We start from the raw sequence: 226,318 nt of genomic DNA on the forward strand, positions 1-226,318 counted from the left end.
CGAAGCGAAAGCCAGATGACGGTTCGGCGAGCGGCTGATGTCGAGTTGATCGGGCGCAGCAAATTGCGCGGGGTCGCGGTTCGCGGCGCCGATGCACAGCGTGATCAGCGTGCCCTTTGGAAGTGCGATGCCTCCGATCTCGGTCTCGACTGCGGCGCTGCGGTTGCCGAGCTGATTGGAGCTTTCGAATCGCAGGAATTCCTCGATCGTGGGGCGGATCAGCGCCGGCTCGTCGATCAGACGCTGCTTCTGCTCTGGAAAGCGCAACAGTAGTTCGAGGCCGTTGCCGATCAGATTGGTCGTGGTCTCATGGCCGGCATTCAGGATAAAAATACAGTTCTGCAGCAATTCACTTTCACCGAGCCGTTCGCCGCCAGCGGTTTCGCCGGCGATGAGACGTGTCAGGACGTCGTGTTCGGCATTGCCCGGCCGCGCTCGCCGGTTTGCGACAAGGCGGCGTAGATAGTCGAGAAATTCGGCGACGGCGGTTTCGCCGCGTGACTGCACCTCCGCCGACAGCGTTGGTTCAAGGGCGCCGAGAATGGCAAGCGACCAGCCGCGCAGTGGGCCGCGTTCGTCATGGGGGACGCCAAGCAGGTTGCCGATCACCTCGATGGGGATCGCCGAGGCGAAGTCCTCGATCAGGTCGGCATGGCCGCGGGCCGCCATGTCGTCGAGCAGGCGATCGACCAAAGCGACCAGCCGTGGTTCGGTTTCAGCAATCGCGCGGGGGCTGAGGGCGCCGGCAATCAGGTGGCGCACACGCGTATGCAGCGGCGGATCGTTGAACACGAGGCTGGTGGTGTGATGTTCGAACAGCAGCGAGCCCACGCCGTATTTAGGTGCGAACTCCATCTTCTTGTCGGAACTGAAGCGGGTCGTGTCCTTGTAGATGGCCTCGAGATCGCTGTGCCGTGTCAGGAACAACGAACCATCCGGCATCCTGTGCAACGGGTCGTGCGCCTGCAGCGCGCGATAGGTTGGATAGGGGTTATCATAGAAGGCGTCGGGCAACGCCTGCAACGAAAAGTCGCGGATGAGCTCCGCATCACCGATCGCCGTCGTGCTGGCCATGAGATGCATCTCTACCGATCATCGACGCCATGACAGGCTCAGGCCAGAATCTCGCTGATCTGAACCGTAGCCTGAGTATCGGTGAAATTCGGGATGTCGGCGAAGATCTCACGGCCATGCGCCTTGCCAGCAGCCTTGAAATTGTCGAGCGAGCCGAAGGTCAGCAGCGCCATCATCTGGAAGTCCGGCGCGCTGCCGTCGGGCTTGCTGACGCCCTTGACGACCTGGGCGTTGCTGAGCCCGTGCGGTGTCCAGCGCTCCTTTACCAGGGGCATATGCTTGCTCAGATAATAATCGAGGTCGAATTTCGTCTCGGCTCCGGCGGGGTACATCACTGTGACGAGGATCATGGTGGTTTCCTGAATGAGTTGCGGATGTAACGGCTGGCAGAGAAGAGCCGCTGCCGGATAGAACGTTCAGGGCCGCACGGCGTTCATGGTGAGAAGTTCATAGGTTGCGGCAGTTTCGCCGGTCGCCGTGGTGATCTCGACGTCCCAGCGGACCTCGCCATACTGCTTGTTGCGCGGCGATTTCTCCTTCGCGGTCAACCGGACCTTGATCGCTTCGCCGGGTTGTACCGGCTTGACGAAGCGCAGCGAGTCCAGACCGTAATTGGCGAGCACCGGACCGGGATCGGGGTCCACGAACAGCCCTGCGGCGAAGGACAGCAGCAGATAGCCATGGGCGACGCGGCCAGGAAAGAACGGATGTTCCTTGGTCGCTTCCTCGTCCATATGGGCGTAGAAGGTGTCGCCGGTAAAATGGGCGAAGTGTTTGACGTCCTCGAGTGTGATCGTGCGTTCCTTCGACATGAAGGTCTGCCCGATATCGAGATCCTCGAAGTGATAGCGAAACGGATGTCGTTCCTTTTCGACGATCGCTGCGCCCTTGGACCAGCTTCCGGTGATCCCGGTGAGCATGGCAGGCGATCCCTGCAAAGCGGTGCGCTGCATGTAGTGCTGCAGGCTGCGGATGCCGCCGAGTTCCTCGCCGCCGCCGGCGCGGCCGGGGCCGCCATGGACCATCTGCGGCATGGGTGAGCCGTGGCCTGTCTGTTCCTTGGCACAATCGCGATCGATCATCACCAGGCGCCCGTGGAAGCTGCCGATGCCGAATACGAGATCGGATGCGATCTTCGTATCATGCGTATAGACTGACGCGACCAGGCTGCCGCCACCGCGGTTGGCGAGCGTGACCGCGTCATCCAGCGCGTCGTAGCCCATCACGGTACAGACCGGGCCAAATGCTTCGATCGCATGCACGCTGACGGCACTGGCGGGATTCGCGCAATGCAACAGCAAAGGCGGTACGAAAGCGCCGCGCGCGGCGTCCGCGCCCTCGACAGAGAAACGGTCGGGATCGCCGCTCACCAGTTCGGCCTCGCTGCGCAACTTCGCCACATGGGCGAGGACGTCGCGCCGTTGGTCCAGTCCCACCAGCGGGCCCATGCGCACGCTTTCCAGTTCGGGATTGCCGATGGTGATTTTGGCGAGCCGTTCGCGCAGCGCTGCGATGACGGCATCGACATGGGCGGCTGGTGCGATGGCGCGGCGGATCGCGGTGCATTTCTGTCCCGCCTTCACCGTCATCTCCTTCGCCACCTCCTTGATGAACAGGTCGAATTCCGGCGTGCCCGGCGCCGCGTCCGGCGCCAAAATTGCGGCGTTGAGCGAATCCCGCTCAGCCACGAAACGAACCGCCTCCCGGGCAATAACCGGATGCCGCTGCAGCTTTTCCGAGGTCTGGGCTGAGCCGGTGAAGGACACTACATCCTGGCAGGTGAGGTGATCGAACAAGTCGCCGGTCGAGCCGACGACAAACTGGAATGCGCCTGCGGGCAGAATACCGGACTCGGCGATCATGCGCGCCAGCGCGTGGGCTACATAGGATGTGACGGTCGCAGGCTTGGTGACGACCGGAACGCCGGCCAGCAATGCGGGGGCGAGCTTCTCCAGCATGCCCCAGCAAGGGAAATTGAACGCATTGATATGCACGGCGACGCCGTGCAGCGGCGTCACGATATGCTGGCCAGCGAAGCTGCCGGTTTTCGACAGCGATTCCACGCCGCCATCGAGCAGAAATTTCGCATTTGGCAGTTCGCGGCGGCCTTTGCCGGCATAGACGAACAAGGTGCCGATGCCGCCGTCGACATCGATCATGTTATCGATGCGGGTCGCGCCGGTCTGGAATGACAGCTTGTAGAGCTGCTCCTTGCGCTCGGTCAGATATTGGCCGAGTTTCTTCAGCATGTCCGCGCGCTGGTGGAAGGTCAGTCGTCGCAGATGCGCGCCGCCAGTGCCGCGGGCATAGTCCAGCGTCTTGCGCATATCGATTCCGCCACTGGTCGCTTGCGCGACCACGTCGCCGGACACTGCGCTGGCGATCTCGATCAGGTCGCGCCCAGGGGCCGCCCATTGTCCGCAAACGAAGCTTTCGAGTTTCATGAGATCGCCCTTCTTTGTGAGTGGCCCGAATTGGTAGGTAGCGTTACTTCCGCCGCGCGGCAGCACGTTTGGGGACCGGCGCGGGCTGCGCCAGCAGGTCGCGCGTGCCGTCGACGATCAGCCGCGTGACCAGGTCGGCATAATCCGCGCGGGTGAATGGGCCCTGGCTCCTGAACCAGAGGTAGTGCCAGTTGACCATTCCGAACAGCGACATGGTCACCGGCTTGAGCATTGTTGTACCCGCTAGCTGTGGGGCGATCGCGGATACGGCGCTGGAGAAGATGCGCACGAGTTCGCGCTCCATGTTTTTCAACGTGGACTGGCGTTCGTCGGACAGGAACCGCATGCTGCTGATCTGGACGCTATGCTGCGCGTCGGCGTCGCGATAGGCCTCGAGCAGCGCCGCCACCAGGTCGCGTAATCGTGCGTCAGGTGCCAGATCGGGCTGGTCGGCAGCCTCGACGACTTGCAGCAGGTCTTCGAGATGGACGCGGATGACGTCGAACAGAAGCTCATCCTTGTCCTTGTAGTAATGATAGAGATTTGCCTTCGACACCCCGCATGCGGCGGCAATCTTGTTCATGGATGCACGGTCATAGCCGTATTCGGAGAACAGCTCCGCCGAGCGATCGAGGATCGCGCGGCGCTTGTCGTCGTAGTTATTGGCGCGGGGACGGGCCATGCTGAAGCGGATTCCTTGGTATCTAGCTCTGCGGCCGGCGGTCAAGGATGCGTCGGGCCTTGCCGGCCGAACGTTCGATGCCGTCGGGGTCGCGGATGATGACGCGCGATGTGATGCCGATGGTGTCCTTGATCGCCTGCTCCAGCCGGTTTGCGGCGGCCTGGCGAAGTTCGGAGTCAGAGAATTCGGGACGAGCCTCGACGTGAATCTCCATCTCGTCCATGCGACCGCTACGCGTCAACACGATCTGGTAGTGCATCGACAATCCAGGGATGGTCTGCAGCTTTTCCTCGATCTGGGTGGGAAACACATTGACGCCGCGCAGGATGATCATGTCGTCGGTTCGGCCCGTGACTTTCTCCATGCGTCGCATGGCGCGCGCCGTGCCGGGCAGCAGGCGGGTGAGGTCGCGCGTCCGGTAACGGATGATCGGCATTGCCTCCTTGGTCAGCGATGTGAACACCAACTCGCCTTGCTCGCCGTCTGGCAGCACCTTCCCGGTGTGCGGATCGATCACCTCCGGATAGAAATGATCCTCCCAGATATGCAGCCCGTCCTTGGTCTCCACGCACTCGCTGGCGACGCCCGGGCCCATCACCTCCGACAGGCCGTAGATGTCGACCGCATGGAGATCGAAGGCTTCCTCGATCTCCTCGCGCATCGCATTGGTCCACGGCTCAGCACCAAAGATGCCGATTCGCAACGATGACTTGCGCGGATCCAGGCCCTGCTTCCGGAATTCATCGAGGATCGCCAACATGTAGGATGGCGTAACCATGATGATGTCCGGCTTGAAGTCGGTGATAAGCTGCACCTGACGTTCGGTCATGCCGCCGGAGATCGGGATCACCGTGCAGCCGAGACGTTCCGCGCCGTAATGCGCGCCAAGACCGCCGGTGAACAGGCCGTAGCCATAGGCGTTGTGCAGTTTCATGCCGGCGCGTCCGCCCGCGGCGCGGATCGAGCGCGCGACCACATCGCTCCAGGTGTCGATGTCGCGCTTGGTGTATCCGACGACGGTGGGCTTGCCGGTGGTGCCCGACGAGGCATGGATGCGTGCGACCTGCTGTTCGGGTACGGCAAACATGCCGAACGGATAGTTGTCGCGCAGATCGGCCTTGGTGGTGAACGGAAATTTCGCGAGATCGTCGAGGCTCTTGAGGTCGCTCGGATGAATGTCGGCGGCGTCGAACTTGCTGCGGTAATGCGGCACGTTGTCATACGCATGGCGCAGTGACCATGAGAGTTGCTTCAGCTGCCAGGTCCGCAGGTCTGCGGTAGCGGCGACTTCATAGCGGTCCAGTTCGGTCGGCTCGGGTCTGAGCTGGTCCAGCTTGCGCAACGGCATTTGAAACATGGAAGCCTCCCGGATCGGTTTTTTATTGAGCTAGGGTGGAATTTGGCGGCAGCAACTCGCCCGAGATGGTGCGTGAGTGGCCGCGGAATTCGGCAACGACCACATTCTTGCTGTCACGCACCGTGACGTCGTAGATGCCGCCACGCCCGGCCTTTGAGCGTTCGATGGCGTGGGCGGTGAGCGTCTCGCCGGCAGCAACAGCGCGGATGAATGTCACGGCGCATTGTTGCGCGACGGCGCGCTGATTGTAGCTATTGCAAGCGAATGCGAAAGCCGAGTCGGCGAGGGTAAAGATGAAGCCGCCGTGGCAGATGTCGTGACCATTGGTCATGTCCGGCCGCACCGTCATGGCGAGTACCGCTTCGCCGGGCGCGATCCGCCGGATCGACATGCCCAGTGCCTTGCTGGCACGATCATCGTGCCACATCGTGTCGGCACAGGCTTGGGCCATGGTCTGTGCAGCGGTCTCGGCTGCTGCCTCACGCGACTCCATCACTGCCTCCCGACAAAGCGCGGTGCGCGCTTTTCCATGAAGGCGGTGACGCCTTCGAGATAGTCCGGCGTGCGACCGGCCTGTCCCTGCAGATCGCATTCGAGGTCAAGCTGCTGGTCAAGACTGTTGATCTCAGAGGCGTCGAGCGCCTGTTTCATCAGCGCAAGTCCTGCCGTGGGTTGGGTCGCAAAATGCGTGGCGAGACGATGCGCCTCGGTCATCAGGTCGGCGTCATCGACCGATTTCCAGATCATGCCCCAGGCTTCCGCCTGGTCCGCGGGAACGGGTTCGGCGAGTAGTGCGAGCGCCCGGGCCCGCGCGGTGCCCACCAGTCTCGGCAGGATCCACGTGCCGCCAGCATCCGGGACGAGGCCGAGCTTGGCGAAGGCCTGGATGAATTTCGCGGAGCGCGCGGCGATCACGATGTCGCAGGCAAAGGCTACATTGGCGCCCGCGCCGGCCGCGACGCCGTTGACGGCACAGATCACCGGCATCGGTAGGCTGCGCAATTTGCGAACCAGCGGATTGTAGTAGGTCGCAATGGTGACCGAGAGATCCGGCGTTTCACCTGGCGTGAAAACGCCGTCGGAGAGATCCTGTCCGGCGCAGAAGCCGCGGCCGGCGCCGGTCAAGAGCATGGCACGGCAGGATGTGTCGGCTTCCGCAGCTACCAGGGCCGCCATCAATTCGGCATGCATTGCTGCGCTGAACGAGTTCAACCGGTCGGGCCTGTTGAGCGTGAGAACGCGATAGCCTTCACGGATTTCGGTCGTGACGAGACTCGTATCCACCGCTTCCTCCCTATTGTTGCTTCGTCGTTATTTTTCGGCTCTGCGCCGTTGTGAAGCAGACGTTACTATTGACCAACCGTCCGGTCAATTATAAAAGTCGACCCGGGATTTGGTGCCATCGCGCGCGGGTTTGGCCGCTAGGATGCACGCAAAGCGCCGGGCACGCTCAAAAATGGGCGGCCATCACAAGGGAGGAAACGAGATGACGTGCCACTCGCATTTCAAGAGCCTTGCTATTGCCGCAGCCATCGCGCTGCCGCTGTCGGGACTGTCCATCTACAGTCCGGCGCTCGCACAGCAGACCGTCAAGATCGGATCGGTGCTGTCGGTCACAGGCCCTGCGTCGTTTCTCGGCGAGCCCGAAGACAAAACGCTGCGCATGTATGTCGACAAGATCAATGCTGCTGGCGGCGTGGCCGGCAAGAAGATCGAACTTGTGATCTATGATGACGGCGGCGACGCCAACAAGGCGCGCACATTCGCCACCCGTTTGATCGAGGACGACAAGGTGGTCGCGATGGTCGGAGGTTCCACCACGGGCACCACCATGGCGATGGTACCGGTGTTCGAAGAGGCGCAGGTCCCGTTCATCTCGCTGGCGGGCGCGATCGAAGTGGTCGATCCTGTGCGCAAATTCATTTTCAAGACGCCGCACACGGACAAAATGGCGTGTGAGAAGATCTTCGAAAATCTCAAGCAACGCAATTTTACCAAGATAGCGATGATTTCCGGCACTGATGGCTTCGGCGCTTCGATGCGGGCCCAGTGCGTCAAGGTCGCCCCGACCTATGGCGTGCAAATCATCGCCGAGGAGACCTACGGCCCGCGCGACAGCGACATGACGGCGCAGCTCACCAAGATCAAGGGCGTTGCCGGGGTGCAGGCCGTGGTCAATCCCGGTTTCGGACAAGGGCCCGCGATCGTGACGCGCAACTATGCGCAGCTCGGCATGTCGGCGACCCCGCTGTATCAGAGCCATGGCGTGGCATCGAAGAGCTTCATTGAACTTGCCGGCCCTGCGGCGGAAGGCGTCCGACTCCCAGCGGCGGCATTGCTGGTCGGCGACAAGCTGCCGGACGGCGACCCGCAGAAGAAGGTCGTCGTCGACTACAAGCAGACATTCGAGGCGACCGCCAAGCAACCGGTCTCAACCTTTGGCGGTCATGCATATGACGGGTTGTACATCATGGTTGAGGCGATGAAGCGCGCCAATTCCACCGACGCCAAGAAAGTGCGCGATGAAATCGAGAAGACAAAGGGCTTTGTCGGCACCGGTGGCATCGTGACTATGTCTCCGACTGACCATCTCGGCCTCGATCTATCCGCCTTCCGCATGCTGGAAGTGAAGGGCGGCGACTGGACCTTGTTGCCACCCGGTACCTGACGTCGCAACCGGCGATCTCCGCGACACGCATGGTCGTGCGCGGGTATCGACCGCTCTCGCTCCACGCAGAACAGATTGTACTGGCAATGAAAGGCCGTTGGCACGCATGCCGGAGTTTTTTCAATTTCTGGTCTCGGGCCTGACGATCGGCGCGGTCTACGCCCTGGTCGCGCTTGGCTTTACCCTGGTCTACAATGCCTCCGACGTGGTGAACTTCGCCCAAGGCGAGTTCGTCATGCTGGGCGGAATGGTCACGGTGTTCGTTCATGCGGCCGGTGTGCCGCTGCCGCTTGCGGCGCTGGTTGCGGTCATCGTGTCGGTCGTCCTTGGCCTGTCGCTGTACTGGCTCGCAATCGCGCCGGCCCGCGGTGCGTCGGCTGTGTCGCTGATCATCATCACCATCGGTGCGTCGATCCTGCTGCGCGGTGCGGCGCAGATCGTTTTCGACAAGCAGTTTCACAAGCTGCCGGCATTCTCCGGTGATACGCCGGTGCAGATGCTGGGCGCCGCAGTTCAGCCGCAGAGCTTCTGGGTGATTGGCGGCACGGCCGTGATGGTCCTGCTGCTCTACGTCTTTCTTGAACGAACCCTGCTCGGCAAGGCTGTGCTCGCCACATCGGCCAATCGGTTCGCCGCACGGCTTGTCGGCATCAACACCACGACCATCATGGCGCTGGCTTTCGGCGGCTCGGCCGCCATCGGTGGTGTTGCCGGCATCCTGATCACGCCGATTACCCTGACGAGCTACGATGTCGGCACGTTGCTGGCGCTGAAGGGCTTTGCCGCGGCCATGCTCGGTGGCATGGGCAATCCGCTCGGTGCCGTTGCCGGCGGGTTGCTGCTCGGGTTGCTCGAAGCGTTCGGCGCCGGTTACATCAGCTCGACCTACAAGGACGCGTTTGCCTTCATCGTGATCCTCGCAGTGCTGTTTGCCGCGCCACAGGGGCTGTTCGGCCGCCGCACCATCGAGAGGGTCTGAGCGATGCTTGCAGCCCTGCGCCACCGCTATGGAATTCTGCTCGTGCTGGCGATCGTCATCGCCGTCCTGCCGCTGGCATTTCCGTCGAGCTATTATTTCCGGGTCGCGTCATTGGTCTGGGTCTCTGCCTTCGCGGCGATCGGCCTGAATATCCTGATGGGCAAGGCCGGGCAGGTCAGTCTCGGCCATGCCGGTTTTTTCGGGATCGGCGCCTATGCCGTAGCGATCGGCCCGACGCATCTTGGCGTGCCGTCGCTGGTGGCGCTGCTGCTCGGCTGCCTGCTATCGGCACTGCTGGCCTTCCTTGTCGGCCGCCCGATCCTTCGCCTGAAGGGGCACTACCTCGCTATCGCAACGCTCGGCTTCGGCGTGTTGGTGGCGCTGGTAATTACCACAGAAAGCCGCTGGACCGGTGGTCCAGACGGCATGTCGGTGATGAAACTCACGCTGTTCGGCTGGCGTGCCAGCGGATCCGATACCTGGTACTGGATCACAGGCGGACTGCTGCTCGCCGGCACGTGGATCGCGCTCAATCTCGATGAGACGCCGACCGGACGCGCGTTTCGGGCGCTGCACGACAGCGAGATCGCTGCAAGGGTGACTGGCATCAACGTCAATCGCTTCAAGCTGCAGGCCTTCGTCATCGCGGCGGTCTACGCCTCACTGGCAGGCTCCGCGCTCGCGTTGATGAACGGATTTGTCAATCCGGATCAGGCCGGCTTCCTGCATTCCATCGAACTAGTGACCATGGTTGTCCTTGGCGGTCTCGGCTCGGTGCTGGGTAGCATCGTCGGGGCGGCCGTGTTGATCATGCTGCCGCAGGTGCTCACCGTGTTCCAGGAATACGAGAACCTGTTGCTCGGTGCCATCATCATCGTGTCGATGATCTTTATGCGCGAGGGCATCGTGCCCATGCTGTCGAAGTTCATGATGGGGCGCCGCGCATGACCATTCTCAAGGTCGACGACATCGGCATCTCGTTCGGTGGGCTCAAAGCTATCGACGGCGTCGGCTTCTCGGTCGAGGCCGGCCAGATATTCTCGATCATCGGGCCGAATGGTGCCGGCAAGACCACATTGTTCAACGTGATCTCCGGCATCTACGAAGCGAGCGAAGGCCGTATCGAACTGGCGGGGCAGGATGTCACCCGTTTCGCACCTGATGTACTGGCGGCTCGGGGGCTGTCGCGTACCTTCCAGAATCTGCAGATCTTCCAACGTATGACCGCGATCGAGAACGTCATGGTCGGCCGCCATCTGCAGGAAAAGTGCAACCTGTTCGCGGATCTGTTCCGGCTGCCTTCGGTGACACGCCAGAACAAGGAGACTCGCGCGGCTGCGCTTGCTTTCCTGGATGAGGTCGGCTTGCGGGATCACGCGGATACGCCGGCTGGAGCGCTATCCTACGGGGCCTGCAAGCGCCTTGAGATCGCACGCGCGCTGGCTGCCGAGCCGCGTGTGTTGTTGCTCGACGAGCCGGCGGCAGGCTGCAATTCAGTGGAGACCGAGGAGATCGACCGGCTAATCTGTCGGGTGGCCGCGAAGGGCATCGCCGTGGTGCTGGTCGAGCATGACATGAAGTTGGTGATGAAGATCTCTGATCGAATCCTGGCGTTGGAGCGGGGGCGGCCGCTCATCGAGGGCAGTCCAGGCGAGGTGCGCGCCAACCCAGCCGTGCTTGAAGCCTATCTCGGCAAACATGGCGCACGGGAGGCTGCCCGTGCTTGAGATCTCCAATCTGCGCAGTCGCTATGGACGTATCGAAGTCCTTAAGGGCATCAGTCTCGACGTGCAGACCGGCGAAGTTGTTGCGCTGATCGGTTCGAACGGCGCAGGAAAGACGACGCTGCTGCACGCGCTATCCGGAGTTCAGCCGATCAGCGACGGCCAGGTGACGTTTCTTGGTGAACGCATCGACGGCTTGCCTGCCCATCGCCGCGTGGCGCGCGGCATTCTCCAGTCGCCAGAGGGGCGGCAGATATTCGGCCCGCTCACCGTGGAGGATAACCTGCGGCTCGGCGCCTATTTGCGGCGCGACAAGGACATCGCCGAAGATCGCGACAGGATCTTCGGCATGTTTCCAATTCTGGCCGAGAAGCGAAATCAAATAGCAGGGGGCTTGTCGGGCGGGCAGCAGCAGATGCTGGCCATCGGCCGTGCTTTGATGGGCAAACCGAAGCTGTTGCTGCTAGATGAACCTTCGCTCGGTCTGTCACCCCTGCTTGTTGATCAGATCTTAGCGGCCATTGTTTCGTTACGTGCCCTTGGCATGACCGTATTGCTTGTTGAGCAGAATGCCATGGCAGCGCTTGAAATCGCTGACCGCGGTTATGTGATTGAAACCGGCCATATTGTCCATGCCGGACCCGCATCGCAATTGCTGTCAGATCCCAAAGTAAAAGCGGCTTATCTCGGCTTGGAATAATGTAGGTATGGCCGCTTGTGGCGCAAAGCTGTCATTCGATCCCTTTGCGATTCCATGAGGGGATGCGCATATGACCCGCATTCCGCCGACCTAGTACGCGAGATGACGCCGCGTCTGACAGCACCGCTGTCAATTCTCGTCCTCAACGAGCTGTTGTGAGCCATCCAACGATGCAGCAACGTGTGCTTGCGAGAAGCAAGCGCCAGCGGACAGGGCCTGGTCCTTTATGACGCAAAGCGAAGGATGCGCTCGGCCATTCTCACATTGGCGAGATCGAGCATCCGGCCGTCCAGTGTCACGGCGCTATGCCCGTCCCGTTCGGCGGCGCGCATCGCTTCGATGATCGTCAGTTTCCTTTTTTGTGCGTGCTTGGCGCTGTGGCCAATGCCTGTTCGAGATGCAGGCGCATTTTGGCGGAGGCTTGGCTGAAATCTTCTGTTGCAATCGCCTCGATGATTGAGACGTGCTCTCGGCACCAGTCCTGGACGCGACGACTATTCGTATAGCTGCCGAATTCCAAAAGCCGTCTCAATCGATTCTGGTGTTGGACCGCCTGAACGAAGAAGGCGTTGCCGCTGAATTCAGCGCACATTTCGTGAAACGCTGCATCCGTCTCGAACAGTTGCGCACTGCTAACGGAAGCGATGTCAGGATGCGAGATGAGATACAAATGTTGTAAGCGTATTCGTTCGATGGCGGCGAGATCCGGTTTGAATGTCGGTAGCAGGAAGCAGGCCGGCTCGAGCGTGAGCCGAAATTCGTAGCTGCCTCGCAACGAGACGAGGGAATCGAAGGTCGGAAGGAAGGTCCATCCGTGTCCCTTATTCTTCGCGATCAAACCGTCCTCGGCAAGTCGCGACAGGGTGCGCGTCAGCGCCACACGGTCGACGTCGTAGCGACGCGCGATTTCGCTCTGGGTCATGGAATTCGGAACGGCGTTATCCAGACGATCACGCACCAGCCGCTGGTAGAGTTTCTCGTCTGCCGTCGAAGGAACCTCGATCTCAATGCGATGCAATGAGTCGAACGGCTTGCGCAGGAAATATCCGTGGTTCTTCCGCGTATCGACGATGCCACGCTCGGCAAGAAGGTTCAGCGCGGAGCGAATTGGCGTTCGCGAAACGCCGACAAGATCCGCGAGCTGCTGCTCACGCAGATGATGGCCCGGCTCCAGCTTGGCGTCGCGGATGACGTCCAGAAGCTGATTGGCCAGGTGGAAACTGCTCTGACGGGAGGAAAGCGCCATTTTTCAGCGGAGGTTTCGATGGTTCATAGTTAAAGTACGATACGTTTCATTCAATACAATATGACCTTCGCGTGTTCCAAGCAAAATATGGGTGATAAAAGCTTAGGCAAGAGTTGCCTGCCGATGAGGCTTGACGAAGCTGGGGGCATTGATTGTACGTTGTGCATCAATAAAACAATCAAAGCACAGGTGCCACCATGCCACGCTTGCGCATTGTCTGCGAAATATTGTTGCTCTGCTTGGTCGGCCCGGCTTTGCTTTCCAGACAGGTCATGGCCGCCGACCTCTCTGCCGCTACTCTCGTGGAAAAAGCAGCACTGACCTACGGCGTCGCCGCCACCTTCGCGCCGTTCGAATATCAGAAGGACGGCAAGCTGACGGGCTTCGACATCGATATGATCGGTGCGTTGAGCAAAAAGCTTGGAGCCGAGGCGAAGCCCATGAACATGGAGTTCAAGGGCCTGATCCCCGCGCTTCAGGGCGCGCGCATCGATCTCATCAATTCCGCCATGTATATCAATGAGCAGCGCGCCGCTCAGGTCGAGTTCATTCCCTATCTGAAGATCGGCACCCTGGTCGTCGTGCAGACAGCCAATCCCGCGAAGATCACGGGGCGCGACAATTCCCTGTGCGGCAAGACGATCGCTGTCACGCTCGGTGGCATACAGGAGAGCTACGCGCGGCAGGATGACAAGCGATGCCGCGATGGCGGGCTCGCAGGCGTCACCGTGATGACGCTGCCCACCGCGCAGGATTCCGCGTTGACGTTGCGACAGGGGCGCGCCGATGCGCTGTTTAATGCCACACCGGGCGCCGTCGAACTGATGGACAAGGTGCCGGGCGTTTATGCCATGGTCGGGGCTGAGTTCGAGGCGAACACTCAGATCGGCCTCGCGGTACGCAAGGGCGACACGGCGATGAAAGCGGCGGTCGAGGCCGCGCTCAAGGAAATCGTCGCCGACGGTACTTACAAGGCGCTGATCGAAACCTGGAAGTTTCCTCCCTCCGTGTCGCTGCTCAACTGAGAGGGCCTTGCCGTGTCAATCGAGCTCGTCCTGCATTATCTGGTGTCATCGAGCTTCATTCACGGCGCGGGGATGACCCTGCTGCTGACGGTGACCTCGCTGTTCTTCGGCGTCATGATCGGTCTCGTGCTCGCGCTGATTCAGGAGAGCCGGACGCGCACGGGGCAGGTCGTGACGTTCTTTTACCTGTGGCTGTTTCGCGGCACGCCGGTGCTGTTCCAGGTCATCTTTATCTACAACGTGCTGCCGTCGTTCGGCATCAAGCTGTCGGCATTCGTGTGTGCCGTGCTGGCGCTGTCCTTGAATGAGGGCGCGTACATGGCGGAAATCTTGCGGTCGGGTCTGCAGGCAGTGAAGAAGGGCCAGCGTACGGCCGGCCTCGCGCTCGGCATGACCGGCAGCCAGATGATGCGCTATGTCGTCGTTCCGCAGGCGGCACGAATCGTCTTGCCGCCGATCGGCAACCAGATGATCGGCATGCTGAAGCTCAGCGCGCTGGTCTCGGTGATCGCCGTCGAAGAATTGTTACTGGTCGCGAACCAGACCGCGAGCGCCGACTTCCGCTACTTCGAGGCACTAACCGCGGCCGGCATCTACTATCTCGCGATGACGACGGCCTTCATGGGCCTGCAGATACTGATCGAGACGGCGCTCGATCCCAAGAAGCGTCAGCGCATGCGGCGGGTCCCGCTGACCGAGCGCATGCTCGGGACATCGAAATCGTTCGCTGTTCGATAGGCGCAGGGAATGGTCGTGGAGCATTTTCTCGAGATCGTCGGCATCAACAAGAGCTTCGGATCTGTGCAGGTCCTGAAGACTTGCAGCATGACGGTTGCAGCGAAGGAGACCGTTGTCGTCATCGGTCCGTCCGGTTCCGGAAAGTCGACGCTGCTGCGTTCGATCAACCTGCTGGAGCCGGTCGACAGCGGCGATATTTTCTTCGCCGGTGAGAATATCACGCGCGAACGCAAGAAGGCGCATCTGCTGCGTCAGCAGATCGGCATGGTGTTCCAGAATTTCGAGCTGTTCGCTCACCTTTCTGCGGTCGAAAATGTGATGCTTGCGCCAATGAAGATCCTTGGCGTCAGCTCTGCCGATGCTCACGACATTGCCGTTGATCTGTTGCGGAAAGTCCAGATTCCGGAAAAAGCGGATGCCTTCCCCGACGAGTTGTCGGGTGGTCAGCAGCAGCGTGTCGCCATCGCCCGCGCGCTCGCCATGCGTCCCAAGTTGATGCTCTACGATGAGCCGACATCCGCACTCGATCCCGAAATGATCCGCGAAGTTCTCGACGTCATGGCCGAGCTGAGCGCGGAGGGCATGACGAGCATCGTTGTGACTCATGAGATGGGGTTCGCGCGCCGCGCCGCCGACAGGATCGTCTTCATGGAGCAGGGCGAGATCATCGAAAGCGCGTCGAGCGATCAGTTCTTCGGCGGGACGGTCAATGATCGGGCGCGTCGGTTCCTCGATCAGATCCTTCACTGAGCACATGTCCGGAGTCCGTTGAATGCCCTTGTCCCCCGATGCCGCCCGCATGAAGCGCGAACTGGCGAGCCTCGTCGCGATCGACACGCAAAACCCTCCCGGCAACGAAGCGCGCGCCGCGCAATTTCTGCGCGGTCTGCTGACGACCGAGGGATTTGAAGTCGCGTTGCAGGAGTACAAGCCGGCGCGGATCAACGTCATCGCGCGGCTTGAGAACGGCGCCGGCCCGGTTTTTGCCTTCAACACCCATATGGACGTCGTACCGGTGGGCGATGGCTGGTCGTCCGACCCCTTTGCCCTGAAGGAGGCGGATGGGCGGCTCTACGGTCGCGGCGCGTGCGACTGCAAGGGCCCGCTTGCGGCGATGCTGGAGGCCATGCGCATGCTCGCTGCGGATCGCGCGGCATGGTCGGGCACGCTGCTCGGCATCTTCGTTGCCGACGAGGAAATCGCGAGCGAAGGCGCCAAGTTCTATGCCGCCAGCGCGCCGAAGATCGACGCTGCCGTTATCGGCGAGCCCACCTCCAATGCAACCTTCACCGCGCACAAGGGAAGTCTGCGTCCCCTGGTGCGGGTGCACGGCGTGTCGGCGCACTCCGGTACGCCGCATCTCGGGGAGAACGCGATCTACCGTGCCGGTGAACTTCTCGGTCTTGTTGCTGAACATCACGAAGGCGTCGTGCGTCATCGCACCCATCCGCTCGTGGGAGCGGCAAGCCTGACGGTGACCCGCATGAATGGCGGTCATGCGGATAATGTGCTGCCCGGCGCTTGCGATCTTCTGCTTGATCGCCGGATGGTGCCGGGCGAGGACGAAGAGGCGGTCAAGCGTGAAATCGGCGACTTACTCGCGCTCGCCCGTGAACGCTTTGGCGTGCGTGCCGAGATCATCGGTTACAACGCAACGACCGGCGGTGCGACGGAGACAGCCCTGGACACTCCGATCGTGCAAGCGAGCCTCGCCGCAAGCCGGGCCCATGGTGCAGCCAAGTCGGGTCCCTTCGGTTTCCAGGGTGGCTGCGATCTCGTGCATTTCCGCAGCATCGGCGCGCAGGGAACAGTGATCGGCCCGGGTGATCTCGCCGTTGCCCACAAGCCCGATGAGTTCGTGCCGGTGGATGAGTTCGTCGCCGCCAGCTTGATCTATCGCGATGTGGCGAAAGCCATGTTGCAGAACGGAGCTTGAGCTGGTGCGTGTCTCGCTGCACTCGACTGATCTGCATTATAGCGGTGGCCTCGTGCTACACACGGCGTCGTCCGGCAGCATTCCGTATCTGAAAGAAATTTATCTGCGGCTCGACGATGGCGAGACGATCGGTGTCGGCGAGATCCGGGTCAACATCGCCTACCTCAACGGTTTCACCGAAGGCACCGTGGTGGAATGTGCCGCTGCAGCCATCGGCGCCGTGGACTGGACGCAGGATCCGGCCGACTTGATTGCCACCATGGCGGATTGGGGGAAGCCCCTGATCACTCCGGTGCGCGCGCTGATCGACTGTGCGCTGCATGACCTTGTTGCACGTCGCGAACACCTGACTGTGGCCGCCTGGCTCGGCGCCTCCTCGCAGAAGGTGGTCCACGAGACCAACCAGACATTGTTCTGGTCGCCGTTCGACGAATTCCTTGCGCAGGCACAATCCTATGTCGATCGCGGCTTCACGGATCTCAAGGTTCGGGTCGCCGCCGCCGATTTCGCCGAAGATCTGCGCCGGATCGCGATGCTGCGTGAGCGTTTCGGCGCGCGGGTCAAGATTGCCGCGGACGCCAACGGGCGTTGGTCGGCGACGGAAGCGCTCGAGAAACTCGACGCGCTGGCCGTTTACGATCTCGCTTATGTCGAGCAGCCCGTTCCACCCGGAGACTGGGCGGTCGTCGATTTGCTTGCCGATCGAAGTCCGTTGCCGGTGATGCTCGACGAAAGCGTCGCCACGCCGGATGATATCGCGCGGATCTGCACTTATGGCGGTCGGGTTTTTGCGCACCTCAAACTGGTAAAGCTCGGTGGCATTGCGCCGACCGTGGCTGCGGCGCGGCGGCTGTCAGATGCGGGCATTCCTTTCATGATTGGCCAGATGAACGAAGGCGGTGCGGCGACCGCTGCAGCACTTCACGTGGCCTGCGCGACGTTGCCTACTTTTGCTGAGCTCTATGGCGCCGACGGACTCATCAATGATCCCGTCTCGGGCGTCTCGTACACGGCAGGAACCGTGTACGCGGACCATGCATTTGGCCTCGGTGTCACCTTCGATACTGCAGCCACCCACCTCATCGGAGATCGCAATTATGGATAACAACGGCATTCGGCAGGGCTCGGAATCAGCTTTCCCGAAAGCGGAATACGACCAGCGGATTGCGCGCGCGCGCAAACTTCTGGCTGCGGCCGGCATCGACGTCATAGTCGTGACGGGGCCCGAGAATATCTTCTATCTCACCGGGCAGCAGACGCCGGGCTACTACACTTTCCAGGCGTTGGTGTTGCCGGTGGAGGGCGAACCCGCATTCGTCGTCCGGCAGCTCGAATATTTCAACTTCACCGCAAACACCTTCATCGCGAACGCGGAAATCTATCAGGACGGCGATCAGCCGGTGAACTTCCTGGTGAACGTCATCAAGGCGCGCGGCTGGGCGTCGAAGCGCCTTGCCATCGACAAGCGCGGCTGGTTCCTTCCGATCGCCACCTATGAAGCGCTGCAGGACAGGCTCGGTGCATTCCACGACGGCGCCGGGATCATTGAACAGCTCCGGATCGTGAAGTCGGTGGCCGAGATCGAGAAAATCGCGACTGCTGCCTCTTATGTCGAAGCCGGCATGCGTGCCGGGCTTGCTGCGGTGAAAGCGGGCGCGAGCGAGAATGATTTTGTCTCGGCCATGGTGGGGGCGGCGATCTCAGCGGGGTCCGAATATGTCGGCATGGAGCCACTGGTCTCCGCTGGCCGGCGCTCCGGGGTGCCGCACGGCACCTGGCGCCGCGGCAGACTGGGGATGAACGAGCCTGTCTTCCTCGAAATGGCCAGCAGCCACGATCGCTATCACGCCGCCTTGATGCGCTGCGCCTGGGTCGGCGCGATGCCGCAAGTGGCGGTCGATATGGAGAAGACCTGTCAGGAGGGGCTTCAGGCGGCGCTCGCGGCGATCCGTCCCGGTGCGCCATGCGAGGCGCCGCATATCGCCTGCCAGCAAGTGATCGACCGGGCCGGCTATACCGAGAACTTCAAGAAGCGCGCGGGCTACAGCATTGGCATCGCTTTCGCGCCCGATTGGGGCGAGGGCGGCATCCTCAGCCTCTATACGGGCGTTACCACCGAGTTGCGGCCGGGAATGGCGTTCCACATCCCGGTAGCGCTGCGCGTCTTCGGTCAGTTCACAGTCGGCGTCAGCGAGACGGTGGTGGTCACCGAAACCGGCTGCCGTGCGCTCAGCGTGATCGATCGTCCGATCCTGCGCATCCCCGGCTGACACCACAACAATTCAACATTCGGAAGGACAGGAATTATGAAAGATATCACTGAGTGTCATGCGCGGTTGCGCGGACTGTTCAACATCACCGTCACGCCATTCAAGGCTGATGGTGCGTTCGACTATGTGGGCTTGGCGCGGAATATCGAGCGGGTCATCAGCCTCGGCTTCGACGGCATTCTGATCGGCGGCACCTATGGCGAGTTTCCGGCCATGTCCGCCGAGGAGCGGGCCGATCTGTTCCGGCGGGTGATGGACATCGTCGGCGACCGGGTTCCGGTCATGCTGTGCAGCGCCGGCTCCGATGTCCGTGTCGTCCGTGAACTGACGGCGCTTGCCGGCGACCTTGGCGGCCTGCCGATGGTGACGCCACCCTTCGTTTCGGAGGTCACGGATGCGCAGATCGTGGCGTTCTTCCGCGACATGGTCCCGCTCTCGCGAACCGGCGTGCTGGTCTACAACGCACCCGGCATCGGTATTACCCTGTCGCCATCGACGCTGGAGCAACTCGCCGAGATTCCCGGCGTCGTCGGCGTGAAGCAGGGGGATCTGTCTCCTACAGCGATCGATCAGATTGCCAATCGGATCGGCGGCCGTATCCGTTTGTTCTGCGCTTCTGATCTCGCTTTCCTTGGTCCGATGATGTGCGGCTTCGACGGTATCAGCTCGACCAACAGCTGCGCGCTGCCGGAGCTCATTCTGGCCGCCTATCGAACGCTCGAAGCCGGCGATGCAGCGGTGGCACGCGATCTGCATCGGCTTTGGTATCCCTTCCGGGCTCTGGCACGAGAATTCGGGCAACCACAGACGACCAAGGCTGCCATGAACCTGCGTGGTTTCGATGGTGGCTCGGTTCGTCCGCCGCTGCGGGATCTTGAGATTGCGAACATCACGGCGGTTGCCAAGGTGTTGCGCGAACTGGCCGCCGATCGGCGTTCGGGATTCAGCGCTGACCTTGCCGCCTGACCAGAATACACGCGCGGCAAGAACATGATGCGTGACGACACCATCGCAAACATCACACAGAGGAGCAGTCAATTGAATCGCAGGCAGTTGCTTAAGAGTGGTGGGTCCGTTCTGTCCTTCGCTGCCATGTCGGGTCTGGCCCGACCTGTCCTTGCTCAAACGAGTCCGGAGATTGTCATCGGGGTCTTATTCCCGATGTCCGGCGCGAACGCGCAGATCGGTATTGATGCGCGCCACGCGATGGAAACGGCGGCAGATATCGTCAACAATTCCTACGATCTCGATTTGCCGATGGCAAAGAATGCCGGTCTCGCCGGGCTGGATAACGCCAAGATCAAGCTGATCTTCGCCGACCATCAGTCCGATCCCCAGAAGGGGCGGGCGGAGGCCGAACGCCTGATTACTCAGGATAAAGTGTGCGCTCTGATCGGGTGTTATCTGTCGTCGGTTTCCTCCACCGTCAGCGCCATCGCCGAACGCTATGGCTTGCCGTTCCTGTGCGCCGACTCCTCATCGCCAAGTCTGGCGCGTCGCGGCCTCAAATTTTTCTTCCGCCCGGCTGCGCAGGATGAAATGTTTTCGGCCGCGATGTTCGATTTTCTCGATGCTCAGAAGGCGAAGGGCAAGAAGGTCGAAACCGTCGGCCTGCTTTTCGAGGACACGATCTTCGGTACTGATTCGTCAAATACCCAGCGCAAGCTGGCCGCGGAGCGCGGCTACAAGCTCGTCGTCGACCTCAAGTACAAAGCTAATTCACCATCGCTCACCGCCGAAGTGCAGCAGCTTAAATCTGCAGATCCGGATGTGCTGCTGCCCTCGAGCTACACCACCGATGCAATCCTCTTGATGAGGACGATGGGCGAACTTGGCTACAAGCCCAAGAATATCGTGGCCCAGGCGAGCGGCTTTTCTGACAAGGCGTTTCTCGACGCGATGGGAAGCAAGGTGGCCGGCCTCATCTCGCGTGCGAGCTTCTCGCTGGACATGGCACAGAAGCGACCGAGTGTCCTGAAAGTCAATGATATGTACAAAGCGCGCTCCAACCGTGACCTGAACGATAGTACTTCGCGTGAACTGATGGGGCTGCTCGTTCTCGCCGACGCGATCAACCGTGCCAAATCGACCGACGGCGAGAAGATTCGGGAGGCGCTCGCGGCGACAGATATCCCGGGTGAGCGCACCATCATGCCGTGGAAACGCGTCAAGTTCGGCGCTGACGGGCAGAACGCCGATGCCGATCCGGTGCTGGTTCAGTATGTCGGTGGAACGTTCGTCACGATCTTTCCCACGGCAGTGGCGATGGCCGAGCCGGTGTGGCCGATGAACGTCTGATGATATAGTACGAGGAGGCATCGGCGTTGGTCGATGCCTCCTATTTGTCGATTGTCCTCGGTTTCATGCTCCCTCGAAACTGTCGTCTTTCGCATGCCACCGGGATTCCCGAGAATGTCTGGCTGATGTCGTGCCGTCATGAGCCCCGCTTAATGAAATAGGGAGGTACCAATGCCATCCGTCGATCTGAATTCCGATCTCGGCGAAGGTTTTGGCACTTATCGCTGTGGCGACGACGAGGCCATGCTTTCGATCGTCACGTCAGCCAATGTGGCATGCGGCCTTCATGCCGGCGATCCCGAGATCATGGCGCGGACCTTCGCCATCGCGCGCGAGCGCGGCGTCGCTGTCGGCGCCCATCCCGGATTTCCTGATCTCTGGGGCTTTGGTCGCCGCCGTCTGCCGTTCTCGACAGGCGAGATCGAGCGGCTTGTCGCCTACCAGATCGGTGCCGCCGCGGCACTCGCCGCCTATGCCGGTCATCGCATCACTTACGTGAAGACCCACGGTGCTCTCGGCAATATTGCCTGCGAGGAGCGCGATATCGCTGATGCGGTGGTCCGAGCGGTACGCGCGGTCGACCCCGGCCTTGCTTTGCTGGCGGTAGCGCTCACCGAACTGGTCGCTGCGGGCGATGCTGCAGGTCTTGACGTTTATCAGGAAATCTACGCCGACCGCGGCTACACCGAAACGGGGCAGTTGATCTCGCGCAGCCTGCCGGGCGCGATGATCGAGGACGCCGAGCAAGCGGCCGCGCGGGTGCTCGAGATGGTTGAGACGGGCACGGTCATTACCGCACGCGGGAAGCGTCTGCCAACGCCGATCCGCTCAATCTGCGTCCATGGCGATTCCGTTCACGCTGTTGCAACCGCGCGTCATCTTCGGGAGCGACTGGAGTACGCTGGCGTGACCCTGAAGCCTTTCGGATCAAATTCGAAATGACGCAGAGAACCGAGTCGGATTGCGCCGCGCCGTCCGCAAGCGCATCGCGATGGATGAGAGTGGTTTGCTGGCGCAATAGCGATAGAGGATTAGCGATCATTGGGCCCATTAGTTTAGTGACCGCTCCTCGCGCAAAGCGGTCGTTGAGGCGCGTTTAGATCTAGCTAGCTCCACTGGCTGGAGTTGGTCCAAATTTTCTCCTGATGGAGCTGACCGATCGAAATTGCTGTGCCTTCACGCGTGATGAGGCGCCGTACCCTTTATGCCGGGCCGCTTCTGGTTGGACGCGATTTGATGTCGTTTATCATCGCGATGCCGTCACGGCGGTCGATCAGGCAGGGACCGCAATTTCTAGTCCGTAGGGTCTCAAGCCCTGTTGTTCAACACGGCCTTATCAAAATTCGCTCGAAGTATGCAGCGAGTTGAGCGTGGCCGTTCAACGGAAGAACGTTGGCGATATATTGATCGGGACGAACAACGACCATGCAGCCCTGGTCGCGGTCAATGCCTCGCATCGTGAAGATATCGCGATCATCGCTGCTGTCTGCGCAGAAGATCTTCTCGTAATCCCGCAATCGATAGCGTCCTTTGCTTGGCAGCAGAAGGTGCGGCATGGCCTCGATGGCGAGGTTGCCGTGGCGTTGCTGGAAGACGACCCGCACATCGATGACGGAATCGATGTCGTCATCTGTCGGCGTGTATCGTCTCAGAGGAGACGCCTCGGCACTGGCGAGGAACTCGCAAAGGGCGCAAATGGCTGAGTCGGGCATCGCCGAATCCTCAAATCCGGCGAATGCAAAGATGCGCCAGCGCCCATCCGCTTTGATGGTGTGCCCAAGATGAATCGGCTTCGCGTCCGCGACACGGATCACCGGCGCGGAATGAAAGCGCATCCCGATCGTCAGTCCCGCGGCCAGGTGTTGATAAGTGGGTTCGGCGGTGAGAAGCGAGGGGCGGTAATGTGCGGCGGTTCCCGCGGTGTAACGCCCGTGCTGCACGAAATATCTTTGCGTCTCGGCGGGATCGAATTGCTTGGATTCGGGGTATGGTTTCGCATCTGTTCTTGAAGCCGAACTGATGACCTGCGCCCATTCACGATCGAAGTCGATCAATTCCTTCGCGATTTCGTGGCGCTCCGCGGAATAGGAGTGCAGAAGTGCGGGCGCGGATCGCTTGCGCAACACCGAAGCCAGCTTCCAGCCGAGATTGAAGCCATCCTGCATGGAGACGTTCATGCCTTGACCCGCTTTTGGGCTGTGGGTGTGACAGGCGTCGCCGGCGATGAACACGCGGGGCAGGCACGTGCTGTCTCCATCAGGCACATCGTCGAACTTGTCGCACAGGCGTTGGCCGATTTCGTAGACCGACCACCAGGGGACTTCCTTCACGTCCAACGTGTACGGCTTGAATATCCGCTGCGCCGCCGCGATGAGGTCGTCGGATGTGATTTTGCGGTCCGACACGCGTTCGCCGTGGTGAAGTTTGTCCATCTCGATATACAAGCGAAACAGATAGCCGCCTTCTCTCGGGATGATCAGCATGCTGCCGTGTTGGTCGGACTGGATCAGCGATTTGAAGCGGACGTCCGGAAAGTCGGTGACGGCCAGAAGATCCATGACGCCCCAGGCGTGATTTGCCGAGTCGCCGTGCAGAGTGCGTCCGATCGATCTACGCACGGTGCTGCGCGCTCCGTCGCAGCCGACCAGATAACGCGCCTTGATCGTCTCGGTCTTCCGTTCCTGATTGGGCATTAGCCACTCGAGGCGGGCTGTCACCGGATACTGCGGTGTCGTGTCTTTGGAGGCCGTACCGTCGACCGCAAGATCGATCAGGCGCCGGTTGTAGAACGGCCTCAATCCCGTTGGGGAATTGCTCATAACGTCCAGGTAGAAATCATGAACGCGCGCCTGGTTCAGCACCACATGCGGAAATTCCGACAAACCGTCCTCGGTATCTTGCACGCGCCCGCTTCGGATTATATTCTCCGGCTGCGCCTCATCGGGCTTCCAGAACATCGTCTCGTTGATCCAGCAGGCTTCCTTCAATACGCGCTCGCTGAATTCAAATGCCTCGAACATTTCCATCGTGCGGCAAGCGATTCCATCTGCCTGGCCTCGCAGCAGGGGTCCAGGCTTTTGTTCGACGATACAGGTCTTGATGTCCGCGAATTTGGATAATTGGGCTGCCAGCGTCAATCCGGCCGGACCGCATCCAATGATCAAAACGTCGACCTCGGCAGGAACAGTGCCAGAACTTCCTGCAGCGTCATGACGCTGCGCCCGATCAGAGATATGCGGATCACCGGGCTCAAAGCCGTTGAGATGAAACTGCATGGAACCTACCTGCGGGTCAGTATCGGGCACTCGGAGCCATCGCGAGCAGCTCGGGAAGTCTCTTCATGGGGTGGCGGGATGCGGGGGAGGGTGGACGGCGGTGGCGGAGAGCGATTTTTGGCATCGTGCCAAACCGAGGTGCCCCGCTCTTACCCTGGCCTCGCCAATCAGGCTGCCTTCCGATCGGAAAACAGTGCTCCTATGATAGTGGAGCAGCGGACCTACGCCACCAATGCCGAGCGCTCACGCCATCATACTGAGGACAAACAGCGGTTCGTTGTGTCGGTGGTTGCGTGTGATTCCCTCCCTGGGCACCATTGAGCTTTTAAGCCCTTGTTTTAAAGGCAAATCAGCAAGATCAAAGACTTAGCGCTACCCGTTCGGTACACACGGGTGGTACACATGATCCTTGCAATGAGTCGATAGCGCGGAAAGCCTGCAGCAGGTGTACGGCTGGCTGCTGTTGCATCCGGTCACGCTCGACGGGCTCGATGGCGGCACCCGGCGGGACGACGCTTTGACTGCCGACGATGTTCTGGCCCGTGTCCAGCCGCTGATCGCCGACACATTATGACGCGAAGCGAAGGATGCGCTCGGCCATTCTCACATTGGCGAGATCGATCATCCGGCCGTCCAGTGTCACGGCGCCATGCCCGTCCCGTTCGGCGGCGCGCATCGCTTCGATGACACGTTGCGCCGAGGCGATGTCGCTGGCGGACGGGACGAATGAGGACCGCGTTGGCTCGATCTGGTCGGGATGGATCAGCTGCTTGCCGTCATAGCCCATGCTTGCCGCCTTGACCGCAGAGCCGAGCGTGCCTTGGTTGTCCCGGAATGCGCCAAAAGGCCCGTCGATCGCCCTCAGCTGGAAGGCGCGCGCCGCGATCAGAATCCGCATCATCGGATAGGCGAAGAGGTCGAGCGCTGTTTCCCGGTGCTCCTCCGCGGCGGAAGCGACGTGCCTGTAGTCGCGCGGGGACAATCCGATCTCGTCGCTGCGCGCGCCGATCGAGGCGCTGAAATCGCCGACACCGAAATGCAGCGCGGCGACCGTCGCATGCGCAGCGGCGAGGGCATCGACATTGACCACGCCGAGCGCCGTTTCGATCAGGAGGTCGAGCTCCAGCGGATGGTCCCGGCCGCCGCGATGCTGCGATAGCCGCTCGCCGATGCCGATCACATCGACCACGCGTTCCGCTTTCGGTAGCAAGACGGCGTCCAGTCTTGCGAGGCCGGACAGTTTTTCGACTTCCTCCGCGATGGACGGGCTGTCGATCGCATTGATGCGAACCGTGACGGTCTTCTGCCCCCAGTCCAGCCGCGTGATGGCATCGATCGCCGTCCGCAAGGCGGCGTTCTTTTCGCCGACGGGGACAGCGTCTTCGAGATCGAGAAACACGGCGTCCGCCGTAGATCCCGCGGCGCGCTCGACCATGCGTTCGCGATGCGCCGGTACGGCAAGATAGGTACGCGTCAGTCGAGGGGCGGTCATGGGCGGGCTCGTTCTCGGAGTTCGGAGAGGATCGCGTCGGTGTGCTGCCCGACCGCGGGGACCGGACCCATCTGCGGCGTCAGGCCGGGGATCGTGATGGCCGGGAGATAGCTGGTGACAGCGCCATTCGGCGTACCGACATTGACGACGCGATGACGGCTATGCAGTTGCGGGTGATCGATAAATTCCTCGACGCTGTTGAGGCGCGCATTGGCGATCGAGGCCTCCTCTAACTGGGCCAGCAACTGGTCGCTGGTGGTGCCGGCAATGCGGCTTTCGATCAGACGTTCGAGCTCATCGCGGTTGGTCATGCGATCCGGATTGGTCACGAATCGCGGATCGCTGGCGAGATCGGCATCGCCGAGTACATTCGTACAGAGCGACAGCCATTCGCGTTCATTCTGGATTCCGAAGAACACGGTCTTGCCGTCGCCGGCGCGAAATGGACCGTAGGGCGCGATCGTGGCGTGGCGCATGCCGGTCCGTTTCAGCGGCTTTCCGGCGCCCGCTGTATAGAGCGAGGGATAGCTCATCCATTCGGTCATCGCATCGAACAGCGATACCTCGAAGGCGGTGCCGCGCCCGGTGCGTTCGCGCGCATAGAGCGCCATCAGAACGCCGTTCAGCACATACATGCCGGTGGCGATATCCGCGATGGCGATGGCGCCCTTGGCGGGATGGTCTTCCGAACCGTTGATCGAGAGCAGGCCGGTCTCGCATTGCACCAGCAGGTCATAGGCCTTCTTGTCACTATACGGCCCGCCCGATCCGTAGCCGGAGATGTCGCAGGCGATCAGGCGGGGAAAGCGCTCAACCAGCGCCTTGGCATCCAGCCCGAGCCGCTGCGCCGCTCCCGGCGCCAGGTTCTGCAGAAAGACGTCGGCGCCGGCGAGCAGGCTTTCCAGCGCGTCGCGGTCCTGCGGCTGCTTAATGTCGAGCGCCAGGCTTTCCTTCGACCGGTTGGTCCAGACAAACTGGCTCGACATGCCGTTCAGGACGAAGTCGTAATCCCTGCAGAAATCGCCGCGTCCCGGCCGCTCGATCTTGATAACGCGGGCGCCCCAATCCGCCAGATGTCGGCTGGCCAAGGGCGCAGCAATCGCCTGTTCGAGCGATACCACGGTGACGCCCGACAGGGGCAAGGCGCGCATTTCTTGGTCCATCTGCTGTCCCGACAGTTTTGCTCCGCGCACTCTTAACCGCGTCGGTGCACACAGGGGCATACTGGTTTGCCATCGCAGGTATAGGCTGAACCAATAGCGAGTCAGTCAGTGGCCTTGTCCCAGATCGCCGCATGTTCGCGCGCCAGCGTGCGGATGGTCTCCTCCGCGGCCAGTGCGGCCGCGGTCTGCGGAATGCCGGTGGGCAAGCAGAGTCCCACGGTGCGATTGATTGCGGGGTTCACCAGCCGTCTCGACAGGATGGGTGTTTCCGCGACCCGGGCGACCCCGGAGGAGTTGATCGTCGCGGCGGTGCCGTTGCGCACGAGTTTCATCATAACCGGCAGGGAGTCGATGTCGGACATCACATTCAGTGGCACGCCGGCTTCCGAGAACGCTTGCTCGACGAGAAGGCGCAGCCCGTTGGTTCTGTCCGGAAGGACCATCGGGACATCGGCCAGGGATGCGAGATCGCAGGTCGTCGCTTCGGGATCGCCTATACCGGGGGCGCCGAATACGGACAATTGTTCGGTAAACAGCGGCCTGACGGTCATGCCCGGTGCGTCGGAGCCGCGAAACAGAATGGCCATGTCAAGGCGGCCATTGGCCAGCAACTCGTTGAGATAGCCGCTGAAACTCTCGAAGAGCTGGAGCTTCACGCCGGGATGGTCGTGCCGCAGGCGCTCCACCAGCGGCACGGCGAGCACCGAAGCGATGCTGGTGGGAAGGCCGACGGCCACGGGTCCGACGGCGCCGCTGCCCTCGTCAGCAATGTCGGCCGCGAGCTCTTGCATCTGTCGCAACACGATGCGGGCATGACGATACAGTTTGGCGCCCGCATCGGTCGGCTTCACGCCCGTCGCGCTACGCAGCAGAAGCGGCACGCCCAGGTCGTGCTCCATCGCGGCGATCTGCTGGCTCAGCGAGGGCTGCGACACCGCGAGCAGCACCGCAGCCTTCGACAGGCTGCCCATGTCGACCACGTTGACGAAATAGCGAAGCTGTCTCAGTTCCAAGGCATCGATCCAGTGAAGATGCGGGCAAGTTGGTTTCCTTACACCGAACCGCACTTCGCTGGCCATTGCCGACGGCGGCGATGCGGCCGGTGTCCGATCTTATACCCCTCAGAGCAACAGCCTATGGGACGGGCCCCGGCGAGTATGCCAGAAGGACAACAAAGGCGCGCCAAGCGCCCATCGGCAAATATCAAGGGGGGCTCCACGTGCGCTGTCTGTTTATTGCACTGCTTTGGATCGCAGCTTCGCTCACGTCGGCGCGGGCGGACAACTATCCGGACCGCCCGATCACGCTGGTCGTGCCCTATGCGGCCGGTGGCACCACGGACGTGCTGGCTCGCATTCTCGCCAAGGCGCTCGCCGCCGAACTCAAACAGACAGTGATCGTCGAGAATGTCGGCGGCGCCGGCGGCACGATTGGCACCCAGCGCGTGGTTCGGGCCAAACCCGATGGCTACACGCTCAATTTCGGCAATATGGGCTCTATGGCGGCGATCGTGCCACTGTACCCGAATCTGGGCTTCGATCCGCGCAAGGACCTGACCGGCATCGGCGTGTTTGCGAATGTCCCGATGATGCTTTCGGTCAGCAAAAAGAGCGGCATCGAGAATCTGAGCCAATTGGTCGAGCGCCTCAAGGTGCCGAACAACCGCATCACCTTCGGGCAATCCGGGGCGGGTTCGACCGCGCAGCTCGCCGCAGCGATGTTGCTCTATCTGACGCAGACCAACGCGATGCTGGTGCCCTATCGGGGCTCGGGGCCTGCCATCCAGGATTTGATCGCTGGCAATATCGATGCGGTGATCGACCAAACCGTCACTATGATTCCGGCGCATCAGAACGGGCTGGTGCGGGCCATCGGCGTCACCGGGCCGCAGCGACTGGTGCAGGCGCCCGACGTGCCGACCTTCGTCGAAAGCAATCTGCCGAAATTCGATCTGCAGGTGTGGAATGCGCTGGCGGCCCCTGCCGGCACGCCGCCCGAAGTGATCGCCAGATTGGAAGCGGCGCTCGCCAAGTCGCTCGAAAATGAAGACGTCAAGGCGCGCTTCGCCGAACTGGCGGCGCAGGCGCCATCTGCGCAAGGCCGCACGGCCCTGCAGCAACTCATCAACTCGGAGGTCGACCGCTGGTCGATCATCGTGAAGGAAGCGAAGCTCGAACCCTGACACGCGCGAGATGACTTTATCTCTCGCGAGATCGCAGCATGGCTAGGCGGGATCGATGACTATCTCGAGGTTAAGTGTCTTTGCATGGGCGGATCTGATTGGCGCCGCTGAGCCCAAATGCGCGCCCGCGAGCACCTTAACGTCACGCTTAGGCACTAAGTTATTTTGAGTTGGACAGGCCGCTTGTGGCGCAGAGCGGATATCAAAAACGTCGAACCGGAGTATTCGCGTTACGCTTCACTAGCAGATTAGGCGAGCTCAGTTGGTCTTGAGGTTGTAGAGCTTGCGCAGTCTTTCTTGCGTGCCGTCAATCGCGCGGACTGTATTGAGCTCTGCGGTGAGCCTCAATTGCACGTCGGCCGCTCGGTGAAGTGAGAGAATGCCCCAGTTCGTCTCAAAGCGAGGGTCTGCGATCTCGTCAATGATCACGGCCGTGACGTCTTCGCACCCGTAGCAACTGCGGATTTGCAGCAATGCCGCATGTTCGAGGTCGTGTCTGGAGAGTAGCGACTTCGCCATAGTGGGTATCCCTTGCGTAATCGCTTGAGCCAATTCGAAGACGAGATTTTGCCTTTGCATTGCAGAAACGGCAAGTATGGCAGGCGACTCTTAAATCATCACCAGCTTGATCTCACCGTCGTTGGCTGCAACCAGTTCCATCTGCTCGCGTGCCATTTTCTCGATCAGTGGCCTGTTGGCGTGGAAGTACCTTTTGGCCTGATCTTTGGTTGGAAACTTGGTCGTCAGGGTACACGCAATCCGGCGGTTGCCGTGTCTTATGTCGAACGCCACGCGCTGAAAGTCATCAGGCGCCTGAACCTGTGTCGAAATAGCAATCATGTTTGGATCCATAAAGCTCGACGAAAGCCCGAACTCCAGGAACATTACGACGTCTATGTGTTCAATGTATGTGGATGAGGGTGGCAAACAGCCTGAAGACGATCTCGCTCCCGCTGCGGTTCGGTTATCCTAGGATAGATTGGTATAGAGCCAGGTAGCGATCTGCCATTCTATCGACGGTAAAGTGCTCGGAAACGGCTGCCCGGCAGGCGCGTCTATCCAGTTCACCAATACGCTCAACGGCTTGAACGGCTTCGAGGGCGCTATTGACCAGGAAACCTGTCACGCCATCTGTGATCAATTCAGGCATCGATCCGCGGTTGCGCGCGATCACGGGTGTTCCGCAGGCAAGCGCCTCAACGACTGATAGTCCGAATGGTTCGTCGAAATTGATCAGGTGAAGCAATGCCCGTGCGGATCCCAGAACGCGTGTCCGCTGCAAACCTCCGACCGGACCGAGATAAGTCGTCGACTGCCCTAGTGCTGGTGCCACATGGCGTCGATAGTACTCCGAATCTTGAACAATACCGGCCATGATGAGATGGCGGCCCGCCGCTTTGGCCGTTGCTATCGCTTCCGCAGCCCCTTTATCGGGATGAATGCGACCGAAGAATAGAAGGTCATCGCTGCCACGCGGATCGAAGGGAAATTCGTCAATCGGAATGCCGTGATATATCGTCGCCGCATAGCGAAGGTCGGGGTGGCGATTGGCGTCGCTGATTGCGACGTAATGGACACGATCCTCGTATTCCTTGAAAACCGGAACAATACGGGCCGATGAAAAGCCGTGAATGGTTGTGACGATTGGCGTGTCGACAAGGCGAGAGAAGCCCAGCGGTACAAAATCTGCCTGATTGTGGATGATGTCGAATTCGCCGGCCCGCTCAAAGACATTTGCAACATGCAGGAGTTCCCACGCCTTGGCGTCGAGCGACGAGTCCTCGGAGTATGGCGCCGGGACGACACCGGCGAGATTTCCCGACGTCAAACTGTCCTTCGTGGCGAACAGTGTGACGTCAACGCCCCGCACGAGCAGCGCCTCCGTAAGCAAGCTCGTCACGAGTTCCCACGGGCCGTAGTGCCGGGGAGGAGTTCGCCAGGATATGGGTGCTAACATCGCGACGCGCATCGTGTTTAGCCTCGCAGGATGGATGGCGGACAATCTAGCCACGTCAATCCGGGCACGGCGATGTATGGCCGAGGGGGTGGTTGAAAGGCCCGCTGTAAATTGGATTGACGCGACGACTCAGGAGCGCATGGTGAATGTCACCGATGACTGGTTCGATAGTGTCATCACCGCTGCAGAATGAGAGGCGCTCCGCCCGTCATCTGTCAAGAGCATGCGCGCCGACCGCTGCAGAACGGCGCGCGGCGCTTTTAGATAAACAGGCAGGAAGCGACCTTTTGTAAATGCTGTTTCGAAAGTGAGGCTCGACATGGTGGCTATGTATCGCCAACCAAACCTGGAAGTCATCGTCACTCCACATCCCCTGCTTTTCTGGGAATGGCAGGTGCAGGACAATGGTGATCTGTTCAACAGTGGCTTTAGCAGCACGCGATGGAAGGCACGTTACGATGGAAACGCGGCGCTTTTCGAGGTCCTGGCAGCCGGATTTTACTCTGAGCCTCTGTTTGACTGATTGTTAAAAGTGCCGCAACGCGTTCTTGCCAGAGACCCATATCCTAGTGTGTTACTGCGCTAGCGCGGTTCTTCAATGGGCGCCCAGTGCGTGGGGGCAATCCGGGTGACGTTGACGCATCCTGCTTCAGCCAGGGTAATGATCCAGTCGCCATCGTTCCACCATGCGCGGCAGGCGGTTCGCATCTTTTCCGCCTCCGATTCCATGGCATGATCCGAATTGTCATCGTATCCGCCAGCCAGGAATATTGGCGTTCCGTCTTTCGGTGCGGTGTCTATAGATTGCCAATTCAACGGTTCATGCCTTTCAGTGGTGGGCGAAATAAAAGTGATGTTTGCCTGAAGCGATGACGACATGCCGCGCTCACATTTTACGTTGATTTTGCGACAACGTGGGGTGGACGTCGGTGTTTGAAGGCTGAGATGCAGAGAATTCCTTTTTCGGCTTCGTCGGCAAGAAGCATAAGCAGCCGGTATACCTCGGGACTGCTTTGGGCGGCTGCCAAATGTCTGTACCGGGCGGCACGCGTAGTGTTCATGTAAATGCCGTCGTCAAATGCTGCGTGTCTGCCAGCCTGATGGCGGTCATGTGGTCGTCCGAGTGACTGGCTGCGAAGCGATAATAGCATCGAGTGCTGCTCTACCGAGTTGTCGCGCTTCATCTTCGTAAAGCGGTGATGGCATGTCGCCCATCGTATCCCAGGTCTCTCTGATTGCCCTCGTCGCAACCTCGACCGCTGCATCATATTCGGACTGCTCGTTACATCTGGCGTGCTGCGGCTTGCGTTGAAAGTAATCCACGGTACTGAATTCCGGCTCCGACATTGAGAAACCCTCTCAAGTTGAGATCGCGTAAGCTTTTCTTCCGTTAAGCTGAGGGCTTGGCGTCAAGCAGATTGTCGCGCGTTCTGGCTGGAGCGCTCTAGTCTCGGCGAATAACGACAGCACCAATAACAAGAAGAGCTAAAAAGACCGGCAGTAGTATTGCGGGCACAAGGCAATCCCGGAATCGATCTTCCGATACTCTGACATGATCGCCCCCTTGTTGAGGCGGGAGCGGGGCTCTCGGTCATCGCTAAAAGCCGAAGTCCTCACGGCGATGATTGAATCTTAGGCGTTCCGGTCGGAAATTACGAATGGAAGATATTATTTTGGAAGCACGAATTGTGTCGCTGCCAAAGCGCAGATCGTGAGTTAGTAGCTGGATTACTGGATAGGTCTTCACACTTCCGGAGTCTGTAGCCGATGCTTCTTCGCATCTGCGATTAGTTGCAGTTGTCCGGCTTTTCGCATGGCAAGCGTTCGTTCGTCTCCGTGAGGGAGTTGAGCAGCTGCCGCAAGCGCGATCATCGCGGCTTGCTCAGCTTCAAGGTGAGAAGCTTTCACCGTCCGGACCTGTGTTGCTTGCGATTCCAAAGTATATTCGCAGGTGGACATGGTACTCCCGAAACATTGGGCGGGAGCGCGACCGAACTCTCTGTCACCGGTGAATGCCTAAGGACGGGCGATGATGCGGTGCAGTAGATTCCCTTTATGTTCGGGAGTCGACCTAATTCGAAGGTTCTGATTTGTCGCCGGAATCGCTGAGGTCAATCCACCGGATTGCCTGTGCCTTGGATGGCTGCTTCAGGAAAATAGGGGATGCCTACCGGTACATGCGACTGCGATATGGCGGGATTGAAGAAAGTCGGATGTCGTCGTGCGGGTCTGCGTCCGGCTCTAGGCCGAGCGGCGCAGACGATATTTTCTGTCGACGACAGGTGGCGTTGCAATGAGCTTTACAGTCCACTTTGCTGCCGATGCATCCATCACGACAGATCTCACCGATCCCGTGACTGTCTGACCGTTCAGCTGAAGTGCGCGCGGCAGCCCGTGATATTGAGCCAGACGAGCTCGTCTGGCCTCGACGAGGTCCGTGATTTCGATGACCTGCATCTGCGACTCCAGAGTTGGCGCGGTACGCTCGACAAGACCCGCGCTACAGGACGGGTAGCATCGTATGGTTAATGAAATGCGTCAGATCGTCTTCAGCAGTTCCGATGCTGAAGGCAAGTCAGCGGGCGGGATTGCCATCCAGACTTTGGGACCCCGTATGAGCGCTCGCGGCCCTTCATTGTCGCAGATGAGCCACTCGGTTTCGTCCCAAATGACAAGGCACGGAAATGCCTGAGGCAGTTTGTCCTTGTTTCCGCGTATCCATGTTCCACCCGCAACGATGATCCTTTCATCGTCCTTCGGTGCGGTGCTGATTGGTTGCCACCCGTCGCCCATTTGATCGCCCCTTTGTCTGCGTCTCAGTGCGACTCAAACGCGAGGCCGCAACGTCCAGTTAAAGCGTGCAGACCTTGGCTGCCACATGAAACTTGCTCCCGATTGGCAGGCAGTTAGGCGATTACGGAAGGGCTGTGCATCAAGTCGCATAGTGTCGCGACGAATTTGATTGACCGTCACGGGCATAGGCGCATGGTTCCACCATGGCCTTCAATTTCACCTCCGACGTCAAATCCAAGCAAAAAGATTGCTGGCTAATTCTGAACTTCAGCGGAGAGGAGATTTCCCTGTCGTTCGACGATGCAATCGAGCTTAAGATCCAAATCAATCACGTCCTGGAAACGGGAACTCCCAACGAACGGAAGATCGTGAGCGAAGCTGACAGCTGGTCGGCGCTGTGTGTGCCAAATGCGGGCGGTTTCGGGGTTGCCTTTGTCCTGTCGGCGACGTCGACGATAAAACTATGGCTGGATGCCAGGCAGGCCGAGCGCTTTTCTGCAGAGCTTCAGACGTTTATCGATCTGGTTGGGAGTCGGAGTTGAAGGGCTTCTGGCATGGCTATGTCGAACTGATATTGGCCGGCGTGACGTACGAAGCCAGTTACGACATCCTGGATGGCATGGTTCAATTGACCATTGGCCAGTTGATCGTGGTCGCAGAACCGCTGCCGGGTGCGACGTATGAGGAAAGTGCGCTCTACGCTTTGGAACAGTTCGCGACCGGAAAAATCGTCGCGCGGGGCTAGAGCCGCTCCCCGGGTGCTGGGTCAGCTCGCTGCCACTTCGCCTGCTTTTGTCGTCTCATAGGCAATGTCTGTCTTGTTCATGACGAGGGGTGATAGCCACCCGAGATCGACAAGGCGCTGGTATTTGCTGCGATCGATATTGCCAGCCGTATATTTTGCGCCGCCGTGCAGGACGATCTCACGGATCAGTTCCAGGTCTTCATGTGTCATGATTGCTCCATCTGGCATGATCGCCGATGCGCGTCGGAGCGCCCCGGAAGGGGATTGAACATTTGATTGAATTTGACGGTTCTCGATCGCTGCGAGCGCAGTAGCGCGGTCGAACGCATAGATCATGCGCCGGGCGCCAGTGGCCTCAGATGCCGCAGCTATGCTGACGATGCGCTCTGTTCGACTATTTCTTTCGGGGCTTTTCCGCCTCGGGGTGCATCAGGCCCTTCATGGTCGGGGCTGCTGCGATCGTCTTGGCCTTGTCCTTCTTGGGCTTCTTTACTTCGCGATTGTTCCGTTGTTCGCCTTTGGCCATGGTTTCGTCCTCCGCCCGCACTGGGCTTCAGTGACATTAGCACGTCGGTTGGGTTTCCCGGAGATTATGTTGCCTAAAGCCGCTGTCGCATCACGGCAGTGCGGACGGATGACCGCCACCCGTCGTCCAGGCAGCAGACAGCCGCATCAATTCAGGAGATGGAAGTTTGCTTGATTGACTCCTCCCTGAATTCAGGGTTGCTATCGTTCAGAGACAACCGGGAGAACTGAAGTGACCACTGGCGTAGTAAAATGGTTCAATGCGACGAAGGGCTTCGGCTTTATCCAGCCGGACGATGGCAGCAAAGACGTCTTTGTTCACATCTCGGCCGTCGAGAAGGCGGGGCTGAGCACTTTGAATGAAGGGGCCAAGGTCAGCTTCGAGGAAGTGGCCAACCGTGGCAAGACGTCGGCAGAAAACCTGCGGGTTGGCTGATCGGGCCTTTTTTGCCTGGCGCCGCAAGTCTGGTGGCGCCCGGCTGTCGCCCAAATGACCACATAACTGGTAGCCCGTCGGACTTGTCCCGGCGGGCGTTTCGCGATGATTTCAGCGGCCGGTTGGTGTCGCGTCGGCTTTCGCGAATGATGGTCAGGAAAGCTCGTTGGGGCTAAGTAAATTCAGGCGGCCGTGCAGCTATCCATATCGTTGTGCATGATTGTCTGGCTGGCGCGACTATCCCATTTGACCGTGACGCTGCTCCAGTCCTTGGCGATGACGGTGCCAAAGTCATCTTTATCGTTCTTCCAAAAGACTGTCGTTCCAAGAACGAGCGCCCTTGATTTTTCGCCGGTCATTATGCGTCTCCCAAGAGTTCTATCTGCCGTCTGGTAGGTGCCGGTCACGGATGAGCTGGGTATGCTGAGAAGCCGCGTCCGATTGCCTCTACGGTAAAGCTAAGTCAGCTCTTATTTGTCCATCGCTGCGAGCAGGCTTCTTATATCGATCGTCGCGATGTTCGAGTAACTGTCCGAAATCGCATATGGGAAGATAATTTGATCGCCATGCCGCATTGCGCCGCATGTATAGACGACGTTCGGCACATATCCTTCGCGCTCGGACGGCGCAGGTCGAAGTAGCGGTTCGTCCAGGCGCCCCAGCACCTTCGTCGGGTCGTTTTTGTCGAGCAGTGCTGCTCCTATCGAATATTTGCGGACCGGGCCGACACCGTGTGTCAGCAATAGCCAGCCCTCATCTAATTCGATAGGTGAGCCGCAGTTGCCAATTTGAACGAACTCCCAAGGGGCGGCAGGCTTCAGGATCGGCGTGCCGCCATCCCATGTATAAAGATCATCCGAATAGATCAGGTAGAGGTTTTCATTGTCTTGCCGCGCGATCATCGCGAACCGCCCGTCGATCTTCCGGGGGAAAAGTGCCATGCCCTTGTTGTGTGACGCGTTACCTCGCATGGCCGAAAGACGAAACGAGACGAAGTCGGATGTTTCGATGATCTCGGAGCGGATCGCCCTGCCGTTATAGGCTGTGTATGTGGCGTAATAGACCGTTCGCTCCGAATGCTCGAATTTCACGAAGCGCGCATCCTCGATGCCGTTCGATTGCGACTCCGTAATCGGAAAAATGACCCGCTCGCTGATATCCTCGCTGCTGCGGAACGTGACGGCGACATCCTCGCCGCCAGGCCCGGACCCGAGGCGTTGCACTGTTGGATTTGATGCGAGGCGTGCGGTCGGATCGATGCTGACGGTCCCGTCGTTGTCCACAAGGCCTGTGCGAAATGTCAGGGATGAGACGTGGCCTTCTCCGACGGCGCGCAGGCTGAGGATGAAGCGCAGGGCGCCGGCTGCCGTTCCCGATTGATCGGGGTGCGGCACGATGCTCGGATTGAAGAGTGCTGACGCTTCAAACGAGTATTCGCTCAGGAAATAAGCGCCGATCAATTGACGCTGAATCGTCGTGAACTGGCTATGGTCATGGAACGCATCTTCCATTTCGTCGGCGCGGGCCTCGAACGTCTGAAGCAAATTCCGGTGGCGACCCATAAAATTTTCGAGCACGTCGGCCAACTGGTGTTCTGCCTGCTCAGGATGGAGCGCAAGGATCCGGTCGACAATATGATTGGCGCGCGTTTTCTCGGTCGGATTGAGATCGCGTGGATCAGTCGCAGGTCTGAACGGTCGTACGATAACTCGGGACGCATCGGGCCGGAGATAGAGCGCCTGGCGATTCAGTATGGGAGATGAGGGCAAAAGGAATCTCGATTGTCTGCTGAAAGGGGGAGCTCAACGTTATCAGGCCACGCGGGTCGCGGACTTCGACTGATCTTCGGCGATACGCGCCATGTGCCGAATTTCGGATAGGCCGAGCAGGTAGGATACGACCGACTCGCCCCCGCGGTTTTCATTCGCGCGGTCCGGATGCAGTCCGTCACGGCAGCTTCCTGTCTCAAGATCGACGAGCGGGATAGAAAGGTCATTGCTGCCGAGGAACCACGCGAAGACCCGGGCGGCTTCGCTCTTCCATTCGATATTTTGGTCAGCGCGCCACGCCGCAAGGCTGGCCGCGATGGTGGCAGCAGCCTCGACAGGCTGTTGGTCGAAGCTGCGCGGCTGGCGTCGGATGTCGTGAAATCCCTCCGTGCCCACCGGCCTGAACTGCCCGCTGGCCGAGGTCTGCTGCGTCAGCAGCCAGCGCAGGCTTCTCAGCCCGGCATTGAGATAGTCCGGGCGTTTCATCGCAGTGCCGGTGAGAATCAAAGCCTGGCAGAGTCTGGCATTGTCATAGGAAAGTCCGTCTTCGAACCACACCCAATCGCTCGTCTCGACTTTCTCAAGAAGCGAGACGAGCCTGTCGGCCAGAACCGTCCGGATTGCATTGGCACGGCTATTGTCGGTGACGGTCGTGCAATACGCATCGAGTCCCAGCAATACGAACGCCCAGGCACGGGGCGAGAGGAAGTCGCCGACCTTTGGTAAGGCCTCGGCAAAGAGTGCTGCGGCCCAGGTCCGCCGAGAGGGGTTCGCATCCGAAAGAGCGCAAACGCCCAGCGCCCAAAGCGTGCGCCCATGACTGTCTTCCGATCCGCTTTCTTCCAGCCAGCTGCGATCGAAAGCCATGAAATTTCGAAACCGGTGCGTCTCGGGATTCCACGCATGCTGGACGAAAGCTGCAAAGCGGGAGGTCAGGACCTCCGACAGACGCAGTTCCCCTGGAGTGTTCAACGCGCATGCCAGCAGTAGCGCGCGGGCATTGTCGTCGATGCAATAGCCATGCAAGCGATCCGGAACACAGTGGACCGCATGCTGCAACAGCCCGGTGTCGTCGCACATCGACAAGAAGTGACCAATGCGCATCTCGGGAGGTGCGCGACTATCTCGCAGGAGCGTACTCGTATCCGACTTTGCAATGGTCTTGAGCCTGTGGCGGCGACCCGCGTTCTCGAAAACGGACATGTACCGATCGGCCGTCCGTTCCCAGGTCATGGACCGGCTGCTGGCATAGGCGCGCTTGCGCATCGCCTGGCGCAGTGGCGCATTGATCAGAAGCTTTTCGATCTCGGTGCCGATCGCATTCGCATCCGCGAACGGGACGATGATGCCGCGGCCATCGGCAAGCAATTCGCGGGCATGCCAATAGGGAGTCGATACCACGGCCTTTCCCAAGCCAAAACTATAGGCAAGGGTGCCTGACGTCATCTGAGATTCGTTCAGATAAGGCGTGACATAGACATCGCACATTGAGATGAAATCGAGCAAGGTCTCCTGGTCGACGAAACGATCAAGGAAGACAACGTGATCCGCGACGCCAGCTTCGCGGGCCCTTGCAATGAGGGATTCGCGATAGGTCTCACCTTCGTCATGTACCAGATTTGGATGGGTTGCGCCCAATACGACATAGACCGCACCCGGACAGGTGCTCAGGATGGACGGCATCGCATCGATCATGAATTCGATGCCCTTATTGGGTGAAAGCAGGCCGAACGTCAGAATGACAGACCTGCCGGCAAAACCGAGCCTCGCCTTTGCATCGTCGGGCTCCACAAAAGCGAATTCCGGAATTCCATGTGGAATGATCTCGATCTTCTCTTCGGCGACCTGATAGATGGTCCGAAGCAGTTCCCGACCTTTCTCCGCCATCACCACCACTTTCGACGACATCTCGACAACGCGTGTGAAGACATCTTTTTGTGCGGCGGTGGGCTCTGCAAGAACCGTATGAAGTGTTGTCACGATCGGCATCTTGAGCAGCGAGAGAAGCTGGATGATATCGCTCCCTGCTTCGCCGCCGAAGATACCGAATTCATGTTGAAGCGACACCACGTCGAAATGGCCGCTGTTCAGGAATTCCGCTGCACGTATGTAGTCGTTGATCAGCCCGTCATTGATCTGAATGCCAACGGTGGCTGGATAGTCATAGAAATGACCGTGATCGGTCATCGCCACGATAACGGTTTTGGAGTCTGCGCGGGCGGCTGCTACTGCGCTCTGCAGATCGGTAGTGAACGTGGCGATCCCACATCGGCGTGGAAGTGAATTGCCAATGAATGCAATGCGGCTGAACACCGTCAATCTGCTGCCTCGCGATTTCAATGTTGAAAGGGCAATCGCTCAAAATTGGCAATGCTGCGCCAGCCGCGGCATATCGGACAATTTCGTGACAAAAGCAGCGCGCGCTCGGCAGGGACCATCAGGGTCATCAATGCGCGCAAGCGCAGGGTGCGCTCTTTCTTCGCGAATAGCCATTAGTATCTTCGAGGGCTGGGAGGTGGAACAAGTCGGTGGGAGGTCAGCGAGAGAACGGTGATAATAAATCGGTCTTTCAGTGCCGGTCGTGGTAACGCTCGGGCTCACACAGCGGGAGTACGATATGGCCAAGGGAAATCGCGAAACCAAGAAACCGAAGAAGGTGCCGGTCAAGACGATCGCTGCTGCAGAGAGCCTCAAAGGCGGCGGTCCCAAGATCATGCCGGCGCTGGGCGCGGTCAGAAAGAAGTAGTGTAGATTCTGTCGTGCTAGTGCGGGACTTTCCAGCAGTTATCAAACTGCGCGCCTGCTGACGCAGTGATGATGCGTCAGAGTCATGACATCGCAAGCTCACAGATCGAGGAAAATATGTCGATCAAGACGGCTATTCGAGATGCGTACGGTACACCGGCGATGTTCGCCGGCTCCAAGACAGGGCAGGAAGATGCACCGTTTGTTTTCATCAATGTTGGCGGCGAGGAGCGCCGGATGAGATCTGCCGAGTGGGAGGCGCTGCCGCCATGGCTAGGGGAACGCCCGGCCTGGGCAGGCAAAGGCTGACATTCGAGGTCTTTCCTCGCCTGCTGGAACATAAATCCTTACGGCGACTTGTCGGGCGTGAATAACCTCAACCAAAGAATGCGAGGCCCCTGCATCAGCGGGGGCTTTTTATTGGAGAAACCTCATGGCCAAAAAGCCCAAGCTGCTCGCCGACCTTTTCCACGACACCCTCAAGGATGTGTATTTCGCCGAGAAGAAGATCTTCGCAACCCTGCCGAAGATGGCGAAGGCCGCTCACGACAAGGGTCTGAAAGCGGCCTTCCTGAAACATCAGAAGGAAACCGCAGGTCAGATCAAGCGCCTTGAGAGCGTGTTCAAGATTGCCGGCAAGAAGCCCGTCGCCAAGACCTGTGCGGCCATCATGGGCATCACGAAGGAGGGTACCGAGATCATGACCGAGTACAAGGGCATGCCCGCGCTCGATGCCGGCCTCCTGGCAGTCGCTCAGGCGGTGGAGCATTACGAGATGTCTCGCTACGGCACGCTTCGTACATGGGCGCAAGAACTGGGTATGTCGGATGCGGCCTCGTTGCTCGACGCGACTCTGAAGGAAGAGAAAGCTACGGACGCTGCGCTGACCAGTCTGGCAAAGTCGGTCGTCAACGTCGAAGCTGAAGCCCAGATGTGACACAGATGCCCGGTTGCTTCGGCGGCCGGGATCTGCCGGTGTTTGAGAAAGTCTGGAACATTTGGCGCTGGCGAGCTTTACATTGGACAACCGCCGCACCGCGCGTCGGATACAGATGGCCTCTGCCATCACAAAGGCCAGCCATGAACATCCAGGCCGTCGATCGCGCCCTCGACATTTACGGGGCGCTCTCAGGTCATTCCGAGTCGCCCGGGGTTCGGCAAAAGCTTTCCATGCACCTCGACGAACTGGCGGTCAGCGGCGAGAAAGATCACCACCGTTTGACGGTGCACGGTCTGACATTCCTTCGCGAGTACGACCGACAGCGCAACAGCTAGCTTGTCTCAAAAGCCGCGGTGACTATAGCCGCTATCGTCGCGATGATGATCGCGGCGATATTCATAGAGCTTAACATGCGCCATGCGGACACTCTGCGTGATCAGCAGTCGGTCAGACCAATACAGAAGACGCGCCCAGGACTTAAACGGTCTGCAGAAGCTGCGGGTCCAGCCAAGCTGACGTCTGTGTACTAATTCATCGGAAGAATGCGGGCATTCAGTGCGCGTCAGTGGCTTGTTCGAGTCTTGAGCATCGACCGCTAGCCTAGCATTTGGGTGTCGCCGCAGATCGAAATAGCCTGGCCCGAGATCGTGCGTCCGCGTGGGCTGGCCAGGAACAGGATCTGGTCGGCGATCTGTTCCGGTGTGACGTAGTCCTTGATTGACGTATAGGAGAACGCCGTTTTCTCCATCTCCGCAAAGGAAATGCCGCGCTGCTGCGCCTTGGCTTCGAGCACGCGGCGCTGGCGATCGCCGGCGACGAGGCCGGGCAGGATCGCGTTGACGCGGATGTTGTCGGGGCCGAGCTCGATGGAGAGCGATTTCGTGAAGCCGATGACGCCCCATTTCGCTGCAGCATAGGGCGAGCGCATAGCGAAGCCCACGCGGCCTGCCGCCGAGGACAGGTTGACGATGGAGCCGTTGCTGCTCTGGCGCAGCAGCGGTACGGCGAGGCGCGTGCAGTTGAACTGGCCGGTCAGGCAGATGTTCAGGCAACGGTCCCAGTCATCGGGATGCATCTCCTCGACCTTGGCGGTCGGGCCTGCAATACCGGCATTGTTGACGAGGACATCGAGGCCGCCGAGTTTGGCCACACCCTCATCGAACACATTCTGAACTGAAGCACGGTTGGCAACGTCGCAATGGGTCTGCGTGATCGCTGGATCGCTTTTCGCGAGCGCGGCAAGGGCGTCCTGATCCACATCGCAGACATGAACCTTGGCGCCTTCACCGGCAAAGGCGCGGGCGATGGCGAGACCTATGCCATTGGCGCCGGCAGTAACGAGGACGCGCAAACCCTTGATGTTGAGATCCATGATGGCTCCGGAGACTCTGTGAGATCTAGGCGGAGAGGCCGCCGCGCGAGAGGATGAAGTTGGCTGCGCTGGTGATGTCGGCGGCGATCGCCGTCTTGGCGGCGTCTGTATCGCCAGTCTCGATGGCCTTGCGGGCATCGGCGTGAAAGCGGATCGCTTCGCCCTTGGCTAGACGATCGGGATTGCCGCGCAGATCGAGATTGATGACGGGGCCGGCCTTCAGCCAGAGCGCACGGATGATCTCGACCAGGATCGGCGATTGCGCGGCCTCGTAGACGGCGAAATGAAACGTCTTGTTGAGTTCGACCGCGCGCGGCAAATCGGGCGCCCTCACTTCGCTTTCTGCGCGCATGGCCGCTTCTGCGATAGCGATGGAAGCGAGATTGCTGTCGCCACGTAGTCGCGCTGCCTCTGCTGCGGCATGACCCTCGATAGCGATCCGCACCTTGGTGAGGTCGCGAAACTGCGTCGCCGACATCACGGGCACGCGCACCGCGCGGTTGGCGGCGACTTCCAGTGCCTTGTCGGCGACGAGGCGCGATACCGCCTCGCGCACCGGCATGATGGAGACGCCGAGTACCTCGGCCGCCGTGCGCAGCGACAGCTTTTCTCCCGGTGCGAGTCTGCCCGAGATGAGCAGATCCGCCAGTTGCGCGTAAGCACGCTCCCCCAGCGTCTGGCGGTCGAGCGGCTCCACAAGGCTCAGCGCAGTCGGCAGGTTCAACGCGGCCTCCGGGTATCGTCGCGAAATTGCAGGGAGGGACTCGACAAAGTCCCCGTCTTTTGCAACTCTAACTGTGATCACAGATCACGGCAAGCGAACAAAGCCCTCTCAACAGAAGAGTGCGGCGCCTGCCGGAGGGGAAACAGCCGCGCCTCGCGGCCGTATCAGGGAGACGAATCTGATGTCGAACACCAATCAATTCACGCGCCGCAGTCTGCTGAAGACTGCGGGCGGTCTCGCACTTGCTTCCGGCCTCTCTGCACCATCGGTCCTGAGCGCGCAGACCTCCGACGTCATCCGCATCGGCCATCTCACGCCGCGTACCGGCTTTCTCGGCCCGCTCGGCGAATATGGCGTGATGGCCATCGACCTCGCTGTTGAAGAGATCAATGCCGCCGGCGGCATGATGGGGCGCAAGGTCGAACTGCTCAAGGAGGACTCGATCAATCCTCAGACGGCCTCGACCAAGGCGGAGCGCATGATCGAGCGCGACAAGGTCGCCTGTATCATCGGAGAGATTTCGTCGGCATCGTGCCTGACCATCGCGCAGGTCGCCACGCGCAACAAGACGCTGTTCATCAACACCGGCGGCAATTCCGATGCGCTACGCGGCAAGGACTGCCAGCGCTACATGTTCCACGTCGAGTCGCAGAACTCGATGTATGTAAAGACGGTCGGCCGCTCGTTCCTGCGCGATGGTCTCGTGAAGGGCAAGAAGTGGTATTCGCTCACGGCGGACTACGCTTTCGGGCATGACCTGTTGAGCGTGTCGAAGCGCTTCATGCAGGCCAATGGCGGTAATTTCGCTGGCGACGACCTGGTGCCCACCGACGCCACGGACTTTTCTGCCTATCTCCTCAAGATTCGCGAGGCCAAGCCTGATCTCGTGGTGATCAATCTTGCCGGCAACCAGATCACCAACTTCCTCAAGCAATATGCCGAATTCGGTCTGACTTTCCCGGTCGGCGGTTTCGGCTTCGACACCGCTCTGGCCTGGGCTGCAGGCAAGGGCAATTTCGTCGGCACCTGGCCTGTGGTCTGGCATCATCTGCTGGATACGCCCGGCAGCAAGGCCTTCGTCGCGGCCTTCACCAAGAAGTACAACAAGCCGCCGGAGAACCAGGCCTGGGGCGACTACATCGCCACCAAGATCGTGGCGCAGAGCATCAACGAGTTGAAATCGGCTGAGTCGCCGAAGATCATCGAGCATCTCGAGAAGGGCGCGAAGTTCGATCTGTTGAAGACACGTCCCGGCTACTTCCGCGCATCGGATCATCAGCTGATGCACGAAATGTATGCGGTGACGGCGCTGCCTGCTGACAAGATCAAGAACCAGTGGGACATCTTCTCATCGAGCCCGGCCGTCCCGGGGCCGGATGAACCGCTCGAAGTGATTGCGTCCACCGCGGAAGAGAACGTCTGCAAATTCCCGAGCTAGCAACAATGTCGGCGTTTCGCCTTCGGGCGAGACGCCGACATTCTGCTCGCGAAGTTGCTTTCGTCTCGTCCTTCCGACCCCTGTCAGATGCGCATCAGCGCGCGACTGCGGAGCCCATATCATGTCCGCCATGTTGCTCACCCAGCAGATCCTCAACGGACTGCTTGATGGTGTCTATTATCTTCTGATTGCGCTCGGCCTGTCGCTGATCTTTTCGCTCGGCGGCATCGTGAATCTCGCGCATGGCGCGTTCTATGCGATCGGCGCCTATCTTACCCTCGTCATTTCGCCCTATCTCGGCTTCGGTGGCGCATTCGTCGTGGCCCCCGTTGTCGTTGCGCTGCTCGGTGTTGTCATCGAGCGGACGTTGTTCCGGCGCTTCTATCGGTCCGATCCCATTCTCTCGCTGCTGCTGACTTTCGGGCTCGCGATGGTCGCCGAGCAGGCCTTGCGTATGATCTTCGGCGCGCCGCCTTTGTCGTATTCGATCCCGCCAGCGCTGCGCGGTCAGGTCGCGATCGGAAGCTTCATCTATTCGTTCTATCGCGTGGTGCTGCTCGGCATCGCCGTGGCCTGTGTGGTCGGGCTCTGGGTGCTGCTGCAGAAGACCTCATTCGGCCGTGTGGTCCGGGCCGGCGTTCAGAATCCTGACATGGTCGGAGCGCTCGGCATCTCGCTACAACCTTACATGTCGGTGGTGGCTGCGCTGGGTATTGGTCTAGCGGGACTCGCGGGCGTGTTGCTGGCGCCGATCTATTCGATCCATCCGGCGATGGGACAGGAGATCATCACGCCCGCCTTCGTGGTGGTCGTGATCGGTGGCCTCGGCTCGTTCTGGGGCGTGGTGATCGCTGCGCTGCTGGTCGGATTGGTCAAGGGCGTCATGGTCGGCATCGGCTATTCGGCGGCGTCCACGGCGGCGATCTATTTGTTGATGCTTCTGGTGCTGCTGTTCCGGCCGCGCGGCTTGTTCGGCGAACGTATCATGCGGTTCGAGTAAGGCGATGCCAATGTTGAATCGTCTTCCCGTTCCATTGCTGATCGCGGGCGTCGGCTTGCTCATCCTGCCGCCGATCTTGCTGGCGCTCGGATTGACCGTGACGTCGGCGACGGAGATCGTCGTCTTTGCACTGGCCTGCATGGCCCTGAATATCCTGGTGGGGCACACCGGTCTCGTCTCGTTCGGTCATGGCGCCTGGTTCGGCCTTGCGGCCTATGCTGCAGCGCTGATCCAGCGCAACTGGATGCCGAATTCATTCGTCGGGCCGACGCTGCTTGCGCTTGTCGTGGTGGCCATCACGGCGGCTGCCTTCGGCTACCTGATCCTGCGCCGCCGCGGCGTGTATTTCTCGCTGCTGACGCTGGCGCTCGCGGCCATGCTCTACAGCGTCTCGTTCCGCTGGACCGACGTCACCGGTGGCGAGAACGGCCTTGGCGGCATCACCCGGCCGGCACTGCTTGGCTTCGACCTCGATGCAGGTACGACTTATTATTGGTTCGTGGCGCTGATCGCGTTTCTCGTGCTGATCCTGCTGTGGCGCTTCCACAATTCCACGGTCGGTTCGGTGCTGGTGGCGATCCGCGAGAACGAACAGCGCGCGCGCTTCCTCGGCTATCCCACCAATCGCTACAAGCTCGCCGCCTTCGTGCTGTCGGCTACCATCACCGGGCTGGCCGGCATTCTGCTGCTCTACAAGAACCGTATGACGTCGGCGGATCCCATTTCGGTGGCGTTCTCTGGCGAGCTTCTGGCCATGGTCGTGATCGGCGGCATGCGCAGTTTCCTCGGGCCGGCGCTCGGTGCGCTGTTTTTCATTCTTTTTCGTGAGTTTCTCGGCATCTATTCCGAGAACTGGTTGTTCTGGTTCGGTCTCGTTTTCGTTGGCTTCATCATCTTCTCGCCTACCGGCCTAATCGGTATGGGCGAGCGGCTGATCGCGCCATTCCGCAAGAAAGTGGAAGAAGACGCGGCAATGTCGGCGCGGCGCATCGAAGTGCTACCACTGCCGGAGTTTTTGCGACCGAAGTCGTCAGTCGACGGAGCGGTACTCGCTGCCAGCCATATCGTGAAAAGTTTCGGTGGCATCAAGGCCGTGCAGGGCGTCGATATCGCCATCGCCGATCGCACGCTGCATGCGCTGATCGGCCCGAACGGTGCCGGCAAGACCACGGCGTTCAATTTGCTGTCGGGTATGTACAAGCCGGATCAGGGAAGCGTGTCGCTGATGGGCATGCCTATCGCCGGCCATACACCAGAAGATATTGCAAGCGCCGGCATTGGGCGTTCGTTCCAGATCACCAACCTGTTTCCTGCGCTCAGTGTTGGCGAAAATATCCGCCTCGCGGTGCAAGCCCGGCATCCGCGGCGCTTCGATCCCGTGACCAACGCGCTATCGATTAGCGCAATCAACGCGGAGACCGATGCGGTGATCCGCTATCTCGGCCTCGCTGGAATCGAGAAGGCAGAGGCAGGCATGCTGTCTTACGGCGGCCAACGCCTGCTCGACATGGGCGTCGCGCTGGCTACAGCGCCGCGCGTCCTGTTGCTTGACGAACCGCTTGCAGGCCTCGCTGCTGCCGAACGTGAACGTATCGGTGCGATCATCAAGCGCATCTCGACCGATTTGCCGGTTCTGCTGGTCGAGCATGACATCGATCGGGTGTTCCAGCTGGCCGACCACGTCACCGTCATGAATGAGGGACGCGTATTGCTGGATGGCTCCGTCGAAGAGGCGCGCTCCAGCCCGAAGGTGCAGGAGGTCTATATCGGGTCGGGCACAACGGCTGTGGCTGCGCGTCCGCGCGAGACCGCAGCGGGGGCGAAGCCGCTGCTGACGGTGAAGAATGTTGATACGTTCTATGGCAAGAGCCATATTCTCAACGACGTCAATTTCACCCTGCACGAGAACGAGATCATCGCACTGCTCGGGCGCAATGGTGCGGGTAAGTCGACCTTGCTCAAGTCGTTGATCGGGATCGCGCCGGCATCGAATGGCTCTATTCAACTGGCAGGCAGCGAGTTGATCGGCCTGTCGTCTGCGGAAGCCGCGCGACTCGGCATCGGTTACGTACCGCAGGGACGCGCCTTGTTCGCAGGCATGACCGTCGAGCAGAATCTCGAACTTGGTGGTCTCAAGCGGCAGACTGGCAATGGCGTGCATTGGACCCGCGAGCGCATCTACGACTATTTCCCGCGCATTCGTGAGCGTCTCGACAGCCCCGCCGATTATCTGTCAGGCGGCGAGCAACAGATGGTGGCCGTGGCGCGTGCACTGTCGGGTGACGTCCGCGTCTTGTTGCTGGATGAGCCGTTCGAAGGATTGGCGCCCGCGGTCGTGGAGCAGTTGTTTGAAACCTTTGACCGGCTCCGCAAGGAAATTGCCATCATCATCGTCGACCATAATCTCGATCTGGCATTGGCTTTGTCCGATTCGACGGTGGCGCTGGAACGGGGCAAGGTAATTCATCAGGGACCGTCGAAGGCCCTGCGTGACGATCTCGATCTGCGCCGCAAGGTGCTGTGGCTGTGAGAACAGAAATGACAACAAACAATCGGCATGTTGCGATCGTAGGAGTTGGCTTGATTGGGCGGGCCTGGGCAACGATCTTCGCCCGCGCAGGTTGGACCGTGCGATTGACCGATCCGCATCGCCCGACATTGGACGCTGCGCCTCAGCTTATTCGCGATGAGCTGCATGCGCTGGCCCGCCATGGGCTTGCCAATGACCCCGACGGGGCTGCCGGACGCATCTCGATTGCAGGGAGCTTGGCCGATGCTGTGAAGGACGTTGCCTTCGTGCAGGAGAACGGCCCCGAAAATGTCGATCAGAAGATCGCCATCTTCGCCGAACTCGACCGTCTCGCGCCTCCGGATGCACTGCTCGCGTCATCCACCTCGGCCATCGTCGCCTCTCGCTTCACGGAAACGCTTCCGGGGCGCGCGCGATGTCTTGTCGGTCATCCCGTCAATCCGCCACATCTGGTGCCGCTGGTCGAACTATGCGGCGCACCCTGGACCTCGCAGGAGACCATCGACCGCGCGCGTGAGATCTATCGCGAGATTGGGCAGGTACCGGTCACCGTCAACCGCGAGATCAACGGTTTTATCCTCAATCGGCTGCAGGGCGCTTTGCTCGCCGAGGCGTTTCGTCTTGTCGGCGAAGGTTATGTCTCTGCGGAGGATCTCGACCACACCGTGAAGGACGGCCTTGGCCTGCGCTGGTCGTTCCTCGGCCCGCTGGAAACCATCGAGCTCAATGCGCCTGGCGGCATCCCCGATTACTGCGCGCGCTATACCGGCTTCTACAAGGAGCTGGCTGCCGCATCGGCAGGGCCCGAGGTCTATCAGAGCCCGAATGTCGATCGGGTAATAGCGGCCTGGCCGCATCAGCCGTCGCCCGACCGGATTGCCGCGCTGACGCAGCAACGCAACGAACGCCTCGCTGCGCTGGCGGCCCACAAGGCTGCGCAGGGCAGCAAATCTTGAACCGCACGATCTCTCAACAGCAAGACGGAGACTGACATGAGCCGCAAAGTCATTATCACCTGTGCCGTGACGGGTGCGATCCATACGCCCTCGATGTCCAAGGCATTACCGGTCACACCGCAGGAAATTGCCGACGCTGCAGTCGACGCGGCGGAAGCGGGTGCCGCTATCGTGCATCTGCACGCACGCAACCCGAAGACCGGGCAACCCGATCAAAGCCCCGAAGCTTTTGCGCCATTTCTGAAGATCATCAAGCAGCGCACTAATGCGGTGATCAATCTGACCACCGGCGGTGCGCCCACCATGACGGTGGATGAACGCGTACGGCCCGCCGCGGTCTACAAGCCGGAAGTCGCCTCGCTCAACATGGGCTCAATGAATTTTGGCTTCTTCGGCATGCTCAACCGCTTCAAAAAGTTCGAACATGACTGGGAATTGAAGCACCTGCAGAACAAGGACATCGTGTTCCGCAACACGTTTCAGGACATCGAATATGTGCTGAAGACGCTGGCCGAGACCGGCACGCGCTTCGAGTTCGAATGCTACGACACGGCGCATCTCTATAACTTGGCCTACTTCCTCGAACAGGGGCTGGTAAAGCCGCCGCTGTTCATCCAGACGGTGTTCGGCCTGCAGGGCGGCACCGGGGCGCACCCCGAGGATGTGCTGCACATGAAGCGAACGGCAGATCGGCTGTTCGGCGACAAGTATGTCTGGTCGGTGCTTGGCGCCGGTCGCAATCAACTGCCGATCGCGGCGATGGCTGCGGCGATGGGAGGCAATATCCGTGTCGGTCTGGAAGACTCGCTGTGGGCGGCGCCAGGTCGCATGGCCTCCTCGAATGCCGAGCAAGTCACCCTCGCGCGCAAGATCGTCGAAGGCCTCGGGCTTGAAATTGCAACCCCGGATGAAGCGCGCGAGATGCTTGATCTGAAGGGTGGGGACAAGCTGGAGGTTTAAGCTATCCCTGGAGGAGGCAGACAGTGCAGGAGATGTCCGCCTCCTCTGCTTTGGGGGAACCCGTTGGCGAATGCCGCTCTGGCATGAAGTCGACGTGGTGGGCTACCGCTCTTGGCGCAAAGCGGATATTTGGCGCGCTGGACGTCGCGCAGATCGCATACTTTATCGTTCATGAATTTGGCGTTTCTCAACCAAATTTCTCCGTATGGTTCTGTTCACTATCCGCTTTAGGGAAGTAGGGAGCCGCATAAGAGATGCTGCGCCATGTTCGAAGATCAACTTCGACAAGGAGGCGTCAATGGCCCTTATCATTATGCCGTTTTTGGTGACCGCAGCGGCTGTTAGTATGTTTGTCCTGGCGACTGAGCGCACCGATGACAAACAGTGCAGTTAGGCGCGGGGCTGGTCAGATTTAGAAACTTCCGGTTGATTGGAGAGCAGCAGAACAGCTTCTGAGATCAACAAGGCTACATCGCTTAGATCCAGGCGTTGGGCCCGGCCTCGCATGATGTGCAGATCGTTTTTCAACAGAATAAGTTGAGCGCGGCGAGAAACATCAGGCATCTTGGGTTCCCTAGCGTGGGAACCGCCCAGCTTCATTATATGGAATGTGGAATAGCGCCGAATTACTGCAGATGAATGTTCAATGCATCCCATATGACGTCAGACCTGTCATGCAACTCGCTCCGGTCTGATCGTTCGCTTGTTATCGTTTGGGCGTAGCCGCTTCTGGATTGGGCCGAATTGATTAGGAAGCTCGGGGTTCTTTTGCCGATATGCGAGTCCGCCCTTGGTTCAAAGCGGGGGGCAAACCAGAATCAGGTTGGCTCAATTAATCAGATACAACGCTGGCTTATCGCGAGATCCTTGGTGGCTGTGTCGAGCGGCGCACGACGAGCAGGGGCGCTGTGACGACATAAGGCGCATCGCCGCGGACGCCTTCGATCAGGTCGAGCAGGAGTTGGCCGGTCTGTTCACCCATCTCGCGGTGGCTGATGCGGATCGTGGATAGCGGGGGATCCACCAGATCCACCAGCGGCATGTCGTTGTGACCGATCACTGACAGATCTTCCGGACATCGCCGGCCCGTTTCGCGCAACGCTTCATAGATGCCGAGCGCGAGGAGATCGTTGGCTGCGACGATGGCGGTGGCCTCAGGCTGTCGTGCGAGCAGTCTGAGTGCGGCGGCGCGTCCTGCCTCGCGCGTGAATGCTTCAGCTTCTTCGATATCATTGTCGGCCGGCGTGAAACCCGCTTCGTGCATTGCCTCCACGAAACCGCGGCGGCGGAGTGATCCGGTCGATAGCATTTGCGGGCCGGCGAGGTGGAGGATGTGGCGATGCCCAAGTTCGAGAAGATGCGCAACCGCGAGCCGCATGCCGGCCACATCGTCCGAGACCACCGAAGGCACACGCGCCTCAGCTTCCGCGCGATTGACAAGCACGACAGGGACTTTCCAACTCAGACAACGCTCGATCGAATTATCCTTGAGCGCGACATTCGCCAGCACGAGGCCGTCCACGCGGCGCGCCACGAGCCGTTGAACGATGTCGTCGGCGCCCGTCCGTTGCGGTTGCGGGTCGGCGACGATCAACGCGTAGCCGCGCGCCGATAGCACGTCTTCGAGACCGCCGATGATCGGCGAGAAGACCGGGTTCGCGATGTCCGGGACGATGATGCCGACCATGTTCGAACGGCCGCTGCGCAGACTCGCGGCCACCGTGTCCGGGCGGTAACCCAGCCGCTCCGCTGCTTCCAGAATCCGGCGCACGACTGGCTCGCCTATCCGTCCGCGGCGGGCAGGGTCGAGCGCGCGCGAAACGGTGGATGGGTGCACCCCCACTTCGCGCGCAACGTCTTTGATTGTCGTCATCCCTGCCACGTTCTCCAAGCTATCTGTTGCAGTTGACTTGCGCAATCGATTGCATTAATCGTGCAATCGATTGCGCAGCGTGGACAGCCAAAAAATCGCAATGTGAGGGAGTGTCGATGATCATTACGCGTCAGGAGGACGTGACCGACGTTGTGCTTGCCGCGATGAGCGCTGCACCCAATGAGCGGCTGCGCACGGTCATGACCGCCTTCGTTCGTCATCTGCACGAATTTGCCCGCGAGGTCCGGCTGACCGAGGCGGAATTCGAGTTTGCCATCGATTTCCTGAACCGCATCGGCCAGGCGACCAACGACAGCCATAACGAGGGCGTGTTGTTCAGCGATGCAGTCGGGCTCTCGACGTTGGTTTGCCTGTTGAACAACGGCCAGGACGGTGCGAGCGAAACCGCCGCAGCGTTACTCGGGCCGTTCTGGCGGGCGAACGCTCCGCGCGTGGAGAATGGTGCCTCGATCTTGCGTTCGCCGACGCCCGGTGCACCGCTGTTCGTCGATTGCCGCATCACCGACGCGCTGGGAGCGCCGCTCTCGGGTGTCAGCGTTGATGTCTGGCAGGCGTCGCCATCGGGAATGTACGAAAACCAGGACGCCGGTCAGGCTGACATGAATTTGCGCGGCGTGTTTGAGACGGATGCGAACGGCCGCTTCGCCTTCCGCTCGGTCAAGCCTGCTGGCTATCCGGTGCCGACCCATGGTCCGACCGGGGAGATGCTGGCCGCGCAGCGTCGGCATCCGTTCCGGCCGGCGCATCTGCATGTGCTTGCCTTCAAGCCAGGCTTCAAGACGCTGATCACGCAGATATTTGTCGATGACGACGAGCATCTGGAGAGCGACGTCGTATTCGGCGTGACGCGCGCGCTGATCGGCGATTTCCGCAAGGGCGAAGGAGCGCCGCCCGCGCCGGACGTCGCTGGCGAATGGTTCAGCCTCAACTACACTTTCGTGATGGAGCCCGGCGAAGCCGTGCTTCCACAACCTCCCATCAAGTGAGCTGTCGATGTCCGATATTCTTGCGAACAAGGTAACCGTGGTGATCGGCGGTTCGGGCGGCATCGGCGCCGCGGCCGCGCAAGCCTTGGCCGCCGAAGGCGCCCGTGTCGTCGTGACCTGGCGCTCCGGCGAGACAGCCGCCAACGCGTTGCTGGCCGGCCTTCCGGGCGAGGGCCATCTCGCCAGACGCGCGGTGGTTGAAGATAGCGCAACGCTGACGGCGCTTGCCGGCGAGGTGGAGCGAGCGTTCGGTCGCTGCGATATTCTCGTCAACACCGCGGGCTACACGAAGCCGATCCCGATCGGCGATCTCGATGCGCTGACCGACGAGTTTATCGACGACATGTTCAAGGTGAACTGGCGCGGCCAGTTCGCGGCCATCCGTGCTTTTGCGCCGCTGCTCAAGGCGAGCGGCGACGGGCTCATCGTCAACGTCTCCTCGATTGCGGGGCTGAATGGCGTCGGCTCCAATCTGGCTTATGCGGCGATCAAGGCGGGTATCGACACCATGACCAAGTCGCTTGCGCTGGCGCTGGCGCCGGCCGTGCGGGTGATGGCGGTTTCGCCGGGCGTGGTGGCCACCGACTTTGTGCCGGGCCGCGACGCGGCCGCGCTCGAAAAGGTCGCGGGGACCATCCCGCTCAAGCGTGTTGCGACGGCCGAGGATGTCGGCCGTGCGATCGCGGCCTGCGCCACCCACCTGACCTATTCCACCGGCTCGCTGATCGTCGTCGACGGCGGCCGGGCGTTGTAAGGAGAGATTGATGCGCCCGATGCTCGACAAGATCGTTATCACTTGCGCCGTCACCGGCAATCTGACGCGGCCGGACCAGACCCCGCATCTGCCGATCACGCCGGAAGAAATCGCCGACGCCTGCCTCGGTGCCGCAGAAGCCGGCGCGGCAGTTGCGCATATCCATGTGCGCGAGCCCGGCACCGGCGCACCGTCGATGAAGCTCGAATATTATCAGGACGTCGTCGGACGCATTCGCGCGCGCAATCGCAACCTGATCCTGAACATCACCACCGGTCCCGGCGGTCGCTTCGTACCTTCGCAGGACGATCCCAAGGTCGCCGCCGCTGGCACCACGCTGATGAACCCGGAAGAACGCGTCGCCCATATCACGGCGCTGAAGCCCGATATCTGCACGCTCGATCTCAACACCATGAATTCCGGCGGGCAGGTGGTGATCAACACGCCCGGCAATGTGCGCCGCATGGCGAAGGTCATCCGCGAGGCCGGCGTGAAACCCGAGATCGAACTGTTCGATTCCGGCGATATCGCACTTCTGCACGATCTCCTCGCCGATGGTACGCTCAGCGGCCCGGCGCTCACCTCCTTCGTGATGGGGGTGAAATACGGCTTCCAGCCGTCGCCGGAAACGGTGCTGTATGCACGCGGTCTGCTGCCGAGGGATGCGCATTTCACGGCCATCGGCATCGGCCGCTCCACATTTCCCATGGTGGCGCAATCGGTGCTCGCCGGCGGTCATGCCCGCACCGGTCTGGAAGATGCGGTGATGCTCGGCCGCGGCGTACTGGCGCCGTCGAACGCCGTGATGGTGGACAAGGCACGCCGCATCATTGAGGAACTCGGCGCGCAGATCGCGACGCCTGCTGAAGCACGCGCACTGTTCGATTTGCCGGGCGCCGCATAACACAGCATTCGAGGACTGAAATGACTGCAGCCGCCAAGACTTCCTCCAGCGTCACCGCAAACTGCCTGCGGGTCGCCGTCAAGGCTGATCGCATCGAGAATGTGGCGCTCGGCATCGAGCAACGCACACTCGCCTGCGCGAGGCCAGGCGATGCGCTGGTCGAGATAAAGGCCGCCGCGATCAATCCGTCGGACGCCAAGGCGACGCTCGGTCTGATGCCGCATGCCGTATTTCCGCGTACGCCTGGTCGTGACTTCGCCGGCGTCGTGATCGACGGGCCGGCCGACCTGATCGGCAAGGAAGTGTTCGGCTCGTCCGGCCAACTCGGGATCGGCCGCGACGGCACCCATGCCACGCATCTGGTGGTCGAAGCGTCTGCGCTGGTCGAGAAGCCGGCAAACATCAGCCTCGCGGAGGCGGCTGGCATCGGTGTGCCCTTTGTCACCGCGCAGGAAGGCTTTCGTCGCAGCGGCATGCCGAAACCCGGCGAGACGGTGTTGATTCTTGGCCTCAACGGCAAGGTCGGTCAGGCGGCGACGCAGATCGCGTCATGGCAGGGCGCCCGCGTGATCGGCGTCGTCCGCAAGGACGAGCTATATGCTGGCCATGCCCATGGCGAGGTGACCGTCATCGATTCCAGCCGCAATGACGTCGCTGCGACGGTGCGCGAACTCACCGGCGGCAAGGGCGCGGACCTCGTCTACAATACCGTCGGCGAGCCCTATTACGACGCCGGCACGAAATCGCTCGCGCATCTCGGCCGCCAGATCTTCATTGCCTCCACCAAGGCCACCGTGCCGTTCGACATCTTCGCCTTCTATCGCGGCAAGCACACCTTCTTCGGTGTCGACTCGCTGTCGCTGTCATCGCCGGAAGCCGGCGAGATCCTGCGTGAATTGGTGCCGGGTTTCGCCAGCGGCGCGTTGAAGCCGTTTCCGATCGAGCCGGACGCGATCTACCCGCTGCAGCGCGCTGCAGAGGCTTATGTCGCCGTGCTCGGCTCCTCGCGCGACCGTCTCGTTTTTCAGCCGAACGGGTGAAGCCATGCATGTCGTCCGCCTGAACGATGCCCCGCGCTACGAAGCCCCTGGCCACAATGACATGCGGATGTTCCGCTTGCAGGGCCGCGACGCCGGGCCGGGCGATGTGATGTGGCTCGGCATGAGCCAGATTCTGCCGGGCGGCGGCCTCACGCCCTCGGCCTCGCCGGAGGAGAAGTTCTATGTCGTCCTCGAAGGCGAGGTGACCTTCGAGACGCCGGATGGCATCGCCACCCTGGGCACCTGGGATTCCTGCCGCATCGCGCCCAACGAGACGCGCGCCTTGCGCAACGAGACGAAACGACCGGCGGTGGTGTTGCTTGCAATGCCGCTGCCCAACACCGCCAGAGGCTGAAAGCCCGGCACTTGGTTTTCTCAGGGAGAAAAAGATGGATCGCCGACAATTCATGATCGGCTCCGGCCTCGCCGCGACTGCGGCACTGATGGGCAGCGGAGCCATTGCGCAGACTTATCCGAACCAGCTCGTGCGTATTATCGTGCCGTTTTCGGGTGGCAGCCTCACCGACATCCTTGCCCGTTCGGTGGCCGAGAAGCTTGCTGCGAAGTGGAAGCAGCAGGTCATCGTCGAGAACAGGCCCGGCATCGCCGGTGTCAGCAGTGTCGCCAAAGGCCCGACCGATGGCTCGCAGATCATGCTGACCTCGAACGGGCATAGCGTGATCGGCGTGGTCAACAAGAACCTCAACTTCGATCCGATCAAGGATTTCGCTGCGATCAGCCGTGTCGGATCGACGCCGTCCATCCTGATCGTGCCGCCGGATGCGCCGTTCAAGACGCTGGCCGAATTGATCGCCGCGGCAAAGGCCAAGCCGGATTCGCTGAGCTACAGCTCTGCCGGCGTCGGTAGTTCCACCGGTATCGCCGCCGAACTGTTCAGGCATCTCACGCAGACCAAGATGGTGCTGATCCCGCATCGCGGACTGCCGGAATCCCAGATCAGCATCATGCGCGGCGACACCTCGGTTGCCTTCACTTTCTTCGGCGTCGGTGGCGACCTGATCCAGTCGGGAAAGTTGCGCGCACTGGCAGTCACCGGCAAGAGCCGCATGGCGCAACTGCCTGATGTGCCGACCTTCGCCGAGGCAGGGCTCCCCGAATTCACCTACGATAGCTGGTTCGGCATGCTCGCCGCCGCGGCAGTGCCGAAACCCATCGTCAGCCAGATCGCGCGCGATCTCGCCGAGGCGCTCAGCGATCCGGCCCTGATCAAGCAGTTCGCCGCGCAGGGCGCCGACATCGCCAGCTCGACGCCGGAAGCGTTCGAGGCCGAGTTGCGCAGCGATGCGGAGCGTTATGGCAAGCTCGTCGCGATGTCGACGGACGGAGCGGCCAAGTAAGAAGGCGGGCCTGCAGCACGCGACGCGTCTGCAGGCCCGTTGGCGTTACTTCACGATATACGCGTCGGGCGTCGGGCAGGTGCGTCAAACGCTCACGCGGCTGCTGCGGAAGTCTCCGATTTCGGTCGAGCACCCAGATTCGGCGCCGCCCTTCGATGCCAGCGCTGCAGAGTGCGTCAAGTTTCGCTTAGCTTTCCCGGTGCCGTATTCTGACTTCTCTTTTGGCCGCGTCAGAAAAATCTGACGAACGTGTCTTGGTCGGCAGCTTGATCGCGGCGACAGAATCCCGCGCGAGCAGAACCGGCTTCAGCACGATCCGATCGTTTTGAACCGGCGTTCCCTTAATCATCGCAATAAGGATGTGAGACGCCTGCGTTCCCAGCTCCGCAGTTGGCGTACTGATGGTCGTCAGTGCCGGTGCTATCGCATCCATGAACAGCATGTCGTTCATGCCGACCAGCGAGATGCTGCCGGGACATGAAATGCCCCTGTTTCTCAGGTGCCGAAGGCAGCCTACGGCCAGCATGTCGTTGCCGGCCACAATCGCTGTAATATTGGGATTCTCCGCCAGCAAACGCTCGCAAGCGAACTCGCCTTCCTCGACCGTAAAGGCCTCACCGAAGACGGCAGTGGGCGTAACTCCGTCTTGAGCCAAGACTTTGCAAGCGCGCCGAAAGCCGCGATAGCGGTGGTAACCCGTCGACACATTTTGCGGGCCGCCGACATGAGCAATTTGCCTGTGCCCACACTCGGCGAGATGATGAACCGCCAGTTCCATTGCCTTCGCGTCGTCGACCCGGACGCTCGGAATGAATTCGCTTTCAGGATCGCGAAACACCGCGACGACTGGAATATTCGCCTCGACGCAGGCTGCGATGCCGGGATCGTTTCGCTCGAAGGTCGCGACGATCAGCCCCTCGACGCCTTGCTGGATGAAACGATCGATCAGCGCGGCCTGCCTGAGCGGATGGTTGTCGGTATTGCCGACGATGGTGACGTATCCAATCTCGGCGAACCGGTCCTCAATCGCCCGCACTATGGGGGGATGGACGGGGTCACCAAGGTTCGAAACAATAACGCCGACGGTGCGAGATCGCTGGGTCCGAAGCGCCGATGCCATGGCGTTGGCCCGATATCCCAGCTTCTTCGCGCAAGCTTCGACGCGCTCGATCATTTCTGGGGAGATCAGGTGGCGCTTCTCGGGATTGAGCCCGCGCGACACCGTTGACCAATGGACGCCAGCACACTTCGCGACATCAATGATTGTCTTACGCGACGACCGCTCCTGAAGCGCGGGTGACGTCTTCTTGGTGTTCTTGGTTTTTTTGGGCATCGCCATCCAGCCTGCTCGCGCGCGTCGTCGTATCCGCTAACGATCACGTGAGAATGCCTCATCTTGCACAAATTGACAAACGTGTGCAGAGTTTCTTGACAAACGTGTGCACGGGAATGATGGTAGCGAAAATCCGCTGCATGCCTTGGTGCAATGCAGCGCAAACGCGCTAACGGCGTCGACGATCAGGGATGGAAATGGTGGAGAGCTTCGTCTATCAGGCGGCGCCCATGCGAGTCGTCTTCGGCTCGGGACGGCTGGCAGATCTGGCCGCCGAGCTCGACCGACTCGGCATTAAGCGCGCGCTCGTTCTGACGACAGTCCAACAGAAATCTCACGGTGAGCAGATTGCCGCGCTGATCGGTAACCGCGCGGCTGGTGTCCATGCGGGCGCGGTGATGCATACGCCGGTTGATGTGACCGAAGTTGCGATGCAGCAGGTCATGGCCCTGCAGGCCGACGGGATCGTCGCGGTGGGCGGTGGTTCGACCATCGGGCTCGGCAAGGCGATCGCGCTGCGGACCGACCTGCCGCAGATCGTCGTACCGACCAGCTATGCCGGGTCCGAGATGACGCCGATCCTGGGTGAGACCCGCGAGGGACTGAAAACCACGCAATCGAGCCCGAAGATACTCCCCGAAACAGTCATCTACGACGTCGACCTGACGCGTACATTGCCGCCTGCGTTTGCGGTGACGTCGGGCATCAATGCAATCGCTCACGCTGTCGAAGCGCTCTATGCCCGTGATGCCAATCCGGTCGTGTCGTTGATGGCGGAAGAGGGCATCCGCCTGTTCGCCGGCGCGCTGCCGAAGCTTGCGGCTGGCGAGGACGATGCGGCGGCACGCGACGACGCACTGCGCGGTGCGTGGCTGTGCGGCGCCTGTCTCGGCGCTGTCGGCATGGGACTTCACCACAAGCTCTGCCATACGCTGGGCGGCACGTTCAATCTGCCGCATGCTGAAACCCACACGGTGATCCTGCCGCATGCGATGGCCTATAATGCTCCCGCAGTGCCGGTCGCGGCGGCTCGCGTCGCGCGCGCACTTGGCGCCGGACAGGCCGCGCAGGGACTGTTCGATCTCACGCAGGGCCTCGGCGCCAAAGTCGCGCTGCGCGATCTGGGAATGCCGAAGGACGGCATCGAACGCGCCGCCGACCTGGCCGTCAGCAATGCCTATTGGAATCCGCGGCCTCTGGAACGCGATGCCATCCGCGATCTGATCGCGCGGGCCTGGGCGGGCGATCCTCCGGTCATTGCGGAGGCGTTGCGATGACGGCGATGCGTACGCTCATCAAATCCGCCACCATCCTGACCATGGACGACACGATCGGCGACCTCGCGCAGGCTGACCTGCTTGTTGATGGCGATCGCATCGTGGACATCCGGCCAGGCCTAGATGCCGCTGATGCAGAGATCGTTGATGGTCGTGGCCGCATCGTCATTCCCGGCCTCGTCAACGCGCATATGCATACGTGGCAGACAGCCTTGCGCGGCTTCTCCGCGAACTGGACGCTGCCTGAATATTTCCGCCGCATGCATGCGGGACTGGCCACGGTCTTCCGTCCCGAGGATATCCATATCGGCACGCTGATGGGCGCGCTGAACCAGATCAATTGCGGCACCACCACGCTGGTTGACTGGTGTCACAACAATCCAACGCCTGCGCACAGTGATAGCGCCGTCGCGGCTCTGAAAGAGAGCGGCATCCGTGCCGCGTTCTTCCACGGCTCGCCGAAACCGGAGGCGGCGCCGGGGCAGCCACACTTCTCCGAGGTTCCGCATCCGCGCCATGAGGTCGAGCTCTTTCTGGCAGGCGCACTGTCCAACCGCAGCGACCGCGTCACGCTCGGGCTTGCGATTCTTGGCCCACATTATTCGACCATGGATGTTGCCATCCATGATTTCGAACTGGCGCGTGAGTTCGATCTGATTGCCTCGATGCATCAGGGCGGAGGCCCTGCCAAGACGCCGGGTGGCTGGGCGAGACTGATTGCAGCTGGTCTGGTCGGTCCCGGCATCAACATCGTGCACGGCAACGATCTTCCGGATGATCTGCTGCGTCAGCTTGTCGATCTCGGCGTGTCGTTCTCGGTCACGCCGGAAAATGAAATGAATCAGGGCCACGGCTACCCGATTACCGGGCGGCTATTGAAGCTGGGATCGCGGCCATCGCTCGGGGTCGATCTGGAATCCGTGCTGCCCGGCGACATGTTCAACGTTGGCCGCATCGCACTGTCGATGCAGCGCGCGCTGGACAATGCCGAGAGCCGGCAGGCCACGGGCGCCATTCCAGCGGCGACGACAATCACGACACGCGAGGCTTTGCGCTGGATCACCATCGAGGGCGCCCGCATGCTCGGGCTTGAAAGCAGCATCGGCTCGCTCACACCGGGCAAGAAGGCGGATCTGGTCGTCATCAACGCCACGGACCTTAACCTCTGGCCGGTCCATGACCCGGTTTCTACGGTCCTGATGCAGTCCAGCATCACCAATATCGAGGCGGTCATGATCGACGGCATCTGGCGCAAGCGAGGCGGACGCCTGCTGGCGGAGAACCTCGACCACAAAAAGAATGAACTCGAGCGATCAGGCATGCGCATCGTCTCCGAGATCGAACGTCAGGAGAAAGCGGCATGACAACCCCGTCGAGAGATCAAGCACAGGCCGTAGCCTGGATCGGTGTTGGCAAGATGGGCTTGCCTATCGCCGGCCGTATGGTGGACGCCGGTATTAGTGTCGCCGGTTACGACCCGGGCCAGCAGCGCATGGTGTTGGCACAGCAGCTTGGGCTTCAGACGGCCAACTCGGCCGCGGACGCCGCTGCAAACCACTCTATTATCTTTACCTCGCTGCCTGACGATGCTGCGCTGCGCTCCTTGGTGCTTGGGTCTGATGGTCTGCTGAACAAGCTGCCACGCGGCACGATCCTGATCGAAACCAGCACAGTAAGCGCCGAAATATCGGCTGAAGTCGGCGTCGCGGCGGAGGCAACGGGTGTCGCCTATCTGCGCGCGCCGGTGTCCGGCAATGCAGCGATTGCGCATACCGGCGCGCTGACCTGCTTCGTGTCGGGGCCGCGCGACGCGTTCGATGCGGTGCAGTCGCTGCTGGCGACGTTCACGCGCGCGCAAACCTATCTCGGCGTGGCTGAAGAGGCGCGATTTGCCAAGCTCGCGGTCAACCTGATGATCGCGGTGTCCGCGGGAATGATGGCCGAAAGCCTCGCGCTGGCTCGCAAGGGCGGAATCTCCTGGCAGGATATCCTCAAGGTCCTGGACGACAGCGCGGTCGCCTCGCCGATGGTCAAGTACAAGACGCCGCCACTGGCCACGCGCAACTTCGAGTCCACTTTCTCGTGCCGGCAGATGGCCAAGGATCTCGATCTAATCATCGGCGCTGGTCATCACGTCGGCGTGCCGCTGCAACTCGCAGCGCAGGTGCGAGAAATCTACGGATCCCTCGTTGCACAGGGAGATGGCGAATCCGACTTCATCGCCACCGTGCGCCACGTCGAGCGACTGTCGGGTCTCGGCGAGCCGAAGCTTGGGTGAGGAGGGGCCATGCGGAATTTCAACGAGAACACCATTACCGACGCCGTACTGGATCGCATCACGGATGCCGGCCAGCCGCGGATCAGGCAGATCAGCGAGGCGCTGGTACGCCATCTGTATGCCTTCGTCCGGGAGGTTCGGCCAACCCAGAGGGAATGGGAGCAGGGCATCGAATTCCTGACGCGCACCGGTCACATGTGCGACGATAAGCGCCAGGAGTTCATCCTGCTTTCGGATACGCTCGGGGTGTCGATGCTGGTCGATGCTATCAATCATGGTGCCGAGGATGGCGTGACGGACACGACCGTGCTCGGGCCGTTCTTCGTCCAGTCGGCCCCGGAGAAGAAGCTTGGCGAAGACATCTCCGGTGGCATGGAGGGCAACCCGATGATCGTGACAGGCTCGGTCTCGACACCGGACGGCAAGCCGATTGCAAATGCCACGATCGATGTCTGGCACTCCGACGACGACGGGTATTACGATGTTCAGCAGCTCGACAAGATCGGCGATCTTGCGATGCGCGCGCGGTTTCATGCCGATGCCGAGGGCCGTTTCCGGTTCTGGTCGATCAAGCCGGCGGCCTATCCGATCCCGCATGACGGACCGGTCGGCGATATGCTCACGGCTCAGGGGCGTCATCCGTGGCGGCCTGCCCATGTTCACTTCATGATCTCGGCGCCTGGTTTCGAGCAACTGGTGACGCATGTGTTCGTCGCGGGCGACAAGTATCTCGACTCCGACGTCGTCTTCGGTGTCAAAGATACGCTCATTCGCGAATTCGTCCGGAAGGATGCCGGCGAAGCTCCCGACGGGCGTATGCAGAACACGCCTTACTATCATTTGAATTACGATTTCGGTTTGAAGCCAGACGCCAATAAGGCGCATGCTGTCTAGCTAACAATGCGCATTAAGGGCCGCAGAGCCTGAGCGCTGATATGGAAGGGGAGGATGCTATGGGAGCGCCAGTGAGCGCCGAGACGGCCGTGGTCCGTCTGAACGAGATCATTGGAGCGCGCGCGACGATTGCGCGCGGCGTGCTCGATGATCACGGTCGCAGCGAGGCCTATCACGCCAGCCGTCCGCCGGACGTCGTGGCGTTTCCGGAAACCACGCAGCAAGTCGCTGAGATCGTGAAGCTTTGCGGCGAACTCGGCATGCCGGTCGTTCCGTTCGGCGCGGGCACCTCGCTCGAAGGCAATGCGGCGTCGGTAGCTGGCGGCGTCTGTATCGATTTTGCGCGGATGAACCGCGTGCTCCGGGTGCATGACAGGGACCTCGATGTCGTCGTGCAGCCTGGCATCACCCGCAAGCAACTCAACGCGCATCTGCGCGACACCGGATTGTTCTTTCCGATCGATCCCGGCGCCGATGCGTCGATCGGCGGCATGACCTCGACGCGCGCGTCCGGGACCATGGCCGTCCGCTACGGCACCATGAAGGACAACGTGCTCGCGCTCGAAGTCGTGCTGCCGGACGGGCGTGTGATCCGCACCAGCCAGCGCGCCCGCAAGTCGTCAGCCGGCTACGATCTCACGCGGCTGTTCGTCGGTTCCGAGGGCACCCTCGGCGTAATCACTGAAATTACCCTGAAACTGCATCCATGGCCGCAGGCGATCTCGTCCGCGGTCTGCAGTTTCGGACGGCTCGATCAGGCGATCGATGCCGCGATTGAAGTGATCCAGTCGGGTATCCCGGTCGCGCGGATGGAATTGCTGGATGAAGTCATGATGCGCGGCATCAATGGTTATTCCAAACTTGGCTATCGCGAGGCGCCGACGCTGTTCTTCGAATTCCACGGTACCGAGGCGAGCGTCGCGGAGCAGGCCGAACTGGCGGAGGCGATCGCCGCCGAACATGAGGGCCAGGGCTTCCAATGGGCGCGTGCGGCGGAAGAGCGGACGAAGCTGTGGCATGCCCGCGACAACACGCTCTATGCGGGTCTCAGCCTGAAGCCGGGTGCCAAGGCCATGATCACGGATGTCTGCGTGCCGATCTCAAGGCTGACGGAATGTCTCACCGAGACGCGTCGCGACATCGATGCCAACGGACTGATAGCGCCTGTGGTGGGCCATGTCGGCGACGGGAATTTCCATCTGCTGATCCTGATTGATCAGGACAATCCCGACGAAGTCGCACGCGCCAAAGCGCTGCATGCGCGGTTGGTGGCGCGGGCGATCGCGATGGAGGGTACCTGTACCGGCGAGCACGGCATCGGCACCGGCAAGATCGGATTCCTCCAGGACGAACTCGGCGACGCCGTCGATATCATGCGTGGCATCAAGGCGTCGATCGATCCGAAAGGAATAATGAACCCCGGCAAGATCTTCTTGCCCAATGCACCGGTGCTGGCATGACGCAGCTCGCGCAGTCCAAGGCCGCCGTGTCGATCGTTCAGGCGGCACCGCCGCTGTTCGAACTGCGCGGCATCTCCAAGGAATTCCCGGGAGTGAAGGCACTCGACGATGTATCGTTCTCGGTCTGGCCAGGCGAGGTGCATATGCTGCTCGGCGAGAACGGAGCAGGCAAATCGAGCCTGATGAAAGTGCTGTGCGGGGCCTATCGCGCCGATAGCGGCTCGTTCCACTACAACGGCGAGAAGGTCGAGATCACGTCGCCAGCCGATGCGCAGAAGCTCGGCATCGCCGTCATCTTCCAGGAATTCTCGCTCGTCCCCTATCTCGACATCGCGCAGAACATCTTCCTTGGACGCGAGCCGGCAGGACGTGTTCCCGGCACGATCGATCGCAAGAAAATTCTGGCTGATGCCAGGCATGTGCTGGATTCGATCGGATTCGATATAGACCCGACGATCCGGATCGAGAAGCTGGGCGTCGCCCAGCAGCAGATGGTGGAGATTGCGAAGGCCATCAGCCAGAACGCGCGAATTCTCGTGATGGATGAGCCGACGGCGGCGCTGTCCGATCGCGAGACGGAATTGCTGTTCGCGCTGATCGCGCGGCTCAAGGCGGACGGTGTCGCCATCATCTACATCTCGCACCGCATGGCGGAGGTGTTCTCGCTCGGTGACCGCATCACGGTGCTGCGCGATGGGCGCCGTATCGATGAGGTGCAACCCGGTGCTGTGTCGTCGGACGATCTGGTCCGGATGATGGTCGGTCGCAGCGTCGATATGAGCTATCCACGGACCTTCGCCCAGACCCCCGGCAAGGTCATGCTCGAGGTAAAGGGCCTTTCCTCCTCTTCGGGCATTGCGGGCATCGACCTGGTGGTGCGGCAAGGCGAGATTGTCGGGCTGTGCGGGCTGGTCGGCTCGGGGCGCACCGAAGTGGTGCGGGCCATTTTCGGAGCCGACAAGGCGACCGCGGGACAGATCCTGTTCGACGGCCAGGAGAAATCCGGCGGTCCGGACGAAGCGGCCAGACTGGGGCTCGCGCTGATTCCGGAAAGCCGCAAGGCCGAAGGTCTGGCTCTGATCCGCTCCGTCGGAGACAACCTGATCGTTTCCGCGCTACGCAAGATCTTTCCGCGTGGCTTCTTCGATCAGGGGAAATCCAGGCAGGTTGCCTATGATCTGATCCGGCAGTTGAGGATCGTAACCCCATCGGACAAGCAGGCCGTGGGTCTTCTGTCCGGCGGCAACCAGCAGAAAGTCGTCATCGGCAAATGGCTGGCGGCCGGCGCCAAACTGTTCATCTTCGACGAACCGACACGGGGCATCGACGTCGGAGCCAAAGCCGAGATCTTCGCGCTCATCGACCGACTGGTCGCGGATGGTGCCGCTGCGCTGATGATCTCGTCGGAGCAGGCAGAAATCTGCCACGTCTGCGATCGCGCCTATGTCATGTGCGACGGGCGCATCGCGGGTGAACTGGCTCGTCACGAACTGAGTGAGGAAAACATCGTGAAGTTGGGGATGCATCATGCGTGAACAAGCGATGGTACTAAACACCAATCCGCTTCAGCGGATTCCCGGCGTTGCCGTCATGCTGGTGCTGCTGTGTGTCGTCTTCAGCCTGATGACGCCAGGCTTTCTGACGGTGCCGAATATTTCCAACGTGCTCGTCCAATCGACGATCCTGCTGATGTTGGCGCTGCCGATGACGCTGATCATCATGACCGAAGGTCTCGACCTGTCGATGGGCGCGGTGTTGACGCTAACCTCGCTGATCGTCGCCATCGTCGCTTTGGCCACTGGCTCGCTGCTGCTCGGTCTGCTTGCGGCAATGGCCGTTGGAATCTTGTTTGGGACGGTCAACGGCTGGCTGGTGGCCGTTGTCGGTATTCCGCCCTTTGTCGCAACGCTCGGAACGCTTGGCATGGCGCAGGGACTCTCGCTGATCGTCAGCGATGGCCAGAGCGTCGTCGGCATGCCGGCGGCCGTTCGCGGCGTCTATTCCGGGACGCTCGGCGGCGTTCCGCTTCCGATCGTACTGGCGCTTGGAAGCTACCTTGTCTTCCACGGATTGCTCTACCACACGCGTTTCGGGACTTACATTTTCGCGCTCGGCGGCAACCGTGAAGCGCTGAAATTCGCCGGCATCTCGGCCCGACGCTTGCTGATCCTCGTCTACGCGCTCGGCGGCGCCATGGTCGGCCTGGCCGGTCTCCTGATGACCGCGCGAATGAATTCGGGGCATCCGACTGCTGGCCTTGGTCTTGAGTTCGATGCCATCGCCGCGGTTGCCGTCGGCGGCACGTCGTTCGAACGCGGCAATGGCTGGCTGCTCGGTACCTTGCTTGGCGTGGTCACCGTAGGCGTGTTGCGAAACGGATTGAACCTGCTGGCGCTGCCGTCTTCGATCCAGGTGGCCAGCGTCGGCTTGCTGGTGATTGCAGCCTTGTTCGTCGATGGATTGCGGAGCCGATCATGACCGATATCTCAAAGCCGATCGCAAGCGGCAGAATGTTGCTCTCCGACGAGATGATCCAGGTGTTCTATCGCCTGCTCGCCGCGTTTCTGATCTGTGCGGCGCTGACCATCCTGACCAACTCGTTCTTCAGTCTCGGCAACATCCTCAACGTCCTGCGTCAGGCGAGTCTGCTGTTCTTCATTGCGTCGGGCCTGACGCTGGTGGTGCTGACAGGTGGCCTCGACCTTTCGATTGGTGCCAATGTCGCGATCTCAGCCTGCGTTGCCGGAACGGTGATCCACCAGACGGGCTCGCCGACCTTGGGGGTACTGACCGGCATCGGCGTTGGTGGCGCGGTGGGGATGCTGAACGGCGTGATGGTCACGGCGCTTCGAATCCCATCTTTCATTGCGACCTACGGGATGCTGTGGGTGCTGCACGGCATCACTTACTGGTACATGGGCGGAGAGACCATGCATGGTTTCCCGGCTGGCTTTCGTCAGATCGGCAGTGGCTATTTTCTCGGTCTTCCGATCCCGGTCTATCTGTTGCTGGTCTTCCTCGCCATCGGAACTATTTTCGCGCAGCGCACCACGTGGGGACAGGAAATCTATGCCATCGGCGCCAACCCGGTCGCCGCGCGATTGTCGGGCATTCCCGTCGCTCGCCGGCTTCTGCTGGTCTACACAGTGTCGGGCGCGATGGCCGGGCTCGCGTCGATCATCTTTCTTGCGCGACTAAACTCCGCCGAAGCCGATATCGGAGAAAGCCTGACACTGCCGGCGATCGCCGCGGTTCTGATCGGGGGCACCTCGCTGTTCGGTGGCCTTGGAACGGTGTTCGGCACGTTCGTCGGCGCACTTATTCTGACCCTTGTCCTCAATGGCATGAACCTGTTGTCGGTCAACGCGAGTTGGCAACCATTGGTGACCGGCGTCATCGTCATTCTGGCAGTATGGCTGGATATGAAAACACGGCGCCGTGCGGCGTAAGTGTTCGATCTCAAAAACAAAACGGAGGGAACGACTATGAAGAAAGCCTATGGCGCGCTTGCTGCACTGTTTCTGACGACATCACTCTCATCCCACGCGTTCGCTGACGGCGAGACGATCGCGGTGTTTACGAAAAACCAGACCAATCCGTACTTCCAGACAGTACGAGTCGGTTCTGATGTAGCGGCCAAGGCGATGAAGGCAAAGACGCTGCATTATATCCCGACAAAGCCGGACAGCATTCCGGAGCAGCTCAGCCAGATTGAGGACGTGGTGGTGAAGAAGCCGTCGGCGATTGTCTTCATCCCGGTCGACTACAAGGCGATGGTCCCTGGCGTCGAAAAGATCAATGACGCAAAGATCCCGGTTGTGAACGTGACGGATCGTTCCGCTGGCGGCAAGTTTGTCGCCTTTGTCGGCGCCGACGATTACAGCCTCGGTCTCGAGACCGGGCGCTATCTGCTGAAGACGCTCGGCGGCAAGGGCAACTTTGTAATCATTGAGGGCGTCAAAGGATCCTTGACGAACATCGACCGCGTCCGCGGCTTCAACGACGCCTTGAAGGAAAACCCGGGGGCCAAGCTGCTTGCGTCGCAGCCCGGCAACTATCAACGGCTGCAGGCGCTTCAGGTCATGGAGAATCTCATGCAGTCGAATACTCAGATCGACGGTGTGTTGGCTGCCAACGATGCGATGGCGATCGGTGCGATCGAGGCGCTCGATGGTGCCAATCGCAAGGCCCAGGTCATTGGCGTCAATGGCACCAAGGAGGCGATCGACGCGATCAAGGCCGGGAAGTTGCTGGCGAGCGGCGACTACAATGGATTCATGCAGGGATGCCTCGGCATGATGATCGCCATTCGTTCGCTGCGCAACGAGCCGGTGATCACTGAGATCGTTCTCAAGCCAACGGTGATCGGTAAGGAGAACTATCAACCCTACGACGTGCCGCTGGAATCGCGGACCTGTCCGAGCTGGGACGAGGCTGCGAAGCTCGGCACCAAATAATCTGTTGCCATCAGGACGGTCGCCGCGGAACGGCGGCCGTCTTCTGCTTTTCGGGAGCTACGCATGCTGTTTGCCATCCATGCCGTCGATCATGCCGGGGCGCTCGATAAGCGCTTGTCTCACTACGAGGCTCACAAGGCCTTTTTGTCCGACACCTCGGCCTATGACGTGACGATCGTCATGTCCGGTCCGCTGACAGCCGATGACGGCCAGACCATGATTGGCAGTCTGTTTCTCGTCGAGGCCGCCGACCGCGCCGCGGTCGAGAAATTTCATCATGCCGATCCGTTCTTTGCCGCCGGCATCTGGCAGACGGTCACGATCACCGGCTTCCTGCGCCGACAGGGATAAGCGCAATGGAGGCCGGCGCCTCGCCTGTCGGTGAGGCAGCCGTTCGACATTTGAACACCGACAACGAAATCAGCCTGAGGTCTGACAAGACCCCAGGCTGATTTGCGATGAGCTGAACCGTAACGATTAGCCGAACTGGTTCATCGTGTTGTGCGCGCCGCCCGCCTTCAGGGCTGCCTCACCGGCGAAGTATTCCTTGTGCTCGTCGCCGATGTCCGAACCAGCCATGTTCTGATGCTTCGCGCAGGCGATGCCTTGACGGATTTCCGCGCGCTGGACGTTCTTGACGTAGCCCAGCATGCCCTGTTCGCCAAAATACTCCTTGGCGAGGTTGTCGGTCGACAGCGCAGCCGTGTGATAGGTCGGCAGCGTGATCAGGTGATGGAAGATGCCGGCACGCTTGGCCGAATCCGCCTGGAATGTCCGGATGAGCTCGTCGGCTTCGACCGCCAGCGGCGTGCTGTCGTACTCCACCTTCATCAGTTCGGCGCGGTTGTACTTGCTGACATCCTTGCCGGCTTCCTTCATCGCGTCATAGACCTGCCAACGGAAGTTGAGCGTCCAGTTGAACGACGGCGAGTTGTTGTAGGCCAGCTTCGCATTCGGGATCACCTCACGAACGCGATCGACCATCTTGGCGATCTGCTCGATGTTCGGCTTCTCGGTTTCGATCCACAAAAGGTCGGCGCCGTTCTGCAACGAGGTGATGCAGTCGAGCACGCAGCGGTCCTGACCCGTGCCTTCGCGGAACTGGTACAGGTTGCTGGCCAAACGCTTCGGGCGCATCAGCTTGCCATTACGCGTAATGACGACGTCGCCGTTGCCGATCTTTGAAGCATCGATTTCCTCGCAATCCAGGAAGCTGTTGTACTGATCGCCGAGGTCACCGGGCTTGTGGCTGACAGCGATCTGCTGCGTCAGGCCGGCACCGAGCGAGTCGGTGCGGGTGACGATGATGCCGTCTTCGACACCCATTTCGAGGAAGGCGTGGCGGCAGGCGCGGATCTTCGCGAGGAAGACTTCGTGCGGCACGGTGACCTTGCCGTCCTGATGACCGCACTGCTTCTCGTCCGAGACCTGGTTTTCGATCTGCAGCGCACAGGCGCCGGCTTCGATCATCTTCTTGGCGAGCAGATAGGTCGCTTCCGCATTGCCGAAGCCGGCATCGATATCGGCGATGACGGGAACAACATGGGTCTGGAAGTTGTCGATCTTGTTGATCAGCTCTTCTTCCTTCGCCTTGTCGCCGGCCTTGCGGGCCGCGTCGAGGCTGCGGAAGATGTCGTTGAGCTCGCGCGAGTCCGCCTGACGCAGGAAGGTGTAGAGCTCTTCGATTAGCGCGGGCACTGAGGTCTTCTCATGCATCGACTGATCCGGCAGCGGGCCGAATTCGGAGCGCAGTGCCGCGATCATCCAGCCCGAGAGGTACAGGTAGGTGCGATCGGTGGTGCCGAAATGCTTCTTGACCGAGATCAGCTTCTGCTGCGCGATAAAGCCATGCCAGCAGCCGAGCGACTGTGTGTACTTGGTGGTGTCCGCATCATAGGCGGCCATGTCGGCACGCATCAGCGACGCGGTGTAGCGTGCGACGTCGAGGCCGGTCTTGAAGCGGTTCTGCAGGCGCATGCGTGCGACGGCCTCGGCGGTGACGCCGTTCCAGGTGTCCTTGGTCTTGAGCAGCGCCGACGCCGCCTCGACTTCGCTCCGATAGGAGCCGGTGCCGAGGATGGTCTGGTTGCTGATCCCGCGCGGCTGGAAGTTCATGGTCTTGATCCCTTTGGCTGACGAAAAACCTGTCCTTGGTTGTAAGCGCGGGATTGTCAGCCGCTAGACGGAACGCGGATAACTTGTCATACTTTACAAATACGGCGTGTAATTCTGTAAGATAATTACAAGGTATTGGAGGGCGCAATGGCCACCTCGGCTGGTCGTTCGGTGTTCATGGGCCCCCGATTACGGCGGCTTCGGCGCGATTTGGGCCTGACTCAGGCCGATATGGCGGCTGATCTCGAGATTTCCGCGCCTTACGTCGCGCTGCTGGAGCGCAACCAACGGCCGATGACGGCCGACATGCTGCTCCGGCTGGCGCGCACCTACACGATCGATCTCGCCGATCTCGCCGGCGACGGCGGTGCCGACAATACGGCGCGGATGCAGTCGATCCTGAAAGAGCCGATGTTCTCGGACATCGATATTCCCGCGCTCGAAATCAGTGATCTCGCGGTCAGCTATCCCGGCATGGCCGAGGCTTTTCTGCGCCTCTACACGGCCTATCGCGAGGAGCAGCTCGCGCTGGCGGATCGGCGCGCACCGGCGCTCACCGGTGGCGCGTCGTCTTCGGATAGCGAGGGCTATGATGCCAACGATCCCGTGGCCGAGGTCAGGCGGTTTCTGGCAGCTCGCCGCAACAATTTCGCTGTGATCGACGACGTGGCCGAACGTCTTGTGCAGGCGACGTCGGGGCCGAGCGGTTTCGTCGAGCGTCTCAAGACCCGACACAAGCTACAAGTGCGCTATCTGCCGCCGGACGTCATGCTCGGCTCTGTGCGACGACTGGATCTGCATAGGAAACAATTGCTACTTGAGGACTCGCTCGACACCGCCAGTCTTAATTTCCAGCTGGCGCAGCAGCTCGTTTATCTCGAAATGGAAAACGAGATCGGTACGGCGCTCGAAGATGGCCAGTTCACCACCAAGAGTGCAGAGCTGCTGGCACGCCGCGCACTTGCAGGTTACGCCGCTGCTGCGCTGATCATGCCCTATGCGGCTTTCGCGCGCGCCGCGGAAACGCGTCGTTACGATCTAGAAGCGCTGGCGCGTCAATTCGGTGCCAGCTTCGAACAGACCGCGCATCGTATCACGACGCTGCAGCGGCCGGGCGCCGAAAAGGTTCCGTTCTTTTTGATTCGCGTCGATCCCGCCGGCAATATTTCGAAGCTGCTCGACGGTGCAGGCTTTCCATTTGCGAAACACGGCGGCGCATGTCCGTTGTGGTCGGTGCACGACGTTTTCAAAACGCCGCGCCAGATCGTCACGCAGTGGCTGGAATTGCCGGACGGTCAGCGCTTCTTTTCGATTGCCCGCACCGTTACCGCCGGCGGTGGTGGTTACGGCGCGCAACGCGTCGAGCGCGCTATCGCGATCGGTTGTGCAGCCGAACATGCGGGGCAGTTGATCTATACGCGCGATGCATCGGCGCCGCGTGCGGAAGCACCCACACCGATCGGCGTTGCATGCCGCGTCTGTCATCGTCCGCGCTGCGCGGCTCGCTCGGCGCTTCCGATCGGCCGCGAGCTGCTGCCGGATGATTTCAGGACGCTGAACGTTCCGTTTGGCTTCTCCGCGGACTGAAGCGGCGTCAGGCCTGCTCTGCCGGGACTTCCTCGGCATTGGGATCGCCCGGCGCCGTGGCCCAGGCCAGTTCAACGAGCGTCACGATGCGCCGACCGGCGCCATCGAGCTGACAGACGATGAGGCCTTGCTCCTCGATATAGTTCAGCAGGCGCTGTGCGCGGCGTAGCGAATGCGAGCCGTAGGCGCGGGCGATCGCGGCATTGCTCGGACAGGGCCAGCCTTCCTTGGCGGCGCGGGCGATCATCATGAAGACACCCTGCATATCCTCCGGCAGAATCGAGGCGCGGACCGAGACGTCTTGCCAGCCGTCATCGTTGGTCATGTCGGAGCCGAGCCCGGCGCGGGCGCGTATCAGCATGCGGCGGAAGTCGTCAAGGTCCGGCACGGCGGCACCGAGACCCTCGATGCGGCAGCGGACCACGAATTCCTGATAGAGCACGCCGACCACCCGGAAGCCTGCATCGGGCTCCGCCATCAGGGCGTGCAACACGCGGTCGACGCGCATGCGCCGCTCCGCCAGTTCCTCGGCGCTGATCGGCGTCTCCGCCACGTCCGGCCGAATTTCCAGCGCTGCGGACTTCGCCGCCATGAGCTGGCCAAGCAGATCCGGCGATGACGGTGCGCGGCGCTGCGGCCGGACCGGCTCCGGCGGGGGCGCTGCGAGAATCGTGGCGCGGACGTCGTCGAGTGTCGCTTCCGGCAGCGGCATCAGGCGTGGGGTCGCATTGCGCGGACTTGTTTCGGTGACACCGATGCGCAGGCCCAGCGGACGACGGGAGAGGGCGGGACCCAGCGCCATGAACTGGCCGCGCTCGAGGTCGCGGAAGGATTCGGCCTGCCGTCGCTCCATGCCGAGAAGATCGGCGGCGCGTGCCATATCGATATCCAGGAAGGTGCGACCCATCAGGAAATTCGACGCTTCCGCCGCGACGTTCTTGGCGAGCTTCGCCAGTCGCTGTGTCGCGATGACGCCGGCAAGGCCGCGTTTGCGGCCGCGGCACATCAGGTTGGTCATGGCGCCGAGCGATAGCTTGCGGGCTTCGTCGGACACCTCGCCGGCAACGGCCGGGGCGAACAGCTGTGCCTCGTCCACCACCACGAGCATCGGATACCAATGGTCGCGAGGCGCGTCGAACAGCCCGCCCAGAAAGGCGGCGGCGCGGCGCATTTGATTCTCGGCATCCAGCCCTTCGAGATTGAGCACTGTGGAGACGCGGTGCATGCGCGCGCGCTCGCCGGCGACCTGCAACCCGCGTTCGGTATGCGCCTCGGCATCGATCACCAGATGACCGAATCGCTCGGCCAGCGAGACGAAATCGCCTTCAGGGTCGATGATGGTTTGTTGCACCCATGGGGCGCTCTGTTCGAGCAGCCGGCGCAGCAGATGCGATTTTCCGGAACCCGAATTGCCCTGTACGAGCAGACGCGTCGCCAGCAGTTCCTCAAGGTCCAGAGCCGCCGGGGCGCCTGACGTCGTATGCCCCATCTCGATCGCAACGGTCATGTCTCGACTCAGGTCTCCTTGTAGAGAGGGCTTACCAACCTGGTCACAGCGCGTCGAGCGGCGCACGGCTATCATCCCGTGTTCCGCGCAACTCTCACCAAGTAAATCGCGACAGCGAATCGGCGATGTTCTGCACACGGCGGTGCCCGGTTTTGCCAATGGCAATCTCAGGCGGTTTCCTTGCATGATCGCATTGTGTTCGACCCGCGGTGATAGAGCGTCAGCAAACAGAAAATCCCGCGTGACGTAACTGTGACGTCCGCAAGGCAGGGACATCGCTGGAATCTTCGGGCGCTGCAGTCACCAAACATTTGATTTGGAATTCTTCCAGTTTCAGGGGAGGGTTGCTGCAACGGCGATATGCGCCACGACCCGGGGAAATGCGATGGCAAGCCTCACGATCAATGGACGAACCTACGAGATCGATGCAGAACCGGACACGCCATTGCTATGGGCGATCCGCGAAAATGCCGGGCTGACAGGGACAAAATACGGATGTGGCGTCGCCCAATGCGGCGCCTGCACCGTTCATGTCGATGGCCAGCAGGTCCGTTCCTGCAGCATGGCGCTTAGTGAGGCGATCGGAAAGCAGATCACGACGATCGAGGGCCTTGCGTCCGAGGGGGGCGTGCACAAGGTGCAGCAGGCCTGGATCGATCATGATGTGCCGCAATGTGGTTACTGCCAGAGCGGCATGATCATGGCAGTTGCAGCGCTGCTGGAGACAGTGCCGCAGCCGACCGATGAGGATATTGACCTCGCTATCACCAATATCTGCCGTTGCGGCACGTTCCAGCAGGTCCGTGAAGCGATTCACGCCGCTGCAAGCGCTTGAGGAAGATGGTCATGGGTCATGCTCCGCAACTCAATCGCCGTTCGTTTGTCCTGGGAACTGCTGCTATCGGCAGTGGCCTCGCGCTCGGTATTCCCTTTGGCGGGCCGACCGCAGTCTATGCGGCCGATGGTACGCCTGAGGTCAATGCCTGGGTGGTGATCCGGCCGGATGAGACCGTTGTCGTGCGTATCGCGCGGTCCGAGATGGGGCAGGGAACGCTCACGGGTCTGGCGCAATTGGTCGCAGAAGAACTCGAATGCGACTGGTCCAGGGTGACGACGGAATATCCCACGCCCGGGCAAAGTGTCGCACGCAAGCGCGTCTGGGGGGACTTTTCCACCGGCGGCAGCCGCGGTGTTCGCACCTCGCATGATTACGTCCGCAAAGGTGGCGCGGCTGCGCGCCTGATGCTGATCCAGGCTGCTGCCAATGAGTGGGCCGCGCCCGTGTCGGAATGCGCCACGAGCAAGGGCGTTATCACCCACGTCCCGTCGGGGCGCACCATCACTTACGGCAAGGTCGCGGAAGCGGCTGCTAAGCTGCAGCCGCCGGCCGACGTCAAGCTGAAGGATCCCAAAGACTGGATCATCGCCGGCAAGCCGCTGAAGCGGCTCGATACGGTCGAGAAGACCAACGGCAAGATGATCTACGGCGCCGATATCAAGCTGCCGGGAATGCTCAATGCCGCGATCAAGGATTGCCCGGTGTTCGGCGGCACGCTGAAGAGCTTCGACGACAGCAAGATCCTTGGCATGAAAGGTGTCAAGAAGGTCGTGCGCGTCGGCGAGAGTGCCGTGGCTGTGGTCGCCGATACGTGGTGGCACGCCAAGTCGGCGCTGGAGGCGATGCCGGTCGTCTGGGACGATGGCAAGAACGCCAGCGTGTCCAGCGAGTCCATCGGCAAGTGGCTGCAGGAAGGCCTGGACGCTGCGCAGCCCGCTTTTGTCGGCAACAAGGCTGGCGATGTCAAAGCAGCGTTTGCGGGTGCTGCGAAGACGGTGGAAGCGGTCTACGCCTATCCCTATCAGAACCACGCCACCATGGAGCCGATGAACGCGACGGTGCTCTATACGGCGGAGAAGTGCGAGGTCTGGACCGGGACGCAGAACGGTGAAGCCGTGTTTGCGGCCGCAGTCGAAGCGTCAGGCCTGCCGAGCGACAAATGCGAGGTCTACAAGATCATGCCGGGCGGCGGCTTCGGTCGGCGCGGCATGACCGATTACGTCCGTCAGGCGGTGGCCATCGCCAAGCAGATGCCCGGTACGCCGATCAAGCTGATGTGGTCGCGCGAAGAAGACATGCTGCACGGCCGTTATCACCCCATTACGCAAAGCAAGCTGGTCGGCGCCTTCGATGCCGATAACAATCTGATCGGTTTGCACATGCGGATCTCAGGCCAGTCGATCCTGGCCAGTGTGCGTCCCGAGGGTATGCAGAACGGGATGGATCCCGTCACTTTCCAGGGTCTGAATGCCAGCGGTGAGGCAGCGATCGGTTACACCGTTCCGAATTTGCTGATCGACCATTCCATGCGCAATCCGCACGTACCGCCGGGTTTCTGGCGCGGCGTCAACGTCAACCAGAATGCGATCTATCTTGAGAGCTTCATGGATGAGCTCGCGCATTCGGTCGGTCAGGATCCGCTCGAATTCCGCCGCAAGCTGATGACCAAGCATCCGAAGCATCTCGCGGTGCTCAATGCGGTTGCGGAGAGGATCGGCTGGACGACACCGGCACCGCAAGGCGTGTTCCGCGGCATCTGCCAGCATATGGGCTTCGGCAGCTATGTCGCGGCCGCGACGGAAATTTCGGTGACGGGTGGCAACAAGATCAAGATCCATCGCATCGTTGCCGCCACCGATCCCGGTTACGCGGTGAATCCCTGGCAGATCGATCGCCAGATCGCCGGCTCGTTCGTCTACGGCCTCTCAGCGCTGTTCTATGGCGAGTGCACCGTGAAGGGTGGTCGCATTGAGCAGGAGAATTTCGACACCTATCAGTCGATGACCATGAAAGAGATGCCGAAGGTCGAGTCGATCCTGATGCCATCAGGCGGCTTCTGGGGCGGTGTCGGTGAACCGACGATCTGCGTTGCGGCGCCGGCCGTGCTGAATGCCTATTTTGCTGCGACCGGCAAGCGCATCCGTTCCGTGCCGCTGAAGAATCACGACATCATCTTTGCGTAACCGACGCGTCGCCATGCTTGCTGCCCATCACTGGATTTCGCTCATGAAGACGTTGCGTACCTCACTTGCGATCGGGCTGATCGTCGCCTCGGCGGCGCCGGTCCGGGCGGCATCGGCGCCGCCGCCGCCTGGCGCGGCGTCGTGCTCCGGCTGCCATGCGGCGACATCGCAGGCCATCCCGAACATTTATGGGCGCGATGCCGATGCGACGCGATCGACACTGCTGGCCTTCCGAAATGGATCGATGCCGGCCACGGTGATGACGCGGATCGCCAAGGGCTTCTCCGAAGACGAAATCGGGTCGATTGCGGCCTGGCTGGCAACGCAGAAATAGCATGACCCAAAAAAATCATACCTCACGACGGGAGTTTCTTCGCGCTGCCGCAGCGGCGACGGCATCCCTTGCGCTGGCATCGCCAAGCCTGGCGCAATCGCCCGCGCGCGTCGTCGTGATCGGCGGCGGCTTCGGCGGCGCCAGTTGCGCCCGCGCGCTTCGGCAGCTCGATCCGTCGCTGGATGTCACGCTGGTGACGGCCGATCGCCAATATGTCGCGTGCCCGTTCAGCAATGAGGTCATTGCCGGCGACCGCGCCATCGAAGCCCAGCAATTCACTTACGAGAAAATCGCGGCCGGCGGCATCAAACTCGTCACGCAAATGGCGCAGACGATCGACCCGCAAGCGCGCACGATCGGTCTCGCCGATGGATCGACGTTGCGCTACGACCGGCTGGTTCTGTCGCCCGGAATTGATCTGCGCTTCGACGCGCTGCCGGGCTATGACGAGGCTGCAGCGTCGCGCATGCCACATGCCTGGAAGGCGGGCGAGCAGACGCTGCTGCTGCGGCGCCAGTTGGAGGCGATGGACGATGGCGGCGTGGTTGCGATCGTCGTTCCCGCCAACCCCTTTAGGTGTCCGCCGGGCCCGTATGAGCGCGCGAGCCTGATTGCGCACTACCTCAAGACTCGCAAGCCGCGGTCGAAGCTGATCATTCTCGACTCGAAAGACGCGTTCTCGAAGCAGCGGCTGTTTCAGGCTGCATGGCAGGAGCTGTATCCGGGATTGATCGAATGGGTCGCGTTGTCGCAGGGCGGCAAGGTTACGTCGGTCGATCCGGCGAGCAATACGCTGGTGACCGATTTCGCGACGCATCAGGTTCAGGTCGCCAATGTCATTCCGCCGCAGCGCGCCGGACGCATCGCGGAGATTGCCGGCGTCACCGATAAATCCGGCTGGTGTCCGATCAATCCCGTCAGCCTTGAGTCCACGCAAGTGCCGAATATCCATGTGATCGGCGATGCCTGCATTGCCGGCGCGATGCCCAAATCCGCGTTCTCGGCGAATGCGCAGGCGAAGACCTGTGCAAGCGCAATCGTGGCGTTGCTGGCTGGTGCCGCGCCGACGCCTCCGAAGCTGATCAACACCTGTTACAGTCTGGTTGCGCCCGATTACGGCATTTCCATCGCGGGCGTCTACCAGCCCCGCAACGGCCTGTTTGCGGATATCGAAGGTGCGGGCGGTACGAGTCCGCTGGATGCGCCACGTGATGTCCGGGCCCGCGAAGCGATCTATGCACGGTCCTGGTTCGAGACGATCGGAGCAGAGGTCTTTGGTTAGTCGCCGCCGCGCATCGACGCTGTTGTCGGCGGGCGTGGCGACGCTACTGCTGACTGTTCCGGTCCGTGCGAGTGAACTTGTCCCTTATGCGGTGGTTGGCGATGCGATTCCGCTGCCCTTGGCGGGCGCGGTCGGCGACGCGTCGGCGGGCAGGGCGATCGTCGTCAACCGGATCTATACGTGTCTGCTCTGTCACAGCGGTCCATTTACCGAACAGAGATTCCAGGGCGATCTTGCGCCGAGCCTTGCCGGCACCGGCAGCCGCTGGTCGGCAGGCCAGTTGCGGCTGCGGCTGGTGGATGCCTCCCGCCTCAATGCCGCGACGATCATGCCATCCTATTATCGTGCAGATGGGTTACAGCGTGTCGGGGACGCATGGCTTGGCAAGCCGATCCTGTCGGCGCAACAAATCGAGGACGTCGTCGCTTACCTGACAACGCTGCAGAACCCATCATGACGAAGCAATCCATGGCTGAGCCCGATCGAACGACGCGTCGCCAGTTCCTGGCGACAGCCGGCGGCGCAGCGCTCGGCGCGGTGTCCCTCGTGCATGTCGGCCCGGCGCGTGCGACGCCGGACACCATGAAAGCGGCCATCCGCGATATCGTCAACGGCGCGGCTGTGCGCCCTGGCAAGGTGAAGCTCGACGTCCCGCCGCTGGTCGAGAACGGCAACACGGTGCCGCTCACCGTCACGGTGACGAGCCCGATGAGTGATGCGGATCACGTGGTCAGTATCCACATCTTCAATGAGAAGAATCCGCAGCCCAATGTCGGCAACTTCTATATCTCGCCGCGCGCAGGCCGCGCGCAGATATCGACGCGCATCCGGCTCGCCGATACGCAGACACTGACGGCCATCGCGAAACTCTCCGATGGTTCGTTCTGGTCGGCGACCGCAGATGTCGTCGTCACGCTCGCGGCATGTACCGAGGAGGCAACCTGATGGCGTCCGCGCTGATCAACGTTCCGTCTACGGCCAGGCGTGGCGACATCATCGAGATCAAGACGCTGATGTCGCACATCATGGAGACCGGCTTTCGCCATACCGTGACCGGCGAGGTCATCCCGCGCAACATCATCACCAATTTCATCTGCCGCTATAATGGCGACGAGGTCTTTCGGGCTGATCTGTTTCCCGCGTTCTCCGCCAATCCCTTCATCTCCTTCTTTACGATCGCCACCGAGAGCGGAAAATTCGAATTCCAGTGGATAGGCGACAATGGATTTCAGGAAACCGCGTCGGCCAGCATCACGGTCACATGAATCGACTGCGAAATATCAGCCTGTCGTTGCTGGCAGTCATTGCCTTCACGTCGCGCATCGAGGCGGCGGAGATCGCGCCGGGCGAACGACGCTCCGGTGCCAGTTTCATGTCCGTCGAAACCCAGGCGATGCAGAATGACGCCACGGTTAATCCCGGCATGTTGTGGGTGCTGGATGGCGAGGCGCTGTGGACCCGGAAGCCCGTCGCCGGCCGTGCTTGCGCGGATTGTCACGGTGATGCCAGCAGCATGCGCGGCGTCGCCGTGCGGTACCCGGCATTCGACGACAAGCTCAACCGCCCGGTCGATCTCGAACAGCGCGTCAATCTCTGCCGTGTCGATCATCAGCAATTGCCGCCGCTCGCCGATGAAAGCCGCGATCTGCTGGCGCTGACCGCATTGATCGGCCGGCAATCCCAGGGGATGCCGATCGAGACGGGCGCCGATTCACGTCTGCAGGCGTTCATCGACAAAGGCCGCGATGCCTTCATGCGGCGTCAGGGTCAGTTGAATCTCGCATGCACGAACTGCCATGATGACAACTGGGACAAGCGATTGGCGGGCTCGGCGATCACGCAGGCCCATCCGACCGGCTATCCCGTCTATCGCTTGGAGTGGCAGGGGCTCGGCTCTCTGAAGCGACGGCTGCGCAACTGCATGATCGGCGTGCGCGCTCAACCCTACAGCGCCGACGCACCTGAGATGGTCGAGCTTGAACTCTATCTGATGTCGCGCGCACGGGGCATGGCAAGCGAAACTCCCGCTGTCAGGCCGTGACGTATCGAATTTCCGTGAGAGTGCCCGCGGGCTCCAGGTCAGGTCGGTTCCTTCGGTATCTCGAACACCAGACACGTCGTGGTGGCATGGGCGATGAGCCGGCCCTTGGAATCCGTGATGCGCGCTTCGGCGGTGGCGGCGCGGCGGCCGACATTCAGCGTCTTGCCTTCGGTGCGCACGGCGCCAGAATCCTTGCTCATGCCGCGGATGAAGCTGATCTTGAATTCCAGCGTGGTGTAGCCGGTGCCGACAGGCAACATAGTGTGCACGGCCAGGCCCATCGCCGAATCCAGCAGGATCGCCGCGTAGCCGCCATGCACCGAGCCGATCGGATTGTAGTGGCGGAAACCGGGGACGCTATGAAACACGACAACACCGGGTTCTGCGGTCGAGTCGAACGGCTCGACATTCTCCATGATCGGCGGTTGCGGCAACTCGCCGGCGAAGATCTTGCGCACGAAATCGAGCCCGGGCATTGAGGCCATCAGGCTGGTGGGGACGACGTCATAGCGGGGCGTGGGGGCGTCGGTCATGGATCATTCCCGGCAATTGTAATGACGAGCATCATACAAAAGGTGGCGCCGTGTGTCATCTCTTCTACGTTCAAAACGAAAATGGCCGGGGTGATCCCGGCCATGACGTCTTAATTCCGCTGGTTGAAATGAAAGCTACGACGCCTTCTTCGCCCGCATCAGATCCGCGAACCGCTTGAACAAATAATGCGAGTCGCGCGGGCCGGGCGAGGCCTCGGGATGGTACTGCACCGAGAACACCGGCTTGCCGTCGAGCTGGATGCCGCAATTGGATCCATCGAACAGCGAGATATGGGTTTGCGTCGCGCCCTTGGGCAGCGTCGCCTCGTCCACCGCGAAGCCGTGGTTCATCGAGGTGATTTCCACCTTGCCGGTGGTCTCGTCCTTGACCGGATGATTGGCGCCGTGATGGCCCTGATGCATCTTCTTGGTCTTGGCGCCCACTGCAAGGCCGAGCATCTGGTGACCGAGGCAGATGCCAAATGTGGGCACGCCGGAATCGATCACCTGCTTGATGACAGGCACGGCATATTTGCCGGTCTCGGCGGGATCGCCGGGACCATTCGACAGGAACACACCGTCCGGCTTCAGCGCCATGATCTCTTCAGCCGAGGTCGTGGCCGGAACGACGGTGACCTTGCAGCCTTCGCCGGCCAGCAGGCGCAGGATGTTGCGCTTGATGCCGTAATCGATGGCGACGACGTTGAATTCAGGATTGATCTGGCGGCCGAAGCCCTTTTCCCACTCCCAGGGAGTCTCGTCCCAGGTGAAGCGCTGGGCAGATGTTACCATCGGCACCAGGTCCATGCCTTCGAGCCCGGGCCATTCGCGTGCTTCTTCCTTCAGGCCGTGCAGGTCGAATTGGCCGTCCTTCGCGTGCACAAGCACCGCATTGGGCATGCCCTTGTTGCGGATCAGCGCGGTCAAGGCGCGGGTGTCGATGCCGGAAATGCCGATGATGCCACGAGCCTTCAGCCAGGCGTCGAGATGCCGGGAAGAGCGGTAATTCGACGGGTCGGAGATCGCCGAGCGCAGGATCACGCCGCGGGCGCCTGGCGTCGCCGCCATGTTCACCGTCTCGATATCCTCGTCGTTGGTGCCGACATTGCCGATATGCGGGAAGGTGAAGGTGATGAGCTGTCCGGCATAGGATGGATCGGTGAGGATTTCCTCATAACCGGTCATCGCCGTGTTGAAGCAGACTTCGCCCACGGCCTGGCCTTCCGCACCGAGGCCGAAGCCTTCCAGCACGGTGCCGTCGGCGAGCACGAGGAGCGCGGTCGGTTTGTGGTCCGGCCAGGCTGAAGATGTTTCTGAGGGGGTCATGAGGGGACTACATAGTCCGCGCATCCGCTGCCGTCAAAGCCGGAACGGCCGGATTCGCACGTCAGCCATGGCCTGCAGGGTTAGCAATCGGCGCTTTGGCCGATGGACGGGCCCCGAACAGAGCTTCGTGAAGGAATAATATCTTGTCTGGCAAAATTGTGGTGTTCCGGTGTCCGGCGAAACCTGCACGCCGATAGCGCGTAATTTGCAGAATGAGATGTAAAATCAACTAATTATAATTACGGATGCTTGCCGGAACTCACTTTCGCCGGTAGCAAGCTACGACTTCGCCGTATTTCCGGATATTTCAGTGCAATTGGACTATTTCGCCAAGATGGCCGCGCGCTCGGCCGTCGCGCCAGCGCGATGGCGCAGGCCTTTTCTGACCTTCCTCGATGGGATCGAGAAGGGCTGGACGATTCCTGTGCTGATCGTCGGCTTCGCGGGAATCTGGTTGCTGTTTCTGGTGATCGCCTATCAGAGCGGCGATCTGCATGCGGATGCGCTGGAAACCTGGACCCTTGGGCGCCAATTCGCATGGGGGAATCCCAAACATCCGCCCTTGATGGGCTGGGTTGCGCGGCTGTGGACGCTGGTTTTCCCGCTGACCGACTGGTCGTTCCAGTTGCTGTCGATGACCAATGCCGCGGTGTCGCTCTGGGCTGTCGATCTGATTGCACGCCGTTTCGTGCGCGGCGATTCGCGAGCCGTCATATTGCTGCTGCTGATGCTGCTTCCGGCCTATCAGTTCCACGCCCAGCGCTTCAACGCGAACACGGTGCTGCTCGCGATCTGGCCGCTGGCGACCTACTGCTTCCTGCGCTCCTATGAAACGCGGGCCGTCGGCTGGGCCGCTGCCGCCGGTGTCCTGGCCGCGCTGGCAATGCTCGGCAAATATTACTCGATCTTCCTGATCGGCAGCTTCGCGCTGGCAGCGATCGTGCATCCGCAGCGGGCGGTCTATTTCAGGTCCTGGGCACCGTGGGTCTCGACACTTGTCGGGCTCATTGCCCTTGGGCCGCACATCCATTGGCTCGTGAAGACCGGTGCTGCGCCGTTCACTTATGCCATGCAGGTTCACGGCGGCATCGACTTCGGTCAGTCACTCATCGAAGCCAGCATGTTTTTGCTCGGTCTCGCGGCGACGCTGGCGCTGCCGGCCATTGTCTGGGTTTTATCGGCCGAGCTGCGCCTGAAGTACTTTTCGGCCGATTTCCGTGCGATGGGTCCAGGGTTGCTGCTGCTGTTCTGGGTGTTCATCGGCACGGTGCTGCTGCCCGTCGTGACTACCGTCACGCTTGGCACCGACATGCCTTCGCTATGGGCGCTCCAGGGCTTGTTCCTGCCGGCTGTTTTGATCGTTTGCGGCGCCCGCTTCACGCTCGAACGTCTGTATGTGGTCAATATGGTGGTGTTCGTCGCCGGCATCGCCATCATCGCAGCCGTTGTGGCTGCTCCGATCCATGCGATTTATCGCAACAGCATCAATCCTAATGAGCGGACTTACTACCGGCTGGCCGCTCAAGAGCTGACCGATCGGTGGCGCCAGATGGCAGGCCGGCCGATGCCACGGATCAGTGGCGACGACGGGCTGGCATTCGCGACGGCCTTTTACAGCCTTGACCATCCCGTCTACAGCCGCCCGTTCCGGTATCAATACAGTTGGGGCATGCCGCGCGCGACGACGCTGCAGAAGGGCTGGGCTGCGATGTGTTTTGCGACAGATAGCGATTGCCTGATGTGGATGGGCAAGGTCGCGATGCTCGAGCCACGGCACGTCAGGTTTGATTTCGAGGTTCAGCCCCGGCTATGGGGCCAGGCCGGTATTCCGGCCACCATATCGGCGTTGATGGTTCTGCCATACGCCGCTGGAGCCACCGCGCCCGGGCCGTTGTCCGCAAGCGTGGAGGATTTCAGCTCCAGCCATCGGCAGTAGGTTTGGGCAGTAGGTTCGGGCAATAGCTCCGGGCGGCGTCCCCGAGAATTGGCGGGCGCAGTTGTGCATACCCCTTAAAACGCTTAGATCGGGGCCAACCGAGTTCCGGCGCTGCGATTGGCCGCCGCAAGAGGAGACGCAGATGCTGCGCGATGACATCAACAACGCCGTCAAGGACGCTATGCGAGCCAAGGACGAGCGCAAGCTTTCGACGCTTCGGATGGTCAATTCGACCATCAAGAATGCCGATATCGAAGCGCGTGGCCAGAGCAAGCCGCCGCTGTCGGATGCCGACCTGCTGAGCCTGCTGCAGAAGATGATCAAGCAGCGCCAGGAATCCGTCGAGCTCTATGACAAGGGCGGCCGCGCCGAACTCGCGACCCAGGAGCGCGAGGAGATCGCGATCATCTCCGCCTATCTGCCGCAGCAGATGTCGGAGGACGAAGCGAAATCTGCCGTCACTGCCGAGATCGCCGAGCTTGGCGCGAGCGGCATGAAGGACATGGGCAAGGTGATTGCTGCGCTGAAAGCGAAATATGCCGGCCAGATGGACTTCGGCAAGGCCAGCGGTCTGGTCAAGGCCGCGCTCAACGGCTGAGGTTTTCGTAGTCCACAAATTCAAAACCTCTCCTCGCACTGCGAGGAGAGGTTTTTTCTTTTTAAGCCGCTGCTGTCGGCAGGCTATACGTCTTGAACTGATCGCGCAGCGCGGTCTTCAGGATCTTGCCGGTGGCCGTGTGCGGGATCGCATCGACGAACACCACATCATCCGGCATCCACCACTTGGCGATCTTGCCATCCATGTATTTCAGGATGTCCTCGCGCGTGGTGGTTTGATCCTGCTTGAGCTGCACGATGAGCAGCGGGCGCTCGTCCCACTTCGGATGATAGACGCCGATGACGGCGGCTTCCGCCACCTGCGGATGACCGACGGCAAGGTTCTCCAGATCGATCGACGAGATCCATTCGCCGCCGGACTTGATGACGTCCTTGGAGCGGTCGGTGATCCGCATATAGCCATGCGCGTCGATGGTCGCGACGTCGCCGGTGTCGAAATAGCCTTCCTCGTCGAGGATCTCGTCCTCGACGCGGAAATAGGCGCGCGACACTGACGGACCGCGCACCTTGAGACGGCCGAAGGTCTTGCCGTCCCAGGGCAGGCTCTTGCCGCTGTCGTCGGTGATCTTCATCTCGACGCCGAATGGCGGATAGCCCTGGGTCTGCAGGATATCCAGCCGCTCGTCGCCTTCGAGCTGGTCGAAGGGCGGTTTCAACGCGGCCAGCGTGCCTATCGGGCTCATTTCGGTCATGCCCCAGGCATGACGTGCACCGATGCCCATGTCGACGAAGGCCTTGATCATCGAGCGCGGCATCGCCGAGCCGCCGCACACCACCATGCGCAGGTCAGGCAGTTTCAGATTGTTCTGCGACATGTAGTTGAGCAGCATCAGCCACACCGTCGGCACGCCCGCGGTATGCGTCACCTTTTCGGTCGAGAGCAATTCGTAGATCGAGGCGCCGTCCATCTTGGCGCCCGGCAGTACGAGCTTGGTGCCCATCGACGGCGCGGAAAACGCGATGCCCCAGCTGTTGGCATGGAACAGCGGGACTACCGGCAGCATGGTGTCGGCGGCATTGGCACCGAGCGAGTCACCGGTATTGGCCATCAGCGCATGCATCACGTTGGAGCGGTGAGAATACAGCACGCCCTTCGGATCGCCCGTGGTTCCCGATGTGTAGCACATCGCCGCTGCGGTGTTCTCGTCGAACTCCTTCCATTTGAAGTTGCCGTCGACTTCCGCGATCCAGTCCTCATAGGCCACGGCGTTTTTCAGCGTGGTCTGCGGCATGTGCGCCTTGTCGGTGTAGACGATGTAGCGCTCGACTGATGGTAACTGGTCGGCAAGCTTTTCAAGGATCGGGATGAAGGTGAGGTCGGTCATCACGATACGATCTTGCGCATGGTTGATGATCCACGCGATCTGATCCGGGAATAGACGTGGATTGACGGTGTGGCAGATGGCGCCGATGCCCATGATGCCGTACCACGTTTCGAGGTGCCGCCACGTGTTCCACGCGATGGTGGCGACGCGGTCGCCCATCTTGATGCCCTCGCGGTCGAGACGCTGTGCGACCTTCAGGGCACGGGTACGAATTTCGGCGTAATTGGTACGGTGGATGGGACCTTCGACTGATCTGGTCACGACCTCGCGCTCGCCGTGGACTTGGGCCGCATGATCGATGATCCGATGACACAGCAAAGGCCAGTCTTGCATCAAGCCACGCATTTGATCGTTCCTCCGTCTTGTGATTGGCGTGCCGGCTCCCCGATCGTTGCCGGGGAACTTCGACCGTGTTCTTGCTTTAGGTCTTGGCATGAAGTTTAGCGCGGGGAAAGCGGCCCGGAAATGGACTTTTGGCCTATCCGGCTGCGACCAAAGGACAATTGGCGCGGTTCTGGCGTTGCTGCTGGTTGCCGCGCCGGCGCAGGCCTATCTGACGACATCGCGTGTGCCGCTGCCAAAGCCCCGCCCGGCAGAAGCGCCCGCGATAGAAGCGCCCGCGATCGAGCCGGCGCAAAAGCCCGGCGAGGAGCCTGCGAAATCGGAGCAACCCGCTGAGCCCGAGAAGCCTGCCGCCGAAGCGCGTCCGCCGGAGCCGCCGCCGCCTTCAGCCTGCCGCCTGGCGCTCACCGATGCCATCGCCGTTGCGCCGAGTATTCCCGACATCAAGGGGCCGGGCGCCTGCGGCGGACCCGACATGGTGCGGCTGGAAGCGGTCGTGCTGCCGGACAAGACGCGCGTGCCGCTGAAGCCTGCGGGAACGATGCGCTGCGCCATGGCAACGGCGGTGGCCGAATGGATCCGCGCCGACATGGCACCGCTCGCGACCAACCTCGGCACCAAGCTCCTCGAACTTGATAATTTCGACTCCTTCGATTGCCGCGGTCGCAACCGTGTCGTCGGTGCAAAACTGTCAGAGCATGGCCGCGCCAATGCGCTGGATGTGCGCGGGCTGAAACTTGCCAATGGCCGCTCGATCGCGCTCACCGAGCGAAACACGCCGCGCGAGCAGCGCGAGGCGGTGCTGCATTCGGTCTGTACGCGGTTTACTACTGTGCTGGGTCCGGGCTCCGACGGCTATCACGAGGATCATATCCATCTCGATATCGCCGAGCGGCGCGGAAACTACCGCATCTGCCAATGGGACGTCTGGGACGAGTGGCCGCGCATCGCACCGCTGATGCCGGCCGTGCGCCCGGACGAAGCACCGCCGCGCGAAGTGGCCGAAGGTAAGCCGGGAGAGAAAAAGACGGAGGAGGCGAAACCCGCTGAGCCTGCGGCGGCTCAACCCGCTGCGACGGAGCCCGAACTGGAAGCTGCCGAAGCCGAGCCCGCGCCGGAACAGCCCAAGCCGAAACCGAAGCCCAAGCCGAAGAAACGCCGGACACAGCCGACATCGCCGTTCAGCTTTTTGCGGTGACGCCGAGGCCGTCTGTTCGCGGTCAAGCGCGAGCGGTGGCGCCTTCTTTTCCCTCCCCCTTGCGGGGAGGGTGGCCGGCCCAATTTTTTTCTTATTGGGCCGGTCGGGTGGGGGGCCACAGGCGACGGCGTTTGTGGAAGCACCCCACCCCGGCCTCCACTTCGTTGATGCTACGCATCGCCTCGTTCGGCCGACCCTCCCCGCTGCGCGGCTTCGCCGCTTGAGGGAGGGAGGCCACCCACGCTTGAGCTTTCGCTCAAAACAAAAAAAAAGCGCCGGATCAACCGGCGCTTTTTCTAATCTCATAAAATCTCGGCTCAGTATGGCGTTCCGCCGCCGCCCTGCAAAGCGAGCTTCGAATTATACGGCGAGTCGCCGGCCTTCGGCTCGAGCACGACGACCACAGCGCCGGGCTTGACGCGGCTATAGAGGTCGATGACGTCTTCGTTGGTCATGCGGATGCAGCCCGACGAGATCGAGGCGCCGATATATTCCGGCTGGTTGGTGCCGTGGATACGGAACAATGTGTCCTTGTTGCCCTGATAGAGATAGAGGGCGCGGGCACCGAGCGGATTGTCGACGCCGCCGGGCACCTGGGCCGGCAGGCCTTCGATGCGGGCGTGAATGTCCTTGGTCGGGGTCCACTTCGGCCATTCGGCCATGTTGCCGACGCGCGCGACGCCCGAGAAGGCCAGCGCTTCTTCGCCGACGGTCACGCCATAGCGGATAGCCTTGCCGCCGTCCTGGACGAAATAGAGATAGTGGTTGTCGGAATCGACCACGATCGAGCCCGGCGCTTCCTTGCGGTGGAAGTCGACGATGGCGCGGCGGAACGGCTCGGCCACGGCCACCTTCGCGTAACGCGCCTTGGCGAGCTGCGCCTTGTCATTCGGCTTGAGGCTGGCTTCCGGGGCGGCCTGGAATTGCGTGGCGGTCTGCATGCAGCCCGACAGCATCAGGCCGGCGGCGACAATCAGTCCAAGCTTAATCTTGAGCGGCGACATGTCATTGTTCCAATTGCGTGGGGTCCGAATTCAGACAGGCTGGTGCAAGGAAACACACCCAAAATAGCCTGCGAACGCCACGATTCCGTTAAAGCCACTATCGCTGAAATCCGCTGCAATTCCAGCGGTTAGATGCGCTGCGCATCATGCAGCGCACAGCCTGTGTCATATTTGCCGCAGAATTTCCGATGCTCCGGGTAAATCCTGTGCAGAAGCGCAGCGCCTCGCGAATCCGTGATGCGCGCGTGACAATTTTGTCAGATCGAGACCCATAGAACGCGTGATCTCGCGGGAAAAATTCCAGACGTTCGCGTGGGGTTGGCGCGCCGCACAAAGGCTGTCATGACGGCTGCATCCGCGTCGGTCATGGTCAGTTGCCCCGGCCGATTCGGTCCGGATCGTCCCCATTGCTGTTCCCTGCCTTATTAATGTCCCGGAGTTGCCATGCTCGCTGTCTTCACCCCTGCCGACCACGCCTTGAGAAAATCCGAGCCGACCGATCTCGAGGCGTTGCCGGACAATGCGGTGTGGATCGACATGGTGAAGCCGTCGCCGGCCGAGGACAAGGCGGTGGAGAAACTGGCGGGGGTCGAGATCCCGACCCGCGAAGACATGCAGGAGATCGAGATCTCCAGCCGTCTCTATATCGAGAACGGCGCCCGCTACATGACCGCCAGCTTGATGTGTGGTTCCGACACCGAGTCGCCGCGGATCACGGCGGTAACTTTCATCCTCACCCGGCAACGGCTGGTGACGGTGCGCTACGACACACCGCGTCCGTTCGCGTCCGTCGAACTGAAGCTTGGCCGCAACGCGCCCGCCGGCGCCAATGGTGAAACCATTCTGCTCGAACTGCTCGACGCGGTGATCGATCGCTGCGCCGACATTCTCGAACGCGTCGGCGCCGACGTCGATCAGGTCAGCCACGACATCTTCGAGCCGGATGAGTCGCTGCGCACCGGCCATGCCAAGCGCTATTCGGAAATCCTGATCACCATTGGCCGCAAGGGCGACCTGACCTCGAAGGTCCGTGAAAGCCTCGTCTCGATCGGCCGTGTCGTCACTTTCGTCAGCGCCGAGGCGGAAGGCGTGAAATGGTCGAAGGACATGCGCGCGCAGCTCAAGACCATGCAGCGCGACGTGGTGTCCCTGACCGATCACGCGTCCTATCTGTCGAACAAGATCACCTTCACGCTCGATGCCATGCTCGGCGTCGTCAATCTCGAACAGAACAACATCATCAAGCTGTTCTCGGTCATGGCCGTCGTCCTGATGCCGCCGACCCTGATCGCCTCGGTCTATGGCATGAACTTCAAGCTCATGCCGGAGCTGGAATGGACCCACGGCTATTCGATGGCGCTCATCATGATGCTGTTCGCCGCGGTGCTGCCTTACATGTTCTTCAAGTGGAAGAAGTGGTTGTAGGGGCGTAGGGCGTTATTCATTACCGCACATTCCCTCTCTCGTCATTCCGGGGCGCACGACAGCGGCGAAGCCGCTAAAGTGCGACCCCGGAATCCCGACATGGAGTCTCCGATCGTGCCAAACATTTCGGGATTCCGGGTTCGCGATATGCCGCCTGCGGCGTCTCCTCGCGCCCCGGAATGATGACTGTGGGGCGGGCACGAAAGCTCTCAAACATTTTTTCCTGTCGCTCTTGATAATATCCCTATTAGGATTATGATCCGAATATCCGGTTCGCGAGGGGCGCTTCATGAGGCGTCTTGAAGTGGGACAGGATGCGGCGCCTGCGGGTGTGGGGTGACGTACCCTGCGCACTCGGGAGGCCTTGGGTAGCCGTCCGGGCCCACTACGGGGCTCTGCCGCTTGCGGCTGGACGGGTGCGGCGAAGGCGGGCGAAAGCCTGCTGCCGGATGACGGGCGCGATGCCCGTGCCCAGTACCCGGAAGCACGGCCCCGGGGACAGAAAAGCCGCGGTGGCGCGCCTGATGGCGTTACGCGGTTGCGGCTTGCCGGCGTTCCGGCGGAGCGGATCGCGAAAATTACCACCATTTCGCGTCGTCAGGCGCGCCGCCACCCCTCATGTTTCAGGAGGGGACACCGCTTAGACAACCCCGAGCATGCGCTCGCGGGATCACAAAGGCGCGGGTGTCTGAATCTTTTTCCAACTATCAAAACGCATTCATGATGCGTGTTCGAAAAGCCCAATGATCATAGGCTTCGCGCGATTCCCGCCACAATTTATCCGGTAAAATTCGAGCGTTCCGCTGAACGGTTGCGCTAATGGTTGCTGTCATAACGCTGTCAGAAGCGATGAGGACAGCAATGGTTGACAAAACAGAAACATCGGGACGGAACGTCGTCGATCTCAGGTCCTATCAACAGGCGCGCATGGCCGGCAAAGCTCAGGCAATCTCTGCGCGAACCTGCCGGCATTGCGGCGCCGGGTTGATGGATGGCGAATCCGAAGACGATTGTTCCAGCGCCGGGATCAGCGCGGCTGCGCCGATGCCGCGGAAGTTTTACGCGGACTAGGAAGACCCGCGTGTCTTGGGGAGCGCCAGAATGGCGCGGTCCTCAGCATGACCATGTCCCACCTGACATCGCTGATCAGACGTGCTGGCCGCCATTGATGTGGATCTCGGCGCCATTCACGTATGAACTCGTTTCCGTACACAGCACATAGATGATCTTGGCGACTTCGTCGGGCGTGCCGAGCCGATGCAGCGGGATCTGCTGATCGACGATGGTCTGCGTGCCCGGCGACAGGATCGAGGTGTCGATCTCACCCGGCGCAATGGCATTGACGCGGATGCCGAGGCGGCCGAAATCCGACGCCATTTCGCGGGTCAGCGACGCCAGCGCCGCTTTCGATGTGGCATAGGCCGCGCCGGCAAACGGATGCACGCGCGAGCCGGCGATCGAGGTGACGTTCACCACCGAGCCTTTGGCTGCCTTCAACTGTTCGATCAGCCCACGGGCCATCATGATCGGCGCGAAGAAGTTGACGTTGAAGACGTGGCTCCAGGTCGCGACGTCGGTATCGATCGAGCCCATGCGCGCGCCGCCTTCGGCCTTCGGCGAGATGGCGGCATTGTTCACCAGCGCATGCAGCGCGCCGCCGTTCAGCCGTTCCTTGATGTCGTCGATGGCGCGGACGGTGTCGTCATGGTCGGAGAGGTCGACCTGGATGTGATCTTCGGGGCCTGCATCCCATGGGCAGACTTCCGGAAACGGATGCCGCGAACAGGTCAGCACACGCCAGCCGGCGCTTGAAAAGCGCATCACAGTGGCATGACCGATGCCGCGGCTTGCGCCGGTGAGCAGCATTGTGCGCTTGGGCGCATTCGATCCCGGGTGGTTCACGTGTTTGGCTCTCGTCTCGTTGTCGGCGCTCACGGATACAGTCTCACCTTGGTCCAGGACGTATCTGGTGCCGCGGTGTCGCGGCGGAATTCGATGCGGTCGTGCAGGCGGAACGGCCGGTCGTGCCAGAACTCAAAACGAACAGGCGTGATGCGCCATCCGCTCCAGCCTGGCGGCCGCGGAACGCTGCCGATCAAGTGCTTGGCGCCTTCCTTGGCGATGGCTTGTTCGAAGGCAAAGCGGCTTTCCAGCGGCTGCGACTGCTTGCTCGCCCAGGCGCCGATCTGGGCCTGTTTCGGGCGGGTCGCGAAATACTCGTCGGCCTCGGCTTCGGTCACGCGGGTGACGGGACCGCGAATGCGGACCTGGCGGCGCAGCGACTTCCAGTGAAACAGCAAGGCGGCCTTGGGATTGGCGGCGAGCTCCTGGCCCTTCTGGCTGGCAATGTGGCTGTAGAACACGAAACCGTCGGTGTCATAGCCCTTCATCAGCACCATGCGGACGTCGGGCAGGCCGTCGGCGTCGACGGTGGCCAGCGCCATCGCGTTCGGATCGTTGGGTTCTGAGGCCTTTGCCTCGGTAAACCACTCGGAAAACAGCGCAAATGGTTCCGCAGCGGCCGTAAAATCACCTGACGTTAACGGAGTTGAGTCTTTGATGGGGGAGGTCGTGTCGGTCATGTCCGGAGTTCCGCTTGCGTTGGCCTGCTGTCGAGAGCTTGCTGCTGCCCCTGCATAGGCAAGACCTATATAGGGTACGGCTGCGCATTGGCCTATCGGCCATCTGCCCGCTCGGCGCGGCTTTGACAGCAATTCTTATCGGCAGCACCCTTGGTGGTTGCAGCATGGGCCGAAACGAGTCCGCGCTGGCCAAGATGGAGGGCGGTGACGTCACCGGCTCGATTTCGCCGGCATCGGTCCAGGCCACCAATTACGAGCCCACGGAAGCCGATCTTGTCCTGACGCGTACGGCGGCCTCCGATGTCCTTACCAAGGGCAGCAAGGATTCCAGCCAGCCGTGGGAAAACCCGTCGACCGGCGCGCGCGGATCGGTGACGCCTCTGTCCAGTGCCTATGTCGCGGAAGGTCGCACCTGCAGGGATTTTCTGGCCAGCTATGTCAACGGCACCAACGAAAGCTGGATGCAAGGTGCAGCCTGTAAGGGTGACCGCGGCAGCTGGGACGTGCATACGCTGAAGCCGTGGAAACGGAGCTAGTTTTCGCTGGCCGGCCGCTTGCGGCCCAGTTGCAAAAATGACACGAAGTCACCAGATGAAGAAGCAGGCGGGTTTCGGCCTGCAAATCCAACATGCGGGCCGGTGGCCCGCCTTTTAGTTACCTGAAGGAGAGACGACGGATGCGCGACCCCTATGAGGTCTTGGGGGTGCAGCGGGGCGCCAGCGCTGCGGCGATCAAGAGTGCCTATCGCAAGCTCGCCAAGAAGCATCATCCCGACAACAACAAGGATGATCCGAAGGCCGCCGAGCGGTTTTCGGAAGTGAATTCGGCTAACGAAATCGTCGGCGACGAAGAAAAGCGCAAGCAATTCGACCGCGGCGAGATCGATGCCGAGGGCAAGGTGCGTTTCCAGGGTTTTCCCGGCGGCGGCGGCGGCGGCCGTGCCGGCGCGTCGCAGCGCGGCTTCGAGCATGCCTTTCGCGGCGGTCCCGGCGCGCAGCAGGGCTTTCCCGGCGGTGCCGCCGGCGGCGGTTTCGAGGACATCCTCAACAGCATGTTCGGCGGCGCCAGCCCGCGCGGCGCGCGGCCGGGCGCGCAAGGTTTTGAATTCGAGAGCGGCGGCTATGCCGGCGGGATGCCCGATCTGGATCTGAACGTCGCCATGACGGTGACGCTGGAAGAGTCTGTGAAGGGCGCGGAGAAGCGCGTACGCCTGCCATCCGGCAAGGAATTGAACGTCAAGGTGCCGGCCGGCGTCACCTCGGGCCAGCAGATCCGGCTCCGCGGGCAGGGCGAAAGCGCTGCCGGTCATCGTCCCGGCGATTTGATGATCACCGTCACCATCGCCCCCCATTCCTTCTTCAAGGTGGATGGCAACGACCTGCGCGTCGATCTGCCGATCACGCTCTACGAAGCCGTGCTGGGGGCCAAGGTGCGCGCGCCGACACTCACCGGCGCCGTGGAGCTTTCAATTCCGAAGAACACGTCGAGCGGACGGGTGTTTCGCCTGAAGGGCAAGGGCCTGCCGCTGGCCGGGGGCGCAGCGGGCGATCTCTACTTCACCACCAGGATCATGTTGCCGGACGGCAACGACGCCGATCTGGAAAAGCTGATGGAGAAATGGCGCGACGGGCACCCGTATCATCCGCGGAATGAGTTGGGGTGAGGCTAGACGGAGCGGTGCGGCACTGGCCGCACCGCTCTCGAATAATCTGCTGCTAACCTTGCGGGCAGATCAATTCGATCAACGTTTGATTGTGTCGATGCTGTCGCACTATAAAAACGTGCATGGCCATCACCTATCCAACCGCCAGACAGGTTTTTCACTCCGTGTGGTACGGCGCGCGTCTAGTCTTTCGCCAAGCGCCGCATTTGGTCCTGATCGCGTTTTCGATCTGCATGCTGATCGATCTCTGCAGGCTCGCAGTTGGATCCGACGACATCAGCAGTAAAGCGTTTCGCGTCCTGCTTGACGGCATATCCATGATCCTGCTGGTGCCCTTCTATGTCGGCGCATATCGTCTGATCATTCTTGACGAGCAGCCCGCGCACTATCTCGCGTATTTTTGCGATCGATTCCGCCGCTATTTCAAATGGGCAGGCGTGTTCTGGGTACCGACGCTGGTCGGCGAGATTATGCCTGAGTCCGGTTTGATGAGTATTCTCTTGCCGATCGGTTTGGCGATTATCGTCATCATTGTGTCGGTCCGCCTGTTGTTGTTGTTTCCTGCTTTGGCCGCGGGCCTGGTCAACGTGACGGCTACAGATGCATGGCACGACAGTCGAGGACGGATCTGGCTGATCGTTCGGACCATGCTGGCAATCGTCATTCCCTTTACGGCGGCGCTGGCGGTGTGGATTGCTTGCATCATGATGTTGGGCCTGGTCGGAAGCACGGCCGATCTTCCATTCTGGAAAGCGATGTTGCGGGCCGTTACGGACAGCACGATAGGAATTATCGCAACCGTTGTGATGATCGCGAATACGGCACTGTTATTCGATGTGATCGGTGACCGCGTGAAACGCGAAAGTCCTGTCTCGCCTGAGGCAATGCCGAACGCCTGACAGCCCGGATTCTGCTTCGCTCCATCCGGGCTACAGAGTGCAGCTATCCCCCCACCTTCTCCGTCTGGTCATAGATCTGGCGCGCGACCTGGTTGAGCCGGTCCTTGTCGGTCGGGCCTGACACGACATAGCCGACGCCCTTGTCGGCCCAGAACATGGCGCCGTCCTTGTCCTGCGCGGCATAGCGCATCTGGGTGGGGTCGGCTTTCGCGGCACGCGATGTGTAGAGCGTGTAGCGCTCGCCCGACGGACTCTCATACATGAAGAAGGCCGCAGGCGCTTCAGGGCCGGGCAGCAATCGTCCGCCGACCAGCTTCAATCCGGCCGCCTCGAGTTCCGGTGCCTTGATCTCGTAACCCACGCGCTTCGATAGCCACTGCTGCAGATGTGCACGTTCATTGCCTGCGACTTCGACGGGATGGCGCACTTCGACCACATAGAGCCGATGCGCACCGAGCGCATCCACCGTGAAATTCCGGAATGTCGACGGAGCGGCCGCTGCGCCGTGTGCGACCCAGCCCGCGCTACCACCTGCAACGAAGGCGACAAGCGTTGCTGCGACGGCGCCGTAGATCCAGCGCCGCGGCTGCTGAACCAATCGCTCGATCTCCAGCCGCTTTGGCACTGTCTCGTCGGCGATCGCATCGTAGCGGGCATGCAGCAACTCGGCCATCGCGCGCCATGATGCGACGCGCTCGGCATCGTCAGGATGTGTCGCGAGCCATGCCTCGACATCGGCGCGGCGCTCGGCCGGCAATTCATTGTCGACGAAGGCGTGCAATTCGTCTTCGGTCACGGGAATGTTCGGTCCGGTCATTATCATCTTCCCTTTAAATCATTTGACCGCGCGCAGCGCCGGGCGCTCGCCGTCGAGATAGGCTTTGACATGGGCGCGGGCGCGGGCGAGGCGCGACATCACGGTGCCGATCGGCACGCCCTGGATGTCGGCGACTTCGCGGTAGCTCAGGCCTTCGAGCATCACGAGCAGCAGCACCGAGCGCTGTTCTTCGACGAGGGCGGCGAGGGCGCGCGAGATGTCGCGCCCTTCGGCTTCGGTGCCGCTGGCGTCCGGATTGTTGTCGAACAGTTCGGTAAAGATCGGTTTGCGCGCCAGCGAGCGACGGCGGTTGCGGTTCAGATTGGTCAGGATTGTGTAAAGCCAGCTTCTGAGGTCGCCGCCAATGAACAGTTTCTCGGAGCGCAGCGCGCGCACCAGCGTGTCCTGCACCAGATCGTCGGCAATGTCGGTGTCACGCGCCAGCGCCCGCGCATAGCGGCGCAGCGCCGGAATCATGCTCTCAACGCTTTCGCGAAAGGCGCTCATGGGGCTCGTGCCATCCGTTGCAATCCTGACGGTATCTTGGGCGGTCCGCAATTGCGCCGCATCTATCATAACACCTTGGCGGACCGTCTATTCCGGCGTTAAGCCCGGACGGTAAACAGCGGCATAACCGGGCTTTTGGGCTGTACCGAACGCAAGTGCTGGTGTACCCCCAAGGCCAGATCGGTATGGACTGCCAAGGCTGTCAGCCAAGCAAAACAGGATACGACATGAGCGAAGTTTCAGGCCTGATGAAGGGCAAGCGCGGCGTTATTCTCGGCGTCGCCAACAACCGTTCCATTGCCTGGGGCATCGCCAAGGCGTGTCAGGCGCAGGGCGCGGACATCGCGCTGACCTATCAGGGCGATGCGCTGAAGAAGCGTGTCGAGCCGCTGGCCGCCGAGCTCGGCGCCGAGCTGCTGGGCCATTGCGACGTCACCGACGCAGCCACCATCGATGCGGTGTTCGACCGGGTGAAGGAGAAATGGGGCAAGATCGATTTTGTCGTCCACGCCATCGCCTTCTCGGACAAAGACGAGCTCGAAGGTCGCTATGTCGACACATCGGCCGAGAATTTCAGCAAGAGCATGCTGATCTCCTGCTACTCGCTGACGGCCATCGCACAGCGCGCCGAGAAGCTCATGACCGAGGGCGGCTCTATCGTTACGCTGACCTATTACGGCGCCGAGAAGTGGATGCCGAACTACAATGTGATGGGTGTCGCCAAGGCTGCGCTGGAAGCCAGCGTGCGCTATCTGGCGGCTGACCTGGGCGTGAAGGGTATCCGCGTCAATGCGATCTCTGCCGGCCCGATCAAGACGCTGGCCTTCGCAGGGATAGCCGACTCCCGCTATCTGTTGAAATACAACGAGGTCAACGCGCCGCTGCGCAAGAACGTCTCCATCGACGAAGTTGGCCAGAGCGCGGTGTATTTCCTGTCCGATATGTCCACCGGCGTCACCGGCGAAGTGCATCACGTCGATGCCGGCTATCACGTGCTCGGCACCAAGGTGCCGGATGCGCCGGACATCAGCATGGGCAGCAAGGACTGATTGCTGACGTCCATGCCGAAGCCAACCATCTATTATATTCGCCACGGCCAGACCGAATGGAACGCCGCCGGTCGCTTTCAGGGCTCGAAGGACATTCCGCTCAACGATCTCGGTCGGGAGCAGGCGGCACATGCCGGCACCGTGCTGAAGGATATTCTGGCACGGGACGGGCGCACCAGCGGCGATGTCGCGTTCGTCTCCAGTCCGCTCGGCCGCGCGCGCAACACCATGGAACTGGTGCGCGGCAAGCTCGATCTTCCCCATGACGACTACGGCCTCGACGATCGTCTGCGTGAGATCGGCTTCGGCCACTGGGAAGGATTCACGCTGGCCGAGCAGGAAGCTGCGCATCCCGACATCTTTGCGGCGCGTCTTCTGGACAAATGGAGCCTGCCGGCGCCGGGCGGCGAAAGCTATGGTGAAGTGCAGCTCCGCATGCGCGCATGGGTTGACGGCCTCACGGGCGATACCGTCGCGGTGGCGCATGGCGGCACGGCGCGGGCGCTGATGGTGGCGCTGGGCCTTGAGACGCCGGACGGTGTCAGTGAGCTGCCGATCCAGCAGGGCGCGGTCTACGTGTTCAACGCTGACGGGATGGACAAGTTTAGTTAAGCATTTCGGCCGGCCGGGCGATTTGACCCCCCGGACGGCCCGCGTTACGACATCTGCTCAAGCAGCGAGCGCACCATGTCTCATAACACCTTCGGTCACATGTTCCGCGTCACGACCTTCGGCGAGAGCCACGGGGTGGCGATCGGCTGCGTGGTCGATGGCTGTCCGCCGCTGATCCCGCTGGATGTCACCGAGATCCAGGCCGATCTCGATCGCCGTCGTCCCGGCCAGTCGCGCTTTACCACGCAGCGGCAGGAAGCTGACGCGGTCAAAATCCTGTCCGGGGTCATGGTGCATCCGGAAACGGGTGTGCAGGTCACGACGGGGACGCCGATCGCGCTCCTGATCGAGAATACCGACCAGCGCTCGAAGGACTATTCGGACATCAAGGACAAGTTTCGGCCGGGCCATGCCGACTTCACCTATGAGGCCAAATACGGGTTGCGCGATTATCGCGGCGGCGGTCGCTCGTCGGCCCGCGAGACCGCGACGCGCGTGGCCGCTGGCGCCATTGCGCGCAAGATCGTGCCTGGCATGACGGTGCGTGCAGCGCTGGTGCAGATGGGCCCGCACAAGATCGACCGCGGCAACTGGGACTGGGACGAGGTTGCGCGCAATCCATTCTTCTGCCCGGACAAGGACAAGGCCGCCTTTTTCGAAAGCTATCTCGATGGTATCCGGAAATCCGGCTCGTCGATCGGTGCGGTGATCGAAGTGGTCGCCGACGGCGTGCCCGCAGGTTTGGGCGCGCCCATTTACGCCAAGCTCGATGGCGATCTGGCAGCGGCGCTGATGAGCATCAATGCGGTGAAGGGCGTTGAGATCGGTGACGGTTTTGGCGCGGCGGAGTTGTCCGGTGAGGACAATGCCGACGAGATGCGCATGACCAATCACGGCCCGTCATTTCTCTCAAACCATGCCGGGGGCATTCTCGGCGGCATTTCCACGGGCCAGCCGGTCGTGGCACGTTTTGCCGTGAAGCCGACCTCGTCGATCCTGTCGCCGCGCAAGACCGTCGATCGCAATGGCGCCGACACTGACATCCTGACCAAGGGTCGCCACGATCCCTGCGTCGGCATCCGTGCCGTGCCGGTGGCCGAAGCCATGGCCGCTTGTGTGCTCGCCGATCATTTCATTCGGCATCGCGGGCAGGTCGGCTAGAGTAAGTGACTGACCGAAGCCCGCGTTCGCGCGAGTTTGAAAGTGCCAGCCGTGTTACCCGACAAGCTCAGAGAGATCATCGACTGGCTCAGTGACGGTGCGCGATCCGCGCCGACGCCATCGCGCATGATGGCGGAATGTTGCGAGCGGCTTGTCGCTGCAGGGCTGCCGCTGTACCGCGTGGGCATCTTCATCCGCACCCTGCACCCGGAAATCTTCGGCCGCAATTTCATCTGGCGTCCGGAGACCGGGGTAGTCCTCAGCTCGGTTGATTTCGACATTCAGGAGGCGCCTGAATTCCTCAGCAGTCCGCTTGCGCTGGTCTTCCGGGAAGGTGTCGAGGTCCGCAGCCGACTTCATGAGCCATCAACCACACCCTTTCCTTTTTTCGACGATATGCGCGCCGAAGGCGTTACCGACTACATCGCGATCCCGCTCACCTTCGTCGATAACATGCTCCACGCATCAAGCTGGACCACGAAGCAGCCCGGCGGTTTCACCGAGGAGCAGCTTGCTGCCTTGAAAACGGTGCTGCCGACATTGGCGCGGTTGATCGAGGTCATCGGCATACGACGGGTCACGGTGACACTGCTCGATACCTATGTGGGCAATCGCGCCGGCGGACGTATTCTCGGTGGTCAGATCCGACGCGGCCATACCGAGACCATGCGCGCAGCGATCTGGTTGTCGGATCTGCGCGGCTTTACGGCGCTGTCGGACCGATTGCCGCCGGAAAGCGTAGTCGAGATTCTCAACCGCTATTTCGATTGTCAGGTGCCTGCGATCCTCAAGCATGGCGGCGAAGTGCTCAAATTCATGGGCGATGGTCTGCTGGCCGTGTTTCCCATCGCCGAGGATGATGCGGATCGTTCGACGGTTTGCGGCCATGCGCTGGAGGCTACGCGTGAAGCTAGCGCTGCCGTTGAAGCGCTGCGCTGGTCGGATGCGGCAGGTGCTGAAGAGCGCTTTCGCTTCGGTCTGGCACTGCATGTCGGCAAGGTACTTTACGGCAATATCGGCGGCGGCAACCGGCTCGATTTCACCTGTATCGGCCCGGCGGTGAATCTCGCTGCACGTCTGGAGAAGATCGCCGGCAAACTGCATCGAACTGTGGTCGCATCCGCGACCTTCGCCGACGCAACGACGACGGACTGGACCGATCTCGGCGAATTTCCCATCGCGGGCTTCGCGAAGGCGGAGCGTGTCTATGGGCTGGCCGACGAAGGTGCCACACCCGAGAGCTGAGCTCTATTCTTCCGGCTCGATCGTGAACAGCAGCGGATAACCCTTGGCACGGCCGGCATCGGTGGCGCGGGTTGCCTTGGTCTCGGCCACATCGTGGGTGAACACGGCGACAACGCAGACGCCGCGCTGATGCGCGGTCATCATCACCTTGGCGGCCTGATCTTCGGACATGCGGAATTCCGCCTTCAGCACCCGCACGACAAACTCGCGCGGCGTGAAGTCGTCATTGACGAGGATGACCTTGTACAGTTTAGGCCGCTCGACCTTCGGCTTGGTCTTGGCGCTCGGCTTGATGACGGTTTCGGGCATGGCAACTCACGCGGGCGGAGCACACGGCCTTCAATATAATGGCACCACCAGTGGCTGTCGATCAGCCAAGCCATCCGTTCAGGCGCTGCATCCCTGACTTGATTGTGAACATGCCTGCAGGTTCCTGCTTTGCGGCTCGTCATTTGCATGTCACCATTCGATTCTCAACGGGAGGGCCGCTATGCGCTGGTGTGTCTCGATTGGAGCGGTACTCGTCGCGGGAGCGATGGCCGGCGGCGACGTCGTGAGCATGGCTGCGACAGGCCCGAAAGCGCAGTTTGCCCAGAGCAAGCAGGACCCCGTGGTCGATGTCGAACTGGTGCTGGCGGTCGACGTCTCCTATTCGATGGATATGGACGAGCTGGCGATCCAGCGCGAAGGCTATGCCCAGGCCATCGTCTCCAAGGAATTCCTTACCGCGCTCAAGAGTGGCCCGACAGGCAAGATTGCGGTCACCTATTTCGAATGGGCGGCATCGTCGGACCAGAAGCTGATCATTCCCTGGCGTGTCATCGATGGCCCTGAATCCGCCGACGCGGTGGCATCCGAAATCATGAAGACGCCGATCCGCCGGGCATCGCGGACCTCGATCTCGGGAGCGATCTACTACGCCATGCCGCTGTTCGATGAAAATGCGCTGCACGGCCTGCGCCGCGTCATCGATATTTCGGGCGATGGGCCGAACAACAATGGAGGACCGGTGACGGTCGCGCGCGACGAGGCAGTCGCGAAAGGCATCGTCATCAACGGCCTGCCGATCATGGCCAAGGAACTGTCCTACTCGACCATGGATATCGAAAATCTCGATCTCTATTACGAGGACTGCGTGATCGGCGGCCCGGGCGCGTTCGTGGTGCCGATCAAGGAGCGCGACAAGTTCAAGGAAGCAATCCGCACCAAGCTGGTGTTGGAAGTTGCAGGATTGATGCCCGAGCCGCGCGCGATTCCTGTCGCCAACACGACCAGGGAGCCGCGCGTCAACTGCCTGATCGGCGAAAAGATCTGGCAGGATCGCTGGGGGCGGTGAGATTGTTTCTTGAATGCAAAGCGCCGGCAGCGCACTCCCTCGCCCCGCTCTTGCGGGGAGAGGTTAAGACGCTATGAGCTGACTTGCGCAATGGCGTGAAAGAACGTGCCGGTGACATGGCCGCGCCGTCCGCCGCGTTCTGCCATGGGGTCGCCTTGCGCGTTGCGGAGATCGACCAGCGGGTCGTCGCTGCCCGGATCAATCAGTGACGCATAGTGAAATTCGTGGCCGCGGATGAGCGATCCCTTTGGTCCGATAGGACTGTCGGATAGCAATCGCGCCTCGCGATAGCCGAGATGCAGGCGGCGCCTGTGGAAACTCGTCGTGTGTCCTAGCAGCCCCGTCATCGGATGCCGGTTGCCGTCGGCATCCTCCAGGCCTTCACCGAGCACCATATAGCCGCCGCACTCGCCATGGACCGAACGTGTCTGTGCGAAGCGCACCAGCCCGTCGCGGAATTTTTGCGCCGAGGCAAGCGTCGCCTCGTGAAGTTCGGGATAGCCGCCGGGCAGCCAGCAGCTATCGCAATTATCCGGCGGTGTTTCATTGGCCAGCGGTGAGAAACAGACGATTTCTGCGCCGGCATTACGCCAGCCGTGGATCAGATGCGGATAGATGAAGGTGAATGCCGCGTCGGCAGCCAACGCAACGCGCTGGCCGGGCGGCGGCAAGGCCGGCGCGGCATTGCGTGTTGGCTGCCGCTCGACGGGCGCGGCCAGCGCGATGATGGCATCGAGATCGAGATGCTTTTCCGCCATGTCGGCGAGAACGCCCATCCGCGTGGCAAGGTCGCCGTGTTCGCCGGCCTGGATGAGGCCGAGATGGCGCTCCGGCAGCGCCAGCGCGGCATCCCGCGGAATGGCACCGACGACGGGGATGCCGAGTGGCGCGATGGCATCCGTGATGAGGCGGCGATGTCGGTCGCTGCCGACGCGGTTCAGGATCACACCGGCGACGCGGACGTCAGGATGATGACCGGCAAAGCCGCGCACCATAGCGGCGGCTGATTGCGATTGCGCGGTCACGTCGAGCACCAGCAGCACCGGCAACTTGAACCGCGCGGCGATGCTGGCACTGCTGCCGTCGCGGTCGGCGACGCCGGGCACGCCGTCGAACAGGCCCATGACGCCTTCGACCACCAGCAGATCGGCGGCAGTTGTGGCATCGGCCATGAGTGCATGCAGCAGCGCCGGAGGCATCGTCCAGCTGTCGAGATTGATGCAAGGCGCGCCGGTGGCGACCGCGTGAAAGGCGGGATCGATGTAATCAGGCCCCGCCTTGGCCGCGCGCAGCGTGATGCCGCGCCGCGCCAGCGCGGCGAGCAGGCCGAGCGTGACGGTCGTCTTGCCCGCACCGGATCGGGCTGCGGAGACCAGCAGGCCGGCGGTCATGAGGAAACCTGGCTGAGGCTTTTCTCGATCATCGTGATGCGATGTGTCATCGCTTCCGAGATCGATGCAACCAACTGTTCGGGGAAATCTCGAGGCAAGTCATTAATCGCTTGCTCTGCCTTCGTCATCGTGTTTGCGACGATATCCTCGAAAGTGGAGCGCACGAGACTGGCACCGATGCCCGCCATCGCAGCGGATTGGACGAAGTGCCGCGGCATGACCTCCTCGACCCTGTAGTGACGGCTCTTGCCGATCGACATCGCCAGCTTGAAGTTTTTCCTCTGGACCTGCCCATTGTCGAGGCTCGGCTGTGCGCTCAGCACGTCATAGAGCGGGGTCATGCGGAAGCGTCCACCTGGATTGAGGAAGATGCTGAAATTCTTGGCATGGCCGTCGGTGGCGCCGATCAGCCAGAACACGATGATGGTGCGCAGGAAATGCGAAAGGTCTGCTTCGACGGTGTCGCTGCCCTTGAGCAGGCCGAAGATCTCCGTCGTACCGGGGCCGCCGTCGGACTGATATTTTCGCGTCGAGGGTATGGACAGCGATTGCAGGCAGTCCTCCTGAGGCAGGCGCAGCAGGCGCTTGTCGCGCGTCCAGAGCCGGTCGAAGCGTTCGACCACCAGCGTTCGCCGCCCGCCGAAATCGGCGATTTCCGTATGGGCTGACGGGATGCCGAGCGCTGACAAAAGTCTAAGGCAGAAATACTCGTTCTCGACACTGTCCGAGAGATTGACGCCGTTCGGGAGCCGGCCGATCTGCGGTTTCAGGATATGGGTGGTCGCCGTCGTGCCAATCGGTTTGTACCATCGGCCGTCTCGCTTCAGCAGCGCCGTCTTCTCCTGGGCTCCGGCGATAGAAATACGGAAGTCCTTATCCTCGCCGAGCCCGAGCGGGGCAGAAACGAGGTTGTTCAGGATGTCTGCGATATCGCCAGCATCGACAGGATGGCCGTCCACTTTGCCGGCCGGGTCGGGTGTGTGTTCGTCCGGAAGAAATTGCAACGCGCCGACGCAGTCGTGGCCGAGGGCGGCGAGCATGCTGTAGGTGTCGGTGCCTTCGGCGCCGACACGTTCGGCGACGCGCTTGCGGATTGCGTCGCCGTCCGGCAGCAGATTGTCGAAGACATTGAGGACCGCCGCGCCGACATACTGATCTTCGCGCAGTGGAAGGGATAGCGAGATGGGAAAGGTCGAATCCCAATCCAACCAGTCGCGCGCATAGCGGAAGTTGACGGCACCACTTGCCTCGCGCCGGAGCGCACCGACGAGCCTGCCGTTGACGAACACGTTCAGCGGAACGTGCTTCGGCGAACGCGCCATCAGAAAATGCTTTCGATGTCGGCGGCCTCGGTGGTCGTACGAGATCGCACAACCAGTTCGAGATTGAGCGCGGCGAGAGCCGCCATCAGCGTATTGAGTTGGACGGCGGGTTCGCCGGCTTCCAGACGGGAAACCGTTCCCTGCCGCAGATGCAGCTTCTGGCCGAGTTCCGTTTGTGTAAGGTCAGCTTGCTTTCTCGCCCGCCGCAAAATGGCGCCGAGCTGTTTTTCGTTGCGTGCGATCTGGTCCATGGAAAATCTCCCATGAAGTTTATACGCGGTCGCGTATAAAAATACAATATACGCGATCGCGTATATTTCAATTTTATACGTAAATGCGTATAAAAAAGCTATATACGCGATCGCGTATAAGCCGCCTCACACTGTCGCTCTTTCTTTCTTCGGCCAGTACTTGTCCCGCAGATGTCGCTTCACCAGCTTGCCGGTGGGCGTGCGTGGCAGTTCAGCTTCGAAGTCAATGCTCTTGGGGCATTTGATCGGCGACAAATGCTTGCGGCAGAACACCATCAATTCGGCCTCCAGCGCCTTGCCGGCGCGGCTCATGTCGTGCGGCTGCACCACGGCCTTGACCTCTTCGCCCATTTCTTCATTCGGTACGCCGAACACCGCAACGTCGGCGATGTCCGGATGGGTGATCAGGACGTCCTCGGTCTCCTGCGGGTAGATGTTCACGCCGCCGGAAATGATCATGTAGGACTTGCGGTCGGTGAGGTAGAGGAAGCCCTCGTCGTCGAGGTAGCCGACATCGCCGAGGGTGGACCAGCCGCGCGCGTTATAGGCGCGCTTCGTCTTCTCGGGGTCGTTGTGGTAGCTGAACTGCGGCGTATCGGCGAAATACACCGTGCCGATTTCGCCGGTCGGCGCTTCCTGGTCCTCTTCATTGACGATCTTGACGCTGCCGACCACGGCCTTGCCGACGGTGCCGCGATGCGACAGCCACTGCTGCGAGTTCGACACGGTGACGCCGTTGCCTTCGGAGCCGGCGTAATATTCGATCAGGATCGGTCCCCACCAGTCGATCATGCGCGCCTTGACGTCGACGGGGCAGGGGGCTGCGGCATGGATCGCGCCGTTCAATGAAGAGACGTCGTATTTCAAACGGACTTCATCAGGCAGCTTCAGCATGCGGACAAACATGGTTGGCACAAGCTGCGACTGGGTGATCTTGTGCTTTTCGACAAGCTTGAGGAATTCCTCGGCGTCGAAATGCTCCATGATCACCGACGTGCCGCCGAGCGTGATCGCCATCATGTTAAAACGTAACGGAGCCGCGTGATACAGCGGCGCCGGCGACAGATAGATCGAGTCCGATGTCATGCCGCACATGTTCGCGCAGAGCAGCTTCAGGAACGGATTCGGCACGTCGATAGGATTGTGCTCCGAGGCGCGCTTGATGCCCTTGGGGCGGCCCGTCGTGCCCGACGAATACAGCATGTCATAGCCGGCGATCTCGTCGGCAATCGGCGTAGCGGGCTGCGCGGCGAGGGCGGTATTCCAGTCGCGGAAACCGGTGCGCGAACCGTCGACGATATAGAACATCGGCTCGGCCGCGTTGGTGATCAGCGGCGCGACCACGTCGGCGCATTTCTCGGAGGTGATGACGACGCGGGCGCCGCAGTCTTTCACGATATAGGCGATCTCGTCCTGTGTGAGGTAGCGGCTGATCGCTGTGTAATACAGCCCGGCGCGCTGGGCAGCCCAGCAGATCTCCATGAAATCGAGCCGGTTCTCCATCAACAGCGCGACGTGATCACCGGCCTTCATGCCCAGCGATCGAAACAGCTGTGCGCCGCGGTTGGAACGTTCGTCGAGTTCGCGATAGGTGAGCGCCTGGCCGGAGCCGGCCATGCGGTAGGCAATCTTGTCGGGATTGGTCTTCGCGTGAATCGACGGATGCGTCATGGAGAATTCCTTGGTGTTTCCTCGAAGATCGGCGGATTTTTCCGCTCGTGGTGTGGTTTAGTTTTCTTACTTCCCCTCTCCCCTTGTGGGAGAGGGTGCCTGAGCGAAGCGAAGGCGGGAGAGGGGTATGGCCAGTCGCGGGCCCTCTCCCGTCTCGAGCCCGCTTCGCGTGTTCGATCCACCCTCTCCCACGTCGCGCTGCTACGCAGCGCTAGGGGAGAGGGGAAGAAAATTACAACCGCTCCACGATCGTCACATTGGCCATGCCGCCGCCTTCGCACATGGTCTGCAGTCCGTAGCGCTTCTTGTTCTGCTGCAGCGCGTGCACCAGCGTAGTCATCAGCTTGGTGCCAGAGCCGCCGAGCGGATGGCCCAGCGCGATGGCGCCGCCATTGACGTTGAGGCGCTTCGGATCGGCGCCGGTGGCTTTCAGCCAGGCCGTTGGAATCGAGGCAAAAGCTTCGTTGACTTCGAACAGGTCGATGTCGTCGATCTTCATCCCGGCCTTTTCGAGCGCGCGCTTGGTGGCGGGCAGGGGCGCTTCCAGCATGATCACGGGATCGCCGCCCATCATGGTCATGTGGTGGATGCGCGCCAGCGGCTTGATGCCGAGTTGCTTGAGGCCCTTCTCGTTGACAACCATCACGCCCGACGCGCCGTCGCAAATCTGGCTGGCGGACGCGGCGGTGAGCTTGCCGTTCTCGGCGATCAGCTTGACGCCGCGGATGCCGTCGAGCGTCGCATCGAAACGGATGCCTTCGTCGATGTGATGCGTGTCCGTGGTGCCATCGGCGCGGGTGATCTGCAGCGGGATGATTTCGTCCTTGAACCGGCCGGCCTCGGTCGCCGCAATAGCGCGCTGGTGGCTCTCGAAGGCGTATGTGTCGAGGTCATCCTTCGACAGTCCGTATTTCTCGGCGACCATTTCGGCGCCGGTGAACTGGCTGAACTGGATGTTGGGATAGCGCGCTTCCATGCCGGGGCTCTTGTAATGGCCCATGCCGGCCTTGGAGGCGAGGATGCTCGGCGAGCCCATCGGCACGCGGGTCATGCTCTCGACGCCGGCGGCGATCACGATGTCCATGGAGCCGGCCATCACAGCCTGGGCGGCAAAATGCAGCGCCTGCTGGGAGGAACCGCACTGGCGGTCGATCGAGGTACCCGGCACGCTTTCCGGCAACTTGGAGGCCAGCACTGCGTTGCGCGCGACGTTCACAGCCTGCTCGCCGCCCTGGCCGACGCAGCCCATGATGACATCCTCAACCGACGCGGGATCGGCGCCGGTGCGTTCAACCAGGGTGTTCAAAACCGAGGCTGCGAGATCGGCGGGATGCCAGCCGGCGAGTCGTCCGCCCTTGCGGCCACCTGCGGTCCGTGCGGCGGCGACGATATAGGCCTCGGCCATGCGTGATCTCCCTTTTTTGCCTTGTTTGGCGGCGTTTTTCGTGGCGTTGAACGCACGGGATTTAAGTGTCCGCGGAGAGTTTAGTCAATCGGTCAATTAACTCTTGAGTGCGGCCGATTGTTCGTATTATCTGCGCTCCGAATGGCACCGACTTTGAACCCCAGCACCTCCCTGAAAACCGCCGCTGCTCGTAATCCGACGGCCGACAAGCTGTTGCTCGCGGCGAGCGAACTGATGATTGCCAGCAACTCCATCGAGGTGTCGCTGAGCGAGATTGCGCAGCAGTCGGGGGTCAATGCGGCGCTGGTGAAATATCATTTCGGCAACAAGGACGGGCTGCTGCTGGCGCTGCTTGCGCGCGACGCCGCCACCGAGATGACCAATCTGGAATATCTGCTGGCGCAGCCGATCTCGGCCACCGCAAAACTGCGGCTGCACATCGCCGGTATCATCAAGGCCTATTACCAGTTCCCCTACATGAACCGGCTGATCCACTACTTGCTGCATGAAAGCAGCAACGAGGCGGCCGACGAAGTGTCGAAGTTCTTTGTGGGGCCGCTGCTCGGCTTCCATCGCCGACTGCTGGCAGAAGGGCTCGACTCCGGCGAATTTCGCAAGGTCGATCCGGTGCTGTTCTACACCAGCCTGATCGGCGCCTGCGACAACCTGTTCTTCAGCCGTCATGCGATGTCGCGCGCCATCGGCGTCGGCCCGGTGACCGATGAAGTCTGCCGCGACTACGTCGCCCATATGGAAGCGATGCTGCTCGGCGGGATCCTCACAAACAAGAAGGCCGCAAAGGCCTGACATCACGAGCTCAGAAGAAACGGCCCAAGGAAAACTGTCAAGAAAATTTAAAAACGTCGGGAAACGCCCAAGGAACTAAATTCAAGAATCAAAAAACAAGAAACGCCCAAGGATCAGTTTCAAGAACAACAACCAAGAAAACGCCCAAGGACCACTTCTTCTTTTTCTTCTTCGTCGCGACTCAAAAATTCAAGAAACGATCAGAAACGCCCAAGGAAAGGCTCTATCCATGCAGTTGAAAGACGTAGCCGTATTCATCACTGGCGGTGGTTCGGGCCTCGGTGCCGCGACCGCACGCGCGATGGCTGCCAAGGGCGCCAAGGTCGCCGTGTTCGATCGCGCGGCGGAGAATGCCGAGAAGGTCGCTGCCGAAGTGAAGGGCGTGGCCACCGTCGGCGACGTCACCAGCGAAAATGACGTCAAGGCGGCGCTCGCCAAGGCAGCCGCTGCGCATGGCACCGCGCGCGTGCTGATGAACTGCGCCGGTATCGGCGGTTCGCAGCGCATCGTCGGCAAGCAGGGCGTTTATCCGCTCGAGAAGTTCACCAATGTCATCATGGTGAACCTGATCGGCACCTTCAATTGCCTGCGTTTGTTCGCCGAGCAGCTCGCCGCCGCCGAACCGATCGGCGAGGAGCGCGGCGTCATCATCAACACCGCCAGCGTTGCGGCCTATGAAGGCCAGATCGGCCAGATCGCCTACTCCGCCTCGAAGGGGGGCGTTGTCGGCCTCACGCTGCCGGCCGCCCGCGATCTCGCCTCCAGCAAGATCCGCGTCAACACCATCGCCCCGGGCCTGTTCCTGACGCCGCTGCTGATGGGCCTCAATGAGGAAGCCCGCGCCAGCCTCGGCGCCCAGGTCCCGCATCCGGCCCGCCTCGGCGACGCCTCGGAATACGGCAACCTCGCGGTCCACATAGTCGAGAACCCGATGCTGAACGGCGAGACCATCCGTCTCGACGGCGCCATCCGCATGGCTCCGCGGTAGTAGTTTTCCTTCTCCTCTCCCCCAGCGCGGCGTAGCCGCGCGCCGCGGGAGAGGGTGGATGCGCGCGCAGGCGCGCAGACGGGAGAGGGGTAGCCACAGACTCCTTAGTCTGCGGCTACCCCTCTCCCGAGCGAGTTTGTTTCTACTGCCAGTGCTGCCCTCTCCCGCCTAGCGAAGCTTCGCTTCGCACTGGAGAGAGGGCGCAATAACGAGCGCTAAAGGTGCCGTAACGGGAGTAACACGTGACCTCACCGCTGCTGATCGAACACGACGATGGCGTGGACCGGGTGACGCTGAATCGTCCGGACAGTCTCAACGCGCTCGATCCTGCTCTGATCGACGCACTGAACGACTATTTCGAAAGCCTGCAGCGCAATCGCAAGACGCGCGTCGTTGTCCTCAGAGGCGCCGGTGCCAATTTCTGCGCCGGGCTGGACCTCAAACATGCGATGGCTGCGCGCTCCGGCCAGAACGCGCCGCGCACCGTCACCGAGTCGCTGGATTCCCAGCGCCGCATCGCCGATATCGTGATGCTGATGCGCCGCTGCCCGCAGCCGATCATTGCGCTGGTGCAGGGCGCGGCTGCCGGCGGCGGTTTCGCGCTGGCGCTGGCCGCTGACATCCGTATTGCCGCAAAGTCGGCGCGGATGAACTGCGCCTTCATCAAGCTCGGCCTCGGCGGCTGCGATATCGGCTCAAGCTATTTCCTGCCGCGTCTCGTCGGCGTGTCCGTTGCGTCAGAATTGATCCTCACCGGCCGCTTCATTCACGCCGATCGTGCGCTTGCCGTTGGGCTGGTGTCCGAAGTGGTCGATGACGGCCAGCTCGAGGCCGCCGCCGCGCCCTATGTCGAGGCGATGATGACGGCGTCGCCGGTTGGGCTTCGGCTGTCCAAGGAATGTATCAATATGTCCGTCGATGCCGGCTCCATCGAAGCCGTCATCGCCATGGAGGATCGCAATCAGGTGCTGTGCAGCCGCTCGGAGGACTTCGAGGAAGGCATCCGCGCATTCATCGAGAAACGAAAGCCGTTTTACATCACACGTTAAAGCGTGATCTCACGCAACGAATACAAGGTCCGACAAACGAGACCATGGTTCGACAAGAACGGTTTTGGGAGAAACCACATGAACGCCCAGGCTGCCGCGGTGCTGACAAAGCCCGCCTTCCGCAAGATCCACTGGATGGAGCGCGACATCGATGTCGAGCGCCGCACGGATGGCGTGATTGTCATGAAGTCGCGCGTGCCGTTGATGGCTTATGAGACCCATCTTCCGGCCTCGCTGGCGAAATGGGCGAAGGAACGTCCTGATCACACCTGGCTGGCGCAGCGCGCCGGTGCGGACCGTCAGTGGCGCAATCTCAGCTACGCCGAGGCCAAGCGCACGGTGGATTCGCTGACCCAGGCGTTGCTCGACATGGAGCTGGAGGTGGATCGCCCTATCGCAATTCTCTCGGGCAATTCCATCGAACACGCGCTGATGACCCAGGCTGCGATGCAGGCGCGCCATCCGGCAGCACCCGTGTCGCCGGCCTATTCGCTGATGAGCCAGGACCACGCCAAGCTGAAATATCTGTTCGACCTCATCAAGCCCGCCGTGGTGATGGTGCAGGACGGCCCGAGCTTCCAGAAGGCGCTCGATGCGCTGGATCTCAACGGCATCAAGATCGTGCATGTGGCGCGCGCGCCGGCAGGCATTGCAAGCATCGCTTATGCGGACATGGCCGCCACCAAGGTGACGCCTGCGGTCGATGCATCCATTGCGCAGATCACGCCCGACACCGTCGGCAAGCTGCTGTTCACATCCGGCTCGACGGGCATGCCGAAAGCCGTGATCAACACCCAGCGCATGATGACCGCCAATGCCGCCCAGATGATGCAGACGCGCCCGCGCGATGCGCATGCGCAGCCGCCGGTCTATCTCGACTGGATGCCGTGGAACCACACAATGGGTGGCAACGCGCTGTTTCACCCGCTGCTGATCGAGGGCGGCACGCTCTATATCGATGACGGCCGACCGATGCCCGGGATGATCGACGAGACGCTGCGCAATCTGCGCGAGATTTCGCCGACCTATTACGCCAATGTCCCCGCAGGCTATGCCGCCATCGCCAGCGCGATGGAGAAGGACGATGCGCTGGCGCGCTCGTTCTTCAAGAACCTGAACCTGATGGCCTATGGCGGTGCACGTCTCCCCGACGATCTCTATGACCGTATGCAGGCATTGGCTGTGCGCGCCACCGGCGAGCGCATCGTGTTCTATACCGGCTGGGGCTGCACCGAGACGTCGCCGACCTCGACCGGCACCTATTGGGACACAGAGCGCGTCGGCCTGATCGGCCTGCCGTTTCCCGGCGTCGAATTGAAGATGGTGCCGGTGGATTCGAAATACGAATTGCGGCTGCGCGGCGTCAATGTAATGCCGGGCTACTATCGCCAGCCGGACCTCACCAAAGCGGCCTTCGACGAGGAAGGCTTCTACAAGATCGGCGACGCTGGCATTTTCGTCGACGACAACGACCCTGTGCAGGGCCTGATTTTTTCCGGTCGCGTGGTCGAAGACTTCAAGCTGACCACCGGCACCTTCGTGCATGTCGGCTCGTTGCGCACCGATGTGATCGCCGAGGCGACGCCGGTGGTGCAGGATGCGCTGATCACGGGACAGGATCGTCCTTACATCGGCGTGCTGGCCTGGCCCAATCTGCCGGCCTGCCGCATCATGATCGGCGAGCCCGAAGCTGATTTCGCCGATGTGGTGAAACATCCTGCTGTGCTCGCCAGCCTCAAGAACGGCCTGCAGGCCCACAACGCCTCCTGCGAAGGCGCCAGCAGCCGGCGCATTGCGCGCGCGATGTTCATGGTCGAGCCGGCGTCGATCGACGGCAACGAACTCACCGACAAGGGCTACATCAACCAGCGCGCTGGCCTCGAACGCCGCGCGGCATTGGTCAGCCAGCTTTACGCCGAGCACCCTGGCGAAGACGTCATCATCCTCAACTAGACTTTCATCGATCAGAACAGAGTACACCGCCATGAACTTCGATTTCTCCGACGACCAGAAGCAGCTCCGCGATGAAGCCCGGCGTTTTCTCACCGAGAAGTGCCCGCCGAAAGCCGTGCGCGCCGTGATCGACGGCAAGGCGCCCTATGATCGCGAGCTCTGGAAGGGCCTCGCGGATATGGGCTTCCTTGGCGTCGCCATTCCGGAAGCGTTCGGCGGTTCGGGCGCCGGCCATCTCGAACTCTGCGTAATCGCCGAGGAAATGGGCCGCGCGCTGGCGCCGGTGCCGTTCTCCTCGACGGTTTATCTCGCCGCCGAAGCGCTGCTGCTGGCCGGCTCCGATGCGCAGAAGCAGAAGTGGTTGCCGGCGATCGCACAAGGCAATGCCATTGGCACGTTGGCGCTGTTCGAAGGCTCCGGCAATCCGTCGCCGAAGGCGATCAAGCTCGCCGCCGCGAATGGTGTGCTCAATGGCACCAAGAAGCCGGTCGCCGACGGTGCGATTGCTGACTTCGCCATCGTCGCCGCGCGCACGGGCTCGACCGGTCGCGACAGCGATATCGCGCTGTTTCTGGTTGATCTCACCAGCGAGGGCGTCGAGGCCAAGGCGCTGACCTCCATCGATCCGTCGCGCAATCAGGCCGAAATCTCGTTCAAGAACGTCAAGGCCGAGCCGCTCGGCGCAGCCAATGAAGGCTGGAGCATCCTCTCCCAGGTGCTCGACCGCGCCGCGGTGCTGATCGGCTTCGAGCAGGTCGGCGGTTCCGACCGTGCGCTGGAAATGGGCCGCGACTACGCGCTCGACCGCATCGCCTTCGGTCGTCAGATCGGTTCGTTCCAGGCGGTCAAGCACATGCTCGCCGACATGTATGTCTCGGCGACGCTGGCACGCTCCAATTGTTACTACGGCGCTTGGGCGCTCTCGACCAACGCGTCGGAACTGCCGGAAGCCGCCGCTGCAGCACGCATCAGTGCGACGCAGGCATTCCAGCATTGTTCGAAGAACAACATCCAGGTTCATGGCGGCATGGGCTTCACCTGGGAGTTCGACTGCCACCTCTACTACCGCCGCTCCAACGCGGTGGCTGTCGGGCTCGGCTCACTGTCTTATTGGGAAGATCAGTTGATCGAGCGCATGCGCCAGAAGAATGCGGCGTAAGGATCAATCGAGATGAATTTCGATGACACCCCGCAGGAGGCCGCGTTTCGCGCCGAGGCGAAAGCCTGGATCGCGGCCCATGCGCCCAAGCAATACGAAGACGAGCTGAAGAAGGCCGCGCTCGGCCGCATCCAGCTCAAGAGCGCGAATATCCTTGAAGTCGCAAAAGCCTGGCAGAAGAAGAAGGCCGATGCCGGCTGGGCCGTACCGCATTGGCCGAAGGACTATGGCGGTCGAGGCGCCTCGCCCATCGAGCGCGTGATCTGGCAGCAGGAAGAGGGCGTGTTTGGCAAGCTCGGCACGCTGTTCATCATCGGCCACGGCATGTGCGGCCCGACCATGATGGCCTATGCCGCCGAGGAGCATAAACGGCAGTATCTGCCGCCGCTGGCCTCCGGCGAGAAGATCTGGTGCCAGTTGTTTTCCGAACCTGCAGGGGGATCCGACGTTGCCGGTCTGCGCACCCGTGCGGAGAAGGACGGCGATGACTGGTTGATCAACGGCCAGAAGATCTGGACCTCAGGTGCGCATTACTCGGATTACGGCATCCTGATCACCCGCACCGACCCGACTGTGCCCAAACACAAGGGTCTCACCATGTTCTTCCTGGACATGAAGAGCCCAGGCGTCGAGGTGAAGCCGATCAAGCAGGCCAACGGTCAGGCCGAATTCAACGAAGTCTATTTCACCGACGTCCGCATCCCGGACTCGCAGCGGCTAGGCGCCGTCGGCGATGGCTGGAACGTGTCGCTGACCACGCTGATGAACGAGCGCATGGCGATCGGCGCCAATGTTGCCACGGGATTCCCGGAACTGTTCGAATTCTGCAGCAGTCTGATGCTGGACGATGGTCCCGCCATCGACGACCCCGCCGTGCGCTCCAAGCTTGCCAACTGGGCGGTGCGTGCCTCGGGCCTGCGTTACACGGCATTCCGTTCGATCTCCGCACTGTCGCGCGGCGAACGGCCGGGCCCGGAAAACTCCATCGGCAAACTCGTCGCCGGCGCCATGTTGCAAGATGTCGCGACCTATGCGCTCGATCTGCAGGGGGCGGCCGGCGTGCTGAACGGGCCGGAGGATGCGGAGGTCGCCGGCAAATTCCAGGCGATGCTGCTGCGGTCGCCCGCGACGCGCGTCGAGGGCGGCACCGACGAGATTCTGCGCAACATCATCGCGGAACGTGTGCTCGGCCTGCCGGGCGACATCCGCGTCGACAAGGACGTGCCATTCAACAAGATCCCGACCAAGGGACGATAACTGGCGACCAGGGTGACTTGCTGCCCTGGTCGCAGTTTTTCTTTTTCGTAGAGGACGACTGCCATGAATTTCGATGACACGCCGCAGGAAGCCGAATTCCGCGCGATTGCGCGCAAGTGGATCGATGCGAACGCGCCGAAGGAGCTGGAGGCCGAGCTGACCAAGCGCGCCAGCGAGAAGCGCGATGCGATGCTCGATGTCGCCAAGGCGTGGCAGAAGAAGAAGGCCGATGCCGGCTGGGCCTGTCTGCATTGGCCGAAGGAATATGGCGGCCGTGGGTCGTCGCCGATCGAGCGCGTGATCTGGCAGCAGGAAGAGGGTGTCTATGACAAGCTCGCGCGGCCCTTCGCCATCGGGCAGGGCATGTGCGGTCCCACCGTGATGGCCTATGCGTCCGAAGACCAGAAGCGCAAATACCTGCCGCCGCTGGCGTCGGGCGAGAAGGTCTGGTGTCAGCTGTTCTCTGAACCCGCCGGTGGTTCCGACGTCGCCGGCTTGCGTACCCGCGCGGAGAAGGATGGTGACGACTGGATCGTCAACGGCCAGAAGATCTGGACCTCCGGCGCGCATTATTCCGACTACGGCATTCTCATTACCCGCACCGACCCGAATGTGCCCAAGCACAAGGGGCTCACCATGTTCTTCCTGGACATGAAGAGCGAAGGCGTCGAGGTGAAGCCGATCAAGCAGGCCAATGGCATGCAGGAATTCAACGAGGTGTTCTTCACCAATGTCCGGATTCCCGACGCGCAGCGGCTCGGTGCCGTCGGTGACGGCTGGAACGTGTCGCTGACCACGCTGATGAACGAGCGCATGTCGATCGGCTCACGCGTCGCCACGGGTTTCCCGGAACTGTTCGAATTCTGCAGCAACCTGATGCTCGAAGACGGTCTCGCCATCGACGATCCCAATGTGCGCTCAAAGCTGGCAAGCTGGGCCGTGAAGAACTCCGGCCTGAAATACACTAGCTATCGCTCGATCTCGGCGCTGTCGAAGGGCGAGCGTCCGGGTCCGGAAAACTCCATCGGCAAGCTGGTCTCCGGCATGATGATGCAGGACATCGCGATGTTCGCTGCCGACCTGCAGGGCGCTTCCGGCGCGCTGGTCGGTGCCGATGCGGAAGCAGCCGGCGAATTTCAGGCGACGATTCTCGGCTCGCCCTCCATGCGTATCGCCGGCGGCACCGACGAGATCCTGCACAACATCATCGCCGAGCGTGTGCTCGGTCTGCCCGGTGATATCCGCGTCGACAAGGACGTGCCGTTCAACAAGGTCCCGACCAAGGGACGGTAAGGTTAACTATGACTGCTCCCATCGACACGCTCGAAGATCTTCTGGCGTCACGCTACTCCTGCCGCGCCTACAAAACCAAGCAGGTGCCGCGCGATATCATCGATCGCATTCTCAATGCTGCGCAAAAGACCGCTTCATGGTGCAACAGCCAGCCGTGGCAGGTGACCATCACCTCGGGCAACGCGACCATGAAATTCCGCGACGTTCTGTATCCGGTTGCGGCCGCGAGCACGCCGAGCACCGGAGACTTTGAGTTTCCGCGCGAATATCGCGGCGTCTATCTGGATCGCCGCCGCGAAAGCGGCTTCCAGCTCTACAACACGCTAGGCATCGCGCGCGGCGATAAGGCGGCCTATGCCGAACAGGCGTTGCAGAACTTCAATTTCTTCGGCGCGCCGCATGTGGCGATCATCACCTCGGACGAGGCACTCGGCGTCTATGGCGCGGTGGACTGTGGTGGCTATGTGAACAATTTTATGCTGGCTGCGCAGGCGCTCGGCCTCGCGACCGTGCCGCAGGCGGCGCTGGCGTTTCACTCGGCCGTGGTGCGCCAGCATTTCGGCATGAGCGACGATCGCCGCGTCGTTTGCGGTATCTCGTTCGGCTATCCGGACCGCGAGCACAAGGTCAACAGCTACCGAACCAACCGCGCGCAGTTGGACGACGTGGCGACGTTTGTGGAGTGACTCTGCTCACTTCCCCTCTCCCCCAGCGCAGCGAAGCTGCGCGTCGTGGGAGAGGGTGGATCGAACGCGAAGCGTTCGAGACGGGAGAGGGGGCAGCGGAGATTGCGGCTCCCCCTCTCCCGCCTTCGCTTCGCTCAGGCACCCTCTCCCGCAAGGGGAGAGAGGAAGAAAAGTGCCACAGGCTTAGCGTTTAAAACCGCGGTGCCCGTTTCTCCGCGAACGCCTTCGTCCCTTCCTTGATCTCATCGCCCCGCATGCTGTCCCGCGCGCGCTGATCGGCGGCAGCCTCGTCCAGTTCACCGCGGGCGAATTCGTTGATCGCCTGCTTCATGCCGCGCATGGCGATCGGGGCGTTACCGGCCAGAACCATGGCGAGCTTGTCGACTTCCTCGTCCAGCGCCTCGGCCGGCACCATGGCGGTGAGGTAGCCGATCCGCAGCAGTTCGCTGGCTTCCAGCTTCTGTGCGGTGAGAAACAATCGCTTGGCGTTGTCGACGCCGAGCCGGCTCACATAGCGTTTGATACCGCCCTTGTAATAATGAAGGCCGAGCCGGGCGGCCGGCATGAACATCTCGCAGGTGTCGACGCCGACCCGGAAGTCACAGGCCAGTGCCAGGTCGGTCGAACCGCCATAGACGCCACCATTCAGCCGGCAGATGGTCGGCAGCGCCAGGTCCTCCAGCCGGTTTGCCACGGCCTCAAAGGCCGACCCGGACGAACCTTCGGCCACGGGCTTGGGCGCGCTGGCAGCCCGTTCGGAGATCGCATTGAGATCGAAGCCGGCGCTGAAAGCGCGGCCGGTGCCGGTGAGCACCAGCACCCGGATGGCGCGATTGGCCTCTACGCGATCGAACAGTTGTACCAAGGTGTCCAGGTCGAGCTGGGACAGCCGGTTCAGCTTCTGGGGGCGGTTCAGGCGGATGGTGGCGCGGGGGCCGTCGATGCTCAGAATGGGGGGCGAGGCCTGGTCAGATGCGGTTTCCGTCGTTTCCGACATGTTGTTCTTCTCCATAGCGTTTTCGAGCGAAGTGGATGCCCGGTTCGCGTTCAGAAAACGCGTCAAATCTAAAGGCGCGCGCCTTGGGTGCGGGCACAGCGTGACCGTGCCCGCACCCGGATGGGACGTCAATCTGAGCACCAGACCGTGATTTCGAGCGGTTACAAGACGGGCTATTTTAACCGGATGGGCTATATTGCACACGCAAAGGCCCGGTCATCCGTCCTTCATGTTGACGGGTGACGTTGCGGCCGTTCCTGGAAACCCGGTTTGCTCCCATGGATATGTCCTATCTTCATCACGCCGGCAGTGCCTTTGCCACCATCTTCGTGGTGGCGACCTGCACGATGCGCACGATGATCCCGCTGCGGGTGTTCGGCATCATGGCCAATGTCCTGCTGATCGCGATCTCGATCCCGACCCACAACTATCCGACCATGGCACTGCATGCGGTACTGCTGCCACTCAACATCTACCGCCTGCGCCAGATGCTGCAATTGGTCCAAGATGTGAAAAAGTCGGTGAATTCGGACCTGTCGATGGAATGGCTGAAGCCGTTCATGACCAAGCGTCCCTGCAAGGCAGGCGAGATCCTGTTCTACAAGGACGAGAAGGCCGAGGACATGTTCTACATCGTGTCCGGCCGCTATCGTCTTGTTGAGTCGGGCATCGAGCTGCCGGTCGGCGCCATCGTTGGCGAGCTTGGCATGCTGTCGCCGACGAATGAACGCACCCAGACGCTGGAATGTATCGAGCCCGGCATGGTGCTCAGCGTCAGCTACAGCCAGGTCGAAGAGCTGTACGTGCAGAATCCGGAATTCGGTTTCTTTTTCCTGCGTCTCGCCAGCGCGCGATTGTTCGAGAATATCGACAAGCTGGAAGCGCGTCTGATGAAGCAGGACGCGCCCGCATTGCCCATGGCGCCGCAGCACGCATAAGCATCAGGACGTCCCGTGGCAGGTTTCATCAACGTCATCCGCTCCACGCTCGCCGAGCTGGCGAACAGGAGCGAACCTGCAGCGCCGGTTTTGCCGGTGGGGCTGCCGGCTGCGGTGCGTCCTGTGGCGGAAGATGGCGTGGCCCTGTTGATCAACTATCAGAGCGCAGTCTACGCGCAGCTCTACAGCGACCGGCTGCGTCGCTTCGTCGGACGGCGCAACGTCAGCGACGAGTTGTTCAGCGAGATTGCGCGGCTGCTCGCGATGCGTATGAGTTATCACGACCCGATCCGCATTGCGCAGCTTAAACTGCAGGAGCCCGTGATATCCGGCCGGCCGCCGGTGGTCGACAAGCGGCGTTTTCGCCTCGACGAGTTGGTGTCGGCATTGCCGGAGATCGTCGGCGATCCCCTGATGTGGGCGCTCGAGCGCATCTATTGTGCGCATCGCACGGTGCCGATCCGTTTCAGCAAGGCGAGCATCTGGGGCATCAAGCGCCTTGAGTTCGAATCCTGGCTGCGACGTTGGCGCCTGTTGTCGACGCGTTATGAAACCGAGCGCGTCTGGGTCGAACGCTGGCTGCACATGATTGATCGGGCACTGACCAAGCAGCCGGACGCGGCAATGGCCATCGTGCAGACGGCGACCATGATCGAAGGTTACGGCACGGGCTATCGGCAGGGCATGGCCGCCTGGCATCAGATCATCGATGGGCTGGCCAAGCCGGCTTTCGATGGGACGCTGGTTATCACCGATCTGGCGGACGCGATCACGCGTGCCCGTGCGGTGCCGCGCGACCCGAAGGGTGACCAATTACGCAAGGCGATCGGCGAACTCCGGGCGCATGCCGTCCTGAACTAGCGAGAAAGTGGAGCGTGCGCAGTGTTTTCCCGTCCAGGCTGGCTCTGCAGGAAGCGGTGGGTTTTCGGTTCCGCGGCGTGCATTCCCGGTTTCGGAGTGTCATAAATAGGGCGAGTGATCGGGCCGGCTAAGCGGGCCAGCCTGTCGTGACCGGTGAGAGGGACGTCAGCTTGTTGTTTCCTGCAATGTCGTCGTCGATTGCTCTGGGCGGGCTCGTCGGGTGGATGCTCGTCCTCACCGTCAAGCACGTGATCGCTGATTTCCTGCTGCAAAACGCCTGGATGGCGATAGGCAAGGATCAACGGACCGGATGGGCGCTGCCGCTGCTGGCGCATTGCGCGATCCATGGCGTCCTGACGACGCTGTTCATTGCGGTCGTGCAGCCGAAGCTCTGGTTCCTGGGACTGGTCGACTTCGCGATCCACATCACCATCGATCGGCTCAAGGGCATCTGCGTATCGCATTTCGGTGTGACGCAGGGCCATCGCTGGTTCTGGTGGCTGATCGGCATCGATCAGGCGCTGCATCACCTGACCGACTTCTTCCTGGCCATCTTCATCGTCGCCAACAGCTGATGCGCGTTTGAACGCATCGAGTTCCAATGTGGCGGTAGCAGGGCACGGCTGCCACATTTCAGACTGTTACTCAAGAGTCGCACGCGGCCATTAAGGCTGTTGGTTAACCCTGCGTTAGGAAATTCAACCGCATCCTCATTAACGAGGAGAAACCCCATGCGGTCCAGCCGTCAAGCTTTTGAGAACGATTTTTGCCCCGTCGAGGAAGATCTGCTCGGTGCAATGTATCGTGCAAATGAAAATGGCCTGCCCCATCTCGTGGCCAGCGTTTCATCCGATGTCCGCGCGATGCTGGCTCTGTTCTGCTATCGCCGCAGTCATCTTCACGCTTTGGCAATCTCGATCGCATCGAGCTGCAGCGAGCGTGAGCTGATCGAATTCGGTGGCCGCGTGGGTTCCACGCTCTACGCGCTGTCACACGACACCGCCGTGGCGCGTCCTTCGGTGTCGGCCTATCACAACCGCAAGGCGATCACGCTGTCGACCAAGCCGCTCTCGACGCTGGCGCCGATGGATGATGATCTCGACGACGAGCTGGATGACAAGGAATTCGCTCACGCCGTCACGGCGTAAGCTGACATCAACTACTCTGCGGCTGCCAGAATTGGCAGCCCGTGCCGGCGCCGCGCCATGGCGCATTCGGGATCGCCGGGCATGCAGGTCCGGCACACGTCCGGTCTGACGGCGTAAATCCCGCAGGCAGTGGCCTCTCCAACCTTTCCGTTCAACGCGCTGCAACGGTCTCCGTCGCAACGCATTCCCGATTCACGATCGTTGACATATTTGGCCGGGATCAGATCGAGATCGGCATCGTCCTCGATGGTGAAGCGCGGCCAGTTGCTGGAATACGAACAGCACGCACCACAGGCCTGGCACGGGCTGGCTTCGCTGATCGTGGCTGCGTTGCTTGTCATGCCGCGGTTTATCGCGATCGGGCGGGTTTCGCCAGCCGTGCAGATGCGTGCTTGGTTGTTTCAGGTATCCTGTGGCCGCTCCCAGCTCAGCGTCTTGCGCCATTTGCTGCGCAGCGTTTCGCGTCGCTCCGGATACTTCTCATCGAGAAAATGCGCCTCGATCGCGCGGTCGGTTCGGAAACTGCGGAAATCCTTGCGAAGCTCGCACCACGCCGCCAGCAGCCGCACGGCTTCCAGATAACCCACCGCGATAGGCCAGACGATGCGCTCGCTGTTGCGGCCGGCTTCGTCCCGGTAAAGCAGCCGGACCTTCTTGCCCGCATGAATATGCGCCCGCATCTGCACCATATCCATACTGTCGGCGGCACCGTGGAAATCCGGCCGCGCGCGGCTCGCGGGTTCCAGCACGAAGGGGCGCAAGCGCTCGGGCACGGTGTCCGCGATCTTCGCGATGAGATCCTGCGCCGCCTTGGCCAATGCCGGATCGGCGTGGCCCATCACCCATTGCGCGCCAAGCACGGCGGCTTCGATCTCGTCGGGTGTCAGCATCAGCGGCGGCATGTCGAAACCGCGTTCGAGGATATAGCCCATGCCGGCTTCGCCGCGGATCGGGACGCGTTGTGCCATCAGCGTCGCGATGTCGCGATAGATCGTGCGCTTGGACGTTTCCAGTTCGGCGGCAATGGCATCCGCCGTCAGCGGCTTCCGCGTGCGCCGGAGTACCTGAATGATCTGAAACAGGCGGTCTGCGCGTCTCATCGTCGTCTCTCTGTCCGTGTTGGTCCGCTGTCGATGCTGACAGCATGTTGGCAGCAGGGGGCAGTCATACAGGACCCAGGTTCAAACGAACGAAGGATTCTGCAATGACCGCTTTCGATAGCCTCGAGGCATTTTCGCATGGTGACCGGCTCTGGCGCATCCGGGCATGGCTCCTGGAACGCGCCATTCTCGTCCTGTCAGGCGACCTCCGCTGGGCGCTGATCGGGCTCGGCTGGCGCATGGTTTCCACCGCGGCGGTCCAGACGCGTGTCTGGGTCGCCGGCGCGACCCGGCGTGACCACTGCTGACACCACGGTGGCAGCAGCGACTGCCTAGTCTCTTGTCCTTATCACTTGGAGAAACCACATGATCGTCCTTCACGGCGCAGGCGCGGGCTTCGGCCTGCCGGAAATCAGCCCTTTCGTTACCAAGACGGAAGTCCAGCTCAAGATGGCCGGCTTGCCCTATCAGAAGCAACCGGCACGGCCGCAGGATTCGCCGAAGGGGCAGATGCCCTATATCGACGACGGGGCTGAGTGCATTGCCGACTCCACCTTTATCCGCGCCTATATCGAACGCAAATATGACGTGGATTTCGATAAGGGTCTCGATCTCGCCCAGCGCGCTCAGGCCTGGGCGATCGAGCGGATGATCGAGCATCATCTCTACTGGTCGCTGGTCGGCGTTCGCTGGGTCGATGCCGATAATTTCGCCAAGGGACCGTCGCATTTCTTCGACGGCATTCCCGAAGCGCAGCGCGACGAGATTCGTGCATTCGCGCGCAAATCCGTCATTCAGAACCATCTGGCGAACGGCCTTGGCCGGCATCCTGCCGATGAGGCGCTGCAACTAGCGGATCGTTCGCTGATGGCGCTATCGGTGCTGCTGGCCGGAAAGTCTCACCTGATGAGCAACCACCCGGCCGGTGTCGATGCAACCGCATTCGGCGTTCTGGCCGGGATCATGTCGCCATTGTTTCCGTCACCCCTGCAGCGTCAGTTGCACCGCTACGGCAACCTCGTCACCTACGTGGATCGCATGATGGCAGAGTATTATCCCGAACACGTCTGGCAGTGCAGCGTCGCTGCCTGACGCTGCGTCGCCTTCAATGCGGCGACGCTGCACCCTTCAGCGTCGCCAGTTCTGCTTCCAGCTCGACGATCCGTGCTTCGCGGACTGCCAGTGCTGCGGCGACATCGGCCGCATCGAACTTCTGCGGGATATGCTGCGGACAATTGGTGTCCCATGCGGCAATCGTGAATAGGATGACCTGTTCGGGCTTCGCCCGATAACCTTGCGGCATCAGCGATCGCATTAAGGCAGGGTCGTCCTCAACCACCCGTGCGGTGCCCCAGAGCTTGACCCGGCGACGATGCGCGAAATCCATGATGAAGATGTTCGCCTTGGGATTCTCGGCGAGATTGCCCTGGGTGATGTATTGCCGATTACCGCTATAGTCGGCGAAGGCCAGCGTGTGCTTGTCGAGCACCTTTACAAAGCCGGCCGGCCCGCCGCGATGCTGGATGTAAGGCTGCCCGTCCGCGCTGGCGGTGGCAAAGAAAATGCTATTGGTGTCGGCCAGACGCGCCGCAAGATCGTCATCGACCTCGGTGCGCCAGCCGCCACTCTCCTCGACGCGCGCATAAGCGGAGCGCGATCCCTTCCGCGCCTGGATCGCCTTGACCGTGGGCGTGAAGGCGATGTCGCTGGAAGAGGTGTGGAGGTCTGACATGGCTTACTCCCTGATTGGAGCCGCGAACCGGAATGCGCTCTCCGTAACCAATAAAGTGGCTCCTTCCCCTCGCAAGAACAATCATTGGAATTGACACTTCATTATTGCGAGATATGAAATTATCCGATGGATCGTATCGAAGCCATGACCGTCTTCGTCGCCGTGGCGGATCTGCAGGGGTTTGCGCCTGCGGCCCGCAAGCTCGGACTCTCCGCCTCGGCGGTCACCCGAATGGTGGCCGCCCTGGAAGAGCGACTCGGCGCGCGCCTGCTGCAGCGGACCACGCGCTCGGTGATGCTGACCGATGTCGGCGCGCGCTATCTGCAACGAGCGCGCCAGATTCTCGCGGATATCGAGGAAGCCGAGGGCTCCGCACAGGCCGAACGCGCGCGGCCGAGCGGGCGTCTGGTCGTCTCCGCACCGGTTGGCTTCGGACGCCTGCATGTTACGCCGCTGATCTCGGCCTATCTGCAGCGCTATCCCGATGTCTCGGGTGAATTGCGGCTGACCGATCGCATGGTCAGTCTGGTCGAGGACGGAATCGATGTTGCCGTCCGGATCGGCCATCTCCCCGATTCCAGCCTGGTGGCGCGTCACGTTGGCAGCATGCCGCGCATCGTTGTGGCGTCGCCGGATTATCTGACGCGGCGCGGCCAGCCGAGGACGCCGGAGGACATCGCGAAGCACGATACGATCCAGTTCGGTGTCATTGCGTCAGCGCCGGAATGGCGCTTCGTGCAGGATGGCGACGACATTCGCGTCACACATACGCCGCGCTTCACCACCGACGTCGCCGATGCCGCCATCTGGCATGCCGAACATGGTGGTGGCCTGACCCGCGTGCTGGCCTATCAGGCGGCCGATGGACTGGCAGCCGGACGGCTGAAGCGTGTGCTCACCAAGTTCGAACCGCCGGCGGTGCCGATCCACATCGTCTATCCGACGTCGCGGCTGCTGTCGGCTAAAGTGCGCGTCTTCATCGACCTCGCCGCCGAAACCTGCCAGTGGGATTTCAGCAAGCGATAGCTTTCGCTACACTTTTGGTGGGGCCACGCTGAACGTGCCATTCGCTCGGGCGCAAGGCTCGCCATCCGCTGATATCAGCGCCTGCGCAAAGCAGAGACGTTTGCCGGTCTTGATCACCTCGGTGTCGATCTGCAGCCATTGCCCGATCTGTGCCGAGCCGAGAAAATCGGCGGAGAGATTGACGGTGAGCAGCCGTGCGCCGCCGCCGAGCACATGGCCGCAGCTCAGGCCCATCGCATTATCGGCGAGCGCCGTGATCAGCCCGCCATGCGCCATGCCGCGCGAATTGGTATGCGCTTCGGCAATGCGGAGGCCGAGGATGACATTAGTCTCCGTCACCTTTGAATAGATCGGTTCCCACGGTGCGGTGAGGGGGCTCTTGCGATAGTGCGGCGCGAAGCCGTCGGGGATCGTGGTGTCGGTCATGGCGCACTCAAACCCGAAATGCGGGGTGAAGGACAGACCAACAAAGTTTGAAACGAGGGTGATACGACGTTTAAAACAGGCGTGATCGCGGCAATAGCTATAACGCTGTCATTGCCGGGCTTGACCCGGCAATCCATCTTTGAGCCACCGCGCTTGCGGCAAAGATGGATACGCGGGTCAAGCCCGCGTATGACGCCTGAGTGTAGGGCGGGTGACGAGGCGTCGTCTTAGTAAGGCAGTCCCACATAATTTTCCGCCAGCGACGCCGTTGCGACGTCCGAATGCACGACGTAGTCGAGCTCGGCCTGCTGCAGCTTGGTGCCGAAACCGTCATTGTCGGGGAAGCGATGCATCATCGATGTCATCCACCAAGAAAAGCGCACGGCCTTCCACACGCGCTTCAGCGCGATGGCCGAATAGAAGTCGAGACCGCTCGAGGATTTCTCATCGTAGAATTCGCGCAGCGCCATCGACAGGTAATGGACGTCGGAGGCGGCGAGGTTGAGACCCTTTGCGCCGGTCGGCGGCACGATGTGGGCGGCGTCGCCGGCGAGAAACAGCCTGCCGAAGCGCATCGGTTCCGCGACAAAACTACGCAGCGGCGCGATGCTCTTCTCCAGCGATGGGCCGGTGATGAGGCTTTCGGCGGCCTCCGTGTCGAGGCGACGGCGCAACTCGTCCCAGAACATGTCGTCGGTCCAGTTCTCGACTTTTTCGTCGAGGGAGCACTGGACGTAATATCGGCTGCGCGTCATCGAGCGCATCGAGCACAGCGCGAAGCCGCGTTGGTGATTGGTGTAGATCAGCTCATGCGACACCGGCGGCGTATCCGAGAGCAGGCCGAGCCAGCCGAACGGATAGACGCGCTCGAAGGTCTGTATGGCGGAGGCCGGAACGCTCTGGCGCGACACGCCGTGGAACCCGTCGCAGCCGGCGATGAAATCGCAGGAGATCTCGTGGCTTACGCCGTCCTTGACGTAGCGGACGCGGGGGCTTGTGCCGTCGAAATCATGCAGGCTGACATTGTCGGCGTCATAGACCGTGGTCAGGCCGGCCTTGTCGCGGGCGTCCATCAGGTCGCGGGTGACTTCGGTCTGGCCATAGACGGTGACGACCTTGCCGCCGGAGGCTTTCTTCAGGTCGAGGCGATGGCGAATTCCGCCGAACAGAAGTTCGATCCCGTCGTGGATCAGGCCTTCGTGATGCAGGCGCTCGGTAATCCCCAGCTTTTCCAGCAGGCCAACGGTGCCCTGTTCGAGCACACCGGCGCGGATCCGCGCCAGCACATAGTCGCGATTCTTGCGCTCGAGAATAACATTATCGATCCCATAGGCATGCAATAGTTGCCCAAGCAACATTCCAGCCGGACCAGCTCCAATGATTGCTACTTTTGTTCGCAACGCTTGCTCCCGCGGTTGATATAGGCTCTGTCGTCCGACTGAGTTGACAAGTCAAGCGGGGTCGCGACACTGGCTCCGCAACGCGTGCGGTCGCACCGCTTGCAAGGATGATTATAACATATAACAATATCCGCAAAGGGCCATTCAAGGTCCGGTGAACACGTTCGAGAGAACACGTCCAAACGGACGTAGAGGGAGAGACGATGAGGAAAGCAATTCTCGCATTGCTGGCGGCTGGCTGCATCATGCCAGTGCTCACGCCCGCGCAGGCGCAAGACAAAACCGTCAATATGAAAGTGTCACTGTGGGTGCCACCGGCGCATCCGCTGGTGCCGGCCACGCAGGCCTGGGCCGCCGATATCGAGAAGGCCTCGGGCGGCAGCATCAAGATGTCGGTATTCCCCTCCGAGCAGCTCGGCAAGGCATTCGACCATTACGACATGGCGCGCGACGGCATCGCCGACATCACTTACGTGAATCCCGGCTATCAGCCCGGCCGTTTCCCGATCGCTGCCGCGGGGCAAATTCCGTTCGTGTTCTCGGAAGGCAAGAAGGGGACGCAGGCATTTAACGAGTGGTACCAGAAATACGCCAAGACCGAGATGAAGGATACGAAACTCTGCTTCGCCTTCATCCACGCGCCCGGCACGCTGCATGGCAAGAAGAAGATCGTGCTGCCGTCGGACCTCAATGGCGTGAAGGTCCGCCCGGCGCAAAGTACCATCGGTGAAATGGTCAAGCTGTTCGGCGGCACCAATGTGCAGGCCTCGGCGCCGGAATCGCGCGATGCGATCGAACGCGGCGTGGCCGACGAGATCGCGTTCCCGTGGGGATCGATCTTCCTGTTCGGCATCGATAAGGTGGTGAAGTATCACATCGATGCGCCGCTCTATTCGACGGTGTTCACCTACAATATCAACCTCGCCAAATACAACTCCATGTCGGACGGGCAGAAGAAGATCATCGACGATCACTGCACCCCGGAATGGGCCGCCAAGGTCACCGACCCTTGGGTGGACTACGAGGCTGCCGGCGTTGCCAAGATGAAAGCGCTGCCGGATCACGAGGTCTATCCGCTGACCCCGGAGCAACTTGCTGCCTGGAAGAAGGGAGTCGAGCCGTTGCACACCGCCTGGTCCGCCGCGGTCAAGAAGGCTGGCGGCGATGCGGATGCGATCGATGCAGAACTCAAGGCGTCGCTGAAGAAGCACAGCGCGGGGTTGTGAGAGTAGCACCGTCGTTCCGGGGCGCGCGCGTGCAACGCGCGTGAACCCGGAACCTCGAGGTGTTCAACCATACCGGGATTCCGGGTTCGCGCGGGCGTCGCCCGCACGCCCCGGAATGACGAGTTTGTTGCAAGACGAGTTCCGTTCTCCCATGAAATCATATCCCCCATGACCACCACGCCAGAAATCTCCCAATCCGGCGCCCTCGGTATTTCCCCGGAGCCTCCGCGCAGGAACGTGATGGATCGCTTCATCGATTCCATCGAGTGGATCGCCGCGTTCTTCGTCGGTATCGTCGCGTTGAACACCTTCATCGCGGTGTTCATGCGCAAGTTCTTCGCGGTGACGATCCCGGATTACTACAATGTCGGTCAGTTCATGCTCGGCGTGCTGATCTTCTGGGGCATCGCCGCGACCAGCTATCGCGGCTCGCACATTACCGTGGATCTGGTATGGGCCAATGCCACGCCGAAATACCAGCGCTGGATCGACGTGTTCGCAACACTGGTGCTTCTGTTCGTCGTAACGGTGCAGACCTACACGCTGTTCGACAAGGTCACGGATACCTATCGCAGCAATCTTGTCACCATGGATCTCCAGCTGCCGGTCTGGCCGTTCTTCCTGTTGTCCTGGATCGGCGACGGCGCCGCCGTGCTGCTGATCGCCATCCGTACCTACCGGCTGATCTTCCATCCCGAAGAGATGCACGAACCCGAAATCAAGACGGCAGAGTAAGTCGCATGGATCTCAGTAACGAAGCGGTTGCCGTCATCGGCTTTGTCAGCCTGTTCGTGCTGATGTTGCTGCGAGTGCCGGTTGGCATGGCGATGGGCCTGGTGGGCATCACGGGATTTGGCTATCTCACGGGCTTCGCGCCGGCGCTGAAACTGGTCGGCCAGACTACCATGCGGACGGTGACGGACTATTCCTTTGGCGTGATCCCGATGTTCCTCCTGATGGGCGCCTTCGTCTCGGTGTCCGGCATCAGCCGCGAGCTGTTTCGCGCGGCCAACACCTTTGTCGGCCACTGGAAGGGTGGCCTCGGCATCGCCACTATTGCGGCCTGCGGCGGCTTTGCCGCGATCTCCGGCTCGTCGGTAGCGACGGCCGCGACATTCTCCGCCGTTGCCTATCCGGAAATGCGGCGTTTCAATTATCCGCAGAGCTTCGCCACCGGCGTCATCGCCGTGGGCGGTACGCTCGGTGCGATGCTGCCGCCGTCCACAGTGTTGGCGGTTTACGGCATCATTACCCAGCAGGACATCGGCAAATTGTTCATCGCCGGCATCGTGCCGGGCCTGCTCGCCATCGTGATGCACATGATAACCATTGCGATCATCGGCGTGGTCAAGCCGGGCTTCTTACCGGCTGGCCCGAAAGCCTCGTGGCGCGAGCGCGCCGCGGCGATCCGCGATGTTTGGTCGCCATTGTTGCTGTTCGTCTTCGTGATTGGCGGCCTTTATGGTGGCTTCTTCATCCCGACCGAAGCCGGTGCGGTCGGCGCGGTCGGTGCGTTCATCATCGGCGTACTGCGCGGCAAGCTGAACAAGGACGGCATCCTGCAGTCACTACTACAAGCGACGCGGACCGCGGCTGCCGTGTTCACCGTGCTCATCGGTGCGCTGTGCTTTGGCTATTTTCTCACCATTACCCAGACCCCGCAGCACGTCACCGAGTTCCTCACCGGTCTCGGCATCGGCCCCTACGGCGTGCTGGCGCTGATCCTCCTGATGTATCTGGTGCTGGGCTGCCTGATGGATGCCATGGCCATGGTGATCCTCACGGTGCCGATCGTGTTTCCGGTGATCATGGCGCTTGGTTTCGATCCGATCTGGTTCGGCATCGTCATCGTCATGACCGTCGAGCTCGGCCTGATTCACCCGCCGGTCGGCATGAACGTCTTCGTCATCAAGAGTGTGATCAAGGACGTCAGCATGTCGACGATATTCAAAGGCGTGCTGCCATTCGTGTTTACGGACCTGATCCGGCTTGTGCTGCTGATCCTGTTCCCGCTGATTGCCACCTGGCTGCCGATGCGGATGATTGGGTGATGTCATGATCACACCGCCGCTTGCGACGAAATATGTCTTCAGCCTGTCGATCAAGGTCGGGGCACCGATCGTGGCCGGCGATCTCGGATATGGCATCCGTCGCGTCATCCCGGTCCTTGGCGGCACCGTGCAGGGTGAGGGCATCAAGGGTACGATCCATCCGGGCGGCGCCGATTTCCAGGTCATCCGTCCGGACGGCTTTACCGAGCTTGAAGCAAAATACACGTTCGAACTCGATGACGGCGCTGTTGTCTATATCGAGAATATCGGCGTCCGCTTCGGGCCGAAGGAACCGCTCGACTGCATTGCGCGCGGCGAGGCCGTCGATCCCGCTTTGATCTATTTCCGCTCGGTGCCGAAATTCGAGACCGGGCATCCGAAGTATCGCTGGCTGATGCAGAACCTGTTCATCGGCGTCGGCGCGCGGCATCCGGATCGGGTCGAATTGGCCGTGCACCAGATATTGTAGCGTCGCAGCGCAGCAAGATCCCGGACTACTCGTCGCATTTTAAACGATGTGACAAGGCGATAACTGCCGGCGACTTCCTGACGCGTTCGTTTCGCTTACTTTGGCCAGCTTCGTATTGTTAACTCGACTCGACCGGAAAAATCCGGCGATCATCGGGAGGATACAATATGCTGAAAGCTTGCGTGCTTGGGTGTTCGATGTCTCTGTTGGCCGTCATGTCGTCTGCATCAGCGCAGGACTGGACCAAATCGAAATGGGGCCCGAATGACGAAATCGGCGCCGCCAACTATATGAAGCCGGAACTGGTGAAGTCTGCTGCGCAACTGGTGAAGACCGGCAAGACCTATGCACTCGGCATTCCGGTGGGCGCGGATACGCCGGCCTATCCGCCCCGCGGTTTCAAGATCACCGTTGTACAGCCCGGTCAGGCCGGCAATCCCGGGCTCGGTCCCAATCATGCGACCTACAACGACGACATGCTCAACGGCTGGGTCGGCGTCGGCAGCCAGATGGATGGGCTCGGCCATCTCGGCGTCAATCACGTCTACTATAACGGCAACAAAATTGCTGACTTCGGTGATCCCACTGGCCTTAAGAAGCTCGGCATCGACAAGGTGCCACCGCTGGTCACCCGTGGCGTGCTGCTGGACATGGCGGCCTACTACAAGACCGACGTGGTCAAGGAAGGCACGGCTTTCAACGTCAAGGAAATCGAGGAGGTCGCCAAGGCGCAGGGCATCGAGATCAGGCAAGGCGACGTCGTGCTGTTCCACACCGGATGGCTCAGCCTGCTCGGCAAGGACGATAAACGCTACAATGCCGGCGAGCCCGGCCTTGGCGCCGAGGGCGCCAAATATCTGACCAGCAAAGGTGTCGTCGCGGTCGGCGCCGATACCTGGGGCGTCGAGGTGTTGCCGTTCGAAACCGGCAATGTGTTTGAAATCCACCAGATACTGTTGGCGATGAACGGGACCTACATCCTCGAAAACATGGACACATCCGAACTGGCCAAGGACAAAGGCTACGAGTTCCTGTTCGTGCTCGGTCAGCCCCGCTTCAAGGGCGGTGTGCAGAGCATGATCAACCCGGTGGCGATCCGCTAGCCATCGTGGGAGAGGCGATCCGGTCTGTTCTGCGGGGCAGGCGAGACCGGATCGCTGTTGTGCACCGGAATACCCGACTTTTTGTAGGACGAAATCAGCCCCTATTGCACCGCAAGATTGACTCATTCGGAGTTCGTTATAAGATATAATTATTCTAGCCAGGACCTAATCGCGCTCATGAACCAAACCGTCGCCGCTGCCGCCGCCATGCTCCAGATTGAAACCCAGGGTCGCGTGCTGATCGTGGGCCTGAACCGTCCCGCCAAGCGCAACGCGCTGAACGATGGACTGATCCTGGACATCGAGCGTTGCTTCGCGTCGCTGCCGGAAGACATCGGCGCGGTGGTGGTGCATGGCATCGGCGGGCATTTTTCCGCGGGTCTCGATCTGTCCGAACTCACCGAGCGCGACGCGACGGCCGGCCTCATGCATTCGCGGATGTGGCACCGGGTGTTCGATATCATCCAGCATTGCCGCGTCCCGGTGATCGCCGCACTGCAGGGTGCCGTGATCGGCGGCGGGCTTGAACTGGCTTGCTCCACACATATCCGCGTTGCCGATCCCTCGGTCTATTACGCGCTGCCGGAAGGCAGCCGCGGCATCTTCGTCGGTGGCGGCGGGTCGATGCGTCTGCCGCGCCTGATCGGTGTGCATCGGATGGCCGATATGATGCTCACCGGCCGCGTCTACAAGGCGGAGGAGGGCATGTCGCTCGGCTTCGCGCAGTATCTGACGGAAGCCGGCGGGGCCTTGCCCAAGGCCATCGAGCTTGCCGAGCGTGTCGCGCAGAACGCACCGTTGACAAATTTTGCCGTGCTGCAGGCCTTGCCGCTGATCGCCGAAGCCAGTCCGCAGACGGGCCTGATGCTCGAAGCGCTGATGGCCTCGGTGGCGCAGAGCGATCAGGAGGCGAAAAATCGCATCAGGGATTTTCTGGAGCGCAAGGCCGGCAAGGTGAAGCCCGGCTAATCCAGCAAGACGACAACGAACAAAAATAAAAGCAACAATCGGGACGAATACACAGGGCGGAAACAATGTCTGCAAGTGCCGACAAAATCGATCAGACAAAGCGAACGATAACCGCGCATCCGCTGCGGCCGATTTCCTATGGCGATCCCGCGGTCACCATCGAACGCCACGACGACGGCACCATCTATCTGCGCCCGACCAATACGATCGGTGACTATCCGGAACGCGTCACCGATTATCTGCATCACTGGGCCAGGGAGACGCCGGATCGCGTCTTCATGGCCGAGCGCGCGGAAGGCGGCGGCTGGCGCGAGGTCACTTACGCGCAGATGCTGGATGCCGCGCGCCACATCGCCTCGGCGCTGTTATCGCGTGGGCTGTCCGCCGACAGGCCCATCGTCATTCTCTCGGGCAATTCCATCGATCACGCGCTGATCGCTTTCGGTGCGCTCTATGCCGGCATTCCCTATGCGCCGGTGTCGCCGGCTTATTCGCTGGTGTCGAAGGACTACGGCAAGCTCGGCTATCTCATGAAACTACTGACTCCGGGGCTGGTCTTCGTCGATGACGCCAATGCGTTCACGAACGCCATTCACTTCAATGTACTGGCCGACACCGAAGTCGTCGTTTCCACTGGCGCTCTGCCGGACCGGTCGGTGACCAAACTCTCCGATCTGCTCGTGACGCCGGAGGCCGCCAATCTCGACGCTGCGAACGCTGCCATCGGTCCTGACACCATCGCGAAGTTTTTGCTGACCTCAGGCTCCACCGGCAATCCGAAGGCTGTGATCAACACCCAGCGCATGATGTGCGCCAACCAGATCATGCTGCGCGATACGCTGGCCTTCCTCAAGGACGAGCCGCCGGTGATCATCGATTGGTTGCCATGGAATCACACCTTCGGCGGCAATCACAATATCGGGCTGACGCTGTTCAATGGCGGCTCGATGTATCTCGACGACGGCAAGCCGACGCCCGCGGGCATCGAACAGACAATTCGTAATCTCCGCGAGATCTCGCCGACGGTCTATTTCAACGTCCCCAAGGGCTATGAATCGCTGCTGCCCTATCTGCGCAAAGATGCAGAGCTGCGTGAAAAATTCTTCGCCCGCTTGCATGCGATGTTCTTCAGCGGCGCGGCGCTGTCCGCCTATGTTTGGGACAGCCTCGATGAGCTCTCGGTTCAGACCACCGGCGTGCGCGTGCCGATGCTGACGGGTCTCGGCGCGACCGAGACCTCACCCTTCTTCATGTGCGTCAATCCCGTGACCAGCCGTTCCGGCCATGTCGGCCTTCCGGTGCCGGGCAACGAGGCCAAGCTGGTGCCGAACAACGGCAAGATGGAAGTACGCGCCAAGGGGCCGAACATCACGCCCGGCTATTGGCGCGAGCCGGAGTTGACGGCGAAAGCGTTCGACGAGGAAGGCTATTACATCTTCGGCGATGCGCTGAAGGCCGTCGATCCCAATGATCTTTCCGCTGGTTTCGATTTCGACGGCCGCATCTCCGAGGATTTCAAGCTTGGCAGCGGCACCTGGGTCAGCGTCGGCCCGCTGCGTGCACGCTTCGTCGGCACCTGTGCGCCGCTCGTGCGCGACGTGGTGATCGCGGGTATCAACCGCGATGAACTTGCAGCGCTCGTGATCCTCGATCTCGATGGCTGTCGCATGATCAATCCCGACCTGCCGGCTGGCGATCTTGCCGCGGCGGCTAATGATCCGATCATCCGCGACGCGTTCTGTGAGCGCCTCACGCGCTTCATGGCCGGCGCCACCGGCTCCTCGACGCGCATCGCCAAGGCGGTGCTGCTCGACATGCCGCTGTCCATCGATCGCGGCGAGGTCACGGACAAGGGCTCAGTCAATCAACGCGCGGTGCTGGAGCATCGCGCCAAGTTGATCGACGATATTTATGGAAATCCGGAAGCCGTGAAGGTGATTGCGATTTGATTGAAAGCCACCAACGAGCGGCAGAGAAATCGAAACACGGGAGGATATCATGCAACTGAAGAACCAGGCCGCCATCGTCACCGGCGGCGCATCCGGCCTCGGCGCGGCAACGGCCCGCAGGCTCGCTGCGCAAGGCGCAAAGGTCGCGCTGCTCGATCTCAACACAACGCTTGCCGACACCGTTGCAAAGGAGATCGGCGGCATCGCCATTTCCTGCGACGTGTCCGACGCCGCCTCTGCTGAAGCCGCGGTCGTCGCCGCCGCCAAGGCGCACGGCCCGGCGCGTGTGCTGGTGAACTGCGCCGGCATCGGCGTCGCCAAGCGCGTGATTGGCCGCGATGGTCCGATGGCGCTCGGCGATTTCGACAAGGTGATCCGCGTCAACCTTATTGGCTCCTTCAACATGATCCGCCTGGCAACGGACCCGATGTCCAAGCTGGAGCCGCTGGAAACCGGCGAGCGCGGCGTTGTGATCTCGACGGCCTCGGTGGCGGCCTATGACGGCCAGATCGGCCAGTCCGCCTATTCGGCGTCCAAGGGCGGGATTGTCGGCATGACGCTGCCCATCGCCCGCGAAATGGCGCAGTTCGGCATTCGCGTGCTGACCATCGCGCCGGGCCTGTTCATGACGCCGCTTTTGGCCGGCCTGCCGCAGGAGGCGCAGGACAGTCTCGCCGCGGCGATCCCGTTCCCGCGCCGGCTCGGCCATGCCGACGAATTCGCGTCTCTCGCACTGCACATGATCGATAATCCGTATCTGAACGGCGAGGTGGTCCGGCTCGACGCCTCGCTGCGCATGGCGCCACGTTAAGCCTGCGGCAAAGCATCAGTGCGCCGGCCCTTTACCGGTAAGGGCGCACTGACCTAAAGAAGGGGCTGATCAACCAGCCGAACTTTGATTTAGCTGAGAACATAAAAAATAACCTGGAGGGAGAGACCCATGACCAAGCATCACTTGGCGATCGCGGCCGTTGCCGCCTCGCTGGCACTGGCCGGCCCGGCCATTGCCCAGACCCCCGACATCACCATCGGCATCACAACGTCAACCACCGGCCCCGCCGCGGCGCTGGGCATTCCCGAGCGCAACGCACTCGAATTCGTGCCCAAGGAAATCGGCGGCGTTCCGCTGAAGGTTATCGTGCTCGACGACGGCGGCGATCCGACCGTCGCGACCACGAACGCTCGCCGCTTCGTCACTGAATCCAAGGCCGACATCATCATGGGATCGGCCACGACGCCGCCGACCATCGCGGTCTCGACCGTCGCCAACGAAGCCGGCATTCCGCATTTCGGTCTCGCGCCGTTCCCGATCACGCCGGAGCGCGCCAAGTGGTCGGTCGGCATGCCACAGCCGGTGCCGATCGTCGGCAAGGTGATGTATGATCACATGAAGTCGAAAGGCATCAAGACCATCGGCTATATCGGTTACTCCGACTCCTACGGCGATCTCTGGTTCAACGATGTGAAGAACCAGACCGGTCCGATGGACATGAAGGTCGTCGCCGAGGAGCGTTTCGCGCGCCCGGACACTTCCGTCACCGGTCAGGTGCTGAAGCTGATCGCCGCCAATCCTGACGCGATCCTGATCGGCGCCTCCGGCACTGCCGCGGCGCTGCCGCAGACCGAGCTGCGCGACAAGGGCTACAAGGGCCTGATCTACCAGACCCATGGTGCTGCCAGCATGGACTTCATCCGCATTGCCGGCAAAGCCGCCGAGGGCGTGCTGATGGCGTCGGGCCCGGTGATGTATCCGGAAGGTCAGGCCGATACGGCCCTGACCAAGAAGCCCGGTCTGGCGCTGAACGCAGCCTATGAGGCCAAATACGGCCCCAACAGCCGCAGCCAGTTCGCCGGCCACTCCTATGACGCCTTCGAAGTGCTGAAGCGGGTGATCCCGGTGGCGCTCAAGACTGCTAAGCCGGGTACCCCCGAGTTCCGCGAAGCTATCCGCCAGGCGCTGATGACCGAGAAGGAAATCGCGGCCTCCCAGGGCGTCTACAACTTCACGGAAAAGGATCGGTATGGCCTCGATGAGCGTTCGCGCATCCTGCTGACGGTGAAAGACGGCAAATACGTTCTCGCCCAGTAATGCAGATCTGACGGAGGGCAGGGGCGCCAAGCGCCTTTGCTTCGCCGGCATTTTTCGATAACAAGGCCGGCCCTCGCCAGAGGGTCGGCTTTTTGCTGTGCGCGAGCCTTCGCGCGGCCACAACCAGCGCCACGTCTGCCGGCATCGCTGCCGCTTTCGGCGCTCTCCGCTTCCACACGAGAAAGATTCGATATGTCCAAGCTTCATCTGGCGATTGCGGCCATTGCCGTCTCGCTGGCCATTGCGACCCCCGCTGAAACCCAGACTGCCGACATCGCCATCGGCATCAGCCTGTCGACCACCGGCCCTGCCGCGGCGCTGGGCGTGCCCGAGCGCAATGCACTTGAATTCGTGCCCAAAGACATCGGCGGCGTGCCGCTGAAGCTGATCGTGCTCGATGACGGCGGCGATCCCTCCGTCGCGACCACCAATGCGCGCCGCTTCGTGTCGGAATCCAAGGCCGACATCATGGTTGGCTCGTCGATCGTACCGTCCTCGGTCGCCATGTCGGCGGTCGCCAACGAAGCCGGCGTGCCGCATTTCAGCCTGTCGCCGATGCCGTTCACGCCGGCGCGTGTGAAGTGGTCGGTGGATATGCCGCAACCGGTCGAGATTGTCGGCAAGGTCATGTACGACCACATGAAGGCCCATGGCGTGAAGACCATCGGCTATGTCGGTTACTCAGACAGCTATGGCGACCTGTGGTTCAACGACCTCAAGGCCCAGACCAGTGCGATGGGCATGTCCATCGTCGATGATGAGCGCTTCGCGCGTCCTGATACGTCGATCACCGGCCAGGCGCTGAAGCTGATTGCAGCCAATCCCGATGCGATCCTTATTGGCGCGGCCGGCACCGGTGCCGGCATGCCGCAGTCCGAATTGCGCGACCGCGGCTACAAGGGCCTGATCTACCAGACCCACGGCGCCGCCTCGAACGACTTCATCCGCATCGCCGGCAAGTCTGCCGAAGGCGTGCTGATGGCTGCGGGCCCGGTGATGTATCCGGAAGGCCAGCCCGATACGGCGCTGACCAAGAAGCCCGGTCTCGAACTCAACGCAGTCTATGAAGCTAAATACGGCGCCCACAGCCGCAGCCAGTTCGCCGGTCACGCCTATGACGTGTTCGAAGTGCTCAAGCGCGTCGTGCCCGTCGCGCTGAAGACCGCCAAGCCTGGCACCCCGGAATTCCGCGAAGCCATCCGCCAAGCGCTGATGAGCGAGAAGGAAATCGCCGCGACACAGGGCGTTTACAACTACACCGAACAGGACCGCAACGGCGTCGACGATCGCTCGCGGATTTTGCTGACTGTGAAGGACGGGAAGTACGTTCCGGCGAAGTAAGGCGGAACACAGCTCAAACAAAAGCCGGCTGTCGCGAGACAGCCGGCTTTTTCATATGATCGAGATCAGATTGCGCTCGCGCCTTCGTGCTGAAAGCCAAGATAGCTGGCCACGACGCGCTGGTTGCTGGCGATATCGCTGGCGACGCCATCGAGGATGAATTCGCCGAGCTCCATCACATAGGCACGATCCGCGATCTTCAGCGCGGCCTGCGCATTCTGCTCGACCAGCAGCACCGAGACGCCGGCCGCCCTGAGCTCACTGACGATGCGGAAGATGTCGGCGACGATGATCGGGGCGAGGCCGAGGCTCGGCTCGTCGAGCATCAAGAGCTTTGGCGCGCCCATCAGAGCACGGCCCATGGCCAGCATCTGCTGTTCGCCGCCCGACAATGTGCCGGCCAGTTGCTTGCGGCGTTCCTTGAGGCGCGGGAACAGGGTGTAGACGTGCTCGAAAGATCGCGCGGCAGTCGCCTTGTCGATACGGAAGGCGCCGAGCAGCAGGTTGTCTTCCACATTCATCGTGGCGAACAATTCGCGATGTTCGGGCACGAGGCTGAGGCCGGCAGCGACGCGGTCTTCGATGTCGATCTTGGAGACGTCCTGTCCGGCGAATGTCACGCCACCCTTCAGCGGCAGGATGCCCATCACCGCATTGAGCAGAGTGGTCTTGCCGGCGCCGTTGGCGCCAATGATCGTGACGATCTCGTCGGCGCGAACCTCGAGATTGACCGCACGGACCGCCTCGACCTTGCCATAGGCGACATGCGCATCGGTGACTTGCAGCAACGCGCTCATGCGACCGCTCCCAGATAGGCCTTGATGACGTCGGGATTGGTCTTGATGTCAGCCGGTGTGCCCTCGGCGATTTTGGTGCCGAAATCGAGCACCACGATGCGGTTGGCGAGATTCATGACGAAGCCCATGTCGTGTTCGACCAGCAGCACCGACATGCCGCCATCGCGCAGCTGCCGCAGCAGCGATGCCAGTTGCTGCTTCTCCATGTGGCGGAGGCCGGCCGCGGGCTCGTCGAGCAGCAGTAGCATCGGATCGACGCAGAGTGCGCGGGCGATCTCGACGATGCGTTGCTGGCCGAGCGACAAGGATCCTGCGAGCTGGTTCATCTGGTCGCCGAGACCGACACGTTCGATCTGCTTGGCAGCTTCCGCGAGCAGCTTCGCTTCGTCGGCGCGGTCAAGCCTCAGCATGCTGGCGATGGCGCCCGAACGTCCGCGCAGATGCGCGCCGAGGGCGACGTTTTCCAGCACGGTCATATCGGGCACCAGCTTCACATGCTGGAAGGTACGGGCAATGCCGAGCTTGACGATCTCCTGCGGCGGCGCGCCGGACACACTCTTGCCGAGTACCGCGACCTTGCCGGCGGTCGCGGCCAGTACGCCGGTGATGAGGTTGAAGGTCGTACTCTTGCCGGCGCCGTTGGGGCCGATCAAAGCGACGATCTCGCGCGCCTGCACGTTGAACGACACGTCGTTGACGGCGACGACGCCGCCAAACTGCTTGCGTGCCTTGTCGACCTGCAGCAATACGCCGGTATCCGGACGATGGTCGTTGCGGGCGGGCAGTGCATCGGCCGGTGCGGGGCGCTTGCGGCTGTCGCCAGACGGCAGCCACGCGGTCAGCCACGGCCACATGCCAGTCGGCGCGAGTTGCAGCAGCGTGACGAGCAGGATGCCGAACACGATGGTTTCGAGCTGGCCACCGCCGCCGCCGAAGATCAGCGGCAGATAGCTCTGCAGGACTTCCTTGAGGATCACAACCACGGCTGCACCGAGCACGCCGCCCCAGACATAGCCTGCGCCGCCGACCACCGCGATGAACAGATATTCGATACCGAGATGCGGTCCGAACGGCGTCGGATTCGCAGCGCGCTGGAAATGCGCATAGAGCCAGCCGGACAGGCCGGCGAGAACTGCTGCGTAGATGAAGACCAGGAGCTTTGCGCGTGCCGTCTGCACGCCGAAGGCTTCGGCGGCAATATGGCCGCGGCGTAGCGCGCGGATGGCGCGGCCGGTCCGCGAGTCCAAAAGATTCATGGACAGCAGCGCGCAGATGATGACCGCGATCCAGATCGGGAAGTAGATCGAGCCGGGATCCAGCATCTTCCAGTTGCCGATCGACAGCGGCGGGATGCCCGAGATGCCGTCGTTACGGCCGAGGAATTCCAGCTTGCTGAACAGATAGAACAGGCTGATGCCCCAAGCAATGGTGCCGAGCGGCAGGTAATGCCCGGACAGGCGCATGGTGATGATGCCGAGCAACACCGCGGCGAGGCCTGAGACGATCAGCGACATTGGCAGCGTCAGCCACGGCGACATCCCGTAAGCCGTGGTGAGATAGGCCGTGGTGTAGGCGCCGAAACCGCAGAACGCCGCTTGGCCGAATGAGGTCAGGCCGCCGACGCCGGTGAGCAGCACGAGGCCCATGGCGACAAGCGCGGCGAGGCCGATATTGTCGAGCAGCACGATCCAGAATGGCGGCACGCCCGGCACGAACGGGATTGTGGCCATCACCAGCGCGAAGACGAGAATGGGAAGGATACGCGACGTCATGGTGCTCAATCCTTCTCTTCTTCGACTGCAGGTGCGGCGAGCGAACGCAGCACCAGAACCGGAAGGATCAGCGTGAAGACGATGACTTCCTTGTAGTTGCTTGCATAGAACGATGAGAACGCCTCGACGCAGCCGACCAGAATCGCGGCGGCGGCCGTGAGCGGATAGCTGACGAGGCCGCCGATGATGGCGGCGATGAAGCCCTTCAGGCCGATCAGGAAGCCGGTGTCGTAATAGAGGGTGGTGATCGGCACGATCAGGATGCCCGAGATGGCGCCGATGACCGAGGCCAGCAGGAACGCGATCTGGCCGGAGAGCGACGTGCGGATGCCGACGAGACGGGCACCGAGGCGGTTGACGGCGGTGGCGCGCAGCGCCTTGCCATAGAGCGTGTAGCCGAAGAACAGCCACAACCCGACGATTAGTGCGATGGTGATGCCATAGACGGCGATGCTCTGGCCGGTGAAGCGCAGCGCGCCGATGGTGATGGCGTCAGACGAGATCGCAGGTCCCCGCTGGCCCTCGGCACCGAAGAAGACGAGGCCAAAACCCTGTAGCGCGAGATGGCAGCCCACCGAGGCGATCAGCAGCACCAGAACCGAGGTGTGGGCGATCGGCTGGAACGCGATGCGGTAGAGATAGAGTCCGATCGCGGCGACGATCAGCAGAGACAGCGCGATGTTGAGGGCGATATTCCCCGGTCGTCCACCCAGCGCCCACATCACGCCCCAGATCGCCAGCGGGAACACGATATTGACCGCAATCGAGCGCAGTACGCGCCTGGCATCGAGCGCCTTGCGGAAGGTGAAGAGATCGAAGGCAAAGGCCACGACGCCCATGGCGACGGCGAGCTTGATGGTGCCCGGCATCTGGCCGGCCGAGAGGCTGGCATAGGTCAGCGCACCAAAGGTGATGAATTCGCCCTGGGGGATCAGGATGATGCGCGTCACCGCAAAGACCAGCACCAGGGCCAGCCCGAGCAGCGCATAGATCGCGCCATTGGTGATGCCGTCCTGCAAAAGGAACAGCAAAATCGTCGTATTCAAAGCCGCGCGCTCCCCCACACTGTCTGGCGCGCCGGATACCACAGGCGCGGGACGATCAACAATGGCGGTTGAAACCCGCCGTCTATTTGATATACTTCATAACGATTATTGAACATAATCTCAAGGCCTGTCGCACGTCGACCGGGTGTTTCATTCAAGCCGCCGGTATCGCGGAAAGCGAGCGATGACTGTTTCAAAGATGACGTCTCAGGATCAAGCCAAGCAGGTCGCGCCCGTCGGGTTCGACGAGGAGGGCGGTGCGCTGCAGCTCGGCGAACTGTCAGAGCTGCTGGGCTATTCGCTGAAACGCGCGCAGTTGAAGGTGTTCGAGGACTTTCTGCGCTGCATGGCGCCGCTGCAGCTGACGCCGGCGCAGTTCTCGGTCCTGCTACTGCTGGACAAGAACCCCGGCCGCAACCAGACTGAAATCGCCAATACGCTCGGCATTCTCCGTCCAAATTTCGTTTCGCTGCTTGACGCGCTGGAGAGCCGCGACTTGCTGACGCGGATGCGCTCGCCGAGCGATCGCCGCTCCCATGTGCTGATGCTCACCGACAAAGGCCGGGCCACGCTGGCGCGCGCGAAGAAGCTGGTGGCCACGCGGCACGAGGCCCGGCTGATCGAGGTGCTGGGGCCGGCTGAGCACAAAGCGCTGCTCGGGATGATGGCGAAGATCGCTCGGGAGTTCTAATTGTCATTCCGGGGCGCGATCTCGGCGCAGCCAAGAGCGCGAGCCCGGAATCCCAATATGTGAATCTCATTTCGAGATTCCGGGTTCGCGACCGCCAAGTCGCGCTCGCGCCCCGGAATGACGAGATAGTCTCAATCCACCAAAATCACCCTGATATCATTCACATTGGTCAGCGTCGGCCCGGTCTGCAGCAGATCGCCTGTCGCGGTGAAGAACGTCGTCGCGTCGTTATTCGCCAGCGTTGCCTTCGCATCGAGCTTCTGCGTACGCATGGCCTCGAACGTACGTGCATCGATGATCGCACCGGCGGGATCGCTGGCGCTGCCGGCGCCGCCATCGGCGCCGTCGGTGTCACCGGCCAATGCGACGATGCCTGTCGTGTCCTTGAACGCCTCGACCAGCGCCAGCGCGTATTCCTGGTTCGGGCCGCCGCGGCCGTTGCCCGTGACGGTCACCGTGAGTTCGCCGCCGGAGAGGATCGCGAGTTTCTTGCCGTCGGCCTGCGCTTTCAATGCGAGCTTCGCATGAGCGGCGGCAACCTCGCGGGCTTCGCCTTCGAGATCGGCGCTGAGATCGATGATCTCATAGCCAGCATCTTTCGCCACCTTGATCGCGGCATCGAGTGACTCGCGCGGACGTGCGATCAGCTCAAAATTCGCACGTGCGAATGCGACGTCGTTCGGCTTCACGCTTTCGTTCACCCTGTCACTGAGCGCCGCGCGCACGGCTTCGTCGATGGTGAGGTTGAACTTCGCGATGATCGCACGGGCATCGGCCAATGTGGTCGTATCCGGCACCGTCGGTCCCGATGCGATCACGGCGGGATCGTCATGCGGCACGTCGGAAATCGCCAGCGTCACGATCTCGGCCTTCTGCCCGGCGCGGGCAAGGCGGCCGCCCTTGATGCGGGAAAGATGCTTGCGCACGGTGTTGATCTCGCCGATTACCGCACCGGAGCGCAGCAGCGCGCGGTTGAGTTGCTGTTTCTGCTGGAAGGTGATGCCCGCCACCGGCGCGGTCCAGTTGGCTGAGCCGCCGCCGGAAATCAGCACCAGCAGCAGGTCGTCGGCAGTGGCTTCCGCTGCAAGCCTGAGGCTGTCGTCGGCACCCTTGAGGCCCGCTTCATCGGGCACGGGATGGCCGGCCTCGACCACACGGATGCGCCGTGTCGGCACGCCATGGCCATGGCGCGTGGTGGCGATGCCGGTGAGGCGCGCGGGATCTAGTTTCAGCGTGTCGAGATAGTGCTTTTCCGCGGCGGCAGCCATGGCGGCGGCGCCCTTGCCGGCGGCGAGGCAGATGATGCGGCCCTTCGGCGGCGCCGGCAGGTGGACGCTGAGGATGACATCGGGATGGGCCGCAGCAACTGCGGCATCGAAAATTGCGCGGAGCAGGGGGCGTTTATCGGTCATGCCCGGGGTTATGCCGCTCTACGACCTGAACGGCAAGATGCCTTGCCTGCGCTCTGAAATGTGGCGGGCAAAGAAAAAAGCCCTTCGCAACGTGCGAAGGGCTTTACCGTTTCATAGTGGGCAGAGATTAGCCCCCGCTGCCGCCTGTGCCGAGCTCGCCGGTGAGTACGTCGCCGAACAGTTTCCAGTTCTCGCCTTCGAAGCGCATCAGCTGCATCTGCTCGATCGGCGAGAAGTCGGTGGGCGAGGTGTTGACCTTGACGCCAGGCAGCAGCGTCGACTGCTGGACATCCTTGAGGTTCGCCGCCTGCTTCATCACATTGGCGCGGGTGAGGTCGTCACCGCACTGCTTGAGCAGGATCGCCATGGTCTCGGCGATATTGTAGCCGGACATCAGCGACGAATCCGAGGGGTTGCCGTCCGGCACGTATTTGGCGAGGAATTCGCGATAGGCCTTGATGCCCGGATCATCCTTCCACTGCGGGTCGGTGGCGTCCTTGGAGTAATGCGCGGAGAGCAAGCCCTGCGCATTCTCGAAGCCTGCGGGACGCAGTACCTGGCCGATGGAGACGCTGACGCCCGGCACGATCATGGTCGGCTTCCAGCCGAGTTCGGCGATCTTCTTGATGGTCTGTGCGGCAAACTTCGGCGTCGCGAAGATGATGACAACGTCGGGATTGACCGACTTCATCTTGACGATGTGGGAATCCACGGTCGGCTCGGTGAGCTCATAGCTCTCCTCGATGACGATGGACGAGGCCTTGTCGCCGAGGCCGTCCTTGACGCCCTTCAGGTAGTCCTTGCCGAAGTCGTCATTCTGGTAGAGCACGCCGATCTTGGCGCCGGCCTTTTCCTTCAGCAGGTACTTGGCGTAGATGCGGCCTTCGCTCTGGTAGCTGGGCAGCCAGCCCATGGTCCAGGGGAAGTTCTTCGGGTCGGCCCATTTGGTTGCGCCGGTGGCGAGGAACAGCTGCGGCACCTTCTTGGCGTTGAGATATTTCTGGATCGCCGTATTGGACGGTGTGCCGAGCGCCGAAAACATCAAGAGCACTTCGTCAGACTCGACCAGTTTGCGGGTCTGCTCAACAGCCTTCGGCGGCGAATAGGCGTCGTCATAGCTGATGTAGTTGATCTTGCGGCCGTTGATGCCGCCCTGATCGTTGATCATCTTGAAATAGCCTGCCTGCGCCTTGCCGACGGCGCCATAGGCCGAAGCCGGTCCGCTATAGGGCACGATATTGCCGAGCTTGATTTCGGTGTCGCTGGCGCCGGTGTCGTATTTCTTCTGGGCAAGGACGTGGGTCGAGGAAATGGCGAGCAACATGGTGGCGGCCGAGAGCGACAATAGCCGCGCGGACGTGGCAGACATTTGAGTTCCTTCCCTTGCTTGCAAGGCGAGATTTTCTTGTTCTGCAGGTTCTTTTGCTCCTGCGAGATAGTCATACCGCGATTGCACAATGGCTCAAATGGAAAGCGACCAAAACGCAATAAGGCCCGCGCTGTTTTTGACGCGGGCCTCAGTATTTTCCGTTATGTGGAATGAAGGCGATCAGCCACCCACATCGGCGCTAATGACCTCGCCGAACAACTCCCATTTATCGCCTTTGAAACGCATCAGTTGAAGCTGGCTGATCGGCGCAAAGTCGGTCGAAGATGTGTTGATCTTGATGCCGGGCAGCAGCACCTCGGTTCGGAAGTCCTTCAGGCTAGCCGCCTGCTTCATGACGTTTTCGCGGGTCAGGTTGTCACCGCACTTCTTGAGAACCTCGACCAGCGTCTGGGCGACCCCGTAACCGGTGACGATCAATCCATCGAGCTTGTTGCCTTCCGGAAAATCCTTGTCAAGGAAGGCGAGAAATTCCTTCATGCCGGGGTCGTTGCTCCACTGGGTGTCCGCGACGTCCTTCAGATACGCAGCGGAAATAATGTCCTGCGAGTTTTCGAAGCCGGCCGGCTTCATCACGCTGCCGATCGAGTTGGACACGTTGTTGAGGAAGTGCATCGGTTTCCAGCCAATCTCGGCGGCCTTCTTGATAGCCTGCGCCGCAAATTTCGGCGTCGTGATGTTGACGAACACGTCGGCGTTCAACGACTTCAGCTTGACGATGTGATTGTCGATGGTCGGTTCGGAGGTCTCGTAGCTCTCCTCCACCACGATCATTGAAGCGGCCTTTGCGCCAAGGCCGTCCTTCAGACCTTTGAGGTAGTCCTTGCCGTAGTCATCGTTCTGGTAAAGGACGGCAATCTTGGCGCCGGGCTTTTCCTTCAAAAGATATTTCGCATAGATCTGCGTCTCGCTCTGGTAGTTGGGCTGCCAGCCCATGGTCCAAGGGAAGTCTTTCGGGTCGTTCCACTTCGTGGCGCCGGTGGCCACGAACAGTTGCGGCACCTTCTTGCTGTTCATGTATTTCTGGATCGCCGAGTTCGGCGGTGTGCCGAGCGAGTTGAACACCAGCAGAACTTCGTCCGATTCCACCAGCTTGCGCGCCTGCTCGACGGTCTTTGGCGGCGAATAGGCATCGTCATAACTGATGAAGTTGATCTTGCGACCGTTGATGCCGCCAGCGGCATTGATCTTCTTGAAGTAGGCTTCCTCGGTTTTTCCGATCACGCCATATGCGGAGGCGGGTCCGCTGTAGGGCATGATGTTGCCGATCTTGATTTCGGTATCTGAGGCGCCGGTGTCATATTTTTTCTGGGCGAGCGCCCCGGTGGCGGACGCGGCGAGCAAAGCCAAGCCAGCCAAATAGGCGGCTGAAAACGCGGCCAAACGCAAGTGCATTGCGGGCATTTCTGATCTCCCTGATCAATTGTGATGTGTCACGTTTCTTGACGTGGAGCTCTGCGGCTCCTGAGAACATTCAACACCCACCTGCATGTCGCAGCAAGAAAAAGCCCCCGCGACGATGTCGCGGGGGCGGTATAATTCGTGTTCGCTGATGCAGCAGAACTGCTGCCGCAACTGAGCTATTGCGTCGCGACGTCGGCGCTGAAGATCTCGCCGAAGCGCTCCCACTTGTCGCCCTTGAAGCGCTGCATCTGCAATTGCGAGATCGGCGCGAAATCGGTGGGCGAGGTATTGATGGTGATGCCCGGCAGCAGCGTGTCGGGGGTAAAGTCCTTCAGGCTGGCGGCCTGCTTCATGACATTCGTCCGGGTCAGGTCGTCGCCGCACATCTGCAGCACCTTGACCAGCGTCTGCGCAGCACCATAGCCATAGACTGTGCTCGAATCCGCCTTGTTGGCGTCCGGCATGTATTTGTCGAGGAACGCGTTCCACTTCTTCATGCCGGGATCGTCCTTCCACTGCGAGTCGGTACCGTCCTTGGTGTAGGAGGCCGACAGCACGCCCTGTGCATTGTCGAAGCCGGCGGGCTGCATCACCGCTCCCACGGAAACGCTGACATTGGCGAGGATCTGCAGCGGCTTCCAGCCGAGTTCGGCGGTTTTCTTGATGGTCTGTGCCGCAAATTTCGGCGTGGTGAAAATCATCAGCACATCTGGGTTGGCGGCTTTGAGCTTTACCACATGGGTGTCGATGGTCGGTTCGGCGATCTCGTAGCTATCCTCGATGGTGATCATCGACGACGCCTTGGCGCCGAGACCGTCCTTGAAGCCCTTCAGATAATCCTTGCCGAAGTCGTCATTCTGGTAGAGCACGCCGATTTTCGCGTTCGGCTTCTCCTTCAGAAGATACTTCGCATAGATCTGCGCCTCGCTCTGATAGGAGGGCTGCCAGCCGATCGTCCACGGGAAGTTCTTCGGATCGTTCCACTTGGTGGCGCCGGTGGCGACGAAGAGCTGCGGCACCTTCTTGCCGTTCAGATATTTCTGGATCGCGGTGTTCGAGGGCGTGCCGAGTGGATTGAACACCACCAGCACCTCGTCGGATTCGACCAGCCTTCGCACCTGCTCCACGGCTTTCGGCGGCGAATAGGCGTCGTCGTAACTGATGAAGTTAATCTTGCGTCCGTTGATGCCACCCTGTGCGTTGATCATGTTGAAATAGGCGGTCTCGGTCTTGCCGATCGTTCCATAGGCAGATGCGGGGCCGCTATAGGGAATGATGTTGCCGATCTTTATTTCGGTGTCGGTGGCGCCGGTGTCGTATTTCTTCTGCGCGAGCGCGCCGCTGGCCGTCATGACAACTAACGCCAGTGCAGCGGGTAGCGCTGCCAGGCGCATGGATCGTACGAGCATCATGGATCTCCGTGATCGTTTCTTCCCAAGTTTTTTCGAAGTTCTGCGACTCCTGCCGGTATTGAATACCTCTGGAGTGCGAGCCACAAGAATAAGCCCCTGCGACCAAATCGCAGGGGCTCCGTTGTTTTAGTGGTGCAGTGCAAAGTGCTGCGATACTAGTCCGGCGAAGTCGTGTCGGCATTGATCACGTCGCCGAACAGCTCCCACTTGTCGCCCTTGAAGCGCATCATCCGCAACTGCGCGATCGGCGCATAGTCGGTGGCCGAGGTGGAGATGGTGATGCCCGGCAGCAGCGTGTCTGGCGCGAAGTCCTTCAGGCTTGCCGCCTGCTTCATGACATTTTCGCGGGACAGGTTGTCGCCGCACATCTCCAGCACCTTCACCAGCGTCTGCGCGGCGCCATAACCGTAGACGAGGCTGTTGTCGGTGCGATCGGCGCCCGGCATGTATTTGTCGATGAAGGCCGACCATTTCTTCATGCCCGCATCGTCTTTCCATTGCGAATCCGCGCCGTCCTTGCGGTAGTCGGCGGACAGGACGCCCTCTGCATTGGCAAAGCCTGCCGGCTGCATCACTGCTCCGACGGAAACGCTGACATTGGTCACGAGCTGCAGCGGCTTCCAGCCGAGTTCACCGATCTTCTTGATGCCTTGGGCCGCGAATTTCGGCGTTACGAAATGGACGACGACATCAGGATTGAGCGACTTCACCTTCACGATGTGGGAATCGATGGTCGGCTCGGAAATCTCATAGCTCTCTTCCGTAACGAGCATCGTGGCGGCCTTGGCGCCCAGCGCTTCCTTGAACGCCTTCTGGTAGTCCTTGCCGAAATCGTCGTTCTGATAGATCACTGCGACCTTGGCGTTCGGCTTCTCCTTCATCAGGTATTTTGCGTAGATTTGTGCTTCGACCGCGTAGCTCGGCTGCCAGCCCATCGTCCACGGGAAGTGCTTCGGATCGTTCCACTTGCTGGCGCCGGTGGCGACGAAGAGTTGCGGCACCTTCTTGGCATTCATGTATTTCTGGAACGCGGTATTTGACGGCGTGCCGAGCGAATTGAAGATGAACAGTGCCTCGTCGCTTTCGACCAGCTTGCGGGCCTGTTCGACCGCCTTCGGCGGCGAATAGGCGTCATCGTAGCTGATGAAATTGATCTTGCGGCCGTTGATGCCGCCCTGGTCATTGATCATTTTGAAATAGGCGGTTTCAGTCTTGCCGATCAGTCCGTAGGATGAGGCAGGGCCGCTATACGGCATAATGTTGCCGATCGTGATTTCGGTGTCAGTGGCGCCGGTGTCGTATTTCTTCTGGGCCAGCGCGCTGCCGCTGGTCGCGACGCTGAGGGCCGCGGCAACCGACAAAGCCAGTGCGCGCGATCGGATCGAAGGCATTTCAGAACTCCCTGATTTTTATTCGTCTTGTTTTGCGGGCCTTTGCGGCTCCGGCCGGATTGAACACCGTTCACGTGTATGCGGCAACAAAAAGCCCCTCGCGATGACGCCGCGAAGGGCTGCTTTATTGGGCAATGGATATGCCGTCCCCCGGTATAATTCAGCGGTTGATCTCGCCCGAGATCACAGGGCCAAATAACTCCCATTTGTCGCCCTTGAAGCGCATCATCTGCAACTGTTCGATCGGGTAGAAATCAGTCGCGGACGTGTTGAGCTTGACGCCCGGCAGCATCGTGTCCGGCGCAAAGTCCTTCAGGCTGGCGGCTTGCTTCATCACATTGGCACGGGTGAGATCGTCCCCTGCCTGCTTCAGCACCTGGACCATGGTCTGCGCTGCGCCATAGCCGTAGACTACAGAGATGTCGTTGCGGCGGGCATCCGGCGCGTATTTGGCCAGGAACGCATAGAAGCGCTGCATGCCGGGGTCATTGTCCCATTGCGGATCCGAGCCGTCCTTGGCGTAATAGGCCGACAGGATGCCCTGCGAGATCTCCTGTCCCGCCGGTTTCAGCACCGAACTGATCGATGCGCTGGCATAGCCCTGGATGTAGAGCGGCTTCCAGCCGAGTTCAGCCACCTTGCGAATGCTCTGTACCGCGGACTTCGGTGTGGTGACGCTGATGAACGTATCGGCGCCAGAGGCTTTCAGATTGATGACGTGGCTATCGATGGTCGGCTCGGTGACCTCATAGCTCTCGGCGGCGACCAGCATCGCCGATGCCTTGTCGCCGAGCCCGTCCTTCAAACCCTTCAGCACATCCTTGCCGAGGTCGTCGTTCTGATAAAGCACCGCGATCTTCGCGTCGGGCTTTTCGTTCAGCAGATATTTCGCATAGATGCGGCCCTCGCTCTCATAGGGCGGTTGCCACGCCATGGTCCACGGGAAAGCCTTGTGATTGCCGAAATAGGTCGCACCGGCGGCGACGAACAGTTGCGGCACTTTTTTGATGTTGAGATACTTCTGGATCGCCGCGTTGGACGGTGTGCCCAGCGGATTAAACACCACGAGGACCTCGTCTGATTCCACAAGCTTGCGCGCTTGCTCGACGGCCTTGGACGGGTTGTAGGCGTCGTCATAGCTGATGAAACTGATCTTGCGGCCATTGATGCCGCCCTGATCGTTGATCATCCGGAAATAGGCGGCCTCGATGATGCCCGCGATGCCATAGGCCGAAGCCGGCCCGCTATAGGGCATGATGTTGCCGATCTTGATCTCGTTGTCGGATGCGCCGGGATCGTATTGCTTCTGCGCGAGAGCATGACCTGCGCAGGCGAGGCTTAGCGCGGCGGCAAGCGAGATGGTTCGTGGTCGAAAGGCAGGCATTCCGGGTTGGTCCTCGTACAGCAGTCGCGAGGCGTTAATGGCATGTGCATCAACAAAAATCCCCCGCGACGTGAGCGCGAGGGGCACTTTCTGTGTGGCGGAAAGATGGTGGCGGTTCCTTCGCCCCGATGCGGAAGAAGTCGGCGCGCTGCTGATACATTCATATTCACTCGCACAAAAAAAGCGGCCACCGAAGTGACCGCTTATCTTGCCTCAATTGTCGGATCGACCTAACCGCCCGATCCGCCGATCACTGCCCGGACGGTATCGTCCGGGCCGAAGTCTTCCGCGCCATCCACATAGAGCAGGGCGCTGAGCTTCGACCGCGCGCGATTGACGCGGCTCTTGATGGTGCCGACGGCGCAGCCGCAGATCGTGGCCGCGTCCTCATAGGAGAAGCCCGATGCGCCGACGAGAATAAGCGCTTCGCGCTGATCCTGCGGAAGCTTCTCGAGCGCCGCGCGAAACTCCTCAAATTCCAGATGGGCGTTTTGCGCCGGCTGGGTCTTCAGAGTCTTGGCATAGCTGCCATCCGCATCCTCCACCTCACGCCGCCGTTTGCGATAGTCCGACCGGAACAGGTTGCGCAGAATGGTGAACAACCACGCAGGCAGATTCGAGCCGACCTGGAAGGAGTCGATATTGGCGAGAGCGCGCAACAGCGTTTCCTGTACGAGGTCATCGGCCCGGTCGCCGTTGCCGGAGAGCGAGATCGCGAAGGCGCGCAGGCTAGGCACCGACGCCAGAATGTCGTCGCGGAGTGAGTCTGTGAGAGGCATTATTCCCCTCCTTCATTTTTGCCAGGATCGCCAGCGATCTGGGCTTGAGCCTCAGCCCCGTCCAGCTTGCGGATCAGCTCCGCAAATCGGTCCGGCACGCCCTGTCGCACGACATCGTCGTACATGGCGCGCAACTGATGTCCGATCCGTGACTGGATTTCGGCGTTTAATCCGCCCTTTGGCTTCACATCTTTCATGACCCGTTCCACATTCCCCAGAAGATACGCCCCCTGGAATTTGAGAAATTTTCTTGATTTTTGAAGCCTTTGCGGCGTCTGTTCGCGATCTTAATGCGGAGCACGGCGGAAAGTTCCGACCTGGTGGAACTTTTGTCCGACTGGGACGTAGACACGCACATTGAAGGAACCGGTTGTATTCCGGTACCCCTTTGACTTTGATTTAGAACAGGATGGAGTGGGGATGTCCCGATCACAGCTCGTAGCTGAACACTTGCCGCTGTTGCGGCGCTATGCCCGCGCCCTCACAGGTAACCAGGCCTCAGGCGATGCCTATGTAGGCGCCATGCTGGAAGCGTTGCTGCAGGACCAGTCGCTGCTCGACGAGCAACACGGCGCCCGCGCCGGCTTGTTTCGTCTGTTCACCCAGATTTGGAACTCTGTCGCCTTGAATGACAATCCGGACGTCGCGCCGCTGCAGGCGGCGTCCGAGAAGCGCATTTCCAACATTACCCCGCTGCCAAGACAGGCCTTCCTGTTGCTATCGCTCGAAGGCTTCTCTGAAGAGGAAGTCGCCTTCGTACTCGACGCTGATGTGGCGGAAGTGCGTACGCTGGCCGACACGGCCGGCCGAGAAATGGCCGCCGAGATCGCTACCGACGTTCTCATCATCGAGGACGAGACCTTTATTGCGATGGATCTCGAAAGCCTCGTAAAGAATCTTGGTCATAACGTCATCGGCGTTGCCCGCACCCATGCGGATGCGGTGGCGCTCGCGAAGAACAAGAAGCCCGGCCTGATCCTCGCCGATATCCAGCTCGCCGATGGCAGCTCGGGTCTCGATGCGGTGAACGAGTTGCTGCGCATCTTCGAAGTGCCGGTAGTCTTCATCACCGCCTATCCGGAGCGTTTCCTGACTGGCGAACGTCCAGAGCCGGCATTCCTGATCTCGAAGCCGTTCCAGCCCGCGATGGTCTCGGCCGTCGCCAGCCAGGCGCTGTTCTTCCAGCGCAACTCAAAGAACAAGACGGCCAAGGCGTCCTGATTTCACTTTTATCGATTACGATTGCAGCGGCCGGGCCACGTCCGGCCGCTTTTGTTTGGACTATGCGGCGCGGCGGATGATAACTGCCCAATAACTCCGCTGTCCTTGCGCAAACTATCAGCGAGCGGCGGGAGGGGGCCGGCACTATTGTGTTGAAGCAGCGATCAATGCCGATATCATCCCCCGATAGGCGGCATATTGCCACGTCCCGCAGGGCTGTGGCCGGGCTGCGTGACCCTTCTGGTCGAACCGGTGCGCATGAACTCAACTGCCGACGCTGAACCTCACATCTATCAATCCAACGTGACGCGTCCCATCGCGGTCGATGTCAGTAAGGTATCGCTCACCTTCGATACGGCCGACGGCAAGGTCGAAGCCCTATCCAATGTCGATCTGCAAATCGGCGGCGGGGAGTTCGTCTCCTTCATCGGTCCCTCCGGCTGCGGCAAGACCACGCTGCTGCGTGTGATCGCGGACCTGCAGCAACCAAGCTCCGGCAGCGTCACTGTCAATGGCATGAGCGCCGAGCAGGCGCGGCTCGGGCGCAATTACGGCTATGTGTTTCAGGCGCCGGCGCTGTTTCCCTGGCGCAGCATCGAGGCCAATCTCAAGCTGCCGCTGGAGCTGATGGGCTTTTCGCCGACCGAACAAAAGCAGCGCGCCGCGCGCTACCTCGACCTCGTCAATCTCACCGGCTTCGAACGCAAGTTTCCCTGGCAGCTCTCCGGCGGCATGCAGCAGCGGGTTTCCATCGCGCGGGCGTTGTCGTTCGATCCCGAATTGCTGCTGATGGACGAGCCGTTCGGAGCACTGGACGAGATCGTCAGGGATCATCTCAACGAACAGTTGCTGCAATTGTGGGCCAAGACCCGCAAGACCGTGCTGTTCGTGACGCATTCGATTCCTGAAGCGGTGTTTCTCTCGAGCAGGATCGTGGTGATGTCACCGCGGCCGGGGCGCATCACCGATATTATCGACTACAATTTCCCGCGCGAGCGCACGCTGGAAATTCGCGAGACACCGGAATTCATGGCCATCGCGCAGCGCGTGCGCACGGGCCTGCGCGCCGGGCACTCCTATGACGAGTAGTACGGTGGATACGATGCCGGTCGCGCGCAAGGCACGGCGCACGCATCCGCTGGTCAAGCGCAGCGCGCCGGTGGTGACCATTGTCGCGGTGTTGATCATCATCTGGTACATCGGCGCCGTATTGATGAACCTGTCGCTGGTGCGCGGCGGTTTCGAGCGCGAGGAAGCGCCTTACACGACGATGGAATTGCTGGAAGGCACCATGAGCGCGGAGCGGCCGCTGCTGCCGGCGCCGCATCAGGTGGTCGGTGCTTTCATCGACGGCGTGTTCGGCTATGCGCCGACGGCGCCGCGTAGCCTCGTCTATCATTCCATGGTGACGCTGTCGGCGACGCTGCTCGGCTTCGCGCTCGGTGCGCTGCTCGGCATCGTGCTGGCGCTTGCCATCGTGCACAGCCGCGTGCTGGAGCGCAGCCTGATGCCGTGGATCATCTGCTCGCAGATGGTGCCCATATTGGCGCTGGCGCCGATCTTCATTGTGGTGCTCGGTGCCGTCGGCCTACAAGGCCTGCTGCCGAAATCGATCATCTCGGCCTATTTGAGTTTCTTCCCAATCACGATAGGCATGGTGAAGGGCTTTACCTCGCCCGATCCGATGCAGATGGATCTGATGCGGACATGGTCGGCGACGCCGCGGCAGGTGCTGTCGAAACTGCGCTGGCCCTCGGCGGTGCCGTATCTCTTTGCCAGCCTCAAGGTCGCCATCACCATTTCGCTGATCGGCGCCATCGTCGCGGAATTGCCGACCGGCGCGGAAGCCGGCATCGGCGCACGCTTGCTGGCCGGCTCCTATTACGGCCAGACGATCCAGATCTGGTCCGCGCTGGTGGCCGCCGCCGTGCTGGCGTCCGGCCTGATAGCGATTGTGAACTATGCCGAACGCAAGGTCGCGCAGCGGATGGGCGCGCGGTCATGAACCGGCGCCAGATCCGCCTCGGTTTCATCATGTCGGCGGTGTTCGTGCTGATCACACTGATGCTCCCACTGCCGCTCTCGGGCGTGCCTGTCGCGGCATTGATGGCGCGGCCGCCGACATTCCTGCTCACCGGCGTGATCGTCCTGGTGTTCGGCTTTGCCGCCGGCTTTCGCGGCCTCCCCGCCATCGTGATCGGGCTCATCGGCGCGGGCATCACCGCCGACATGACGCTGATGCTGCTCCGCGATCCCCTGATTGCCGGCGATGCCGCATCGGGCTTCTGGATGATGGTCGTCGGCGTCTGGCTGGCATCTTGGATCTGCGTCGTCGCGCTGGCCGGGCTGAAACCGCGCAACAGCGCATTTCGGAAGATCATCGATCTTGCCATCCCGCTGCTGTTCGGTGCGGCCGTGTTCTATCTCTGGGAGGTTGTGGTGCGCGGCGCCGGCGTGCCGCCGGTGCTGCTGCCGTCGCCGAGCGCGGCCGCTGCGAAATTCATGGCGTCGCTGCCGATATTGGGCGCAGATTTCGTGCAGACCTTCATCCGCGGCGTGCTGATCGGCTACGCCATCGGCTGCGGCGCCGGTTTGCTGGTCGCGATCCTCGCACATCGCTTCGAATTTCTCGGCCGCGGCCTGCTGCCGCTTGGTAATTTCTTCTCGGCGCTGCCGTTAGTCGGCGTCGCGCCCATCATGGTGATGTGGTTCGGCTTCGACTGGCCGTCGAAGGCTGCCGTGGTGGCGCTGGTGACGTTCTTCCCGATGCTGGTAAATGCGCTGGCCGGCCTGCAAGCCGCCGGCGACATCGAACGTGACCTGATGCGCTCCTACGGCGCGAGCTATGCCCAGACTCTGATCAAGTTGTATCTTCCCGCTGCTCTACCTTTCATCTTCAATGCACTGAAGATCAATGCCACACTGGCCCTGATCGGGGCGATCGTCGCGGAATTCTTCGGCACGCCGACGCAAGGCATAGGTTTTCGTATTTCGACGGAAGCCGGGCGCATGGCGCTGGACATGGTGTGGGCGGAGATCGCGCTCGCCGCGATTGCGGGAATGGCATTTTATGGACTTGTTGCGCTGGCCGAGCGCGCGACCACGTTTTGGCATCCATCCATACGAGCCTAAATCGGCAGGCTCGCGAATTCCGGAGTTGGGCATGAAGAAGATCATGGCACTTGGCGCGGCGATGACCCTGTCGCTCGGCTCTGCGCAGGCAGCGGACAAGGTCACCGTCCAGTTGAAGTGGGTCGCGCAGGCCCAGTTCGCCGGCTACTTCGTGGCCAAGGAGAAGGGCTTCTACAAGGAGGCCGGGCTTGACGTGACCATCAAGCCGGGCGGTCCCGACGTCGCCCCGCCGCAGGTGATCGCTGGCGGCGGTGCCGATGTGGTGGTGGATTGGATGCCCTCGGCGCTGGCTTCGCGCGAGAAGGGCGTGCCGCTGGTCAATATCTCGCAGACCTTCAAGAAGTCCGGACTCGAACTCACCTGCCGCGCCGAAACCGGCATCAAGAAGCCGACTGATCTGAAGGGCAAGGTTACCGGCGTCTGGTACGGGGGCAACGAATATCCGTTCCTCTCCTGGATGTCGAAGCTGGGCTACAAGACCGATGGCTCGCCGGCGGGCGTGAAGATCATCAAGCAGGGCTTCAATGTCGATCCGCTGCTGCAGAAGCAGGCCGATTGCGTGTCGACCATGGCCTATAACGAATACTGGCAGGTGATCGACGGCGGCTACAAGCCAAGCCAGCTCACCGTGTTTAAATATGAGGACGAAGGCGTCGCCACATTAGAGGACGGCCTTTGGGTGCTCGACAAGAACCTCAAGGATCCCGTCTTCGTCGCCAAGATGGCGAAGTTCGTGAAGGCGTCGATGAAGGGCTGGGACTATGCCAAGGCCAATCCCGACGAAGCGGTGAAGATCATCCTGGCTGGCGACTCCACGGGCGCCAAGACTGCTAAGGACCAGAAGCGCATGATGACCGAGGTCAGTAAGTTGCTCGGCGATGCCAATGGCAAGCTCGACGTCAAGGACTATGATCGCACCGTTGCAACGCTGATGTCTGGCGGTTCGGATCCCGTGATTACCAAGAAGCCGGAAGGTGCCTACAGCTTCGCAGTCTATGACGCGATGAAGTAATCACGGGTATCAGCGGCGCGCGAATAACGGCTGCGCGCCGATTGACTTGGCGAGGTGATCGCCAAAGGCCTCACTGATCGGCGGCAGCGTGCGGCCGGCTTTCTTGATGATGGTGATGGCCCGCGAGAAATCCGCGACGTCGATCTGCCGCGAGCGCAGGTCTGGCTCAGCGCCGATCTCGCGTGCGGAGCCTGGCAGGATGGTGATGCCCAGGCCGGCGCGGACCATGGCGATGGCCGTCATCATATAGGTCGCCTCGCAGGTCGGCTGCGCGATGTGTCCCGCGGTCAGGAAGGCGCTGTCGACGACCGCCCGGACGCTGGTCGCGGGATCCATCAGCACCAGCGGATATTTCATCAGATCGTCGATGGTGACCTTGCGGATGCCGCCAATCGGGTGCTTCGCCGGAAACACCACATGCATGCGGTCGCGCACTTCGAGCAGTACTTCCACGTCGTGGCCGGTAACGCTGCCGCCCATGATGCCGAGATCGACCTCTTCCGAGCGGACGAGATCGAGGACGCGGTTGGCAATCACGTCCTTCAGGACGAAGGACGTGCCGGGCTGTATTTCACGAAACGACTTGATGGCTTCAGGCAAGGCGCCTGCCGCGACCGAGGGGAGCGCCGCGATCCGGACGACGCCCCGGCGCTTGGCCGCGATGTCGCGGGTGTCCACGACCACGGCATCGAGATCGCGGATCATGCGCTGAAACACCGGCAGCAGTTCGCGGCCGACCCGCGTCAGTTCGACGGAGCGGGTGTTGCGATCGAACAGTTTCACCTCGAGGGTTTCTTCGAGGCGCCTGATCTGAACCGTCAGCGTCGGCTGCGCCAGATGCAGCAACTCCGCGGCGCGGGTAAAGCTGCCGGCCTGGGCGACGACAACGAATGACCTCATCTGCCGGAGATTTATATCCATAGGGAATTTCTATCAATGAGATTGAATTAATTCAATTGAATAGAGGAAGGCTTGCGGCTTCAATCTGCCGAAGCGACATGTCCGCGATCGCCTGCTCAGGTCGGGCCATATCCAACAAAACAGATCGGGAGATGACACGCAGCGATCGTGCCTTTCGCACATTCATCGCTCGCAGGTCTGATCCAGGGAGAATTGTTCGTGCGCACCATCAGGATCGGATCAGGTGCCGGTTATTCGGGTGACCGGATCGAACCGGCGATCGAACTCGCCGAAAGCGGCAACCTCGATTATCTCGTTTTCGAGTGTCTCGCCGAACGCACCATCGCGCTGGCCCAGCAGGACCGGTTGAAGGACCCGCAGGGCGGCTTCGATCCGCTGCTCGCCGACCGCATGAAGGCGGTGCTCCCAATCTGCAGAAAGAATGGCGTCAAGGTCATCACCAATATGGGCGCAGCGAATCCCGTCGCCGCAGCGCAGGCAACGCGTGACATCGCCAAGGCGCTTGGTCTGACCGGATTGAAAGTCGCGGCAGTGACTGGCGACGATGTGCTGGACCAGGCGCGAAACTCCGACGTCGCGCTGGACGAAGGAGGCTCCGTCAAGGCGCTCGGCAATCGCGTGATCTCGGCCAATGCCTACACCGGCGCAGCGCCCATCGCCGAAGCGCTGGCTGGTGGCGCAGATGTTGTGATTACCGGTCGCGCGGCCGATCCGGCGCTGTTTCTCGGACCGCTGGTGCATGAATTTGGCTGGGCGATGGATGACTGGGACCTGCTCGGCAAGGGCACCATGGTCGGCCATCTCTTGGAATGCGCAGGCCAGATCACCGGCGGCTATTTCGCCGATCCCGGCGTGAAGGATGTGCAGGGCCTCGCGCGGCTCGGCTTTCCCATCGGCGAGGTGCGTGAGGACGGCGATCTCGTTGTCACCAAGGTCGCAGGCTCGGGCGGCCAGATCACGCGCGCGACGGTGACCGAGCAGTTGCTCTACGAAATTCACGATCCGGTGCGCTACTTCCAGCCAGATGTGGTCGCTGACTTTTCGCAGGTGCGCGTCGAGGAAGTCGGCCCCGACCGCATCCATGTTACCGGTGGCACCGGCACGGCCAAGACGGGTCTGCTGAAGACATCAGTGGGCTATCTCGACAGCTATATCGGCGAGGGCGAGATTTCCTATGCTGGTGTCAATGCCGTCGCGCGCGGGCGTCTTGCGCTCGACATCGTGCGCGAGCGCCTCACGCTCACCGGCGTGAAGATGACGGAGAGCCGCTTCGATCTGATCGGCGTCAATGCGCTGCATGGTGACGCCCTGGCCGAAGGCCGCGATCCCTATGAAGTCCGCATCCGTGTCGCGGGGCGTACAGACTCGCTCGCGGAAGCGGTGAAGATCGGCAACGAGGTCGAAACGCTTTACACCAACGGGCCTGCCGGTGGCGGCGGGGCCTGGAAATCGGCGCGCGAAATCGTCGGGGTTGCCTCGGCCCTGTTGCCGGAGAGTGTCGTAGCTCCTCGCGTCACATTCATGGAGGCGTGACCATGAAACTCCATGAGATCGCGCATTCACGCAGCGGCGACAAGGGCGACACGTCCAACATTTCCGTCATCGCTCTCGATATGGGTGACTTCGCGTTTCTGGCCGAGCATGTGACTGCCGATTGCGTCGCGCAGCATTTCAGCAAGACCATCACGGGCGCCGTCACACGTTATGAATTGCCGACGCTCGGCGCGCTGAACTTCGTGCTGACGGGCGCGCTCGGCGGCGGTGTCGTGCGATCGCTCGCGCTGGATACGCACGGCAAATCATTGAGCTCTGCGCTGCTTGAATTCGAGCTGCCGGACAACGGAGCGTCATCCGGCTCACCATGATCTTCGTCACAATAGGACGACGATACTTTCATACCAAAAAACCAAAAACGGGAGGACTATTGATGAAGCGACGTACATTCCTGGCTGGCCTCGGTGCAACCGGTGTCAGCAGTGCCATTTTCTCACCGGCGATCGTTCGTGCCGCTGCGGATACTCCACTGAAGTTTGGTGTGCTGTCCGACATGACGGGTCTGTTCGCTGACAATGGCGGGCAGGGCTCGGTAGCGGCAGCGCAGCTCGCGATCGAGGAATGCGGCGGCAAGGTGCTCGGCAAGGCGATAGAGCTGATCCAGGCCGACCATCTCAACAAGCCCGATGTCGGCGGCAATATTGCGCGCCAGTGGTATGATCAGGAAGGCGTCGACGTCATTCTCGACGTGCCGGTGTCGTCTGTTTGCATCGCCGTGCAGACCTTCGCCAAGGACCGCAACAAGATGTTTATCACGTCCGCCGGCGGTTCGGCGGATCTCAGCGGCAAGTTCTGTTCGCCGAACTTCATTCAGTGGACCTACAATACTTACGCGCTGGCCAATGTCGCCGGCAAGGCGATGCTTCAGCGCGGTGGCGACACATGGTTCTTCGTTGTTGCGGACTATGCCTTTGGCCAGGCGCTTGAGCGTGACGTGACGGAAGTTGCCGTGAAGGGCGGCGGCAAGGCGCTTGGCCGTGCGCCGCATCCGATCAACACAGCGGATTTCTCCTCGCAGCTTCTGACGGCCAAGTCGTCGGGCGCCAAGGTCATCGCCATCGCCAATGCCGGCAGCGACACGCAGAACGCCATCAAGCAGGCAGAAGAGTTCGGTTTGATGGGCGGCGATCAGAAGATGATTGCGCTCTTGATCGACGTGAATGACATCCGAAGCGTCGGATTGAAGAGTGCGCAAGGCCTGCTGGTGACGTCCGGCTTCTACTGGAACATGGACGACCGCACGCGTGCATTCTCCAAGCGCTATGCTGCCAAGATGGGTAAGCCACCGAGCATGATGCAGGCCGGTGTCTATTCCTCGACGTTGAACTACATCAAGTCGGTGGAGGCCGCGAATACCAAGGATCCTGCCGCCGTGGTCAAGGATCTGCAGGGGCGTACCTTTGACGATGCCTTCCTGCGCAACGGCAAGCTGCGTCCGGACAATCTGATGGTCCACGACATGTATCTCGCTGAAGTCAAGAAGCCTTCCGAGGTCACCGATAGCTATGACGTGTTCAGGATCCTCGCCACGGTGAAGGGCGAAGACGCGTTCTCGCCGCTCTCGGCGAGTGCATGCCCAATGGTGATGAGCAAGAAGTAGGTCGAGCAGATAACTCTATGAACTGTGCGTCGCGGGCAGGGAAATACCTTTGCCCGCGATTCCTTCGAAGGGTGAGAGAGCCTTACCTATCCCGCAAAGAATGCGGGGTGCAGCTGGCATCACCACAGCTCCACCCCGCGTCGCCGGTCAATTGGGGCAGGGGACGACCGGCTTCCGGGAAGACGCGCGAGGGTGAAAAGCGTTCCCGCGGGCGTCAAATTATTTAACACACGGTTAAGTGATCGCCGTTCTTGAACCTAGAGCCTTGACGCACGTTCCTATTATGAGCGCCACGCAACGACGCGGCGCAGGGCAGGCGAGGCTCACATGTCAAAGGTATCCAGCTTGGTCTTGGGAATGGTCGCCGGAGCGACCATGTTCGGCGCCATTCAGTATGCTTCCGGCAATGATCTGCGGGGCACGCTGACCGAGTCAGACAAGGCTGCGTCCAGCGGTGTCAACCGGGCCGCCAAGGGTGACCGAGCATCACTAATTACCGCACCGAATGATCAGAGCCAGACTCTCTCGTTCCGCGTTCAGGGCCTGTCGGATACGTCCGTCCTTCTGCGGATGGGCGTTGCGCCCGTGGTGGCTCCAACCAAGAATGAAGCCGTCAATATCCGGCCTCTCCCCATGAATGCCAAACCGCAGCGTGCGGCGGTGGGCTGCGAACCGCCAGTGAGTGTGCTCAGCGAGATGGCAAAGATGCTGCAGCCGGGTCGTTGCGTGACCTGATCTTCACGCTGACAATTTCAATCAATCGTCGGCGACCTCATCGGGGTCGCCGGTTTCGTTCGTGTCATCATCTGTCGCAGCGCTGCTGCGATTGGCCATATAGCCGAGTGCGACGCCGGCCAGCGCTAGCAGCGGAATAACCTTCTTGAGGCCGAGCGTGCGCGCGATCTGGATGCCGGTCGCCACCAGCATCGGATCGATCAGCGGCGCATTCGCAGCAGCTCTGGCCGCTGCGCGCGCCGCGGCTGCTGCGCGCTCGCGGGCCTGCTTTTGCTTGGTCGCATAGACCTGAGCGAAGATCGCCGCGATGACCAAAAAGATGCCGGCGATGGTGAGGCAGGCCTCAATGACGCCGTAGCGCTGCATCACCGCGATGAAAGCCGCAACACACAGGAAGCACAGCGCCACGAAACCAGCAAAGCCCGCCAGTGCCATGAGCGATGTCATGCGCAGGCTGTTGCCTGTGCTGTTCTTCAGATCGTCGATGATACCCTTCAGCATGGAAGCCCCCGAACCCGAACTCTAAAATACAAAGAAAACTGACGGCACCCTCGGGCACCGCCAGTCATCACATCTCAATTCTGCGCATGTGCTCAGCGGCGCCAGGCCATCCCGATCAGCACGCCGAGGCCAAGCGCCAGGCCGACTGCAGCCAATGGGCGCTGGGTAATGCTGTCTTCCAGCGTTTCCTCCAGTGAATAGGCTGCGTCATGCGCAGCATCATAGGCCGCGCTGCCGCGCTCCCGCATGTCGGACATCATGTCTTCGGCGTCGGAACGGGCTTGCTTGACGCCGCGGCGGGCTTGTTTAGTAGCTTGGCCGGTAAAAGCATTAAGCGCGTCGGTGATCTGTTCGGTCAGGGCTGCAACATCGTTTTTCACGGCGGTGAGATCCTTCTGAAGGCGGCTATAGGTTGCTTTGTCGGTCAGTTTCTTGAGTTCATCCAGGCCATCGATATCCGCCATGCGAAGCTCTCCTGATACTGAAAATCCAATGCAGAAACGCCCGGTTAGACTGTAGGTTCCATCAGTAGAGCCGGATTAATCCGGCGGCAACTGCGGCGAATTGATCGGCATCAAATGCTCTTTCAGGATCAGCCCGACGATCAGGATCGGCGCCGCCAGGAAGCCGCCCATCGGGCCCCAGAGCCAGGTCCAGAACGCCAGCCCGATGAACACCGCCAGCGCGTTGAGTTGCAATTTGCGTCCAATGATCGTGGGCGTGATGAAGTGGCCTTCCATGAAGGTGAGGCCGACGAACAGCAGCGGCGCGATCATGCCTGCGGCAATCGTCTCCGACGAAATGATGCCGACCGCGACCAGGATGACGAACATGGCGACGGGGCCGATGATCGGGAAGAAGTTGAGCGTGGCTGCCAGCGCGCCGAGGCCGGCCGGGTTGGGCATGCCGGTGGCCGCGCAGATCACGCCGGTGGCAATGCCGACTCCGAAATTGATCATGGTGACCATCAGCAGATATTCGCCAAGGCTGGTCTCTATGGCATTGAGAATGCGCAGCGTCCGCAGTCGCCATTCGTGATCGGCGAAGTTCATCACCAGCGCGCGGCGCAGATCTTTCCAGCTTGCGATGAACAGCACCAGCGTGGCGAAGAATAGCAGGAATTCGGTGAAGGTTGGCGACAGGAATTCGACGGTTGGCTGCACCCAGTCGATCTTGGGCAATTCGAACTTTGTTGTCGCAAGCGTTTCGGCGCTGCCGAACATGCTCTGTATCTGGTGCCAGAGCGCCAGCGGTCGGTCGAAGACATGCAGCTTGTTCTTGAGCAGCGAACCTAGTTCGGGGAGGCGCGTCGTCCATTCCATCAGCGGGGATGAAATAAGCCCCACGATGAAGGCGAGTCCGGCGCAGACCAAGATAACGATCAGGACTGCCGAGATGGATCGCGGAATGCGGCGCTTTTCGAGAAAGCTCGCTGCGGGCGACAACATGGTGCCAATGATGAAGGCTGTCACGATTGGCAGGAAGAATGCCTTGGCGACGTAGAGCACCGCAACCACGGTGATCACCAGCAGCGACATCAACGCAAAGGCGACAACCTCGGCACGGCGGATCACCGGCGGCTGCTCGATCTTGCTCTCGGGCACCGGCGTGCCTGCAGGCTTTTCGGGGAGAGCGCGGACTTCACTCATGAGCTGTCCCGACATGCCGCCATTTGTTCGCGCAGATCGCGTTCGCGCGTCCGATCGCTGACATGCGATCGGGCACAACACGACCATACCGCAAAAGTTCCGTCGCGATTTCGTGATGGTTCCTTGGTTGACAAATCATTCGGTGAACGCTCGCGGGGAGGGAACCCCGAGGCTTCGGCGCAGTTGGTTGCGGTCATCACGACGATGACGCGTCGCCAAACGGGGCAGTCACATGTCACAGGCATCATCTGGAAACCGCAAGCTTTCGCTGTGTCTCACAAGCGCGCTCGTTGTTGCAGCCGCTCTGATCGTTGCTCCGCCGTTTATCTCCAGTGCATCGGCGCAGGTGATGAACTATGCACCGGCTGCGCAAAGCGCGTTTCCACCGGACGACGATGTGATGGCTGCACCGCGGGTGCGGGAGAACATGGATGTCGCTCTCCCGGAGCGCCTGCGCCGCGCTGAAGTCAGCTATATGACCCGCGAAGCGCCGGGCACAGTGATCATCGATACTGGCAATACCCAGCTTTATTATGTGCTCGGCAACAACCGCGCGATTCGCTACGGCGTCGGTGTTGGCCGCGAAGGATTCACCTGGTCCGGAACGCAGACTGTCACGCGCAAGGCGGAATGGCCGGATTGGCATCCGCCGCAGGAAATGATTGCGCGCCAGCCCTATCTGCCGCGCTTCATGGCTGGCGGCCCCGGCAACCCGCTCGGTGCCCGCGCGATGTATCTCGGCTCCAGCGCTTATCGCATCCATGGCACCAATGATCCGTCAACCATCGGCAAGTTCGTGTCGTCGGGTTGTATCCGCCTGACCAATGAAGATGTGCAGGACCTTTTCAGTCGCGTCAGCGTTGGGACCAGGGTTGTGGTGCTGCCGAAGTCGGTTGCCCCACACTATGAGGCGCGCACGGCTCCGGCGCCGCGCAGCGTCACATCGATCTCGGTTCGTCCTGCCGGCGTGCAGCAGGCTCCGGGCCGTCAGGCGATGAACCTTTCCGCGTCGTCGCTCTACTGAGAGTCGATCATTCTGTTTTGATGCCGCGTTGGAGGCCCCATGACCCGATTTCCAGGACAACGGATGGCCCTCGGCGCGGTGGCGGCGATTGTCATACTCGGTGCCGCCCCAGCGCAGGCGCAGGATTTCTTCTCGGCATTGTTCGGCGGGATAGCGCGTGGTCGTGGCCCGGATATCTCGCTGCCTTTCGTCAATGAAGGTCCGCCGGTGCAGGAGCTGCGCCCTCGTGCAGCAAGCGGCGGGCGTCAGGCTTTTTGTGTGCGCACGTGCGATGGACGTTACTTCCCGATATCAGCCACCGACAGTCAGAGCCGTGCGGCGTCGTGCAATAATTTCTGTCCGGCGAGCGATACCAAGGTTGTTTACGGCAGCAGTATCGACACGGCTGCGACCGAGAGCGGCAAGCCCTATTCCGAGCTGCCGAATGCATTCAAGTACCGCACCGAACTGGTGGCCGGTTGCACCTGTAACGGTAAGGACCAGATCGGTCTGGCGCCGGTGAAACTCGAGAACGATCCAACACTGCGCAAGGGTGATATCGTCGCCGGTGCCGATGGGCTGATGGTCACTGGCCGCGGCGCTGACAAGCGCGGCGCGTCGCTGCAGATGTCGCCAGTCTCGCCATCGGTGCAGGCGAAGTATGAGCGCATGCCGGTCGTGGCGCGGGAATAATCCGCGCCAAGTCATCGATTGCGCTTAAGCCGCGCGGATCTTGCCGAGGAAGTCCGTCACTTGAGTGCCGAGTTGGCGTGTCTGCGTCGCCAGCGTCTCTGATGCCACCTTCACATCCTCAGCGGCTGCACCTGCTGCGTCGGCATCGGCGCTGACGCCGCTGATGTTATCCGACACGTTGCGGGTGCCATCGGCCGCCTGCTGGGTGCTGCGGGTGATTTCCTGCGTCGCCGCGCCCTGTTCTTCGACCGCGGCCGCAATCGCGGTGGCGACTTCATTCACTTCGCCGATAATGCCGCCGATCGACTTGATGGCTTCGATGGCCTCATTGGCGACCTTCTGGATATCCGCGATCTGTTCGGAAATATCCTCGGTCGCCTTGGCCGTCTGGCTGGCCAGCGACTTCACTTCGGACGCAACGACCGCAAAGCCACGGCCGGCTTCGCCGGCGCGCGCTGCTTCGATGGTGGCATTGAGTGCCAGCAGATTGGTTTGCGAGGCGATGTCGTTGATGAGGCCGACGACTTCGCCGATCCGGTTCGCTGTCTGGGCGAGGCCCTGAACGGTATTGTCGGTCTGCTGTGCCTGGCTGACGGCGCGGCTGGCGATGCCGGCCGCATGCGATGCCTGGCGGCTGATGTCGTTTATCGAGGCACTCAGCTCCTCGGCCGCGGCGGCGACATTTTGCACATTCACTGAGGCTTCGCCGGAGGCGCGCGCAGCATCCTGCACGCGGGCATTGGTCTGGCTGGACACAGCGGCCATGCCGTCAGATGTCGTATTCATCTGGTCCGAGGCGCTGCCAAGGGCGCCCAGCGTGTCGCGCATCTGGATCTCGAACATGCCGATATACTGTTCGACGGCCTGCTGGCGCTGGCTGGCATTGGCATTGCGATGGCGTTCCTGCGCCTCGATCTCGGCTTTTTCCATCGCCTGCTTCTTGAAGGTCTCCAGCGCACCGGCCAGCCCGCCGATTTCATCCTGGCGATCGGCATAGCCGGCATCGACGGTGAGATCGCCACCCGCCACTTTCAGCATCGCGTCGCGGATGGTGAGCAGCGGCGTGGTGACACGGCGCGTGATGGTGACTATGGCGCCCACGGCCAGCAGGATTGCGGTACCCAGCAGCACCAGTTGCAAAATCAGCGAGCGTTGCGCGACGGACCATTGCGCGATGCTGTGGTTCTTGGCCTCGTCAAGTGCACGTTCCGCCACGACCACGGCCGTGCTCATCTTGTCGACGGTGAGCGGTGTCCAGGCCGTCGCCGGCATTTCGGGTTTCTCGCCGGTTGCGACAGCCTGAATCAGACGGTCGCGCAGCGCCAGATATTGTGGGTCGAAATAGGACGCCTTCGCTGCAGCGAGGGCCGAGACAAGACCCTGTGGCAATTCAGTACCCGACGATGCGATGTCCAGGGCATTCCATCCGGTCTCGATGCCGCCCGTCAGCTTCACATAGCTCCGCTGCAGCTCCGGCGAGATCTTGTTGACCGCGAGTGCGTTAGACACGATGACGGAGGCGTCACCCGATGTGTTGCGCATCAGCCAGGCCATCTGCTTGATCGACAGCAACTGATCGATCGCTGGATCGTTGTGGGTTACGGCGGCCGTGAGAGCGGAGGAGACTTTTTCGAGCATGGCCAGAACGGAATCGACATTGTCCTGGAATTCCTTGGCAAGGCCCGCACGGCGCGACGCCTTCGGCTTGCTCATCTGGTCCCAGGATTCGGTCTGCAACGCGATCAATGCCTGCATCAGCCGGTTAAACTCGGGCACCAGCGTCGCCTTGCCGGGGAAGTCGGCGGTGACCAGCAATTCTCCTGCCGCTTTCATTGCCGGCATTTCGGCGCCGCGGATACGGCGTAGATAGGCCTCAGTATCGGGCTGAATCACGATATCGGCGTTCAACGTGCGGAACGTCGTGGACCGGTCAGTACGCAGATTATGCATTGCCTTGAATACATGACCGGATGCCTCGGCGATCGTCGACATGCGTCCGGCGACGTTGAGGCGTCCATATGATTCCCACGCGCTGAGAACGAGGAATGTGACGACACAGACCGCCATGATGGCGATCACGGACTTGAGCAATGCGGAAACGGTCAATCGATGAAGCACAATGAATCCCCCCAAAAAATATTTCGGTATTTAAGGCTGCAATTGGTAAATATTCACGTTCATGCTCGTTCTGATAAAGTAATTTATAATATCGCCACTTAAGGTAGAAGATTGTCGTGCCCGGCGACGCTTCAACGAAAAAGCCCCGACGATGCCGGGGCTTTTTATACTGTCAGCGCTCGATGACGTGACTGATGAGGCGCTGCCTAGGCAGCCCGTATCTTGCCGAGGAAGTCCGTTACCTGTGCGCCAAGCTGGCGCGTCTGCGTGGCCAGCGTTTCCGAGGCTACCTTCACATCCTGCGCGGCAGCGCCAGCTGCGTCCGCATCGGCGCTGACGCCGGCGATGTTGTCCGACACATTGCGGGTACCATCGGCAGCCTGCTGCGTGCTCCGGGTGATCTCTTGTGTCGCGGCGCCCTGTTCTTCGACGGCCGCAGCGATGGCAGTTGCTACTTCATTGACTTCGCCGATGATGCCGCCGATCGATTTGATCGCCTCGATCGCCTCATTGGCGACCTTCTGGATATCTGCGATCTGCTCGGAAATATCGTCGGTTGCCTTGGCGGTCTGGCTGGCCAGCGACTTCACTTCCGATGCGACGACCGCAAAGCCACGTCCGGCCTCGCCAGCGCGCGCGGCTTCGATAGTGGCGTTGAGCGCCAGCAGGTTGGTCTGCGAGGCGATATCGTTGATCAACCCGACCACCTCGCCGATCCGGTTGGCGGTCTTGGCGAGGCCTTGGACGGTGCCGTCGGTTTCCTGCGCCTGATTGACGGCGCGACTGGCGATACCCGCGGCATGCGCAGCCTGCCGGCTGATGTCGTTGATCGACGAGCTCAGCTGTTCGGCGGCGGAGGCGACATTCTGCACGTTCAGGGAGGCTTCGCCCGAGGCTTTTGCTGCGACCTGCACGCGGGCATTGGTCTGGCTGGATACGACCGCCATGCCATCCGATGTGCTGTTCATCTGATCGGACGCGCTGCCGAGCGCGTTGAGCGCATCGCGCATCTGGACCTCGAAGGTCCCGATGTGCTGTTCGATGGCCTGCTGCCGCTGGGTCGCGTCGGCGTTGCGGTTGCGCTCCTGTTGTTCGATCTGTGCTTTCTCCTTGGCTTGTTGCTTGAAGGTCTCCAGAGCGCCGGCGAGCGCGCCGATTTCGTCCTTCCGTTCGGAATAGCCGGCATCGACGACGAGATCGCCTGCGGCGACTTTCAGCATCGCATCGCGAATGGTGTGCAGCGGGGTAATGACGCGGCGGGTGACGGCAACCATGCTGCCGAACGCCACGCCGAGCGCGGCAGCGAGCAGCGCCAGTTGCAGGATCAACGCGTGCTGCGCGGCAGTCCACTGCGTCAAGGTGTGGCTTTTTGCTTCATTTAGCGCTCGTTCGGCGACTGTAACCGCACTGGCCATGCGATCAACGGTGATTGGAGTCCATTCGCTCGCGGTGATTTCGGGTTTTTCGCCGCTCACCAGCGCATTCATGACACGGTCACGAAGAGCCATATACTGCGGGTCGAAATAAGCCACCTTCGCAGCAGCCATGGTTGCAGCCAGGTTGGGCGGCAGCTGCATTCCAGACGCAGACAATTCCAGCGCATTCCAGGCGGCGTCGATGCCGCCAACAAACTTGGTGTAGGCGAGCTTATTCTCAGGTGTGGCGCGCCCGACAGCAAGGCCGTTCGCGACGAGGAGGGATCCTTCGCCGGCGGTGTTGCGCAACAGCCAAGCTGCCTGTTTGATCGACAGTAATTGATCGATCATGGGATCGTTGTGGTTCACCGCGGCGGCGAGCTGGGCCGACACTTTCTCCAGTGTTTCAAGCAGCGCCTGCGTGGTCTCCATATACTCCTTGCCGAGGGCTGCACGGCGCGACGCCTTCGGCTTGCTCATCGCGTCCCAGGATTCGGTTTGCAGAGCGGTCAGCTTGTTGACCAGCTGGACCAGCGTCGGGTGCAGCGTCTTTTGATCGGCGAATTCGATGGTGGCAATGAGGTCAGCCGCTGCTCGCATCGCTGGCATCTCGGAATCGCGAATGGAGCGGAGATATTTTTCTCCGTCCGGCTGAATGACTGTCTCGTTGTTCAGGTTCCGGTTCGTCGATGCACGGTCGGTGCGCAGATTATGCATCGCCTTGAAGGCATTCGCGGAGGCGTCCGCAATTCCCGAAATGCGGCTGGCTGAACGTAGCCGCCCGTAGGAGTCCCAGGCTGTCGTTGCCAGAACGGCGACCACACAGAGCGCCATGACCACGATGACAGATTGAAGCAATGCGGAAACGGTCAATCGATTGAACATCGTGAATCCCCCAAATATTTGATTTAGTAAGGCTTCAAATGGTAAATATTTCCGATTGCACCCGTATCGTGAAGCAGGCTTGAATACGGCTACTTTAGGTAGTTGGTGCGTAAGCGTTCTTAAGGCACGGCAAAGGACGAGGCCCGGCGATTGACCGGAGCTTTTTCATCTGCCGTTCTCCGCGCGGTTTCGGGCGCCCTGCTCAGGGTCCGGATTTTACGGGACCATCGATGACCTGAGAGCCCAGCTTGGGTGCCTGGTTCGGTGAGGTAAATACTTACTTCTGCCTTCGGGGGGCACGGAATTCTTCCAAAATACATCTCTTCGTACCGGCTCCGCCGGGTTCTTTTGTTCCGATCCGGGAACCCAATGCTCTCGCCCACGTTGGATTATTGTTGAGCAGCTGTGGCGATGGCCGGGGCTGCTATTCATTTCCATTGAGTCTGGGGGGATACGCACATGCTCGTCGGCGTCTTGATCACTTTTCTCGTCGTTATTCTCATTCTGTACTTGATCAATCTGTTGCCGATCGACGGCCGCGCGAAGCAGATTTGCCGCGTCGTCGTGATCATTCTCGGTGTGATCTCGCTGCTGAAATACATCGCGGTTTTCTAGCGAGATGAACTAACAAAAAAGCCCCGGCGGTTTGCCGGGGCTTTTTTTGCTTGCAGCCGATGCGATCGACATTGTCTCATTCGTCATGGCCGGGCCTGTCCCGGCCATGACGACAGAGACAGAGAGTGTGTCAAGCCAGCGCCTTCGCCTCGCGGCGGCGCGCGGTGAGGATGTACTCAGTGTAGCCGTTCGGCTGTGTGCGTCCCTCGAAGATCAGATCGCAGGCAGCCTTGAAGGCGACGCCGTCGAACGAGGGCGCCATGTTCTGATACAGCGCGTCGCCCTTGTTCTGCCCGTCCACGACCACGGCCATGCGCTTCAGCGATTCCATCACCTGATCCCTGGTAATGACGCCCTGATGCAGCCAGTTGGCGAGATGTTGCGCGGAGATGCGCAGCGTGGCGCGGTCTTCCATCAGGCCGACGCCGTGAATGTCCGGCACCTTGGAGCAGCCGACGCCCTGGTCGATCCAGCGCACGACATAGCCGAGGATGCCCTGGCAGTTGTTGTCGATCTCCTGCTTCACATCGTCCGGCGCCCAGTTCGACTGCGATACTGGAATGGTGAGGATGTCGGTGAGCTTGCCGCGCGGGCCGCCCTTGGCGAGATCCTTCTGGCGCGTGGCGACATCGATCTGATGATAGTGCAAAGCGTGCAGCGTCGCGGCGGTCGGCGAGGGCACCCATGCGGTGGTGGCGCCGGCCTGCGGATGGCCGAGCTTCTGCGTGAGCATGTCCGCCATCTTGTCGGGCGCGGCCCACATGCCCTTGCCGATCTGGGCATGGCCCGGCAACCCGTCGATCAAGCCGACATCGACGTTCCACTCTTCATAGGCCTTGATCCACGGCGTCGCCTTCATGTCGTTCTTGCGGATCATCGGACCCGCTTCCATCGACGTGTGGATTTCGTCGCCGGTGCGGTCGAGGAAGCCCGTGTTGATGAACATGATGCGCTTCGATGCATTCTGGATGCAGGCCTTGAGGTTCACCGTGGTGCGGCGTTCCTCATCCATGATACCGATCTTCATGGTGTTCTCAGGCAGCGACAGCAGCTTTTCGACGCGCGCGAAGATCTCGCAAGTCAGCGCCACTTCGTCGGGACCGTGCATCTTCGGCTTCACGATATAGACCGAGCCGGTACGGCTGTTGCGGATCGGACCCTTGCTCTTGAGATCGTGGATTGCGATCAGGCCGGCAACGGCGGCATCGAGCAGGCCTTCCGGAATTTCCTCGCCGGCGCTGTCGAGCACCGCATCCGTAAACATGTGATGGCCGACATTGCGCATCAGCATCAGGCTGCGGCCATGCAGCGTCAGGCTCTGGCCGTCGATGGTCTTGTAGACGCGGTCTTCGTTGAGCGCACGCTTCAGCGTCTTGCCGCCCTTTTCGAAATCGGCCGACAGCGTGCCGTTCATGAGGCCGAGCGTATTGCGATACACCAGCACCTTGTCGTCGGCGTCCACGGTGGCGACGCTGTCTTCCATGTCGAGAATGGTCGAGACGGCCGACTCCATGATCATGTCGGCAACACCAGCGGAGTCGTCCTTGCCAATGGTGTTGGTTCGATCGATCTTCACTTCGATATGCAGGCCGTTATTGACCAGCAGGATCGAGGTCGGGGTGGCGAGCTCGCCGAGATAGCCAGCGAGCTGGGATTCGTTCTTCAGCGCGGTGAGGTTGCCGCTCTTGAGCTTGGCCGAGAGCTGGCCCGCAATGATGCTGTAGGCCGTGACATCGGTGTGGCTGCCGGTGGCGAGCGGCGCGGCCTGATCGAGGAAGGCTTTTGCCTTGGCGATGACTTTGTCGCCGCGCGCCTTGTTGTAGCCCTTGCCGCCCTCGGACGGATCGTGCGGGATCGCATCGGTGCCGTAGAAGGCATCGTAGAGGCTGCCCCAGCGCGCATTTGCGGCATTCAGCGCGTAGCGCGCATTGGTCAGCGGCACCACGAGCTGCGGGCCGCAGATCTGGCCGATCTCGATATCGATATTGGCAGTCTCGACCTGCTTGGTCGCGGGCTCCGGGAGGAGGTAGCCGATTTCCTTGAGGAACGCCGTATAGGCGTTCATGTCGAAGGCGCCCTTGTTGGCCAGATGCCAGGCATCGATCTTGGCCTGCAGCGTATCGCGCACCTTGAGCAGTTCGCGGTTCTTCGGGCCCAGGTCCTTGATGAGAGCGGCGACGCCGGCCCAGAACGCATCCGGCTGGATGCCGGTCCCGGGGGCGGCTTCCTTGGCGATGAAGTCGAACAGGACGGGGGCGATCTGCAGTCCGTGGGCGTCGATGCGTTTCATGGTGTCTTTCTCGCGAGAAGCGGCAATTCTGCTCTAATTTCAGGGAGTATAAGCATAAACGGCGCCAAACCGGGGCGCCCATGGGACCTTTTAACGCCAAACGCTACCCGGTGAGAAGTCCCCTAAAGGGATCAGTGGCCGGGCGGCCGAGCCGGGGCCTGCGCGTGATCTGGCGAGATCCGCTCCAGCACCACCTTGATCACGATGGTGAGCAGTGCCACGGCCGTCAGCACCGTCGCCGCGGCGAAGGCGCCTGCGACATTGTAGTCCTGATACAGAAGTTCGATCTGCAACGGCAACGTCGTGGTCTGGCCGCGGATGTTGCCGGAGACGACGGAGACGGCACCAAATTCGCCCATCACGCGGGCATTGCACAGGATCGCGCCATAGAGCACGGCCCAGCGCACGTTCGGCAGCGTGACCCGCATGAAGGTCGCAAAGCCGGAAGCGCCGAGTGTGACGGCGGCCTCTTCCTCATCCGTGCCCTGCACCTGCATGAGCGGGATCAACTCACGCGCCACGAAGGGCGCGGTCACGAACATGCTGGCGAGCACGATCGCCGGCAGTGCGAACATCACCTTGATGCCCATGGCTTCGATCAGCGGGCCGAACAAGCCCTGCGAGCCATAGACGAAGATATAGGCGACGCCGGCGACGATCGGCGAGATCGAGTAGGGCAGCTCGATCAGCGAGATCAGTAGCGTGCGGCCTGGGAAGACGAACTTGGTCACCGTCCACGCCGCGGCGAGGCCGAACACGATGTTGATCGGCACAGCGATCAGCGCAGTGGTCACTGTCAACAGAATGGCATGCTGCGTGCCGGGCTCGGTGAGGCTGTTGAAAAACGTGCCGATGCCCTGCGACAGCGCTGAACTGAAGATCAAAGCCAGCGGTGCGATCAGGAACAGCAATGTGAGGATCGCGACGATGCCAAGTACCACGCGGCGCGTCACCGGGCCGGCACCGACGGGCGTCACCATCCATTCGGTATGGGCGCGTTCTGACGTCGGGCGCGGCATCACACGTCTCCCCGGCCGAGATAACGCAGGTTCCAGGCCTGCACCGCGTTGGTGACAATCAGCATGGCGAAAGCCATCGCCAGCATCACCACGGCAATCGCGGCGGCAGCCTGGTAGTTGTATTCCTCGAGCCGAATATAGGTCAGCAGGGCAACGATCTCGGTCTTCATCGGCTGGTTGCCGGCGATGAAAATTACCGCGCCGAACTCGCCGAGGCTGCGCGCGAAGGACAGCGAGCAGCCGGCGAGGAACGCCGGAAAGATCGCCGGGAAGATTACGCGCCAGAGAATCTGCAGATCATTGGCGCCGAGCGAGCGGCCGGCTTCTTCGACATCGGAGCCGAGGTCTTCGATCACGGGCTGCACCGTGCGCACCACGAAGGGAATGCTGGTAAAGGCCATCGCGATGGCGATGCCGAGCGGTGCGTAGGCGACCTGGATGCCAAGTGCATCGAGCGGTACGCCGAACCAGCCTTTCTTGGAAAACAGCGCCGTCAGCGCGAGGCCGGCCACGGCGGTCGGCAGCGCGAAGGGCACGTCGACCAGCGCGTCGAGAATGCGCTTGCCGGGAAATTGATAGCGCGCCAGCACCCAGGCGAGCAGCAGGCCGTAGATGGCGTTGAATGCGGTGGCCGCCAGCGCCATCGTCACAGTGACGCGGATGGCCGACAGTGTGCGCGGCGACGACAGGATGCCCCACAATTGCGCAAGCCCGACGTCCGAGGCTTTCAGGATCAGAGCGCAGAGCGGCAACAGCACGATTGCTCCGAGATAAAAGAGCGTAATGCCGAGCGAGAGCCCGAAACCTGGAATGACGCTACGTCGCAAGGGAAGGTCCGTGTGTGAAGCCGTTGGGGCTTCTCTTAGACGATTTGCGCGGAAAGGAAACGCCGGCCTCTCGCTCCCTCGCCCCGCTTTTGTGGGGAGAGGGCGGGGGAGGGGGCTCTTGCGATCCGCAGTCACCGAGCTTTCGGCTCATGCGGTGTGCCGCCCCTCACCCGCCCGTCGTCGCTGCGCTTCGCCGGGCGACTTCTCCCCGCAAAAGGGCGGGGAGAGGTTAAGTCACTTCCCGCCGAACAGCGTGTCCAGCTTTGCGCCGGGATTGAGATGTTCGGCATTCAGCTTGTCCCAGCCGCCGAATTCGTCCTCGACGCGGTACAGCTTCACTTCCGGGAACTTGTCCTTGTATTTTGCCATCACGGTCTTGTCGGTGACGCGGTTATAGCCCTTGGCTTCGATGTCCTGGCCTTCCGGCGAATACAGGAATTCGAGATAGGCGGTCGCGAGTGCCTTCGTGCCGTGCTTGTCGGCATATTTGTCGACGACGGTCACCGGGAATTCGGCGAGTACGCTGGTCGGTGGCACCACCACTTCATACTTGTCCTTGCCCGCAAGGTCGCGGATCGACGAGGTCTCGGCCTCGAAGGTGATTAGCACATCGCCGGTACCGCGCTCGACGAAGGTCGTCGTCGCCGCGCGGCCGCCGGTGTCAAACACCGGGACATTGGCGAACAGCTTCTTGATGAAGTCATCAGCCTTGTCGGCGCCATACTTGTTCTTCGCGAAGGCATAGGCGGCCAGATAGGTGTAGCGCGCATTGCCTGAGGTCTTCGGATTCGGGAAGATCACCTGCACGCCGGGCTTCACCAGATCGTCCCAGTCCTTGATGCCTTTCGGATTGCCCGCACGCACGAGGAAGGCCGGCAGCGAGTAATAGGGCGAGGAATTGTTCGGTAACCGCTTGGCCCAGTCGGCCGGGATCAGTTTGCCGCGGTCATACAGCACCTGCACGTCGGTGACCTGATTGAAGGTGACGACGTCCGCTTCCAGACCCTCAAGGATCGAACGCGCCTGACGCGACGAGCCGTTATGCGACTGGTTGATGGTGACGTCCTGCCCGGTTTTGGCCTTCCATTGCTTGGCAAAAGCAACGTTGATCTCGGCATAGAGCTCGCGCGAGATGTCGTAGGAGACATTGAGCAGCGTGTTCGGCGTCTGCGCCTGGGCGGGTGCAGTCGCGAGAATGCCGAGTCCGGCGGCGAGAGCGATAATGAAACGGTTCACGTGAAGTCCCCTGTGAGTGAGAGCGATCGGATGGCCGGGAGCGGCGGCTGCGGCGTTTTGCCCGGCAAACGGTCCGGAATTTGCTGCGCAAAGGGGGCGGGCACGGGTGCGGTTTCGCGCAACTCCTGCATCGGCCGACCGTTATTGAGAAGAAGCATCTACGACGCTTGGTGTTTGAGGACAAAAATTCTATAGTTAGAACGCCTCGAAGAAGATAAAATCTTCTCTTTGCGCCTCGTTATTGAGAGATATATAGAATATAATTCCAGTCAACCCCCGAATTTCGGGGCAGCGGAGTATGTATGCGGTTTCTGCCTATCTTCCTCGATTTGCAGACCGGGCCGATCGTTCTTGTCGGCCAGGGCGAACTCGTGCGCGCCAAGCTGAGGCTGCTGCTGGCAGCCGGTGCGCGGATTCGCTGGTACGCGACGGACGGCAATCGTGACACGTCCGGGCTCGATGCCGAGGGCGTGGCGCGCATTGAATATGTCGAGGGCGATCCGGTGATCGCCGATCTCTCGGGGATCACCGCCGTGCTCTGCGCCGGCGCCGGTGAACTCGGCCACGCGGTGGCTGCACGCGCCAAAGCGAGCGGTGTGCCCGTCAATGTGATGGATGAACTCGCGCACTCCACTTTCATCTTTCCGGCCATCGTCGATCGCGGCGATGTGGTCGTCGCCGTCGGAACCGGCGGTGCGTCGCCGGTGGTGGCGCGGCGTGTGCGCGAAAAGATCGAGGCGATGCTGCCTGCGCGGATCGGCGATCTCGCCGGCTTCATCGGGCGCTGGCGCAAACCGATCAACGACAAGATTGCCGAGGCTCCGTTGCGTCGCAGGTTCTGGGAGCGCATCGTCGATGGTCCGATCGGCGCGCTGGTGCTGGCGGGGCGCGGTACCGAGGCCGAGAAAGCGCTGACGGAAATCGCCGATCTCTCGATCTATGCTGGTGCAGCGCAGGCCGGCGTTGTCGAAGGTCACGTCACGCTGGTGGGAGCAGGGCCGGGCGATCCGGATCTCCTGACCATCAAGGCGTTGCGCGCGCTGCAGGACGCCGACGTTGTATTTTACGACGAACTGGTGTCACCCGAAGTGCTCGACCGCATCCGCCGGGATGCATCGCGTATTCCGGTGGGGCGCCGGGTCGGCAAGCCTGGCATCGGTCAGGATGCGATCCACAAATTGCTGATCGAAGCCGCGAAAGCTGGACAACGCGCCGTGCGCTTGAAGGGCGGTGATCCTTTCATCTTCGGGCGCGGTGGCGAGGAGATCGAAGCGCTGCGCGAAGCGGGTGTTGCTTACTCCGTTATTCCCGGCATCACAGCAGGCCTTGGCGCTGCGGCTATGTTCGAGGCGCCGCTGACCTATCGCCGGGAAGCGCTGCGCATCACCTTCCTGACGGCGCACAAGGAAAAGGATGCCGACAAGGTCGACTGGTCGACTCTCACCGACGACAAGATGACCGTCGTTGTTTATATGGGTATGACCGCCGCCCCGGCGATCCGCACGGGGCTTCTCGCTGCAGGCCGTTCGCCGCAGACACCTGTTGGCGTATTCGCGCGCGTCACGCGGTCCGACGCGCAGGCGGCCGTCGGCATTCTCGAAGACCTTCCGACGCTGGTCGGCCAGATTCAGGGCGGTCCGGCGGTTCTCATCATTGGTGATGTCGTGGCGCATTCCGCGCCGTGGCGGGCCACTCAGATCAACAAGCTCGTTTCAGATTTATTGGTGGCTGCCGAATGACATCTCCGCTGCAACAGAAAATCAAGATCACCGGCCCGTCGGTGGTGACTGCCAACCGCACCTGGGACGGCGTGGTGATTTATCGCGATGCCCATAAAGGCTGGACCACCGACCTCGCGCAGGCTGCCATCGTGCGCACTGCCGATGATGCGCGTGCGCTGCTTGCTGAATCCACAGCCGATGACGTTGGCGCCATCGGTCCCTATATCGCGCCGGTCGCCGTGAACGATAACGGCACCGTCGAGCCGGGCAACCTCCGTGAACAGATTCGCCGCAAGGGCGTCACCATCGACCTTCCGGCTTCGGCTTAAGGCACCTGAATTATGTATGCTTATGATGAAATCGATCGCACGCTGATCAACGAGCGTGTCTCGGAATTCCGCGATCAGGTGAAGCGCCGCCTCGCAGGTGAACTCACCGAAGACGAGTTCAAGATGCTGCGGTTGATGAACGGCGTCTATCTTCAGCTTCACGCCTATATGTTCCGCGTCGCCATTCCCTATGGCACGCTGTCATCGCCGCAACTGCGCAAGATGGCGCATGTGGCGCGACGCTATGATCGCGGCTATGGCCACTTCACCACGCGGCAGAACATCCAGTTCAATTGGATCAAGCTCGCCGATCTGCCGGATGCGCTGGAAGATCTCGCTTCGGTCGGCATCCATGCGATGCAGACCTCGGGCAATTGCACGCGCAATGTCACCACCGATCAATGGGCAGGTGTCGCACCGGGCGAGGTCGAGGATCCACGGATCTGGGCGGAATTGCTGCGGCAGTATTCGACCATGCATCCGGAATTCTCGTTCCTGCCGCGCAAGTTCAAGATTGCGATCACTGCGTCGGCCCATGATCGCGCGGCGATCAAGGTGCATGACATCGGCCTGCGAATTCACAAGAACGAGGCCGGCGAGACTGGCTTTGAAGTGTTGGTCGGCGGTGGCCTCGGTCGCACGCCATTCATCGGCAAGGTGATCAAGCCGTTCGTTCACGGCCGCGATATTCTGAGCTACGTCGAGGCCATCCTGCGCGTCTACAATCAGTATGGCCGCCGCGACAATATCTACAAGGCGCGCATCAAGATTCTGGTTCATGAGCTGGGCATCGAGAAATTCGCCGCTGAAGTTGAGGATGAGTGGCTGGCGACGCGCGACAGTGCGCTGACGCTGGACAACGAGGTTGTCGAGGATATCCGCTCGCGCTTCACCTATCCGCACTATCAGAAGCTCTCCGACACGCCGGACGAGTTAACGGCCGCGTCGGCCGATCCGCATTTTGCGCGCTGGCTTAAGAACTCAGTCGCGCCGCATCAGCGGACCGGCTACGCCATCGTGACATTGTCGTTGAAGCCGGTGGGCGGCCCACCCGGCGATGCCACGGCTGAACAGATGGATGCAGTCGCCGATCTTGCCGACAAATATTCGTTCGGCGAAATCCGCGTGGGCCATGAGCAAAATCTGGCGCTGCCGAATGTGGCCAGGCGCGATCTGCCCGCACTGTGGCGGCAGCTCGACAAGCTCGGTCTCGCAACGCCGAACGTCAATCTGGTTACCGACATCATCGCATGCCCTGGCCTCGACTACTGCTCGCTGGCTAATACGCGTTCGATCCCGATCGCGCAGGAACTGACGCGGCGTTTCGCCAATAACGATCTCGCGGAGCTGATCGGTCGGCTGCATATCAACATCTCCGGCTGCATCAATGCCTGCGGCCATCACCATGTCGGCCATATCGGCATTCTTGGCGTCGAGAAGAATGGCGAGGAATTCTTCCAGATCACAATCGGCGGCCGTGCCGACGAGCATGCCGTGGTCGGCACCCTGATCGGACCGGCAGTGCCTTTTGCCGAGGTTGCTGACGTCATTGAGGATATCGTTGAAGCCTATCTGGCACTGCGTGCTCGGCCGGATGAATTGTTTGTCCAGACTGTCGAACGCCTCGGTGTCGAGCCGTTCAAGGAGCGCGTTTATGCCACTCGTTAAGCAAGGCAAGATGGTTGCCGACGGCTATATTCACGTGGCCGACGATGCAGAGATTCCGGTCGACGGGGCGGCGTTGATTTCGGCCGCGCGTTTTCTCGCCGACCCGGAGGTGCTGTTGAAGCGCAGCAGCCCGACCGGCGTGATCTGGCCGAACAACCGCGATCCGGAAGAGCTGGTGCCTTATCTCGACAAGCTCGCGGTGGTCGCGCTGGTGTTCCCGTCGTTTCGCGATGGCCGTGCCTACAGCCAGGCGCGCTTGCTGCGTGAGCGCTACAAATACAAGGGCGAATTACGGGCAACCGGCCAGGTGTTGCGCGATCAGTTCGTCATCATGCTGCGCGCCGGTTTCGATTCATTCGAGGTGAAGAAGGATGCCGATGCGGAAGCCTTCGCGGCCACAGTGAAGCGTTACACGGTGTTCTATCAGCCCACCGGCGATGGCCGCATCACGGCGCTGCATCAGCGCATGCAGTTGCGTCATGCGGAGAACGCGCGCTAATTCGCCGCATGTCGACGGCTTTCGCAGCGTTGGTTGATGACAAATGACCAGCGCGCGATACGGTCTCCATACGAAGGCATATTCATAGCACATTGCTGCCGTCATGCCGCCAACATTGGAATCTGGTTTCGTTGACTTAGCGGTGCTTCTTCAAGATTTTGCCCCCACCTCATGACGATCGTGTTGTGAGGTTGGATGGAGATCAAAATGGTCCGTCGTATTCTTCCCGTCATTGCGGGTCTCTTAATTGCAACATCGGCGCACGCGGCAGACATTTCGCTGCTCAACGTGTCGTATGACCCGACGCGCGAGCTGTATGTCGATTTCAACAAATCGTTCGCTGCTGCGTATCAGAAGGAAACCGGCAAGAGCGTCGAAATCAAGCAGTCGCATGGCGGCTCGGGGGCGCAGGCGCGCTCTGTGATCGACGGTCTGCAAGCCGATGTGGTCACCCTCGCGCTCGCTTATGACATCGACGCAATCGCCAATAGGGGCCTGCTGGCCAAGGACTGGCAGAAGCGCCTGGCGCAGAATTCGTCGCCCTATACGTCGACCATCGTGTTCCTCGTGCGCAAGGGTAACCCCAAGGCCATCAAGGACTGGGACGATCTGACCAAGAGCGGCGTCAGCGTCATCACGCCGAATCCGAAGACTTCTGGCGGCGCGCGCTGGAACTATCTCGGCGCCTGGGGCTATGCTCTGAAGAAATATGGATCGCAGGACAAGGCCAAGGAATTCGTCGGTAACATCTTCAAGAACGTTCCGGTTCTCGACACCGGCGCGCGTGGCTCGACCATCACCTTCGTCCAGCGCGGTGTCGGCGATGTCTTGCTGGCCTGGGAAAATGAGGCCTATCTGGCAATCCAGGAATTCGGCAAGGACAAGTTCGAGATCGTCGCGCCGTCGCTTTCAATTCTCGCCGAGCCGCCGGTCGCCGTCGTTGATACCGTCACTGACAAGAAGGGCACCAAAGTCGCTGCGGAGGCCTATCTGAAATACTGGTACACCAAGGAAGGTCAGGAGATCGCCGCGCGCAATTTCTACCGTCCGCGTGATGCCGATATTGCCAAGAAGTACGAGGCTTCCTTCGCCAAGGTTGATCTGTTTACGATCGACGACGTGTTCGGAGGCTGGACCAAGGCGCAGAGCGAGCACTTTACCGACGGCGGCGTGTTCGACAAGATCTACAAGAACTGATCGTTCGCAGCGAAACATCCAGACCGGTACGCCAGTCTGGGGCTTTTACCAAAGCAAGGGGACATTGTGAGCGCGGCACCTAAACGAAGTGCGTTGCCGGGGTTCGGCCTGAGCATGGGCCTGACCCTGACATGGCTGTCGCTTTTGATTCTGATCCCTTTGGCCGGGTTGTTCGTCAAGACAGCCGATCTCAGTCTCTCGCAATTCATCGATACCGTCACCAGCAACCGCACACTACACGCGCTCAGGATTTCGTTCGGATTGGCCTTCGCGGCTGCGCTGGTCAATCTGGTCGCTGGCCTGATTATCGTCTGGGCCCTGGTGCGCTACCGGTTTCCCGGTCGCCGGCTGTTCGATGCCATTGTCGATATTCCGTTCGCCCTTCCCACTGCAGTGGCAGGCATCGCGCTGACGACGTTGTTCGCGCAGAACGGATGGCTCGGCGCGCCGCTTGCGTCACTCGGCATCAAGGTGGCGTTTACGCCGCTCGGCATTTTCCTGGCAATGGTCTTCATTGGTATTCCGTTCGTGGTGCGGACGGTGCAACCGGTCCTGATCGATCTCGATGTCGAGATCGAAGAGGCTGCCGTCTGTCTCGGTGCGTCGCGCTGGCAGACCATCACCCGCGTGATCATTCCCAGCCTCACGCCCGCCATTCTCACCGGCTTCGCGCTGGCTTTCGCCCGCGCGGTCGGCGAATATGGCTCCGTCATCTTCATCGCCGGCAATCTTCCGAATGTGTCGGAGATAGCGCCGCTCTTGATCGTCATCCGGCTGTCGGAATTCCGCTATGCCGATGCGACGGCGATCGCGGTGGTGATGCTGGTCGTCTCGTTCCTGATCATCTTCCTCCTCAATCGGCTGCAGCGCTGGGCGCAGACCCGTGCGCTGGCCGTGAGTTGACCTGACATGACCATTACAATTATCAATTCGCCAGTCACCGTGGAGCGCGCCCAGTCAGTGGCACGACATGATCCGCATACCGAACCATGGCTCGTGCGCGGGATCATTATCGGCGTTGCGGTGACGTTCCTGACTGTCTTCGTCGTGTTGCCGCTGATTTTGGTGTTCTCGGAGGCCTTGTCCAAGGGCGTGGGCTTCTATCTGTCGGCTTTGGCAGATTCCGAGGCACTCGCAGCCATCTGGCTGACGCTTATCACGGCGGTGATCTCGGTCAGCCTCAATCTGGTGTTTGGCGTTGCCGCCGCCTGGGCGGTGGCCAAATTCGAATTCAGGGGCAAAACCTTGCTGGTCACCCTGATCGATCTGCCGTTCTCGGTCAGCCCCGTTATCTCCGGTCTGGTATTCGTGCTGCTGTTTGGTGCGCAGGGTTTCTTTGGGCCATGGCTGATGTCGCATGGCATCAACATTCTGTTTGCCGTACCGGCGATTGTGCTGGCGACAACCTTCGTCACCTTCCCGTTCGTCGCCCGGGAATTGATCCCGCTGATGCAGGAGCAGGGGTCGCAGGAGGAAGAGGCGGCGATCTCGCTGGGGGCGAGCGGCTGGCGCACCTTTGTCGTGGTGACGTTGCCCAATATCAAATGGGGCCTGCTTTACGGCGTACTGCTGTGTAATGCGCGCGCCATGGGTGAGTTTGGCGCGGTTTCGGTGGTGTCGGGCCACATTCGCGGCGAGACCAACACCATGCCGCTGCTGGTGGAAATCCTGTATAATGAATATCAACTGGTGGCGTCGTTCGCGATCGCGTCTCTGCTGGCTCTGCTGGCGCTCGTGACGCTGATCGCAAAGACCATCCTCGAAGGCCAGATCGAAGAAGGACAGCTGCCCCGTGACGATTGAAGTTCGGAATATCGTAAAGCAGTACGGTGCCTTCAAGGCGCTGGATAATGTCGACCTCAGGGTTGCTGATGGCGAGTTGCTCGCGCTGCTCGGACCGTCCGGTTCCGGCAAGACGTCGTTGCTGCGAATTATCGCAGGGCTCGACTGGCCGGATTCTGGCGAAGTCTCATTCGACGGCGAAAACGCGCTGGTGCGGGGCGCTGGCGAGCGCCACGTCGGTTTCGTGTTCCAACACTATGCGTTGTTCCGCCATATGAGCGTGTTCGAGAATGTGGCCTTCGGCCTGCGCGTGCAGCCGCGCGCCGTGCGCAAGAGCGAAGCGCAGATCCGCGCGCGGGTGAAGGAGCTTCTCGATCTCGTGCAGCTCGACTGGCTCGCCAATCGCTATCCCAGCCAGCTCTCGGGCGGCCAGCGGCAGCGTATTGCGCTGGCGCGTGCGCTCGCCATCGAGCCGCGCATTCTGCTGCTCGACGAGCCGTTCGGTGCGCTCGATGCCAAGGTCCGCAAGGAGTTGCGGCAGTGGCTGCGCACGTTGCACGAGGAAATCCACGTCACCTCGATCTTCGTCACGCATGACCAGGAGGAGGCGCTCGAAGTCGCCAACCGCGTCGTGGTGATGGACAAGGGCAAAATCGAACAGATCGGCACGCCTGGCGACGTTTACGATAACCCGGCGACGGCTTTCGTGCACTCATTCATAGGTGAATCGATCGTGCTCCCGGTCGATATAAGCGACGGCCAGGTGAAGCTCGGCCATCGCCCGCTCAACATCGATGCGGGCGGTGCGATCGGCCCGTCGAAACTGTTTGTTCGTCGTCATGACATGCAGATTGGTCCCGTAGGCGAGGGGGCCCTCGATGGCACTGTGCGCCGCGTCCGCACCTTCGGCCCGATCCAGCGTGCCGACATCGCATTGTCCGGCGATGACACGTTGGTGGAGATCGATGCCCCGCGCGACCGTCCGCTCACCACCGGCGATGCAATCAGCCTGCAGCCGCGGCGCTACCGGATTTTCGCCGCGCAGGAGTGACGGGCGCTGTCTAAAAAATCCGCACGTTCACCTTTCAGCCACGGTTGGTGTGCAACAACGGCCCCTTGATTTGGGGGATTGCCGATGAAGCGGGTGGCTCTGGCCAGTCTGGGATTTCTGTTGCTGGCAGGGTGCGCGGGAACGGTCGATACCGTGCCGGACCAACCCACCATGTATCTCAGCATGGCCAATGGAGGCGCCAAGCTCGATCCGGTGGCCGCAGCCTCGATGATCTCGCTGTATCGGCAGAACAACAGCCTCGGCCCGGTAGTGGTCGATCCCGCATTGATGGCGCTGGCGGAAGACCAGTCCACGGCCATGGCCAAACGGAACAAGCTCGATCACGACGTCAAGGCGCCGCTGGCCAAGCGGCTGAATGCTGGCGGCTACCCGGCAACGCTCGCGGTCGAGAACGTCTCGGCGGGCTACCACACCATGGCAGAAGCCTTTTCCGGCTGGCGGGACTCGCCGCCGCACCGGGCCAATATGCTGAAGTCCGGTGTCACAAAACTGGGCATTGCCGCGACCTATGCTCCCAACACCAAATACAAGGTGTTCTGGACCATGATCCTGGCGTCGACGGATTCCAAATAAGCCTTCCCAGATAGCCGAAGCGTGATGGTGCCCTGCACCATCTGTGATTGACGCCGCGACAAGGGAGCGCCACGGTAAGGTTCCCGTCGCCGATAATCGAGTGGTCCCATGGATATGTCCGATCAGCCTCAGTCCAGCGCTACCAGCAAACCCGCCGAGGCAAAGCGTGTTCTGGTGCTGCAAGGGGGCGGCGCGCTTGGCTCCTATCAGGCCGGCGCCTATGAGGCGCTGTGTCATCACGATTTCGAGCCGGAATGGGTGGCAGGCATCTCCATCGGTGCCATTAACGCGGCGATCATCGCGGGCAACGAGCGCGACAAGCGGATTGGCAAGCTCAAGGAATTCTGGGAGATGGCGGCATCGCCGGTCCCCTGGAGCCCGATGCTGACGGATGATCGCGCGCGCTCTTATTTCTACGAGGCAGGCGCCGCTGTCATTGCCACATTCGGTGTGCCAGGCTTTTTCGTGCCGCGGATTCCGCCAGCACCGCTGTGGCCGCCCGGCAGTCCGCAGTCGCAGAGCTTTTACGACACCGCGCCGCTGAAAGCGACGCTGGAACGGCTGGTCGACTTTGATCGTCTCAACGATTGCAAGACCCGGCTGAGCGTCGGCGCCGTGAGCGTGACCACCGGCAACTTCACTTATTTCGACAACACGCTCTTCAAGAAAGATCGCAAAAGGATCGAGCCTGAGCACATCATGGCCTCCGGCGCGTTGCCGCCGGGCTTTCCATCGATCGTGATCGATGGCGAGCATTTCTGGGATGGCGGCATCGCCTCGAACACGCCGCTGGATTTCGTGCTGGATGACGTCACCAGCGATCTGTTGATCTTCCAGGTCGATCTGTTCAGTGCGCGCGGGCCATTGCCGCAATCGATCCTGGAAGCGCAGGAGCGTGAAAAGGACATCCGCTTCTCCAGCCGTACCCGCATGAATACCGACAAGAACAAGAAGATCCACAACATCCGCAAGGCGCTGCGCGATCTGATCGGCAAATTGCCGGAGGACCTGAAGCAGGACCCCGGAGTGGCGCTGTTGTCGGAAGCCGCCAAGGAAAACACCGTTACGGTGGTGCATTTGATCTATACGAGCAAGAATTACGAGTCGTCGTCGAAGGACTACAATTTCTCGCGTATCGGCATGGTCGAACACTGGGGCGCCGGCGAGCGCGATGTGTTCCTCTCGATGCGCCACAAGGACTGGTTCGAGCGGCCGCAATCCGATGAATCGATGGTGACCCATGCGCTCACCGCCGACGATTACAATGACCTCCCGCAGCATTTGACGTCCAACAGGAGCAAGTAATGGCTAATCTCACAGGCAAGACCGCCGTCGTCACCGGTTCGACCAGCGGCATCGGCCTCGCTTATGCGCGCGCTTTCGCAAGCGCTGGCGCCAATATCGTCATCAACGGCATGGGCGTGCCTGCTGACATCGAGAAGGAACGCGCGGCGATCGAGAGCGATTTCAAGGTGAAGGCGATCCATTCCCCAGCCGACATGACCAAGCCGGCTGAAATTGCCGAAATGATCGCGCTCGGCGAGAAGACCTATGGATCGGTCGATATTCTTGTCAACAATGCGGGCATCCAGTTTGTGTCGCCGATCGAGGAATTCCCGATCGAGAAGTGGGATGCGATCATCGCCATCAATCTCTCCTCGGCCTTCCACGGCATCCGCGCCGCCGTGCCCGGCATGAAGAAGCGCGGCTGGGGTCGCATCATCAACACCGCCTCGGCGCATTCGCTGGTCGCCTCGCCATTCAAGTCGGCCTATGTCTCTGCCAAGCACGGCATCGCCGGCCTGACCAAGACTGTGGCGCTGGAAGTCGCCACCCACAAGATCACCTGCAACTGCATCTCGCCCGGCTATGTCTGGACACCGCTGGTGGAAAAGCAGATCCCCGACACCATGAAGGCGCGGGGCCTCACCAAGGAGCAGGTCATTCATGACGTGTTGCTGGCAGCACAGCCGACCAAGGAATTCGTGACCTCGGAGCAGGTCGCGGCCTTGGCGCTGTTCCTGTGCGGTGACGATGCGGCGCAGATCACTGGAACAAACCTGTCGATCGATGGCGGCTGGACCGCGGAGTAGTTTCTTGTCCCTCCCTCAAGCGCGGCAAACCGCGCGCAGGGGGAGGGTGGCGCGTTTGAGAGCGCAGCGAACAAACGAGACGGGTGGGGTGCTGCAGCATGCACAAGGCGTGTGTGGTCCCCCCCACCCCGGCCTTCGGCCGACCCTCCCCACAAGGGGGGGATGCCATGAGCGCCGGCGCATCGAGAAAAAGCTATTTGCGCTTTCCGAAGGCGAGCACGTGCAGCCCAAGCCGCTGCCGCACAATCCAGAACAGCAGAATCGTCTCGAATGTGAGCGCGATCGACGTTGCTGCGGCGGCGCCATGGCCACCGAATTTCGGCACGAGCACGAGACACAGCACCAGGTTCATGACGAAAGCCGACGCGTAGGCCACGGCGCAAATATGCTGGTGGCCGAGCATGTTGAGCAGCCGCTCTACCGGACCGATTGCGGCCCGCACCACGAGGCCGATGGCTGCGATGAACATGATGTCGTAACCGCCAGTGAATTGCGGACCGAACAGCCATAGTAGCGGCTTGCCCAGAGCGAGCAGGATCAGCGTAGCTGCGAGCGAGGGCCAGAACGTCCATTTGATCGCGTGGGTGACATAAGCGGCAAGACGATCCTTGTCGCCGGCCGTATGATATTCAGTGAAGCGATGCGCCGTTGTCGCCGACATCGCGTAATGAATGAACGACACCAGCGCCAAGGTTTTTACGACGGCGAAATACACACCGACTTCGTCGGATGAGACGAATTGCTGCAGCACCAGCACGTCGGTGTAGGACAGCAGCAGATAGAAGCTCTCAACCAGCAGGATCGGCAGCGAGACCGCGAGCCAGCCACGATAGTCATAGGCCTTTGGGCCAGGCTCGATATGGGTGTGAAGCCGGCGGTTGAGCACGATCATCTGGCCGATCATTGCGACCCAGACGGCCGCGACGCTGGCTAGCATTGCGATAGTCGCACCAAGCTTAAAGCCCAGTGCGAAGGCGCCGGCGGTGAAGCCGATGATGAGCGCCTGGCGGATGATAAATTGCGGCATCAGGCCGAGGCGCATCCAGTCATGCGAGCGCGCGATACCATCCTGTGTGTTGGCAACGACGAAGGCCGGCAGTGTCAGGCAGCCGAGATAGAGCGGCACGACGGTCTCGGCGTCGATCCAGGGCGAGATGAGTTTGACGAGGCCGGCGAGCAGCAGCGAGACGATCAGAGAGACGATGCCGGTCATCCAGCGGCTGCCTGAGAGAAAGCCGCGCAGCCGTGCGTGGTCGCCGCTGGCGCGATATTCCGGGATGATCTTCTGGGCTGAAGCGGCGATGCCGAAATCCATCATAGAGCCGAGCAGCAGTACCCAGGTCCAGACATAGACATAGATGCCGTAATCCGACGTGCCCATCCAGCGTGCCAGCAGGATCTGCGAAAAGTAAGCAAGGCCGGCCGAGATGACGCGGATGAGGAAGATGGTGCCGGCGAGGCGGCGTGTAAGCGAGGCTTCGCCTGTGCCGGTGAACAGCGCGCGCAGCCTGGCCTTGAGGCCGGTGGGCTCGGTTGCGGGTGCGGAGTTTGCGTCCATCACGGCCACGACAAGGTCCTCAGCCGCAGGCGCGCGGCGGTGGTCTGGCGTAGCAAGCAGTCGTTAACATCCGGTTGGACGGAGATATGCGGTTGCACGCAACAGGCTAAACGCGAGTGGTATCAGGGCAGGTTGACGTTGAACTCATACGCCCGGTCGCTGCCGACCAGCGTCAGTTTCAGCGCGGCGCCGTCGGTCGTGGCGCCGGGCGGCACGCCATCGAGTTCGAAGCTGAAGCGCTTCACGCCCGGCGGGCTCTTGGCCTCGAGTTTGGGGATTGGCAGCGCCCATTCCGGCGTCGGGCCCTCGACGAACAGGTTGGGTTCGCTGCCTTCGGGCGCAACGACATCGACGAACACATTCTTGCCCTCGCGCTTGAGGTCGCGCACCGTCAGCGGATTGGTGTCGCCCATGGTTGCCGGCTTAGGCACCGTATCGAGCGCTGCGGTCAGCGCGCCGTCCTCAGTGCTGGCCACGCTGGTAAAAGCGAGTTCGGCATTGGCGTCGACCGGAATGCATAGCTTGTCGCAGACCGCGTAATTGATCGCCGCACGGAGAATCACCGGCTTGCTGGGGTCCTTGGCGATCACCCGCATCGGCAGCACCACCTGTTTCACATAGCCCAGCGACAGGCCACCAGCCCCATCCTCAAATTTTTTCGGCGCCGGCCACAGGATGGTGACGGTATCCAGGTTCTCCGATTTGGAGAAATCGAAGCGTGGCGGCACGCCGGAATCACCGGGATTCCGCCAGTAGGTGTGCCAGCCGGGCTGCAGCTGGATCGCGATACCCCCCAGCATCACAGGACCGCTACGCGAGCCTGCCACAAGCCTGATCTGCGAATGACTGTCTATCTGCCAAGGTGAGGTGTCCTCCGCCTGCGCGCTGCAGGTGAGGAGCAGGCCCGCGGCGCAGACAGCGACAATGTGATGCGGAACAGATGCGGTCATCGGGCGTCCTTACAGGGTGGGCCTGTCATAAAGCCAAACCTGTCTTAAGCTATTGAACTGCTTGTGATCCGGTTTTCGTATGCGTTGCGGAAGGCTGATTGACAGAACCCAGACCCAATATCAGGATAAGCAATGAAATGAGAGCGGTTTGCTGATGGAACCCACTCGCAAGCGCCCCCGGAAAAGCCGCGCGAAATCCAGCGCCGGCGACACAGGCAACTACCTCGACGGGCAGTTGCTGATCGCCATGCCTGTGATGGAAGACGAGCGCTTCGCCCGTTCGGTGATTTACGTCTGTGCGCATTCGTCGGAAGGTGCCATGGGCATCATCGTCAATCGGCCTGCAGGGAGCATCGATTTTCCCGAATTGCTGGTTCAACTGGACATCATTGAAAAGTCCGACAGCATCAAGCTCCCGGAAAGCGCCGAAAGCATGAAAGTGCTGAAGGGTGGCCCGGTCGAGACCGGCCGCGGCTTCGTGCTGCATTCCAGCGATTTCTTCATCAAGGACGCGACGCTGCCGATCGACGATGGCGTCTGCCTCACGGCGACCGTGGATATCCTGCGCGCCATCGCCAATGGTGGTGGACCCAAGCACGCGATTCTCGCGCTGGGCTATGCCGGCTGGGCGCCGGGCCAGCTGGAGGACGAAATCCAGGGCAACGGCTGGCTGCATTGCGCGGCTGATGAGGATCTCATCTTCGGCGGCGATGTCGAGGAGAAGTATCTTCGCGCGCTGCAGAAGATCGGGATCGCCCCGGGGATGTTGTCGGCCGAGGCCGGGCACGCCTGACGTCAGGAGCCGGTGGGGCGCAACGGACACGCGATGTTGGCGGAGCCCAGTTGGGCACCTTCGATCTCCACGCAGGGCTGCGACGCATCGATCATCAGATCATAGGTAGCCAGTGCTTCTGTACGGAACGGCTGGCCTTTGATGTGCATCTCCCACACGCCGCCGGGCAACGGCTCCTTCAAGCCCGCTCGGATGCGATTATCGTATTTGCCGGCAGGCAGGATCGGCAAAGCGAGATCGGTAATTGTGTAAAAGCGGGATCCAGCAGGCAGGAGTGGTGCGACGAAAGCCAGCGGCTTGTCGAGCAACAGATAGGTCGCGGGCCGCGAAAGCCGCGATGAAATCATTGGCGCGTATGGATTTGACCATGGTCGTCGCCACCAGTCGGTTGGCTGCGACCATGCAGCGATGATCGCTGCAATGATGAAGATCGAGCGGCTTGCGTGTTGGCCGACAGGATACGTGGGGGTGGTCGAGCGGAATGCCGTGACGATGCGTACCAGCAACAACACGATCAGTGGCCCGGTCAGCAATTCCAGTGCGACGGCATAGCGCTGGATCGAGAACAAAGTCAGCCAGACCGCATAAGACGTGACAAAGAAGATCAGGAGCTGCAAGTCGCGCCGCGAAAAAATAGCGCGTGTATGCTTCATTTGAGCAATGAAGGCGATCGGAAGCAGCACGCATAGCATCGCAAAGCGTGCGTCGCGAAACGGCAGCTCCGAGCTGCGGAAATTTCCGACGAGCCAATGAAACGGATAGGCTAGGCCATCCAGAATTCCCTTCGGAATGAACTGGCGATCGAGCACCGTAATCTCTCGCATCTCCGGCGAGGGAAACAGGCTATTCAGCAGCGGAAAGAACGGATTGCCGAATTCACGCCACAGCATCACGCTCCAGACGCCGCCCGTCATGATCGTGCCGATCGCGCCGCCGATGGCGAGGCAGGTCACGGCCACCAGAGGGCGTGCCGCAGCAAGTGCGGCGCCCGCCAGGCCAATTGCGAAGACGATGTTGGTGAGTTTGAAGCCGAGCGCGAGGCCGACCAAAAATCCTGCGACGACGTAACGTATTGGTCGCGGCTCATCGGCCGCCAGCATCAGCGCCAGCCCGGCGATAATCGGGATCGCAGTGAGAATGTCGGAAAAACTGGTGCCGACTTCCGAAAGCGTCATCGGCCCCAGCGCAGCCAGCAGCAACGCAGCGACAACCGTCATCGCGTTGGCTGCGTGCCCGAGCACGATCCGTGACAGCCAATAGACCAGCGCGAGGTTGAGCCCATGCACCGCGCCCATGGTCATCCCGGCAATAGCCGGCGGCAGCGCGTGACGGAGATAGTACCAGGGGAAGTAGATGATCGGGTTGAAGTGGGTCTGGAAGCCCGGTGGGATTACATCGTGATCGTAGCGGCCATTGAGCAACGCCCAGACGTTGTATTCGTGATAATTCTGCCAATCCCAATTGGCATCCTCGCCAGCCCATCCGGCATAGACCGCGCCGATCGCCATCGCGCCCGCCACAACTAAAAACGGCCGAAACCGGTCATGGGGACGTGGGGCCGCAGCCGCGGCATCCGCCAGAAATGGCAGTTCATGGGTGGAAATTGACGTCACGATGAGCGATGCAACCACAAATGAATATGGTGTTTGCCTATCAAGTGAATCTTGCCGAATTGCTAAATGCGAATCGCGCAATCTCTCCTTGCGGAGGGCAAGAGGTCGCAGGTACGCAGGTATGGTTTACGAGTGGTATCCGGCTCGAGTCAGCTCGCCGCTTCGAGCCGCTCTTCCGTTAGCATGCGCATCGCCGCATCTGCATCCATCGGCTCGCCAAAGGCAAAGCCCTGGGCGTATTCGCAGCCGAGCTGATACATCTCCACCGCATCCGAATCTGTCTCGACGCCTTCGGCGACGACGTCCATGCCGAGATCGTGCGCCATCGCGATGATGGATTTGAGGATCACCGGGCGGGTGCCGCGCGAGGTGGTGCGGACGAAGGACTGGTCGATCTTTAGCGTGTCGAACGGGAAGCGCTGCAGATAGGATAGCGACGAGTGGCCGGTGCCGAAATCGTCGAGCGAAAGACCCGTGCCGAGTTCGCGGATCCGGTGCAGCATCTGCGCTGCATGTTCCGGATTTTCCATCACCAGCGATTCCGTGAGTTCGAGCTTCAGCGTGCCGCGAGCGACTGACGAGCGTGACAGCACGGTGCGGATGTCATGCAGGAGGTCGTGGCGCAGCAGCTGCCGCGAGGAGACGTTGACGCTGGCGAAGATCGGTTCGCGCGAGCGCATCGCGCGCTGCCAGATCGCGAGTTGGCGTGCGGTCTGATCCATGACGAACATGCCGAGATCGATGATCAGGCCGATCTCCTCGGCGATCGCGATGAATTCCGACGGCGACATTCGGCCGAGCTTGGGATGATCCCAGCGCGCCAGTGCTTCGAAGCCGGCGATGGAGCGATCTTCCAGCCGAACGATGGGCTGGTACAAAATGGTGATTTCCTGACGCTCGATGGCGCGGCGCAGTTCGGATTCCAGCGTCAGGCGGTCGGTCTTGCGGGCGCGCATGGCCGGTTTGTAGACGTCGATGCGGTCACCGCCGATGCGTTTGGAGTGATACATCGCAAGCTCGGCGTCCTTGATGAGCTCGTCGGTGAGGGGCATCGCGGGGTCAGAGAGCGCGAGGCCGATCGATGCGGTCAGGAAGATCTCGCGGTCGTTGAAGGCAATCGGTGCGCGGATGGTCTTGCGGATGGTTTCGGCGAAAGCAGTGATCTTGGCTGCGTCCTGCTCGGACATCAGGATCAGGCCGAACTGGTCGCCGGCGAGGCGGGCCAGCGTGTCCTGCGGCTTCAGGATGCGGGTGAGACGACGGGCCAGCGTCAGCAGGATCGAGTCGCCGACGGCAATACCGACGGAATCGTTGACCTGTTTGAAGCGGTCGAGATCGATCACCATGATGGTCGGCCGCATGGTCGGCACAGTCTTGGAGAAATTCGCGACGGCGTTGAGGCGGTCAATGAACAGCTTGCGGTTCGGCAGACCGGTGAGATTGTCGTGCACCGAGTCGTGCAGCATGCGCTCTTCGGCATTCTTCATCTCGGTGACGTCGGTGAGTGTGCCGACCACGCGTGACACTTCGCCGTCGGAGCCAACCACCGGGCGTGCTTTCAGCGCGAACCACATGAAGTGACCGTCGGGGGTGCGCAGGCGGAAGTCCTGCACGAGGCGGCCGCGACGCTGGTCGAGCACGCTGTCGAGGGCGGCCCGGAAGCGATCCTGATCGAGCGGGTGGAGCACTTCCAGCCAGCTTGCGGCAGGGCCTTCCAGCGTGCCGCGCTTGAGACCGAGGAGCGCCTCGGTCTCAGGGCTGGTGAACACCTTGTCGGCCGAGACGTCCCAGTCCCAGATCAGATCGCCGGAGCCGGTCAGCGCCAGCGCGCGGCGCTCGACGTCCGACACGATGCCATTGGTTGCGCCGCCGCCCGCGAAGGCGTGCTGCATGACCGTGAAGCCGATCAGCATCACGATCAGCACGAGGCCGCCGAGCAGCGCCGGGCCGACGATGTCATTGGTGACACTGCCGGCGACGGTCATCCCTGCGGCAACAACCCACACTACGAGCAGGAACCAGGTCGGGATCAGCAACACCGCGCGGTCGAAGCCATGGGTGGATAGATAGACGATCAGCGCGAAGCCGGCGAAGGCGATTAGCACCAGCGAGATGCGCGCGATGCCCGAGGCGACTGCAGGATCGAACAGCGCCAGACCGACGAGAGAACCGAGGAAAGCCAGCCAGCCCAGCGTGATGTGCGAGTAGCGCACGTGCCATCGACTGAGATTGAGATAGGCGAAGAGAAACACCAGCAGCGTCGCCGCCAGTATCGCTTCCCCCGAGGCGCGCCAGACGCGCTCGGCGCCCTGGGACATGTCGAGCACCTTGCCCCAGAAGCCGAAGTCGACGCCGATATAGACCAGCACGGCCCAGGCCAGGGCCGCGGCGGCCGGGAACATGATGCTGCCCTTCACGACGAACAGGATCGTCAGCACCAGCGCCAAGAGGCCCGAGATGCCGATGACGATGCCTTGGTACAGCGTGAAGGAGTTGACCTTGTCCTTGTAGGCTTCCGGCTCCCACAGATAGAGCTGGGGCAGCTTGTTGGTGCGCAGTTCGGCGACGAAGGTGATAACGGCACCGGGATCGAGGGTGACGCGGAAGATATCTGCGGTGGCGCTATCCTGACGTTCCGGGCGATCCCCGGTTGACGGCGTGATCGTCGCAATGCGCGAGAGGCCAAGATCGGGCCACAAGAGGCCAGACGACACGATGCGATAATGCGGTGCGACGATCAAACGATCGAGCTGGTCGTCGGTGTTGTTGGCGAGCGCGAACACCACCCAGTTCTGACCGGCTTCGCGGCCACGCACCTCGATGCGGCGAACGATGCCGTCGGTGCCGGGTGCGGTGGAGACCTGGATGCGATCGGTGTCGCTATGCTGATATTCAAGGATGCCGGTGAGATCGATCGCGGGCGCGTCACCGCGGACGCTGACAGCGTCAACAGCCTGTGCCGGTGCTGCGGCAACAACAATCATCAGGCCGAGCGCGAGCGGCGCGAGCCACCTGATCAAACGCAATCTCATTCTCCACGATCAACAAAACATCGACCCTGCGTCACGCAGAAGCAGGGCCATTTCCCGACGCGCGATAAATGACATGAAAGCGAGATAAATCAAAGGGTTTCCGGCTGTTCTCCAGCCCTAAACGACCAACACAATTTTGCCAATATGTGCGCTGGTTTCCATGCGTTTGTGCGCGTCTGCAGCCTTTTCCAGCGGGAAAGTGCTGTCCATCAGGGGTTTAACCTTGCCGGCCTTGAGCAGCGGCAGGACATTGGCCTCGATCGCCCTGACCATGGCGGCCTTGTCGGCATTGGTGCGGGGCCGCAGAGTCGAGCCGGTATAGTGCAGCCGCTTCACCATGATCTTGGCAGCGTTGATGGTGGCTTTCGGGCCGTTCAGCACCGCAATCTGCACAATGCGCCCATCGACGGCGGCGGCATCGAAGTTTTTCTCCACATAATCCGCGCCCACCATATCGAGGATCAGCTCGACGCCGGTCTTGGTGATTTCCTTGACGCGTTCAACGAAATCCTCGGTCTTGTAGTTGATGGCGTGATCGGCGCCCAGCTTGAGGCAGGCATCGACCTTGTCCTGCGAGCCGACGGTGACGATCACTTTGGAACCCAGCGCCTTGGCGAGCTGGATCGCCATGGTGCCGATGCCGGAAGAGCCGCCATGGATCAGCAGGGTCTCGCCGGGCTGCAATCCGCCGCGTTCGAATACATTGTGCCAGACGGTCATCAGTGTTTCGGCGGTGGCGCCGGCCTCGGTCATCGAGAAGCTTTCGGGGACCGTCATCGCCTGGGCGTCCTGGGCGATGCAATATTGCGCGTAGCCGCCGCCGGCGACCAGCGACATCACCTTGTCACCGAGCTTGTGTTTGGTGGCGCCTTCGCCGAGGGCGACGACTTCACCTGAGATTTCGAGGCCGGGCAGATCGCTGGCGCCGGGCGGCGGCGGATAGGCGCCAGAGCGCTGTGCGACGTCCGGACGGTTCACACCGGCGGCTGCGACCTTCACCAGGATTTCGCCGGGACCCGGCTTCGGAACGGGGCGCGTTTCGGGAATCAGCACCTCGGGGCCGCCCGGTTTGCTGATACCAACGACGGTCATTTGCGCGGGCAGCTTTTCCATGATTTGTCCTTGCGGCGTACGGGATGTCGACTGGCGATCTGATTAAACAGCCGGATCAATGCTGGCAACATCCGGTGCATATTCGAATTTGAGAGGGGGAGGTCCCCAAATGGCGATCGACGACGACGACAAACCGAAAAAGAAGGTCAGCCACGAGATCGGGCAGGACCTCTCGCTGCTATCGGTCGAAGAACTCGCCGACCGGATCGCTTTGCTGAATGGCGAGATCACCCGGCTGCAATCGAGCATGACTTTGAAGCGCGCGACGCGCGATGCGGCGGATCGTTTTTTCAAGTCGTGACGGGCTATTGAACGGCGCTTTCCTGCCTCTCTGCCGTCATTGCGAGGTCAAGGAAAGCTGCCTGCAGCTTTCCTCTTAGCGAAGCAACGTGGCAACCCAGAAGCCATACGCGAAGAAAAACTGGACTGCTTCGCTCCGCTCGCAACGACGGACGAGAGGCCTGTGCAATACCGCCGACGCTTCCTCAGTCACGATCCCGACATTGTCTCATTCCGATACAGCTTGCGAGGCGTCGCATGGCAAACGGATCGTGAAGAAAGCCCGCGCATTTACGCGCAATTAAGCTTTCTCGCATATTACTTAAATTGTCCTTGTTTGGACACCGAGTGGCTCCTGTCCACTCTGTTTGACGCCTCCCTGTTATCAACTTTAAAGCCGCCGGAAACGGCGGCTCTTTTTTGGTATGTATGTCTCCATTCGGGGTGTCCGCGATCATTCAATCGCGTTGGAAACCATAAATACTTCTTTAATTTTACGCCGCTGGACTCTCACGCACGCACGCGTAATGATTTGTTCATCATAAGCCCGCCGTTCAGAGCTGGCTGCGAAACCTGCGTGAGGCGTTAACTATGTCGGATCGTTTGCACAGCGAACCCGCTCTCGTTCAGTTCAGCGAGCGGCTGACCAATTCCGCTGCCTTCGGCGCCTTGTTTCGCGAGGGGATGGATCTGGTCGAAGAGACCGCGGCCTATCTCGATGGCGTCGGCCGTAGCGAGGCCAAGGCACTGGATCGCTCCGTCAGCCTGACTTACGCCACCGAAAGCATGCGCCTCACCACCCGCCTCATGCAGCTTGCCTCATGGCTGCTGCTGCACCGTGCGGTGAAGGAAGGCGAGATGACGCTGACCCAGGCCAATCGTGAAAAGACCAAGGTCAAGCTCAGCGCCGCCGATCCGAGTCCGGAAGAAATGCTGCTCAAGCTGCCCGAGCAGCTGCAGATACTGATTGCGCGTTCGATGGTGCTGCAGACCAAGGTTCGTCGCCTCGACGTCTCGATCCACGCCGCGACCACCACGCATGCCCCGATCGGCAATCCGCTGGTGCCGCAGCTCAATCGCCTGAAGGCCGCGTTCGAACGCTGATCTCCCGTCCCTCGCATTCCTGAACGCTGTTCCTCGCTCGCCGCTCATGCGCTAAACATGAGCTTGGCGCAGCGGGGGCATTTGCGATGGCAGGCGATATCAGGGCATTGACCGGGGTGCGCGGCGTCGCAGCTGCTGTCATCGTCGTGTATCATTTCGGTGACGTGCAGCTCGCAACCGGTGGCACCGGCTCATTCTTCCGCATTCCCTACGGCTATCTGCTGGTCGACCTGTTTTTCATGCTGTCAGGCTATGTGATGGCGCTGACCTATCGCGACGCGTTCCTGCATCTCACTGGCAAGGCGTTTGCGCATTTCATGCTGAAGCGGGTCGCGCGGTTGTATCCGGCCTATTTCATCATCGGGCTGTTCTATGTGGCCAAGATCGCGGCTGGTCTGTCCGGTGAAAGGCTGGAGATGTATTCAGCCTGGGACTGGACCGGCAACCTGTTGATGATGACCGGCTGGGGTCTCTACATTTTCCCGATCATCGGCGTGGCCTGGGCGGCGAGCGCCGAGATGGGCTCCTATCTGCTGCTGCCGATCCTGATGGCCTTTACCCAGCGCTGGAGCAAATGGATTGCGGGATTTGCGGTGATCGCGGCGCTGCTCGGCATCTATGCGGTTAGCGTCAGTGGCCGCGGGTCGGGCGGACCGCTCGATGTGGTCAACGGCAATTCGCTTTATCCGCTGCTGCGCGCGGTGGCGGGCTTCACGCTGGGCCTTGCGATCTTCCGCCTTAGTGGCCTCGTCGATCGCCTGTCGGCAACCGTGCAGGATGGTCTGGTCGTCGCGCTTCCGCTCGCCATCATCGCCGTCGGTTTGGCCGATGCGAGCGATCGCTTGATGTATCTGCTGTACATCCCGCTGGTCGCGGTGCTCTCGCGTGATGGCCGGATGGCGCAACTGCTGTTCGGCAACGCGCTGGTCTACCGGCTCGGCATCATCTCGTACTCGATCTATCTGATCCATCCGCTGTTCGTCAGTTTCGCTATCAGGACCTGGCGGCATTTAGGCCAGACTGAGGTTGTCTATATCGCTGCATCGCTGGTCTGTTTCGCCATCATCTGGGCGCTGGCGGAAGTGAGCTATCGCTTCGTCGAAATGCCCGGCCGCAACTGGATCACGCAGCGCTTTATCCCGCGGAGAAGCGACGTCCCGGCGAAGGCGTAGGCATCGGGGCTATCAAGTCGGTAGTGCGGCGCGATGCCGCAGACGGCCGCGATCCATTCTTTCAGATATTACTGCCACGCTGCCCGGAAATGTGAGCGATGACGCTGCAGGTACAGCGTCATTTATCGCAAAGCCTTGCCTGAATGGGGTTTCTCGCCAGAGAGCTACACTTCGGATGCCGGGCCAATGCGAGTTTGGAGGAGGCGTCGCGCCAGCTATCTTCGCATTGTTGCGGTGACTCCATGTCGCACGGGAGCAATCGCAACGATGTGGCATTGAAGCGCGGCCACACCGAAATTCCGCGCCGATCCAAGTAGGAATCTGATGTCTTTGTCTCCTCGCCTGTTCGGTCTCATTGGTGTGTTGGCTTGTCCGGCGGTTGCGGCCGCGGCTGATCCGGTGGTGATGCTGCCATCCGTGCCGTTCGTGCCGTCGGCCTCCGGCGGCTGGACCGTGACCGTCGGGATCGGCGGAGAGATGCAGCCGTCCTATGAAGGTGCGGGGAGCTCCAAGCTTGGGCCGAAGCCGATCATCTCCATACGCCGGGCGGGCACGCCGGCGCGTTTCAAGAGTATGCGGGACAATGCGAGTTTCGCCCTGATCGATGTCGGTGGCTTTCGCGCCGGTCCGGTCGGGGCTTACAAAACCTCCCGCAAGGCCAGCGATCACAGTGAGCTGCGTGGCTTGAAGGACGTCGACTTCGCCGTCGAGCTAGGTGGTTTCGCTGAATACTACGCTTTCGACTGGCTGCGCCTTCGCTCTGAACTGCGCCGCGGTTTCGGCGGTCATGAGGGCATCGTCGCGGATTTCTCTGCGGACGTGATCGTACCGATCAACGAGCGGATGACCTTTGCGGCCGGCCCGCGCTATACCGCGACCAACGCAAAGTATACATCGGCCTACTTCAGCGTAAGCAATGTCGAGGCACTGGCCTCGGGCCTGCCGGTCTACGACGCCAAGGGCGGTTCGAGCTCGGTCGGTGCCGGTGCGCAGCTGCGCTACAAGCTCGATCCGCAGTGGGAAGTACGCGGCTATGTCGAATACGACAAGCTGCTTGGCAGCATCGCTGACAGTCCGCTGGTGAAATTCCGGGGATCCACCAATCAGGTGACCTACGGCGTCGGCGTGGCCTATTCGTTCGACGTCGGCGTGCGCTAGCACGACGTGCGATAGCACGGCGCGCGCCTGCACAGCGTGGGCAAATACCGCGCTTGCTGGCTCGCGCTTCTAGCGATCCCCGAGCAGATAGTACGACAGCATCGTATCCAGCTCCTGTTCCAGCTCGCCATTGGCGAAGGCATCCGGACGGAATGCGATCGCCGCATCGAGCGCCGAGCCGACCATTCTCGGAATAAAGAAGCTGCCGGCCTCGCGATTGAAGCCAGGGCGCAGCTCGTCGGCATGGCTGTCGAACATGCCGCGCAACAGGCCTTGCCGCTGCGGGAAGCGATCAAATGGCCACTGAGCAGGGGGCCGGCCCGAGGCAGTCTCCATCAAGACTTTCAGCAGCGGCAGGACGCGTGCGTGCTGGCTGATTGCAGTGTTCAGGCCGGAACGGACAAACCCGCGCAGATCCAGCCCTTCGAATTCTGAAATGGTCTGCCAGATATTTTCGGACATTTGCGCCTCCGTCCGGCCATGGAGGGCCCCGAACAGCGCGTCTCGATTCGGAAAATACTGATAGAGCGAGCCGATGCTGACGCCGGCGCGCTCCGCGATCCGGTTGGTGGTGGCGCGGTCGTATCCTTCATCGACCAGGACGAGAGCGGCGGCGTCCAGGATGACGCCCACGGTCGCAACGGAGCGCGCCTGACGCGGCTTCTTGCGGTGGTGCCCCGTATTGGTCGGCATGCTCTTGTTGCGCCCCCGCGCAAGGTGATGTGGCGCATCTTATTGGGAGGGCAACCGAGGCGGTTTTAAGGTACCGCCATGGCGATGGCGGGCCGGCAACGAAAAACGCCCCTGCAGGCTGCAGAGGCGTTTCGAAAGGCAGTCGGACAAGCCGGAAGGGCCGATCTTCTTTAGGAAGATCAGTCTTCCTTCTTGAGGAAGCCCGAGAACTTCTTCTGGAAGCGTGACACGCGGCCACCGCGGTCGAGAAGCTGGGTGGTGCCGCCGGTCCAGGCCGGATGCGACCGCGGATCGATGTCGAGGTTCAGCTTGTCGCCTTCCTTGCCCCAGGTGGAGCGGGTCTGATACTCGCTACCATCGGTCATAACGACCGTAATGTTATGATAATCCGGGTGAATTTCGGCTTTCATGACGGTTCCTTCGGCGCGCCGGCGCCTGAATCTCTGTGATTTCAATGGCGGATTTGGCCGCTCTATATCGCAGGAACGGGCAGGAGACAAGGACTGCCGCGACGGATCATGGCCCCTCGTGCGGTTGCCCCCGGGCAATTTGCCCTGCCGGGAATTGACCTAGGTCATTTGCCTCGGGGCCCGCTCCGGCCTATCTCAGGGCAACGACAAGAACGGTTATAAATCATGAGTGCAGTCGAACGGCTTGAGATCCCCCGCGCGGCCAAGCCGACGCTTCCGCAGCCCGATCCCGTGCTTCCGGAGCCGTCGCTGGCGGATACCGTTGTGGAGTCCCCGGCACCACCCAGCCGAGCCAAATTGCGGCCGCTCCTGGCGTTGGCGCCCTATGTGGCGCGGTATCGCGGCCGGGCCCTGCTGGCGCTGGTGTCGCTGACCGTTGCGGCTGTGACCACGCTCGTCGTGCCTGTGGCGGCACGGCGGATGATCGACTTCGGCTTCAGCCCCGAAGGCATCGCGATGATCAACAACTATTTCAGCGTCATGATCGCTGTGGTGGTCGTGCTCGCGCTGGCCAGTGCGGCCCGCTACTACCTCGTCATGACCATCGGCGAGCGCATCGTCGCCGATCTGCGCCGCGACGTGTTCCAGCATCTCACCGCCCTGTCGCCGTCTTTCTTCGATACGTCGCGCTCCGGCGAACTGGTGTCGCGGCTCACGGCCGATACTACGCAGATCAAGTCAGCGGTCGGCGCGTCCGTATCCATCGCGCTGCGCAACCTCGTGCTGTTTCTCGGCGCGGCAGCCATGATGGTCGTTTCTAGCCCCAAGCTCTCCGGCTTCGTGCTCGCGGCGATTCCGCTGATTGTGATCCCGCTGGTGGCCTTCGGGCGCTGGGTGCGGCGCCTGTCGCGCAACGCGCAGGATACGCTGGCGGAAGCCTCGGCCTATGCCGGCGAACTCGTTGGCTCGATCCGTACGGTGCAGGCCTATACCAACGAGCAGCTGGCGAACGCGCGCTTCGGCAAGGAGGTCGAGCAGGCCTATGACGCTGCGCGCGGCTCCACGCGCGCGCGCGCCGTGCTGACTGCGATTATCATCTTCATCGTGTTCTCCAGTGTCGTCGGCATTCTCTGGGTCGGCTCGCACGATGTTCTGACGGGCTCGTTGACGCCCGGCCGTCTCGGACAGTTCGTGCTCTATGCGGCCTTCGCGGCCTCCAGCCTCGGCCAGCTCAGCGAAGTCTGGGGCGAGATTTCGGCGGCGTCGGGCGCGGCGGAACGACTGTTCGAAATCCTCAACGTCAAATCCGCCGTGGTGGCCCCGGCAGCGCCGCGGGCCTTGCCGCAGCCCGCACGCGGCGACGTCGTGTTCGACAACGTCTCCTTTGCCTATCCGACCCGGCCGGACATCCTGTCGGCCGCTGGCGTGTCGCTGTCGGTGAAGGCTGGCGAAAAGGTCGCCATCGTCGGCCCGTCCGGTGCCGGCAAGAGCACGCTGTTTCATTTGCTGCTGCGCTTTTACGATCCCAAGGGCGGCGCCATCTCGGTCGATGGCGTACCGATCCGCAACGCCGATCCGCGCGAGCTGCGCAAGCGCATCGCATTGGTGCCGCAAGACTCCGTCGTGTTCGCGGCAACGGCCCGGGAGAACATCCGCTTCGGTCGTCCCGATGCGACGGACGCTGAAGTCGAGCACGCCGCATCGCTAGCGCATGCCACGGAATTCATCCGCCGCCTGCCTGATGGATTCGAGGCGCAGTTGGGCGAACGGGGCGTCACGCTCTCCGGCGGCCAGCGTCAGCGCATCGCCATCGCACGCGCCATCCTGCGCGATGCACCGCTGCTGCTGCTCGATGAAGCAACGTCTGCACTCGATGCCGAATCCGAGACGCTGGTGCAGACCGCACTGGAAGAGCTGATGAAACACCGCACCACGCTGGTGATCGCCCATCGCCTCGCCACCGTGCTGTCCTGCGATCGCATCCTCGTCATGGATCATGGCCGCATCGTCGAGCAGGGCACGCATGCCTCGTTGGTCGCGGCGAACGGGCTTTATGCACGACTGGCGCGGCTGCAGTTCGGGGTGTGAGTATCGACGATAGGAGGCTTGCTACGGCTTCCATTCCATCAGGTCGACGGCACGGCCTGACGTGTTCACTTCATCGCCCGTTTTGACGAAGCCGTTACGCATATAGAATTTGATTGCGCGGATATTGTCGGCATTGACCTTCAGCCTCACGCCGGTGGGCGATAGGCGTTTGGTTTCATCGACCAGCGTGCGGCTGACATCGGATCCCCATTGAGCGGGGCTGACCACTAACTGATCGAGATAACCCCTGCCGTCGATGGTGACGAAGCCGACCAGCGCGCCGTCCTGCTCCGCAACCACGATTTGCGCTACGGGTACCAGTTCGGTGCGCCATCGGTTGCGCCACCAGTCTACGCGGGCGTCGAAATTGATCGACGGATAGGCCTGCCGCCATGTCTCCAGCCACAAGGTGATGGACGCGTCTTCATCGCTCTCGCGATAGGGACGCAACTTGAATGCCTCAGACATGCCCTCAGCGCTCGGTGAGCTTGAGTTCGATGCGGCGGTTGCGCTTGTACGCTTCTTCGGTCTGGGCCGTATCCAGCGGCTGATTTTCGGCGAAGCCGGCGGCGACGAGGCGTTGTGCGGGGACGCCGAGCGAGATCAGATACTGCACCACTGAGATAGCTCGTGCTGACGACAGTTCCCAGTTCGACTTGAACAGCGGGCTGTTGAGGATCGGCCGCGAGTCGGTGTGGCCATCGACGCGCATCACCCAGGCGATTTCCGACGGGATCTGCTTGTCGAGTTCGGTGAGTGCACTGGCGACCTTGTCGAGTTCGGCGCGGCCTTCCGGTAACAATAGTGCCTGACCGGCGTCGAAGAATACTTCCGACTGGAATACGAAGCGGTCGCCGACCACACGAATGTCAGGGCGGTTGCCGAGAATGGCGCGCAGGCGTCCGAAGAATTCGGAGCGATAGCGCGACAGCTCCTGAACGCGCTGCGCGAGTGCGACGTTGAGGCGCTGGCCAAGATCGACGATGCGGCCCTGCGATTCCTTGTCTCGTTTCTCGGACGCTTCCAGTGCTTCTTCGAGTGCCGCGAGCTGGCGGCGCAGCGCGGAGATCTGCTGGTTCAGCACCTCGACCTGCGCCAGCGCGCGGGCTGAGAGCTGCTTTTCGGAATCCAGCGCTTTGTTGAGCTCGGTGTTGCGGCCTGCGGCATCGGAGCCTGCACCGGCAAGGCCGTCATACAGGCCCTTGATCCGGTCGCGCTCCGATTCCGCGGCGGACAGCCCGGCGCGCATCTGAGATAGCTGTTCGTCGAGATTGAGCTTGCCGAGCTTCTCCAGCGACAGCAGATCGTTCAGCTGTGCCAGCTTGGCGGTGAGCTGTTCCAGCGCCTTGTCCTTGCCGGTGACTTCCTGCGACAGATAGAATTGCACGACGAGGAAGATCGACAGCAGGAAGACGATTGCGAGCACCAGCGTCGACAGCGCATCGACGAAGCCCGGCCAGTAGTTGAATTCGGAAGAGCCGCGGCGATTGCGTGCCAATGCCATGGATCAGTTCTTCTCAGGTTGGCGAGCGATGTGTTCCAGCAGCTTCTTGATCTCGCGGCTTTGCTCGCCCTGGCCGTCGGCCCATTCGCGGATCATCTCCTGCTCGCTGCGCATATGCGCCACAAGGCTCTGGATCGCATCGGCGAGATTGGCCATGGCGGTCGTGGTGCCACGATTGTTGTTGCCGTCCTCGATGGAGCGACGCAGGCGCTCGATGGCATCCTGCAACTCGGCCGGGGTGCCAGATGAGATAACGGGGGCTGTTTCGCCGGAGTATTCCTTCACGGTGGAAGCGAGCCAGTCTTCCAGATCCGTATAAAACCGGTTCTGCGCCTGGCTGGATTGCAGGTCGAGGAAGCCGAGGATCAGTGAGCCGGCGAGGCCGAACAGCGATGACGAGAACGAGATCCCCATGCCGGCGAGCGGCGCGGCGAGGCCTTCCTTCAGCGTGTCGAACAGCGAGCCGGCATCGCCACCGACCTTGAGGCCTTCGATCACCTTGCCGACGGAGCCAACGGTCTCGATCAGGCCCCAGAAGGTACCGAGCAGTCCGAGAAACACCAAGAGGCCGGTCATATAGCGCGAGATGTCGCGGGATTCGTCGAGGCGCGTCGCGATCGAATCGAGCAGATGCCGCATGGTCTGCTGCGAGATGGTCATACGGCCGGTACGCTCGCCGCCGAGGATCGCAGCCATCGGCGCCAGCAGGGTCGGGCGTCGGTCCAGCGCTAGGCCAGGATCGGAAATCCGAAAGCTGTTGACCCAGGAGACTTCCGGATAGAGCCGGATGACCTGCCTGAACGACAGGATAATGCCGATCGCCAATACCGCGCCGATTAGCGCGTTGAGCCCGGGATTGGCAAAGAAAGCGAGAACGATCTGCTTGTAGAGCACGGTCATGATCAGACCGCAGAGCACCAAAAACACCAGCATTCGGACCAGGAAGATCCGGGGCGATGAGAGCTTGGTCAGTTCGATCTCCATCGCGGAGCGGGAGGAGGAGCCAGGCGCCATGTGCTGATCATCTGCATGCGAGGAAAAGGTTCGACGCGCAATATGGCACAGCCCCGCGACAAAAAAAGATCGGATACTGCCGGAATCAGCGATGTCACCGGGAACTTCCAGTTGAAACCCGGTTTGATCTGGCGCGTATTCGTAAAAAACCTTTTTGTTGAGCCGTTTACGGGCTCCTGCATGGCGCTTCTATAGTTGCAAGCGCTGGTGACAATTGCGGTCTCGCTCTCGGTTCTGACGTCACTTGCCTGAGTGGTGCAACAGCGCTCCGGCAACTCCGGTTTGGTCGATACGATCTGGACCTCTCGCTCGGCGTTGTCGGCGCATGCAATGCGCTATGGCCAGTGCCGGGGGGCGTAGCTGAATATCTGGCAATGGCTCTTCCCGACGCTGATCGAGATGTTCGAGCACATGATGAACCTCGCGGGTTGATGACATGCGTGCGGTCATGGCTGGCACCGGACGGCCGCTTCTTCATGCACATCTTCACTGGCGGCGTGATGCCCAGCCATCATCTCATTCGGCAATATGCAGACACATTCGCGATGGAGAAGGAGGGCGCTGGAGCGGTACGCATTACGCGCGCACGGCGAATGACCGGCTCGACAATTTCGATTCTCACCGCGACGAGATCGAACGCATCCTGCGTCCGGTCTATAGATGCAACACCGCATATGGATGCGGCGCTGGTGCTGATTCCTTCTGCGACCGCAGGCTTGTCTGTCTATGCGGATGGAAGCCAATGGGGGCGTGAGCCACTATCGAATGGCCGCCGTTAACTAAACGTGTGCCGGTTCCATCCGATTCACGTTCGCGTGAGGCTCGAAAGCCTTTGTGAGTTCAATATGATAGGCCGTGTGGCAATGCGCCGCCTCGATATGTATTGCGCCGCAGCACCGCGGTTTTTATTCTAAGCTATCAAAGAAGTTCGATAAATCCGGCTACGCGCATGAAGACCACAGAGGTCCGGCGTATCCGTTGATGCATATTCGAATGCGCAACTTGGGATAACAAATTAAATGTCGATGTTGAACGCACGCTCTGCAGGCTTCGTGCTTCTGCTGGCGGGACTCGCACCCGTGCTCGCAGGATGCAAAGAACCCAAGGACGCGGTGGCGTCAGCGCCGCCGCAGGTGAGCGAGCCTGAAGTCAGCATCATTTCCGTCACGCAACAGCGACGTGCGCTGGTTCGCGAATTGCCCGGACGTATCGCGCCGACGCGCGTTGCCGATGTGCGGTCGCGTGTGTCGGGCATTATCATCGAACGCGCGTTTCATCAGGGTACCGAGGTGAAGGCGGGTGACACGCTGTATCGCATCGATCCGAAGCCGTTCGAGGTGGAATTGCAGTCCGCAAAGGCGTCGCTTCACAAGGCGGAAGCTGCCTATGACCTCGCGTCGATGCAGGCCAAGCGCGTGTCGGGTCTTGCACTGCAAAAAGCAGTCTCCGAAGCCGAAGCCGAGAAAGCAGTCGGTGCGCAGCGTCAGGCTGAAGCCGAAATTGCATCCAAGAAAGCCGACGTCGCGCGTGCGCGCCTCAATCTGGACTATGCAACTATCCGCGCGCCGATCGACGGCATTGTCGGAGCCGCTCTGGTGACCGAAGGTGCGCTGCTTGCGCAGAACGACAACACGAATCTCGCCACCATTCAGCAGCTCGATCCGATCTATGCCGATTTCACGCAGTCGGTGTCCGAACTGAATAACTTGCGCCGCTCTTTCGAGACCGGCGATCTCGAGCGGATCGCGCCTGGCGCGGCCAAGGTGAGACTGATGCTTGACGACGGCACGCTCTATTCGCTGCCGGGCAAGCTGCTGTTCTCCGAAGCCAAGGTCGACACCTTCACGGGTCAGGTAACGCTGCGCGGCGAATTTCCGAACCCGAAGCGTGAGCTGTTACCGGGCATGTATGTCCGTGTGCAGATCGAGCAGGGCATCGACACCGACGCCATTGCCGTTCCGCAGCAGGCAGTGCAGCGTAATGGCGGTGGCGGCGCCGAAGTTTTCGTCGTCAAGGATGACGGTCATGTTGCGGTCCAGATGGTACGAACGGGTGCCGTGCAGGACGGTCAGTGGTTCGTGACCGAAGGCCTGAAGGGCGGCGAGCGCGTCGTGGTCGAGGGCTTCCAGAAATTCGCTGCAGGCGACAAGGTCAAGGCGACCGTCTGGACTGATGCGAATGCCACTGCGGGCCTTCCGCCCGAGGGGCAGAAAACCACTCAAGCGCGTCCCTGAGTAAATCGACATGGCTAGTTTTTTCATCGACAGGCCGATTTTTGCCTGGGTCGTCGCGCTTTTCATTTGTCTTTTCGGCGCCATCGCGATTCCGCAGTTGCCGATTGCGCAGTATCCGATCATCGCGCCGCCATCGATTTCGATCTCGACCAGCTATCCCGGTGCGTCTCCGGAGAATCTCTACAACAGCGTGACGCGGCTGATTGAAGAGGAGCTCAACGGCGCTGCGGGCATCCTGAACTTCGAATCGACCAGCGACTCGCTGGGTGCCGTCGAAATCATCGCGAACTTCCAGCCCGGCACCGATACCAGTCAGGCGTCAGTCGAAGTGCAGAACCGCCTGAAGCGCGTGGAAGCGCGTCTGCCGCGTGCCGTGATTCAGCAGGGTATCCTGGTCGAGGAAGCCTCTGCCGCGGTGCTGAACATCATCACGCTGCGCTCCACCGATAACAGCCTGGATGAAGTCGGCCTCGGCGACTTCATGATCCGCAACATCCTTGGCGAAATTCGTCGTATCCCCGGCGTCGGCCGTGCCTCGCTGTATTCCACCGAGCGCTCGCTGCGTGTCTGGGTCGATCCCGCCAAGCTGGTTGGCTACAATCTGACCTCCGACGACGTAAACAAGGCCATCACCGCGCAGAACGCCCAGGTCGCCTCCGGCAGCGTCGGCGCCGAGCCGTCGACAGCGACCACCAAGACGTCGTCACTGGTGCTCGTCAAAGGCCAGCTCTCCACGCCGGAAGAATTCGGCGCCATTGTGCTACGCGCCAATTCCGATGGCTCGACCGTGCGGTTGCGCGACGTCGCCCGTATCGAGATCGGCGGCCTCAGCTACCAATTCACCACGCGCCTGAACGGCCAGCCGACGGCCGGCCTGTCGGTGTTGATGTCCCCGAAGGGCAACGCGCTGGCGACGGCGTCCGCAATTGAAGCCAAGATGAAGGAGCTGTCGAACTTCTTCCCTGCTAACATCGCTTACGACATTCCGTACAACGTCACGCCGGTGGTCAAAGCATCGATCATGAAGGTGGTGACGACGCTGATCGAGGCGGTTGTCCTCGTCTTCATCGTGATGTTCATCTTCCTGCAGAATTTCCGCTACACGCTGATCCCGACCATCGTCGTGCCCATCGCGCTGCTCGGCACCTGCACGATGCTGTTGTTGGCCGGCTATTCGATCAACATGCTGACCATGTTCGGCATGGTGCTGGCCGTCGGCATCCTGGTCGACGATGCCATCGTCGTGGTCGAGAACGTCGAGCGCATCATGAGCGAGGAGGGGCTTCCGCCGAAGGAAGCCACCAAGAAGGCGATGGGCCAGATCTCCGGCGCCATCATCGGTGTCACACTGGTGATGATCGGCGTGTTCGTGCCGATGGCGTTCTTCCCCGGCTCAGTGGGCATCATCTATCGCCAGTTCTCTGTCACCATGGTTGCCTCGATCGCGTTCTCCGCGCTGCTGGCGCTGTCGCTGACGCCGGCGCTTTGCGCAACCTTCCTGAAGCCGATCAAGGAAGGACACGGCCATGCCAAGAAGGGCGTGTTCGGCTGGTTCAATCGCAAGCTCGACGCCACCCGCGATGGCTATTCAAGGACAGTGGGCTGGTCGATCCAACGCACCGGACGCTTGCTGATCGTCTATGTCGCGCTGCTGGTGGGACTGACCTGGGGCTTCATGCGGATGCCCGGCGGCTTTCTGCCGATTGACGATCAGGGCTTCATCACCACTGACGTGCAGACGCCGTCGGACTCCTCGTTCGCCCGCACTGAAAGTGCCATCGAAAAGGTCGAGGAATATCTGAAGAAGCGTTCCGGCATCGAGAGTGTCGTGTTCCTCACCGGCTTCAGCTTCCTCGGGCAGGGCATGAACACCGCGCAGGCCTTTATCACCCTGAAGGACTGGGCTGAACGCCCACCCGGCGATTCCGCCGCGGCGCTAGTCAACGATATCAATCGGGAATTGTCGTCGATCCGCGACGCCAAGATCTCCGCTTTGCAGCCGCCGCCGATCGATAACCTCGGCAACTCTTCAGGCTTCAGCTTCCGCCTCCAGGACCGCGGCCAGAAGGGGTTCGTCGCGCTTAATGCTGCATCCGACAAGCTGATCGCGGACGCCAATGCCAGCCCGGTGTTGCAGAAGGTGTTCGTCGAAGGTTTGCCACCGGCGCCGTTGGTCAATCTGATGATCGACCGTGAAAAGGCCGGCGCCTTCGGCGTCACCTTCGAGGACATCAACAGCACGATCTCGACCAATCTCGGCTCGAACTACATCAACGACTTCCCGAACCGCGGCCGCATGCAGCGCGTCGTGGTGCAGTCCGAGGCCGCCAACCGGATGAACGCGGCCGACATCCTGAACTACAATGTCAAGAATAGCCGCGGACAGCTGGTGCCGTTCTCGTCCTTTGCCACGGTGGAATGGGCGAAGGGGCCGACCCAGATCGCCGGCTTCAACTTCTATCCGGCGGTGCGAATCTCCGGCGAGGCCCGGCCCGGTTTCACCTCGGGCGACGCCATCAAGGAGATGGAGCGTCTGGCTGGCCTGTTGCCGCGCGGTTTCGGCTTCGAGTGGACCGGCCAGTCGCTGCAGGAGAAGCTATCGGGCTCGCAGGCGCCGTTCCTGCTCGCGCTGTCGGCGCTAGTGGTGTTCCTGGTGCTCGCAGCGCTTTATGAGAGCTGGACGATCCCGGTGGCCGTGCTGATGACGGTGCCGCTCGGCATCGTCGGCGCCGTGCTGGCGGCGAATTTGCGCGGCCTGCCGAACGACGTGTACTTCACGGTGGGTCTGATTACGATCATCGGTCTTGCGGCCAAGAATGCTATTCTGATTATCGAATTCGCCAAGGACCTGCGCGCGCAAGGCAAGTCGCTGGTGGATGCCACGATGGAAGCCTGCTTCCTGCGCTTCCGCCCGATTGTGATGACCGGTCTCGCCTTTATCTGCGGTGTGTTGCCGATGGTCGTCGCATCGGGCGCCGGCGGTGCCAGCCAGCAGGCGCTTGGGACGTCGGTTACCGGCGGCATGATCGCGGTGGTGATCCTGGCGCTGCTGATGGTGCCAGTGTTCTTCGTGTCGGTGCAGCGGCTGTTCTCGCCGGACAAGGCGCCGAAGACGGAAGAGACGAAGTCAGGCGAAGAGCCCGCGGTTTCGCCCTCGCATTCTTAAAGAGTCGAGGGCGACCTACACTCGTCATTCCGGGGCGCAGGACAGCGGCGAAGCCGCTGGCAGGCGAACCCGGAATCCCGATGTGTTCAGTCATGTCGAGATTCCGGGTTCGCGCGCGCAAGGTGCGCCCGCGCCCCGGAATGACAGCGCTGTTGTTTACTTCGTCAGCGGCCGCAGGATCTTCGTCAGCGCGCCGTGGACGAATTCGTTGCCGGCAACGACGTTGCCGGTCGTCAGCACATCACCGCCATTGATATCGCCAACAGTACCGCCGGCTTCCTTGATCAGGATCAGGCCGGCAGCGATGTCCCAAGGCTGCAGGTTGCGCTCCCAATAGCCATCGAGGCGACCGGCTGCGACGAAGGCCAGATCGAGCGAGGCCGCGCCGAAGCGGCGCAGGCCGGCAACCTTCGGCTGCAACGCGGCCATTTCGTTGCGTGACAATTCGAAGTCGCCGCGGCCGATATGCGGCAGGCCGCAGGCGATCACGCATTCGTTGAGCTGCTTGCGGCCGGCGACGCGCAGGCGGGTGTCGTTGAGGAACGCGCCCGAGCCCTTCTCTGCCATATAGAGTTCGTCATTGGCCGGATTGTAGATCAGGCCGGCAATCACCTGACCTTCGCGCGCCAGACCGATCGAGACTGCGAATTGCGGGATGCCGTGCAGGAAGTTGGTGGTGCCATCGAGCGGATCGACGATCCAGGTGTGGCTCTTGTCGGTGCCGTCGCGGTTGCCACCTTCCTCGCCGAGGAAGCCATAGCCCGGGCGAGCCTTGTTGAGGTCCGTATAGAGCATCTCCTCGGCCCGCTTGTCGGCGAGGCTGACGAAATTGGCGGGGCCCTTCATCGAGACCTGCAGGTTCTCGATCTCGCCGAGATCGCGTTTCAGGCTGCGGCCGGCGCGGCGCGCGGCTTTCACCATCACGTTCATAAGGGCTGAATTGATCATGCGTTCGTCTCACGACGACCTGACGGCAGGTCTGATTGGGGTTGCTGAGGCGATGGGTGCCCTGCGAGCGGCATCTCGTCAAGGCAAGATCGCTACAGGGGTCATTTCTGGGTCGTGCCCAGCCACTTCTTGGCGGCTTCCTGGGCCTTGGTCTTTTCCTCGGGGGTGGCCTGGGCCAGAAGCTCGTCGAGCATCAGGTCCCCCTTTCCGGCGGTTTTGGCGACGATGTGCCATTTCAGACCTTCCAGCCGGTCGTCTGTATTGGTGCGGAGCGCCAGCACCCGGGCGAGGCGGTTCTGGGCGATCGGGCTGTTCTGTTTGGAGGCCTTACGAAGCAGGGCGATGGCCGCAGCCTCGTTCTTGGGAGTTCCCGTGCCGTTATAGAGCGCAATGGCATATTCGACCTCGGCGTCGACATTGTCGGCCAGTGACGCCGCCTGGAGCAGGCGGACCGCCTTGTCGATGCTTTTCTCGACGCCAGTGCCTTCCTTGTAGAACGTCGCCAGCGCGTATTGCGCTTCGGGGTTACCGGCATCGGCGGCGACGCGGAGCAGTTCGGCCGAGCGCTTAACGTCCTGTGGCAGCGTCTGCCCGTCGAGATAGAGCAGCGCCAGATTGTAGGCGGCCTTGGGATTGCCGAGCTTGGCGGAGGATGCCAGCAGCTTCACGGCCTCATCGCGTTTGCCGACATTGCCGCGATCCGACAGTCGCAGCATCGCCAGCGCGAACATGGCCTCGCGGTCGCCGCGTTCCGACGCGCGCTGATACCATTCTGCAGCTTTCGCATAGTCGCGTTTGACCCCCAATGCATTGGCGTAGAGTTCGCCAAGCATGGTCATCGCCTTCGGGTCGTTGTTCTCCTGCGCGCGCTTGTTGGCGAGGTCGAAAGCGGTCTTGTACTGCCCACGTTGATAGGCGCCATAGACCAGATCGGCATTGGGGTCGGTCGGTGCGGCTTCTGCAGGTTGCGCGGGTTTTTCAGCAGGCGGCGCAGGAGCTTTCTTCGCTGCTGTCGGCGCTTTCGCCGGTGCCGGCGCCTTTTTTGGCGCTGCCTTGCTTGCAGCCGGTGGCGGCGTCTGCACGCCCGGCGGCGTCAGGGAAATCTGCGCGGGCGCGCAGGCTGCCCAGGCAACGCAGCCGGCAATCACAGTGAGGGAACGCAGAATTTTCATTCCGGCGTTATTCCTGTTCGACTTTGGACTGCCCCGAGACGAGCGCCGCGTATCCCTGCTGGATCGCCTTCTCTGCGTCCATCAAGGCAGCAGCAGCACCGCGCGCGTCGTTCCAGATGACGTCGCCGACCAGCACGAAGTCGGCGCCAGCGGCTGCGAACTCCTTGGCCTCGTCGAGCGTAGCGGCGAAGCCCACGCAAGGCGGTTCGAACAATTCGGCCCACCACTGCAGGCGCTCAGCAATCGCATCTGTCGATGGGCGCTGGCCCTTGGTGTCGGGTTCGCCGAACAACACGTAGTCGGCACCGGCTTCGCCTGCAGCCATCGCGTTATGGCGTGTCGACAGTCCACCGCAGCCTGCAATGCGATCGGGCTTCAGCGAGGGCAGTGCATCCTGCAAGGGAGCAAGACCGGGCAGATGCGCGCCATCGGCGCCGCCGCGTGCGACGAGCTCGACGTTGCCTTCGACCAGCATGGCGGCGCCGCTGATCTGGATGACAGGCGCCAGCGTCTTGATACGGGTGATCATGGTGCGCTGGTCGGTCGTCGCCAGTCGCACCAGGACGGCAGCGACATCTGCTTTCTCAAGAAGAGCAGGCAGGTTCGCGACCAGCGACGACGGATCGTCCACGACAGGCGTCGCGAGATAGAGACGCGGCATCGGCGGCGGCGGGACGGGTTTGGAAGCCAAGATTATAGCGCCTTCTGTTCTTGATCAGTCGTCCACTCGCCCTTGCTGGCGAGTGAATTCATGTGTGCACGATGGGTGAAGGCCTGCTGACCGGCGGGCACATTGTTGGCTTTGCCGGACCATGCCTTTTGCGGCGCGGCCTGAAGCGCGCGGCCATAAGAGAACGTGAGCGGCCACGGCAGGCCGCCGATCCTGTTCACGGCGTCGAGATGCGCGGTTGCATCCTCATCGGATTGGCCGCCGGAGAGGAATGCGATGCCGGGCACCGATGCAGGCACGCAGTTCTTCAGCATGCGCACGGTCTTCTCGGCCACTTCGGCCACACCAGCCTGCGTCTTCGACTTCTTGCCAGAGACGGCCATGTTCGGCTTCAGGATCATGCCTTCCAGCGCGACGCGTTGGACCCGCAATTCCTGGAACGTCTTGTTGAGTACGCGCTGCGTCACCTCAACGCAGCGGTCGATGTCGTGATCGCCGTCCATCAGCACTTCGGGCTCGACGATCGGAACGATCTGTGCGGCCTGGCATAGCGCGGCATAGCGGGCGAGCGCGTGCGCGTTGACGGAGATTGCGGTCATCGAGGGAATACCGGCACCGATATCGATCACGGCCCGCCACTTTGCGAACCGCGCGCCGCGTGCGTAATATTTGGCAAGACGTTCGGCGAGCTTGTCGAGGCCTGCTGTGACCAGCTCACCGGGACAGTTCGGCAGTGCCTGCGTACCCTCATCGACCTTGATGCCGGGAATGGCGCCGGCTTCCTCGATCAGCCGCACCAGCGGCGTGCCATCCTTGGCGTTTTGCCAGATTGTCTCGTCGTAGAGGATCACGCCGGAAATGTAGCTGCTCATCGCCTCGCGCGAGCGGAACAGCATTTCACGATAATCGCGGCGGTTGTCCTCGGTGGATTCCACGCCGATCGCATCGAAGCGCTTCTTGATCGTGCCGCCGGACTCATCCGCGGCAAGCAAGCCCTTGCCCGGCGCGGTCATGGCGCGGGCGATTTTGTTGAGTTCGGCGAGATTCATGGGCATGTCCTGAGCGGGCGAGTCCTGCAGGCCAATCTAGACCGTTCTCGGGCAAAATCCGAGCATCTGGCCGGCCAATAGGCTCGTCCGCGTCCGATTCCGGCAAAAATTCAGCCTGCCATAGGCTGTATGGCAGGCTGAATGGCAGTCAATTGGCAGTTTGGGCTCAGGCGATCTTCGCGTTCAGCTCGCCCGATGCGTAACGCTTGGCCATTTCGGCCGTGGTCAGCACCTTTTTGATCTTGCTGGCCTGGCCGGCGGTATTGAATTCCTGCAGGCGCTGCTTGCACAACTTCACCATCGCTTCCATCGCCGGCTTCAGATATTTGCGCGGGTCGAATTCGCTGGGGTTCTCACTCAGCACCTTGCGGATCTGGCCGGTCATGGCCATGCGGTTGTCGGTGTCGATGTTGATCTTGCGGACGCCATGCTTGATGCCGCGCTGGATTTCCGACACCGGGACGCCCCAGGTCGGCTTCATCTGGCCGCCGAACTTGTTGATGATGTCCTGCAGGTCCTGCGGGACCGAGGACGAGCCGTGCATCACCAGATGGGTGTTCGGCAGCTTGCGGTGGATTTCCTCGATCACGTTCATCGCGAGGATATCGCCGTCGGGCTTACGGGTGAACTTGTAGGCGCCGTGCGAGGTGCCCATCGCGATTGCCAGCGCGTCGACCTGCGTCTCCTTGACGAATTTCACAGCCTCGTCGGGATTGGTCAGCAACTGGTCATGGCTGAGCTGGCCTTCGGCGCCATGGCCGTCCTCGGCTTCGCCCATGCCGCTTTCCAGCGAGCCGAGCACGCCGAGTTCGCCTTCCACCGAGATGCCGCCGAGATGGGCCATGTCAGCCACCGTCTTGGTGACACCGACATTGTAGTCCCAGTCCGCCGCCGTCTTGCCGTCAGCCTTCAGCGAGCCGTCCATCATCACCGAGGTGAAGCCGGCCTGGATCGCCGTCATGCAAGTCTCTGGGCCGTTGCCGTGGTCGAGATGCACGCAGACGGGGATATGCGGATAGATTTCTGTGACGGCGTCCATCATGTGCTTGAGCATGATGTCGTTGGCATAGGAGCGCGCACCGCGGGAGGCCTGGATGATTACCGGCGCATCGACACCCGATGCAGCCTCCATGATGGCCAGCGCCTGTTCCATATTGTTGATGTTGAAGGCCGGTACGCCGTAATCGTGTTCTGCCGCATGATCGAGCAGTTGACGCAACGTAATACGGGCCATGCGGGAGCTCCTTGTAAAAATGGGACAGGCGCGAACGCCGCGCCGAGGGACGTATCGCTCTTAGCGCGAGGAGACGGCGAATCCAAGACGCGATCAGTCGCGCATACAGCCAGCGTTAATCACCACCGTGGCCCGGCGTTCCAACTAATGGAATTCCCGGTAACTAATGTTCCCGAGCTTCGAGTGCCGCGAAGTGCTCTTCCACTTCAGTCACGCGCTCGTCGAAATCGCCAGCAGTCGCACGCATCATCACGAGCATGCCGGCAGCGTCCCGACGCTGCTTACGGCTTATTTCTTCCAGCCGATCAAGACGCTGTTCAACCGAGCTACGAAACGACGAAACATCATCGCGGATCGCGATGAGGATGTCCGTCGTGATGTTGATCGGTTCGTCTGCCATGGCAGGAACATATCATAAACATTGCGACGCCAACAATTATTGCGTGCAAAAATTTACAGATGCTACTTCTTTAACACTTCCACACCCGGCAGCGGCTTGCCTTCCATCCATTCGAGGAAGGCGCCACCAGCCGTCGAGATATAGGAGAAGTCATCGGCGACGCCGGCGTGATTGAGCGCAGCCACCGTGTCGCCGCCGCCGGCTACTGAAATCAGTTTCTTCGCCTTGGTGCGCGCCGCTGCGTGTTTGGCGCCGGCAACCGTGCCGCGGTCGAACGGTGTCATTTCAAATGCGCCGACCGGGCCATTCCAGACCAGCGTGGCGGCATCGTCGATCGCCGCATTGATGCGTTCGATCGACTGTGGACCGACGTCGAGGATCATACCCTCATCGGGGATCGCATCGAGGCCGTAGGCGTGAGACGGTGTGTTGGCGGCGAAGTGGAATGCGACGATGGCGTCCACCGGCAGGATGATGGCGCAGCCGGAGGCTTCGGCCTTGTCGATGATCCGCAGTGCGGTGGCCGCCAGGTCCTTTTCGCACAGAGACTTGCCGACCTTGACGCCTTGCGCATGCAGGAAGGTATTGGCCATGCCGCCGCCGATCACAAGCGCATCGACCTTGGTGACGAGATTTTCGAGCAGGTCGATCTTGGAGGACACCTTGGCGCCGCCGACGATGGCGATCACGGGCTTGGTCGGCGCGTCCAGCGCCTTGCCGAGGGCGTCCAACTCGGCCTGCATGGTGCGGCCGGCATAAGCGGGCAGCTTGTGGCCGAGACCTTCGGTGGAGGCGTGCGCGCGATGTGCGGCCGAGAAGGCGTCGTTGACCCAGATGTCGCCGAGCTTCGCGAGTTCGGTGACAAAGGTGGGATCGTTCTTCTCTTCAGCAGGATGGAAACGTGTGTTCTCCAAGCAGAGGATGTCGCCGTCCTTCATGGCGCCAACGGCCTTGGCCGCGACGTCGCCGACGCAGTCATCGGCAAAGGCGACCGGCTTCTTGATCACATCGGCAAGTGCCGCAGCAACGGGCTTCAGTGAGTTCTTGTCGTCGCGGCCCTTGGGGCGGCCGAAATGCGCGAGCAGGATGACCTTGCCGCCCTTGTCGGAAATTTCGGTGATGGTTGGCGCGATGCGTTCAAGCCGAGTTGCGTCGGTAACCTTGCCACCATCCATGGGCACGTTGAGATCGACGCGCACGAGAACGCGTTTGCCCTTCACATCGACGTCGTCGAGGGTACGGAAAGAATTGGTCATGATGTTGTGTCCCAAACGCAGGTCAGCGCACAGCGGCGCGCCGCGAAGCGGGGACCGCTATAGTCGTTGGTTCCCGGACGCACGCGTGGCGTTGCGCCCGGGATAACGGTCGTGTCTTAGAGCAGCTTGCCCATCGCAACGGCGGTATCGGCCATGCGGTTGGAGAAGCCCCACTCGTTGTCGTACCAGGAGAGTACGCGCACCAGCGTGCCGTTCTGCACCTTGGTCTGGTCGAAGGCGAAGGTCGACGAATGCGGATCGTGATTGAAGTCGATCGACACGTTCGGGTGCGAAGTGGTGCCGAGCACGCCCTTCAGCTCGCCGGCCGCAGCCTTCTTGATCGCTTCGTTGATCTCTTCCTTGGTGGTGCTCCTCTTGGCGATGATCTTGAGATCGACCACGGAGACGTTCGGGGTCGGCACGCGGATCGAAACGCCGTCGAGCTTGCCGGCCAATTCGGGCATCACAAGGCCGATGGCCTTCGCGGCGCCGGTCGAGGTCGGAATCATCGACATCGCAGCGGCGCGGCCGCGATAGAGATCGCTGTGCAGCGTGTCCAGCGTCGGCTGGTCGCCGGTGTAAGCATGGATCGTGGTCATGAAGCCGGTTTCGATACCGACGGTCTCGTTCAGCACCTTGGCGACAGGCGCCAGGCAGTTGGTGGTGCACGAACCGTTGGAAACGACCAGATGCTCCTTGGTCAGGGTCTTGTGGTTGACGCCGTAGACGATCGTGGCATCAGCACCATCGGACGGAGCCGAAACCAGCACGCGCTTGGCGCCTGCGGTCAGATGCGACGTCGCCTTCGCCTTGGCGCTGAAGATGCCGGTGCATTCGAGCGCGATATCGATGCCGAGATCCTTCCACGGCAGCGTGTTCGGATCGCGCACCGCAGTGACCTTGATCTTGTTGCCGTTGCCGAGCTGGATGCTGTCGCCGTCCACAGTGACTTCACCGGGGAAGCGGCCATGCACGGAGTCGAAGCGCAGCAGATGGGCGTTGGTTTCAACCGGGCCCAGATCGTTGATGGCGACGACTTCGATGTCGGTGCGCTTGGACTCGTAGATCGCCCGCAGGACGTTGCGGCCGATGCGGCCAAAACCGTTGATCGAAACCCGGACTGCCATTCAACTTCTCCCTTTTATTAGGCTCAAACCTCGCGTGAGGGCCTTCATATAGTGTCGTGTGACGGGCGTTTCATGCCCTGAATGGAACGCTGGTGCAATGTGTCAAATTTACCAGCGTTCCGATAGAGTTAAGCCGCGTTGTGCTTGCTGGTTGCAGCCTCGACCACGGCTTCGGCGGTGATGCCGAACAGCTTGTAAAGCTCCTTCGCCGGCGCGCTCGAGCCGAAGCCCTTCATGCCGATGAAGGTGCCGTCGTGTCCGATCACGGCATCCCAGCCGAACCGGACCGCGGCTTCGACGGCGATCTTGATCGGCGCGTCGCCAATGATTGCCTTCTGGCGCTCTTCAGGCTGCTCTAGCAGCAGTTCGAGCGAGGGGACCGATACGACCCGCGTCGCGATGCCCTTGTCGGCCAGTTGCTTCTGCGCTGCGACGGCGATCTCGACTTCCGAACCCGAGGCGAAGATCGACACGGCGGCTTTGCCCTTGGCCGCGATCAACTCATAGCCGCCAGCGGCGCAGAGATTGTCGTCGTGATGGGTGGTGCGCACCGGCGTCAGATTCTGGCGCGACAGGGCCAGCATGGTTGGGCCGTTGGTCTTCTCCATGGCGAGCTGCCAGCATTCGGCGGTCTCGACTGTATCCGCGGGGCGGAACACGCGCATGTTCGGCATCGCGCGCATCGCCGCCAGATGCTCCACAGGCTGGTGGGTCGGGCCGTCTTCGCCGAGGCCGATCGAGTCATGGGTCATGATGTAGATGACCGGGATCTGCGCCAGCGCCGAGATGCGCATCGCCGGGCGTGCATAGTCGGTGAAGCACATGAAGGTCGCGCCCGCCGGGATGAATCCGCCATGCAGCGCGATGCCGTTCATGGCGGCGGCCATGCCCATTTCGCGGATGCCGTAGTGAATGTAGCGGCCCTTGAAGTCGCCGGGCTTCACCTCAATGGCACTCTTGGTGCGGGTGTTGTTCGACGGCGTCAGGTCGGCGGAGCCGATCACCATCTCCGGTACGACCTGCACCAGCGCTTCCAGTGCGAGTTCGCTCGCCTTGCGGGTCGCGACGGTCTGCGGTTCGTCGACCAGCTTCTTCTTGAGTTGACGGATCGCATCTTCCATGGCGGCCGGCCGAACGTGATCGTTACGGCGAGTGAATTCGGCGCGTTTGTCGTCCGGCAGCGCCTCGAAACGCTTGGTCCAGTCAGCATGCGCCGATGCGCCCTGTTTGCCGACATTGCGCCATGCGGTCAGCACGTCATCCGGCACTTCGAACGGGCCGTAATCCCATCCCAGCGCCTTCTTGGCGCCAGCGAGTTCTTCCGCGCCAAGCGGTTCGCCATGCGCCTTCGAGGTGCCGGCCTTCTTCGGCGCGCCGAAGCCGATAGTGGTCTTGCAGGCGATCATCGATGGACGGTCGGAGGCTTGCGCACGCTTGATGGATGCAGCGATGGCACTCTGATCGTGGCCATCGACATGCTCGGAATTCCAGCCATGGGCCTTGAAGCGCGCAACCTGGTCGACACTATCGGCGAGCGTCAACGGACCGTCGATCGAAATGCCGTTGTCGTCATAGAGGAAGATCAGCTTCGAGAGCTTGAGATGACCGGCAAGTGCCATCGCTTCATGGCTGACGCCTTCCATGAGGTCGCCATCGGAGCACAGCACGTAAGTGTAGTGATCGACCACGTCGCCATATTCGGCGGCCAGCATGCGCTCGGCGAGCGCGAAGCCGACCGACGTGGCGATGCCCTGTCCGAGCGGACCGGTGGTGGTCTCGACGCCTGAGGTATGGAAATTCTCAGGGTGCCCGGGGGTCTTCGAATGCAGCTGGCGGAAGTTCTTCAGCTGGTCGAGCGTCATCTCCTTGTTGCCCGTCAGATAGAGCAGGGCATAGAGCAACATCGAGCCGTGGCCGGCCGAGAGGATGAAGCGATCGCGATCGGGCCACTTCGGATCGGCTGCATCGAATTTGAGGAACTGCGTGAACAGCACGGTGGCGACGTCGGCGGCGCCCATCGGCAGCCCAGGGTGACCGGATTTGGCCTTTTCCACGCCATCCATGGCGAGGGCACGAATCGCGTTGGCCATTTTCGAGTGATCAACCTGCGCCATGTCGTTTTCCGTCTAAATTGAAGGGATTGGAATATTTTGCGTCCGCGAGAGGGGCGGTCTGCAGCGAGATGTTGGGATCGCTTAGGAGAAACTGGTGGATAGCATCTGGGTTCCTGGGAGTCCAAGGTCTCCCGGACAGTTCTGGTCTGTGGATATCTACCGGCGGTTTTTGTCGGCTTTGCGGTGCATAGCTTTTAAGCGGCGTTGCGTCCGGCTCGCTTGCAACCTAAGTTTCAGGGCCTAAAGGCTTGCGGAGCCGTGGTTTTTGAGCTCCGGTCGCATCACACCCAAGGTCCCGCGTAACCCAGTATGATCGAACGCCCCGCCCATCTCACAGCCTCCGATCCCGCCAATGGCGGTGCGGCCGAGATCGACGCTGCCACGCGGCGGTTGATGGCGGCGCTGGATGCTCTGGAAAGTGCGGTCGAGCGCCGCCGTGAGGCGGACCGTGACGAGGATGAGCTGGCCACCCGCATTCAGGCGCTTGGCGCCGACCGATCCCGGCTGGCGGATGAGCTCGATGGCACGCTGGTGAAATCGCGCCGGCTGGAGCGTGCCAACCGCGACATCGCCGACAAGCTCGACACCGCCATCGGCACCATCCGCGCAGTGCTGGCCGCGGATAATGCGCATGAGTAAAGCGAGATGAGCCACGTCAACGTTACGATCAATGGCCGGCAATATCGCATGGCCTGCGAGGAGGGGCAGGAGACCCGCCTGCTGCGGCTGGCGGAAAGTCTTGAATCCCGCGTCGAAAACCTGCGTGGCAAATTCGGTGAGATCGGCGATGCGCGGCTGACGGTGATGGCGGCGCTGACCATTGCCGACGAACTGGTCGATGCCAATCAGCAGATCCGTGCCCTGCAGGAAGAACTCGCCGCATTGCGCGATGTGCGCGTTGTCGCCGCGGATCGCGCACGGGCAACGCAGACGGCGGTTGCCGCGGCCCTGAATGCTGCGGCCGAGCGGATCGAGAAGACCACCCAGGTGCTCAACCGCACCATCGGCGGCGGCGTTGCTATTGGATAACGCAGGCTTTGATGCCAAGCGGGCACTGGCGCATCCGTCTCATAACCCCTACATTGCTCAGGCGAGGCTGCGTCGCGCGTCAGGAGCCATATATCCCCGGGGCCTTATCGATCCTTCAGGGAACTGTCCCTGACCAGGTCCGTGGACCTGGTCACATGGTGCCCACCTACTTTCGTAGGTGCTCCGGGATCGAGTGCTTCAACGGCCATCGTGGCTTCGCACTTTTACTTACTTTCTTGCTTGATGGCTGCGGCCCTTTGCGTGGCGTTTGCCGCGCATTTTAACCTCGCTGGCCAAAGATGATCGCGAAGACGGTCCTGCGCTTCCGTAGGCTCTGCGGACAGCATATCGTGCGGCATGTCCGACACGCCGCCCACTCCGACAAAGATTGAGCTCCGCATCGCCGCGTTGGCACGCCGCACGGCGCTGAGCGAGGCTGAACGGTCGGCAGCCGCACAAGCCATCGCCGCACGTGGGCTGCCTTTCCCTGTCAGGGCCGATAGCATCGTCGCCGGCTATTCTCCTATTCGCAGCGAAATCGATCCGATCCCGTTGATGCAGCATCTTGCCGTACAGGGGGCGCGACTGGCACTCCCGGTGATCATCGCTCGTGATGAACCCCTGATGTTCCGGATCTGGAGCCCGAGCGATGCGCTGGTGCGCGGCTCGCTTGGCATTCCGGAACCAGCACCGGAAGCGCCGCCACTGATCCCCGATATCCTGCTGGTACCACTCGCGACATTCGACCGCGCCGGCCACCGCATTGGCTATGGCGCGGGGCATTACGACCGCACCTTCGCGCAACTGCACGCCATCAAGCCATTTATCTCCGTTGGTTTGGCCTTCGATACCCAGGAAATCGAGGCCATTCCCATGCAACCGCACGACGTGGCGCTGGATTATGTGTTAACCGAGACCCGGACGATCGATTTTCGGAGCATCTGACTTGCGTATTCTCTTCATCGGCGACGTGGTCGGCAAAACCGGCCGCGTGGTGATCCTCGAAAAACTGCCGGGCCTGATCCGCGACTGGAAGCTCGATCTTGTCATCATCAATGGCGAGAACGCCGCCGGCGGCTTCGGTATCACCGAGACGATCTACAATGATCTTGTCGACGCCGGCGCCGATGCGGTGACGATCGGCAATCACGCCTGGAATCAGAAAGAGGCGCTGGTGTTCATCGAACGCGCGCCGCGTCTGATCCGTCCGTTGAATTTCCCGCGCCACACGCCGGGCCGCGGCGCCGCGCTGATCGACGCCAAGAACGGTGCGCGTGCGCTGGTGATAAATGCCATGGGCCGCGTCTTCATGGAGCCGCTCAACGATCCGTTCAGCGCTGTCGGCAAGGAGATCGATGCCTGTCCGCTGGTGGAAGCCGCGGACGCCATCGTGGTGGATTTCCACGGCGAAGCCTCGAGCGAAAAGCAGGGCATGGGTTACTTCTGCGATGGCCGCGTGAGCCTCGTCGTCGGCACGCATACGCATGTGCCGACCGCCGATCATCAAATCCTGTCCGGTGGCACAGCTTACATGACCGATGCCGGCATGACCGGCGACTATGATTCCGTGATTGGCATGCAGAAGGAAGAGCCTGTCAGGCGCTTCACGACCGGCATTCCGTCCGGTCGTTTCGAACCTGCCTTCGGCCCGGCGACCTTGTCGGGCGTTGCGGTTGAAACCGATGACAAAACCGGCCTTGCCTCGCGCATCGCGCCGGTGCGGCTCGGTGGCCGACTGTCGCAGGCCGTGCCCGAGTTCTGGCTGAACTAGTTCAGCCTACTGCTCTGTCTGCTTGCGCAAATCTGCGACGTCGCTTGCCGTGATCTGCGATCCCTTGCTGCCGAAGCGTGCGGTCACGTAATTCGCGACAGCCGCGATCTCCGTATCTGAATGGCTTTTGCCGAAAGCTGGCATCGAGAGCGCGCCTTGCGGCGTATGCCGCTTGGTGCCGGAGATCACGATCTGCGCCACGTTCGTCGCGCCAGGATCGTTAACGGCCCACGCGCCGGTCAGCGTGGCCATGGGCGAGAGTGCGCTCTCGCCTGTCCAGCCATGGCAGCTCACGCAGGCGCCCTGAAAGACCGTCTTGCCAAGCGCGTTCGCTGTCATGCCGTCCCTGTGCGAGGGCGGTGCGGGTGGCGCGAGTTTCGCGGGCAGATCAGGCGAGGGCATCGCCGGCACTGTGCGCAGGAATGCGACCATCGCCTTGATATCCGTCGGCGCCATCTTGCTGAAACTGTGGTCCACCGCTTCGCCCATCGGCCCCGAAGCGGTGCCGTGACCTTTGGCATGTCCGATCGACAGATAGGAAACGACATCGTCGTCGCTCCAGCCGCCAAGGCCTGTCGTCTTGTCCGAGGTGATATTGAAGGCCCGCCATCCGGCGGTCAGGGCGCCAGCGAACTTCTTGCGGTTGTCGAGCGCAAAGCCGAGATTGCGCGGCGTGTGGCATTCGCCGCAATGCGCCAACGCCTCGACGAGATAGGCGCCCCTGTTCCATTCCGGGCTTTGTGACGTGTCGGGTTCGAAGCGCGTATCAGGATTGAACAATGCCGACCAGAACGTCATTGCCCAGCGTTGGTTGAATGGAAAGGCCAGCGTATTCTCAGGCGGTGCGGCGCGCACCGGTGCGAGGCTGAACAGATAGGCCTTGACCGCGAGCGTGTCCGCATCGGTCATGTAGGTGTAGGACGTATAGGGCATCGCCGGATAGAGCCGGGCGCCGTCGTGGCGCTTGCCGCTTCGAACGGCGTCGAGAAACTGCTGATCGGTGTAGTTGCCAATGCCTGTCTCTTTGTCCGGCGTGATGTTGGTCGAGTAAAGTGTGCCGAACGGCAGTTTGAACGCGAAGCCGCCGGCATATTCTTTTCCGCCGGGTGCAGTGTGGCAGACCATGCAATCCGCCGCACGCGCGAGATATTCACCGCGCTCGATCGGGCTGGCGTTGGTCATGTTGGCGGGAACGCCGGTGGGATTGGGGCCCTTGTAGTCGGCCAGCGCCACCTTCGGGCCGCCCGAGAAGGCCATCGGTCCGGGGCCGCGCACATAGAGCGTAGCGCCGGCGGCACCGACAACACCGATAAGGATGACGCTGCCGAGAATGCGACGTGCGGCGGGCGTCATGACTTCTTCCTTTCGGCTATCGCATCGCGGTCGATCGGCATCCTCCGCAGCGCAACGCCAGTCGCGGCATAAATCGCATTGCGTAGTGCCGGCGGTCCGCCGATCACGCCGCACTCGCCGATACCGCCGGGCGCCTCGCCGCTCTTGATGAGGTGGACATTGATTTTCGGCATCTGGTCGATCCGAAGCATGCGGTAGTCGTGGAAATTGGACTGCTGCACGCGTCCCTTTTCGATGGTGATGTCGCCATAGAGCGCGGCGGTGAGGCCGAATACGATGCCGCCTTCGATCTGCGCCATGATGGTGTCAGGATTGACGGCGATGCCGGTGTCGACCGCCACGTTGACCTGACGCAGACGAATTTCTCCCTGCGAATCGATCTCCGCTTCGACCACAGTCGCGATCGACGTATCGAAGGTGGGCTGGATGCTCACGCCGCGTCCGACGCGCGCTGGCAGCGGCTGACCCCAGTTGGCCTTCTCTGCCGCGAGATTGAGGGCCGCCAGCATCCGCGGCGCCTTGCCGAGCAATTCACGCCGGAACACGACGGGATCCTTGCCGGCCTTGCGAGCGAGCTCATCCATGAAGCTCTCGATCGCGAACACGTTGTTGTTCGGGCCGACGCCGCGCCAGAAGCCGGTCGGCACCGCCGGCGGTTCGACACGGACATATTCACACTGGAAATGCGGGAAGTCGTAGGGCTGGTCCGCAGCACTATCGATGGCGTCGATGTCGATGCCCTTCTGGAACGCAGGCGGCAGCCAGCGCGCGATCACGGCCGAGCCTGCGATCTTGTACTTGAAGCCGACCACTTTGCCGTTGGACAGTGTCGCCGAAATATTGTCGCGATAGACGGGGCGATAAATGTCGTGCTGGATGTCCTCTTCGCGGGTCCACACCACCTTGACCGGTCCATTGACCTGTTTGGCGATGCGCACCGCCGCCACGACCATGTCGGGCTCAAGCCTGCGGCCGAAGCCGCCGCCAATCATGTGCTGATTTACTGTGACCTTGTCGATCGGCAGGCCAGCGGCCTTGGCAGCCTCGGATTGCACCCGCGACATGATCTGCGTGCCCGTCCAGACCTCGCAGGAATCCCCCTTGAAGTGCACCGTGCAATTCAAGGGCTCCATGGTCGCGTGCGCAAGGAACGGCATCTCGTAGGACGCGTCGATCCGT

219 protein-coding genes, 1 other RNA gene and 1 pseudogene (2 of these 221 only partly in view) are annotated in these 226,318 nt (G+C 61.3%); 130 read left to right on the forward strand and 91 right to left on the reverse strand.

Going from position 1 to position 226,318, the window contains the following annotated elements; genetic code table 11:
- From A4A58_RS18640 to paaG, 7 genes are all read right to left on the reverse strand, one after another.
- Positions 1-1,074, reverse strand: partial view of a cytochrome P450 gene (locus A4A58_RS18640; RefSeq protein ID WP_068735369.1) — the 5' portion only. It extends 165 nt beyond the left edge of the window; the window shows 1,074 of its 1,239 coding nt (coding positions 1-1,074); its start codon is at positions 1,072-1,074; its stop codon lies off the left edge, out of view.
- Between the two features lie 38 nt (positions 1,075-1,112).
- Positions 1,113-1,424 (reverse strand): EthD family reductase, encoded by a 312-nt coding sequence (locus tag A4A58_RS18645; RefSeq protein ID WP_068734791.1) that lies wholly within the window; start codon positions 1,422-1,424, stop codon positions 1,113-1,115.
- Positions 1,425-1,490: 66 nt separating this feature from the next.
- Positions 1,491-3,518, reverse strand: coding sequence for a phenylacetic acid degradation bifunctional protein PaaZ (gene paaZ / locus A4A58_RS18650; RefSeq protein ID WP_068734793.1), 2,028 nt, complete (start codon positions 3,516-3,518; stop codon positions 1,491-1,493).
- A 43-nt stretch (positions 3,519-3,561) separates the two neighbouring features.
- The gene (locus A4A58_RS18655; protein WP_068734794.1) at positions 3,562-4,200 is read right to left on the reverse strand and encodes a TetR/AcrR family transcriptional regulator; all 639 of its coding nucleotides are present in this window, start codon (positions 4,198-4,200) and stop codon (positions 3,562-3,564) included.
- Positions 4,201-4,222: 22 nt separating this feature from the next.
- The gene (gene paaK, locus A4A58_RS18660) at positions 4,223-5,557 is read right to left on the reverse strand and encodes a phenylacetate--CoA ligase PaaK (protein WP_068734796.1); all 1,335 of its coding nucleotides are present in this window, start codon (positions 5,555-5,557) and stop codon (positions 4,223-4,225) included.
- A 22-nt stretch (positions 5,558-5,579) separates the two neighbouring features.
- Positions 5,580-6,050, reverse strand: a complete 471-nt coding sequence (gene paaI, locus A4A58_RS18665) for a hydroxyphenylacetyl-CoA thioesterase PaaI (RefSeq protein ID WP_068734798.1) — start codon at positions 6,048-6,050, stop codon at positions 5,580-5,582.
- Positions 6,050-6,841: a 2-(1,2-epoxy-1,2-dihydrophenyl)acetyl-CoA isomerase PaaG gene (paaG, locus tag A4A58_RS18670; protein ID WP_068734800.1), complete on the reverse strand. Its 792-nt coding sequence runs from the start codon at positions 6,839-6,841 to the stop codon at positions 6,050-6,052. The genes paaI and paaG overlap by 1 nt, the downstream gene beginning before the upstream one ends.
- A 202-nt stretch (positions 6,842-7,043) precedes the next feature.
- Here paaG and A4A58_RS18675 point away from each other — a divergent pair, with 202 nt between their 5' ends.
- The 5 genes from A4A58_RS18675 to A4A58_RS18695 all read left to right on the forward strand — a co-directional run bounded on the left by A4A58_RS18675 (position 7,044) and on the right by A4A58_RS18695 (position 11,628).
- Entirely contained in the window at positions 7,044-8,225 is a 1,182-nt protein-coding gene (locus A4A58_RS18675; protein ID WP_068734802.1) for an ABC transporter substrate-binding protein, read from the forward strand.
- A gap of 106 nt (positions 8,226-8,331) precedes the next feature.
- Positions 8,332-9,204, forward strand: coding sequence for a branched-chain amino acid ABC transporter permease (locus A4A58_RS18680; RefSeq protein ID WP_068734804.1), 873 nt, complete (start codon positions 8,332-8,334; stop codon positions 9,202-9,204).
- A 3-nt stretch (positions 9,205-9,207) separates the two neighbouring features.
- Complete coding sequence (locus tag A4A58_RS18685) at positions 9,208-10,152, forward strand: branched-chain amino acid ABC transporter permease (RefSeq protein WP_068734806.1); 945 nt, start codon at positions 9,208-9,210, stop codon at positions 10,150-10,152.
- Complete coding sequence (locus tag A4A58_RS18690) at positions 10,149-10,931, forward strand: ABC transporter ATP-binding protein (RefSeq protein ID WP_068734808.1); 783 nt, start codon at positions 10,149-10,151, stop codon at positions 10,929-10,931. Before A4A58_RS18685 ends, A4A58_RS18690 begins: the two co-directional genes overlap by 4 nt.
- A complete protein-coding gene (locus A4A58_RS18695; protein ID WP_068734810.1) occupies positions 10,924-11,628 on the forward strand; it encodes an ABC transporter ATP-binding protein in 705 nt (234 codons plus the stop codon). Before A4A58_RS18690 ends, A4A58_RS18695 begins: the two co-directional genes overlap by 8 nt.
- A 346-nt stretch (positions 11,629-11,974) precedes the next feature.
- Here A4A58_RS18695 and A4A58_RS18700 read toward each other — a convergent pair whose 3' ends face one another.
- On the reverse strand, positions 11,975-12,874 hold the full coding sequence (locus tag A4A58_RS18700) for a GntR family transcriptional regulator (protein ID WP_068734813.1): 900 nt from the start codon (positions 12,872-12,874) through the stop codon (positions 11,975-11,977).
- A gap of 272 nt (positions 12,875-13,146) precedes the next feature.
- On the opposite strand from A4A58_RS18700, the gene A4A58_RS18705 reads away from it, so the two are divergent.
- The 9 genes from A4A58_RS18705 to A4A58_RS18745 all read left to right on the forward strand — a co-directional run bounded on the left by A4A58_RS18705 (position 13,147) and on the right by A4A58_RS18745 (position 22,083).
- Positions 13,147-13,899, forward strand: coding sequence for an ABC transporter substrate-binding protein (locus A4A58_RS18705; protein ID WP_086937081.1), 753 nt, complete (start codon positions 13,147-13,149; stop codon positions 13,897-13,899).
- A 12-nt stretch (positions 13,900-13,911) separates the two neighbouring features.
- Complete coding sequence (locus A4A58_RS18710) at positions 13,912-14,637, forward strand: amino acid ABC transporter permease (RefSeq protein WP_068734816.1); 726 nt, start codon at positions 13,912-13,914, stop codon at positions 14,635-14,637.
- A 9-nt stretch (positions 14,638-14,646) separates the two neighbouring features.
- Positions 14,647-15,387, forward strand: coding sequence for an amino acid ABC transporter ATP-binding protein (locus A4A58_RS18715; RefSeq protein ID WP_068734818.1), 741 nt, complete (start codon positions 14,647-14,649; stop codon positions 15,385-15,387).
- 22 nt (positions 15,388-15,409) lie between these two features.
- Positions 15,410-16,573: a M20 family metallopeptidase gene (locus A4A58_RS18720; protein ID WP_068734820.1), complete on the forward strand. Its 1,164-nt coding sequence runs from the start codon at positions 15,410-15,412 to the stop codon at positions 16,571-16,573.
- 4 nt (positions 16,574-16,577) lie between these two features.
- Complete coding sequence (locus A4A58_RS18725; RefSeq protein WP_068734822.1) at positions 16,578-17,678, forward strand: mandelate racemase/muconate lactonizing enzyme family protein; 1,101 nt, start codon at positions 16,578-16,580, stop codon at positions 17,676-17,678.
- Positions 17,671-18,843 carry a M24 family metallopeptidase gene (locus tag A4A58_RS18730; RefSeq protein ID WP_068734824.1) on the forward strand — a complete coding sequence of 391 codons (1,173 nt, stop codon included), beginning with the start codon at positions 17,671-17,673 and terminating at the stop codon, positions 18,841-18,843. Before A4A58_RS18725 ends, A4A58_RS18730 begins: the two co-directional genes overlap by 8 nt.
- 36 nt (positions 18,844-18,879) lie before the next feature.
- On the forward strand, positions 18,880-19,809 hold the full coding sequence (locus A4A58_RS18735; protein ID WP_068734826.1) for a dihydrodipicolinate synthase family protein: 930 nt from the start codon (positions 18,880-18,882) through the stop codon (positions 19,807-19,809).
- 27 nt (positions 19,810-19,836) lie between these two features.
- Entirely contained in the window at positions 19,837-21,141 is a 1,305-nt protein-coding gene (locus A4A58_RS18740; RefSeq protein WP_433993637.1) for an ABC transporter substrate-binding protein, read from the forward strand.
- A gap of 171 nt (positions 21,142-21,312) precedes the next feature.
- Complete coding sequence (locus A4A58_RS18745) at positions 21,313-22,083, forward strand: LamB/YcsF family protein (protein WP_068734830.1); 771 nt, start codon at positions 21,313-21,315, stop codon at positions 22,081-22,083.
- A 380-nt stretch (positions 22,084-22,463) separates the two neighbouring features.
- On the opposite strand, the gene A4A58_RS18750 is transcribed toward A4A58_RS18745, so the two are convergent.
- Positions 22,464-24,416, reverse strand: coding sequence for an FAD-binding monooxygenase (locus tag A4A58_RS18750; RefSeq protein WP_068734832.1), 1,953 nt, complete (start codon positions 24,414-24,416; stop codon positions 22,464-22,466).
- A 445-nt stretch (positions 24,417-24,861) separates the two neighbouring features.
- Between A4A58_RS18750 and A4A58_RS31670 the strand changes: the two genes are divergently transcribed.
- Entirely contained in the window at positions 24,862-24,990 is a 129-nt protein-coding gene (locus A4A58_RS31670; RefSeq protein ID WP_283804899.1) for a hypothetical protein, read from the forward strand.
- Here A4A58_RS31670 and A4A58_RS18755 read toward each other — a convergent pair.
- From A4A58_RS18755 to A4A58_RS18765, 3 genes are all read right to left on the reverse strand, one after another.
- Complete coding sequence (locus tag A4A58_RS18755) at positions 24,985-25,908, reverse strand: HpcH/HpaI aldolase/citrate lyase family protein (RefSeq protein ID WP_068734834.1); 924 nt, start codon at positions 25,906-25,908, stop codon at positions 24,985-24,987. The genes A4A58_RS31670 and A4A58_RS18755 overlap by 6 nt on opposite strands.
- Complete coding sequence (locus A4A58_RS18760) at positions 25,905-27,059, reverse strand: CaiB/BaiF CoA transferase family protein (RefSeq protein ID WP_086937083.1); 1,155 nt, start codon at positions 27,057-27,059, stop codon at positions 25,905-25,907. Before A4A58_RS18760 ends, A4A58_RS18755 begins: the two co-directional genes overlap by 4 nt.
- 113 nt (positions 27,060-27,172) lie before the next feature.
- The gene (locus A4A58_RS18765; RefSeq protein ID WP_086937084.1) at positions 27,173-28,150 is read right to left on the reverse strand and encodes a LysR substrate-binding domain-containing protein; all 978 of its coding nucleotides are present in this window, start codon (positions 28,148-28,150) and stop codon (positions 27,173-27,175) included.
- Positions 28,151-28,290: 140 nt separating this feature from the next.
- Between A4A58_RS18765 and A4A58_RS18770 the strand changes: the two genes are divergently transcribed.
- On the forward strand, positions 28,291-29,253 hold the full coding sequence (locus A4A58_RS18770; RefSeq protein WP_068734841.1) for a Bug family tripartite tricarboxylate transporter substrate binding protein: 963 nt from the start codon (positions 28,291-28,293) through the stop codon (positions 29,251-29,253).
- A gap of 258 nt (positions 29,254-29,511) precedes the next feature.
- On the opposite strand, the gene A4A58_RS18775 is transcribed toward A4A58_RS18770, so the two are convergent.
- From A4A58_RS18775 to A4A58_RS18785, 3 genes are all read right to left on the reverse strand, one after another.
- On the reverse strand, positions 29,512-29,772 hold the full coding sequence (locus tag A4A58_RS18775; RefSeq protein ID WP_089266051.1) for a hypothetical protein: 261 nt from the start codon (positions 29,770-29,772) through the stop codon (positions 29,512-29,514).
- Positions 29,773-29,862: 90 nt separating this feature from the next.
- Positions 29,863-30,138, reverse strand: coding sequence for a hypothetical protein (locus A4A58_RS18780; protein ID WP_068734844.1), 276 nt, complete (start codon positions 30,136-30,138; stop codon positions 29,863-29,865).
- 79 nt (positions 30,139-30,217) lie between these two features.
- Positions 30,218-31,222, reverse strand: coding sequence for a glycosyltransferase family 4 protein (locus A4A58_RS18785; protein WP_068734846.1), 1,005 nt, complete (start codon positions 31,220-31,222; stop codon positions 30,218-30,220).
- Positions 31,223-31,529: 307 nt separating this feature from the next.
- Here A4A58_RS18785 and A4A58_RS18790 point away from each other — a divergent pair, with 307 nt between their 5' ends.
- A complete protein-coding gene (locus tag A4A58_RS18790) occupies positions 31,530-31,733 on the forward strand; it encodes a hypothetical protein (RefSeq protein ID WP_068734848.1) in 204 nt (67 codons plus the stop codon).
- A gap of 59 nt (positions 31,734-31,792) precedes the next feature.
- On the opposite strand, the gene A4A58_RS30380 is transcribed toward A4A58_RS18790, so the two are convergent.
- Together A4A58_RS30380 and A4A58_RS30385 are read right to left on the reverse strand one after the other, a co-directional pair.
- Entirely contained in the window at positions 31,793-32,089 is a 297-nt protein-coding gene (locus A4A58_RS30380; RefSeq protein WP_139069882.1) for a hypothetical protein, read from the reverse strand.
- Between the two features lie 1,362 nt (positions 32,090-33,451).
- Positions 33,452-33,667, reverse strand: coding sequence for a hypothetical protein (locus A4A58_RS30385; protein ID WP_139069883.1), 216 nt, complete (start codon positions 33,665-33,667; stop codon positions 33,452-33,454).
- Positions 33,668-34,206: 539 nt separating this feature from the next.
- Between A4A58_RS30385 and A4A58_RS18805 the strand changes: the two genes are divergently transcribed.
- Both A4A58_RS18805 and A4A58_RS18810 read left to right on the forward strand, forming a co-directional pair.
- Complete coding sequence (locus A4A58_RS18805) at positions 34,207-34,545, forward strand: hypothetical protein (RefSeq protein ID WP_068734854.1); 339 nt, start codon at positions 34,207-34,209, stop codon at positions 34,543-34,545.
- Positions 34,542-34,748 (forward strand): hypothetical protein, encoded by a 207-nt coding sequence (locus A4A58_RS18810; protein ID WP_068734856.1) that lies wholly within the window; start codon positions 34,542-34,544, stop codon positions 34,746-34,748. The genes A4A58_RS18805 and A4A58_RS18810 overlap by 4 nt, the downstream gene beginning before the upstream one ends.
- A 21-nt stretch (positions 34,749-34,769) precedes the next feature.
- On the opposite strand, the gene A4A58_RS18815 is transcribed toward A4A58_RS18810, so the two are convergent.
- Together A4A58_RS18815 and A4A58_RS31675 are read right to left on the reverse strand one after the other, a co-directional pair.
- Positions 34,770-35,084 carry a hypothetical protein gene (locus A4A58_RS18815; RefSeq protein WP_068734858.1) on the reverse strand — a complete coding sequence of 105 codons (315 nt, stop codon included), beginning with the start codon at positions 35,082-35,084 and terminating at the stop codon, positions 34,770-34,772.
- 58 nt (positions 35,085-35,142) lie between these two features.
- Positions 35,143-35,274, reverse strand: coding sequence for a hypothetical protein (locus A4A58_RS31675; RefSeq protein ID WP_256461247.1), 132 nt, complete (start codon positions 35,272-35,274; stop codon positions 35,143-35,145).
- Positions 35,275-35,505: 231 nt separating this feature from the next.
- On the opposite strand from A4A58_RS31675, the gene A4A58_RS18820 reads away from it, so the two are divergent.
- Complete coding sequence (locus A4A58_RS18820; RefSeq protein WP_068734860.1) at positions 35,506-35,709, forward strand: cold-shock protein; 204 nt, start codon at positions 35,506-35,508, stop codon at positions 35,707-35,709.
- Between the two features lie 182 nt (positions 35,710-35,891).
- Here A4A58_RS18820 and A4A58_RS30825 read toward each other — a convergent pair whose 3' ends face one another.
- The 3 genes from A4A58_RS30825 to A4A58_RS18835 form a co-directional block, all read right to left on the reverse strand.
- Positions 35,892-36,068, reverse strand: a complete 177-nt coding sequence (locus tag A4A58_RS30825; protein WP_158005705.1) for a hypothetical protein — start codon at positions 36,066-36,068, stop codon at positions 35,892-35,894.
- 111 nt (positions 36,069-36,179) lie between these two features.
- Positions 36,180-37,478, reverse strand: a complete 1,299-nt coding sequence (locus tag A4A58_RS18830; protein ID WP_068734864.1) for a glycoside hydrolase family 130 protein — start codon at positions 37,476-37,478, stop codon at positions 36,180-36,182.
- Positions 37,479-37,520: 42 nt separating this feature from the next.
- The gene (locus A4A58_RS18835) at positions 37,521-39,797 is read right to left on the reverse strand and encodes a glycosyltransferase family 4 protein (RefSeq protein ID WP_068734866.1); all 2,277 of its coding nucleotides are present in this window, start codon (positions 39,795-39,797) and stop codon (positions 37,521-37,523) included.
- A 298-nt stretch (positions 39,798-40,095) separates the two neighbouring features.
- On the opposite strand from A4A58_RS18835, the gene A4A58_RS31680 reads away from it, so the two are divergent.
- The 4 genes from A4A58_RS31680 to A4A58_RS18850 all read left to right on the forward strand — a co-directional run bounded on the left by A4A58_RS31680 (position 40,096) and on the right by A4A58_RS18850 (position 41,498).
- On the forward strand, positions 40,096-40,224 hold the full coding sequence (locus tag A4A58_RS31680; RefSeq protein WP_256461248.1) for a hypothetical protein: 129 nt from the start codon (positions 40,096-40,098) through the stop codon (positions 40,222-40,224).
- 116 nt (positions 40,225-40,340) lie between these two features.
- Positions 40,341-40,532 carry a hypothetical protein gene (locus A4A58_RS18840; RefSeq protein WP_068735371.1) on the forward strand — a complete coding sequence of 64 codons (192 nt, stop codon included), beginning with the start codon at positions 40,341-40,343 and terminating at the stop codon, positions 40,530-40,532.
- A gap of 124 nt (positions 40,533-40,656) precedes the next feature.
- Positions 40,657-41,160, forward strand: coding sequence for a ferritin-like domain-containing protein (locus A4A58_RS18845; RefSeq protein ID WP_068734868.1), 504 nt, complete (start codon positions 40,657-40,659; stop codon positions 41,158-41,160).
- A gap of 143 nt (positions 41,161-41,303) precedes the next feature.
- Positions 41,304-41,498, forward strand: coding sequence for a hypothetical protein (locus tag A4A58_RS18850; RefSeq protein WP_068734870.1), 195 nt, complete (start codon positions 41,304-41,306; stop codon positions 41,496-41,498).
- A gap of 260 nt (positions 41,499-41,758) precedes the next feature.
- Here A4A58_RS18850 and A4A58_RS18855 read toward each other — a convergent pair whose 3' ends face one another.
- Positions 41,759-42,535, reverse strand: coding sequence for an SDR family oxidoreductase (locus A4A58_RS18855; RefSeq protein ID WP_068734872.1), 777 nt, complete (start codon positions 42,533-42,535; stop codon positions 41,759-41,761).
- A gap of 25 nt (positions 42,536-42,560) precedes the next feature.
- Entirely contained in the window at positions 42,561-43,259 is a 699-nt protein-coding gene (locus tag A4A58_RS18860; protein WP_068734874.1) for a GntR family transcriptional regulator, read from the reverse strand.
- 181 nt (positions 43,260-43,440) lie between these two features.
- Between A4A58_RS18860 and A4A58_RS18865 the strand changes: the two genes are divergently transcribed.
- The 5 genes from A4A58_RS18865 to A4A58_RS18885 all read left to right on the forward strand — a co-directional run bounded on the left by A4A58_RS18865 (position 43,441) and on the right by A4A58_RS18885 (position 50,143).
- Positions 43,441-44,697: an ABC transporter substrate-binding protein gene (locus A4A58_RS18865; protein WP_068734875.1), complete on the forward strand. Its 1,257-nt coding sequence runs from the start codon at positions 43,441-43,443 to the stop codon at positions 44,695-44,697.
- Between the two features lie 121 nt (positions 44,698-44,818).
- A complete protein-coding gene (locus A4A58_RS18870; protein WP_068734877.1) occupies positions 44,819-45,697 on the forward strand; it encodes a branched-chain amino acid ABC transporter permease in 879 nt (292 codons plus the stop codon).
- A gap of 10 nt (positions 45,698-45,707) precedes the next feature.
- Positions 45,708-48,227: a branched-chain amino acid ABC transporter ATP-binding protein/permease gene (locus A4A58_RS18875; protein WP_081421952.1), complete on the forward strand. Its 2,520-nt coding sequence runs from the start codon at positions 45,708-45,710 to the stop codon at positions 48,225-48,227.
- Between the two features lie 8 nt (positions 48,228-48,235).
- Entirely contained in the window at positions 48,236-49,183 is a 948-nt protein-coding gene (locus A4A58_RS18880; RefSeq protein WP_068734881.1) for a 3-hydroxyacyl-CoA dehydrogenase, read from the forward strand.
- A gap of 36 nt (positions 49,184-49,219) precedes the next feature.
- Positions 49,220-50,143, forward strand: coding sequence for a 3-keto-5-aminohexanoate cleavage protein (locus tag A4A58_RS18885; RefSeq protein WP_068734883.1), 924 nt, complete (start codon positions 49,220-49,222; stop codon positions 50,141-50,143).
- A gap of 390 nt (positions 50,144-50,533) precedes the next feature.
- Here A4A58_RS18885 and A4A58_RS30835 read toward each other — a convergent pair whose 3' ends face one another.
- Positions 50,534-50,707, reverse strand: coding sequence for a hypothetical protein (locus A4A58_RS30835; protein WP_158005707.1), 174 nt, complete (start codon positions 50,705-50,707; stop codon positions 50,534-50,536).
- A gap of 289 nt (positions 50,708-50,996) precedes the next feature.
- Positions 50,997-52,061: a LacI family DNA-binding transcriptional regulator gene (locus A4A58_RS18900; RefSeq protein ID WP_283804900.1), complete on the reverse strand. Its 1,065-nt coding sequence runs from the start codon at positions 52,059-52,061 to the stop codon at positions 50,997-50,999.
- A 71-nt stretch (positions 52,062-52,132) separates the two neighbouring features.
- Here A4A58_RS18900 and A4A58_RS18905 point away from each other — a divergent pair, with 71 nt between their 5' ends.
- Genes A4A58_RS18905 through A4A58_RS18930 form a run of 6 tightly spaced genes read left to right on the forward strand, consistent with a single transcriptional unit; the run spans position 52,133 to position 57,079 of the window.
- Positions 52,133-53,023 carry a dioxygenase gene (locus A4A58_RS18905; RefSeq protein WP_068734889.1) on the forward strand — a complete coding sequence of 297 codons (891 nt, stop codon included), beginning with the start codon at positions 52,133-52,135 and terminating at the stop codon, positions 53,021-53,023.
- Positions 53,024-53,030: 7 nt separating this feature from the next.
- Positions 53,031-53,777 (forward strand): SDR family NAD(P)-dependent oxidoreductase, encoded by a 747-nt coding sequence (locus A4A58_RS18910; RefSeq protein ID WP_068734891.1) that lies wholly within the window; start codon positions 53,031-53,033, stop codon positions 53,775-53,777.
- 19 nt (positions 53,778-53,796) lie between these two features.
- On the forward strand, positions 53,797-54,681 hold the full coding sequence (locus A4A58_RS18915; RefSeq protein ID WP_068735375.1) for a 3-keto-5-aminohexanoate cleavage protein: 885 nt from the start codon (positions 53,797-53,799) through the stop codon (positions 54,679-54,681).
- A gap of 20 nt (positions 54,682-54,701) precedes the next feature.
- On the forward strand, positions 54,702-55,721 hold the full coding sequence (locus A4A58_RS18920; RefSeq protein WP_068734893.1) for a quinone oxidoreductase family protein: 1,020 nt from the start codon (positions 54,702-54,704) through the stop codon (positions 55,719-55,721).
- Positions 55,722-55,725: 4 nt separating this feature from the next.
- Positions 55,726-56,076 carry a cupin domain-containing protein gene (locus tag A4A58_RS18925; RefSeq protein WP_068734895.1) on the forward strand — a complete coding sequence of 117 codons (351 nt, stop codon included), beginning with the start codon at positions 55,726-55,728 and terminating at the stop codon, positions 56,074-56,076.
- Positions 56,077-56,110: 34 nt separating this feature from the next.
- The gene (locus tag A4A58_RS18930) at positions 56,111-57,079 is read left to right on the forward strand and encodes a Bug family tripartite tricarboxylate transporter substrate binding protein (protein ID WP_081421954.1); all 969 of its coding nucleotides are present in this window, start codon (positions 56,111-56,113) and stop codon (positions 57,077-57,079) included.
- Between the two features lie 187 nt (positions 57,080-57,266).
- On the opposite strand, the gene A4A58_RS18935 is transcribed toward A4A58_RS18930, so the two are convergent.
- A complete protein-coding gene (locus A4A58_RS18935) occupies positions 57,267-58,418 on the reverse strand; it encodes a LacI family DNA-binding transcriptional regulator (RefSeq protein WP_068734899.1) in 1,152 nt (383 codons plus the stop codon).
- A 191-nt stretch (positions 58,419-58,609) separates the two neighbouring features.
- Between A4A58_RS18935 and A4A58_RS18940 the strand changes: the two genes are divergently transcribed.
- The 10 genes from A4A58_RS18940 (at position 58,610) to A4A58_RS18985 (ending at position 69,129) form a co-directional block, all read left to right on the forward strand.
- On the forward strand, positions 58,610-59,689 hold the full coding sequence (locus A4A58_RS18940) for a maleylacetate reductase (RefSeq protein WP_068735378.1): 1,080 nt from the start codon (positions 58,610-58,612) through the stop codon (positions 59,687-59,689).
- Complete coding sequence (locus A4A58_RS18945) at positions 59,686-61,053, forward strand: amidohydrolase family protein (RefSeq protein ID WP_081421955.1); 1,368 nt, start codon at positions 59,686-59,688, stop codon at positions 61,051-61,053. Before A4A58_RS18940 ends, A4A58_RS18945 begins: the two co-directional genes overlap by 4 nt.
- The gene (locus tag A4A58_RS18950) at positions 61,050-61,967 is read left to right on the forward strand and encodes an NAD(P)-dependent oxidoreductase (protein WP_068734901.1); all 918 of its coding nucleotides are present in this window, start codon (positions 61,050-61,052) and stop codon (positions 61,965-61,967) included. Before A4A58_RS18945 ends, A4A58_RS18950 begins: the two co-directional genes overlap by 4 nt.
- A 9-nt stretch (positions 61,968-61,976) precedes the next feature.
- Positions 61,977-62,861, forward strand: a complete 885-nt coding sequence (locus A4A58_RS18955) for an intradiol ring-cleavage dioxygenase (RefSeq protein ID WP_068734903.1) — start codon at positions 61,977-61,979, stop codon at positions 62,859-62,861.
- 59 nt (positions 62,862-62,920) lie between these two features.
- Positions 62,921-64,321, forward strand: a complete 1,401-nt coding sequence (locus tag A4A58_RS18960) for an FAD-linked oxidase C-terminal domain-containing protein (RefSeq protein WP_068734905.1) — start codon at positions 62,921-62,923, stop codon at positions 64,319-64,321.
- Entirely contained in the window at positions 64,318-65,856 is a 1,539-nt protein-coding gene (locus A4A58_RS18965) for a sugar ABC transporter ATP-binding protein (protein WP_068734907.1), read from the forward strand. The genes A4A58_RS18960 and A4A58_RS18965 overlap by 4 nt, the downstream gene beginning before the upstream one ends.
- A complete protein-coding gene (locus A4A58_RS18970; protein WP_068734909.1) occupies positions 65,849-66,799 on the forward strand; it encodes an ABC transporter permease in 951 nt (316 codons plus the stop codon). The genes A4A58_RS18965 and A4A58_RS18970 overlap by 8 nt, the downstream gene beginning before the upstream one ends.
- Positions 66,796-67,770 carry an ABC transporter permease gene (locus A4A58_RS18975; protein WP_068734911.1) on the forward strand — a complete coding sequence of 325 codons (975 nt, stop codon included), beginning with the start codon at positions 66,796-66,798 and terminating at the stop codon, positions 67,768-67,770. The genes A4A58_RS18970 and A4A58_RS18975 overlap by 4 nt, the downstream gene beginning before the upstream one ends.
- A gap of 36 nt (positions 67,771-67,806) precedes the next feature.
- Positions 67,807-68,778 carry a sugar ABC transporter substrate-binding protein gene (locus tag A4A58_RS18980; RefSeq protein ID WP_068734914.1) on the forward strand — a complete coding sequence of 324 codons (972 nt, stop codon included), beginning with the start codon at positions 67,807-67,809 and terminating at the stop codon, positions 68,776-68,778.
- Between the two features lie 63 nt (positions 68,779-68,841).
- Entirely contained in the window at positions 68,842-69,129 is a 288-nt protein-coding gene (locus A4A58_RS18985) for a YciI family protein (RefSeq protein WP_068734916.1), read from the forward strand.
- Positions 69,130-69,255: 126 nt separating this feature from the next.
- Here A4A58_RS18985 and A4A58_RS18990 read toward each other — a convergent pair whose 3' ends face one another.
- Positions 69,256-70,893 carry an isocitrate lyase gene (locus A4A58_RS18990; RefSeq protein WP_068734918.1) on the reverse strand — a complete coding sequence of 546 codons (1,638 nt, stop codon included), beginning with the start codon at positions 70,891-70,893 and terminating at the stop codon, positions 69,256-69,258.
- A gap of 147 nt (positions 70,894-71,040) precedes the next feature.
- Between A4A58_RS18990 and A4A58_RS18995 the strand changes: the two genes are divergently transcribed.
- Positions 71,041-72,480: a helix-turn-helix domain-containing protein gene (locus A4A58_RS18995; RefSeq protein WP_068734920.1), complete on the forward strand. Its 1,440-nt coding sequence runs from the start codon at positions 71,041-71,043 to the stop codon at positions 72,478-72,480.
- A gap of 7 nt (positions 72,481-72,487) precedes the next feature.
- Here A4A58_RS18995 and A4A58_RS19000 read toward each other — a convergent pair whose 3' ends face one another.
- Positions 72,488-73,987: an ATP-binding protein gene (locus A4A58_RS19000; protein WP_068734922.1), complete on the reverse strand. Its 1,500-nt coding sequence runs from the start codon at positions 73,985-73,987 to the stop codon at positions 72,488-72,490.
- A gap of 385 nt (positions 73,988-74,372) precedes the next feature.
- Here A4A58_RS19000 and A4A58_RS19005 point away from each other — a divergent pair, with 385 nt between their 5' ends.
- The 8 genes from A4A58_RS19005 to soxA are packed head-to-tail and all read left to right on the forward strand — an operon-like array spanning position 74,373 to position 80,665.
- Positions 74,373-74,822 (forward strand): (2Fe-2S)-binding protein, encoded by a 450-nt coding sequence (locus A4A58_RS19005; protein ID WP_068734924.1) that lies wholly within the window; start codon positions 74,373-74,375, stop codon positions 74,820-74,822.
- Positions 74,823-74,833: 11 nt separating this feature from the next.
- Positions 74,834-77,008: a xanthine dehydrogenase family protein molybdopterin-binding subunit gene (locus A4A58_RS19010; RefSeq protein WP_192855917.1), complete on the forward strand. Its 2,175-nt coding sequence runs from the start codon at positions 74,834-74,836 to the stop codon at positions 77,006-77,008.
- A 43-nt stretch (positions 77,009-77,051) separates the two neighbouring features.
- Positions 77,052-77,342, forward strand: a complete 291-nt coding sequence (locus A4A58_RS19015) for a c-type cytochrome (protein WP_081421975.1) — start codon at positions 77,052-77,054, stop codon at positions 77,340-77,342.
- 1 nt (position 77,343) lies between these two features.
- On the forward strand, positions 77,344-78,624 hold the full coding sequence (locus A4A58_RS19020; RefSeq protein WP_068734930.1) for an NAD(P)/FAD-dependent oxidoreductase: 1,281 nt from the start codon (positions 77,344-77,346) through the stop codon (positions 78,622-78,624).
- Positions 78,617-79,081 (forward strand): sulfur oxidation c-type cytochrome SoxX, encoded by a 465-nt coding sequence (soxX, locus tag A4A58_RS19025; protein WP_433993638.1) that lies wholly within the window; start codon positions 78,617-78,619, stop codon positions 79,079-79,081. The genes A4A58_RS19020 and soxX overlap by 8 nt, the downstream gene beginning before the upstream one ends.
- Positions 79,078-79,569 (forward strand): SoxY-related AACIE arm protein, encoded by a 492-nt coding sequence (locus A4A58_RS19030; RefSeq protein WP_433993639.1) that lies wholly within the window; start codon positions 79,078-79,080, stop codon positions 79,567-79,569. Before soxX ends, A4A58_RS19030 begins: the two co-directional genes overlap by 4 nt.
- A complete protein-coding gene (gene soxZ, locus A4A58_RS19035) occupies positions 79,569-79,889 on the forward strand; it encodes a thiosulfate oxidation carrier complex protein SoxZ (protein WP_068734932.1) in 321 nt (106 codons plus the stop codon). The genes A4A58_RS19030 and soxZ overlap by 1 nt, the downstream gene beginning before the upstream one ends.
- Positions 79,886-80,665: a sulfur oxidation c-type cytochrome SoxA gene (gene soxA / locus A4A58_RS19040; RefSeq protein WP_068734934.1), complete on the forward strand. Its 780-nt coding sequence runs from the start codon at positions 79,886-79,888 to the stop codon at positions 80,663-80,665. The genes soxZ and soxA overlap by 4 nt, the downstream gene beginning before the upstream one ends.
- A 38-nt stretch (positions 80,666-80,703) precedes the next feature.
- Here the strand turns inward: soxA and A4A58_RS19045 are convergent, their stop codons facing one another.
- Together A4A58_RS19045 and carA are read right to left on the reverse strand one after the other, a co-directional pair.
- Positions 80,704-81,198: a PaaI family thioesterase gene (locus A4A58_RS19045; RefSeq protein ID WP_068734936.1), complete on the reverse strand. Its 495-nt coding sequence runs from the start codon at positions 81,196-81,198 to the stop codon at positions 80,704-80,706.
- Positions 81,199-81,333: 135 nt separating this feature from the next.
- Entirely contained in the window at positions 81,334-82,524 is a 1,191-nt protein-coding gene (carA, locus tag A4A58_RS19050) for a glutamine-hydrolyzing carbamoyl-phosphate synthase small subunit (protein ID WP_068734938.1), read from the reverse strand.
- 310 nt (positions 82,525-82,834) lie between these two features.
- On the opposite strand from carA, the gene A4A58_RS19055 reads away from it, so the two are divergent.
- The gene (locus tag A4A58_RS19055) at positions 82,835-84,460 is read left to right on the forward strand and encodes a glycosyltransferase family 39 protein (protein ID WP_349509579.1); all 1,626 of its coding nucleotides are present in this window, start codon (positions 82,835-82,837) and stop codon (positions 84,458-84,460) included.
- Positions 84,461-84,602: 142 nt separating this feature from the next.
- Positions 84,603-85,058: a GatB/YqeY domain-containing protein gene (locus tag A4A58_RS19060; RefSeq protein ID WP_068734940.1), complete on the forward strand. Its 456-nt coding sequence runs from the start codon at positions 84,603-84,605 to the stop codon at positions 85,056-85,058.
- A 61-nt stretch (positions 85,059-85,119) separates the two neighbouring features.
- Here A4A58_RS19060 and A4A58_RS19065 read toward each other — a convergent pair whose 3' ends face one another.
- Entirely contained in the window at positions 85,120-86,748 is a 1,629-nt protein-coding gene (locus A4A58_RS19065) for a fatty-acid--CoA ligase (protein WP_068734943.1), read from the reverse strand.
- Between the two features lie 88 nt (positions 86,749-86,836).
- On the opposite strand from A4A58_RS19065, the gene A4A58_RS19070 reads away from it, so the two are divergent.
- Positions 86,837-87,943, forward strand: coding sequence for an extensin family protein (locus tag A4A58_RS19070; protein WP_081421957.1), 1,107 nt, complete (start codon positions 86,837-86,839; stop codon positions 87,941-87,943).
- Between the two features lie 317 nt (positions 87,944-88,260).
- Here A4A58_RS19070 and A4A58_RS19075 read toward each other — a convergent pair whose 3' ends face one another.
- Positions 88,261-88,947 (reverse strand): L,D-transpeptidase, encoded by a 687-nt coding sequence (locus A4A58_RS19075; protein ID WP_068734945.1) that lies wholly within the window; start codon positions 88,945-88,947, stop codon positions 88,261-88,263.
- Between the two features lie 444 nt (positions 88,948-89,391).
- Here A4A58_RS19075 and A4A58_RS19080 point away from each other — a divergent pair, with 444 nt between their 5' ends.
- Both A4A58_RS19080 and A4A58_RS19085 read left to right on the forward strand, forming a co-directional pair.
- Positions 89,392-90,372 carry a magnesium transporter CorA family protein gene (locus A4A58_RS19080; protein ID WP_068734947.1) on the forward strand — a complete coding sequence of 327 codons (981 nt, stop codon included), beginning with the start codon at positions 89,392-89,394 and terminating at the stop codon, positions 90,370-90,372.
- A gap of 861 nt (positions 90,373-91,233) precedes the next feature.
- Entirely contained in the window at positions 91,234-91,443 is a 210-nt protein-coding gene (locus tag A4A58_RS19085) for a hypothetical protein (protein ID WP_068735390.1), read from the forward strand.
- A 75-nt stretch (positions 91,444-91,518) separates the two neighbouring features.
- Here A4A58_RS19085 and A4A58_RS19090 read toward each other — a convergent pair whose 3' ends face one another.
- A complete protein-coding gene (locus tag A4A58_RS19090) occupies positions 91,519-92,238 on the reverse strand; it encodes an SDR family NAD(P)-dependent oxidoreductase (protein ID WP_068734949.1) in 720 nt (239 codons plus the stop codon).
- A gap of 65 nt (positions 92,239-92,303) precedes the next feature.
- Complete coding sequence (gene pdxH / locus A4A58_RS19095) at positions 92,304-92,954, reverse strand: pyridoxamine 5'-phosphate oxidase (RefSeq protein WP_068734951.1); 651 nt, start codon at positions 92,952-92,954, stop codon at positions 92,304-92,306.
- Between the two features lie 164 nt (positions 92,955-93,118).
- Between pdxH and A4A58_RS19100 the strand changes: the two genes are divergently transcribed.
- The 3 genes from A4A58_RS19100 to A4A58_RS19110 all read left to right on the forward strand — a co-directional run bounded on the left by A4A58_RS19100 (position 93,119) and on the right by A4A58_RS19110 (position 95,516).
- Entirely contained in the window at positions 93,119-93,490 is a 372-nt protein-coding gene (locus A4A58_RS19100) for an RT0821/Lpp0805 family surface protein (protein ID WP_349509580.1), read from the forward strand.
- Between the two features lie 140 nt (positions 93,491-93,630).
- A complete protein-coding gene (locus tag A4A58_RS19105) occupies positions 93,631-94,617 on the forward strand; it encodes a DnaJ C-terminal domain-containing protein (RefSeq protein WP_068734955.1) in 987 nt (328 codons plus the stop codon).
- A 122-nt stretch (positions 94,618-94,739) separates the two neighbouring features.
- A complete protein-coding gene (locus A4A58_RS19110; protein WP_068734957.1) occupies positions 94,740-95,516 on the forward strand; it encodes a hypothetical protein in 777 nt (258 codons plus the stop codon).
- A 43-nt stretch (positions 95,517-95,559) separates the two neighbouring features.
- On the opposite strand, the gene A4A58_RS19115 is transcribed toward A4A58_RS19110, so the two are convergent.
- Entirely contained in the window at positions 95,560-96,333 is a 774-nt protein-coding gene (locus tag A4A58_RS19115) for an anti-sigma factor family protein (protein WP_068734960.1), read from the reverse strand.
- Between the two features lie 18 nt (positions 96,334-96,351).
- Complete coding sequence (locus A4A58_RS19120; protein WP_068734962.1) at positions 96,352-96,840, reverse strand: sigma-70 family RNA polymerase sigma factor; 489 nt, start codon at positions 96,838-96,840, stop codon at positions 96,352-96,354.
- Between the two features lie 227 nt (positions 96,841-97,067).
- On the opposite strand from A4A58_RS19120, the gene fabI reads away from it, so the two are divergent.
- The 4 genes from fabI (at position 97,068) to A4A58_RS19140 (ending at position 100,907) form a co-directional block, all read left to right on the forward strand.
- Positions 97,068-97,889: an enoyl-ACP reductase FabI gene (fabI, locus tag A4A58_RS19125; RefSeq protein WP_068734964.1), complete on the forward strand. Its 822-nt coding sequence runs from the start codon at positions 97,068-97,070 to the stop codon at positions 97,887-97,889.
- A gap of 12 nt (positions 97,890-97,901) precedes the next feature.
- A complete protein-coding gene (locus A4A58_RS19130; RefSeq protein WP_068735392.1) occupies positions 97,902-98,501 on the forward strand; it encodes a histidine phosphatase family protein in 600 nt (199 codons plus the stop codon).
- Positions 98,502-98,576: 75 nt separating this feature from the next.
- Positions 98,577-99,662: a chorismate synthase gene (gene aroC / locus A4A58_RS19135; RefSeq protein WP_068734966.1), complete on the forward strand. Its 1,086-nt coding sequence runs from the start codon at positions 98,577-98,579 to the stop codon at positions 99,660-99,662.
- 51 nt (positions 99,663-99,713) lie between these two features.
- On the forward strand, positions 99,714-100,907 hold the full coding sequence (locus tag A4A58_RS19140; protein WP_068734968.1) for an adenylate/guanylate cyclase domain-containing protein: 1,194 nt from the start codon (positions 99,714-99,716) through the stop codon (positions 100,905-100,907).
- 3 nt (positions 100,908-100,910) lie between these two features.
- On the opposite strand, the gene clpS is transcribed toward A4A58_RS19140, so the two are convergent.
- Positions 100,911-101,216, reverse strand: coding sequence for an ATP-dependent Clp protease adapter ClpS (gene clpS, locus A4A58_RS19145; RefSeq protein ID WP_068734970.1), 306 nt, complete (start codon positions 101,214-101,216; stop codon positions 100,911-100,913).
- Between the two features lie 181 nt (positions 101,217-101,397).
- Here clpS and A4A58_RS19150 point away from each other — a divergent pair, with 181 nt between their 5' ends.
- Complete coding sequence (locus tag A4A58_RS19150) at positions 101,398-102,243, forward strand: DUF1194 domain-containing protein (protein ID WP_068734972.1); 846 nt, start codon at positions 101,398-101,400, stop codon at positions 102,241-102,243.
- Positions 102,244-102,314: 71 nt separating this feature from the next.
- On the opposite strand, the gene A4A58_RS19155 is transcribed toward A4A58_RS19150, so the two are convergent.
- From A4A58_RS19155 to A4A58_RS19175, 5 genes are all read right to left on the reverse strand, one after another.
- On the reverse strand, positions 102,315-103,634 hold the full coding sequence (locus A4A58_RS19155) for a cobyrinate a,c-diamide synthase (protein WP_068734974.1): 1,320 nt from the start codon (positions 103,632-103,634) through the stop codon (positions 102,315-102,317).
- Complete coding sequence (locus tag A4A58_RS19160) at positions 103,631-104,956, reverse strand: type II toxin-antitoxin system HipA family toxin (RefSeq protein WP_068734975.1); 1,326 nt, start codon at positions 104,954-104,956, stop codon at positions 103,631-103,633. Before A4A58_RS19160 ends, A4A58_RS19155 begins: the two co-directional genes overlap by 4 nt.
- Positions 104,956-105,207, reverse strand: coding sequence for a helix-turn-helix domain-containing protein (locus A4A58_RS19165; protein ID WP_068734977.1), 252 nt, complete (start codon positions 105,205-105,207; stop codon positions 104,956-104,958). Before A4A58_RS19165 ends, A4A58_RS19160 begins: the two co-directional genes overlap by 1 nt.
- 126 nt (positions 105,208-105,333) lie before the next feature.
- Positions 105,334-106,878, reverse strand: a complete 1,545-nt coding sequence (locus A4A58_RS19170) for an acyl-CoA synthetase (protein WP_068734979.1) — start codon at positions 106,876-106,878, stop codon at positions 105,334-105,336.
- Between the two features lie 232 nt (positions 106,879-107,110).
- Complete coding sequence (locus tag A4A58_RS19175) at positions 107,111-108,283, reverse strand: acetyl-CoA C-acetyltransferase (protein ID WP_068734981.1); 1,173 nt, start codon at positions 108,281-108,283, stop codon at positions 107,111-107,113.
- Positions 108,284-108,424: 141 nt separating this feature from the next.
- On the opposite strand from A4A58_RS19175, the gene A4A58_RS19180 reads away from it, so the two are divergent.
- The 8 genes from A4A58_RS19180 (at position 108,425) to A4A58_RS19215 (ending at position 117,475) form a co-directional block, all read left to right on the forward strand.
- A complete protein-coding gene (locus tag A4A58_RS19180; RefSeq protein WP_068734983.1) occupies positions 108,425-109,090 on the forward strand; it encodes a TetR family transcriptional regulator in 666 nt (221 codons plus the stop codon).
- A 229-nt stretch (positions 109,091-109,319) separates the two neighbouring features.
- Positions 109,320-110,078, forward strand: coding sequence for an SDR family NAD(P)-dependent oxidoreductase (locus tag A4A58_RS19185; RefSeq protein ID WP_068734985.1), 759 nt, complete (start codon positions 109,320-109,322; stop codon positions 110,076-110,078).
- 242 nt (positions 110,079-110,320) lie between these two features.
- Positions 110,321-111,127, forward strand: coding sequence for an enoyl-CoA hydratase/isomerase family protein (locus A4A58_RS19190; RefSeq protein ID WP_068734987.1), 807 nt, complete (start codon positions 110,321-110,323; stop codon positions 111,125-111,127).
- A 78-nt stretch (positions 111,128-111,205) separates the two neighbouring features.
- A complete protein-coding gene (locus tag A4A58_RS19195) occupies positions 111,206-113,080 on the forward strand; it encodes an AMP-binding protein (RefSeq protein ID WP_068734989.1) in 1,875 nt (624 codons plus the stop codon).
- A gap of 31 nt (positions 113,081-113,111) precedes the next feature.
- Positions 113,112-114,239, forward strand: a complete 1,128-nt coding sequence (locus A4A58_RS19200; RefSeq protein ID WP_068734991.1) for an acyl-CoA dehydrogenase family protein — start codon at positions 113,112-113,114, stop codon at positions 114,237-114,239.
- Positions 114,240-114,251: 12 nt separating this feature from the next.
- Positions 114,252-115,496, forward strand: a complete 1,245-nt coding sequence (locus A4A58_RS19205; protein WP_068734994.1) for an acyl-CoA dehydrogenase — start codon at positions 114,252-114,254, stop codon at positions 115,494-115,496.
- Between the two features lie 63 nt (positions 115,497-115,559).
- Positions 115,560-116,789: an acyl-CoA dehydrogenase gene (locus tag A4A58_RS19210; RefSeq protein ID WP_068734995.1), complete on the forward strand. Its 1,230-nt coding sequence runs from the start codon at positions 115,560-115,562 to the stop codon at positions 116,787-116,789.
- A gap of 8 nt (positions 116,790-116,797) precedes the next feature.
- The gene (locus A4A58_RS19215) at positions 116,798-117,475 is read left to right on the forward strand and encodes a nitroreductase (protein WP_068734997.1); all 678 of its coding nucleotides are present in this window, start codon (positions 116,798-116,800) and stop codon (positions 117,473-117,475) included.
- Between the two features lie 190 nt (positions 117,476-117,665).
- On the opposite strand, the gene A4A58_RS19220 is transcribed toward A4A58_RS19215, so the two are convergent.
- Positions 117,666-118,487, reverse strand: a complete 822-nt coding sequence (locus tag A4A58_RS19220) for an enoyl-CoA hydratase/isomerase family protein (RefSeq protein ID WP_433993640.1) — start codon at positions 118,485-118,487, stop codon at positions 117,666-117,668.
- A 263-nt stretch (positions 118,488-118,750) separates the two neighbouring features.
- Between A4A58_RS19220 and A4A58_RS19225 the strand changes: the two genes are divergently transcribed.
- From A4A58_RS19225 to A4A58_RS19240, 4 genes are all read left to right on the forward strand, one after another.
- Positions 118,751-119,410: a Crp/Fnr family transcriptional regulator gene (locus A4A58_RS19225; RefSeq protein ID WP_068734999.1), complete on the forward strand. Its 660-nt coding sequence runs from the start codon at positions 118,751-118,753 to the stop codon at positions 119,408-119,410.
- Positions 119,411-119,425: 15 nt separating this feature from the next.
- Entirely contained in the window at positions 119,426-120,271 is an 846-nt protein-coding gene (locus A4A58_RS19230; RefSeq protein WP_068735000.1) for a DUF6537 domain-containing protein, read from the forward strand.
- Between the two features lie 170 nt (positions 120,272-120,441).
- Positions 120,442-120,846 carry a DUF3307 domain-containing protein gene (locus A4A58_RS19235; RefSeq protein ID WP_068735395.1) on the forward strand — a complete coding sequence of 135 codons (405 nt, stop codon included), beginning with the start codon at positions 120,442-120,444 and terminating at the stop codon, positions 120,844-120,846.
- Positions 120,847-121,002: 156 nt separating this feature from the next.
- Positions 121,003-121,419, forward strand: coding sequence for a hypothetical protein (locus A4A58_RS19240; RefSeq protein WP_068735003.1), 417 nt, complete (start codon positions 121,003-121,005; stop codon positions 121,417-121,419).
- Positions 121,420-121,430: 11 nt separating this feature from the next.
- On the opposite strand, the gene A4A58_RS19245 is transcribed toward A4A58_RS19240, so the two are convergent.
- Both A4A58_RS19245 and A4A58_RS19250 read right to left on the reverse strand, forming a co-directional pair.
- Positions 121,431-121,760 carry a YkgJ family cysteine cluster protein gene (locus A4A58_RS19245; RefSeq protein WP_068735005.1) on the reverse strand — a complete coding sequence of 110 codons (330 nt, stop codon included), beginning with the start codon at positions 121,758-121,760 and terminating at the stop codon, positions 121,431-121,433.
- Between the two features lie 60 nt (positions 121,761-121,820).
- The gene (locus A4A58_RS19250; protein ID WP_068735007.1) at positions 121,821-122,519 is read right to left on the reverse strand and encodes a helix-turn-helix transcriptional regulator; all 699 of its coding nucleotides are present in this window, start codon (positions 122,517-122,519) and stop codon (positions 121,821-121,823) included.
- 104 nt (positions 122,520-122,623) lie between these two features.
- Between A4A58_RS19250 and A4A58_RS19255 the strand changes: the two genes are divergently transcribed.
- Entirely contained in the window at positions 122,624-122,827 is a 204-nt protein-coding gene (locus tag A4A58_RS19255; RefSeq protein ID WP_068735009.1) for a hypothetical protein, read from the forward strand.
- Positions 122,828-122,885: 58 nt separating this feature from the next.
- Positions 122,886-123,611 carry a glutathione S-transferase family protein gene (locus tag A4A58_RS19260; RefSeq protein WP_068735011.1) on the forward strand — a complete coding sequence of 242 codons (726 nt, stop codon included), beginning with the start codon at positions 122,886-122,888 and terminating at the stop codon, positions 123,609-123,611.
- Positions 123,612-123,624: 13 nt separating this feature from the next.
- Here A4A58_RS19260 and A4A58_RS19265 read toward each other — a convergent pair whose 3' ends face one another.
- Positions 123,625-124,251, reverse strand: a complete 627-nt coding sequence (locus tag A4A58_RS19265) for a pyridoxamine 5'-phosphate oxidase family protein (RefSeq protein ID WP_068735013.1) — start codon at positions 124,249-124,251, stop codon at positions 123,625-123,627.
- A 126-nt stretch (positions 124,252-124,377) separates the two neighbouring features.
- Here A4A58_RS19265 and A4A58_RS19270 point away from each other — a divergent pair, with 126 nt between their 5' ends.
- A complete protein-coding gene (locus A4A58_RS19270) occupies positions 124,378-125,277 on the forward strand; it encodes a LysR family transcriptional regulator (protein WP_068735015.1) in 900 nt (299 codons plus the stop codon).
- Positions 125,278-125,283: 6 nt separating this feature from the next.
- On the opposite strand, the gene A4A58_RS19275 is transcribed toward A4A58_RS19270, so the two are convergent.
- Both A4A58_RS19275 and pobA read right to left on the reverse strand, forming a co-directional pair.
- The gene (locus tag A4A58_RS19275) at positions 125,284-125,703 is read right to left on the reverse strand and encodes a PaaI family thioesterase (RefSeq protein ID WP_068735017.1); all 420 of its coding nucleotides are present in this window, start codon (positions 125,701-125,703) and stop codon (positions 125,284-125,286) included.
- A 227-nt stretch (positions 125,704-125,930) separates the two neighbouring features.
- On the reverse strand, positions 125,931-127,103 hold the full coding sequence (gene pobA, locus A4A58_RS19280) for a 4-hydroxybenzoate 3-monooxygenase (RefSeq protein WP_068735019.1): 1,173 nt from the start codon (positions 127,101-127,103) through the stop codon (positions 125,931-125,933).
- Positions 127,104-127,306: 203 nt separating this feature from the next.
- Here pobA and A4A58_RS19285 point away from each other — a divergent pair, with 203 nt between their 5' ends.
- From A4A58_RS19285 to A4A58_RS19330, 10 genes are all read left to right on the forward strand, one after another.
- Positions 127,307-128,329 carry a TRAP transporter substrate-binding protein gene (locus tag A4A58_RS19285; RefSeq protein ID WP_068735021.1) on the forward strand — a complete coding sequence of 341 codons (1,023 nt, stop codon included), beginning with the start codon at positions 127,307-127,309 and terminating at the stop codon, positions 128,327-128,329.
- Positions 128,330-128,497: 168 nt separating this feature from the next.
- Positions 128,498-129,064 (forward strand): TRAP transporter small permease, encoded by a 567-nt coding sequence (locus A4A58_RS19290; protein WP_068735024.1) that lies wholly within the window; start codon positions 128,498-128,500, stop codon positions 129,062-129,064.
- Positions 129,065-129,069: 5 nt separating this feature from the next.
- Positions 129,070-130,380 (forward strand): TRAP transporter large permease, encoded by a 1,311-nt coding sequence (locus A4A58_RS19295; RefSeq protein ID WP_068735026.1) that lies wholly within the window; start codon positions 129,070-129,072, stop codon positions 130,378-130,380.
- Between the two features lie 4 nt (positions 130,381-130,384).
- Complete coding sequence (locus A4A58_RS19300) at positions 130,385-130,849, forward strand: DUF3237 domain-containing protein (protein ID WP_192855918.1); 465 nt, start codon at positions 130,385-130,387, stop codon at positions 130,847-130,849.
- A gap of 167 nt (positions 130,850-131,016) precedes the next feature.
- A complete protein-coding gene (locus A4A58_RS19305) occupies positions 131,017-131,952 on the forward strand; it encodes a cyclase family protein (RefSeq protein WP_068735029.1) in 936 nt (311 codons plus the stop codon).
- 177 nt (positions 131,953-132,129) lie between these two features.
- Complete coding sequence (locus A4A58_RS19310; protein ID WP_068735031.1) at positions 132,130-132,921, forward strand: crotonase/enoyl-CoA hydratase family protein; 792 nt, start codon at positions 132,130-132,132, stop codon at positions 132,919-132,921.
- Positions 132,922-132,986: 65 nt separating this feature from the next.
- Complete coding sequence (locus A4A58_RS19315; protein WP_068735032.1) at positions 132,987-134,870, forward strand: feruloyl-CoA synthase; 1,884 nt, start codon at positions 132,987-132,989, stop codon at positions 134,868-134,870.
- Positions 134,871-134,919: 49 nt separating this feature from the next.
- Entirely contained in the window at positions 134,920-135,681 is a 762-nt protein-coding gene (locus A4A58_RS19320) for an SDR family NAD(P)-dependent oxidoreductase (protein ID WP_068735034.1), read from the forward strand.
- Positions 135,682-135,810: 129 nt separating this feature from the next.
- Positions 135,811-136,959 carry an ABC transporter substrate-binding protein gene (locus tag A4A58_RS19325; RefSeq protein ID WP_068735036.1) on the forward strand — a complete coding sequence of 383 codons (1,149 nt, stop codon included), beginning with the start codon at positions 135,811-135,813 and terminating at the stop codon, positions 136,957-136,959.
- Positions 136,960-137,151: 192 nt separating this feature from the next.
- Complete coding sequence (locus A4A58_RS19330; protein ID WP_068735038.1) at positions 137,152-138,300, forward strand: ABC transporter substrate-binding protein; 1,149 nt, start codon at positions 137,152-137,154, stop codon at positions 138,298-138,300.
- 65 nt (positions 138,301-138,365) lie between these two features.
- On the opposite strand, the gene A4A58_RS19335 is transcribed toward A4A58_RS19330, so the two are convergent.
- The 3 genes from A4A58_RS19335 to A4A58_RS19345 are packed head-to-tail and all read right to left on the reverse strand — an operon-like array spanning position 138,366 to position 141,915.
- A complete protein-coding gene (locus A4A58_RS19335; protein WP_068735040.1) occupies positions 138,366-139,097 on the reverse strand; it encodes an ABC transporter ATP-binding protein in 732 nt (243 codons plus the stop codon).
- Entirely contained in the window at positions 139,094-140,869 is a 1,776-nt protein-coding gene (locus A4A58_RS19340; RefSeq protein ID WP_068735042.1) for a branched-chain amino acid ABC transporter ATP-binding protein/permease, read from the reverse strand. Before A4A58_RS19340 ends, A4A58_RS19335 begins: the two co-directional genes overlap by 4 nt.
- 5 nt (positions 140,870-140,874) lie before the next feature.
- A complete protein-coding gene (locus tag A4A58_RS19345) occupies positions 140,875-141,915 on the reverse strand; it encodes a branched-chain amino acid ABC transporter permease (protein ID WP_068735044.1) in 1,041 nt (346 codons plus the stop codon).
- Between the two features lie 184 nt (positions 141,916-142,099).
- Here A4A58_RS19345 and A4A58_RS19350 point away from each other — a divergent pair, with 184 nt between their 5' ends.
- Positions 142,100-142,606: a MarR family winged helix-turn-helix transcriptional regulator gene (locus tag A4A58_RS19350; RefSeq protein ID WP_081421958.1), complete on the forward strand. Its 507-nt coding sequence runs from the start codon at positions 142,100-142,102 to the stop codon at positions 142,604-142,606.
- 131 nt (positions 142,607-142,737) lie between these two features.
- On the opposite strand, the gene A4A58_RS19355 is transcribed toward A4A58_RS19350, so the two are convergent.
- The 8 genes from A4A58_RS19355 to A4A58_RS19390 all read right to left on the reverse strand — a co-directional run bounded on the left by A4A58_RS19355 (position 142,738) and on the right by A4A58_RS19390 (position 151,972).
- A complete protein-coding gene (locus A4A58_RS19355; protein ID WP_068735046.1) occupies positions 142,738-144,018 on the reverse strand; it encodes a glycerate kinase type-2 family protein in 1,281 nt (426 codons plus the stop codon).
- 127 nt (positions 144,019-144,145) lie between these two features.
- On the reverse strand, positions 144,146-145,387 hold the full coding sequence (locus A4A58_RS19360; protein ID WP_068735047.1) for an ABC transporter substrate-binding protein: 1,242 nt from the start codon (positions 145,385-145,387) through the stop codon (positions 144,146-144,148).
- A 180-nt stretch (positions 145,388-145,567) separates the two neighbouring features.
- On the reverse strand, positions 145,568-146,809 hold the full coding sequence (locus tag A4A58_RS19365) for an ABC transporter substrate-binding protein (protein ID WP_068735049.1): 1,242 nt from the start codon (positions 146,807-146,809) through the stop codon (positions 145,568-145,570).
- A gap of 176 nt (positions 146,810-146,985) precedes the next feature.
- Positions 146,986-148,218: an ABC transporter substrate-binding protein gene (locus A4A58_RS19370; RefSeq protein ID WP_433993641.1), complete on the reverse strand. Its 1,233-nt coding sequence runs from the start codon at positions 148,216-148,218 to the stop codon at positions 146,986-146,988.
- Positions 148,219-148,376: 158 nt separating this feature from the next.
- Positions 148,377-149,612, reverse strand: coding sequence for an ABC transporter substrate-binding protein (locus A4A58_RS19375; protein WP_068735054.1), 1,236 nt, complete (start codon positions 149,610-149,612; stop codon positions 148,377-148,379).
- 160 nt (positions 149,613-149,772) lie between these two features.
- On the reverse strand, positions 149,773-150,996 hold the full coding sequence (locus A4A58_RS19380) for an ABC transporter substrate-binding protein (protein WP_068735056.1): 1,224 nt from the start codon (positions 150,994-150,996) through the stop codon (positions 149,773-149,775).
- Between the two features lie 230 nt (positions 150,997-151,226).
- On the reverse strand, positions 151,227-151,775 hold the full coding sequence (locus A4A58_RS19385; RefSeq protein WP_068735058.1) for a sigma-70 family RNA polymerase sigma factor: 549 nt from the start codon (positions 151,773-151,775) through the stop codon (positions 151,227-151,229).
- The gene (locus A4A58_RS19390) at positions 151,775-151,972 is read right to left on the reverse strand and encodes a NepR family anti-sigma factor (RefSeq protein ID WP_068735402.1); all 198 of its coding nucleotides are present in this window, start codon (positions 151,970-151,972) and stop codon (positions 151,775-151,777) included. The genes A4A58_RS19385 and A4A58_RS19390 overlap by 1 nt, the downstream gene beginning before the upstream one ends.
- A 223-nt stretch (positions 151,973-152,195) precedes the next feature.
- Between A4A58_RS19390 and A4A58_RS19395 the strand changes: the two genes are divergently transcribed.
- The 5 genes from A4A58_RS19395 (at position 152,196) to A4A58_RS19415 (ending at position 157,140) form a co-directional block, all read left to right on the forward strand.
- Positions 152,196-152,996, forward strand: coding sequence for a response regulator (locus tag A4A58_RS19395; RefSeq protein WP_068735059.1), 801 nt, complete (start codon positions 152,196-152,198; stop codon positions 152,994-152,996).
- 258 nt (positions 152,997-153,254) lie between these two features.
- The gene (locus tag A4A58_RS19400; protein ID WP_081421977.1) at positions 153,255-154,085 is read left to right on the forward strand and encodes an ABC transporter ATP-binding protein; all 831 of its coding nucleotides are present in this window, start codon (positions 153,255-153,257) and stop codon (positions 154,083-154,085) included.
- 13 nt (positions 154,086-154,098) lie between these two features.
- Complete coding sequence (locus A4A58_RS19405) at positions 154,099-155,001, forward strand: ABC transporter permease (RefSeq protein ID WP_068735061.1); 903 nt, start codon at positions 154,099-154,101, stop codon at positions 154,999-155,001.
- Positions 154,998-156,128 (forward strand): ABC transporter permease, encoded by a 1,131-nt coding sequence (locus tag A4A58_RS19410; RefSeq protein WP_068735063.1) that lies wholly within the window; start codon positions 154,998-155,000, stop codon positions 156,126-156,128. The genes A4A58_RS19405 and A4A58_RS19410 overlap by 4 nt, the downstream gene beginning before the upstream one ends.
- A 31-nt stretch (positions 156,129-156,159) precedes the next feature.
- Positions 156,160-157,140: an ABC transporter substrate-binding protein gene (locus A4A58_RS19415; RefSeq protein WP_068735065.1), complete on the forward strand. Its 981-nt coding sequence runs from the start codon at positions 156,160-156,162 to the stop codon at positions 157,138-157,140.
- A 9-nt stretch (positions 157,141-157,149) separates the two neighbouring features.
- On the opposite strand, the gene A4A58_RS19420 is transcribed toward A4A58_RS19415, so the two are convergent.
- Positions 157,150-158,040 (reverse strand): LysR family transcriptional regulator, encoded by an 891-nt coding sequence (locus A4A58_RS19420; protein WP_244499807.1) that lies wholly within the window; start codon positions 158,038-158,040, stop codon positions 157,150-157,152.
- A gap of 219 nt (positions 158,041-158,259) precedes the next feature.
- On the opposite strand from A4A58_RS19420, the gene A4A58_RS19425 reads away from it, so the two are divergent.
- From A4A58_RS19425 to A4A58_RS19440, 4 genes are all read left to right on the forward strand, one after another.
- Positions 158,260-159,594, forward strand: coding sequence for an acyclic terpene utilization AtuA family protein (locus tag A4A58_RS19425; protein ID WP_068735406.1), 1,335 nt, complete (start codon positions 158,260-158,262; stop codon positions 159,592-159,594).
- A 2-nt stretch (positions 159,595-159,596) separates the two neighbouring features.
- The gene (locus tag A4A58_RS19430) at positions 159,597-159,926 is read left to right on the forward strand and encodes an AtuA-related protein (protein ID WP_068735069.1); all 330 of its coding nucleotides are present in this window, start codon (positions 159,597-159,599) and stop codon (positions 159,924-159,926) included.
- A gap of 62 nt (positions 159,927-159,988) precedes the next feature.
- On the forward strand, positions 159,989-161,215 hold the full coding sequence (locus A4A58_RS19435; protein ID WP_068735072.1) for an ABC transporter substrate-binding protein: 1,227 nt from the start codon (positions 159,989-159,991) through the stop codon (positions 161,213-161,215).
- Between the two features lie 375 nt (positions 161,216-161,590).
- Positions 161,591-161,950: a hypothetical protein gene (locus tag A4A58_RS19440; protein WP_139069885.1), complete on the forward strand. Its 360-nt coding sequence runs from the start codon at positions 161,591-161,593 to the stop codon at positions 161,948-161,950.
- A gap of 21 nt (positions 161,951-161,971) precedes the next feature.
- On the opposite strand, the gene A4A58_RS19445 is transcribed toward A4A58_RS19440, so the two are convergent.
- The 3 genes from A4A58_RS19445 to A4A58_RS19455 all read right to left on the reverse strand — a co-directional run bounded on the left by A4A58_RS19445 (position 161,972) and on the right by A4A58_RS19455 (position 164,100).
- Entirely contained in the window at positions 161,972-162,451 is a 480-nt protein-coding gene (locus A4A58_RS19445; RefSeq protein ID WP_068735076.1) for a phage holin family protein, read from the reverse strand.
- 92 nt (positions 162,452-162,543) lie between these two features.
- Positions 162,544-162,915, reverse strand: coding sequence for a DUF883 family protein (locus tag A4A58_RS19450; protein WP_068735078.1), 372 nt, complete (start codon positions 162,913-162,915; stop codon positions 162,544-162,546).
- Between the two features lie 75 nt (positions 162,916-162,990).
- The gene (locus tag A4A58_RS19455; RefSeq protein WP_086937096.1) at positions 162,991-164,100 is read right to left on the reverse strand and encodes an AI-2E family transporter; all 1,110 of its coding nucleotides are present in this window, start codon (positions 164,098-164,100) and stop codon (positions 162,991-162,993) included.
- A gap of 232 nt (positions 164,101-164,332) precedes the next feature.
- Between A4A58_RS19455 and A4A58_RS19460 the strand changes: the two genes are divergently transcribed.
- Both A4A58_RS19460 and A4A58_RS19465 read left to right on the forward strand, forming a co-directional pair.
- Positions 164,333-165,124: a L,D-transpeptidase gene (locus A4A58_RS19460; RefSeq protein ID WP_068735082.1), complete on the forward strand. Its 792-nt coding sequence runs from the start codon at positions 164,333-164,335 to the stop codon at positions 165,122-165,124.
- 39 nt (positions 165,125-165,163) lie between these two features.
- Complete coding sequence (locus A4A58_RS19465; RefSeq protein WP_068735084.1) at positions 165,164-165,796, forward strand: DUF2865 domain-containing protein; 633 nt, start codon at positions 165,164-165,166, stop codon at positions 165,794-165,796.
- 24 nt (positions 165,797-165,820) lie between these two features.
- On the opposite strand, the gene A4A58_RS19470 is transcribed toward A4A58_RS19465, so the two are convergent.
- Both A4A58_RS19470 and A4A58_RS19475 read right to left on the reverse strand, forming a co-directional pair.
- Positions 165,821-167,914 carry a methyl-accepting chemotaxis protein gene (locus A4A58_RS19470; protein ID WP_068735086.1) on the reverse strand — a complete coding sequence of 698 codons (2,094 nt, stop codon included), beginning with the start codon at positions 167,912-167,914 and terminating at the stop codon, positions 165,821-165,823.
- Positions 167,915-168,120: 206 nt separating this feature from the next.
- Positions 168,121-170,214, reverse strand: coding sequence for a methyl-accepting chemotaxis protein (locus A4A58_RS19475; RefSeq protein ID WP_068735088.1), 2,094 nt, complete (start codon positions 170,212-170,214; stop codon positions 168,121-168,123).
- Between the two features lie 459 nt (positions 170,215-170,673).
- On the opposite strand from A4A58_RS19475, the gene A4A58_RS30090 reads away from it, so the two are divergent.
- Entirely contained in the window at positions 170,674-170,829 is a 156-nt protein-coding gene (locus tag A4A58_RS30090; RefSeq protein ID WP_086937086.1) for a Thivi_2564 family membrane protein, read from the forward strand.
- A 130-nt stretch (positions 170,830-170,959) separates the two neighbouring features.
- Here the strand turns inward: A4A58_RS30090 and A4A58_RS19480 are convergent, their stop codons facing one another.
- The 4 genes from A4A58_RS19480 to cysP all read right to left on the reverse strand — a co-directional run bounded on the left by A4A58_RS19480 (position 170,960) and on the right by cysP (position 176,201).
- Positions 170,960-173,119 (reverse strand): malate synthase G, encoded by a 2,160-nt coding sequence (locus tag A4A58_RS19480; RefSeq protein ID WP_068735089.1) that lies wholly within the window; start codon positions 173,117-173,119, stop codon positions 170,960-170,962.
- A gap of 131 nt (positions 173,120-173,250) precedes the next feature.
- Entirely contained in the window at positions 173,251-174,138 is an 888-nt protein-coding gene (cysW, locus tag A4A58_RS19485) for a sulfate ABC transporter permease subunit CysW (RefSeq protein WP_068735091.1), read from the reverse strand.
- Positions 174,138-174,965 carry a sulfate ABC transporter permease subunit CysT gene (gene cysT, locus A4A58_RS19490; protein WP_068735093.1) on the reverse strand — a complete coding sequence of 276 codons (828 nt, stop codon included), beginning with the start codon at positions 174,963-174,965 and terminating at the stop codon, positions 174,138-174,140. Before cysT (A4A58_RS19490) ends, cysW (A4A58_RS19485) begins: the two co-directional genes overlap by 1 nt.
- A gap of 234 nt (positions 174,966-175,199) precedes the next feature.
- On the reverse strand, positions 175,200-176,201 hold the full coding sequence (cysP, locus tag A4A58_RS19495) for a thiosulfate ABC transporter substrate-binding protein CysP (protein WP_068735095.1): 1,002 nt from the start codon (positions 176,199-176,201) through the stop codon (positions 175,200-175,202).
- A 302-nt stretch (positions 176,202-176,503) separates the two neighbouring features.
- On the opposite strand from cysP, the gene cysG reads away from it, so the two are divergent.
- The 11 genes from cysG to A4A58_RS19550 all read left to right on the forward strand — a co-directional run bounded on the left by cysG (position 176,504) and on the right by A4A58_RS19550 (position 187,135).
- Positions 176,504-177,940 carry a siroheme synthase CysG gene (gene cysG / locus A4A58_RS19500; protein WP_068735097.1) on the forward strand — a complete coding sequence of 479 codons (1,437 nt, stop codon included), beginning with the start codon at positions 176,504-176,506 and terminating at the stop codon, positions 177,938-177,940.
- On the forward strand, positions 177,937-178,251 hold the full coding sequence (locus A4A58_RS19505; protein WP_068735099.1) for a DUF2849 domain-containing protein: 315 nt from the start codon (positions 177,937-177,939) through the stop codon (positions 178,249-178,251). Before cysG ends, A4A58_RS19505 begins: the two co-directional genes overlap by 4 nt.
- 12 nt (positions 178,252-178,263) lie before the next feature.
- Complete coding sequence (locus tag A4A58_RS19510; protein WP_068735101.1) at positions 178,264-179,919, forward strand: nitrite/sulfite reductase; 1,656 nt, start codon at positions 178,264-178,266, stop codon at positions 179,917-179,919.
- Positions 179,906-180,418: a DUF934 domain-containing protein gene (locus A4A58_RS19515; RefSeq protein WP_068735103.1), complete on the forward strand. Its 513-nt coding sequence runs from the start codon at positions 179,906-179,908 to the stop codon at positions 180,416-180,418. The genes A4A58_RS19510 and A4A58_RS19515 overlap by 14 nt, the downstream gene beginning before the upstream one ends.
- 207 nt (positions 180,419-180,625) lie before the next feature.
- Positions 180,626-181,615, forward strand: coding sequence for a sulfate ABC transporter substrate-binding protein (locus A4A58_RS19520; protein WP_068735408.1), 990 nt, complete (start codon positions 180,626-180,628; stop codon positions 181,613-181,615).
- Positions 181,616-181,681: 66 nt separating this feature from the next.
- The gene (cysT, locus tag A4A58_RS19525; protein ID WP_068735105.1) at positions 181,682-182,518 is read left to right on the forward strand and encodes a sulfate ABC transporter permease subunit CysT; all 837 of its coding nucleotides are present in this window, start codon (positions 181,682-181,684) and stop codon (positions 182,516-182,518) included.
- A 6-nt stretch (positions 182,519-182,524) separates the two neighbouring features.
- On the forward strand, positions 182,525-183,418 hold the full coding sequence (cysW, locus tag A4A58_RS19530) for a sulfate ABC transporter permease subunit CysW (RefSeq protein ID WP_068735107.1): 894 nt from the start codon (positions 182,525-182,527) through the stop codon (positions 183,416-183,418).
- Positions 183,408-184,448, forward strand: a complete 1,041-nt coding sequence (locus A4A58_RS19535) for a sulfate/molybdate ABC transporter ATP-binding protein (RefSeq protein WP_068735109.1) — start codon at positions 183,408-183,410, stop codon at positions 184,446-184,448. Before cysW (A4A58_RS19530) ends, A4A58_RS19535 begins: the two co-directional genes overlap by 11 nt.
- Positions 184,449-184,532: 84 nt before the next feature.
- Positions 184,533-185,042, forward strand: a complete 510-nt coding sequence (locus A4A58_RS19540; RefSeq protein ID WP_068735111.1) for a CAP domain-containing protein — start codon at positions 184,533-184,535, stop codon at positions 185,040-185,042.
- 108 nt (positions 185,043-185,150) lie between these two features.
- Positions 185,151-186,347, forward strand: a complete 1,197-nt coding sequence (locus tag A4A58_RS19545; protein ID WP_086937088.1) for a DUF3734 domain-containing protein — start codon at positions 185,151-185,153, stop codon at positions 186,345-186,347.
- A complete protein-coding gene (locus A4A58_RS19550) occupies positions 186,347-187,135 on the forward strand; it encodes a 3-hydroxybutyrate dehydrogenase (RefSeq protein ID WP_068735113.1) in 789 nt (262 codons plus the stop codon). Before A4A58_RS19545 ends, A4A58_RS19550 begins: the two co-directional genes overlap by 1 nt.
- A gap of 193 nt (positions 187,136-187,328) precedes the next feature.
- Here A4A58_RS19550 and A4A58_RS19555 read toward each other — a convergent pair whose 3' ends face one another.
- Both A4A58_RS19555 and A4A58_RS19560 read right to left on the reverse strand, forming a co-directional pair.
- The gene (locus A4A58_RS19555; protein ID WP_068735115.1) at positions 187,329-188,702 is read right to left on the reverse strand and encodes a flippase; all 1,374 of its coding nucleotides are present in this window, start codon (positions 188,700-188,702) and stop codon (positions 187,329-187,331) included.
- A gap of 113 nt (positions 188,703-188,815) precedes the next feature.
- Positions 188,816-189,643, reverse strand: coding sequence for a protein-disulfide reductase DsbD domain-containing protein (locus A4A58_RS19560; protein WP_068735117.1), 828 nt, complete (start codon positions 189,641-189,643; stop codon positions 188,816-188,818).
- A 154-nt stretch (positions 189,644-189,797) separates the two neighbouring features.
- Here A4A58_RS19560 and A4A58_RS19565 point away from each other — a divergent pair, with 154 nt between their 5' ends.
- Positions 189,798-190,436: a YqgE/AlgH family protein gene (locus A4A58_RS19565; RefSeq protein ID WP_068735119.1), complete on the forward strand. Its 639-nt coding sequence runs from the start codon at positions 189,798-189,800 to the stop codon at positions 190,434-190,436.
- Positions 190,437-190,438: 2 nt separating this feature from the next.
- Here A4A58_RS19565 and A4A58_RS19570 read toward each other — a convergent pair whose 3' ends face one another.
- The 3 genes from A4A58_RS19570 to A4A58_RS19580 form a co-directional block, all read right to left on the reverse strand.
- Positions 190,439-192,067 carry a glycosyltransferase 87 family protein gene (locus A4A58_RS19570; protein ID WP_158005709.1) on the reverse strand — a complete coding sequence of 543 codons (1,629 nt, stop codon included), beginning with the start codon at positions 192,065-192,067 and terminating at the stop codon, positions 190,439-190,441.
- A 131-nt stretch (positions 192,068-192,198) separates the two neighbouring features.
- Positions 192,199-195,075, reverse strand: coding sequence for an EAL domain-containing protein (locus A4A58_RS19575; RefSeq protein WP_068735413.1), 2,877 nt, complete (start codon positions 195,073-195,075; stop codon positions 192,199-192,201).
- Positions 195,076-195,198: 123 nt separating this feature from the next.
- Positions 195,199-196,194, reverse strand: coding sequence for an NAD(P)H-quinone oxidoreductase (locus tag A4A58_RS19580; protein WP_068735123.1), 996 nt, complete (start codon positions 196,192-196,194; stop codon positions 195,199-195,201).
- Between the two features lie 109 nt (positions 196,195-196,303).
- On the opposite strand from A4A58_RS19580, the gene A4A58_RS19585 reads away from it, so the two are divergent.
- The 4 genes from A4A58_RS19585 to A4A58_RS19600 all read left to right on the forward strand — a co-directional run bounded on the left by A4A58_RS19585 (position 196,304) and on the right by A4A58_RS19600 (position 199,907).
- Positions 196,304-196,495, forward strand: a complete 192-nt coding sequence (locus A4A58_RS19585) for a DUF1192 domain-containing protein (RefSeq protein ID WP_068735125.1) — start codon at positions 196,304-196,306, stop codon at positions 196,493-196,495.
- Positions 196,496-197,064: 569 nt separating this feature from the next.
- Positions 197,065-197,577 (forward strand): DUF1465 family protein, encoded by a 513-nt coding sequence (locus A4A58_RS19590; RefSeq protein WP_068735127.1) that lies wholly within the window; start codon positions 197,065-197,067, stop codon positions 197,575-197,577.
- Positions 197,578-197,663: 86 nt separating this feature from the next.
- A complete protein-coding gene (locus A4A58_RS19595) occupies positions 197,664-198,749 on the forward strand; it encodes an acyltransferase family protein (RefSeq protein ID WP_068735129.1) in 1,086 nt (361 codons plus the stop codon).
- A 324-nt stretch (positions 198,750-199,073) separates the two neighbouring features.
- Complete coding sequence (locus A4A58_RS19600; RefSeq protein WP_068735131.1) at positions 199,074-199,907, forward strand: MipA/OmpV family protein; 834 nt, start codon at positions 199,074-199,076, stop codon at positions 199,905-199,907.
- Between the two features lie 69 nt (positions 199,908-199,976).
- Here the strand turns inward: A4A58_RS19600 and A4A58_RS19605 are convergent, their stop codons facing one another.
- Both A4A58_RS19605 and rpmE read right to left on the reverse strand, forming a co-directional pair.
- A complete protein-coding gene (locus tag A4A58_RS19605) occupies positions 199,977-200,540 on the reverse strand; it encodes a TetR/AcrR family transcriptional regulator (RefSeq protein WP_244499809.1) in 564 nt (187 codons plus the stop codon).
- Positions 200,541-200,779: 239 nt separating this feature from the next.
- A complete protein-coding gene (rpmE, locus tag A4A58_RS19610) occupies positions 200,780-201,010 on the reverse strand; it encodes a 50S ribosomal protein L31 (RefSeq protein ID WP_068735135.1) in 231 nt (76 codons plus the stop codon).
- Between the two features lie 225 nt (positions 201,011-201,235).
- Between rpmE and A4A58_RS19615 the strand changes: the two genes are divergently transcribed.
- Positions 201,236-203,098, forward strand: a complete 1,863-nt coding sequence (locus tag A4A58_RS19615) for an ABC transporter ATP-binding protein/permease (protein ID WP_068735138.1) — start codon at positions 201,236-201,238, stop codon at positions 203,096-203,098.
- 21 nt (positions 203,099-203,119) lie between these two features.
- Here A4A58_RS19615 and A4A58_RS19620 read toward each other — a convergent pair whose 3' ends face one another.
- Genes A4A58_RS19620 through A4A58_RS19630 form a run of 3 tightly spaced genes read right to left on the reverse strand, consistent with a single transcriptional unit; the run spans position 203,120 to position 205,616 of the window.
- Positions 203,120-203,566 carry a GNAT family N-acetyltransferase gene (locus A4A58_RS19620; RefSeq protein ID WP_068735140.1) on the reverse strand — a complete coding sequence of 149 codons (447 nt, stop codon included), beginning with the start codon at positions 203,564-203,566 and terminating at the stop codon, positions 203,120-203,122.
- Between the two features lie 4 nt (positions 203,567-203,570).
- Positions 203,571-204,602 (reverse strand): peptidoglycan -binding protein, encoded by a 1,032-nt coding sequence (locus A4A58_RS19625; RefSeq protein WP_068735142.1) that lies wholly within the window; start codon positions 204,600-204,602, stop codon positions 203,571-203,573.
- A 3-nt stretch (positions 204,603-204,605) separates the two neighbouring features.
- A complete protein-coding gene (locus A4A58_RS19630) occupies positions 204,606-205,616 on the reverse strand; it encodes a flagellar motor protein MotA (protein WP_068735144.1) in 1,011 nt (336 codons plus the stop codon).
- Positions 205,617-206,009: 393 nt separating this feature from the next.
- Between A4A58_RS19630 and A4A58_RS29715 the strand changes: the two are divergent.
- The 3 genes and pseudogenes from A4A58_RS29715 to A4A58_RS19640 all read left to right on the forward strand — a co-directional run.
- A pseudogene (locus tag A4A58_RS29715) lies at positions 206,010-206,399 on the forward strand (SAM-dependent methyltransferase); the annotation flags it as partial.
- A 236-nt stretch (positions 206,400-206,635) separates the two neighbouring features.
- Positions 206,636-207,850: an efflux RND transporter periplasmic adaptor subunit gene (locus A4A58_RS19635; RefSeq protein ID WP_068735146.1), complete on the forward strand. Its 1,215-nt coding sequence runs from the start codon at positions 206,636-206,638 to the stop codon at positions 207,848-207,850.
- A gap of 10 nt (positions 207,851-207,860) precedes the next feature.
- The gene (locus A4A58_RS19640; RefSeq protein WP_068735148.1) at positions 207,861-211,016 is read left to right on the forward strand and encodes a multidrug efflux RND transporter permease subunit; all 3,156 of its coding nucleotides are present in this window, start codon (positions 207,861-207,863) and stop codon (positions 211,014-211,016) included.
- A 156-nt stretch (positions 211,017-211,172) separates the two neighbouring features.
- On the opposite strand, the gene A4A58_RS19645 is transcribed toward A4A58_RS19640, so the two are convergent.
- From A4A58_RS19645 to tkt, 9 genes are all read right to left on the reverse strand, one after another.
- Positions 211,173-211,964 carry an inositol monophosphatase family protein gene (locus A4A58_RS19645; RefSeq protein ID WP_068735150.1) on the reverse strand — a complete coding sequence of 264 codons (792 nt, stop codon included), beginning with the start codon at positions 211,962-211,964 and terminating at the stop codon, positions 211,173-211,175.
- A 101-nt stretch (positions 211,965-212,065) separates the two neighbouring features.
- On the reverse strand, positions 212,066-213,136 hold the full coding sequence (locus A4A58_RS19650) for a tetratricopeptide repeat protein (protein ID WP_068735152.1): 1,071 nt from the start codon (positions 213,134-213,136) through the stop codon (positions 212,066-212,068).
- A 7-nt stretch (positions 213,137-213,143) separates the two neighbouring features.
- Positions 213,144-213,827, reverse strand: a complete 684-nt coding sequence (locus tag A4A58_RS19655) for a thiamine phosphate synthase (protein ID WP_068735154.1) — start codon at positions 213,825-213,827, stop codon at positions 213,144-213,146.
- A gap of 2 nt (positions 213,828-213,829) precedes the next feature.
- Positions 213,830-214,855, reverse strand: a complete 1,026-nt coding sequence (locus tag A4A58_RS19660; RefSeq protein ID WP_068735156.1) for a class I fructose-bisphosphate aldolase — start codon at positions 214,853-214,855, stop codon at positions 213,830-213,832.
- A 166-nt stretch (positions 214,856-215,021) separates the two neighbouring features.
- Positions 215,022-216,089, reverse strand: coding sequence for a class II fructose-bisphosphate aldolase (gene fba / locus A4A58_RS19665; protein WP_068735158.1), 1,068 nt, complete (start codon positions 216,087-216,089; stop codon positions 215,022-215,024).
- 163 nt (positions 216,090-216,252) lie between these two features.
- Complete coding sequence (locus A4A58_RS19670; protein WP_068735160.1) at positions 216,253-216,489, reverse strand: hypothetical protein; 237 nt, start codon at positions 216,487-216,489, stop codon at positions 216,253-216,255.
- 62 nt (positions 216,490-216,551) lie between these two features.
- Positions 216,552-217,745, reverse strand: a complete 1,194-nt coding sequence (locus A4A58_RS19675; RefSeq protein WP_068735162.1) for a phosphoglycerate kinase — start codon at positions 217,743-217,745, stop codon at positions 216,552-216,554.
- Between the two features lie 116 nt (positions 217,746-217,861).
- Positions 217,862-218,872: a type I glyceraldehyde-3-phosphate dehydrogenase gene (gene gap / locus A4A58_RS19680; RefSeq protein ID WP_068735164.1), complete on the reverse strand. Its 1,011-nt coding sequence runs from the start codon at positions 218,870-218,872 to the stop codon at positions 217,862-217,864.
- A gap of 128 nt (positions 218,873-219,000) precedes the next feature.
- Complete coding sequence (gene tkt, locus A4A58_RS19685; RefSeq protein ID WP_068735166.1) at positions 219,001-220,986, reverse strand: transketolase; 1,986 nt, start codon at positions 220,984-220,986, stop codon at positions 219,001-219,003.
- Positions 220,987-221,295: 309 nt separating this feature from the next.
- On the opposite strand from tkt, the gene A4A58_RS19690 reads away from it, so the two are divergent.
- The 5 genes from A4A58_RS19690 (at position 221,296) to A4A58_RS19710 (ending at position 223,786) form a co-directional block, all read left to right on the forward strand.
- The gene (locus A4A58_RS19690; RefSeq protein WP_068735168.1) at positions 221,296-221,625 is read left to right on the forward strand and encodes a DUF4164 domain-containing protein; all 330 of its coding nucleotides are present in this window, start codon (positions 221,296-221,298) and stop codon (positions 221,623-221,625) included.
- A gap of 6 nt (positions 221,626-221,631) precedes the next feature.
- A complete protein-coding gene (locus A4A58_RS19695) occupies positions 221,632-222,015 on the forward strand; it encodes a cell division protein ZapA (protein WP_068735170.1) in 384 nt (127 codons plus the stop codon).
- Positions 222,016-222,076: 61 nt separating this feature from the next.
- A non-coding RNA gene (ssrS, locus tag A4A58_RS19700) (6S RNA) lies at positions 222,077-222,236 on the forward strand.
- Positions 222,237-222,372: 136 nt separating this feature from the next.
- Positions 222,373-222,960: a 5-formyltetrahydrofolate cyclo-ligase gene (locus A4A58_RS19705; protein WP_068735172.1), complete on the forward strand. Its 588-nt coding sequence runs from the start codon at positions 222,373-222,375 to the stop codon at positions 222,958-222,960.
- Position 222,961: 1 nt separating this feature from the next.
- The gene (locus A4A58_RS19710) at positions 222,962-223,786 is read left to right on the forward strand and encodes a TIGR00282 family metallophosphoesterase (RefSeq protein ID WP_068735174.1); all 825 of its coding nucleotides are present in this window, start codon (positions 222,962-222,964) and stop codon (positions 223,784-223,786) included.
- Between the two features lie 6 nt (positions 223,787-223,792).
- Here A4A58_RS19710 and A4A58_RS19715 read toward each other — a convergent pair whose 3' ends face one another.
- On the reverse strand, positions 223,793-225,139 hold the full coding sequence (locus A4A58_RS19715) for a cytochrome c (RefSeq protein WP_068735176.1): 1,347 nt from the start codon (positions 225,137-225,139) through the stop codon (positions 223,793-223,795).
- Positions 225,136-226,318 carry the 3' portion of a xanthine dehydrogenase family protein molybdopterin-binding subunit gene (locus A4A58_RS19720; protein ID WP_081421960.1) on the reverse strand. It continues 1,022 nt past the right edge of the window, so the window shows 1,183 of its 2,205 coding nt (coding positions 1,023-2,205); its start codon lies beyond the right edge, outside the window; its stop codon occupies positions 225,136-225,138. Before A4A58_RS19720 ends, A4A58_RS19715 begins: the two co-directional genes overlap by 4 nt.

It is taken from the genome of Tardiphaga robiniae (assembly GCF_001618955.1).
Lineage (GTDB): Bacteria > Pseudomonadota > Alphaproteobacteria > Rhizobiales > Xanthobacteraceae > Tardiphaga > Tardiphaga robiniae_A.

Bases quoted from the DNA above. Each gene is read 5' to 3' on its own strand.
- A4A58_RS19075 (WP_068734945.1), bottom strand. From the start codon at position 88,947: ATGTCGCCGCTCAAGATTAAGCTTGGACTGATTGTCGCCGCCGGCCTG.
- A4A58_RS19115 (WP_068734960.1), bottom strand. From the start codon at position 96,333: ATGACCGGACCGAACATTCCCGTGACCGAAGACGAATTGCACGCCTTC.
- A4A58_RS18885 (WP_068734883.1), top strand. From the start codon at position 49,220: ATGAGCCGCAAAGTCATTATCACCTGTGCCGTGACGGGTGCGATCCAT.
- A4A58_RS19365 (WP_068735049.1), bottom strand. From the start codon at position 146,809: ATGCCCGCAATGCACTTGCGTTTGGCCGCGTTTTCAGCCGCCTATTTG.
- A4A58_RS19705 (WP_068735172.1), top strand. From the start codon at position 222,373: ATGTCCGACACGCCGCCCACTCCGACAAAGATTGAGCTCCGCATCGCC.
- A4A58_RS18920 (WP_068734893.1), top strand. From the start codon at position 54,702: ATGACTGCAGCCGCCAAGACTTCCTCCAGCGTCACCGCAAACTGCCTG.
- A4A58_RS18700 (WP_068734813.1), bottom strand. From the start codon at position 12,874: ATGGCGCTTTCCTCCCGTCAGAGCAGTTTCCACCTGGCCAATCAGCTT.
- A4A58_RS18655 (WP_068734794.1), bottom strand. From the start codon at position 4,200: ATGGCCCGTCCCCGCGCCAATAACTACGACGACAAGCGCCGCGCGATC.
- A4A58_RS19150 (WP_068734972.1), top strand. From the start codon at position 101,398: ATGCGCTGGTGTGTCTCGATTGGAGCGGTACTCGTCGCGGGAGCGATG.
- A4A58_RS19000 (WP_068734922.1), bottom strand. From the start codon at position 73,987: ATGACCGTTGCGATCGAGATGGGGCATACGACGTCAGGCGCCCCGGCG.
- A4A58_RS19170 (WP_068734979.1), bottom strand. From the start codon at position 106,878: ATGACGCATCCGTCGATTCACGCGAAGACCAATCCCGACAAGATTGCC.
- A4A58_RS18970 (WP_068734909.1), top strand. From the start codon at position 65,849: ATGCGTGAACAAGCGATGGTACTAAACACCAATCCGCTTCAGCGGATT.
- A4A58_RS19015 (WP_081421975.1), top strand. From the start codon at position 77,052: ATGAAGACGTTGCGTACCTCACTTGCGATCGGGCTGATCGTCGCCTCG.
- A4A58_RS19090 (WP_068734949.1), bottom strand. From the start codon at position 92,238: ATGCTGCTCACCGGCGCAAGCCGCGGCATCGGTCATGCCACTGTGATG.
- A4A58_RS18985 (WP_068734916.1), top strand. From the start codon at position 68,842: ATGCTGTTTGCCATCCATGCCGTCGATCATGCCGGGGCGCTCGATAAG.
- A4A58_RS18815 (WP_068734858.1), bottom strand. From the start codon at position 35,084: ATGATCTATGCGTTCGACCGCGCTACTGCGCTCGCAGCGATCGAGAAC.
- A4A58_RS18950 (WP_068734901.1), top strand. From the start codon at position 61,050: ATGACAACCCCGTCGAGAGATCAAGCACAGGCCGTAGCCTGGATCGGT.
- A4A58_RS19270 (WP_068735015.1), top strand. From the start codon at position 124,378: ATGGATCGTATCGAAGCCATGACCGTCTTCGTCGCCGTGGCGGATCTG.
- A4A58_RS18880 (WP_068734881.1), top strand. From the start codon at position 48,236: ATGACAACAAACAATCGGCATGTTGCGATCGTAGGAGTTGGCTTGATT.
- A4A58_RS19670 (WP_068735160.1), bottom strand. From the start codon at position 216,489: ATGGCAGACGAACCGATCAACATCACGACGGACATCCTCATCGCGATC.
- A4A58_RS19275 (WP_068735017.1), bottom strand. From the start codon at position 125,703: ATGACCGACACCACGATCCCCGACGGCTTCGCGCCGCACTATCGCAAG.
- A4A58_RS19225 (WP_068734999.1), top strand. From the start codon at position 118,751: ATGGATATGTCCTATCTTCATCACGCCGGCAGTGCCTTTGCCACCATC.
- A4A58_RS19640 (WP_068735148.1), top strand. From the start codon at position 207,861: ATGGCTAGTTTTTTCATCGACAGGCCGATTTTTGCCTGGGTCGTCGCG.
- A4A58_RS18720 (WP_068734820.1), top strand. From the start codon at position 15,410: ATGCCCTTGTCCCCCGATGCCGCCCGCATGAAGCGCGAACTGGCGAGC.
- A4A58_RS19205 (WP_068734994.1), top strand. From the start codon at position 114,252: ATGAATTTCGATGACACCCCGCAGGAGGCCGCGTTTCGCGCCGAGGCG.
- soxA (WP_068734934.1), top strand. From the start codon at position 79,886: ATGAATCGACTGCGAAATATCAGCCTGTCGTTGCTGGCAGTCATTGCC.
- A4A58_RS18730 (WP_068734824.1), top strand. From the start codon at position 17,671: ATGGATAACAACGGCATTCGGCAGGGCTCGGAATCAGCTTTCCCGAAA.
- A4A58_RS18910 (WP_068734891.1), top strand. From the start codon at position 53,031: ATGTCCGATATTCTTGCGAACAAGGTAACCGTGGTGATCGGCGGTTCG.
- A4A58_RS19690 (WP_068735168.1), top strand. From the start codon at position 221,296: ATGATCGAACGCCCCGCCCATCTCACAGCCTCCGATCCCGCCAATGGC.
- A4A58_RS18940 (WP_068735378.1), top strand. From the start codon at position 58,610: ATGGTGGAGAGCTTCGTCTATCAGGCGGCGCCCATGCGAGTCGTCTTC.
- A4A58_RS18995 (WP_068734920.1), top strand. From the start codon at position 71,041: ATGGCCACCTCGGCTGGTCGTTCGGTGTTCATGGGCCCCCGATTACGG.
- A4A58_RS19305 (WP_068735029.1), top strand. From the start codon at position 131,017: ATGCTGAAAGCTTGCGTGCTTGGGTGTTCGATGTCTCTGTTGGCCGTC.
- A4A58_RS19030 (WP_433993639.1), top strand. From the start codon at position 79,078: ATGACGAAGCAATCCATGGCTGAGCCCGATCGAACGACGCGTCGCCAG.
- gap (WP_068735164.1), bottom strand. From the start codon at position 218,872: ATGGCAGTCCGGGTTTCGATCAACGGTTTTGGCCGCATCGGCCGCAAC.
- A4A58_RS18870 (WP_068734877.1), top strand. From the start codon at position 44,819: ATGTCCGCCATGTTGCTCACCCAGCAGATCCTCAACGGACTGCTTGAT.
- A4A58_RS18875 (WP_081421952.1), top strand. From the start codon at position 45,708: ATGTTGAATCGTCTTCCCGTTCCATTGCTGATCGCGGGCGTCGGCTTG.
- A4A58_RS19590 (WP_068735127.1), top strand. From the start codon at position 197,065: ATGTCGGATCGTTTGCACAGCGAACCCGCTCTCGTTCAGTTCAGCGAG.
- A4A58_RS19630 (WP_068735144.1), bottom strand. From the start codon at position 205,616: ATGGCGCCTGGCTCCTCCTCCCGCTCCGCGATGGAGATCGAACTGACC.
- cysG (WP_068735097.1), top strand. From the start codon at position 176,504: ATGCGGTTTCTGCCTATCTTCCTCGATTTGCAGACCGGGCCGATCGTT.
- A4A58_RS19085 (WP_068735390.1), top strand. From the start codon at position 91,234: ATGGTTGACAAAACAGAAACATCGGGACGGAACGTCGTCGATCTCAGG.
- A4A58_RS18845 (WP_068734868.1), top strand. From the start codon at position 40,657: ATGGCCAAAAAGCCCAAGCTGCTCGCCGACCTTTTCCACGACACCCTC.
- A4A58_RS18980 (WP_068734914.1), top strand. From the start codon at position 67,807: ATGAAGAAAGCCTATGGCGCGCTTGCTGCACTGTTTCTGACGACATCA.
- A4A58_RS18715 (WP_068734818.1), top strand. From the start codon at position 14,647: ATGGTCGTGGAGCATTTTCTCGAGATCGTCGGCATCAACAAGAGCTTC.
- A4A58_RS19020 (WP_068734930.1), top strand. From the start codon at position 77,344: ATGACCCAAAAAAATCATACCTCACGACGGGAGTTTCTTCGCGCTGCC.
- A4A58_RS19560 (WP_068735117.1), bottom strand. From the start codon at position 189,643: ATGACCGCATCTGTTCCGCATCACATTGTCGCTGTCTGCGCCGCGGGC.
- A4A58_RS19045 (WP_068734936.1), bottom strand. From the start codon at position 81,198: ATGACCGACGCCCCCACGCCCCGCTATGACGTCGTCCCCACCAGCCTG.
- A4A58_RS18945 (WP_081421955.1), top strand. From the start codon at position 59,686: ATGACGGCGATGCGTACGCTCATCAAATCCGCCACCATCCTGACCATG.
- carA (WP_068734938.1), bottom strand. From the start codon at position 82,524: ATGACCCCCTCAGAAACATCTTCAGCCTGGCCGGACCACAAACCGACC.
- A4A58_RS19310 (WP_068735031.1), top strand. From the start codon at position 132,130: ATGAACCAAACCGTCGCCGCTGCCGCCGCCATGCTCCAGATTGAAACC.
- fabI (WP_068734964.1), top strand. From the start codon at position 97,068: ATGAGCGAAGTTTCAGGCCTGATGAAGGGCAAGCGCGGCGTTATTCTC.
- A4A58_RS19585 (WP_068735125.1), top strand. From the start codon at position 196,304: ATGGCGATCGACGACGACGACAAACCGAAAAAGAAGGTCAGCCACGAG.
- A4A58_RS18955 (WP_068734903.1), top strand. From the start codon at position 61,977: ATGCGGAATTTCAACGAGAACACCATTACCGACGCCGTACTGGATCGC.
- A4A58_RS31675 (WP_256461247.1), bottom strand. From the start codon at position 35,274: ATGGCCAAAGGCGAACAACGGAACAATCGCGAAGTAAAGAAGCCCAAG.
- A4A58_RS18990 (WP_068734918.1), bottom strand. From the start codon at position 70,893: ATGAACTTCCAGCCGCGCGGGATCAGCAACCAGACCATCCTCGGCACC.
- A4A58_RS19185 (WP_068734985.1), top strand. From the start codon at position 109,320: ATGCAGTTGAAAGACGTAGCCGTATTCATCACTGGCGGTGGTTCGGGC.
- A4A58_RS18930 (WP_081421954.1), top strand. From the start codon at position 56,111: ATGGATCGCCGACAATTCATGATCGGCTCCGGCCTCGCCGCGACTGCG.
- A4A58_RS19080 (WP_068734947.1), top strand. From the start codon at position 89,392: ATGCTCGCTGTCTTCACCCCTGCCGACCACGCCTTGAGAAAATCCGAG.
- A4A58_RS19505 (WP_068735099.1), top strand. From the start codon at position 177,937: ATGACATCTCCGCTGCAACAGAAAATCAAGATCACCGGCCCGTCGGTG.
- A4A58_RS18780 (WP_068734844.1), bottom strand. From the start codon at position 30,138: ATGTTCCTGGAGTTCGGGCTTTCGTCGAGCTTTATGGATCCAAACATG.
- A4A58_RS19450 (WP_068735078.1), bottom strand. From the start codon at position 162,915: ATGGCGGATATCGATGGCCTGGATGAACTCAAGAAACTGACCGACAAA.
- A4A58_RS19195 (WP_068734989.1), top strand. From the start codon at position 111,206: ATGAACGCCCAGGCTGCCGCGGTGCTGACAAAGCCCGCCTTCCGCAAG.
- A4A58_RS19005 (WP_068734924.1), top strand. From the start codon at position 74,373: ATGGCAAGCCTCACGATCAATGGACGAACCTACGAGATCGATGCAGAA.
- paaK (WP_068734796.1), bottom strand. From the start codon at position 5,557: ATGTTTCAAATGCCGTTGCGCAAGCTGGACCAGCTCAGACCCGAGCCG.
- A4A58_RS18975 (WP_068734911.1), top strand. From the start codon at position 66,796: ATGACCGATATCTCAAAGCCGATCGCAAGCGGCAGAATGTTGCTCTCC.
- cysW (WP_068735107.1), top strand. From the start codon at position 182,525: ATGACCATTACAATTATCAATTCGCCAGTCACCGTGGAGCGCGCCCAG.
- A4A58_RS19240 (WP_068735003.1), top strand. From the start codon at position 121,003: ATGCGGTCCAGCCGTCAAGCTTTTGAGAACGATTTTTGCCCCGTCGAG.
- A4A58_RS19480 (WP_068735089.1), bottom strand. From the start codon at position 173,119: ATGAAACGCATCGACGCCCACGGACTGCAGATCGCCCCCGTCCTGTTC.
- A4A58_RS19615 (WP_068735138.1), top strand. From the start codon at position 201,236: ATGAGTGCAGTCGAACGGCTTGAGATCCCCCGCGCGGCCAAGCCGACG.
- A4A58_RS18805 (WP_068734854.1), top strand. From the start codon at position 34,207: ATGGCCTTCAATTTCACCTCCGACGTCAAATCCAAGCAAAAAGATTGC.
- A4A58_RS19130 (WP_068735392.1), top strand. From the start codon at position 97,902: ATGCCGAAGCCAACCATCTATTATATTCGCCACGGCCAGACCGAATGG.
- A4A58_RS19105 (WP_068734955.1), top strand. From the start codon at position 93,631: ATGCGCGACCCCTATGAGGTCTTGGGGGTGCAGCGGGGCGCCAGCGCT.
- A4A58_RS19070 (WP_081421957.1), top strand. From the start codon at position 86,837: ATGAAGTTTAGCGCGGGGAAAGCGGCCCGGAAATGGACTTTTGGCCTA.
- A4A58_RS18705 (WP_086937081.1), top strand. From the start codon at position 13,147: ATGGCCGCCGACCTCTCTGCCGCTACTCTCGTGGAAAAAGCAGCACTG.
- A4A58_RS19465 (WP_068735084.1), top strand. From the start codon at position 165,164: ATGACCCGATTTCCAGGACAACGGATGGCCCTCGGCGCGGTGGCGGCG.
- A4A58_RS19165 (WP_068734977.1), bottom strand. From the start codon at position 105,207: ATGGACCAGATCGCACGCAACGAAAAACAGCTCGGCGCCATTTTGCGG.
- tkt (WP_068735166.1), bottom strand. From the start codon at position 220,986: ATGGCGCAGGTTGATCACTCGAAAATGGCCAACGCGATTCGTGCCCTC.
- A4A58_RS18755 (WP_068734834.1), bottom strand. From the start codon at position 25,908: ATGACCGCCCCTCGACTGACGCGTACCTATCTTGCCGTACCGGCGCAT.
- A4A58_RS19290 (WP_068735024.1), top strand. From the start codon at position 128,498: ATGACCACCACGCCAGAAATCTCCCAATCCGGCGCCCTCGGTATTTCC.
- fba (WP_068735158.1), bottom strand. From the start codon at position 216,089: ATGGCCCGTATTACGTTGCGTCAACTGCTCGATCATGCGGCAGAACAC.
- A4A58_RS18960 (WP_068734905.1), top strand. From the start codon at position 62,921: ATGGGAGCGCCAGTGAGCGCCGAGACGGCCGTGGTCCGTCTGAACGAG.
- A4A58_RS19010 (WP_192855917.1), top strand. From the start codon at position 74,834: ATGGGTCATGCTCCGCAACTCAATCGCCGTTCGTTTGTCCTGGGAACT.
- A4A58_RS30825 (WP_158005705.1), bottom strand. From the start codon at position 36,068: ATGACCGGCGAAAAATCAAGGGCGCTCGTTCTTGGAACGACAGTCTTT.
- A4A58_RS19565 (WP_068735119.1), top strand. From the start codon at position 189,798: ATGGAACCCACTCGCAAGCGCCCCCGGAAAAGCCGCGCGAAATCCAGC.
- A4A58_RS18925 (WP_068734895.1), top strand. From the start codon at position 55,726: ATGCATGTCGTCCGCCTGAACGATGCCCCGCGCTACGAAGCCCCTGGC.
- A4A58_RS19390 (WP_068735402.1), bottom strand. From the start codon at position 151,972: ATGAAAGATGTGAAGCCAAAGGGCGGATTAAACGCCGAAATCCAGTCA.
- A4A58_RS18680 (WP_068734804.1), top strand. From the start codon at position 8,332: ATGCCGGAGTTTTTTCAATTTCTGGTCTCGGGCCTGACGATCGGCGCG.
- A4A58_RS19410 (WP_068735063.1), top strand. From the start codon at position 154,998: ATGAACCGGCGCCAGATCCGCCTCGGTTTCATCATGTCGGCGGTGTTC.
- A4A58_RS19515 (WP_068735103.1), top strand. From the start codon at position 179,906: ATGCCACTCGTTAAGCAAGGCAAGATGGTTGCCGACGGCTATATTCAC.
- paaI (WP_068734798.1), bottom strand. From the start codon at position 6,050: ATGGAGTCGCGTGAGGCAGCAGCCGAGACCGCTGCACAGACCATGGCC.
- A4A58_RS19415 (WP_068735065.1), top strand. From the start codon at position 156,160: ATGAAGAAGATCATGGCACTTGGCGCGGCGATGACCCTGTCGCTCGGC.
- A4A58_RS18965 (WP_068734907.1), top strand. From the start codon at position 64,318: ATGACGCAGCTCGCGCAGTCCAAGGCCGCCGTGTCGATCGTTCAGGCG.
- A4A58_RS19375 (WP_068735054.1), bottom strand. From the start codon at position 149,612: ATGCCTTCGATCCGATCGCGCGCACTGGCTTTGTCGGTTGCCGCGGCC.
- A4A58_RS19100 (WP_349509580.1), top strand. From the start codon at position 93,119: ATGGGCCGAAACGAGTCCGCGCTGGCCAAGATGGAGGGCGGTGACGTC.
- A4A58_RS18760 (WP_086937083.1), bottom strand. From the start codon at position 27,059: ATGCGCGCCTTGCCCCTGTCGGGCGTCACCGTGGTATCGCTCGAACAG.
- A4A58_RS19340 (WP_068735042.1), bottom strand. From the start codon at position 140,869: ATGACGTCGCGTATCCTTCCCATTCTCGTCTTCGCGCTGGTGATGGCC.
- A4A58_RS18775 (WP_089266051.1), bottom strand. From the start codon at position 29,772: ATGGCGAAGTCGCTACTCTCCAGACACGACCTCGAACATGCGGCATTG.
- A4A58_RS18840 (WP_068735371.1), top strand. From the start codon at position 40,341: ATGTCGATCAAGACGGCTATTCGAGATGCGTACGGTACACCGGCGATG.
- A4A58_RS19445 (WP_068735076.1), bottom strand. From the start codon at position 162,451: ATGCTGAAGGGTATCATCGACGATCTGAAGAACAGCACAGGCAACAGC.
- A4A58_RS18645 (WP_068734791.1), bottom strand. From the start codon at position 1,424: ATGATCCTCGTCACAGTGATGTACCCCGCCGGAGCCGAGACGAAATTC.
- A4A58_RS18915 (WP_068735375.1), top strand. From the start codon at position 53,797: ATGCTCGACAAGATCGTTATCACTTGCGCCGTCACCGGCAATCTGACG.
- A4A58_RS19460 (WP_068735082.1), top strand. From the start codon at position 164,333: ATGTCACAGGCATCATCTGGAAACCGCAAGCTTTCGCTGTGTCTCACA.
- A4A58_RS19510 (WP_068735101.1), top strand. From the start codon at position 178,264: ATGTATGCTTATGATGAAATCGATCGCACGCTGATCAACGAGCGTGTC.
- A4A58_RS19265 (WP_068735013.1), bottom strand. From the start codon at position 124,251: ATGTCAGACCTCCACACCTCTTCCAGCGACATCGCCTTCACGCCCACG.
- cysW (WP_068735091.1), bottom strand. From the start codon at position 174,138: ATGCCGCGCCCGACGTCAGAACGCGCCCATACCGAATGGATGGTGACG.
- A4A58_RS30090 (WP_086937086.1), top strand. From the start codon at position 170,674: ATGCTCGTCGGCGTCTTGATCACTTTTCTCGTCGTTATTCTCATTCTG.
- A4A58_RS19110 (WP_068734957.1), top strand. From the start codon at position 94,740: ATGGCCATCACCTATCCAACCGCCAGACAGGTTTTTCACTCCGTGTGG.
- A4A58_RS19300 (WP_192855918.1), top strand. From the start codon at position 130,385: ATGATCACACCGCCGCTTGCGACGAAATATGTCTTCAGCCTGTCGATC.
- A4A58_RS19210 (WP_068734995.1), top strand. From the start codon at position 115,560: ATGAATTTCGATGACACGCCGCAGGAAGCCGAATTCCGCGCGATTGCG.
- A4A58_RS18790 (WP_068734848.1), top strand. From the start codon at position 31,530: ATGGTGGCTATGTATCGCCAACCAAACCTGGAAGTCATCGTCACTCCA.
- A4A58_RS19255 (WP_068735009.1), top strand. From the start codon at position 122,624: ATGACCGCTTTCGATAGCCTCGAGGCATTTTCGCATGGTGACCGGCTC.
- A4A58_RS30380 (WP_139069882.1), bottom strand. From the start codon at position 32,089: ATGTCGTCATCGCTTCAGGCAAACATCACTTTTATTTCGCCCACCACT.
- A4A58_RS19250 (WP_068735007.1), bottom strand. From the start codon at position 122,519: ATGAGACGCGCAGACCGCCTGTTTCAGATCATTCAGGTACTCCGGCGC.
- A4A58_RS19335 (WP_068735040.1), bottom strand. From the start codon at position 139,097: ATGAGCGCGTTGCTGCAAGTCACCGATGCGCATGTCGCCTATGGCAAG.
- A4A58_RS19430 (WP_068735069.1), top strand. From the start codon at position 159,597: ATGAAACTCCATGAGATCGCGCATTCACGCAGCGGCGACAAGGGCGAC.
- A4A58_RS18685 (WP_068734806.1), top strand. From the start codon at position 9,208: ATGCTTGCAGCCCTGCGCCACCGCTATGGAATTCTGCTCGTGCTGGCG.
- A4A58_RS19260 (WP_068735011.1), top strand. From the start codon at position 122,886: ATGATCGTCCTTCACGGCGCAGGCGCGGGCTTCGGCCTGCCGGAAATC.
- A4A58_RS19595 (WP_068735129.1), top strand. From the start codon at position 197,664: ATGGCAGGCGATATCAGGGCATTGACCGGGGTGCGCGGCGTCGCAGCT.
- A4A58_RS18865 (WP_068734875.1), top strand. From the start codon at position 43,441: ATGTCGAACACCAATCAATTCACGCGCCGCAGTCTGCTGAAGACTGCG.
- A4A58_RS30835 (WP_158005707.1), bottom strand. From the start codon at position 50,707: ATGCCTGATGTTTCTCGCCGCGCTCAACTTATTCTGTTGAAAAACGAT.
- A4A58_RS19405 (WP_068735061.1), top strand. From the start codon at position 154,099: ATGCCGGTCGCGCGCAAGGCACGGCGCACGCATCCGCTGGTCAAGCGC.
- A4A58_RS19455 (WP_086937096.1), bottom strand. From the start codon at position 164,100: ATGAGTGAAGTCCGCGCTCTCCCCGAAAAGCCTGCAGGCACGCCGGTG.
- A4A58_RS19715 (WP_068735176.1), bottom strand. From the start codon at position 225,139: ATGACGCCCGCCGCACGTCGCATTCTCGGCAGCGTCATCCTTATCGGT.
- A4A58_RS19355 (WP_068735046.1), bottom strand. From the start codon at position 144,018: ATGACCGATAAACGCCCCCTGCTCCGCGCAATTTTCGATGCCGCAGTT.
- A4A58_RS19540 (WP_068735111.1), top strand. From the start codon at position 184,533: ATGAAGCGGGTGGCTCTGGCCAGTCTGGGATTTCTGTTGCTGGCAGGG.
- A4A58_RS19620 (WP_068735140.1), bottom strand. From the start codon at position 203,566: ATGTCTGAGGCATTCAAGTTGCGTCCCTATCGCGAGAGCGATGAAGAC.
- A4A58_RS31680 (WP_256461248.1), top strand. From the start codon at position 40,096: ATGGCCAAGGGAAATCGCGAAACCAAGAAACCGAAGAAGGTGCCGGTC.
- A4A58_RS18675 (WP_068734802.1), top strand. From the start codon at position 7,044: ATGACGTGCCACTCGCATTTCAAGAGCCTTGCTATTGCCGCAGCCATC.
- rpmE (WP_068735135.1), bottom strand. From the start codon at position 201,010: ATGAAAGCCGAAATTCACCCGGATTATCATAACATTACGGTCGTTATG.
- A4A58_RS18785 (WP_068734846.1), bottom strand. From the start codon at position 31,222: ATGCGCGTCGCGATGTTAGCACCCATATCCTGGCGAACTCCTCCCCGG.
- A4A58_RS19060 (WP_068734940.1), top strand. From the start codon at position 84,603: ATGCTGCGCGATGACATCAACAACGCCGTCAAGGACGCTATGCGAGCC.
- A4A58_RS18690 (WP_068734808.1), top strand. From the start codon at position 10,149: ATGACCATTCTCAAGGTCGACGACATCGGCATCTCGTTCGGTGGGCTC.
- A4A58_RS19520 (WP_068735408.1), top strand. From the start codon at position 180,626: ATGGTCCGTCGTATTCTTCCCGTCATTGCGGGTCTCTTAATTGCAACA.
- A4A58_RS19385 (WP_068735058.1), bottom strand. From the start codon at position 151,775: ATGCCTCTCACAGACTCACTCCGCGACGACATTCTGGCGTCGGTGCCT.
- A4A58_RS19440 (WP_139069885.1), top strand. From the start codon at position 161,591: ATGTTCGGCGCCATTCAGTATGCTTCCGGCAATGATCTGCGGGGCACG.
- A4A58_RS18750 (WP_068734832.1), bottom strand. From the start codon at position 24,416: ATGCAGTTTCATCTCAACGGCTTTGAGCCCGGTGATCCGCATATCTCT.
- A4A58_RS19220 (WP_433993640.1), bottom strand. From the start codon at position 118,487: ATGGAGAAGAACAACATGTCGGAAACGACGGAAACCGCATCTGACCAG.
- pdxH (WP_068734951.1), bottom strand. From the start codon at position 92,954: ATGACCGACACGACCTCCCCCATCAAAGACTCAACTCCGTTAACGTCA.
- A4A58_RS18855 (WP_068734872.1), bottom strand. From the start codon at position 42,535: ATGGATCTCAACATCAAGGGTTTGCGCGTCCTCGTTACTGCCGGCGCC.
- A4A58_RS19215 (WP_068734997.1), top strand. From the start codon at position 116,798: ATGACTGCTCCCATCGACACGCTCGAAGATCTTCTGGCGTCACGCTAC.
- A4A58_RS19550 (WP_068735113.1), top strand. From the start codon at position 186,347: ATGGCTAATCTCACAGGCAAGACCGCCGTCGTCACCGGTTCGACCAGC.
- A4A58_RS18850 (WP_068734870.1), top strand. From the start codon at position 41,304: ATGAACATCCAGGCCGTCGATCGCGCCCTCGACATTTACGGGGCGCTC.
- A4A58_RS19600 (WP_068735131.1), top strand. From the start codon at position 199,074: ATGTCTTTGTCTCCTCGCCTGTTCGGTCTCATTGGTGTGTTGGCTTGT.
- A4A58_RS19580 (WP_068735123.1), bottom strand. From the start codon at position 196,194: ATGGAAAAGCTGCCCGCGCAAATGACCGTCGTTGGTATCAGCAAACCG.
- A4A58_RS18905 (WP_068734889.1), top strand. From the start codon at position 52,133: ATGATCATTACGCGTCAGGAGGACGTGACCGACGTTGTGCTTGCCGCG.
- A4A58_RS19380 (WP_068735056.1), bottom strand. From the start codon at position 150,996: ATGCCTGCCTTTCGACCACGAACCATCTCGCTTGCCGCCGCGCTAAGC.
- A4A58_RS19395 (WP_068735059.1), top strand. From the start codon at position 152,196: ATGTCCCGATCACAGCTCGTAGCTGAACACTTGCCGCTGTTGCGGCGC.
- A4A58_RS18745 (WP_068734830.1), top strand. From the start codon at position 21,313: ATGCCATCCGTCGATCTGAATTCCGATCTCGGCGAAGGTTTTGGCACT.
- A4A58_RS19245 (WP_068735005.1), bottom strand. From the start codon at position 121,760: ATGACAAGCAACGCAGCCACGATCAGCGAAGCCAGCCCGTGCCAGGCC.
- A4A58_RS19200 (WP_068734991.1), top strand. From the start codon at position 113,112: ATGAACTTCGATTTCTCCGACGACCAGAAGCAGCTCCGCGATGAAGCC.
- A4A58_RS19320 (WP_068735034.1), top strand. From the start codon at position 134,920: ATGCAACTGAAGAACCAGGCCGCCATCGTCACCGGCGGCGCATCCGGC.
- A4A58_RS19545 (WP_086937088.1), top strand. From the start codon at position 185,151: ATGGATATGTCCGATCAGCCTCAGTCCAGCGCTACCAGCAAACCCGCC.
- A4A58_RS19160 (WP_068734975.1), bottom strand. From the start codon at position 104,956: ATGGCGCGTTCGCCGAAGCACGTTCCGCTGAACGTGTTCGTCAACGGC.
- A4A58_RS19660 (WP_068735156.1), bottom strand. From the start codon at position 214,855: ATGAATCTCGCCGAACTCAACAAAATCGCCCGCGCCATGACCGCGCCG.
- A4A58_RS19400 (WP_081421977.1), top strand. From the start codon at position 153,255: ATGAACTCAACTGCCGACGCTGAACCTCACATCTATCAATCCAACGTG.
- A4A58_RS18735 (WP_068734826.1), top strand. From the start codon at position 18,880: ATGAAAGATATCACTGAGTGTCATGCGCGGTTGCGCGGACTGTTCAAC.
- A4A58_RS18740 (WP_433993637.1), top strand. From the start codon at position 19,837: ATGCGTGACGACACCATCGCAAACATCACACAGAGGAGCAGTCAATTG.
- A4A58_RS19325 (WP_068735036.1), top strand. From the start codon at position 135,811: ATGACCAAGCATCACTTGGCGATCGCGGCCGTTGCCGCCTCGCTGGCA.
- A4A58_RS19295 (WP_068735026.1), top strand. From the start codon at position 129,070: ATGGATCTCAGTAACGAAGCGGTTGCCGTCATCGGCTTTGTCAGCCTG.
- A4A58_RS19330 (WP_068735038.1), top strand. From the start codon at position 137,152: ATGTCCAAGCTTCATCTGGCGATTGCGGCCATTGCCGTCTCGCTGGCC.
- aroC (WP_068734966.1), top strand. From the start codon at position 98,577: ATGTCTCATAACACCTTCGGTCACATGTTCCGCGTCACGACCTTCGGC.
- A4A58_RS18935 (WP_068734899.1), bottom strand. From the start codon at position 58,418: ATGGCGATGCCCAAAAAAACCAAGAACACCAAGAAGACGTCACCCGCG.
- clpS (WP_068734970.1), bottom strand. From the start codon at position 101,216: ATGCCCGAAACCGTCATCAAGCCGAGCGCCAAGACCAAGCCGAAGGTC.
- A4A58_RS19650 (WP_068735152.1), bottom strand. From the start codon at position 213,136: ATGAAAATTCTGCGTTCCCTCACTGTGATTGCCGGCTGCGTTGCCTGG.
- A4A58_RS19350 (WP_081421958.1), top strand. From the start codon at position 142,100: ATGACTGTTTCAAAGATGACGTCTCAGGATCAAGCCAAGCAGGTCGCG.
- A4A58_RS19435 (WP_068735072.1), top strand. From the start codon at position 159,989: ATGAAGCGACGTACATTCCTGGCTGGCCTCGGTGCAACCGGTGTCAGC.
- A4A58_RS19420 (WP_244499807.1), bottom strand. From the start codon at position 158,040: ATGAGGTCATTCGTTGTCGTCGCCCAGGCCGGCAGCTTTACCCGCGCC.
- A4A58_RS19065 (WP_068734943.1), bottom strand. From the start codon at position 86,748: ATGCGTGGCTTGATGCAAGACTGGCCTTTGCTGTGTCATCGGATCATC.
- A4A58_RS19360 (WP_068735047.1), bottom strand. From the start codon at position 145,387: ATGTCTGCCACGTCCGCGCGGCTATTGTCGCTCTCGGCCGCCACCATG.
- A4A58_RS19370 (WP_433993641.1), bottom strand. From the start codon at position 148,218: ATGCTCGTACGATCCATGCGCCTGGCAGCGCTACCCGCTGCACTGGCG.
- A4A58_RS19475 (WP_068735088.1), bottom strand. From the start codon at position 170,214: ATGTTCAATCGATTGACCGTTTCCGCATTGCTTCAATCTGTCATCGTG.
- A4A58_RS19120 (WP_068734962.1), bottom strand. From the start codon at position 96,840: ATGAGCGCCTTTCGCGAAAGCGTTGAGAGCATGATTCCGGCGCTGCGC.
- A4A58_RS19625 (WP_068735142.1), bottom strand. From the start codon at position 204,602: ATGGCATTGGCACGCAATCGCCGCGGCTCTTCCGAATTCAACTACTGG.
- A4A58_RS19675 (WP_068735162.1), bottom strand. From the start codon at position 217,745: ATGACCAATTCTTTCCGTACCCTCGACGACGTCGATGTGAAGGGCAAA.
- soxZ (WP_068734932.1), top strand. From the start codon at position 79,569: ATGGCGTCCGCGCTGATCAACGTTCCGTCTACGGCCAGGCGTGGCGAC.
- A4A58_RS30385 (WP_139069883.1), bottom strand. From the start codon at position 33,667: ATGCAGGTCATCGAAATCACGGACCTCGTCGAGGCCAGACGAGCTCGT.
- A4A58_RS19180 (WP_068734983.1), top strand. From the start codon at position 108,425: ATGGCACCGACTTTGAACCCCAGCACCTCCCTGAAAACCGCCGCTGCT.
- A4A58_RS19695 (WP_068735170.1), top strand. From the start codon at position 221,632: ATGAGCCACGTCAACGTTACGATCAATGGCCGGCAATATCGCATGGCC.
- paaZ (WP_068734793.1), bottom strand. From the start codon at position 3,518: ATGAAACTCGAAAGCTTCGTTTGCGGACAATGGGCGGCCCCTGGGCGC.
- A4A58_RS19285 (WP_068735021.1), top strand. From the start codon at position 127,307: ATGAGGAAAGCAATTCTCGCATTGCTGGCGGCTGGCTGCATCATGCCA.
- A4A58_RS19175 (WP_068734981.1), bottom strand. From the start codon at position 108,283: ATGGCCGAGGCCTATATCGTCGCCGCCGCACGGACCGCAGGTGGCCGC.
- A4A58_RS19155 (WP_068734974.1), bottom strand. From the start codon at position 103,634: ATGACCGCCGGCCTGCTGGTCTCCGCAGCCCGATCCGGTGCGGGCAAG.
- A4A58_RS19315 (WP_068735032.1), top strand. From the start codon at position 132,987: ATGTCTGCAAGTGCCGACAAAATCGATCAGACAAAGCGAACGATAACC.
- A4A58_RS19645 (WP_068735150.1), bottom strand. From the start codon at position 211,964: ATGATCAATTCAGCCCTTATGAACGTGATGGTGAAAGCCGCGCGCCGC.
- A4A58_RS18765 (WP_086937084.1), bottom strand. From the start codon at position 28,150: ATGGCCAGCGAAGTGCGGTTCGGTGTAAGGAAACCAACTTGCCCGCAT.
- A4A58_RS19635 (WP_068735146.1), top strand. From the start codon at position 206,636: ATGTCGATGTTGAACGCACGCTCTGCAGGCTTCGTGCTTCTGCTGGCG.